Source organism: Halomonas sp. DP5Y7-2 (genome assembly GCF_019802025.1).
GTDB lineage: Bacteria > Pseudomonadota > Gammaproteobacteria > Pseudomonadales > Halomonadaceae > Halomonas > Halomonas litopenaei_A.
In genome coordinates this window covers 1-230,686 of the sequence record NZ_JAHVHY010000004.1, presented here as the reverse complement: position 1 = coordinate 230,686, position 230,686 = coordinate 1, and the positions used below count along the sequence as shown (strand labels likewise).

Here is a 230,686-nt window from a genome sequence, read left to right as displayed (position 1 = left end):
ATACGCTGTCGTGGTGCATCCATCGGCATTCTCCTGTGATTGATTAACCCGCAATCCCGCTGGCCAAGTGACGCCTCGCCGTCTTCCACTGGTAACTCACCGGGTGCCCTTCATCGACCGTGCCGATACCCGTATACGTGTGTTATCTCGGCGGTGCCACGCCTTTCGTTCTGACTATCACTAGAGCCTAGTACTGAGGATCATTAGAGCTTAGTGCTAACGGTGATTAGAGCCTAGTTCTGCCCGTCATGAGACCGTGTCCACGATGACTGCCATGGTCGCGGGCTCTGTAGGGACTATCTCGCTGCTATTGGGTGCTTTCTCAAGGAAAAAACTTACGTTCTCACGCAGCTATCCTACTGCGAGCGGCCCTGTTGACGTCTTTTTCTTGAGCTTCCCTCACCCCAGAATGAGAGGGGGCCGCTAGTGTCAGCCGCCCTTTTCATCACACCATCGCATCACACAATTGCATCACCCTATCGCTTCACACTATCCCGCTCTTTTCGGCAGATTATCATGCTGTGAGAATTCAACTCGGTCCGCGTTATGCTGCCTCGGTCGTGGTTCCCCCGACGTTTCCCTATTGACCAAAAATCAACGAAGACTCATTTAGTGGAATCCAATGTCAGGGTTTTCTATCCTAGGCCCTCGTGGCGCCATTTTCGGGCCACGAATCTGGCACTACCTGACGCGCTCAGGCGCATTCATGACGATAACATCTGGCGCATTTCAGCCGGTCAGACCCACCGGTGCGCCGCCCAAGGAAACTTCCATGCCCCCGTTCGCCCGCACATCGCTTGCCCTGGCCCTGCCTCTGCTGACCGCCGCCTGCGCCAGCATGTCCACCAGCAAACCCGCTGTCGCTCAATCCCTCGACTGGACCGCGACCCCCGTCTACACCACCCTGACGCTGTCTGCCGGCTTCCAGCCCGATCCCCAGACGGTCAGCGTCATGGCTGGCGGCGATACACGTGCAAGCGTTGTCAGTGCCGACTGTGCGGGCTTCGTCAATCCCGCTGCTCCGGACGTGGACATCAATTACACCGCCGGCAGCTATCCGCTGAAGATCGCCGCCAGCGCCTCCAGCGATACGACGCTGGTGGTCTATGATCCTGCCGGTATCTGGCACTGCAACGATGACGCCAGTGGCACCAATCCCGCCATTGTGTTGCCCAATCCGGCAAGCGGTAACTACAACGTGTGGATCGGCACCTATGAGTCGGGCGGCCGACTGGTGCCGGCGGAACTGCAAATTTCCGAGTCTGTGAGTTCGAACACCGCTGCAGCCAGTGCCTCTGCCAGTGCCTCCAACGATTACATTGGTGGCGATATCGAGTGGGGGGATGATGGTAGCCAGTGGAGCAATGACGGTGAGTGCGATGATCCGCGCTTCCTGGGCCCAGGCGCTGCCGCCGGCAACATCGACGCCGACCGCTTCCACGACGCCAGCGACTGCCGCAGCCTGTACGAACAGGGCCAGCTCTACTTGCGTTAAGAGACTTGTGCCAAGCAACTTGTGCTAAGAGAGTTCAGACGCGCGGATGACGCCTGCCGCCCTTCGCGTTCAGGACTCACCGCGTTCGGCCCTTTGCCCACGGGGTGCATGCGAAGTGCTACATGCCTTCACATGCACCTCATTTCGCGGCGGGTCCTGCGGTGGTGCCATGGAGATCCATCGCGACCAACGAGACTCTGCGTGTGTTTACCACATGGGCCTTCATCGCATGGTCATGGGAAGACGATACGCTGAACCGACCTTTTTCCTTCGGTGAACCCATGCACCACGATCGCCCCTCTTCACGCCGCCGCTCTTCACACGGTCGCGGTCCGGATCACACCTGTCCGGACCACCCGTGGCAAGATCATCCTGCTCCAGGGTATCGGGAAATTTTCCTGACGTTTCTTGGCCTGGGGCTGACATCCTTTGGCGGGCCTGTCGCTCACCTGGGCTACTTTCGGCAGGTCTTTGTCAAACAGCGTGGATGGCTTTCGGATACCGCTTACGCGGAGCTGGTCGCGCTGTGTCAGTTCTTGCCGGGCCCTGCCAGTAGCCAGGTGGGGCTGGCCATCGGGCTGATGCGCGGAGGACTGACGGGGGCGCTGCTGGCCTGGCTCGCCTTCACCCTGCCTTCTGCACTGGCGATGATGGCATTTGCACTGGGTGCTGGCAGCATGGACGGCGCCATCGGCGAGGCGCTGATTCATTCGCTCAAGCTGGTGGCCGTCGTCATTGTCGCTCACGCGATCCACGGCATGGCGCGTCAACTGTGTCCCGACCTGCCCCGTGCAGGCATTGCGCTGGCTGCCCTGGCGGTCATGCTCGCCATGGGTGGCATCAGTGCACAGGTGGCCGTCATCCTGTTCGGGGGCCTGTGTGGCATCTGGTGGCTAAGCGCCGACGCTCCGCCGGGCTCTACCACTTCCCTGGCGGCGCCCCTCGCTGGCTGGGTCAGTGCGCTGGCACTTTTGCTTGCCGCCGTGATGCTGGTGGCCTTGCCTATCCTGGCGGCAGGCACCGACGCGCTATGGGCCGACCTTGCCGACAGCTTCTACCGGGCGGGGGCTTTGGTCTTTGGCGGCGGCCACGTCGTGTTGCCGCTACTCGACGCCGAAATGGTGGGCAAGGGGCTGGTGTCTGAAGCGGACTTCGTGGCGGGGTACGGCGCTGCCCAGGCAGTCCCGGGGCCTCTGTTCACCTTTGCGGCCTATCTGGGCACCGTGGCGGGAGGCATGAGCCTATGGGCCGGTGCTCTTGCGCTGGTCGCCATCTTCCTTCCTGGCGCCCTGCTGGTGGTGGGCCTGCTGCCACTGTGGCAGCGCTTGGGCCAGCACGCTCGTTTGAGAGCGGCGATGAAGGGAGCCAATGCCGCCGTCGTCGGACTGCTCGGTGCGGCCTTCATCGATCCTATCTGTCGAAGTGCGATCGATTCGCTGGTCGACATCGCCACCGTGGCGGCAGGTTTTATTGTGCTGAAGCGCATCCCTGTGTGGGCGCTGGTGCTTCTGTTTCTGGCCCTTGGTCTGGTTCGGGGATCATGGAGCATGCTGCTGCAGGGGTAGTCCAGCAGCACGCTGGCTCTGGCTCTGGCTTTGGCTCCGACCCTGGTGTCACTCGGAACATCCCCCCGTCCCAGCGCATCCTCTCCCATCGCTGAGGGCAACCGCCCTCAGCAGGTCACGCCCGCGTGCTCCTGCTTGAGGCGATAGAAGTCCTCGACGATCTCCTCCATGGCGCCAGCGTCGTAGGGGCAGAGCCCGCTCACCACCAGCTTCTTGCCACCACGCCCAATCACCTCACCCGCCGCCTCAATGGCAAAATCGAGATGCACATCGCCACGCTTGCCAATCACTTCCAGCCGCGAGTCAAGCAGCCGCAATGCAGGCATCTGGGCATCCAGTCGATCCAGCGAGAAGCCCATGCTGTCGTAGATCACCAGCGGACGCTTGGGATTGAACATGACGCCGCAGTCTTCCATCAGCGGCTTCAGGTAGTGAGGGAAATTCTTGCCCGAAAAGGCGACATAGCAGCGCGTGAAGGCTTCGACCACCTGCTCGTCGAAGGTCACCTCACCACGCCGCTCTACCTCGAGGTAACACTTGCCATCACCGTCCTGCACCCGGATGACGCGATCACCATGCTCGATGAAACTGAGCGGGCGGTCGGCGCCCACCATGGCCAGGAACCGGAAATTCATGTGCTGCGACAGACCAAATCGCTTCAATACCAGGGCGAACAGCAGATCTCCGGGGACACAGAACCGACGGGCGCCCGGCGTGTGGATCGGATTGAAGTCACCGGCGATACACTTGGCAAAACGGCTGGCCTGTTCGGCGGACACCAAGATGCAATCGTCGATACAGGAATGATACTCATCAAGAAACATGGGACGGACGCCTGGCTAAAACTGGAGTGGGAAAGGCCGGCTCAGCCCTTCTGGCCCGCATGATGCCATAGATCCCCATCAAATGAGCAGGTCCGCGAATGCTTCAACCGATCCACGTCAGTTGCGCCAGCGTCGCGTTTCTTGTCCTGCCCGCCACTTCATGACACTTCTTTGCCGACATGTGACCCCTTATGGCTGCATCGGCTACCTCCAGGTCACGGCACCAACGCCCCCTACCAAAGGTGCAGCACAGCGCGCCTTTGGCAGCATATTGCGGTGCAAAACGCTGTGATAGGCTCGATGGCGATTTCTCCATCTTTCATTCATTTTCAGGATGCCATCGTCATGTACACGACTGATATTGGCTTACGACGACCACGTCGCTGGCCGCTGCTGATCGCCATGCTCCTGGCGGGCCTCACACTGGCAGGCAACAGCCTCGCTGTTACCGGAGAGCTTGATCTCACCAGCTCCACCACTGGCTTCATTGCGGTCGCCATCTTCGTACTGGCCTATGCACTGGTCATGGCCGAAGAAAAGCTGCACATGCGCAAGTCCAAGCCAGTATTGGTCGCTGCGGGCTTGATCTGGGCGCTGATTGGCTGGACCTACGTTCAGTCCGGTATGCCTGACGCGGCAGAGCATGCCTTCCACGTCACCCTGCTGGAATTTTCCGAGCTGATGCTGTTCCTGCTGGTGGCGATGACCTACATCAACGCCATGGATGAACGCAGGGTATTCGACGGGCTGCGCTCGTGGATGGTGCAGAAGGGGTTCAGCTATCGCACTCTGTTCTGGCTGACCGGCGGCCTGGCGTTCGTGATTTCCCCCATCGCCGACAACCTGACCACCGCGCTGCTGATGTGTGCAGTGGTGACGAAGGTGGCGGAAGGCGACAAGAAGTTCATCAATCTGTGCTGCATCAATATCGTGGTGGCGGCCAACGCGGGAGGGGCCTTCAGCCCGTTCGGCGACATCACCACGCTGATGGTCTGGCAGGCCGGACTGATCGAGTTTCAGGAGTTCTTCGACCTGCTGCTTCCCTCGCTGGTCAATTTCCTGGTGCCGGCGGTGGTCATGAGCTTTTTTATCCACAACCGTACCCCGGACAGCCTGGAAGAGACGGTCGAACTCAAGCGTGGCGCCAGACGGATCATTGTGCTGTTCCTGCTGACGGTAGCGACTGCCGTGGCCTGCCATACCCTACTGCACCTGCCGCCGGTGCTGGGCATGATGACCGGGCTCGGCTACCTCCAGTTCTTCGGCTTCTACCTGCGCAAGAGTCTGCCGAAGTCGTTGGACCGCAAGCGCACTGCCTATACCCAGAAAGGTGACTGGAAGAAGCTCGAACAGCTCGGCAGTGTGGTGCCCTTTGACGTCTTCAACCGCGTGGCGAGGGCCGAGTGGGATACGCTGCTGTTCTTCTACGGCGTCGTCATGTGCGTCGGTGGCCTGGGCTTCATGGGCTATCTCGGTCTGCTCTCCGACGTGATGTACCAGCAGTGGGATGCGACCTGGGCCAATATCGCGCTGGGCATCATCTCGGCGGTGGTCGACAACATTCCCGTGATGTTTGCGGTGCTGACGATGGAGCCGGACATGTCCCACGGCCACTGGCTGCTGATCACGCTGACCGCAGGCGTCGGAGGCAGCTTGCTGTCGATCGGATCTGCTGCAGGGGTCGCATTGATGGGCCAGGCTCGCGGCTACTACACCTTCATGGGCCACCTGCGCTGGGCGCCGGTGATTGCCCTGGGCTACGCCGCCAGCGTTGCCGTGCACCTGTGGCTCAACCAGGCTAGCTTCGCCGTTTCAGGCTGAACCCGCTATCCGAAGCGAGGACCAACGCAGGTGCTGGGAGCGCTTGCGTTGGTGGCATAAACTCTTTGCTACCTCTCTTTTGCCGCACATTGGCTCTCCTTAGGATAAGCTTGTTAAAGCACAATACAGACGCATGACATGCGTAAAGACATAAGGCTATCCGCTCTTGCATGGCGCTGCCGTCGCCTATACCGCGCAGGCGCCATGACGCAAGGAAGCCAAGCAGGGAACTCAGACCTTTATGACACCGTGGATGCCACTCTCCAGGCGACATCTGCCCGCTAGCGGGGCGATCGAGAGGCTGCATTGATGCGCAAGGCTGCTCTTCGCCTCCTGTTCTGCGTATGTACGGCTCTGCTGACAGGAGGGCTCGTCGGCACGACCGCGTGGGGAAAGCCCCCGACTGACGTCGCCGTCATCGCACACCCTGGCGTCGCCCTGCAGGAGCTGGACCGAGACACGCTCAGGGCGATCTTTGCCATGCGTCTTCGCACCTGGCCCGACGGCCATGCGGCGGAAGTTTACGTACTGGCCAACGACGACCCGGTTCACGGGGCCTTCGTCAAACAATGGCTCTCCGTCTATCCCCACCAACTGCAGTTGGCATGGGACCGCATTGTATTTTCCGGCACTGGCCAGGCACCCCACCGCGTGCGCAGCCAGCGGGACATGATTGACACGGTGGCGTCCACCCCAGGTGCCATCGGCTACATCGAAAGGGAGTACCTGGATGAGCGCGTCCAAGCCATCAGCAGGGATTAGCGAAGCGCTATCAGCTTGCCGCGAGCCATTTTCGCCTGGCATCCACGGCGGCCACTATCATGCCACGGGGCGAGAGCCTCAACGCCATGGCCTACTCCGCGTATCGCCGGCCCGGCTAGGCCTGTTGGCGACGCTGGTGCTGGCCTGCCAGGCCAAGGCACATGCCAGCCCGTTGGATACGGTTCAGGTTCATGGTTTCCTCAGCCAGGCGCTGGTCATCACCGACGACAACAACATGTTTGGTGACAGCAGCGACAGCGGCGGCAGCTGGGACTATACAGAGCTGGGCATCAACGCATCGATTCGGCCCACGGAGAACCTGCTGCTCGCAGCACAGGCATTGAGTCGTCGCGCCGGAGGGATCGACAATGGCTCCATCGAGCTCGACTACGGAATCGCCGACTGGCAGCTGCTGTCCAACACAGAGCGCACTTTCGGCGTGCAACTTGGGCGCTTCAAGAACCCTTTCGGCTTCTACAACCAGACCCGTGACGTTGCCTTCACTCGCCCCAGTATCCTGCTTCCCCAGTCGATCTACTTCGATCGCACGCGTTCGCTGGGACTTTCCGCCGACGGCCTGAAGCTCTATCACGAAGAGCGCATCAATGATGGCGTGATTCATACCCAGCTCGGGGTCGGCCAGGCTCAGGTCGACGATGATGTCGAAGAGGTCCTCGGCCTGGATGTCCTGCCGGGCTCCTTCGATGCCGATACCTCGCTGGTGGGGCAGGTCCGCTATGAACATGATGGTGGACGCATGGTGTTCGCCTTGAGTGCCGCGTCCGTCAAGGCCGACTATGACTCTCCCGGAGCCTTTCCCGGAGACGGCAAGCTGGACTTCCAACCCTGGATATTTTCCGCGCAATACAATGCCGAGCAATGGAGTCTGACGGCGGAGTATGCCCTGCGCGATGTCGAGCTGGCCGGGTTCAATGCGTTCGAGGACAACAAGAACCAGGGCGAAAGCTGGTACGTGCAGTACCGTCGCCGTTTTCTCGACGACTGGCGCTGGCTGATTCGCTACGACAGCCTGGTCAACGACCGCGATGACCGTAACGGCAACGACTACGAACGCGAGGGCCGTGGGCCGAGCTATTCCCAGTACGCCAACGACTGGACCTTCGGGTTGCAGTGGCAGCCCCATAGCCGCGTCATGCTGGCGGGGGAGTACCACCACGTGGACGGCACTGCCTGGCTGCCGGTGCAGGACAATCCGGACCCGCGTGATACAGAGCGCAGCTGGGACATGTGGCTCTTTCAGCTGTCGTTGAGGTTCTGATGTCACGTGCTTCCGATAGCCGATCCCAGCGCTTGCGCCTGGGCTTGACCTGGCGTGTGGTGACGCTGACCAGCCTATTGCTGGTCGCCCTGGCGGTGCTCTTCACGTACCTCTCCTACACCAACCTCACGCGGCAGTTCACGGCCTCTCGCCAGGAACAGATCGAGCGCCAGCAACGAGAGCTCGAATTTGCCATCCGCCGCTCGGAGAACGGCTTGCAGCAGCTGGCGGGACTCATTGCCGCGTCTCCTGACCTGGGTCCCGCACTACGCCGCCCCACTCTGCCCTCGTCGGCTGCCGAGCTGTCACCGGATCTGGCATCGCTGTGGCCCTCACTGCAGCTGGAAGCCGGCGTTGAACGCATGCTGGTGTACGACGACCAGGCTGGCCAGGTCATGGCGCTGGGAGGCGAACCGGACCAGCAGGCGCCCTCTCGCTACACGCGCTGGATGACCACCGTCATGCGTGAGGAGCGCCCCTTATCCCCTCTTGAGTGTGCCCCCCAGTGCCGCCAGTATGCCGTGGTCCCCATTCTGGCCGATGGCGGCAGTTCCGGAGCTTTGCTGCTATCGCGTTCCCTGGCCGACGTGACCCGCCAGACCCGCGATATCTCGACCAGCGAGGTGGCGCTGATCAGCCTTGTGGCCAGCGACGACCAAGGGCCAGGCACCCAGGCCGAGCGACAGCTGCCTGACTGGCAAGGGCGCGTACAGGCCGTGACCAATGCGCCCCACAGCCTGGCGCTGCTCAGGCAGGCAAGTCGCAAGGGCTCGCTCGAGGACCTGGCGCGAACGCCACTGCGCATACAGCAGGACGGTCGCCATCTCGAGCTGTCGGCTGTGCCGCTGACCTCATCCTCCGGAACACGTGCGCCCGCCTACTTTGTGCTGATGTCCGACATCACCACGCAGATTCATGCCATCCAGCTGGACACCCGCACCCAGATGATCGCGAGCCTGTTTGGCTGGCTATCGGCTGAACTGCTGCTGCTGGCGATTCTGCTGCGGCCCATGGCCCGCCTGCGCCGCGTGGCCTCGGTGCTGCCATTACTGGCTCGAGGCGGCTTCTCCCAGGCGCGTGATGCACTGCCGCTGGCGCCACGCCGCCTACCGGACGAGATCGATGTGCTGGAAGCCAGCACACTGACCCTCGCTGACCATCTCGAGCGTCTGCAACAGCAGGTCAGCCAGCGTGGCGAAGAGCTGGCTCGCCGGATCGAGGAGCTGGCCCGGGAGCGAGACTTCATCAGCAGCCTGATCGATACCGCCCAGGTCTATATCCTGACCCAGGACGAGGAAGGACGTATCGACATGATCAACGCCTACCTCGAACAGCAGCTGAGCTGTCCGTCTCGCGAACTGCTGGGACGCCGTTTCGACGACATCTTCGATGCTGCGCTGGAGGCCACCACGCCAGGCTCGTCCCGACTGCAGGAGGAGCGGACCCTGACCCTGCCCGATGGTGAGCTACGCACCATCATCTGGTACCACAGCCCCCTACTGGGCCGCGACAGCACGTCTCTGGCACGGATTTCGGTCGGCCTTGATATCACTGAACGCAAGGCGGCCGAGTCTCGCCTGACCTGGCTCGCCGAGCGCGATCCGCTCACTGAGCTCTACAATCGACGCTTCTTCCTCGAATCCCTGCGGCGTGCACTGAGCCGTGGCGAACACGGTGCAGTGATGCTGCTGGATCTGGACCAGTTCAAGGAGGTCAATGAACTCAGCGGTCATCACGCAGGCGACCGCATGCTGCACACCGTGGCCCGGTTGCTGCAGCAGGAGTATGCCCACCGCGGGGTGATCGCACGTCTCGGGGGAGATGAGTTTGCGTTGCTGCTGAATGGCGTGGACGAGGATCATGCCATACGCATTGCCCAGCACCTGAACCAGCTGTTCGAAAGCCTCGGCTTTGTTGCCGAAGGCCGCCGCCACAGGATCACTGCCAGCATAGGCATCGTCCCCTTCCCCAGTGAAGGGGCCACACCTGCAGACCTGATGGCCAGCGCCGACGTAGCCATGTACAAGGCCAAGGCCAGCAACCTCCAACGCTGGCACCTGCTGGCCACGCTGGAGAACGCTCGTGACGAGTTGAATGAGCGCGTCTACTGGGTAGACCGTATCCGCCGTGCGCTGGTCGACGGCGACTTTGTGTTGATGGTGCAACCCATCGTCAAGCTTGAAGACCGCTCCATCCGTCACTACGAGGTGCTGCTGCGGTTGCGTGATGACGATGGCAGCCTGATCTCTCCCGCTCGCTTTATCCCGGTGGCAGAGCACTCCGGTCAGATCGTGGCCATCGATCGCTGGGTGCTGCACCACTGCGTGCACGCCCTGGCGCGCCTTGACGGCATCAGCCTGGCGGTGAACCTGTCTGGCCAGTCACTGCATGACGAGGGTCTCAAGCAATTCCTGGCGGACTTGCTTGAGACCAGCCAGGCGGATCCCCACCACCTGGTGCTGGAAGTCACCGAAACCGCTGCCGTGACCGACTTTTCGACGGCACGAGGCGTACTGCAGAGCGTTCGCGACCTGGGCTGCCGTACGGCGCTGGATGACTTCGGGGTGGGCTTCTCGAGCTTCCACTACCTGGGTCAGCTGCCCGTCGACTACATCAAGATCGATGGCTCCTTCATCCGTAGCCTGGCCACCAGCCCCGATAGTCGTGTGATCGTCAAGGCGGTTTCCGACATTGCCACCGGCTTCGGCAAGCAGGCCGTCGCCGAGTTTGTGGATCAGGAGGCCCTGATCCCTCTGCTGTCGTCTTACAACATTGCCTACGGCCAGGGCTATCACCTGGGCCGCCCGGTGCCGTTCGAAGAGGTCTTCGACTTCAATCCAGTGAACAATACGCACCACGGGAAATAGTGCATATTAAAGGGACCTTAATAACAAGGGGAGGAGCGCATCTTGAGCGGGTATGCCACCTCCCCGCGACAGGCAGGAACCGACAACAGGGAGGTCACCGTCCATGCCAGCAGATGAGGCGCACAGTTCGACGCAGCGGCAACGCTTGCTAGAGCAATTTGCCGATCAATTTCGCGTCATTCTTGTACGTACCGCCGAGGACCGTGAGCGGGTCTATTCTCTGCGCCACGATGTGTTTCTACGCGAGCTGAACTACGCGTTGCCTGGCAGCCATGACGCCAATCAGGAGCACGATGACTTCGACGACCAGGCCTTGCACTGCCTGGTCGAGCACCGGGCCAGCGGACTCGCTGCCGGGTGCGTGAGACTGGTATTTCCGCCGTCGGATCGCCCTGACCACCTTCCCGTCATCGATGCCACTCGACACGTGTTCAGCAGCCGAGAGCTTCACCCCCAGCAACATCAAGGCCGCGACGTCGCAGAAATCTCGCGCCTGGCCATATCACGGCTCTTCCGAGCCCAGGCAGCAGACGAAGACATCCAGCTTGCCCAGTTCCCGCCCGAGGAGCGTCGCGCCTTTCCGCTGATCGTCACCGGCCTGTTTCTCAGTGCCCACGCGCTGGCGGGACTGACCTCTCGTCGCCATCTGTATGCCTTGATGGAACCGCCGCTGGCAAGGCTTTTGACCTTATCCGGGTTTCGCTTCCAATCCGCCAGCGACACCATTCAATACTGCGGCGTCAGGCGCGCCTACTATATCGACAATGATCTCGCCGAGCGCGAACGCAACCCCCTGCTCGACCCTCTCTACTACCGCCTGCGTGACTCACTGAGCCGCCAGCTGCCCGCCGCTGCGGAGCCATCCCACGGCCCCGGAGGCTTATGGTACCGATCCTTCGACTGCCTCTCGTGAGCCTGTCTCGCATAAGCCTAGCTCACCTGCCCCACAGGCCACTGCGGCATCTCCTTCTTCCAGTGTCAGGAAAGGTCCCGGGTAAAGACTACCGGTCCAGCCCAGGGTCATGATGGCCAGCACATTGCGATGCTCTCCACTGGCCAGATCGAGGCTGCCGTCGGTGCCTGGCAGGATTCCCGTGGAGGGATCACGACGCTCCAGCAGGATGGCATGCAGCGTATCCACCAGTGGGTGATCCGCACGTCCCCCGAGCTGCAGCGAGAGCGCGACCTCGGCCACGATATCCGTCTTGACCTGGGCGAGTGCAGAGGACTGGGACACCAGGGCTTCCACCGCCCAGTCGACCGACCGATGTTGGGCAGTGCGCTGATAGTAGCGACTGGCGGCGATGACAAAATGCGTCAGGCCGTAGAGCCAATTGTGATAGTCGGCGGAAGACAGCTCGGCGATCCGCTCCGCCGGGTACAGCGAGCGAAAGGCCGACGCCACGTCGTCACGTAGATCGACGATACCCAGCTCAGCGAGAAACGTCGCCTGATTGGCGACCTGGGCCGCATAGACAGAGATAACCTCGGGGTCGGTCAGGAAGGCGTGCCAGTCGACCTCGTCAAGCGCCCGCGTGAGTGACGCGTACTGGCCGGGAGGCAGACGCTCCAGTAGACCGTGATACTGAGCCTGGGTCAGCCGAAACAGGATTCCCATTGGCAACATCATCTGTGGATAGTCCGCCAGCATCGCCTTGCGCCGCCGCTGCTTGGCCCGAGTCTCGGGATAGCCCTCGAGCAGCTGGCGATTACGTGCGCGCAGCGCCGCAGGATCCTCCACCGTGGCGGCGTCACGCGCCAGCTGTTGCAGCAGGCGCTGGGCGTACTGACGATTCCAGCAAAGATAGGCGGGATCGCCGGTCAGTCGCCACAGTCGCTGTGCATAGTGACGCTGCTTGTCATTGGGCAGGGATTCCAAGGCCCCGTCGTAGCTGGCACGAATCTCGATCGCCGCCTGGCGCGAGCGGGCCTCCAGTACACCTGCCTCATGGACAGGGGCCAAGGCGTCGGCAGGTGCGTGGCTAGCAGGTGAATCCTCAGCTACGCGTGTGGATACATCGCCAACGTCATATGCCGACGCAGGGGCCGCCCAGGATAACCCTACCAGCACCACATACAGCAGCCTGCGCTGCAGTCGCCGACACCTCTGCCACTGTCCCATTGCGCGCCCCCTTGCCCCGGTAACGTCGGCACACCCCCTGTGCACGCCATACGGCGCTTTTCAGACAGGCGGTGCGTTTCTGGCAAGATAGTTGATCACGCCGTCAACGACACTTGCCTAGGGTTTGTACGAAAAGTCGACGAGCGAAGGTTAGACAAGGCAAAAATCGGTGAGAAAGCGCAGTTTACAGGGGGTAAATGAGCATTTTGACCGGGCTGGCGTACCAGCTGATTTTTAACGCCGTATTACCGAGCGCAGGCACTTTTCAGACAAGCCCTAGTGGCCGTCGTCCTCATCAGGCCACAGCCGTGCCGCCTTGCGACGGGACACCAGGCGAACGCGCATCTTGGGGCGTGCCGGTGCAGGACTCAAAGGCGCTTGAGGGGCAGCCGTAGAGGCATCGCGCCGTTGCTCGTGCGCTAACGAAGCTTCAGCCGCTGAGGACGTGTCATCTGGGGGGGAGGCTGACGCAGACGGCTCGATCACGACCCACGCCACCAAGGGCAGCGCCAGTTGCCAGCGGATGGCGGCAAGCCTCAAGCCTAGGGTGGTGGCCAGGGACAGCACGATCCCCAGCATTGGCAGCTCGAGTCGAGTCAACACCACATATACGACCCCACCGGCAATGGCGGCGGTGGCGTACACCTCGCGACACAGCACCATGGGCACGCGACGCGCCAGCACGTCTCTGACCATGCCGCCCGCCACACCGGTAAACAGCCCCATCAGAACAGCGACCAGCCCCGAGGTGTCCAGCAGCAACGCCTTGTTGGCGCCGATGATGACAAACAGCGCGAGGCCGAAGGCGTCTGCTACCGGCAGGACCACCCGGTGGAGGCGGTGGATGTAGTGAAAGCCCACCAGGGCGCCCATGACGGTGGCCAGAATGACCCAGAGATAGACAGGATCACGCACCCAGAAAACCGGAGCCACGCCGAGCACCAGATCGCGCAGCGTGCCTCCGCCCACGGCGGTGACGGCGGCCAGCACCAGCATGCCGATGGGGTCCATGCGCGAACGGCATGCCAGCAAGATACCCGAAAGCGCGAACACGACGGTGCCCGCCAGATCAAGCGCATAGACCAGCTGTGTATCCACTCCTTAGATCCCCTGACACGATTGCCTAACCATCAACTCGGAGCGTACACCGAGCGCGCCCGCTCCAGATGCGCCTGCATCTCGCGAATGGCGGCCCCTTCATCGGCCTTCTTGAGTGCCGCCAGGATGCGCTCGTGCTCTTCCAGCGTCACGTGCTCGCTGCCCTTCCAGTGAATCAGCGAGGTGTGAAACCGGGCCAACCATTCAAACATGGCGCGACTGACGGCGACGAAGATGGGGTTCCCGGTAGACTCGGCGATGGCGACGTGAAAGTCCATATCCGCCGCGATGAAGGCCTTGATGTCTCGGTTGAGCGCACGCCTCTGCTGGGCAACCAGTGCTTCGAGTCGCGCCAGGTCCTTCGGCGCCAGCTTGCGCGCGGCCCTCGCCACCATGCCGACCTCAAAGAACTTCCTGGCCTCTTTCAGGTGATCCAGCGTTGCCGGCTCAGTCGCCAGCAGGTGCATGGCGGTCAGTTCGATCTGCGCCAGCATGCCGTCGGCGCTGGGCGTCAGTACCTTGGGCCGCTGCCCATGATGAATCGCTACCAGGCCGAGACGTTCCAGAGCCTGCACGGCCTCCCGAATAGCCGGTCGCCCTACCCCAAAGGACTCCATCAGCTCGCGCTCGGAGGGCAGGCTGTCGCCTGGCGCATACGCCCCCTCCAGCAGCTGTTGATACAGCCGGTCAAACACCTCGTCGGACAACTTGCGGCGAGAAATCTTCAACGAGTCGCTCATGGCTCATTTCCTGCACTGTCTGGGCTCGTGATCGCCTCCATGACGGGGCGCGAGCGTGACACTCGACCAAGGTCGTGTTTGACACTATCGGTCACTTATATTGTCATCATACCAGTTGCACAACGACTTGCCTCCTTCCTCATTCGAACAGGTTACCTGACCATGACCAGCATTGCCTTGATCGGCGCCGGCGGCAAGATGGGCGCCCGCCTCTCCCGCAACCTCTCGTCCTCGGACTTTGAAGTGCGTCATGTGGAAGTCAGCGAGCAGGGGCGCCAGCGCCTTCGCGATGAATTGGGGATCGAGTGCGTCGACAGCGGCGAGCAGGCGGTGAAGGGGGCAGATGTGGTCATCCTGGCCGTGCCCGATACATTGATTCAGAAGATTGCCGCCGACCTTTCGCCGTCCATTGCTCCTGGCACCATGGTGATCTGCCTGGACGCCGCTGCACCGTTTGCCGGTCACCTGCCGGATCGTGACGACCTGGTCTACTTCGTGACCCATCCCTGCCATCCGCCGATCTTCAACGACGAGACCACGCTGGAGGCCAAGCGCGACTACTTTGGCGGCAGCCATGCCACCCAGCACATCGTCAGTGCCTTGATGCAGGGTGACGAACAGCATTTTGCCCTCGGCGAGTCCGTGGCCCGCACCATCTACGCTCCAGTCGGACGCAGCCATCGGGTCAGCGTTGAACAGATGGCCCTGCTTGAGCCCGGTCTGTCCGAGACCGTCTGTGCCACACTGCTATCGGTGATGCGGGAAGCCATGGATGAAGTGGTCGCCCGAGGCGTAAGCCACGAGTGCGCGCGAGACTTCTTGCTCGGCCACCTCAATATCCTGGGCGCGGTGATCTTCGACGAGCAGCCAGGTGCCTTCTCCGATGCCTGCAACAAGGCCATCGAGAACGGCAAGCCGATGCTGATGCGGGACGACTGGAAGCGTGTCTTCGAGCCTGACGCCATCGCCGACAGCATTCAGCGCATCACCTGACGCCCACTCCCGCGTCCCGCTGATCAAGGAGCCCCTGGCATGAGCCGTATCGAAGCCCGCTATCTGATCGAGACTCCGTTCGACGTGGCCCATGCCTGCGACGTCATGGCCGGGGAGCAATCCTGCGGCACCTTTACCCGGCTGGCCGCGGAGACCGACGAGTTGCGCGAGCGCCATGCCGCCAGGGTGGAATCCATCGAGCTGCTCGACAGCGTCACGACGCCGTCCTTGCCCATGCCGACACGCCCCCAACCCGACGGCACGCGCTATCAACGGGCTCGAGTGACGCTGTCCTGGCCGCTGGAGAATCTGGGGCCTTCGCTGACCACGCTGATGGCCACCCTGGCCGGCAACCTGTATGAGTTGAAGGAATTCTCGGGTCTCAGGCTCGAGAGCGTCCAGCTGCCGGATGCCTTTGCCGGAGCGTATCCTGGCCCTCAATTCGGCATCGCCGGCACTCGACAGCTGACCGGCATTGGCCAGGGCCCGCTAATCGGCACCATCATCAAGCCCAGCGTGGGGCTGGACCCACAGGCCACTGCCGGCGTCGTCCAGCAGCTGCTGGATGGCGGGATCGACTTCATCAAGGACGACGAGCTTCAGGGCAATGGTCCCCACAACCCATTGGAGGCTCGCGTCGATGCCATCATGCCGCTGGTCCATGCCCATCAGCAGAAGACCGGTCGCAAGGTCATGGTGGCGTTCAATATCACCGGCGAGATCGACGACATGCGTCGCCACCACGACCACGTGCTGGCCGCTGGCGGCAGCTGTGTCATGGTGGCGCTCAACGCGGTGGGCCTGGCCGGCGTCAGCCACCTGCGCCGTCACTGTCAGCTGCCGATTCATGGCCATCGTGCCGGCTGGGGCATGTTCAGTCGCGACCCACTGCTGGGGATGGACTTCGCCGCCTGGCAAACGTTCTGGCGCCTGGCGGGGGCCGACCACCTTCATGTCAATGGCCTGGCCAACAAGTTCTCGGAGTCTGACGCAAGCGTTGCCGCCAGTGCCAGGGCCTGCCTGACCCCACTGTTTCCCGCTGCTGGCCCTGCCCATACGGTGATGCCGGTGTTCTCCTCCAACCAGACGGCCTGCCAGGCGATCGATACCTGGCGTGCCATGGGCGGCTCCAGCGACATGATCGTCACCGCTGGGGGCGGCATCATGGCACATCCCGGCGGTATTGCCGCCGGCGTCAGGAGCCTGCGTCAGGCCTATGATGCAGCCGCCCAGGGGGTTTCCCTTGCCGAGCACGCGCGCGAGCACCGCGAACTGGCCCAGGCCTTGGAGACCTTCTGCCCATGAGCGAGCTGCTGCTGAGCTACTACGGTGACGATCTGACCGGCTCCACCGATGCACTGGAAGCCCTCGCCAGCCACGGCGTGCCCAGCGTGCTGTTCACCCGCCGCCCCAGTGACGAGCAGCGAGCGCGCTTCGCCCACTGCCAAGCCCTGGGGCTCGCCGGCACCAGCCGCAGCGAATCCAATGAGTGGATGCGCCGCGAGCTCAAGCAGGCCTTCCACTGGCTGGCCCAGCAAGGCGCCGAGCTGACCCACTACAAGACCTGCTCGACCTTCGACAGCAGTCCCGAGGTGGGCAGCATCGGCTGCGCCATGGAAGTGGGCCGCAGCGTCTTCGGCGACACCCCGATTCCGCTGGTGGTCGGCGTGCCACAGATGCGCCGCTACACCGTCTTCGGCGAACTCTTTGCCGCCTACCAGGACCAGGTCTATCGGATTGACCGGCACCCCGTCATGGCGCGTCATCCGGTGACCCCCATGCGAGAAGCCGACCTGCGCCGCCACCTGGGGGAGCAGACGGCGCTGTCGATTGGACTGATCGCCGCGCCAAGCCTGACTCACCCAGATATCGACGACCATGTGGATGAAGCGATGGCGGCGTCATCCGCGGTGCTCTTCGACGTGCTCGAGCCACACCACCAGCAGGCGGTGGGCTACCAGCTGTGGCGGACGCGCCCTGGTGTTACAGGGACCTCTGGTGGCGGCCTCGTGGTGGGCTCTTCAGGGGTGGAATACGCCCTGCTGCGCGAATGGCAGCGCCAGGGCACGCTAGCGGGGCCAGCAGCATTTGCACCGCTCCCCTCGGTGGATCGGATTGCGGTGGTCTCTGGCAGTGTCTCGAGTACCACGGCTCGGCAGATTGACTGGGCCCGACGGCACGCCAACTTTCACACCATTGAAGTGGATGCCAAGCGCCTGGCCGATCCAGTCTCCTGCCAGCAGGTCATGGCCAGCGCGGTGAGCGAGGCCCTTGAGGCATTGAACAAGGGGCGCAGCATCATTGTGCATACCGCCATGGGCCCCGACAGCCACGACGACAGCCTGACGGCGGAATCCAGCCGCCACCGCCTCGGCAAGTCATTGGGCGAGATGCTCAGGCGACTGGTCGATGACCAGGGACTGAGCCGCGTCTGTGTGGCGGGTGGCGATACATCGAGCCACGCCATCGCCGCGCTGGACATCCACGCGCTGACCGTTCGGCTGCCACTGCCGGACACCCCTGGCTCGCCGCTATGCCAGGCTCACAGCGACGATCCTCGCTACCACGCCCTGGAGGTGGCCTTCAAAGGCGGCCAGATCGGGGGCGACGACTACTTCGAACGCCTGCGGCGGGGCAGCCACATCGCCGACCACGAGCATTAGTCCGGTCGTGCCAGCGCACGGCCACCAAGCGTCATCCCGCAAAGAGGAAACAACAATGACGATGTCCCAACGCCACGCTCTCTCGCTTCATCCTGCTCAACAGCGCTCTCGCCCGGCACTTCTCGGCACCACGGCGCTCAGGCCATGTCTGCTGGCGGTGGCCACCGCTCTGTTCTCGCTACCGGCACTGGCCGCCCAGACCATCACCGTGGGTCACACCACATCGGACAGCTCGCACTATTCCGAGGGCATCGATGCCTTCAAGGCTACCCTGGAGGAGCTGTCCGGGGGAGAGTTCACCGTCAATGAGCAATCCTCCGGAGCGCTTGGCGGCGAACGCGCCATGATCGAGGGGCTGCAGATCGGCACCATCGATGCCGTCGTCACCTCCACCGGCCCCCTCGGCAACTTTGTGCCGGAGACCTATGTGCTCGACCTGCCGTTCCTGTTCAAGGACTATGCCCATGCCCGCTGCGTGCTGGATGGCGAGGTGGGCCAGGACCTGTTGGACAAGATCGGCGAACATGACCTCGTGGGACTCGCCTGGACCGAAAACGGCTTCCGCCACATGACCAACAGTCAGCGTGATATCAACACTCCGGAAGACGCCCAGGGGCTGAAGATTCGCACCATGGAAAACGAGATGCACATGGCCGCGTTTAACGAGATGGGCGTCCACCCCACGCCGATGGCCTTCCCGGAGCTGTTTACCGCACTGCAACAGGGCACCGTCGACGGCCAGGAAAACCCCATTTCGGTGATTCTCACCGGCAACCTGTGGGAAGTGCAGGACCGTCTGTCGCTGACCGGCCATGTCTATTCGCCGGCCATCATGCTGGCCTCGCCAATCCTGTGGGACGGCCTCACCGACGAACAGAAGGGCTGGTTCATGGAAGCCGCCCACGCCGGTGCCGAAGCGACCCGCGCCATGGTCTCCCGACTCGAGACCGAGGGCGTGGAAGAGCTCAAGGCCAAGGGCATGACCGTGGTCGAGGACATCGACAAGGCACAGTTCCAGGCAGCCGTCGAGCCGTCTTACTCGGTCTATACCGATGAGTACGGCTCCGAGATGCTCGACCGCATTCGCGCCAGCGACTGCGGCAACTGATCTCGCGGGGTCGTCCGGGGTGACTCGGACGCGCCTGGCCAGCTAGCGCCTGTCGCGGGCTGGCCAGGCGCTCCCCGTGGCCGACTCCCTGTCACTCGAGATGAGGAACGTCTCATGCTGGATCTGTTCTTCCGCTTCGAGCGCGCCGTTTCCCAGATCGCCCTGTACGCAGCGGTGCTGATGCTGGTGGCCTCGGTCAGTCTTGGCTTCTACCAGGTGCTGACGCGCTTTGTTTTCGATGCGCCGTCTACCTGGTCCGAGGTGATGGCCCGCTCCACCATGATCTGGTGCGTCTTTATGGGTGCTGCTGCCACCTTCCGCGGCGGCTACATGATGGCCGTCGAGGTGATCTACAAGCTGGTGCCGGCCCCTGCGCTGAAGGTGCTGGAAAGCGTGATTGCCCTGTGCTGCATGATCGTGCTGGCGATCCTGGTGATCTATGGCTATCAAATGACCCTGCGGGTACAGAACCAGATGCTCTCTGGGGTTGGCATTTCGATCGCCTGGATCTATGCCGCCATCCCGATCGGCGCGGCCTTCTCGCTGCTGTCGGTGATCACTCGCCTGGTCGCCCAGTTGACCGGGCGCGAGACGATCGGCGTGGCCGACGCCGAAGCCCCCCTGGCACCGCCGGCGACGCCTCCCTCTGCATCCACCACCTCGACCGCCAGCGCTGCCGACGAGGGGAGGAAGACACCATGAATGCTGCCATTGGCCTGTCGCTGATCATCCTGTTTGCCCTTGGCGTACCGATTGCCGTCTCGATTCTGCTGGCGTCGGTCATCGGCATCGAATTCTTTACCCGCTTCCCGCTGCTGATGGTGCCCCAGCAGATGTTTGTCGGCATCGACAACTTCCCGCTGATGGCGATTCCCTTCTTTATCCTGGCTGGCAACCTGATGGCCGCCGGTGGCATTTCCCAGCGCCTGGTCGACCTTGCCAAGTCCATCGTGGGGGGCCTGCAAGGCGGCCTGGCCATGACCTGCGTGTTGACCTGCATGCTGTTTGCTGCGGTATCGGGCTCAAGCGTGGCCACCACCTTTGCCATTGGTTCGATCCTGATCCCGGCGATGGTCGCCCATGACTATCCGCGCCCCCTGGCCGCCTCCATTCAGGCGTCCTCGGCGGAACTGGGGGTACTGATCCCTCCGTCCATTCCGCTGATTCTCTACGGCGTCAGCACCGACACCTCGATTGGGCGGCTGTTTATCGCGGGGATCGGGCCGGGGTTGCTGATCGGATCGGCGCTGCTGCTGTTTCTCTACGTCTTCTGCAAGCTCAGAGGCTATGGCCTGCGTGACCGCGAAGATCGTGCCTCCTTTGGTTCCTCGCTGCGGCGCGCCTGGGCGGCCTTGCTGATGCCGGTGGTGGTGATCGGCGGTATCTACGGTGGGGTCTTCACCCCCACCGAGGCCTCTGCAGTGGCGGTGTTCTATGCACTGATCGTCGGCGGGCTGGTCTACCGTGAACTTCCCCTGCGCGAACTGTTGCCGATTCTGCGCCAGAGCGTCATCTCTACCGCCACCGTGATGCTGATCATCTCTGCCGCCGCTCTGTTCAGCTTCCTGATCAGCCGCTCGGGACTGCCTGGGGAGGTCGCCGCCTGGGTCACCCAGGTGTTCGAGAGCCCGGTAAGCTTCCTGCTGGCGGTCAACGTGATGCTGCTGGTGATCGGCATGTTTGTCGAAACCTCGGCAGCCATTCTGGTGCTGGCTCCTATCTTCACGCCTATCGCCGTGCAGTACGGCATCGACCCGGTGCACTTCGGGCTGATCGTGGTGGTCAACCTGGCGCTCGGCATGTTCACCCCGCCGCTAGGCGTCAATCTGTTCGCCGCCTGCGCCGTCGCCAAGCTGTCCATCGACCAGCTGATTCCGTGGCTCGCGCGCTTTGTTCTGGTCGTGCTGGCCTGCCTGATGGCCATCACCTACCTGCCCTGGATCTCGTTGGGCCTGGTGGACCTGCTGTACTGACACCCTGTACCTCGCGTTAGCCCGCGTCGCCCGGCGCGGGTCCTCTCATCCCTGCGGAGACCTTCATGAACACACTTCCCGTCCAGCCACCGTCCGGCGCTCTGATTGGCGGTCAATGGCATGCCACCAGCGAGACACTCGAGGTCTTCCGTCCCGCCAGCGGCGACCCGATTGCCCGTATCGCCTCCAGCACTGCCGACGATGTCGATGCCGCGGTGGCGGCCGCCCGAGCGGCATTCGCCGGGGAGCTGGGTAGCTGGGCAAGCTGGTCTGCCCGGGCACGCAGCGAATGGCTGTACCGCTTCAGCCAGGCCATCGACGCCGATGCCGACCATCTCGCGGCACTTGAATGCGCCGATACCGGCAAGCCCATCAGTCAGGCACGGGGCGACATCGCCGCCTGCGCGCGCTACTTCCGCTTCTATGCAGGCGCGGCGGACAAGCTTCACGGCGAGACGATTCCCTTCGACCCTGACTACGCGGTGATGACGCTGCGGGAACCCTACGGCGTCTGCGCCCAGATCATCCCCTGGAACTATCCCGCCCAGATCTTCGGACGCTGCGTGGCGGCAGCCCTGGCGGCGGGCAATACCTGCGTGTTGAAACCCGCCGAGGATGCCTGCCTCAGTGTGCTGCGACTCGCCGAGCTGGCCGTGGACACGGGCCTGCCAGACGGCGCCCTCAACGTGGTCCCGGGCCTCGGTCGCGTCGCCGGCGCTGCCCTGGCAGAGCATCCCGATATCGATCACCTGTCCTTCACCGGCTCCCCCGACACCGGCACGCTGGTCACCCAGGCGGCGGCGGTCCACCACGTCCCGGTCACCCTGGAGCTCGGTGGCAAGTCGCCCCAGCTACTGTTCGCCGACGCGGATCGCCAGAGCGCCCTGGACGCCGTGGTGCGAGGCATCATTCAGAATGCCGGTCAGACCTGTTCAGCCGGCAGTCGACTGCTGGTCGAAGCCAGCATCCATGACGAGGTGGTCGACGCCCTGGCCCGCCGCTTCGAGGCGCTGGTATGCGATGCCGGCGAGCAGGACCCGGACTGTGGCGCGCTGATCAATGCCCGTCAGCGAGACAAGGTGATGACCTTGATCGAGGCAGCGACAGAGGACGGTATCCAGATCGCTGCCCGTGGCCGCCTTGCCGACGATGCCCCTGCTGGCGGCCACTTTGTCGTGCCTCACCTGCTGACACAGGTCCCCGAAGGCCACGGCGTCAGCCGCGAAGAGTTGTTCGGGCCGGTACTGGTAGTGCAGCCGTTCGCGGATGAAGCCGAGGCGGTACGTCTTGCCAATTCTACCGACTTCGGCCTGTGCGCTGGCGTATGGACCCGTGACGGCGGGCGCCAGCTGCGTTTGGCCAAGGCCATTCGCTCCGGCCAGGTGTTCGTCAACAACTACGGCGCTGCAGGGGGCATCGAACTGCCGTTCGGCGGCGTCGGCAAGTCCGGGCACGGCAGGGAAAAGGGCTTCGAAGGCCTCAAGAGCTACACTCGACTGAAGACCGTGGCCATTCGCCACGGATGAGCCACGGAGGCGTCGCCTCTGTGCCGCCTCATGACAGCTTCATCTACCATAAGGAACCGGGAATGACCTCTTCTGTTCATGTAGGCCTGATCGGCGTTGGCCTGATGGGCCATGGCATCGCTCAGAGCCTGCTGCGCCAGGGACATCGGCTGAGCTATCTGGATCACCCAGGCAACCAGCCCTGCGATGACCTTCAGACGGCAGGCGCCACGCCACTGGAAACACCGCGAGACGTGGCCTCTGCTGCAGAGCTGGTCATCCTCTGCGTCACCGGCACCCCCCAGGTGGAAAGCGTACTGTTCGACCCCCAGGGGGTTCTGGAAGGACTCAAGCCCGAGCAGATCGTCGTCGACTGCTCCACCGCCATTCCCAGCTCCACGCAGGCGATTGAAGCTCGCGTGCGGGAGGCAGGGGGCCGCTTCGTCGACGCCGCCATGACACGTACGCCCAAAGAGGCCGCAGAGGGGCGACTCAACCTGATCGTAGGCGCGGACAAGGCGCTGTTCGACGAGTTGACGCCGCTGTTTTCCGCGTTTGCCGAGCACATCACCCACGGCGGCCCCGTCGGGGCAGGCCACACCCTTAAACTGCTGCACAACTTTGTCTCCTTGGGATTCACTGCCGTGCTGGCCGAGGCCAGCGCCGCCTCGCAGCGGGCGGGCATCGACAACAGCGTGCTGCTGGAGGTACTGGGCAACGGTGGCGGCGGCGGTGTGGTGCTGGAGCGGCTGCGGCCGTATCTGGTGGACGCCGATCCCTCGGGCTTTCGTTTCAGCCTGTCGAACTCGCTCAAGGATGTGGGCTACTACCACAGCATGAGCAAGGACCTGGGAGCCTCACGCCAGATGGGCCAAGCCGTCCATCAGCTTTATGCCGATATCGTGGCCGAGGGCAACGGCGAACGACTGCTGCCTGAGCTGATCAGTCTGCTGGCCGACGCCTCGACTCAGCGAGGGGAGTGAGGAGTCGCCTCCCGCCATCACGGCCAGCGCATTTGACGGCCGCTTTCCACACCACTGACAACCGCCAGGAGCCTCCATGAAGATCCAGCGCATTGATACCTTGCGTCCGAAGGCTCGGCCCTCGCTGATCTGGGTGCGCCTGCACACCGAGGATGGACTGATCGGCCTGGGAGAAAGCTGGTTTGGCTGCGACGCCATCGAAGCCGATATTCATGGTCGCCTGGCGCCCCTGCTTCTGGGCGAGGACGCCCGTCGCATCGAAGCCCTGCACCGCAAGATGCAGCCCTACGTGGGCTTCACCGGCACCAGCGCCGAAACCCGCGCGCTGTCTGCGGTCGACGTGGCACTGTGGGACCTGGCGGGACAGCGGGCAGGCTTGCCACTGCACGACCTTCTGGGGGGCAAGAGCCGTGACCGGGTGCCGCTCTACAACACCTGTGCGGGACCCGAATATGTGTCCCAGTCTGCCGACGTGCGGCCGGGAAATTTCGGTCTGGGGAGCGGGGCCGCAGCGGCATCCGTCCAGGCCCGACCACGTTACGAGGATCTACAGGGATTTCTCGAACGTCCGGCAGAGCTCGCCTCGGAGCTACTCGACATGGGCATTTCGGCGATGAAGATCTGGCCCTTCGATTTCGCCGAAGGCGCCCACGATGGCATGACCATCTCGCCCCAGGATCTCAACCGGGCCCTGTGGCCGTTCGAGGAAATCCGCCGAGTCCATGGCGATCGCATGCGTCTCAAGGCCGAGCTGCATGGACTCTGGAGCGTGAACGCCGCTGGTCGGATTTGCCGGGCGCTGGCGCCTATCGATCCCGACTGGGTTGAAGACCCGCTGTGGATGGATCGCTTCGATCCGTTAAGCGAACTGGCCGACATCGGAATACCGCTGGCAGGAGGAGAAACGCTGGGCGGGCTCGGCCAGATACGTGACCTGCTGCAGCGCGGCCATATCCACACGCCGATCATCGATGTCACCTGGGGCGGAGGCATCACCTTTGCCCGCAAGGCCGCCGCCCTGGCGGAGGCAGAAGCGCGACCGATCGCCTTCCATGACTGTTCAGGCCCGATCACCCTGGCCGTTTCCACCCACCTGGCCATGGCCCTGCCCAACGTGGCCGAACAGGAGTTCACCCGCGCCTTCTACTATGGCTGGTACGGCGACTGCATCGACGGGCTCCCCCCCATCGAAAACGGCATGATCCGCGTCAGCGGCGAAGCGGGACTGGGGGTGAAGTTGAAGGTAGATACCGAAGGCGCGGATAACGCTGTCAGCTGTACCACCAGCCAAGGCTGACGCGACATTTCAGACTCGCCGGACACTCGAGCGCCCTCCATGTCACGTTACCAGTCGGCCAACCATTTCAACGGCCTGTCCAGCACGCCTCATTCTGCTAAAGCACACTCTCGCATTTTCAACGTTGCCCTCTAGTCGACTGGTCTATAGTATCGCCGCAACGCTTTTAAAATGTCTTTCATGTGCTGCTGAACGCGCCAGGACAGGCGGTCACGCCCTGACCAAGGTAAAACGCGGTACACGACGGCGCCCATAACAACAACGTATCCAAGACCGCTCGACAGACCAGCAACGAGACTGCGAGGAACCCCTACCCATGACCAGCTTCACCCTTAACGGCGAGGCGGTAAGTGTCGAGGTGGATCCACAGACCCCACTGCTGTGGGTGCTGCGCGATACCCTTGGCCTGACCGGCACCAAGTTCGGCTGCGGCATTGCCCAGTGTGGCGCCTGTACGATCCACTTCAATGGCTCTGCCACGCGCAGCTGCGTGCTGCCGCTGGCCGCCGCGGAAGGTGCCGAGATCACTACCATTGAAGGCCTGGATGCCGACGGCAACCATCCGCTACAGCAAGCCTGGCGGGAAGAGCAGGTGCCCCAATGCGGCTACTGCCAGTCAGGCCAGATCATGCAGGCAGCCGACCTGCTCGCACGCAAGCCCTCCCCCAGCGACGACGAGATCACTCAGGGCATGAGTGGCAACCTGTGTCGTTGCATGGCCTATGTGCGTATTCATCGAGCGGTCAAGCGAGCAGCGAACATGGCGCAGGCCGGTGTACAGAGCTGGGAGCCCCGCACGGGTGCAACCAGCGAGAGCGCGGAGGGCAACCAGCATGCCAAGGCCTAACGATCCACAGGTTGGCGATGTCCACGGCCGTGACCCGCAGCAGCGTTCATCCATCAGTGCCTCAGGCATCAGCCGTCGGGGCTTTTTGATCGGCACCCTTGGCTCGACAGCGGTGCTGGCGTTCGGCCTTCCCGGCATTGCCCTGGCCCAGGACGCAACCGATACCGCCCTCAAGGAAGGCCAGTACGAGCCGACCTTGTGGTACGCCATCGATAGCAACGGCCAGGTCACACTGCACTGCACCAAGGCCGAGATGGGCCAGCACGTGGGAACCAGCCTGGCACGTCTGGTCGCCGAGGAGCTTGAGGTCGACCCGGCGACCATGCGTATCGAGTATGTCGACAGCGATCCCAAGTGGGGATACATGATCACCGGTGGCAGCTGGTCGGTGAATCACAGTTTTCTGCCGCTCTCCCGCGCGGGCGCCGCTGGCCGCGAAGCGCTGATCGACGCCGGCGCTCGTCTGCTGGATGTGGACCCCGCACGCTGCCACGCCCGCAATGGTCAGGTCATCTGCGACGATCAGCGGATCAGCTATGGCGAGATCGTTGCCAGCGGCACCCTGTCGCGTAGCTACAGCGCCGAAGAGCTGGAAGCGATTGCCCTGAAACCCGCCAGTGAGCGACGCGTACTGGGCAGCCCCGGTAACGCCCAGGACATCCCCGACAAGACCACCGGAGCCGCCCTCTTCGGGATCGATGCCAAGATCGATGGCATGGTCTACGCGCGCCCGGTGCTGCCACCTGCCCGTTTTGGTTGCCAGGCCGTCTCGATCGATGACAGTGCTGCAGCAACGATCCCAGGCTATCAGCAGACGCTGCGTCTGGAGGATCCCTCAGGCCTATGCCAGGGCTGGCTTGCGGTAATTGCCGACAGCTTTTCGGCGGCCATGCGTGCGACCGATGCGCTCAAGGTCGAGTGGGACGTCGGTCCCGCTGCCGCCATCAGTGAAGCGGACATACAGCAGGAAGGACGTCGTCTGACCGAGGCGCCGACCCGTGACAATGGTGCTCTGTTTGTGGACAGCGGCGACCTGGCATCCGCCTTTGAGCGTGCCGACGCCGACAGCGCGACCCTGGTCGATGCCACCTACACCACCGCAAGCGTTCTGCATTTCCAGCTGGAGCCAGTGAATGCCACGGTGGTCGAGCGCGACGGGCATTGGCACATCCATTGCGGCAACCAGCAGCAGTCCGCCTCAGTGCCGCTGGTGGCCAAGGCGCTGGAGGTCGACGACAGCCAGGTGACCTTCCATCAGTATTACCTCGGCGGTGGTTTCGGGCGACGCCTCTATGGCGACTATGCTGTTCCGGCGGCGCTTGCCGCCAAGGCTCTGGGCAAACCGGTCAAGATGGTGTTTACCCGCCCCGATGATAGCCGTCTCGATTGCGTTCGCTCGCCGTCGGTGCAGCGCCTGCGCTCAGCCGTTACGGCAAGCGGTGAGATCCTGGCCAGTGAGCATGCTGCTGCGGCGGGATGGCCCACCGCGGCGATCGCGCCCGGCTTTCTGGGCGAGTTCGTCGATGGTGGCGGCAAGCTAGATTCCTTCGCCATCAGCGGAGCGGACCACTGGTACCAGGTCGCTGCCCAGCGGGTGTGGGCTCAGCAGAATCACAAGGCCCACGAGGCCTTTGTCCCTGGCTACCTGCGCTCGGTGGGGCCGGGCTGGACCACCTGGGCAGTCGAGAGCCATATGGATGAACTGGCCCAGGCGGCAGGGCTCGACCCGGCCCGCTTCCGCCTGGCACTGCTCCAGGCGGAAGGGCGCAACGCCGGGGAAGCGCCGAACAGCGTGGGTGGCGCCGAACGCCTGAAAGCGGTGTTGCAGCGCGCGCTGGAGAAGTCGGGCTGGAGCGAACGCGATACCCTACCGGAGGACACAGGGCTCGGCGTGGCACTCAGCTTCGGTCAGGAACGCCATATGCCAACCTGGGTGGCCTGTGTCGCCCGCGTCAAGGTAGATCGGAGCAGCGGCGACGTCACGGTCGAAAAGCTGACCTCGGTCGTGGACGCCGGCACCCTGGCCCACCCGGATGGCGCCATGGCCCAGCTGGAAGGGTCACTGCTGTGGGGCCTGTCCATGGCGCTGCACGAAGGCACCGAGTATGCAGAGGGGCAGCCCAGCGATCTCAATCTCAACAGCTACACCCCGCTGCGTATGCATCAGGTGCCAGAGCTGGATCTTGAGTTCATGATCAACGACCACACGCCGGTCGGGCTCGGTGAGCCCGGCACCTGCGTGGTGGCGCCCGCCATCGGCAATGCTGTCGCGCATGCCTGCGGTGTGCGTTTACGCGATCTTCCGATGCGGGCACAAACCCTCAAGACACGGCTCGGCAACCGCGCCGATGACCAGATGACGAGCTGACAGCCGCACGGGAGTCCTCCGGCCAACAACGGAGGGCTCCCCCCGAACAGGACACGCAACCCATGCAACATCTGGATCTGACGGTGGTGCGTCGTGCCCTTGAGTGGCTGCACGACGGACGCGAACTGTGGCTGGCCACGGTGCTGTCCACCTATGGCTCTTCCCCTCGTGAGCCCGGTGCCTGGCTGATTGCCACCCAGGACGGCGAGCATGCCGGCTCGCTATCTGGCGGCTGTGTCGAAGACGACTTTCTTGAACGCCTGAGTCGGGGTGAGTTCCACCAGCCAGTGACCCGCGTGCGCTACGGCGCAGGAGACGACGTCGACTATCCCGCACCGACACTACCCTGTGGAGGCGTGCTGGAGGTGTTGATCGAGCGCTTTGCGCCTGACGAGGCAGCCGTGACCCACTTCACTGCACTGGCAGCAGCACTGGAGGGCAAGGGTCCGCTGCGACGACGGGTCTCGTGGTCGACGGCAGAGCGGCAACTGCTCGATGACGATGGCATCGGCGACCGCGTGCAGCTGCAGGAGACCGAGCAGCAAGCCTTACTGCGAGTAGGCCCCAGCGCCCGCCTGGTGCTGGCAGGCGTCTCACCGGTTGCGGTGTTCTGCGCCCAGTTCGCCCTGGGTCTGGGCTTCGAGGTCATCGTCTGCGACCCACGGGAGGGCAAGCTGGAAGAGCTTGTCGAGGCTCTGGGCGAATCCGCAGCACGCATCGACACCATCGCCCGGCTTCCCTCGCGCTTCATTGCCGAAGGCGGATGCCACGCGGCGACCGCCGTCGTAGCGCTGACCCACGACCCGCGCATCGATGACCTGGCGATGATGGAAGCCGTGCACACCCAGGCGTTCTATATCGGCGTGATGGGATCGCGGCAGACCTCCAGCGCACGCGCAGCGAGGCTCGCCCGCAGCGGTGGTCTCAGCGAGGCCGACATCGCGCGGATCCATATGCCGATCGGTCTGCACCTGGGCAGCAAGACCCCTGCGGAAATTGCGCTGGCGGTGATGGCAGACGTGATCAGGGTACGTCGTGGCAAACCACGTGATGGGCTTTAAGCCGCTGTCACAATCGATAAACCTGAGGAGCCTCAGACGATGACAACCCTGTGGTGCGTGATGGCTGCTGCAGGCAGCTCACGCCGGTTTGGCAGGGCCGACAAGCGCCTTGCCCGCCTGAGCGACAGCCGCACACTGCTGGCCGCCAGCCTGTCCGCCAGCGCCGCCCTGTCGGCCAGACGACTGCTGGTGATCGGTCCACATGACACCCTGGCTGGCTTGTCCGTCCCCGCGTCCCCCGGACTCGAGGTGCTGACGCTGGCGCAGACCAGCCGCAGCCTGGGGGATAGCCTGGCCCAGGCGTTCAATTGGCTTGAACGCCATGCATCAACGGCCGAGGCAGCGGCGGTGTGGCTCGCCGACATGGCCTGGGTGACACCGGCCAGCTGCCATCGTCTGGCGGCGCAATCCCGGCGGGATCGCCTGGTCAGGCCGACGTATCAGGGCCAGCCGGGACATCCAGTCATCATCGGCCGCGACTTCTGGGGCGAGATGGGAAGCCTGCATGGCCAGGAGGGGGCCAGATCCGTACTCGCACGCCACCCACAGGCGCGGGTGGACATTGCGGTGGACGACCCGGGCGTGGTGCGTGACCTGGACCGTCCGCAGGACCCTCGCTAGCGCCTTCGACCTGATCCGCGCTAGCGCGCCCTGGTGTGTTCCGCCATAAAGGCATCGACAATGGCGTCAAAGTCGCTATCGCCTACAAAGCCAAGGGCATCTGCCTTGGCCGTGCGGAAGCGACCCGGCCAGCTGGAGACGATGGCATTCACCCGCTCGTCCGGGCGAAAGCTCACCCGAGCCCGCGCTTCGGCGCCGCCCTTGCGTTCGAGGGCGTCCAGCATCTCGGCCACGCTGACGGTGATACCCGGCAGCATAAAGGCGCGGAAATCGCCCAGGGAGTCAGCAGCCACCGCCGCCCCATGCATCAACGCCTCCACTACCTTGCCCGGCGACATCACGAAGAGCTCGAGCTCTGGGGACACGGGACACACGGCGTCTTCACCATTGAGAGGTTCACGCAGGATACTCGACGCGAAGCTCGACGCCGCCGCGTTGGGCCGCCCCGGGCGAATCACGATCGTCGGCAGACGCAGGACCAAGCCATCGACCAGGCCTCGGCGGCTGTAATCCTGGATCAACAGCTCGCACATCGCCTTCTGGGAACCATAGGAGCTTTGCGGCCGTAGCGCAGTCATGTCATCGAGCACGTCGGGCAGCTCGCCTCCATACACCGCCACGGAGCTTGCCATGATCACCCGGGTATCGCTCATCCCGCGCTGATGGCAGCCTTCGAGCAGGCGACGGGTGGCATCAAAGTTGACCGCTTGACCGAGGGCAAGGTCCGCCTCGGCAGCGGAGCTGACAACCGCCGCCAGGTGATAGATCACCTGTGGCCGGCCTTCCAGCAAGGCATCCCAGGCACCGTCCTCGGTCAGGTCTCTGGCGGTCGTAGTGATCGCCACTGCCCCTTGCGCGGTCGGGTGGGGCGGCGTGCTCTGGTCGACCAGGGTCAAGCGGGTCAGTGGCTCGCCACGACACTGCCCGGCCGCCAGCAGCGCCTGGGTCAGGCGCTGGCCAAGAAAGCCTGCCGCACCAGTAATCAGAATATGCATCAGGGCGTCTCCTCAGCGTGTCCAGCGATGATCCCATAGGGGCGCGCCCAGCCTAGTCCTGCGACAGTGCCCTCTCTGGGGCGGTATTCGCAGCCGACCCAGCCGTCGTACCCTTGGGCGTCGAGGTGCTCGAGCAACGCGCCGATATTCAACTCACCCTGGTCAGGTTCGTGACGTTCCGGCACCCCGGCAATCTGCACATGCCCCACCTGAGCGAACTGCTGCTCCAGGGTACGCATCAGATCACCCTGCATGATCTGGCAGTGATAGAGGTCGAACTGCAGGCGCAGGTGCGGCGATCCTACGCGTCGAATCACCTCCCGCGCCAACGCCTGGTGCTGCAACAGGTAGCCCGGCATGTCGCGCCCATTGATGGGTTCGATCAGCAGCGTGCGCCCGTCCTGGCCACAGCGCTCAGCGGCGTGGCTCAGGTTATCGACGTAGGTCTTCAGGTAGGCATCGCGGGTGGCGGGGTCGGCGTTGTCGGGCAACACCCCGGCCATGGCGTGCACCCGCGGGCAGTCCAGCGCCTGCGCATATTCGAGAGCACGTTCCAGTCCGTCGCGAAACGCCTGCTCCCGACCCGGTAGGCCAGCCAAGCCGCGCTCGCCGGCCTCCCAGTCGCCTGGGGGCAGATTGAACAGCACCTGGGTGAGTCCCTGGTCATCCAGTCGAGCGCGCAGCTCGCTTGCTGGGAAGTCATAAGGAAACAGATACTCGACACCGCGAAAGCCGGCCCTGGCGGCGGCGGCAAAACGGTCGAGAAAGTCGTGCTCCGTAAACATCATGCTGAGATTGGCGGCCAAGCGAATCATCGGGCGCTCCTGCTGCTGTCGTTGTCGTTATCGCTGTCATCGCCCCGGCACCCTGCAACTGGCACCTCACATCTGATCTGGCGTCCCATAACGGGCACCGGGGCGGCAGACTCAGTCCCGCGGGAAGCGCGCCTCCAGCTCGGCGACCTGCTCCGGGGTCAGGCCTCGGGGATTCTGCCCGCGCAACAGCAAGAATAGCTTGGCGGTCTCCTCGAGCTCTTCGGTGGCGTACACCGCCGCCTCCAAGGACTTGCCGGCCACCACCGGCCCGTGGTTGGCCAGCAGTACCGCGCTATGCTTGCCCGCCAGTCCCCTGACAGCATCTCCCAGCGCCGGATCTCCCGGTACATGGTAGGGCACCAGCGGCAAGCGACCGACACGCATCACATAGTAGGCGGTCAGCGGTGGAATGCAGTCGCAGTGATCGACGTCCGGCAGGCAGGATACCGCCACCGAATGGGTCGAGTGCAGGTGCACGATGGCCTCGGACTGGGGCCGCTCGGCATACATCGCCATGTGCAAAAAGCTTTCCTTGGTCGGCTTGTCGCCGCCGAGCCACTCGCCGCTTGCTGACAGCGTCGAAATGGTCGCTGGGTCCAGGCGTCCAAGACAGGCGTTGGTTGGCGTCATCAGCCAGCCCCCATCGTCCAGGCGCACGCTGATGTTGCCACTGGAGCCCATGGTCAGCCCGCGGTCAAACAGTGACTTGCCGTAGGTGGCGATCTGTTCACGCAGGCGGTTGACGTCGCGAGTGCTCATCGGGTCGCCTCCTCGAGCACGACAAAGCCGCGGGTAAAGATATCGATACCCCCAAAGTTGCCCGACTTCAGCGCCAGCGACAGCGTTCCTGCTGCCACACTGGCCTGGGTCCAGGGCACCCCAGCATCGATCTGTGGGCCAATTCGCAGCCGATCCAGCGACAGTGCCGACACCACGGCGCCGGAGGTCTCGCCTCCCGCGACCAGCAGACGGCCAACGCCTTCCGCCACCAGGGTGGTCGCCAGTGAGGCCAGGGCCCGCTCGACCAGTTCACCGGCCCGGGCCACCCCTAGCTGCTGCTGAGCCGCCTTGACGCGATCAGGCGCCGCGGAGGCATAGACCAGCACGGGCTCGTCGGGGGACTCCGCATGCTGTCGGCGCACAAAGTCGAGCGCCTCGGCGATGGGCTGGTCACCCTGCGCCAGGGACAGTGGGTCCAGGGCAAATCCTGGGCGATGCTCGAGAAAGTGCTCGACCTGAGCGAGGGTTGCCCGCGAACAGCTACCCGACAGCACCAGTGACCGCCCCTGGGCCGGCGCCAGTCGCGCCGCATCCTCAACCGGTGCCAACCAGCCCTTGCGCCGATACTCTGCCGGCAACGCCTGACCAAGGCCGGACCCACCGGTCACCAGGGGCAGCTCGACGGTCGCTGCGGCCAGCACGTCCAGATCATCGTCATCCAGCGTATCGCAGATGACGTGGCGCACTCCGCTGGCATCGAGCTCACTCAGGCGACGGCGGCATGCCTCGGCGCCAGCGCGAATGACCGCGTGGGAAACGAGCCCTACCGGATGCGAGGTCTGGGCCCCCAGCACCCTGACCAGGTCGGCATCGGTCATGGGATTGAGCGGATGATCCTGCATCCCGCTGTCGTTGAGCAGGCGATCTCCGACGAACAGATGTCCTTGGTAGACGGTGCGCCCCGTGGTGGGAAAGGCCGGCACCATCACCGTCTGCCGCCCGCCAAGACGCTCTAGCAGGGCATCGGCGACAGGCCCGATATTGCCCTCGGCGGTGGAATCGAAGGTCGAGCAGTACTTGAAGAAGACTTGCCGCACGCCCTGCCCGCGCAGCCAGTCCAGTGCCGCCAGGCTGTCCTTGAGGGCCTCATCGAGTGCACAGCTGCGTGACTTGAGCGCCACGACAACGGCGTCGACGCCCTCGGGCAGGGGCTTGCCGGTGGGGTCCCCCAGTATCTGGACGGTGCGCATGCCCGAGCGCACCAGGTTATTGGCCAGATCGGTGGCTCCCGTGAAATCGTCGGCAATAGCGCCGAGTACCAGGCTCATGCGAGATCCTCTTTAAAACCATCAAAGTGACAAACGCGAGGGGCAGAGACAGCGGGAACAAGCGCGCTGCTCACAGGGACGGCGCTGACCGTCACTGCGCCGACTCGTCATTGGCGGCAGGCAGCACCACGCCCCCCGTTGCAGCATAGACCTTGACCACCGCTGAATCGTCCTCGCGCCCCAGTCCCATGCCGCTGGCAGCGGTAAACTGCTGCAGCGCGCTGGAGGCCACAGGCATCGCCAGACGCAGCTCACGACCGGTGTCGTGCACGATGTTCAGGTCCTTGACGAAGATGTCGACCGCCGACAGCGGCCGGTAATCCCCGTCGAGAATGTGGGGCACGCGATTTTCGAACATCCAGGAATTGCCCGCCGACTGAGTGATCACCCGGTAAAGCGCGCGACCATCGATGCCCATCCTGAGCCCTAACGCCATGGCCTCGGCGGCGGCGGCGATATGTACGCCGGCAAGGTGCTGGTTGACCAGTTTCACGCTTGAGCCCGGGCCGGGAACATCGCCCAGGTGATGCACGGTAGCGGCCATCGCATCGAGTACCGGTGCGGCCTTGGCGAAGGCCTGGGGCGTCCCGGATGCCATCACCGACAGCTCCCCCGTGGCCGCCTTGGCCGCACCACCGCTGATCGGCGCATCCAGCATCAAAAGCCCCGCCTGATCCAGCCGCTGACCCAGTGTCTCGGCCACGCTGGGCGCTACCGTCGCGCACTGAATCACCAGACTCCCCGCGGCTAGCTGGGTCGCCAGCCCGTCGTCTTTGCCATCGCCAAACAGCACCGACATCACCTGATCGGCATTGACCACGACCAGCAGTATCACGTCGCAGCGCGGGGCCAGCGCGGAGGCTTCCGCCACACATTGGCCCCCTTCGTCCTCGAAGGTCTTGCGCGACGCGGCAGACACATCACAGCCGACGACCTCGAGACCTGCGCGCTTGAGGCTTCTGGCGATGCCCATCCCCATGGCACCGAGTCCAACCACACCGCACACAGGCAATCCTGAAGACGCGTCGCTCATGTTGCACTCCCGAGAAGTTGTCGTGGCGAATGACGTTGAGATTTGAATGTTAGCGCTAACATTTGTAGTCGAGAGCCCTCTCAAGCACAAGTGTCAGACGCATCACATCGACCATGGTCTAATCCCAGGAGCGGCGTCTTAACCGCCATCCTCAACGGCCCTTCAAGGGCAGACCGGCCTGCCTATCCAGCGCAGCCAGGCCCTCTCGGCGCGAGGAACAGCACTCAGGTCCTCAAGACGACCGGTTCGGCATAAAATAGGCATAGGTGGCCATAAGACTGGCATAGCCATAAGCAGCGCCCAACAGGGAGAGCATGATGAGTGAGCCACAAGGCGGCGACCGGCGACGGCGCAAGGGACTTGATAATCCCACCCTGGACGACGTCGCGCGGGAAGCGGGGGTATCGGCCATCACCGTCTCCCGCGCCATCCATCGTCCCGACAGCGTGCGAGAGGCCACCCGCGAGAAAGTGGAAGCGGCTATCGCCAAGGTCGGCTACGTCCCCAACATGGTCGCCGGCACCCTGGCCTCGGCCAGCTCACGATTTATTCCTGTCATCGTGCCTTCGTTGTCCAACGTGGTGTTCGTCGAAGTCATCCAGGGACTCCAGGCCGTCTTCGATCAGCACGGATATCAGATGCTGCTGGGCAATACCGACTACAGCATGGAGCGCGAAGAGGAGCTGATCCGCACCTTCCTCGGCTGGTCCCCCACCGCCCTGGTGACCACGGGCCTGCGTCACCGGGAGGGCCTGAGTGAGCTGCTCAAGCGCTTCCCCCGCCCGCTGGTGGAGATCATGGAACTGGGCCAGGCAGTGGACATGAACGTGGGCATGGACCATCAACGGGCCGGCGCCACCATGGCCGACCACTTGCTGGCCCAGGGCTACCGCCACATCGTGTTTGCCGGCACTCGACTCGCGCATAACTATCGCGCCGCCCAGCGCTACGAAGGCCATCGCTCACGCCTGGTCAGCGAAGGCCTGGATGCCCCCCTGATGGAATGGCAGCAGGACAGCCACTACGACCTCGGCGGTGCAGCGCTGGACGACATACGCCGGCAATATCCGCAGGTCGAGGCCATCCACTTCATCGATGACGTGATGGCATCCGGTGCCTTGCTCGAAGCACAGCGCCAGGGCTTGCGCGTGCCCGACGACATCGCTATCGCAGGTTTTACCGGACTGCCCTTCGCACGCGCGCTGATTCCCCGCCTGACGACCATTGTCTCCCCCCGCGAAGCCATCGGACGCCTGGCCGCCCATCAGATCATCGATCGCCTGGAGGGTCGCCAGCCAGAGGCCTGCATCGACGTCGGCTTTACGCTGCAAAGAGGCGAAAGCACATGAACAAATGGGTGATAAAAAACACATGAAACACTGAGCCGACTCGCTAGTTGGCCCCCCCGAGCTCACCGTATGACGCACGGGAGGAGATCGGCAGGCTGTTCATCGGTCGCAGTGCCTGGCGCGCCGAAGGCCTGGCCCAGATCGCCGAGAAGGCGCTACGCTCCCGCTTCGGCGAAGCCGGATCCGACTGACCGTCTAGCCCAGGTCGCGGCGCATGATGGTCACGCGCTCCCCCAGGTAGTCGACATCCTCGACGGCTTCCCATCCGCCCCGCCGATACAGCGACTGCTGGTCGGGTGTGTAGAGGTGCAGCCGTGCGATGCCGTGCTCACGGGCTTCCTGTTCGACGCGTCGAACCAGGGCCGAGGCGATGCCCTGCCCACGCTGCTCCGGCGGCACGAACACCGATGCGAGCCAGGGGCCCAGTTCCCGCCGAATGCTCATGTCATCCGGCGACAGGCTGGCGGTGCCCAGCGGCTGGCCGCCCGCCATCGCCACGAATACCGAGGGGACCCCGTCGGGGCCGCACAGCTCGGCGGTAGCTTCGCGCCAGCTCTGCAGAGTGGCGTCCTGATGCTGGTGCCCCCAAGCGCCGAAGGTCCAGCCAGCGACCTGATCGAGATGTGGCGAGTCGGCCCGCAGCCGCTCGATGACGTAATCGCTCACCTGCTCACTCCCTGTGTGTCATGCCCCTGGCCCACCGTGGGGGCCGGGCCCTGTGACGAAAAACATGATGCGTGCCGCCCTGGGGATTCACTCAGCCCCGGCGCCTCGCCCACTATCGATGCGCAAAGCGCTCAAGCTGCATTTCCCCAAGCCGGCTTAGCGTACGCTGAAACGCAAAGGACAGGTAACCGTGGGAGTACAGTGATGGCATCGGCACGGCTGCCTCGATGACCAGCGGCACACGTCGGTCATAGCACTCGTCCACCAGCGCAATGAAGCGCCGCACACTGTCGTCCTTGATGCTCAAGGGTGGCAGCTCACGCTCCCCTGCCGATACCTGCTCGCTGGCATCTTCGGTGCCGCGAGCCAGGGCACGCGGCCGGGTAGACGGGGAACCCGCGGATGGCGCTTGCTCAGGCTCTTGCTCGGTAGCCAGACAGGGCACGGCGCCCAGCAGCAGTACATCGAAGCGGTCACATAGTTCGATAAAGTCCAGTGCCGATAATGGCGCCTCACACAGCTGCGCGAAATCCCCGTACAGCACCCGCTGGGCGGCCCCACGAAGGCACAGCGCTCGTCCGCGCAGCTCCAGCGAGCAGGTACGTGCGTGCTCGCCGGCAAGTGCCAAAAAATGCTGCGGCAACACGCTGCTTTCTCCCGGCTGACGCACAAAATAGCGTTGATGGGGCGCCCCAGGGTGGTGGCGATGGTCCTGACCACCATCGAGCTCCATCACCTCGAGATGCGCCTCCATGGTCGCGATGGCTGGCAGCAGTCGCTCTCGATTGAAACCGCCGGGATAGAGTCCCGACGGCGGCTGATTGGACGTTGCCACCATCACCAGACGCCGCGCCAACAGGCGCTCGATCACGCCTCCCAGTAGAATCGCATCCGCAATGTCGTCGACGTATACCTCATCGAGGCATAGCACCCACACCTGTGCCGCCAGTTCATCGGCCAGCAGTGTCAACGGGTCTGGCTGGCCCCTCAGTTGAAACTGGCGCTGGTGCACCCAGCGCATGAAGTGATGAAAATGCCAGCGTCTGGCGGGCACCGGACAGCGCTCGACAAACCGATCCATCAGCCAGGTCTTGCCGCGGCCCACCGGCCCCCACAGATAGCAGCCCCGTGCAGGTTGTTCGTCCCGCAACGCCTTGAGCAGTTGATCGAGGGAGGCGATCGCCCGAGACTGAGCGGCATCGGCAACAATCTGACCGGTATCGACCCATCTCGCGTAGTCGTCAGCCAGTGGCGATACGCCTTCTGCATCAGACGAGGCCCCCGCCAGCGCCTTCTGGCAGGAGGGTGCGACCCTCTCCATGTCCTGACCTCCCTTGCCGTGGACCTGACGCCACGTGGTGGCTTCAGCCGGGTATTGGCTATCTCGATTCCTGCCGCGTACCGCTACTCCCAAAGGGCGAGGGTTGCCGATGGGAATGCAAGCCCAGCTGGACTATAGTGGCGCGTCACTGTTCCCGCGTCGATCTTCAGGCTAGCGACCATGTCATCCACACCTCACAGGCTCCGATTATCGCCACGCTTCCAGCGTCGGGTCTGCCTGTTGGCCGTGGCCGCCATGCTGATGCTGTTCGTCGGCCCCTTGGCCAGTCAGCTGCAGCGACTGCTGGAGCCTCCCGCGGTCTCTTTGCACCATTACCACCATGCCCATGGTGGCGCACTGACGTCGGACGAAACCGCGGTCCAGACCGAGAGCACATCACTGGATGCGGGCCATCACCATCTCGCCGCTTGCGGTTATTGCGTGCTGTTCGCTCAGGTGCCAGCGCTGTCGATGATAGCGGTGACGGCACTCGCCGGCGCCGCCCCCCGCGCCCCACCTGGCCCGTCGACGTTCAGGGCATTCCTGCCGCTGCTGCAGCGATTCACGCTGCCGACACCGCGCGCCCCTCCCGGTCGTTCCGTCCGCTGAACGAGGCATCGCCCTCTCCTGGCCATGGCTGCCTGTCACGGCCTCCACCGGATTTCACGAGAACGACCATGACAACGCGAACCACCCATGCTGGACCGGCGCTCAAGACGCTGGTCATTCGGCTGCACTTCTATATCGGCCTGCTGGTCGGCCCCTTCATCTTCTTTGCGGCGCTGACGGGCACGCTCTATGCGCTCACTCCGGCCCTGGAGCAGGTGCTCTACAAGGAGGCACTGACCACCTCGTCGTCCTCCGGCACACCTACCCTGCTGTCCCGCCAGGTTGCCGCGGCTCAGGACTATCTGGGGGTCGATACGCCTCCCAGTGCGGTACGCCCCGCACCGGAGCCGGGTACCACGACGCGGGTGATGTTTGCCGACCCGCTGCTCGGCGCCAGTGAACACCGCGCTATCTTTATCGACCCGCATAGTCTCGAGGTGCGTGGCGACATGACGGTCTACGGCACCAGCGGTGTCCTGCCCCTGCGCCGGATCATCGATCAGATCCACCGTAGCCTGATGCAGGGAGATCCCGGCCGCCTGTACAGCGAACTGGCCGCCTCCTGGATGTGGCTGGCTGCCCTCGCTGGCCTCGCCATCTGGGCCCTGACCCCATCGCCCAAGGTGGATCCAGGCAAACAGTCCGCGACCGCCCGCCGCTTGCGCACCCGTCGTCGCCATAGCGTGCTGGGCCTGTTTCTGCTGGTCGGCCTGCTGGCACTGTCGGCCACCGGCATGACCTGGTCGAAGCACGCCGGTGACAACTTCTTCACGGTCCTCAAGGCGGCCGGTTGGGGCACCCCAAGGGTGTCACAGTCCTTGGACGGGCACGCGGTACACCAAGCCGACGCCCACGCGGATCATGGCATGGCACAGGCCGGCGCTGCCGAGCGCTTGGCAGACTTCGACATCGTCGAAGCCACCGCCAGAGAGGCAGGGCTGGACGCCGGCAAGATCGAACTGCTGGTGCCGGGCCCGAATCAGGCCTGGAAGGTGCGGGAGATTGATCGCAGCTGGCCTTCACAGGTCGATGAGGTGGCGGTGCATCCGTCACGCTTCACGGTGCTGGATCAGGTCAGCTTCAGTGACTACCCGCTCGCCGCCAAGCTGACCCGCTGGGGCATTGACGGCCATATGGGCATCCTTTTCGGGCTGCCGAACCAGCTGCTGCTGGCGGCCCTGGGCATCGGCATCATGACCATGGTGGCCTGGGGTTACGCCATGTGGTGGCGGCGTCCCTCGGCCAGCAACGGCCAGACCTTGTGGCCGGCGCTGCTGGCGCTGCCCCTGCCCGCCATGGCCCTGGTGATCGTCACCGGCGTACTGCTCGGTCTGGCGCTGCCCGTCATGGGAGCGAGTCTGGTGCTGTTTCTCGCCGTAGACGCCGTGCGCTCACTGCGCTTCGCCCGACAACGCGCCAACGCCTGAAGCAAGCACAAGGGCGACCCGCGGGTCGCCCTTTTTCATGGTTTACCATGTCACCACTCAGGCAAGCGCTGGATACGTCAGCCCAGCGTCATGAGGCGCAGGCATTGATGCCGTGTTTCCTCAGTGGCTCTGCTGCTTGCCGCGCAATCGCTGCAACCCCGTCCACAGGGCGACCAGCACGGCGCCCACCGCCAGCCCGAACAGCCCATTGCCCAGCATGGGCACCAGCCCATGGAGAATCGCATCGACTCCCGGCAGGGCAACATCGGTCTCGGCCAGGCCCTCGATCCAGTGGCCCACCATCGGTACACCGTGAGCCAGAATACCGCCACCGACCAGGAACATGGCCAGGGTGCCGAAGATCGATAGCCCCTTCATCAGCAGGGGGGCACCGCGCAATAGCCCCTTGCCGAGCGTCTGAGCCAGACCACTGTCACTCTTGGTAAGGTGCAGGCCCAGGTCGTCGAGCTTGACCAGACCTGCCACCAGGCCATAGACCCCGACGGTAATCAGCAACCCAATGGCGATCAGCACGGCTATCTGCTGAGAGAGAGGAGCCGCCGTCACCGTCCCCAGGGCGATCACGATGATCTCCGCCGACAAGATGAAGTCCGTGCGAATCGCTCCTTTTATCTTGTCTCGCTCGAACGCCTGCATGTCCACATCATTGTCGGCCAGGGCGGCAAGGCGAGCGTCGTGCTCATGCTGGTCATCCTTCTTGTGCAGAAACTTGTGCGCCAGCTTCTCTGCGCCTTCAAAGCACAGAAAGGCGCCACCCAGCATCAGCAACACCGTCACCAGCCAAGGGACAAAGGCGCTGATCAACAGCGCCCCCGGTATCAGAAAACACTTGTTGAGCAACGAGCCCTTGGCGACCGCCCAGACCACCGGCAACTCGCGCTTGGCGGCGACACCGGTCACCTGCTGAGCGTTAAGGGCAAGATCATCCCCCAGCACTCCGGCGGTCTTCTTGGCCGCCACCTTGGTCATCACCGAAACGTCGTCGAGCAGGGTGGCGATATCATCGATCAGGGTTAACAGACTGCTTCCTGCCACTGGGGCTCCCTCCTTGGCGTGGGGTATGGTGAATAGCCTCAGCATAACCGTTGATCTTCTCTTGCGCTGCAGCAATCGCCCGGGAGCCCTGTGCCATGTCAGCAACTACTGCCGATCTCGCCACGCTGCTAGGGCGCCTGCCCGTGGGCTACAGCGACGTACTGTTTCGCGGCCAGCGCTATGGCGTGACGCTCAAGATCTACAACGCGGGGCGCTCGCTCAAGCTGCTGGCTCAGCAACTCGGCGGTACTGACATGGTCAGCTTGAACGCCTACCTGACCGGATCAGAGTGGCGGCTGAAACCCTGCGAGATGAGCGAGCGCAAGGTGCTCGACTTTCTTGCCGAAGCACAGCCGCTCCCTCGCATCGAGCCTTGAGTCGCCGCACTCCCTAGGCTGCGGGAGCCAGCCATCACCAAGCCCTGCTCCTGCATAGCGACCACCTCGAATGACCCCACCCATCCTGCCCACTTGAGGTAGGGACCCGCCGCCTAGCACGGGAAAAAATGAACGTTCGTTGACGTGAGCCAGCTCTCACGCCCGGACCCTTCATTGTGGGTACCCCCTCATGGTGGGTATCTCCGGCTGGACAGCCCCATGCCCGTAGTCATGCTCGTGGTCGGTACTCGCCCCGAGGCCATCAAGATGGCCCCGGTCGCCCTGGCGATCCACTCTTCCGCCATCCTCTCCCTGCATCTTTGCGCCAGCGGTCAGCACGACGAGATGCTCGACCAGGCACTGTCGCTGTTTGACCTTGTGCCAGACAGCAACCTGGCGGTCATGACCCCCTCTCAGACGCTCAATGGCCTGATGCAGGCCTTGCTGGGACGGCTGGACAGCGTCATGGCCGAGGTGATGCCCGATCTGGTGATGGTGCATGGCGACACCGCCACCTGCTTCGCGGCCAGTCTGGCTGCCTTTCAGCGCAAAGTGCCGGTGGCTCACGTCGAGGCCGGGCTGCGCACCGGCAACATCGATTCACCCTGGCCAGAAGAGGCCTATCGCAGCATGGTGGCGCGTATCGCCCGCCGCCATTACGCGCCAACCCCGTCCGCCAGGGACAACCTGCTGCGCGAACAGGTGGCGCCAGGCAGCATTCTGGTCACCGGCAATACCGTGATCGATGCCCTGATGTGGATGAAAGACAGCCTCGATGCCCACGGCTATCGGCCGTGGCCGGACAGTCCCTTGGCACGACTACGCACCGGCGCCCGGCGGGTGCTGATTACCGGGCATCGCCGGGAAAACCATGGTGAAGGCATTCGCACCATCTGCCAGGCCATCGCTGAGCTGGCCGGTCGCTATCCCGACACCGACTTCGTCTATCCGGTGCACCTGAACCCCGCCATCAAGGACGTGGCCGAGCGTGAATTGGCCAATCTGCCCAACGTGCACCTGACTCCCCCCCAGGACTATCGCGACTTCGTCTGGTTGATGGGGGGCGCCACCCTGATCCTGACCGACTCTGGCGGACTTCAGGAGGAAGCTCCCGCCCTTGGAGTACCGGTGCTGGTCATGCGCGAACATACCGAGCGCATCGACGCCCTTGATGCCGGGACCGTCATGCTGACCGGCAGTGCCAGCGACGCCATTGTGGCCGTTGCCTCGCGCCTGCTCGACACCCCCGAGGAGCGCCAGCGGATCGCCCACATCCCCAATCCCTATGGACAAGGCGACGCCGCCGACAAGATCGTCCGCGACATGGAATCCTGGCTGCTGTCGCGTCGGGCAGATGTCGAGGCCAGGCATGGCTGAACTTCCGCCCGACCTGACGCTGTGGTTGCTCGACGCCTCGCTGCACGCCCTGTTCGCGCTGAAGTACGTTGCCATCACCCTGTGCCTGATGATGCTGGCGCTGGGGATCGACGACCTGTTTCTCGACATCGTCTACTGGACGCGGCGCAGCTGGCGCTACTGGTCCATCTACCGCAACGTGCCCTACGCCGATGAGGAGCGGCTGTATCAGGCCCGCGAGAAGCCGCTGGCGGTGATGGTCCCCGCTTGGCAGGAGGTCGGCGTGGTCGGCCAGATGGCTCAGCTGATGGCCAGCACAATGGACTACGAAAACTACCAGATCTTTGTCGGCACCTATCCCAACGATCCGGACACCCAGGCCGAAGTCGACGTGGTCTGCCAGACCTTCTCAAACGTCCACAAGGTGGTCACGGTGCGCCCGGGCCCCACCAGCAAGGCAGATTGTCTCAACAACGTGATCGAGGCCATCGCACGCTTCGAGCAGGCGGCCGGTATCGAGTTTGCCGGCTGCATCCTGCACGATGCCGAGGATGTGATCTCGCCGATGGAACTCAGGCTGTTCAACTATCTGCTGCCGGCCAAGGACTTGATCCAGGTGCCGGTCTATCCGTTCAGGCCCCGCTGGTATCAGCTGTCCGGAGGCCACTACATCGACGAATTCTCCGAGTATCACGGCAAGGATGTACTGATCAGGGAGGCCATGTGCGGTCAGGTCCCCAGCGCTGGCGTCGGCACCTGCTTCAGTCGCCGCGCCTTGGCACGCTTGAGACAGCTCAACGATGGCATCACCTTCGACATCTGGAGCCTGACCGAAGACTACGACATCGGCTTTCGCCTGCACGAGAGCGGTCTTTCCTGCATCTTCGTTCGCTACAGCATCGAGCGCGACGACCTGTCACCCCGGCGCGAGCATGCGCCGGGGCAGTCGCTGCGAGAAAGCAAGGTGATCTGTGTGCGCGAGCACTTTCCCACCGCCCTGGCGGCGGTGGTTCGCCAGAAGTCCCGCTGGATCACCGGCATCGTCTTCCAGGGCTATCAGCATCTCGGCTGGAGCCGGACCACTTGGCGCCTCAACTACTTCCTCTGGCGCGACCGGCGCGGCCTGATCGCCTACCCGCTGGCATTGGTGGCGACGCTATTGCTGCTGATCATGTTCGGCCTATGGCTCTACGCCGCCCTGGTGGAGGACGCCTGGCGCTTTCAGTCCATCGTCGGCGGCTCCCTGCTGGAGGTACTGCTGTCCATCAACGGTGTGTTGCTGGCCAACCGTGCCTTCCAGCGGTTCTACTTCGTCAAGATCTACTACGGCTGGCGCCAAGGCCTGCTGTCCTTTCCCCGCATGCTGTGGAGCAACGTGGTCAACTTCCTGGCCAACGTTCGGGCCTGGAAGCTGTTCTTCACCCGCGCACGTCACCGCACCTTTGCCTGGGACAAGACCACCCACGACTTTCCCCATATCGATGGCGCCCAGCAGGTGTCGCTGCAGACGCTTTTGCTGGAAGCGGAGCTGATCGCTGACGCTACGCTGGCGGCTACCCTGGAGGAGGTCGGACCACGCCGACTGGCGCGTGAACTGGTCATCCGCGGACAGCTGCCGGGAATGGCCCTGGCCGAGGTCCAGGCCCGCTATCGCGGCCTGGAAACGACCGCGTTGCATCCGCTCAAGGTACCCGCTGCACTGGTCGAGGTGCTGCCTTCCCATGTCGCCATCCGCTACGCCGTGCTTGCCATCGGCGAGCAGGACCAGCAGCTAATCCTGGCCACCGAAACGGTGTTGAGCCCGGTCGCCCTTGGCGCCATCAGCCGACGACTGCAGCGCCCGGTGGTCCAGCGTCTGGCCGCGGTGGGAAGAGTCTCGCTGGGCCTGCGCCACTGGTACCTGGGAGGTCTCGATGAGGACACCCAAGCCAGTCTCCAGCAATGGGACGAGGCGACTGCCGACGGTAACGCGCGGCTGGATGCCTTCTGTTGTCACCAGCCCATGCTCGGCGAGCTGCTGCTGGAACACGAGCTGATTGCGCCGACACTGTTCGGCCAGGCCATGATCGACTTCGACCCTGAGCAGAGCCGCCTCGGCGACTTCCTGATCGCTCGCAAGATGATCGATGACACCACCCTGGCACGCGCGCTGGCCCTGCAGCAGCAGCATCGTCGCGCTGCCATGGCGGCCGTCGTGGAGGCCCCCGCGTGAACCCCCAGATAAAGCGGTCAAGCAACCGACTTAGCCGATGTCTGAGGCGCCCTTGGTGGCTTGGCATAGTGTTGATCGTCTGCCACCAGGCCCAGGCACTCAGCGAGTTTGACGAGTTTCGCAGCTACCCCTACCTCGACCGGGCCTACCGCGCCGCAGAAGCCAGGGACTGGGCCGAAGTACAGCGACTGATGGAGCATCTGATCGGACAGGTGCCTGGCAATATCGAGGCATATCGCCTGCTGTCACAGGCGCTGGAAAAACAAGGCAACCTGGACGGCGCCGTGGCGGCGCTGGGGGCGCTGGATGCCAACCTGGCCGCGGTGCAGATCAATGCGCTGCGCCGCGACTGGATCGCCGACGGCCATGCCAGCGCCGACCAGGTCGACCAGTGGCTGGCCGAGACTTCCGGCGCGGCACGCAGCGAGCTATGGCGTACCCGGGGGGACTACCTGCGCGCCACCCGCGGGGCCCCGGAGGCGCTTGCCTGGCTGCGCTCCGTCCAGGCCAAGGACGACGGCCTGGCGCTGGACCGCTATCGCGCCACCCTGGCAGAGCGGGTCCAGGACTGGGATCAGGTGATCGATGCCCTGGTGCCCCACGCGCTGGAAAACGTGCTGGAAGAAGACGACTGGCGACGCCTGGCGATTGCCATGGTCCAGTCCGACAACGAGAAGGGCGTCAACGCCATGGTCGCGGCCCTGCCCGATGGTGATATTCGGCGCTTCGTGCTCAAGGCGGGAGCGGATCGTGCCATTGCCCTGGGCTATCCGGAGCCCGCCCAACGCTGGCTCAAGACCCTCGAGGACAGCGGCCAGCTACTGCCCAGCGACGAGGACAAGCTGCTGCAGACGTCCTTGGCACTGGGCGACACCGCCAAGGTCAGGGAGCTGGCACCTCGTCACGACATGGATTGTCTGACGCTGGTCGACTGGCTTTCCCATCAAGGCGACCCCGACGCCCTGGCGACCTTCGCCGAGTGCGATCCCGCCGACAATCCCGAAAGCTGGCTGGTACTGGCCGATCGGCTCGATGCCATCGCCCTGCTGGAGACCACAACACTCCCCCGGCAGTGGCAGGCGCGGCAGGACGCAGTGTTACTGGATCGCTATCGTGCCGACGGCCATCTGACCAAGGCACTGGCGCTACTGCAGCGACAACCCCAGACCGCTGCCACCCTTCGCGAGCGCGCCGAACTGACCCAGCGCTTGTCGCGCCCACTCGCCGCCGCCGAGCTGTGGGAACGCCACTATCTGCTGAGCGGCGAAACCCGCTCGCTGGACCAGGCAAGCTACCTGTACCTGTCCTCGGATCACCCCCTGGCGGCCAGGCAGATCCTGCAGCAGGCCCTGCTCGCCGCCCCTGACCGGCTTTCACCCCAAGCCCTCGATCGCCTGGCCTTCCTGTACCGCGAAGACACCGCCAAGATACCCGACGGCACCCTGGCCATCCTGATCCAGCAGCCACGTCTTGGCAGCATGGCGCGGGAGGGGCTGCTCGAACAGCTTGCACGCCAGGATCGCTGCGCTCTGGTTAAAGAGTTCGCCGTCTCACCGTCCCCTCCCTGGGGGCCGTTGGGCATCTGCTCGCGAGATAGACCGGGCCAGGCCGCCCGCTATTTTCAACGCGCGCTGGCGCAGCGCCTGGAGCAGCAGGCCCCCATCGGCGACGTCAACCAGGCGCGCAAGCGGCTTGCCTATGCCCTGTTTGCCGCTGGCGACCCCTCCGCCGCCTGGCGCGAATGGCAGGCGGTCGAGGTCAACCTGCTGGAACAGCAAGATCGCCTTGCCGGCGCTCGCAGCGCGCTGGCCAGCGGTGACACCGAGGAGGCCTGGCGCTGGTGGAATGCCAGCAGCGCCAGCGCCGAGCATAGCTTGCTCGGAGCACGCATTGCCCTGGCCAACGGCGAGCCATCGACAGCCCTGGCTCTCGCCACAGATGCCACCAGCCAGGCAGCGCCTGCAGATTCGGCCACTTTCGAGGGTGCCAGCCAGCTCGCCCAACAGGCCGGCGACGGTGTCCTCGCCCGCCGCTGGCTTGAGCAGGCCCAGGCCGCAGCGCCGGACTCACCGAGACTCGCACGGGAACTGGGGCTGACATTGGCATCCAGCGACACCCAGATATCGCGCCAACAGGCGATACCTCTGCTGGAACGTGCACGCCACGCCTATCCCGAGGATGTCGTCAGCGCGAGCACCCTGGGGGATCTGTACGCTGCCGTCGGCGACAACGCTCGCGCGCTAACCCGTCTTGAGCAGGCCATCGATCTGCAGCCCCTGGACCTTCGGGTGGGAGACGACAGCGCCGACCGCATGGCTGAACGCCGCTATCGCCAGCGACGCCAGCACGAGAGCCTGACCCGGCGCGACCGCATCACCCTGTCCTCAAGCTGGTCTCCGGCGAGCCCGACACCCGGTATCCGCAGCGATAGCGAGGATGACAGCGCCAGCGGCCACGATATCAACACCCAGATCCTGCAGTGGGATCATGCCCTTGGCCACGATCCGCTCAGTCAGGGGCGCCAGCTGGCGGGCTACGTGCGCACTATCTTCGGCGGCGATGACCGGGATGACTATGGGCGAGGCCGCTCTCTGGGCATGGGCCTGCGGGCCAAGCCGCTAGCCCGTCACAACATCAATCTCTACGCCGAGGTGTTTGCCGAGTCCCAGAAAAACGATGACCAGCATACGGACATCGACCTGCTGCTGCGCGCCAGCGGCTCCTTTCTCGACCAGGGTGGCTACAGCAATGAATGGCGGCCTACCGAGGATCGTTGGCACGAACGCTCGCTCTATCTGGACGGCGCCTGGTGGACCCAGCGCGGCGACGTGCAACTGTTCAGTCGTTACCGCCAGGGCTACACCCTCAAGCTGCCGACCGACAGTGCTCAGACCCTGATGCCCTACGCCAGCCTCCAGGCCACCAGCCATGACACCGATGGCTGGGACGAGGATGTGCGGGTCGCAGCGGGCCTGCGCTGGGAGCTGTGGTACGACGAGGATCACTACAACGCCTTTCGCCGGAAACTCAGCGTCTCGACGGAGTATCAGCAGTCCCTGGGCGGCAACCTCTACGATGGCCGGGACGGCTGGATGATTCACCTGGAATGGAGCCTGTAACACGAGGCCTCGATCTAGATCATGGGAGTACTTGCCATGCCATTTGTTGCCACAGTCGCTGAGCCGCTAGCGTCGATCGCCCACCCTGCACGCCCACGCGCCAAGGTACGAACCGGGCACTCTGTGGTGATCGCCGCCGTGCTGCTGACACCGCTAAGCGGTGTCGCCAGCGCTCCTGCTGACGATTTGGTCGGCTATACCACAATCCATGCCGCAGCCCATGCCAGCGCCTACTCCACTCCTATCCTGTTCTATCAGCCCCAGAATCGCGATGAGTTGCTGACCCGCGAGCGCTGGCAAACGTTATGGCAACAGGCCGCCGATCATGGCGTCGATACGCTGATCGTGCAGTGGACTCGCTATGGCGACGATACCTTCGGCGGTGCCGAGGGTTGGCTGGCCGACGCCTTGGTGGAAGCAGAGCGCCAGGGGCTCGAGCTGATCCTCGGCTTGCACCAGGACCCGGCCTACTACGATACGCTGCCGGACAACGCTCGCTTTGCCCACTACTGGTATCAGCTGCTGGCAAGGTCCGCCGCACAGCAGCAAGCGATTCTGCAGCAGTGGCCGCTGACCCCGGTGGGATGGTATCTGCCGCAAGAGCTCGACGATTGGCTGTTTCGTGACCCTGGCGTGCGCGATGAGCTGGTGTCACAGCTGGCCAGCGCCAGCACGGCCCTGGCAGGCCCACTTCACTTGAGCATGTTCAGCGGCGGCTTTGTCACCCCACAGGTCTATACCGCCTGGGCCGAAGCGATCAGTGACAGTGGATGGCAGGTCTGGTGGCAGGATGATGAAGGCACGCGCAATCTCGACCCCCTTGTGCGCAGCGACTACCGCCATGCCTTGAGCTGTCGTGTCGGTATCGTGCGTGAAGCCTTTTCACGCACCAGTGGAGCTACCGAACCCTTCCACGCGATTCCCACGCCGCCCCGTCGTCCGCTACGGGACTGCCACCCTGACGCCGTGTTTTCGCTGCGCTATATGCCCTGGGCCCAGGATCTTCTTTAAGGCCTTGAAGAAAGCCTTCGATGCTTCGTGTGGACGCTCGTAGACGGGCCCCTGACACACGGTAGCGGCTCAGCCAGTAGCGATATTAAAGAAGACCCTACCGGAAGGTAGGGTCGAAACATGCGATCGATCTAGAGCAGCCAACAGGATACGCACGCTCATTTAAGCCGATCGCGCCTTAGCCGGCTGCTCCCTGGAAGGGATACACCGGCCCCAGCTCAAGGAGGGAGGTCAGTTCGTCCAGAGCTGCCAGCGTCTCTTCGGCAAGCCGTGGATCGGCCAGATCCTCCGGGGCCAGCCGCTCGCGGTAGTGGCGCTTGACCCAGGCCACCAGGTCTTCGTACAACGCATCATCGAGCAGCACGCGACCGGTCAGCGCTGCGCGCTCGGCTTGGCTCAGCACAACGCGCAACCTCAAGCACGCAGGACCTCCGCCATTGCGCATGCTCTGCTTGACGTCCTTGACCACCACTTCACTGATGGGGTTGTTGCCCGCCAGCAGATGATCCTGGATGCAGCGCCATACCGCTTCCCGCTCCTGGCATTCGCCTGGCACGACCAGGGTCATGCTGCCATCGTCGTTGGACAGCAGCTGGGAATTGAACAGGTACGACGCGACAGCATCTTCCAGGCTAACCGCCTCCAGCGGCACACGCACGGGAATCAAGGGCGTCGACATCTTGTCGCGCAGCGCGTCCAGGGTGCCCTGTTCGTCGCGGAACGCCAACTCGTGGTACAGCAGCACCGGGCCATTGCCCACGGCAATCACATCGTTGTGAAAGACCCCTGCATCGATGGCATCAGGGTGCTGCTGGGCATAGACCACCTGATGGTCGCCCAGACCGTGCTGGCGGGCGATGGCCTGGCTGGCCTCCAGGGTCTGGCGGGCAGGGTAGCGGCTGGGTTCGACCCCATCACCGCCGAAAGCCTGGCGCCCATACACGAACAGATGCACACCCGGCTCGCCGTGTTCGCCACACAGCCTGGTGTGATTGGCCGCCCCTTCATCGGAAAACGCCGGGGTCGCCGGCAGTACCGGGTGATGGGCAAAGCGGGTCGGGTCGGCGAAGATTGCGGCCAGCACCCGTGCGGTGGTTTCCGGCTCCAGAAAGCGATGGAAGCTGGACTGCAGGTTGGCCGGGGTAAAGTGCACGCGCCCATCCGCAGCGTCACCGCTGGGGGTCACCGTACCGGCGTTGGCCGTCCACATGCTGGAGGCAGAGCAGACCGCGCGCAGCAATTGCGGGGCCTGTTCCGCCGCCTGGGCCAGCACCTCAGCGTTGTCACCGGTGAACCCCAGCGAGCGCAGCGCGCCCAGGTCCGGGCGCTGCTGCGGCGGCAATACGCCCTGGGCGTAGCCAGCGTCTTTCAGGGCCTTCATCTTGGCCAGACCCTGCAACGCTGCCTCACGGGGGTTGGACACCAGGCCCCCGTGGGACATGGACGCCACATTGCCGTGGGCCAGGCCGGAATAGTTATGGGTCGGGCCGACGAGGCCATCAAAGTTGACCTCGACCACGTCTTGTTGACTCATATCCTTCACAGGCTCACCCCCGGCGGCAGCTTATCGGGCAGGTTCAGCGCTTCACTCTCCACTGAAGCGACCGGGTAGGCGCAGTAGTCGGCAGCGTAGAACGCACTGGGACGATGGTTACCGCTGTCGCCGACCCCGCCAAACGGTGCATCCCCGGACGCTCCCGTCGTCTGGCGGTTCCAGTTGACGATGCCAGCGCGGATGCGCAGCAGGAAGTCGTCCCAGTCGCTGCGCTCGCCGCCGATCAGGCCGGCAGAAAGCCCGTAGCGCGTGTCATTGGCCAGGGCGATGGCCTCATCCCAGTCGCGGTAGCGATAGACCTTGAGCAGCGGCCCGAAGTGCTCTTCATCGGGCACCTCGACGCCGGTCACGTCCACCAGCCCCGGAGACAGCAAACTGGTGCCCTCCTCGAGCTGACGCATCCGTACCAGCACCTTGCCACCTCGTGCTTCCAGATCCGCCTGGGCCGCCAGCAGTCCCTCGGCGGCCGCTACGCTGACCAGACCGCCGTAGAAAGGCGCGTCTTCAGCGAAGGGCTGTGCCACCCGTAACCGTCCCATGGCCTCCGTCAATGCCGCCAGCAAGCTGTCCCCAGCGCTTCCTTCGGGCACGATCAGGCGACGGGCACAGGTACACCGCTGACCGCCGGACAGAAACGCCGACTGCAAGATGGTCAGCACGGCGGCGTCTTCATCCGGTACATCCTTCACCACCAGCGGGTTGTTGCCGCCCAGCTCCAGCGCCAGCACCTTGCCCATCTGGCCGGCAAACTGCTGATGCAGCAGCCCGCCGACCTTGGCACTCCCCGTAAACAGCAGGCCGTCGATGCCGGCGGCCGCCGACAACGCCTGCCCCACCGGGGCAGCGCCCTGCACGAGATTGATGACCCCAGCGGGCAGGCCCGCTTCAAGCCAGCATTTCAAGGTCAGATCGGCGGTCAGCGGCGTCTGCTCGCTGGGCTTGAAGACCACCGTGTTGCCTGCCAGCAAGGCGGGCACGATATGGCCATTGGGCAGGTGGCCGGGAAAGTTGTAGGGACCAAACACCGCCATCACACCATGGGGACGATGGCGCAGCACGGCGCGTGCATCTCCCAGGTCACGCTCGCGCTCACCGGTGCGCTCCTCACGGGCGCGGATGGACAGCGCCACCTTGCCGATCATGGCGCCAACTTCGGTGCGTGCTTCCCAGATCGGCTTGCCGGTCTCGTGGGCAATGCTGGCGGCCAGATCCTCGCGATGATTTTCCAGCACGCCACGGAAACGCTCGACCAGCGCCTCACGCTCGGCCAGTGGCGTTCTGGCCCAGGCAGCGAAGGCGCGCCTGGCGCTGTCCACCGCTTGCTCCACCTGTTCGGCGCTGGCCGCGGCACCCTGCCACAGCGTCGCTCCGCTGATGGGATCACGCTTGCTGAAGGTCTCTGCATCACCAGACACCCACTGACCGTCGATGAGCAATTGTTGGGTGGGTTGCATCACGCCTCCTCGTCGGAATTCAGCACACGCAAGGTATCGCCGGAGCTGACCTCCAGCCTGCGTGCTTCGTTGTCATTGAGTACCAGGATGCCGGCGGCGTCGGGCCCTCGTCCGACCCAGGCGGCGCGGAAGTCGGCCATGGACGTGGTGGCCGCCAGCCACTGGGGACGTTCGCTGCTGACAGCATCAGGATCGACTTCCACCCGCACATGGCGGGATAGCCGAACGCCCTTGACGTCGTCGATATAGGCCTCGACGGTGGGCCCCCCGTCGAAGATGTCGATATAGCCTTCCCAGCGCAGTCCCTGCTTCTTGAGCATCGCCAGCGCTGGTCGCGTATGTTCGTGGACCTGACCGATGCAGGCACGCGCCTGTTCGGACAGGAAGGGGGTGTAGATCGGGAACTTGGGCATCAGTTCGCCGATAAAGCTCTTCTGACCCAGACCGGTCAAGCGATCCGCTTCATCGAAGTCCATCGGGAAAAAGTTGGCGCCCAGGCACTCCCAGAAAGCACTGCGACCGTTGTCGTCGAAGCGTCCACGCATCTCGGCCAGGACCTTTTCCGGAAAGCGGTCGCGAAACTCCGCCATGAACAGCCAGCGCATCATCGACAGCAGCGCACCGTTGCGCTGATGGCGGCGGTCCGCGCCCCTGAACTCGGGGCGCAGAAACAGTGACGCCACCTCGGCGTCGCCGGTGTGATCAGAGCTCAGAAACAGCGTATCGACGGTGCGATGCAGGTCGAGCTGCTTGGAGGAATGCGCCAGGGTGCCGACGCGATAGTGATAGAACGGTACCTCGCGTCCCACCTGGCCCTCGATGGCACAGCAACCGGCCAGGCGACCGCTCTCTTCGTCCTCCAGGACAAAGAAGTAGAGCCGCTGATCCACCGGGGTCTGCTCATTGAAGGCGCTGCTGGCAGAGGCGATCTTGGCGGCCAGGAACTCGCGATTATCGGGCAGGGAGGTGAAGCCGACGCCGGTCTCCCGGGCCAGCGCCTGGAGCTCGTCCAGGTCCCCTTCCTTGATCGGACGCATGCGCATTACAGCTCTCCCTCGTCATATCCCGGATCGAGGCCATCAGCCGACAACGCCAGGGGCGCGGCCAGTACCGCACGACCTTCTTCCACCCCCAGCAGCTCGGCATGGGCCGGTGACAGCATCAGCTGACCTGTGGGAGACAGCGCGTAACGGGCCACCGTGCAGCAGAAGCCATCCAGGCGCTGATTGGCCACCATGGCCGGCTCGGCGTCGGGAAGGGTGTGCTCGGGACGAATGCGCACCGGGTGCCAGGCCGCGCGCCGAAAACTCTCCAGCCGAGCACGATCCCCCTTGATCACGGGACCTGCATCGAACAGGTCCACATGGCGGGAGCGCAGGAAGCCTTCGGCCAGCATTTCCTCGAGCGCGTCTTCATGGGCGGGATGCTCGCGACCGATGGCCGCGCGAGCCTTGGGCGTCAGCATGGCCAGGTAAAGCGGGAACTGTGGCATCACCTCAGCGATGAAGCTCTTGGAGCGCACGCCGGCGATATAGTTGATCTCGTGATAGTCGCGCACGAAAAAATGCCGGCCCACGCTGTTCCAGAACGGCGACGCACCGTCCTCGTCCAGATAGCCGGGGAAGGCCATCGCCAGCACGTCGGCGAACCGCTCCGGGTACTGGGCAATGAACATCAGCCTGGCACGCCGGAGCAGGCTCTCCGCACTGGTGCCCTTGTAGCGAGGGTCCAGCGACAGGGCACACAGCAGGCTGGCATCGGACACTTCGTGGGACAGCGCCAAGGTCTGCACCTCACGCCTCACATTGAGCTGCTGCGAGGCATGAATCAGCGTCTCCTGGCGATAGGTGTAATAGGCCTCGTTAGCGCCGGCCAGGGCACGAATGGTGGCCGTGCCCACGACGTCGCCACGTTCCTGGTCTTCGAGTACGAAGGTGTAGTGCTCGTCTCCCGGCACTTCGACCTCCGACGCGAAGGCCCGCTGGGAGCGCGCAATGCGCTCCTCGAGACGATCGCGGTGGGCCGGCAGATTGGTCAGGCGCGGCTGGGCACTGCCTGCCAGGCGCTCCAGCGCCGGCAGGTCACCAGGCCGCACAGGGCGAACAGCCAACATGGGATGCCCTCCTGTCGCAGCTTGCTCAAGATCCGATGACATAGTCTGTGGCAGGGGCCTGCTCACGATGCGCTCACCAGACGAGCGATGGCACGCTCCAGGCGCTCGAGGCCCTCGACGATGTCTGCCTCGGGGATCACCAGTGACGGCGCCATGCGCAGCACATTGGGTCCGGCGATCAAGGCCATCAGGCCCTCTTCAATGGCCAGCGGCAGGATGTCCTTGGCACGGCCTTCGTACTCCGGCGCCATCTCGGCACCGATCAGCAGCCCCATGCCGCGCACTTCCTTGAACACGCCGTGCTTGCGGTTGATGGCTTCGAGGTGCTCGCGGAACAGCTCATGACGCTTGGCGACGCCACCCAGCACCTCCGGCGTATCGATGTGGCGGATCGCGGCCAGGGCCACGGCAGACGCCAACGCGTTGCCACCATAGGTCGAGCCGTGGGTGCCCAGCACCAGCACCGGGGCCACGCGATCGGTCGTCAGCATGGCGCCCACGGGGAAACCACCGCCCAGGCTCTTGGCGCTGGTCAGGATATCGGGGGTGATACCGTAATCCATGTAGGCATAGAGAGAGCCCGAGCGACCCACGCCAGTCTGCACTTCATCAAACACCAGCAGCGCATCATGCTGGTCACACAGATCGCGGAGTCCCTGCAGGAATTCCTGAGTGGCCGGAACGACACCGCCTTCACCCTGCATCGGCTCGACCACGATGGCACAGGTGTCATCCCCTACCAGCTCGCGGACGCTGTCCAGGTTGTTGAACTCCGCATGCAGGATGCCGCCCGGGACCGGACCGAACCCCTGCGAGTACTTGGGCTGGCCACCTACGCTGACGGTGAACAGGGTGCGTCCATGGAAGGACTGGCGGAAGGAAATGATCTTGTCCTTGTGCTCGCCATGGGTGTCATGGGCCCAGCGACGCGCCAGCTTGAAGGCCGCTTCGTTGGCTTCGCCACCGGACGAGCACAGGTATACCTTGTCGGCGAAGGTGCGCTCGACCAGCTCCCGGGACAGCTCGAGGGCCGGTTCGTTGGTATAGACGTTGGACAGGTGCCACAGCTTGTCAGCCTGGGCCTTGAGCGCATCCACCAGCACCGGGTGGCAGTGACCGAGAGAGTTGACCGCGATGCCGCCGGCAAAGTCGATGTACTCACGCCCCTCCTGGTCCCACAGGCGGCTGCCCTCGCCGCGCACCGGGATGACCTTCTGGGGCGCGTAGTTGGGCACCATGTACTGATCAAAGTCGGCACGGCTCGGGGTGTGGCTCATCGGTGATCTCCGCTGTCATGGGTGGTTGCCGTCGCGAGACGGCTGAGCATGTAATGCGCGAAATCGCAAAACATGCAATCAATCGATCACTCGAGTATAGGGACGCCATCGCAGGAAGGCTTTCAGCAATGGGACCGGCTTTTTCACAAAGCACAGCCACGTCCGCGCAGCACCGTCACCCTCGACAACCCACAGCCGCGTGTCTTCTGCATGCTTCGGCCCAGCGCCTCGTCTAGTCTGTAGACAGCCAGTCTTCCACTACTCAGTGAATCCTCATGATCAACACCACTCGCTGGAATCGTTGGCGCTACTCGCTGTATGCGCCTGTGTATGACGTGGTCGCCGAAAGAGCCTTTCGCCGGCCGCGCCGTCAGGCACTGGCCCAGGTGCGCTGGCAATCCGGCATGCGGGTATTGCTGGTGGGAGCGGGCACCGGGCTCGACCTGCCGTGGCTACCACGAGATATCGAGGTGCACGCCAGTGACCTGTGCCCCGCCATGGTCAAGCGACTCAAGCTCAGGGCCAATCACCTTGGGGTGGATGTGGAAGCACGAGCAATGGACGCCGAGCAGCTGGATTACCCGGATGGCTATTTCGATGTGGTGGTGATGCATCTGATTCTGGCGGTCATGCCGCAACCGGACAGGGGGCTGGCCGAGGCCTATCGCGTGATGGGCGGCGATGGACAGCTGTGCATCATGGACAAGTTCCAGGACGACGAGCGGCCTTCCGGGGTGCTGCGACGCAGCCTCAACCTGGCGACCACGACCATCGCCACCGATATTACCCGCCAGGCCGCACCTCTGCTGACAAAGGCAGGCTTCGTCATTGAACAGGACACTGCGGTACTGATGGGCAAGGTATTTCGCGCCCTGCTGGCCTGCAAGGCGCCACCCACATCATCAACAGACCCGGCAGGCGTCCTGCGCTGAGCTGTCACGCTGCCGTTGACGGCGCCACTGCGCCGGCGTACCCGCTTCGAAGCGCTGCCATAGGCGCCTGAGCTGGTGTTCGTCCGACACGCCCACCTTTTCGGCGATGGCTGCGAGGCTAAGCGATGATTCCTGCATCAACTGGCGGGCCAGCTGAAGGCGAATTCTGGCCAGATAGTCCAGTGCGCTCATGCCGGTCAGCTCGACGAAGCGGCGCCGCAGGTGGCGCTCTCCCATGGCGGACTCCCTGGCCATACGCGACATGGACCATGTATCAGCCGGGGCAGCAGCGATGCGATCCTGAAGCCGGTGGATCCGCTGATCGACATGATTTCTCCCCGTCAGCCACACACCCAGCTGGGGTTCCTGGCCGCTACGACGAAGATACAGCACCATATCCCTCGCCACCGTTACCACGATGTCGTGTCCGACGACTCGCGTCAGCCAATGCAACATCGTATCAATCCCGGTGGAAATGCCAGCGCTGGTAAACAGCCCACGGTCCTCGGTGAATATGCAGTCCTGCTGAACGAGAGCCCTGGGTGCCAGACACCGCAGTCTGTCGAGGAGTTGATGATGGGTGGTACAACGGCGGCCATCCAGCAAGCCTGCCTGGGCCAACAGTAGCGTACCCGAACACACGCTCATCACGGCACGAGCCTGGGGCGCCACTGACCGCAGCCACCCCACCACCTCATCCTGAGCATCGGCTTCCATGGCGGCGCGATACTGGCCAGGCACCAACAGCAGGTGGCAATCCCCCAGGGAGTCGGGCAACGGCGCTATACCCGACAACGATAGCGGCCCCATCCAGTCAAACTGAGAACGGGGCCCAATGAAGTCGATCTCAAAGGGCTGCCTGATCGATGCACTGCGTAACACCTGCCATGGCCCCACGAGGTCGAGGGGCACCATCCCGGGTACCAAGACGATACTCACTCGAAGGGGGCCATCACCGACGGCACGAGTTTCCATCATTCTCCCTGGCACCCCACTCCTCTTGTCCTATGGCTCGTTCACAGATGGCCGCTGGTCAGGCCAGCTCACAGCGCTCTTTGCGCAAGGCACTTACCGGCACCACACGGGCAAAGCGCCCATCCAGTACCAGTTCCGTGCGCTCACGAATCTCTGCTGCGGAGAACACTCGTCCTGCTCGAGACATCGAGAACGTCAGCGTCGCCTCGGCGACGAACACCACATCATACCCGAGATCAGCCCCCACTCGAGCCGTCGTCTCGCAGCACTGCTCGGTACGGATGCCACTGATCCAGAGCGTCGTGATTCCCTTCCCACGAAGCCAGCGGTCCAATCCGGTATCGGTGAACGCGTTGTGCGCGGTCTTGTAAAACGTGGCGTCCGCAGGATCCTCAAAGCCCGGCAAAGGTTTGACGAACCCCTGATCTGGATCGAAGGCTCCACCGCTCCCGGGTGCGAGATGGAAGATTCTTACGAGGGGTATGCCTGATGCCTTGGCCAGGTCGATCAATTCGCGCTGGGCGTCAGGCCAGCGCCCCAGTTCTTGCGGATTCCAGTAAGGACGCTGGGGAAAAGACGCTTGAACATCAATAAGCAGTAGTGCAGATGACATGGAAAGACTCCTGGTCCGCAGAATGGGAGAAAGCAATGGGTGTACAGCTACGATAAGTGGCCCCATCCACGGACCGAAGTGCCAAAGCGGTCACACCGGTGGCAAATTCGGACATGATCATCAACGCCCACCACCACTACGGCCACCCGCCCCTGCGCACCAACCTATAAAGCGCTAATCTATGCGGCACTCACCAACAAAAAAGGCCCACCCAAAAAGGTGAGCCTTTGTCATCACGTCATGCCACCAACCGCTGGCACGGTGACGATGTTACATATTGGCTTCCTGGAAAGCCTCGACGGTCTCTTGCAGCAGTGCCTTCAGATCGGCAACTTCCTGCTCCAATGCGGCAATTTTTTGCTCCTGCTGCGTGGCTTCCGATTGCTGCTGAATCGCCTGCATGCGCTGCTGCAGCGTATCGGAATCCATCGCTTGCGCTGTACCCACTGCCATCATGGAGGCCAGGAGTGCAGCTGCCATCATTTTGATCTTCATGTCTTTCTCCTCGTCTTTGTCGAACGTCCTTCGACCTGGTTCCCTGTCCATTACCCATGAAGGCCGGTAGGCACTGCTGCAAGGCAATGGTAGGACATCGTCTTGATGATTAGCGGAGCAACGTGACCTGCAGGGCGTTTCACTAGAGCAAGACAGGAAGGGAATGCCAACCACCCCGTCACGTCCAAGACACGCACCCTCCACGAAGCCCAATGAAAAACAGTGTTCAAAAACTCGTTGAATCAATCTAATAGGGGGGTATTACCGTTAGCAACCTGTGTTTATTTGAAAGACTAAACAAGCACAATTTTTAAACTTTATAGGACATTTCCACGTCGACACCATCCCGTCCTACGTATGAAAAGACCTAATACCTATCTGACGCCTGGTGCGGGCCGGCGCCGGTAAACCCATGGCTTACCAGCACCACAGGCCGCAGCTTATCTCGTTCTGCAAACCTGCGGCGCTAACCATCATGCTGGATTACTGGGACTCATTGAGACTGTCTACGGTCATCTGAAGAAGGTCCTTCAGCTCTGCCACTTCTTGTTCGAGGGCTTCGACTTTCTGCTCGTCGGAGGCCGCCTCACTGCGCTGTTCAATTTCCTGCATGCGCTTCTGCAGGGTCGCTGAGTCCATGGCAAAGGCGCTACCCGCGGCCAGCACAGATACCATCATGACAGCAAAGATCATCTTGGTTTTCATGTCACTCTCCTCGACTTTCCTATTGTGGCCGACCGCAGAAGTCTGGCCTATTGAGGGATCCACCTCTGTGGGGGATCCTATGCTTGCCTATCGTTGACTTGTCTTCCCCTGCAAATTCAGCAAAGAAGAGACAAGTTACTGGTGCAATATGCTGCTTCAGCGCATTTGCCAACCGGGTGTCTACATCCGTTCGCGCCCACCTCAGTTCACTTGTCGCTCATATCCTTTCATCCCGATCCGCTTTCGCCCCGGTCCGCTTTCATCCAGGTCCACTTTCCCCCCAGTCGGCGGATGCTCGATATACGTTCTTATGATTCTCCAGCGAACAAAGTGCGAATCTACGACTCAAGAAAATAAACAAAAACATCACGTTATGAGCAGGAAGACCAGAAAAACTGACCGAATCTAAACGTAACTTTTTGTTAACTGGCAACAGAAAATCTAATTCGCATCTCACATATTGGCAATTGCAGATATGTTCATAAAATCATTTCGGCACAATTATTCTGTAAGATATTGAACATAGCGGCGTAAAAATATCTCGCATTACGTCGACAGCTATGGGCTTTCCTTTCACGCATGGTGGACCCGCATGAAAGTCATGCGCCAGCAGCACTGCTCGTTGCTGCTGGCGCATCATTAGCCTTTATGCTGATTCAGCAATCAGGTGATCGTGTTTGGCGCTAGCCTCTTCACTTACCGCTTTCCAGGCAGCCCCGGTGATGGCAAGGGAAGCCCCGAGAAGAACCAGGTCCTTCGCCAGGAATCCACCGAACAGCGATGGGAAGGCCAAGGTATCACCCGACAGACTGCTGACATGCAAGACACCAGGGGTGGTCAGCAAGAACGTGCTGGTCGTCAGGAAGATGACGCTTGCAAGCGCTCCCCCCACCAGTCCCGCTTTCTTGGAGATGGGGTATGCCGCAACAAGCAAGCCAACGACAATTTCTGCCGTACCAATAGCCGCCGACACCTGATTGACACTCGCAATGCTGTACAACCAGGACATCAACGGAGAGCTGGCAACGATGCCCTGAATGGCGGCCGCTTCATCCGGGTGATACTTGAAGAAGCCGATCCATAGAAGGATCGCGACTACACCGTACAGCGCAATATAGAAGCCAGCACGAGAAAGGGTATTGTGATTCATGTCTCACTCTCCATCTTTGCTTTTTTCGTCATTTTTTATGAATAGATGGCAGACGCACCCTCATCTTTCCTCTATTCATCTTCCGATCTACTGCTACCACCTTCTACCGAAACAGCCACCATCGCTTTCCATACACCGCATGATGTCCGGAGGCACTCTCTGATAGAACGTCTTCCTTTTTCTCAGCTTCTACTCAGCTATGGCTCCGGCATCTTGCTGTCTTTTCTCTCTGTGTACGATACATGCGATTTACTTACACTACTGTTGAGAACTACGCTCATTCGATTTTTCTGATCTGCATGAAGACGTGGTATGACGCTCTGTGTCTCCATCACCTGACACCTTCTCTGCGTACTCTACGCACTCTCTGTAGCCATACCATCACGCCTCATGGTGAGGTCGCTTCTGTCGACTACATCACCGTTTCCTTACGTCACTTCACCCAAAGAACTTTGCCAAAACGAGCATGCGAAATGTCTTCACCGTCCTTTCACACCGATGCTGAACCTTGAGCAGCCAACACAAACAACGAGGACATGAGGACCTAACCTCAACGTTGAGCTGACATGCTGTGGAAGCTGATGGTGGGGAGAAAGGCAATGACACGACAGGTAGGGAGGAAGGGAAAAACGAAGAGAGGAAGCGCAGGTGCGCCTCGAGACGTAGACTGTCGCGCCCGGCTCACGTGAGCAGCCGGGGTCAACCGTGCTACTGAAACACGCCACCGCACATCGATTCCGCTCGATGTCGGCAACGGATTCATGTCGAACCCATGCAGGTCGAACCCATGCAGGTCGAACCCATACAGGTCGAACCCAGCAACGGTGAGCGATGCAGTTCAAAAGGGGGGGGACGTTCAGGGAACGTTCAGGGAGCTATGCAGGTCCCGGGAAGGTGCGGTTACCCGATGAACCATATCGGGCCAGTGGCTAGCCCAGTCGCTCTTCCCTGGGGGTCATACCGAAGTGATTGCGATACGCCGTCGAGAAATGCGCCGCCGATGAGAAGCCGGTCTGAAGCGCGATTTCACCGGCAGGCTGATCACTCTCGCGCAGCATGCGGCGAGCCTTCTGCAGACGCAGATCGAGGTAATAGCGACTCGGCACCGACTTCAGGTACTTCTTGAAGAGTCGCTCCAGCTGACGCCTGGAGATGCCCAGATGTTCGGCAAGTTCGTGAGTCGACAGCGGCTCTTCGATGTTGGCTTCCATCAGCTGCACGGCCTCGACCAGGCTGGCCGGCGCATGGGCGAGACGCGAGCGCAGGGGAATCTGCTGGGGTTCATCACCCATGCGGATCCGCTCCATCACGAAATATTCCGAAATTCGTGATGCTAGAGCGGCACCATGATGACTTTCGACCAGGGTGATCATCATGTCCATGGCCGCCGTGCCGCCACCACAGGTCATCCGGTCACGATCGATCTCGAACAGCTGTTGTGACAGCCGCACCCGGGGGTGAGCCGCCGCGAAGGCCTCGAACCGTTGCCACGGCAGCGTAGCCTGGTAGCCATCCAGAAGCCCCAGCCGCGCCAGCGCTTCGGTGCCCCCGCCGATGCCGCCGAGTAACACGCCAGAAGCCGCCAGGCGTTTGAGCCAGGCCGCCAGATCATCGGGGATCCCCCCAGGTAGCTTGGCAGGCCCGCACACCAACACCATGTCGGGGTGAGTCTCCACCTCTGCTAGCGCTTCCCGGGGCAGCACCGTCTGCTGCGACGCACTCGTCACCGCATCGCCGCCGCTGGAGTAACTGGTCAGTCGATAGAGGGTACGGCCGTGAAGCAGGTTAGCCACATGCAGCGGCTCCGTAGCACAGGCATGCGCCAGCAGAGAAAATCCAGGCATCACCACGATCCCTACTTGGCGCAGCAATTCGGATGAGCGTGATGGGTGGGAAGACGGCGGCATGAACCTTCTCGACGAGAATATGCGAGCCATAGTCTACGCCACTCACGCCATGGATTCAGCGCCCATGTCCGTTGTGCATGGGCCACGCCTGCAGCGAAGACGCATCAGTGACACGACGACAACGGGCCGCGACCTCTCGGTCACGGCCCGTTGGCAAAGGCGAGTCTGTCAGCCGCCGGCTCGCTCAGTGCTGGAGCGACGGGGCCGACATTCAGGGCCTTTTGGGCGGATTAGAGCTGAACGACGTCGAAGCTGACGTCCGGATTGACGTCGGCGTCGTAGTCCACATCGCTACGCTCGAAGCCGAACAGCTTGAGGAACTCGTGCTTGTAGCCAGCGTAGTCCGTGATATCGAACAGATTGTCACTGGTCACCTTCGGCCACAGATCCTTGCATGCCTGCTGGACGTCATCACGCAGTTCCCAGTCATCCAGACGCAGGCGACCGACGTCATCCGTGGTGGCTTCACCCCCGTAGAGGCGCTCCCCGAACAGGCGGTTGAGCTGGTCGATGGTGCCTTCGTGGAGGCCCTGCTCCTTCATCACCCGATAGACCATCGCAATGTACAACGGCATGACCGGGATGGCGGCACTCGCCTGGGTCACTACCGACTTGAGCACAGCGACGTTGGCACCACCTCCAGACTGTTTCAACTCGCCATCGATGGCGGTGGCTGCACGATCCAGGTCTTCCTTGGCCTTGCCCAACGCACCATGCCAGTAGATCGGCCAGGTGATCTCGGTACCGATATAACTGAAGGCAACACTGCGGGCACCAGGAGCCAGTACATCGGCCTCACTCAATGCCTGCATCCACAGTTCCCAGTCCTGACCGCCCATGACATCGATGGTATCGGCGATTTCCTGCTCGCTGGCAGGCTCGACCTCGGCTTCGATGATGGTGTCCTTGTTGGTGTCGATAGCAGTGGCGCGGTAGGTCTCGCCAATGGGCTTGAGGCTGGAACGCTTCAGCTCACCGGAGTCCGGCATCTTGCGCACGGGAGACGCCAACGAGTAGACCACCAGGTCCACCTGCCCCATGTCCTGCTTGATCAATTCGATCGCCTTGGCGCGGGCTTCGTGGGAGAAGGCATCACCATTGATCGACTTGCTGTAGAGGCCTTCCTGCTTGGCGAACTTGTCGAAGGCCGCGGCATTGTACCAACCCGCCGTACCGGGCTTCTTCTCGGTGCCGGGCTTCTCGAAGAACACACCGAGGGTGTCGGCGCCATAACCAAAGGCAGCAGTGACGCGTGCCGCCAGGCCGTAACCGCTGGAGGCACCGATCACCAGCACTTTCTTGGGCCCCTTGGATGACGCCAGGCCACGTGCGCGGGTTGCCTCGATCTGCTCGAGTACGTTTTTCTCGCAACCGACAGGATGGGTGGTGGTGCAGATGAATCCGCGTACCTTGGGCTTGATGATCACGACAGACCTCTTTATTGCTCGTGGCTCCCGTAGGAGAGCCATCCAATGTGTAATGCGTGGTGGCGATATTCTAGCGGCACACGGCGATCCTGTCCGCCTTTGCAGACAATGGGCCTCACGGGCGGGGCTACTGAGCGATACTTGCTCGACGGCGGCGGCTCGGGCAGGATGCAGTCCATCGCTTGAGGAGACCACCGATGGATGCCCAGACTCTGGTCGATGAACGCGGCGAGCTATGGCTCGCATTGGCCCCGATGTGGCTGGAACGGGAACCGCGAGAATCCGACTACGCGAGAATGGTAGAGGTGATAGAACGTGACGGCATTGCGCTCAAGGACCTGGAATGGGTCTTTCGCCTCGAACTCGCCCCCGTACTTTCTCGACAGCAAATGTCGGTCGCGGGTGAGTGGCGCAAGTTCGACGACTACCAGTTGATGCGCCGCCTGGTCGCCCACAACCTCCGACTGACCGGCTGGCGCCGCAAGTTCTGGGCCCTGTTCTCAGGCTTGACCACCATGATGGTGCGTCACCGCTACAACGCCCTGGTGGAGCATCTGGTGGTCAGCCGAGGAGAAGCGCGCTAGGGCCAGCGGCCGGTCTCAGGCCACAAAGCCTAACCCTCACGTCTCGTCGAGGGCCCGTTCCAGATCCGTCAGCATCGCCGCGGCACCATCCCGCGGCCCGAACCTCTTCAACACGCGCCCGTCTCGCGCCACCAGAAACTTGGTGAAATTCCATTTGATGGCGCGCGTTCCCAGCCAGCCCGGAGCTTCGGCTTTCAGGCGCTGAAACAGAGGATGGGCACCGCGTCCATTCACCTCCACCTTTTCCATCAGGGGAAAGGTGACACCAAACTGACGCTCACCAAAGGCACAGAATTGCTCGGCAGACTCTGGCGACTGCTTGGCAAACTGGTTGCAAGGAAACCCCAGCACCGTGAAGCCCCGTTCGCGATGCTCGCGATACAGCGCCTCCAGTTCGCCCAACTGAGAGGTAAAACCGCACTGGCTTGCCACATTGACGACAAGCAGCACCTGCCCCCTCAATGCACGCAGATTGAAAGGCTCACCTTGATGGGTATGACACTCGACGTCATGCAGGCTCATGGGCTGAACTCGCGCTCCTTGTCTTCACGATGACACGCCTTTACGGCTCTCGCCAGAGACGCAGGCTCACCGGCGAAGTCGCCTTCATCCTTGCGCTTCCTGCTTCAACAGCAGGGCCAGCGCGAGGTGCGTGTCCGGTGTAGCCTCAGCCAGTTCGATGGCCTCTCCAGGCGGCATCCAGGTGACGCTGGCGACCTCTTCCGGCTGCAGCGCCAGAGGACCGTCCCAGGTCACGCAAAAGACACTGCCAAAGATGCGATATCCCTGGTCATCGTAGCGAAAGCTCAGGCAGGGCGTCAGCGGGGCATGACAGATACCAAGCTCCTCTGCCAGTTCACGACGGGCAGACACGTGGACCGCCTCACCGGCCGCCACCACGCCACCTGCAGCGAGGTCAAGACCACCGGGAAAGGCTTCCTTGGTCAGTGTCCGTCGCTGGACGCACAGCTCTCCCGCGCCATTGCGCACCACAATGTAGGTCGCGCGATGCCAGAAGCGATAGCGGCGCATGTCGGATCGCCAGGCGCTTCCACAGGGGCGATCGCGGGCATCCACGATCTGCACTCTCTCGCGCGCGATGACCGGCGCCGGCACGTCACCCGCCGGAGCCTTCAGCGATGACGCCACCGGCAGCGACAGCTCAGGTGAGGCAACCTCACTCATCACAGGACTCCGCCATTAAAGCGTCAAGCCTAACGATCCGCGCCCGCGACGTCACCCTTCGCCCAGTCTTCGATACCTGCCAAGGTACCTGCCAGGGCGCTTGATATCTGGCTGTGCCTTAGCCCAGCAGCACGCGAACCGCCAGTCCCAGCAAGAGTACGCCCGTCACCCGATTGATCCAGTGGGACCGAGCCTGCAGCCAAGGCAGCACACTGGAGTGAGACAGGCCAAGCGCTACCAGCACGTACCAGCCGCCATCGATCACCATGGCCGTGACAACGACGATACTTCGCTCAAGCACGGACATGTCAGGACTGACGAACTGACTGAGCAAGGCAACAAAGAACAGGATCAGCTTGGGATTACCCAGGGCCACCAGCAAGCCTTCCCGAGCGGCGGTCAGGTGGCTCGCCGTGCTGGGCTGTGGGCGCAGTGCCCCCGCCTGGCCCGCGCGCAGCGCCTTGATCCCCAGCCAGGCCAGATATACGGCCCCCGCCAGCATCACCACGCGGAATCCCTGAGGATGTCGTTCGATGACTTCGCCCAGGCCCCAGACGGTCAGCAGTGCGTAGAGGCCTACACCCAGAGCGTGTGTGATCGCCGCCACGACACCGGCGGCCCTGCCACTGCCCAGGGTATGGCGGAGTACAAGTGCCAGGCTGGGGCCGGGGGACATGGCTCCCATGGCACAGATGGCTGCCAAAGAGAGCCAAAGCGATAACGGCATAATTTCTCCTCAATTACTTCGACGCCTGGCTCACACAATCTATGCAGACTTACGCATTCAAATGCTTTTTCTTACAAAACCAAGCATACAATCACGAAAAACCTCACTCTAGGGATGGTGAAGTTCAGGATATATCGTTATTTACAAACGTATGAGGTTCGATAACGATACTCATGCACGTCCTACAAAAAAAATGATCATCATCCATCATTGCAAGGGAACAGGGAGGGGACGATGTCTGCCTCGCAACAAGCCTCAATCGTCAGATTGATCACGCACCCCAACGTGCAGTCCCAGCTATTTACCCACCACCTGAGTCAGGTGCTGGATTGCGAGGTCAGCACATTGGCACCCGAAGCGGTGCCCTCTCTGCAGGCCGAGCTCGCCCGCACACCTGATCAATCACAACTCTGGCTGCTGGATGCCGACCAGCTATCGCTCAGCGATATGCACCACTGTCACGAACTAAAGGCACAGTACCCAGAGATCCTGCTGGCTGCGTTCAACCTGGCCGACCAGGAACAGGCCGCTGAACTGCTGGCGTCACTGCATTTGCAAGGTATCTTCTATCGCCGTGACGAACTCGACAACATCTGCAAAGGCATCATCCAACTACTGGATGGCGCGCTGTGGATGTCTCGCCCGCTGCTCCAGCAGATGTTCGAATACTTCCGTCGCCAACAGTTCAACACCTACCGCCCGGTCGCTGGCCTGACACAACGGGAGCTGGAAATCCTTGGCTTCATTGGCAATGGCGCGTCTAACCAGGATATCGCCAGCCAGCTGTTTCTCAGCGAACATACCGTCAAGTCGCATCTTTACAATATCTTCAAGAAGATCAAGGTGCACCACAGAACCGAGGCCGCCCAGTGGGCACGCAAGCACCTCGGTATTCCACCGCCTATGAGCAAGGGCAACCAACGCGATCGCCAGGCCCAGCCTTGATGCCCTTCCCTAGCCCTTCCCTAGCCCTTTCCTGTCACGCCTGGGCTAGCGGAAAAAGGGCGCCGGGAAAAGGGCAACCGGTGACAGATAGCGGGCAAAGGTGCAGCACTCCCCCGCGGGGAAGCCGCGGCACCGGATCGGCATCATCGATGAAACTGACGCTCACGCTCTGGCTGCCACAGAATCTGCTCCAGTTGCCAGCGCTTGGTACGCCCCGTTAGTGGGGTGACCTGCCATTGCTCTCCCACTCGGCGGGTCAGCAGTTCAGCTCCCAGCGGCGCCATCACGGACAGTCCGTCGGCGGTTGCCGACAAGGCATGGGGATATACCAGAGTCCGCACCAGCTGACGGTCTTCGTCGAGATCGCGCAGTACCACTTGGCTATTCATGCTGACGACATCATCGGGCATCTCGTCAGGGTCGAGAATCTCGGCGCGCTCCAGCAGCACCTCAAGCAGATCGGCTACCGCACGATCCTTGTCATCTGCATCATCGATCAGACGCTGAAGTCGCTCTGCGTCAAGACGATTGGCTAGCCTCAACGACATCCTTGTCACCTCACTGGTCTCTTACAGGCCTTTAGGGGCGTCACCCCGTCGAGGTGACCGCCACGCAACAAAAAAGCCCTCCCCGATAGTGGGAAGGACTCGATCACCTGAAGCATACGACACTGGCAGTAAACAAGAAACTGCTTATATGAAAAAGACAGGCCAGTTGGACATCCCCCTTGCAGGGTCCGCATACTGCTGGCCTCGACGCCTTTTCTTCATTCCTACATCAGAGCCACGATGCCCTCCACGCCTGACGCCTTCGACACGCCTCCAGAAAACTTGAACCAACTGCTCGACCAACTCAGCCAAGCCAGTGCCGAACGCGATCAGCTGTCCCTCGCCGAAGTGATGGACGCCGTCGGTCGCCGCAGCTTTGCTCCCTTCCTGCTGGTCGCAGGCCTGGTCACCCTCACCCCGTTGATCGGCGATATCCCCGGTGTGCCGACGCTGATGTCGCTGCTCGTGGTGCTGGCGGCGGTACAACTGTTGGCAGGCAAGCAGAGCGTGTGGCTCCCAGCGTGGCTCGCCAGGCGCAAGGTAGCCACCACCAAGGTCGAGCGCACCATCACCCTGCTGCGCAAACCTGCTCGCTGGGTTGACCGGCTGATCAAGCCCAGACTAAGGCTGCTGACAGGCCGAGTGGCGCGCTATCCCATCGGTCTGGCCTGTCTGGCCATCGCCCTGGTGACGCCCCCGATGGAGCTGATTCCCTTCAGCGCGACCTTGGCTGGCGCTGCCCAAAGCATGTTCGGCCTGGCGCTGCTCGCCCGGGATGGGCTGATGGCGCTGGCAGGCTACGCCTTTACCCTGTCCACGGCCTGGGTCATCGTGCTGGCCATCTAGGCCGCTGGACGTGCCGGTAGTGGGACGCCGACGGTGATCGAGCGGGTCCTGCGAGGCTTCCTACTTCGCGTTGCCGAGCTTCCTGTGCTGACCTTCCCTGCGCTGACCGCGCTGCGGACAGGGCTGAGCTGACCAGGATCAACTCCGCCATCAGCAGGGTGCGATACGCTGGCGAAGCCGGCCAGGGACGTGCGGCATGGTGCTTAGCGATGGCAGGGATGCCATCCACCCATCTCTTGACGCTTCCTCCTCCTGCCCCAGGTTCATCTGCAAGCAGGTCTATGCTTCATGGCTCTGATGCAAGGCTCTGCTGCAAGGTTCTGCTGCAAGGCTCTGGTGCATGTATCCACTGCACGGATGGCTACCGCGCTGCTGCTACGAGTTTCCAACAGGCGTGATCATCCTGCCCTTATTGCGTTCTTAGTAAAGCCTGCGTCCTGCCATTAGGCCGCGCGGCTGCCGTTATTGCGGCCCAGCAGCGGTCCCTGATTCACTGCGCGCCAGAGCGCCGAGTCAGCACATGTGAGGATTGATATACTTGGCCATCATCACAAGGCGGCGCCATGGATATCCCACATCAGCGGCTGGTCTACTTTCAGGTCACGATCGAAGCAGGGTCGGTGCGACAGGCCGCTGCGCGCCTGGATATTGCCCCGTCGGCGGTCAGCCGCCAGCTGTCACTGATCGAGGATGCGTTGGGCGCTCCGCTACTGGAGCGCTCGCGACAAGGAGTGGTGCCGACAGCGGTCGGCGAAATGCTGCTGGATTACTGTCGCCGGCGCTCAGCCCTGGACGACACCTTCAGCGAACAGCTCGACGCCTATCAGCGTCTCGAGACCGGCCACCTGTCGTTGACCGTGGGCGAGGGGTTTGTCGGCGACCTGCTCGACACGCCCCTGCGAACCTTTACCGAGCGCTACCGTGGCGTGCGCCTGGACGTGAATACGGGTAGCACCAGCGAGATCATCGAGGCGGTGATTCAGGACGAGGCTCACCTTGGGCTGATGTATCACGAGCGCGTTCATCCACAGCTGCGCTTCTGGCACTCCAGCCAGCAGCCCCTGGTGGCGCTGGTGTCGCCGTCCCACCCGCTCGCTGGCGCTCGTGAGGCGCTGACCATTGCCACCCTCAGTGATCACCCCATGGCCCTGTGGCGTACCGGCCACGGGGTACGCCAACTGGTGGATGAAGGCTTCAGAGAAGCCGGGCTGCGGCCTCAGGTCAACATGCAGACCAACTCGCTTTCGGTGCTGCTGCACGCCGCACGCTCAGACCTGACTCTGACCCTGCTCCCCGCCTTTGCCGCTGCGCGAGAGCTGGAGGACGGCAGGCTGGTGGCTCTGGAGGTGGATAGTGAACGCTTTCGCCAGGCCCGAGCCCATATCGTCACACGAGTAGGACGACGGATGCCTCGGGCCGGACTTCAGCTACTTCGCCATCTGGAGCGCTGGATGCGGGCCTTTTCCTCACGCGTCCCGTAGAGCTAGTAACAGCAGGGCCTCGGCATCAGCCAACCCCATTGCCATACCCCATGGCAACACTGGCGGCATCGGCTGTTTCCACCCAGACGCTTTGAGCGACCGTGTATTCCTTGAGACCTTCGACGCCACTGGAACGCCCGAAGCCGCTGTCGTCGAAACCACCAAACGGCGACATGACGTTGATCGCCTTGTAGCTATTGATCCAGACCGTACCCGCACGCAGGCGGCCCGCCACCCGATGAGCGCGGGCGGGGTCCTGGGTCCACACCGCTCCCGCCAGGCCGAAGCGAGTGGCATTGGCCAGACGCACCGCCTGCTCCTCGTCATCGAAGGGCATGACCACCACCACGGGGCCGAACACCTCCTCCTGGGCAATCGTCATGTCATCGCTGACATCGGCCAATACGGTTGGTGCCAGGAAATAGCCCTGAGCCTCCTCCGGAAGTCCCGCCGGTCGCGTGCCACCACACAGGACTCTGGCCCCCTGACGACAGGCATCGTCAATCATGCTGGTGACGTGACGGTATTGCCTGGCATTCTGGACCGGGCCCATCTGAGTCGACGGCTCAACCGGCAACCCGACCGTTATCTGCGCTGCGGCTCGCGCCAGCCGGGTGCAGACGGCATCGAACACCTCGCGCTGCACCAGCAGCCGCGACCCTGCCACGCAGCTCTGCCCCGCTGCGGCAAAGATGGCCGCCTGAGCGCCGGCCACCGCATCATCGAGCCTGGCATCGGCAAAGACGATATTGGCGGACTTGCCGCCCAGCTCCAGCACGCTGGGCACCAGGCGCTCGGCACCGGCCTGGGCGATCCGACGCCCGCTGTCAGGAGAGCCCACGAACACCAGCTTGCTGATGCCACGATGCCCGGTCAGCGCTGCTCCGGTCGTCGGGCCGATGCCGTTGACGATATTGATCAGTCCCTTGGGCAGTCCGCTGCTCTCCAGCAGCTTGGCAATCACCACTGAGGTGAACGGCGTCATCTCGGACGGTTTCAAGACAACGCCATTACCCGCCGCGATGGCCGGCGCCACCTGCCAGGCGCAGGTGAACATGGGCGCATTCCAGGGCGTAATCTGGCCCACCACCCCGTACGGCACGTGCCGAACATAGTTGAGATGGGAGGTCGGCACGGGAATCACTTCCCCATGCTGCTTGTCACACCAGCCTGCGTAGTACTCGAACATCTCGCGGACCTTGACCACCTCTCCGCGACAGTCCCGGATGGGTTTGCCCGCCACCACGCTTTCGAGCTGTGCCAGCGTCTCGTCGTAGCCACGCAGCGCCCAGGCAGCCTCGGTCATTCTGCGGCCTCGCTCACTGGCACTCAGCGACATCCACTGCTGTTGGCCACGTGCTGCCGCTGTCACGGCCTGTGACACCAGCTCACTGCCGGCATCCCGGTAAGACAGCAGCGCTTGCCCCGTTACCGGGTCGATCAATTCGATGGCCTCGCCCTGCCCCGCCACCAGCTCGCCGCCCACCCAGTTGCTCAGCGGCGTATCAGCCTGCATGTCGAAGGCCTTGAGCAGGGAGTTCAGGCGCTCGATCGCCTCCATGGTCAAACGATTCATTGCGCGTCCTCCTGGGAACCGTCAGCGTCCTGAGCCGAGGCAAGCCCCAGCACGCTATCGGTAATGCGGTTGAAATCAGCGTGGTCGGGGAGCCCGTCCGGGTCGGCATGCCAGCGCGCGACAACCTGCTCCAGCAGGGTAAGCGGCAGCCCGAGATCAGCGGCCGCATCGCGGGCCAAGCGCAGGTCCTTGCGCATCAGCCCAGTGGTGAAGCCTGAATCGAAGGAATCGGACTGGATCCACTTAGGAAAATTGACCTCGCTGACGGCACTGCGTCCTGACCCGCTATTGAGCCCTGCCAGGCAGGCAGCCGGGTCGACACCCGCCTTGGCCGCCAGGGCAACCGCCTCGGCGGTGGTCAGCAGGTGCGCGGCACACAGATAGTTGTTGGCCAGTTTGACCACATGGCCGCTGGCTGCAGGGCCAACGTGGGTATAGCGGGCCGACATGGCATCCAGCATTGGCGTTAGCCGCTCGATGGTCGATGACTCTCCCCCCAGCAGCATGCCCAGACTGCCCGATGCCGCTCCCGCTGGCCCACCGCTGACCGGAGCATCAAGCCACTCCAGTCCCGCCTCGACCACCCGTGGTGCCAGCTCCCGCGTCACCGCCGGGTCGCTGGTAGAGGTGTCGACGATGACGCTGCCCTTGGGCGCCAGCGACAGCAGTCCCGGCGACGCCATGAGCACCTGACGCACGTGGTCTGACGTGGGCAGCGACAGCAGATAGACGTCTGCCGCCGGCAGGCTGTCTGGAGCGGCCACCGCCAGCCCGCGGGATGCCAGACGTGCCCGTGCGTCGTCGCTGACATCAGTACCTGTCACATGAAAGCCCGCGGCATGCAGGGTCATGGCCATATTGCCACCCATCTGGCCGAGGCCGATCACGATAATGTTCATGCGTTCTCCTTGTTATGTTGTCGAACAAAGCCCTTGCGCCAGATCTCGGGCACGCCGGGGGTGGGCCATGCCGTAAACGGCATGGCAACATCACGCTATTGCAGGGAGACGAGCGCAGTAATGTATCCAGTATTGCCTTAAGACTGGCCCAGCAGGGTGCGTACCAGCGCACACCAGTAGGCCACCCCCAAGGGGGACAGCTCGTCGTTGAAATCGTAGTGAGGGTTATGCAGTGCCGCGCTGTTCTCGCCATTGCCGAGCCAGATGTATGCCCCGGGGCGCTGCTGCAGCATGAAGGCGAAGTCTTCCGACGCCATCGAGGGCGGCAGGTCCCGATGCACCTGGCGAATGTCCGGCAAGGCAGTCAGCACGTCGGCACAGCGCTGCGCATGGTCGGGGCTGTTGAAGGTGGCGGGATAGCGCGACTGGTAGTCGATGTCTGCGCTGAGGCCGTGAAAGGTCGCGGTGGCCTCGATGGCCTGCTTGAAGCGGGCCTCGAGCCGCTGGCGCAGTTCAGGATCAAAGCAGCGCACGGTACCGCACAGCTCCACCGCCTCAGGCATGACGTTGTAGGCATCTCCCGCGTGGAACTGGGTCACGCTCATCACCGCCGTCTGATGCGCCGGCGTCTCGCGACTGACAATACCCTGCAGCTGGTTGACCAGCTGACAGGCAGCCAGCACGACATCCTTGCCCAGGTGCGGCATGGCGGCGTGACAGCCGTGCCCTGTCAGGGTAAGGCGAAACACATCGAAGGCGGCCATGACCGTCGTGTCGTGCACCGCGGCTTCGCCGACCGGCAATCCTGGCCAATTGTGCACGCCGTAGACGGCCTGCATCGGGAAACGCTCGAACAGCCCTTCCTTTACCATGACGCGCCCACCGCCCTCATTCTCTTCCGCGGGCTGGAAGATGAAGTAGACCCGGCCTGCAAAGTCGGGAGACTGCGCCAGGCAACAGGCCGCCCCCAGCAGCATGGTGGTGTGGCCATCATGACCGCAGGCATGCATCTTGCCGGGAATACGTGAGGCATGGGGGGCATCACTGGCCTCGTTGACATCCAGAGCATCGATGTCAGCCCGCAGGCCAATCGCGCCATCACCGTCATGACGGCCGTCTACCCAGGCCACTACCCCGGTCCCGCCCCCCAGCCCCGTCACCATCTCGATACCTGCTTCTGACAGGATCTCGATGATGCGAGCGCTGGTGCGATGCTCCTCGAAGGCGGTTTCCGGTTGGCGATGGAAGGCATGACGCCATTCACGCAACAGGTCTGGGGTCACTGTGGTCATGCTGGGTCTCCTCGTTTGCGTTACAGAAGCGCCTGGGCCACCAGCGCAGAGCCGACAAAGGTGCCGGTAAAGACCAGCAGCGACACGATGATCAGCTTCCAGCCCACCTGACGGAACATGGTGAATTCACGGGGGGACAGGGCCAGACCGGCATATGCCAGCACCGGCGTCACGATCGCCAGGAAGCTGACCGCGGAAAGCTGCTCGACGATCCAGCCGCTGCCGGGGAACCAGGGCAGCGTCATGGCAATACTGACCAGCGAGACCCAGGCCACACCGGGCAGGTAGAACGGCGCAAACCGCGTGATGAGCAGTCCCAGCATGGTCATGGCGTACAAGATCAGCATGCCCGGCAGCGCCTCGAGCAGTGGCGCACCATTGATGGTATTGCTGATCCAGCCCACCGCGCAGACCACCGCCATGACGATCGCTGTCTGGCCCAGGCGGCGTTCGGGACGCTCATCGTCGCTGACGCTGGGTGCCGGCTCGGCTTCCACGGTGGCCCTTGCGCCAACCGAGGTCGCCGCCCGAGAGCCCGAGCACCACTTGAAGATGCGCTCGGCCATGGGCAGGGCGATGAACAGTGAGATATACAGGCCGGTGGCATAGGTCAGCAGATTGCTGGCGCCAGCGAAGGCCAGCAGTTCATCCTTGAGCTCAGGCAAGGCACCGGCAATCGCCCCGGAACAGGCAGCGACCATACTGCCACTGCCGACGCCGCAGGCCATGGCCAGTGCACGGGGGTCGAAAATGTCGAGAGTGGTCAGATAGCCGGCCATCAACGCAAACCACAGGGTGCCGAACATGGTGCCAACGACGTAGACCCCCATGACACCGATGCCCTCAGGGCCTTTCAGACCGTACTTGTCCGAGATGATGGCGATGTTGGGCTCGCGCGCGATGGAATAGGTCGCGCCAATGGCCTCGCGGCCCATCTTCAGCACCAGCACCGCAAACGGCATGGCGATCAGCATGGTGCCGAGGTTGCCAAGCTCTTGAAGGATCAAGGCTGGTCCCGCGCTGAGAATCTGCTCGATGGCTGGCCCGATGGTGGAACCAAAGCGCGCAATGAACGGCATGATCGAGAGCAGAATGATCGGCGCGGCGGCCTCGCTCAGCGTGACCGGAACCAGGCGGGACGTGGCAGAAAACAGATGAGGGTTCAGCAGCAGACCGATGATAAACGCGTAGAACAGAGGCAGCAGCAGCAGGGTACCGGGCCCAAGCGGGATCTTGATGATACCGACCGCTTCTGAAATCAGCGCGGCAACTGCCACGATGGCATGCAGACGCCAATCGACAAGGAGCGAAAGCTTCATGGAGATGTCCTGTTGTTGTAATTACCGTTGTCATTGCTGATGTCAGCGCTATCGCCACGCACAACGATCACGAGAGCACTGAACCGGGCCGGCAGCCGCCAACCCCAGTCAGTCCGAGTATTGAAGCAGGTCACGATCTAATAAAAGGAGATTTGTGTGCTGTTTTTTAGCTCACGTGAGAGCACCCCACTGTCACAACACTCGCACAGCACTCCCACGGCACTCGCACAGTACTCTCACAGCACCCTGCTGGCGCCACTAAATAGCTTTTAATGATCCAAAAGACAAAATAACTATATTTTCGCTATTCACTCGCAGCTCTTAGGGTAAATGCCATCGGATGGCAAACCGCGGCAGCTCGCGTGGCTCCCTCGATACCTGACCGCAATGACTGACAAGGGCTCGAACGATGACAACAAGAACGAGTGACAATACCGACACCCTGGTAGTGGGTGGTGGACAAGCCGGTATCGCGATGAGCGAGCACCTCAGCCAACTTGGTGTACCGCACCTGGTGCTCGAGCGCTCGCGGATCGCCGAAGCCTGGCGAACCCGACGCTGGGACTCCCTGGTCGCCAATGGCCCTGCCTGGCATGACCGTTTTCCTGGCAAAGCCTTTGATGGCATCGGGCCAGATGACTTCGCCAGCAAGGACGACGTGGCCGCATACTTTGAAGCCTACGCGCGCATGATCAACGCACCTCTGCGGACTGGCGTCGAGGTTCAGCGGGTCACTCGCCACCAGGGACGCCCCGGCTTCAGCGTCGAAACCTCCCAGGGCACCATCGACGCCAAGCGCGTTGTCGCCGCCACGGGCCCCTTCCAGTGCCCGGTCATTCCGTCCATTGCGCCGGATGACGAGGACCTTTATCAGATTCACTCTGCCGACTATCGACGTCCAGAGCAGTTGCCTGCCGGCGCTGTGCTGGTCGTAGGCGCCGGATCCTCCGGCGTCCAGATCGCAGAAGAGCTTCACCAGCAAGGAAGGCGGGTGTATCTCTCGGTGGGCCCCCATGATCGCCCTCCTCGGCGCTATCGCGGACGCGACTTCTGCTGGTGGCTGGGGGTACTGGGGGAGTGGGATGCCGAGGCCATGAAGCCAGGCACCGAACACGTCACCATCGCCGTGAGTGGCGCCGGCGGCGGCAAGACCATCGACTTTCGCTCGCTAGCCCACCAGGGCATCACCCTGGTGGGGCGAACGCGGGACATCACCCATGGGGTTGTCAGCTTCGAACAGGACCTGGCCGATAACCTGGCCCGCGGCGATGCCAATTACCTGGCCATGCTGGATGCCGCAGATGCCTATCTGGCACGCAACGGCATGGACCTGCCGGAAGACCCGGACGCCAGGCAGATACCGGCCACGCCAGCATGCGTCAGCACTCCACTGGCATCGCTCGATCTGGGCGCTGAAGGGGTCACCTCGATCATCTGGGCGACAGGCTTTAGCGTCGACTACCGCTGGCTTGAGGTGGACACCTTCGATGCCCTGGGGCGCCCCCTGCATCAGCGCGGCGTCTCCCGCGAGCCCGGCGTCTATTTTGTGGGACTGCCGTGGCAATCTCGGCGCGGCTCAAGCTTTATCTGGGGCGTATGGCACGACGCCAGACACATCGCCGAGCATATCGCCACGCAACGCAAGTACCTGGCCTACGACGAAGACCGCCGTCAGCATGAACAGGCGTCATCAGCGCTCCCGGCATATCCCACCGCCTCCCGTGACCTGAGGATCAGCTGATGCCGACACATACGCGTATTCGCATGTTCAACACCAAGGACACCTATCCCAACCAGACGCTGGACAACGATCTGTGTCAGGCAGTGAAGGCGGGAAACACGGTCTATGTGCGCGGACAGGTAGGCACCGATTTCGAGGGCCAGCTGGTGGGGCTCGGGGACCCTGGCGCCCAGGCACAGCAGGCCATGCGCAACGTCAAGCAGCTGCTGGAAGAAGCCGGCTCCAGTCTTGGCCATATCGTCAAGACCACCACCTATATTACCGATCCTCGCTATCGCGAGCCGGTGTATCGCGAGGTGGGCCGCTGGCTGAAGGGCGTGTTTCCCATTTCCACCGGACTGGTCGTGGCCGGTCTCGCCCAACCGGAATGGTTGATGGAAATCGACGTAATTGCGGTCATCCCTGACACGCAGGAGTCTCAGCCATGACGTTTTCCATTGCCGGTTACTGCAGCGACACCGGCCAGTTCGGCACCGCGATCAGCTCATCCAGTATCTGTGTCGCCAGCCGCTGCCCCTTTGTGGCGCCTGGCAAGGGCGCGGTCCTGTCGCAGAATGTCACCAATCCTGCCCTGGGCCAGCTCGGCGTGGCGTTGCTGGAAGAGCGCCTGGACGCTCAGACTGTGCTGCAGCGACTGCTTGAACAGGAAGCGTTTCCCGAGTGGCGCCAGCTGCTGGTCCTTGATGCCAACGGCCGTAGCGCCGTGCACAGCGGGGCCGAAACCCTGGGCATCCATGCCACGCGGCAAGGACACCTCTGCGTTGCCGGCGGCAATATGCTGGCAACCACTGAGGTCGTGAGCGCCATGGTAGCGGCCTTTGAAGCGCACCGCGGCGAGCTGGCCGAGCGTTTGCTGGTGGCGATGGAGGCCGGGCAGGCCTCTGGGGGAGAGATGGGGCCAGTGCACTCTGCAGGACTGACCGTGACCGACAAGGCTAGCTGGCCTAGCGTGGACCTTCGCGTGGATTGGCACATTGCCCCGCTCACTGAACTACGCATGATCTGGGAGAACTACCGCCCACAGCGCGATGCCTATCTGCAGAGAGCGGCAGCGCCACAGGAGTCACCCTCCTACGGCGTACCCGGTGACCAACGCTGATAACACGGGCCATGGCGGACCGGCGGGCGCATCGGGGCGCCCCCATCTGCTATTGAACTCACCAGCCAGCTCATGAACTCGGCATTCTGTTCATGAACCGCCGTGCTGTTCATAAACTGCCGTTCTGTCCATGAACCCAACCTGCTGTTGGCGAACCTGCGAGGTCTAACATGGCTCAAGATGCTGTTGTCGAGTTGCTCGCCGAGCTGGTGGCCATCGATACCACCAGCCACCTCTCCAACCTGCCCTTGATCACCTTTGTCGAGGACTACCTCTCTCGCCACGGGGTAGACGCGAAGCGGATCACCGATCACAGCGGTCACAAGGCCAACCTGTACGCCACCATCGGACCGTCGGATCTGCCGGGATTGATGCTGTCCGGGCATACCGATACGGTCCCTGTCACCGGTCAGGCATGGACCCTTGCCCCCTTCGCACTGACCGAGCAGGACGGGCGCCTGTACGGCCGCGGGACCACCGACATGAAGGGCTTTCTCGCCGCCGTGCTGGCGGCGGTCCCTGCCATGGTCAATGCCGACCTGGCGATGCCCTTTCACCTGGCGTTTTCCCACGACGAAGAGGTCGGCTGCCTGGGCGTGCGAACCCTGCTCGCCGACCTCGCCCACCAGCCAGTACGGCCTGCTGCATGCCTGGTGGGCGAACCCACTTCCATGCGCCTGGCCACCGCGCACAAGGGTAAGCTGGCGCTGCGCGTGCACCTGCACGGCAAGGCATGCCACTCGGGGCTCGCTCCACAAGGCGTCAACGCCATCCACGCCGCCGCCCACCTGGTCACCTGGCTGGAGGCGAAGGCCGCCACCAAGGCCTCGGAGGGACCTTTCGACACGCGCTTTTCGATTCCCTATACCACCCTCCAGGTAGGCACCATACAAGGGGGAACGGCCCTGAATATCGTGCCCCAGGACTGCCAGCTGGATCTCGAATTTCGCAACGTACCGGCGGACTCCACGGAAACCTTGCTCGGGGAACTCATGGAGGTGGTCACCTCGCTGGAAGCCAGAATGCAGCAGGGCCACCCCCAGGCCAGCATCCGCGTGGAGCCACTGAGTGACTATCCGGGCCTGTCCATGACCGATGACGACGCCCTGGTCGGCTTCATTCTCGATGTACTGGAAGACCGCCGCCTGGAGCCCATTGGCTACGGCACTGAGGGTGGCCTGTTTCAGCAGGAGCTGGGCATCCCGACCATCGTGTGCGGCCCCGGCAGCATGGCCCAGGGCCACCAACCCGATGAGTTTGTCACCCGTGAGCAGCTGGCTCACTGTGAAGCCTTCCTGGCGCGACTGATCCGCGCGATGCAAGACCCCCAGGTCCACGCCCGGCTGGCAACCTCCGGCTGAGCCGGCTCTTCTCTTCACACAGCCCCAGTCACATAGCCCCAGTCACACCGCCCCAGTCACACTGCCCCAGCACCCGCGCGAACGCAGGCGTCGATCCCGAGGCCAGCGCTGTGGGAAGATGGGGTTTTCTCAGCCATGACAACAGACCATGCGCCCCTTCACCCTCAAGCAATTGCGCTACTTCGTGGTGGCCGGCGAGCTATCGAGCGTCACCCAGGCGGCCAGGAAACTGCATGTATCCCAGCCGTCCATCTCCGCTGCCATCCATCAGATCGAAGAAGCCACCGGACTGCAGCTGTTTGTTCGGCACCACGCCCAGGGGCTGTCGTTGACCCCCACCGGCAGACAACTGCTGACTCGGGCGCGCCAACTCCTGCGTGACGCCGAGGGACTGGAAAAATTCGCCGCATCGCTAGGGGAAGAGGTCGGTGGCGAGCTTCGCCTGGTCGCATTCCCCACCTTTGCCCCGCTGTTCTTGCCACAGCTGCTGCGCCAGTTTGCGGATAGGCACCCTGCCGTCAGTCTTTATTGTGATGAGATGACTCAGGTCGACATCGTCAATGGCCTGCAGCAAGGCGACTATGAGTTGGCGTTCACCTACGACCTGGAGATCCCCGACGACATCGCCTTCATTCCCCTCTACCGCTTCCCTGCCTACGCGGTAGTGGCTGAGGATCACCCCTTGAGCGAGAAGGACCGCATTGGGCTGGCCGAATTGGCCACCTACCCGATGGTGCTGCTGGACTGGCCGCTGAGTCGCGAGTACTTCCTGTCGATATTTTCCCACCACCAGCTGCTGCCCCATGTCGCTCACCGTGCCAAATCCATGGACATGCTTCGTGGCCTGCTCGCCAATGGCTTCGGCTTTTCTCTGTTCAATACCCCCATGAGTGCCTTCAGCGCCGCCGACAACGCTCGCCTCAAGGCGTTGGCGCTGGAGGACGATGCACAACCTCTGACCATGGGCCTGGCCTGTCTGCGTGGCCTGAGACTCTCTCCCGCGGCAGACGCCATGCGGCAACTGGCGCAGGAGATCGACACTATCACTGATGTGTTCGGAGCAAGCAGCGCTGTCACGTCGCGCACCTGAAGTCATCAAGGGGTAGCGCCTACGTCCGCTGCCTGCGTTCGCTTCCAGGCCCCTTTCTCTGACGCCCTTTTGGATAGGAAAAACTGAAGCTGTCGTTAATTTAATAGTATTTTAATTGATCAACAGCCTGGGGATATGGTGCTTGTACAGCCGGGTAGCGGAGTTGCACGGCCAAGATAACAACACTCCGACCGAGGTACCTTCCCCATGACGGAACATGATCTTTCCTATTGGCGTGACCTGAGCGCAAAGCTTGTCCTGCCCCACGATGCGTTCATCGACGGCGCGGCCACCGCTGCCAGTGATGGCGCGACGCTGGTCACCTCCAACCCTGCCACCGGCCAACCCCTGACGGAGGTCGCGGCCTGTAGCGTCGACGATGTGGATCGGGCGGTCGCAGCCGCTCGCACAAGTTTCGAGTCAGGGGTCTGGTCACGCCTCGCCCCGGCACAGCGCAAGGCTACGCTGCAACGCCTGGCGGCGCTGATTCGGCAACACCGAGAGGAGTTGGCGCTGCTCGAAACGCTGGATACCGGCAAGCCCATCCGTGACGCCTATGAACTGGATATTCCAGGCGCAGCCGGGTGTTTCGAGTGGTACTCCGAAGCGACCGACAAGCTCTACGGTGAAGTCGCACCGACCGACGGTGACAACCTGGCGACCATTACTCGAGAGCCCATCGGTGTGGTGGCGGCGGTAATTCCCTGGAATTTTCCCCTCGATATCACCGCCTGGAAGCTGGCCCCAGCGCTGGCGGCGGGGAATAGCGTAATTCTCAAGCCGGCGGAGCAGTCTCCGTTGACCGCACTGCGCCTGGCACAACTGGCCAAGGAGGCAGGCTTTCCTGACGGCGTCATCAACGTGCTGCCCGGTCATGGTCATGTCACTGGACAGGCCCTTGGACTTCACCCTGACGTGGACTGCCTGACCTTTACCGGATCCACCGCTACCGGCAAACGCTTTCTCGACTACGCCTCCCGCTCCAACATGAAGCAGGTCTGGCTGGAGTGTGGCGGCAAGAGCCCCAACCTGATCTTTACCGACAGCGATATTGACGCTGCGGCGAGAGCCGCCGTGCAAGGCATCTACTTCAATCAAGGGGAAGTCTGCTCTGCCAATTCGAGGATTCTCGTCCAACGTGATATCAGGCCAGCCTTCGTCGACGCCTTCGTGGCCGCCGCCTCGCGGTTGGTGGTGGGGGATCCCCTGGACCCTGCGACAGATGTAGGAGCGCTGATCGACAGCGAGCACGCCGCCAAGGTCCGTGGCTATATTGCTCGCGGTATCGAAGAAGGTGCATCCCTCGCCATGGGCACCGCGCCCAGCGGAGACGAACAAGGCGCCTTCGTCGCTCCTACGCTGTTCGTCGATGTGGCTCCCAAGATGACCATCGCCCATGAGGAGATCTTCGGGCCCGTGGCTGCGCTGATCGACTTCACTGACGAAGACGAGGCCGTGGCCATCGCCAACGATTCCATCTACGGTCTGGCCGCCTCCGTCTGGACGACCGATCTATCCCGCGCCCACCGCGTCTCGCGCCGCCTGCGAGCAGGCACCGTCTCGGTCAACACCGTAGATGCCATCGACTTCACCACGCCCTTCGGCGGCTACAAGCAATCAGGGTTCGGGCGAGACCTGTCGCTGCATGCCCTGGACAAGTTCACCCAGCTGAAAACGACCTGGATTCGCCTGTAGCGAGTGTCTTGAGCAAAGGTCTAAAGCAGAGGCCTTGAGCCAGGGTCTTCGCTCCTTCCCATCCACCGCGGGAGGGCCCTGCGGCTTGCTGGGTGCTCGTCTCGGGCGGGCGCCTGCCGAACCATCCACGCTGCGCTCGCCAGCACTCGAATATCTATTCCGAACAAAGGCTTGAAGAACCCTTCTGAAAAACAGCTCCGAATCACAATGTCGAACAACAACAAGAGGATGTAGTGATGCAAACACACTCCCCCACCTCCCACCAGGCAGCGCCATCTGCCTCGGGCTCCTGCCGCAAGGCGCTGGGCCTGAAGTCGTTGATGGCGATCGCGGTGGGCCTGGTCGTCTCCCAGGGCGTCATGGTGATCATGCTCCAGGGCGTCGGCATTGCCGGGGCAGCGTTCCTGCTCCCCCTGGCCATCGCCTGGATACTGGCCATGTGCTACGCCGCCTCGTTCTCGGAACTGTCGCTGATGATTCCCCGAGCCGGTAGCCTCAGCACCTATACCGAGGTCGCGCTCGGTCACTTTCCCGCCATTCTGTCGGTGTTCTCGGGCTACGTGGTCGTCGCCATGTTCGCCCTGTCTGCAGAGCTATTACTGGTCGACTACCTGCTCGGTGTGCTCTACCCCGCCCTGGACAGCACCCACTTCATTGCCTTCGGCATTCTTGGCGCCTTTACCCTGCTCAACCTGATGGGTATCGATGTCTTTGCCAAGCTGCAGAACGTACTGGCCTTCGCCATGGTGGTGGCACTCACGCTGCTGGGCATCAGTGCGCTGTCCGGCGGCGTAGCCCCCCATGCCTTCAATGCCAGCCACATCCTTGCCGATCTTGACCTGGGCAGCGGCGCCTTCAGCCTCATGGCACTGGCGATCTGGGGCTACGTGGGGGTCGAGTTTGTCTGTCCGCTCGTGTCGGAAACGCGTGATCCGGTTCGTCATATCCCCCGCTCCATGTACCTGGGATTGACGGTTATCTTTGCGGTCTTCTCCCTCTACTGTCTCGGCGTCCTGTTCTACTTGCCGCAGGAAGCCCTGCTGGCGGCCGAACTTCCCCACTTGGAATATGCACGCGCTGTTTTCGGTGACGCCGGGCATCTTGTGCTTGCCGTCGCTGCTGTCACCGCCACCTGCAGCACCGTCAACACGTCCTTGGCGTCCATACCCCGTATGCTGCAAGGCATGGCGGAACAGGGCCAGGCCTTTCCCGCCCTTGGCTGGCTGACGACCTCCACCAGGGTTCCCTGGGTTGCGGTCCTGTTCATTGCAGCCGTCACGGGGCTACCTCTTCTGGTCTGGGGAAATGACCCTGGCACCGTCGGGCTACTGCTGACGGCGGCGGCGATTGCCTGGCTGATCGCCTACATCATCGCCCACGTCAATGTCATCGCCCTGCGCCGTCGCCACCCCGATGCACAGCGCCCCTACCGCACGCCCTTCTACCCCTTGCCTCAGCTCGTCGGCATTGCGGGCATGGTCTACGCGATCGTCTATGCATCACCTTCCCCCGACATGACCCAGCAGATCTTCACCAGCGCAGGGGTGGTACTCGGACTGGTCAGCCTTGTGGCCTTGGTCTGGATCAAGGTCGTGATGAAAAAACCCCTCTTCACGCCGGAACCGCTTGACCGAGTCATCAGCCGCTAGAAATAACACCAGAACAGGCCAGGAGTGGGGCCAATGCCCTGCCCGGATAGCATCATAAAGGAGAACGACAATGAACAGCTTTCAAGGCTCACCCTCCCTCGACAAGCAGGACATCTGGGAGAAGGATCGCGATCATTTCACCCACCCATGGACCGACTTTTCCACCTTCAAGGAAAACGGCTCCATGGTCTTTACCAAGGCCGATGGCGTCAGCATCGAAGATGCCGATGGGCGGCGCTATCTGGATGGCATTGGAGGACTATGGTGCGTCAATATCGGCTACGGCCGGGATGAAATCGCCGACGCGGTGGCCGATCAGATCCGCGCCATTCCTTACTTCTCGACCTTTGGCCACCACACCACGGCACCCGCCGCTCAGCTGGCGGCCAAGCTTGCCGAGCTCGCCCCCGGGGACCTCAACCACGTCTTCTATGGCTGCGGCGGATCGGTGGCCAACGATACCGCGGTAAGGATGATCCACTTCTATTTCAATCAGCTTGGCAAGACCAGCAAGAAACAGATCATCTCTCGTATCGATGGCTACCATGGCAGCACCTACATGGCGATGTCGATTACCGGCGTCAAGTTCGACCATATCGGCTTTGATATCGACGACACCCTGGTACATCACATCAGCTGTCCGAATCCTTACCGGCGCCCTGCGGGCCAAAACCTGGAGGACTTTTGCGACGACAAGGTCGCGGAACTGGAAAGCAAGATTCTCGAATTAGGGCCGGACAATGTCGCCGCCTTCTTCGCTGAGCCCATCATGGGCGCGGGCGGTGTCATTGTTCCCCCTGAGGGCTATCACCGCAGAACGCTGGAGGTGTGCCGCAAGTATGACGTCCTGTACGTCTCGGACGAAGTGGTCACCGCCTTCGGCCGTCTTGGCCACATGTTCGCCTCGGAGGACGAATTCGGTATCGTCCCGGACATCATTACCTGCGCCAAAGGGCTGACCTCGGGCTACCTGCCGCTAGGGGCCACGATCTTCTCCGACCGCATCTATGAGGTGATCAGCAAGCCCCAGGCGGACGGCGCCCTGTTCACCCACGGTTTCACCTATTCAGGCCACCCGGTGAGCTGTGCGGCAGGCCTCAAGAACCTGGAGATCATGGAGCGCGAAGGGCTGTGCGAGCACGTACAGGACGTGGGGGCCTACTTTGAACGCCGTATCCGCGAATTGTCAGACCTCCAGATTGTTGGCGATATCAGAGGCCGCAAGTTCATGATGTGTCTGGAAAACGTCGCGGACAAACAAACCAAGGCACTGATCGACCCCGAGGCCAAGATCGGTAATCGCATCGCCGATGAATGTCAGAAGCGAGGCCTGATCGTTCGGCCCTTGGCGCATATGAACATCCTGTCACCGACGTTGATCCTGACCCGAGAGCACGTCGACTTTGTCGCCACCACCCTGCGCGATAGCATCGAAGCCGCCACCGAGTCCCTCAAGGCCGACGGCTACCTGCCCCGCTAGTCCCGGCACCGGCAGATAGGCCCAGCATCGCCCCTCTCCGACGTTGATAGCAGCCCCCGTCAGAAAGCGCTATCGATAACCGAGAGGGGCGATGCTGGTCTAAACGAGTAGTGAGCCCGGTATAAGGACAGAGAAATGTGCCTTGTCCCTTTAACATCAGCTAATGAGCGCGACTTAGCTCACCGTTGAATCCAGCAATTGCCACAGGATGAAAGCTCATTCTCCGATCTCGACGAGAGGTGGCCTTTCTCGCATCTACGTACATCGCTCGCTCTATCAAGCTCATATAGCAGAGTAGAATTCGATACACTTAGCCATACTTCAGCAAATTGCGGACACCGCCTAGCTGCTTATACGCCGACAATACTAAGGGACTGACCTGTGCCGACATATGGAAACATTCTTCTTAGACAACATAGTGGCGAGGCATTTACCACGGCGACACGGGCCCCGCTAGGTTTTACCAATAGCCGTAATGAAGCATGGCTGCGCGACCTACTGGCTGCTCACCCGGACCTGTTACCGATTGAGGAAGTGGATCCTTCCTTCGGCCCACTGGTGTCGCTGTGCACCGAGCTCTCCACTGAAGCGGGCCCCGTGGATGCCGCCTTTATTAGCCCTTCTGGCCGGCTGACACTAGTCGAGTGCAAGCTATGGCGCAATCCGGAAGCACGGCGCAAGGTGATCGCTCAGATCCTCGACTACGCCAGGGCCGTGTCCCAGTGGAGCTACGCGGACCTGCAACGCCAAGTTGCAGCCGCCACAGGCCTTAAAGGCAATGTACCTTTCGAGGCCGCCCGGCGGCTCAAGCAGGACCTGGACGAGGCCGCCTTCGTCGACGCCGCCGCCCGAGCTCTGCGTGAGGGACGCTTCCTGCTGCTGATCGCCGGCGATGGAATCCGTGAGGGCGTCACCAGCATGGCCGAGCTGATCACTCGCAATGCTACACTCGGCTTCAGCTTCGGCCTGGTGGAGGTGGCTCTTTACGAGTTCGGCGACCAGGGCCTGGCGGTTCAGCCTCGTGTCGTCGCAAAGACAGAGACCATCGAGCGAACATTCATTTATGTCCAGAAAAGTGACAGCGGCGAGCTCCGTGATGCCATCGACGACAGCGAAACCGCTACAAGCGGTAATTCTGTTTCGGTAACTGAGGAGCGCGCTTGGTGGGACCCGCTAACACGCACACTCTTCGATGATCCCGAGCAGACACCCCCTGCCTACCGATACCCAAATCACGTCAGGGCGTCACTCCCCGTACAAGGCATCTGGCTCACCGCCTATCGCTCTATGGGAGACGGCATCTGCGGTGTGTTTTTGTCCGGCAAGAAAACGGAGCTTCCGCGGGTACTCGACCAACTAAACGAAGAACGCGAGCAGATCTTAGCCGAACTACCCGGAGGCACCATGGATCGCCTAAAGGGGGATCCCGAACGGCTTGGTTTTGCCAGCTATGCTCAGCTTGAAGATTTCACCAATGATGACGAATGCCGTACCTGGCTAGCACAGCAGCTCAACCACTTCGCAAACACCTTCCGACCTCGACTGAAAGTCATACTTCGATAATCAGGACCAGGGTTTAGCAACAGCAAGGCTCAAAATTGGGCGGCAGTTATCGCCACCCCAGTATCTGATAGCCGTTTCTTACCATGGACAAAAAACGGCTCGAACTACACATGACAAGGCGACTTCGAGATGTAAGTTCGATCGAGCTCAGCCTGCCTAGATGCGCCATATTTTCCGCTAAGTAACCACTGAACGTCGGCAGACTACCTATACTGGGCTGGACGGGTCTGGGCAGGGCTAACCGAACTACTGGCAGCTAGCCCTAAACAACATTCAGCTTGATCGCGCCCGTTGATGCCAGACAGAAGGAGCGAAAATGACCGTATGGGCAGGATAGCGGCGGATGTTCGTGCCGGACTAGAGGACCTGTCGTTTGTGACGACCTATCATCTGCTACAGATAGTGTGGGGAAAAGCAAGGGTGGCGGTAGGGTGCCAGGATCTAAGCCTTCACGACCTGCACCGCAGCTTTGCCGGCAGGCTGGCCCAGGCCGGAGGGAGCATGACCACGGTGGGGGATCTGCTAGGGCATCCCAGCCTGATCATTACCAGCCGCTACTTGCACATGTTCGATGTAGGTCTAAACGATATTGGCGCGCGCCTGCCGAGCTTGAGCGGGGCCTTCTGCGAGCACACACTAGAAAAAAGGAGGGTAAAAACGCAAACAGCCGCTCGTAAGCGACTGTTTTCTAAATGGTGCCGGTGGTCGGACTCGAACCGACACACTGTTTCCAGCGGCGGATTTTGAATCCGCTGCGTCTACCAATTCCGCCACACCGGCAACGGGCGCTGATTATACGTGGGTGACAGCGAACGTCAATTGCTTCAGCTACCTATGCGCGATTCAAGCGCGCATTCGTTGACCTCTGCGGGTGGTCCAGGTCCCTTGCAGCGCGTCCTGGCCTGTTTTTTCGCCCGTGCCGTCTGCTGGGTAGCGAGTGCACCGGACCGCGCGTATGGGCGGTGGGTGGGGCACGCATACAGGCCCAACGGCTTCGCCCTAGGTGACCATCCACGTGAACGGCTGCAACGAAGCCGCCTTGCTTTTGGACAAGCCCTGAGTGGACCAGCCCTGAGTGGACCAGCCCTGAGCTTGTCCAACAGCGACGTCTTGGCCAAAGATGGCTCGCCCCGGCGGCTTCGACCTTGGTAGACTGCCGCCGCCCTGCGTCAGGTTAACAATGCGTAAGTCTCCATCAACAACAGAACCGGCGCCGCTTGACCGCGCTGCTGATCCGTACCCCTGATCAGCCCCCTAGGCAGCGCTTCGCGAAGCATCTGTCGCGTCCTGCCGAGCGTATTTGAGGAGAAAGGAATCTGCCATGGCCGATACCCGCAACGATGCTGTTCCCCATCCGTCCGTCGCCAGCCGTATAGGCCTGGTGCTGGGCCCGCTGCTTCTGCTGCTCACGTTGATTCTGCCGCCTCCGGGCGATATGTCCCACGCTGCCTGGGGCTGTGTCGGCATGGCATTGCTCATGGCCAGCTGGTGGTCGACCGAGGCGATCCCCATTCCGGTGACATCACTGATTCCGCTGGTACTGGCACCGGCGCTGGGCATTGGTGGCATCAAGGATATCGCGGCTAGCTATGCCAATCCGATCATCTACCTCTTCTTGGGCGGCTTCCTGCTGGGCATCGCGATGCAGACCTGGAACCTGCACAAGCGCATCGCCCTGCATGTGCTCAAGGTGGTCGGCAGCGAGCCACGCCGCCAGATTGCCGGCTTCATGATCGCCACCGGCTTTCTCAGCATGTGGGTCTCCAATACCGCTACGGCCATCATGATGCTGCCGATCGGCATCTCGGTGCTCAGCCTGATGGAAGATTCCGATCCCAAGGAACTGCGGCGCTTTGCTACTGCGCTGCTGCTGGGCATCGCCTACTCCGCCAGCATCGGTGGCGTTGCAACGCTCATCGGAACGCCGCCCAACGCCCTGCTGGCCGGCTATCTGGCAGAAGACCGCGGCATCGACCTGGGCTTTGCACAGTGGATGCTGGTCGGCGTGCCGATCAGTGTGGTGATGATGGCTCTGGCCTGGTGGTGGCTGTCCCGCAAGGGCTTCGCGCTGAATATCGGCCAGGGAGACAGCGACAGTCTGATTCGTGATCAGCTCGCCGACATGGGCCCCATGAGCTCGGCCGAGCGCCGGGTGGGCCTGCTGTTTCTGGCCGCTGCCGCGCTGTGGATCGTTCGCCCGCTGCTCAATGACATGGGCGCGGACTGGCTGTCGGACACCACCATCGCCATCGTCGCCGGCATGGCCCTGTTCCTGATCCCGTCCAAGCGCCAGCCCGGCGAAACGCTGATGGTATGGGAAGATGCGGTGAAGCTCCCCTGGGGCATTCTGCTGCTGTTCGGCGGCGGCCTGGCGCTGGCCGGTGCCATCAGCAAGTCAGGACTTGCGGAGTGGATCGCCAACCAGCTGGCCATCCTCGGCGCCCTGCCTACGCTGGCGATCATCGGTGGCGTCGTACTGGTCATCATCTTCCTGACCGAGGTCACCTCCAATACCGCCACCGCAGCCGCGTTCCTGCCGCTTCTGGGCGCATTGGCCATGTCGCTGGACATTCCCGTCATGCTGATCACCGTGCCGGCCGCCATCGCCGCCAGCTGTGCCTTCATGATGCCTGTGGCGACGCCTCCCAATGCCATCGTGTTCGGTACCGGCCACATGCAGATTCAGTCAATGATTCGCGCCGGTTTTGCACTGAACCTGATCAGCACCGTACTGGTGACGCTGATGGCCTACGGCTTGATTCTGCTGCTCTGGTAACACAGAGATGATCACCGTTTCCTGACGTGGCGGTCAGGAAACGGTATCCTTGTGCGCCTTTGGCATTCGATCTTCCTGCCTGACGACTTGCGAACCTCCATCTTGTGAATCCCCATGCAGCGCGCTGACTTTCACTTCGAGCTCCCCGAGGAGCTGATCGCCCGTTACCCCTCCGACATCCGCAGCGACTGTCGGCTGCTTTGCGTCGATGGCGCCAGTGGCCAGCTTGACCATCGTCGCTTCCCCGACCTTGAGCAGTTGCTCGAGCCAGGGGACCTGCTGGTGTTCAACGATACCCGCGTTATCCCCGCGCGGCTGCACGGCCACAAGGCCAGCGGCGGCAAGGTCGAGATGCTGCTCGAACGCCCGCTGGATGCCCATCGCGGGCTGGTGCACCTGCGCTCCAGCAAGTCGCCGAAGCCGGGCACGGAATTGATCTTCGAAGGTGACATCAAGGCCGTGGTAGAGGGACGCCACGACGCTCTGTTTGAGCTGCGCTTCCTCGGTGATACGCCGATGATCGCGCTGCTGGAGCAGCATGGGCACATGCCGCTGCCACCCTACATCACTCGCGAGGACGAGCTGTCCGACCGGGAGCGCTATCAGACCGTCTACGCACGTCGCGACGGCGCTGTCGCGGCGCCGACCGCAGGCCTGCACTTCGACGAGCCACTGCTCGAGCGTCTCGCAAGCCGTGGCATCGAGTCGGCCTACGTGACCTTGCACGTCGGTGCCGGCACCTTCCAGCCGGTGCGCGTCGACAACATTCACGAACATCACATGCACAGCGAGTGGATCGACGTCGGTGACGAGACCTGTGCCAAGGTGCGCGCAGCCAAGGCAAGAGGCAACAAGGTGGTGGCGGTGGGCACCACCAGCGTTCGTTGCCTGGAAACCGCCAGCGCCTCGGGCGAGATTGCGCCGCTGTCAGGCGACACGGATATCTTCATCTACCCGGGTTATCAATGGCGTTGCGTCGATGCCCTGATCACCAACTTCCACCTGCCTGAATCGACCCTGCTGATGCTGGTGTCTTCCTTCGCTGGCTACGATACCGTCATGGCGGCCTATCGAGAGGCGGTCAAGCAAGGCTATGCCTTTTTCAGCTACGGCGACGCCATGCTGCTGACGCCGACACCCGCGGCACTGAAAGCACAAGACTGATACAGCACAACGGATACGGCAGAACCGCGTTAAGCCCCACAGGGGCACGGAGAGACCCATGCGAGAGCAATGTTTCATGCACTTCGACCACCTGGCCAGCGATGGCCGGGCACGCCGAGGCCGCATCACCTTTCCCCGTGGCTCCATCGAGACACCGGCCTTCATGCCGGTAGGCACGTATGGCACGGTCAAAGGCATGACCCCCTCTTCGGTGGAAGAGATCGGCGCCGAGATCATCCTTGGCAATACCTTTCACCTGTGGCTGCGCCCGGGTACCGAGGTCATCGAAGCCCACGGCGACCTGCATGACTTTGCCCAGTGGGACAAGCCGATCCTGACGGACTCCGGCGGCTTTCAGGTCTTCTCCCTGGGAGAAATGCGCAAGATCACAGAGCAAGGCGTGCACTTTCGCTCGCCGGTAGACGGTGCCAAGGTCTTCATGGGACCGGAAGAGTCGATGGCAGTGCAGCGCTCGCTAGGCTCTGACATCGTGATGATCTTCGATGAGTGCACGCCCTACCCGGCCACCCATGCCGAAGCCAAGGCCTCCATGGAGATGTCGCTGCGCTGGGCCCAGCGCTCCAAGGATGCTCACGGCGAGTCACCGTCGGCGCTGTTCGGCATCATCCAGGGCGGCATGTACCCGGACCTGCGTGAGGCGTCGCTGAAAGGCCTCAACGACATTGGTTTCGACGGCTATGCCATCGGCGGCCTGTCAGTGGGTGAGCCCAAGGAAGAGATGATCGAGGTCCTCGATTATCTGCCCGACTGGATGCCGGCAGACAAGCCGCGCTATCTGATGGGCGTCGGCAAGCCCGAAGACCTTGTCGAAGGCGTTCGCCGCGGGGTCGACATGTTCGACTGCGTGATGCCAACCCGCAATGCGCGCAATGGTCACCTGTTCACCAGCGAAGGCACAGTGAAGATCCGCAACGCCAAGCATCGCCATGACACTCGTCCGCTGGAAGACGACTGCGACTGCTACACCTGCCAGAACTTCTCACGGGCCTACCTGCATCACCTGGACCGTTGTGGAGAGATGCTCGGTTCGATGCTCAACACCATCCATAATCTGCGTCACTATCAGCGCCTCATGGCTGGTTTGCGCGGTGCTATCGAAGCGGGTACATTGGCTGACTTCGTGGAAGGGTTCTACGCCAGGCGTGGCCTGCCGGTTCCCCCCGCCCCGAATTGATACATCGGTCGGCAGTTGCCGGCCGCTTGCTCCTGCTTTTCCCACGACTTACGGAGACCGTCGTACATGTTGGACTTCTTCATCTCCCCGGCCCAGGCCCAGGATGCCGGCGCCGCTGCCGGTGGCGGCATCGCCCAGATTGTGATGCTGGTCGGCTTCGTGCTGATCTTCTACTTCCTGCTGTGGCGTCCCCAGGCCAAGCGGGCAAAGCAGCACAAGCAGCTGATCGGCGGCCTCTCCAAGGGTGACGAGATCGTCATCGGCGGCGGCCTGATGGGCCGCATCACCCGGGTCAGCGAAGACAGCGAATTCCTGGCCATGGAAATCAGCGAAGGCACCGAGGTCAGCGTTCAGAAGAATGCCGTGGCCGCCGTGCTGCCCAAGGGCACGCTCAAGTCCATCTGATTGGTGCTCGTCCCCACCCCGGATCCCATCCGGTCGGTGGGGATGCCCCATGCTGACGCGGGGCGAGCCGATCGGTCGGCTGTCGCGCGTTGGCGAGGCAGCCGCACCCGTCGCCTCGGAACCTTGCAGTCCCATCTTGTTTGATCCTGCGATGTTCCCTCATTTGTCAGCAACCTGAGGGCAGAGCCCCGATGCTCAATCGTTACCCTTTGTGGAAGTACCTGCTGATTCTAGTGGTGCTTCTCGTCGGCCTGGTCTACTCCCTTCCCAATCTGTTTCCTGAAGATCCCGCGGTACAGATCAGCAGTGATCGCGGTGACCTGAGCCTTTCCGAGTCTCAGCAGCGAAGCCTGGAGCAGGCGCTTGCCGACGCCGATATCGAGATCAAGCAGGTCGAGCAGGAGCCCAACAGCCTGCTGATTCGCCTGCGTGATGCCGAAGACCAGATTCCCGCCCGCGACCTGATCAGCCAAGAGCTCGGCGAAGATTTTGTGGTCGCCCTGAACCTGGCAGAGTCCACCCCGGATTGGCTCGCCTCGCTGGCAGCCTCCCCGATGACCCTGGGCCTCGACCTGCGAGGCGGCGTGCACTTCCTGCTCGAAGTCGACATGGATGCCGCGGTCAGCCAGCGGCTGGAAGTGAATGCCAGCGCGATGCGCGAAACCCTGCGTGACGAGCGCATTCGCTATCGCAATACCGAGATCGACGGTCGCACCATTTCGCTGGACTTCATGAACGCCGAAGACCGCGATGCTGCCGAGACGCTGATTCGTCAGGAATTCCCCAACCTGCAGTATCAGGATGTCGATCGCGAGCGCGGCGCCGCCCTGGCCATGACCCTGACCGATGCCGCCGTCGATGAAATCCAGGACTATGCGATCAATCAGAACCTGACCACGCTGCGCAACCGCGTCAATGAGCTGGGCGTGGCGGAGCCCCTGGTCCAGCGCCAGGGCCCAGATCGCATCGTGGTTGAGCTGCCTGGCGTCCAGGATACCGCCGCGGCCAAGCGCATCGTCGGCGCCACCGCCAACCTCGAGTTCCGCCTGGAGGCACGTACCGACACCCCCTCCAACGAAACCGAGGCACTGCCCTTCCGCAACGAACCGGCCCGCAGTGCAGACCTGATGCGTGACGTCATCATCACCGGCGACAGCGTCTCCAGCGCCAGCCGTGGTTTTGATGAAAACGGTCGCCCCCAGGTCAATATCAACCTGGACGGCACCGGCGGCACACTGATGAACCGCGCCACTCGCACCAATATCGGGCGCAACATGGCGGTGGTGTTCATCGAGCACAAGACCCGCGACCGCACGGTGATGGAAGATGGCGAGCGGGTCACCGTCCGCGACCCGTACACCGAGCGCGGTATCATCAGCCTGGCCACCATCCAGAGTGCCCTGGGCAACAGCTTCCGCATCACCGGGCTAGACAGCCCCACGGAAGCCGGGGAACTGGCCCTGCTGCTGCGCTCCGGCTCGCTGGCCGCCCCGATCTACTTCGCTCAGGAACGCACCATCGGGCCGAGCCTAGGCGCCGACAACATCGAACGCGGCATGCTGTCGGTCCAGATCGGTCTGTTGCTGGTCGTGCTGTTCATGCTGATTCGCTACAAGGTGTTCGGCATCATTGCCAACGTCGCCCTGGCGCTCAACCTGACCATGCTGGTGGCCGCCATGTCGATGCTCGGCGCCACTCTGACACTACCGGGTATCGCCGGTATCGTGTTGACCCTGGGTATGGCCGTCGATGCCAACGTGCTGATCTTCGAACGTATTCGCGAGGAACTGCGTAACGGACTGTCGGTCCAGCAAGCCATCCACGCCGGCTACGAGCGCGCGTTCAGCTCCATCGTCGACGCCAACATCACGACGCTGCTAGTGGCACTGATCCTGTTCTCCATTGGCACCGGGCCGGTCAAGGGCTTTGCCGTGACCCTGTCACTCGGCATCCTGACCTCGATGTTCACCGCACTGCTGGTCACCCGCGCCATGGTCAACCTGATCTACGGCGGCAAGGCGGTGAAGAAGCTATGGATCTAAGCCCATGTCCACTCGCACACAACGGGGAGAGGGTATGAATCGCCTCACCAACCTCCAACTCGACTTCATGGGTCAGCGCAAGATCGCCTTCAGCCTGTCGGCGATCCTGATCCTGGTGTCACTGGTATCACTGGTGGTTCAGGGCCTTGCCCTGGGCCTCGACTTTACCGGCGGCACCCTGGTCGAAGTCCGCTATGCCAGCGCCCCGGCCCTGGACAGCGTGCGCGCAGCGCTGGAAGGCGCTGGTTTCAACGACGTCTCGGTGCAGACCTTCGGCGCCGCCAATGAAGTGCTGATCCGTCTGCAGCAGACCTTTGAAGCCAATGTGGGTGAGCAGGTCGTTGGCCTGCTCGCCCAGGGCGGTACCCAGGTGGATCTGGTGCGCGCGGAATTTGTCGGCGCCCAGGTGGGCGACCAGCTGCGTGACCAGAGCGGCCTTGGCATGCTCGTCGCTCTTGGCGTGGTCATGCTCTATGTGGCCTTTCGCTTCCAGTACAAGTTCGCGATCGGCGCACTGCTGGCCCTGGTCCACGATGTCATCATCGTGATTGGCTCCTTCTCGCTGTTCCAGCTGGAATTTGACCTGACCGTACTGGCCGCCGTGCTGGCCGTCATCGGCTACTCGCTGAACGACACCATCGTGGTCTACGACCGCATTCGCGAAAACATTCGCAAATCGCGGATCGACGACATGCCGGCGATCTTCAACGAAGCCATCAACCAGACTCTGGCGCGCACCCTGGCCACGTCCGGCACGACCCTGCTGGTGCTGATCGCCCTGGCCTGGCTGGGCGGCGACATGATCCACAACTTCTCCGTTGCCCTGCTGATCGGCATCGGTGTCGGTACCTTCTCATCGATCTACGTGGCAGCAGCGCTGTTGCTCAAGCTGAAGCTCCAGCGTCGCGATCTGATCCCCGAGAAGAAAGAAGACGCCGAGGAAGAGCAGCTGCCCTGACAGTGGCTTCCTGGCAGCCTCTTTCACGCAGTTCTTTCACGCAGTTCTGGCTGGCCCCGCCGTGTTTCACGGCGGGGCTTTTTCATGTCTGCGGTGTTTCCGCAACAGCTCCCCTACAGGGCTGCGATACGTCAGGAAACATGAAAATATGCGGTATCGCTTGCCCTGCAGACGACCACCTTTCATGCTTAGCCCCTACCCTTTCGCCTTGATGAGGCCGCATGTTCCTGCTGATCGCCTTTGCCGTACTCTCCATTGGTGCGTCCTTCCTGTGCTCCGTGCTGGAGGCAGCACTGCTGTCACTGACACCGAGCTACATTGCACGGGTGCAGGAAACCAATGAACGGCTGCACCTGAAGCTGAATGCCCTGAAGCGCGACATTGACCGCCCCTTGGCTGCCATCCTGACCCTCAACACCATCGCTCACACCGTTGGCGCCACCGGTGTAGGCGCTCAGGTGACCGTGGTCTTCGGTGAAGCCTGGCTGGGTATCGCCTCGGCCCTGATGACGCTGGCCATCCTGATCCTCTCGGAAATTATTCCGAAGACGATTGGCGCCAACTACTGGCGCCAGCTGTCCCCCTGGCTGCCTCCTATCCTCAACACCATGATCCTGGTGCTGAAGCCCTTCATCTGGCTATCCGAGCAGATTACCCAACGCATTGGCGGCAACGCTGCCGATACCGATATGCGTGGTGAAATCAAGGCGCTGGCCCGCATCGGCCTGGATGAAAAGGCCCTGGATCCGGATGAAACCCGCACCATCACCAACATCCTTAACCTGCACGAAATTGCGGTCAGCAAGGTCATGACGCCACGCACCGTGTGCGTGACGGTTCGTCCAGGGCTTACTGTGGCGGAGTTCGAGGAAGAGCTGGTGCGCTCTCCGTTCACTCGCTTCCCGGTGATGGATGGCGGCGAACAGGCCATCGGCTATGTGCACAAGGCTGACGCCTACCGCGCAGACGAAGACCACAGCATGAAGGACATCATGCAGGATGCCCCTTCGGTACAGGCAGATGACAGTGTCGAAACCGTCTTCACGATGATGCTGAAAGACCGCCAGCACCTGGCGGTGGTCTACGATGACCATGGTACCTGGGTGGGACTGATCACCATGGAAGACGTGCTGGAGACAGTGCTTGGACAGGACATCGTCGATGAAACCGATGATGTCACCAACATGCGCAAGTACGCCAAGCAGCGCTGGACCCAACGTCGTCAGGCAGACTCTGAGAGACACCGGCAGGTCGACCCCAACCCCTCCTGATGCCACCAGGGGTGTTCATCGTTGCGCAACATGCCGTGCCATCGATGCCACCCCACTTCGGCCACTATTTGCGATAACATCTCCATTGAAAATGATTATCAATGGAGACTTCATGTACAAGCCCCTCGCCATCGCCGCCCTGCTCAGCGTGACCGCCCAAGCCTGGGCGCACGACGCCCCGGAACGGGTCGCCGCGCTGGACTACGCTACTCTCGATATTCTCGACAACCTCGACCAGGACGAGCACATCGCCGGTGTCGCACAGTCGACCCTGCCTGAACACCTGTCTGCCTTTGCCAGTGAGGAATATGCCGACGTCGGGACCCTCAAGGAGGCCGACATGGCAGCCCTTGGCGCCATTGAGCCGGACGAGATTCTGATCAGCGGCCGCCTGGAAGCACAGCGCGATGCCCTTGAGCAAATCGCTCCGGTCTACAGCTCGGCCAATGCCGGCGACACCACCTGGGACCAGCTGGAAACTCGCGTCGACCAACTGGCGGAACGTTTTCATATCAGTGATGAGGGCGACCAGGCGCTGGAGGATCTGCGCCACTTCCTGGATCAGCGCCTGGCCACTATCGACGGCTCCCCCAGCGTGCTGGTAGTGACCCATAACGACGGCCACTTCTCAGCGCAGAACAATGCCATCGTGCACGACCTCATGGGACTTGCTGCCCCCAGCCTGCCAGACGATGTCACCCCGGTCACTCGCGGTGAGCGCACCTTTCTGCCCATGACACCGGCCCAGATACAGGCCACTGGCGCCGACCTGGTATGGATCGTGGATCGCAGCGCCGCCATTGGGGAAGCGGGTCTCGACCTCGCCACGCTGCAGCAGGACATCGGCGCTGACACGCCTCTGGCAGTGGGCTCACCACGACTGTGGTACCTCGCCGGCCAAGGCCTGGCCAGCACTCGCCTGCAAGTCGAGGAAGTGATGACCGCCCTGGCGCGCTGATCCTCCGCGGCGGGTTCGTCACCCCCGGTGATCTTCGCCGTATCGGCTTCACGTCACTGACATATCGGCAACCCGCCCTATAACGACAATGCCCCCGCAGCACGGCTGCGGGGGCATTGCGTTACAGGCCCTGAGGCAGAGACGTCAAACGCCGTTGGCGCTGACTCTTACTGCCGTCCAGACGACTCAGTCTTGATCTTCCAAGCTCGGCGCCGTCTGCACATGGGGGGCCAGCTGCTTGATCAGCGCCTTGAACAGGCGAGGATTGGCGGCCATCAGTGCACCTTCCACCGCTACCGAAGGCTTACCGTCAGGGGTTCCGATCAGCGCACCAGACTCCTTGAGCAACAGCGAGCCGATATCGAGATCCTGCTCTTCAACGCCAAGCACAAAGGCTGCGTCGGCGCGACCGGCCGCCAGCCGGGCCATGTCCAGAAGGCCACAGGCGCTGGACTGAAGCTGCTCAGCCTGCGGGCCAAGCTGCTGTACCAGAGTCAGGTAGGTCGGCAGGAAACGCGACCGCAGGTAGGTGTCCGGAAGACTCAGGGACAGACGTGCGCCACCGGCTCCCTTGATCTTGGAGACACGCAGGCGCTTGCCGTTCAGCTGGGCGCCACGCCCACGGCTTGCCAGGTACTCATCATCGCTGAACGGACAGATCACCACCGCATGCTCCGCTCGGCCCTTGATCAGGCAGACCACGGACAGCGCAAACTCGGGAGAAGCGACGCTCAGGTTGGAATACCCGTGGAAAGGCTCGATGCGCCACAGTACATCAGCGCCTTCGCCCTCACCCGCGCGATGCGGAGTGTAGCGACCCACCACGCCGTGCTGCGGGTAGCCGCGGGTCAGCTGACGGGTGATCAGGGATTCGGCGTTGCGTGCCGTGTCCTCGAGCAAGCGATCGAGGTTGTGCTCTTCGTGGGCATTCTCGATACGTTCGCGAATGCGCAAAAACTGTTCGCCGGCGCTGCGGGCAGCGCGCAGGGCGTACTGGACCATCGGATGCATGATCAGGCCTTGGGAGTCGGTGGTGTTAAAGAACGGAGTCGACGAAGGGAACGGACTCGGCGCGAATCCTAGCAGAAGGCACGCATGAATGCCACGGACTTTGCCGTGTCTAGCATGCTAAACTGGTCGACCGGCTGGTCTCCAGCGGCACGTCGGCAGCGTCAACGTGCACCCTCGATGGCTTGCTCGACCAGTACACCGCACCCGCCCACTCTCGAACCCACTCGCCGCGTCGCAACAGGATCTTTCATGCTCGAGCGTATTCGCATCGTTCTCATCGGCACCAGCCATCCCGGCAATATTGGCGCTACCGCCCGCGCCATGCACAACATGGGGCTGGCCGATCTGGCCTTGGTAGCACCTCGCTGCGAGGTCATCACCGCCGACAGTGTGTCTCGGGCATCCGGCGCTGACCGTCTGATCCAACAGGCCCAGGTGGTCGATACCATCGAACAGGCGGTGGCAGATTGCAGCCTGGTGGTTGGCGCCAGCGCTCGTTCACGCACCTTGCCCTGGCCGATGATCACGCCTCGGGAGCTTGGCGAGCGCCTGCCGACAGAGCTCGCCAGCGGCGACGCCCGCGTGGCACTGGTGTTCGGCCGTGAGGACAGCGGCCTGTCCAATGCTGAGCTACAGCGTTGCCATGCCCACGTGCATATCCCGACCAATCCCGATTTCAGCTCGCTCAACCTTGCGGCGGCCGTTCAGGTACTGGCCTACGAGTGCCGGCTCAGCTGGCTGGCCCAGGACGCTACCCCTGCACAGCCCGACGAGGATCTTCAGCCCCTCGCCACCCACGACGAGCTGGAGCACTACTTCGCGCACCTCGAGCGCACCCTGATTGCCATCGGCTTCCACGATCCAGCCAAGCCAAGACAGCTGATGGCTCGACTGCGTCGCGTCACCCTGCGTTCGCGCCCAGAGCGTATGGAGCTCAATATCCTGCGGGGCATTCTTAGTGCCACCGAGAAAGCCGCAGGAGCGCCGGCGCTAGGCGGTAGAATGACGGTGAGTGAGGCTGACAGAACGACGACTGAAGCGGCTGCACGTCATGCAGACATGGTAGCGGATGCCAGCACTGACCAGGACACCCAAGAGGCCGGACCAGAGGATCACCAGACGCCCTCCCGTTAACCCCGGGTACGCCTCTGCCACAGCCTGGCACCCAGCTGCGTTGCCTGGGCTTGAATGGCGTCACGTCTGTCCCCACTATGACCTTCTTAGCCGACCAAGGACCGCCGCATGTTTCAACGCCTACGCGAAGATATCAACAGCGTATTTGCCAGGGATCCGGCGGCGCGCAACTTTCTTGAGGTCCTGACCAACTACCCTGGACTTCATGCGCTGCTGCTCCACCGTATCTCCCACGCACTATGGAAGCGCAACCTGAAGTGGATCGCGCGTACGCTGTCGACGCTAGGACGCTGGTTCACAGGCATCGAGATTCATCCCGGTGCCACCATCGGTCGTCGCTTTTTCATCGACCATGGCATGGGCGTGGTGATCGGCGAAACCACGGTGGTGGGCGATGATGTCACGCTGTATCAGGGGGTCACCCTGGGTGGCACCAGCTGGAACAAGGGTAAGCGCCACCCGACGCTGGAGGATGGCGTCATCGTCGGGGCGGGGGCCAAGATTCTCGGACCCTTCACCGTCGGGGCCGGTGCCAAGGTGGGCTCCAACGCGGTCGTGACCAAGGCCGTCCCCGCAGGGGCCACGGTGGTCGGTATCCCCGGCAAGATCGTTCAGCGTGCCGACCCGGACAGCGACCCTGCACTGGAGGTCGACCCCGCTCGGCGCGAGGCGATGTGCCAGAAGTTTGGCTTTGATGCCTACGGCATGAGCCAGGACATGCCGGACCCCGTGGCCAAGTCGATGCAAGCCATGCTCGACCACATGCACGCGGTGGATGAGCGTATCGGCAACATGTGCCAGACGCTACGTCGCCTCGACCACAGCTATCGTGCTGGGCAGATGCCTGGCATCAAGGACGAGGACTTCGCCGGGATTCTGGAGGACGTCGACAAGGCCTGCGAGCCGGTGGTCGGCAGCCGCCACACTGCCACTCCCCCGCGCGATACCGCAGCAGACGATTCAGGCAGCCCAGACTCCGATGAACACTCTGCTGACAGTCAGCTGTCGACGACCGCCCCCGATGATGCCAGCGCTCACCGTGAGAGCACCCGCCACCGGCAGGAAGGTTGATGTACCGCAACAGCCGAACGTCCGAGCGTTGGCACACTGGCCCGGACACGCAAGCGCAGCACGCGCCAAATAGTTGACCGTGATGGTCGGTCTTTCTCATAATGACGGATTGCCAGTGGCGTCACCCTCAGTGGTGGCGCCATAACGTCAAGATTGCCGGCACCACTTGGCATCGAGGGTCCACCCCATGCGCCTGACCACCAAGGGACGCTACGCCGTCACCGCCATGCTCGACATGGCCGTCAATGCCGAACGAGGCCCCATTTGCCTCGCCGACATCGCCCAGCGTCAACAAATATCACTGTCCTACCTTGAGCAGCTCTTCGCGCGACTGCGGCGCGCCGGGCTGGTGGAGAGTGTGCGTGGCCCGGGGGGCGGTTACCTGCTGGCAGCGCCAGCTGAGGCGATTACGGTGGCCCGAGTGATCGACGCCGTCAAGGAGTCCGTGGACACCACTCGCTGTGGCGGCCTGTCGGATTGCCAGAAGGGCGATACGTGCCTGACCCATCACCTGTGGTTCGAACTGTCCGAGCAGATCCAGACGTTTCTCGACGGCGTGACGCTCGGGGAACTGGCCCAACGCCAGGAAGTGGCAGAAATCGCCGGTCGCCAACGCCGCCGCCAGCACAGCGACAGCATTGTGACGTCAGCCCCCTAAACTAGACTGTCGCCCTCGACGCTCGCCAACGATGACATTGCCCATGACTGCTCCCGTCTACCTTGATTACGCCGCCACCACCCCCGTCGACCCCCGTGTCGCCGAGGTCATGAGCCGGCACCTGACGCTCGAAGGCACCTACGCCAACCCCGCGTCGCGCAGCCACATGCCCGGCTGGCTGGCCGAGCAGGCCGTGGAGAACGCCCGCCGCCAGGTCGCTGACCTGATCAAGGCAGACCCTCGCGAGATCGTCTGGACCAGCGGCGCCACCGAGGCCGACAACCTGGCCATTACCGGCTACCTGCGGGCCAATCGCGACAAGGGCCGCCACCTGGTGACCTCGATCATCGAGCACAAGGCGGTCATCGACACCGCCAAGGCGGCGGAGCGTGAAGGCTTCGACGTGACCTGGCTGACGCCAACCCCCGATGGCCGCATCACCCCGGAACAACTGGCCGATGCCATGCGTCCCGATACCGTGCTGGTGTCACTGATGGCGGTCAACAACGAGCTGGGCAGCATCAATGACGTTGCGGCGCTCGCCGAGGTGGCCCACGCACACGGCGCCATGCTGCACGTCGATGCCGCCCAGGCCGTCGGGCGCATCGATCTGGACGTGACCGCCAGTGCCGTGGACATGATGTCTCTGTCTGCCCACAAGGCCTACGGCCCCAAGGGGATTGGCGCCCTCTTCGTGCGCCGCAGCCCAGATCTCAAGGTGGAAGCGCTGATTCACGGCGGCGGTCACGAAAGAGGCATGCGCTCAGGCACCCTGGCAACCCACCAGATTGCCGGCATGGGTGAAGCCTTCGCCCTGGCAGCAGCACAAGGTGACAGCGACCAAGCGCGTATCACCACGCTTCGTGATCGACTGTTGGCAGGAATCGACGACCTGGATGGGGTTCATCTGAACACCCAGCTGGAAACCGCAGTCCCCAATATTCTCAATCTCGGTTTCGACGGCGTCGATGGCGAGTCACTGTTGATGGCGCTGCGTGACATCGCCCTGTCCACGGGCTCCGCCTGTAATTCGGCCAGCGTCGAGCCCTCCTATGTGCTGAAAGGGATCGGCGTACCGAGACGTCTGGCGCTGTCTTCCCTGCGCCTGAGCATTGGACGCTTTACCAGTAACGACGACATAGACCGCGCTGGCCAGGCACTGCGCACTGCGCTGATTGCTCTGCGCCAGCGCGCCATGACCTGACCGCCGCCACGCGAGTTCGCGGCATGGTCATCAAGTCCACGCAGGCTGCTGCCTCTTCAGGCGGCGCCCGACCCAGGAGTAAACAGATGGCACACCTGACGATCACCCCTGCTGCAGCCAACCAGATCCGGCGCGTTCTGGAGGAGCGAGGCCAAGGCCTCGGACTGCGGGTAGCGGTCAAGCCAAGTGGCTGTTCCGGCTACAGCTACGTGCTGGACTTCGCCGACGAAGCCCAGGCCGAGGACGCCCTGTTCGAGGAGCATGACGCACGGGTCTACGTCGCCCCCGACGCTCTCGAGATGCTGGACGGCAGCGAAGTCGACTACGTCAACGAAGGCTTGAACCGGTTCTTCCGCTTCAACAATCCGAACGTCAAGGACCAGTGTGGCTGCGGCGAAAGCTTTACTGTCTAGCCGCCGGGCCGATCCCTCCAAGGGCTCGCGTACCCGCTGACGAACACTGTGTTCAAGACGCCATGAGAACGCTATAATCGGCGCTCTTCGGCGCAAGGCGCCACATCGCTTCGTTTTCCGCGTCGCGCCGCCCCGGTCTCCGGGGCGGCGCGACGCCATCTACCTGGCACCATGCCCATGTCCTGGGCTCAACCACTGGAGAGTTTCATGGCTACAGAGCGCACTCTGTCTATCATCAAGCCCGACGCCGTCGCCAAGAATGTCATCGGCGAGATCATCACGCGTTTTGAAAAGGCTGACCTGAAGGTCGTTGCCGCCAAGATGATCCACCTGTCCCAGGAACAGGCGGAAGGCTTCTACGCCGAGCACAAGGAACGCCCCTTCTTCGGCGACCTGGTGTCCTTCATGACCTCTGGCCCGGTCGTGGTTCAAGTACTGGAAGGTGACAACGCCATCCTGAAGAACCGTGAACTGATGGGTGCCACCAACCCGAAGGAAGCAGACGCTGGCACCATCCGTGCCGACTTCGCTTCTTCCATCGACGCCAACGCCGTCCACGGCTCTGACTCTGCCGAGTCTGCCGAGCGCGAAGTGACCTACTTCTTCAGCGCTGACGAGATCTGCCCGCGCTAAGGGCGTCGGGGGCTGTCACTATCGACGCCCCACCGGCGAGCGGATGCCCCGGGCATCCGCTCCCTCATATTCTGCCCACCGACTCGCTGATCCGATCATGACCACCACCGCCTCCCCCGAACGCACCAATCTCCTTGGCATGGCCCGAGAGGACATGGAAGCCTTCTTTCTCTCCATTGGTGAGAAGAAGTTTCGTGCCGCCCAGGTAATGAAGTGGATCCACCACGAAGGTGTCAGCAACTTTGCCGACATGACCAACCTGTCCAAGTCGCTGCGCGCTCGCCTTGAGGAAACCGCAGAAATACGCGGACCCAAGGTCGTCTACGAAGGCACCTCCAATGACGGAACGCGTAAGTGGGTGGTAGAGGTCGAAGACGGCAGCTATGTCGAGACCGTCTTGATTCCTGCTGACAACGGCAAGCGTCGCACCCTGTGCGTCTCTTCCCAGGTCGGCTGTTCACTGGACTGCAGCTTTTGCTCCACCGGCAAGCAAGGCTTCCAGCGCAATCTGACCAGCGCCGAGATCATCGGTCAGGTCTGGGTAGCCGCCAACAGCGACGGCGCCCGCAAGGACAGCAGCCAACGCCCTGTCACCAATGTGGTGATGATGGGCATGGGCGAACCGCTACTGAATTACGATAACGTCGTGCCGGCGATGAAGCTGATGCTCGACGATCAGGGCTATGGCCTGTCGAAGCGCAGGGTCACCCTGTCCACCTCTGGCGTGGTGCCCATGCTCGATCGTCTCGGCGATGAGCTCGACGTCAGCCTGGCCATCTCGCTGCACGCCGCCAACGATGAGCTGCGCAACGAGCTGGTACCGCTTAACCGCAAGTACAACATCCGCACCCTGCTGGATGCCTGTCACCGCTATCTGGCCAAGTGCGACGATACGCGTCAGGTGACCATCGAATACACGGTCATCAAGGATATCAACGATCAGCAGGAGCACGCTCGGGAACTGGCCGAGCTGTTGAAGGAGCTGCCCTGCAAGATCAACCTGATCCCGTTCAATCCGTTCCCGCACTCCGGGTACGAGAAGCCCTCGCGCAATCAGGTCGTTCGTTTCCAGCGCTGGTTATATGAACTGGGCCATACCGCTCCGATTCGCTCGACCCGCGGCGATGACATTGACGCTGCCTGTGGTCAGCTGGTGGGCCGGGTCAAGGACCGTACACGCCGTCACGAACGTTATATCCAGTCGATCCAGATCGACGCCGACTGATCCCGTCATCTTGACTTCGTTGAGGCACGGCGCTTTGATATTCGGGCCTTTTCCAGCCCTCCAGAGGGTGTCGACGACACCCCTCTGGCGGGGCCATGCAGCGGGAGAACGATAACGCCATGATGAGCCATGCAGACCGCCTGCCCCACTGCCTGCGCATTGTCGTCATGAGCCTGGCCATCGTGCTACCCGCCGCCTCCCTGTCAGGATGTGCCGTACCAGTCACTGATACCGAACACACTCCCGCCACCGCCTATCGCGACCTGGGAGAGGCCTACCTGCGCCAGGACAACCTGCCTCGGGCCCTGGCGGCGCTGGACAAGGCCTATCAGCTCGACGCCGCGGATCCGGTGACCCTGCAGGCCCTTGCCCTGGCACATCAGCGCCAGGGGGAGACCCACCTCGCCGCACAGTTTTTCCAAGATGCCCTTGAAAAGGACCCCAACTTTACCCGGGCACGCAACAATTACGCTGCCTTCCTGTATGATCGGGGGCAAACACGTGAGGCTTGCGATCAACTCGACCAAGCCAGTCACGACATACACTACGCTCACCGGGCCCAGCTGTTTGCCAACCTGGGACGCTGCCGGTGGGATCTCGGCCAGATCGAGGAGGCAAGAGCAGCACTACAGCGGTCACAGCAGATCGATGACCAGCTGGCTGCCAGCCACCTGATTCTGGCCGACCTGGAATACGCACAGGGCAACCTTATGCGCGCCCGTTCACAGCTGGATCGCTTCGTCAGTCTGGCGGGATGGAACTCCGCCGCCCGACGGCTTGCCGCGGACCTGGGGAACGCCGAGGGCTATCGTTCTCCGGCAGTCCAGGGCGAAGCCCTCCAGCCTTCACGCGCGCTTTGACCACTGTTTTCACGATGAAGGATGCTCAGCCATGAGCGACAGTCAGTACACCGACTCAGAGGTTTTCTCGTCTCAACCGTCTGCCGGAGATGACTCACCCGGCGCCCTGCTGTTGCGTGAGCGGGAGCGCCAGGGCCTGACCCGAGAGGAAGTCGGGGCAGCCCTGAACCTCCGACCCGCCGTCATCGAAGGGTTGGAGAACGACAATTACGACGAAGTCCCGGTCGTTACCTATCGACGCGGCTATCTGCGCAGCTATGCCCAGCTGCTGGGCGTCGACGTAGGCCGTGTGATGACGCTGTACAGCACGCGCATGGGCAACGAAGAAGTCGAACGCAAGGTGACCCCGGTCTACATCAACAAGCCCCCTTCGCGCCTTGGGGCCTGGCTGTTCCGCCTGATGACGCTGATCGTCATCGCTGGCTTGATCGGTCTGACCCTGATGTGGTGGCAGAGCCGTGGCGGCAGCCAACCGCCGGAAGTCAGCGACAATGGCCCGGTATCGGTGGATACCATCGACGGCAACGCTGCGGTCAGCGAAGACAGTGCCAGTAGTGACGAAAACCTGCCGCCGCTGCCTTCGGAAGACAGCGAGATGGGGCTGGTCGACGAGCAGGCGGAAGAAGCCAGCGCCGAAGTGGCCGAGAGCAGTGCCGACGCCACTCCGAGCACCGTGGCCGCCACCGAGGCAGCTGCCGCCAACGACGCAGCAAGCTCCGACAGTGACGACGCCGCACAGGACCTGGCCAGCGCGGATGACGCCTCCGAGCAAGACGCCGAGACTGACAGTGCCAGCGCTGCCGACGAGCAGAGCGCCAGCGAGGCAACGACCAGTCGGCGTATCCTCAAGCTGACCTTCAACGAGCAGTCCTGGACGGAAATCTTCGACAGCACCAACACCCGTGTCTTCGTCGGCCTGCAGTCACCGGGCACCGAAGCCACCGTGGAGGGCGAGCCGCCCTTCCGCATGACTGTCGGCAACGCCACCGGTGTCGAGCTCACGTGGGGCGGCGAACCCGTCGACCTGCAGCAACGCGCCGGCAGAAACAATGTCGCCCGCTTTACCCTGGGAGAGTGATTGATCGCCATGCATTCGCACTCACCGATCATCAGACGCAAGTCACGCCAGATTCATGTCGGCTCCGTGCCGGTTGGGGGCGATGCCCCCATCTCGGTCCAGAGCATGACCAACACCGATACGCTGGACGTCGAGGCCACCCTCGCGCAGATTCGCGCGCTGGAGCAGGCCGGTGCCGATATCGTGCGCGTATCCGTGCCGACCATGGAGGCCGCAGAGGCCTTCGGTCGCATCAAGAAAGGCACCCAGGTACCCCTGGTCGCAGACATCCACTTCGACTATCGCATCGCGCTGAGGGTGGCTGAGCTTGGGGTCGATTGCCTGCGTATCAACCCAGGCAATATCGGCCGCGAGGATCGCGTCCAGGCGGTGGTATCGGCAGCTCGTGACAACGGCATCCCGATTCGCATCGGCGTCAACGCCGGCTCGCTGGAAAAGGATCTGCAGAAGAAGTACGGGGAACCGACACCGGCCGCTCTGGTCGAATCGGCGATGCGTCACATTGATCACCTGGACCGTCTCGACTTCCCTGACTTCAAGGTCAGCGTGAAGGCTTCAGACGTGTTCATGGCGGTGGCGGCCTATCGCGATCTGGCCGCTCGCATCGAGCAGCCGCTGCACCTGGGCATCACCGAAGCGGGCGGTTTGAGGTCTGGCACCGTCAAGTCGTCGATCGGCCTTGGCATGCTCCTGATGGACGGCATCGGCGATACGATCAGGGTCTCCCTGGCCGCCGACCCGGTCGAGGAAATCAAGGTCGGCTTCGACATGCTGAAGAGCCTGCGCCTGCGCGCCAAGGGCATCAACTTCATCGCCTGTCCCAGCTGCTCGCGGCAGAACTTCGACGTCATCAGTACCATGAACGCCCTCGAGGAACGCCTTGAAGACGTCATGACACCGCTGGATGTTGCGGTCATCGGGTGTGTGGTCAATGGCCCCGGCGAAGCCAAGGAAGTCGACCTGGGCCTGACTGGCGGCTCCCCCGCCAACCTGGTCTACATCGATGGCAAGCCTGCCAGCAAGCTGCGCAACGACCACCTGGTCGACGATCTCGAGGCGCTGATTCGCCAGAAGGTCGCCGAGAAGGAAGCTACCGAACAGAACGTCATCGCTCGCCAGCTGTGACTCCGTCCCGGCGAACAGGCGCCGGCTAAACGTCACAGTCAGCCTACGAGAAGCAAGAGCGGCGAGACCAAGGAGCAAGTTTTGAGCAAGAAGATCCAGGCCATCCGTGGCATGAACGACCTGCTGCCGGATGCATCGCCCGTGTGGCAGTACTTCGAGGCCCAGGTACAGGCGCTGATGAAGCGCTACGGCTACAACGAGATTCGTACCCCGATCGTCGAGCAGACCGCGCTGTTTGCCCGCTCCATCGGCGAGGTCACCGACATCGTCGAGAAGGAGATGTACACCTTCGACGATCGCAATGGGGACAGCCTGACCTTGCGTCCAGAGGGCACCGCCAGTGCCGTTCGCGCGGCCATGGAGCACGGTCTGCTCTACAACCAGACGCAGCGCCTCTGGTACACCGGCCCGATGTTTCGCCACGAGCGCCCTCAGAAGGGCCGCTATCGCCAGTTCCATCAGGTCGGCGTCGAGACCTATGGGCTGGAAGGTCCTGATATCGACGCAGAAGTCATCCTGCTGTCGGCGCGGCTGTGGAAGCAGCTCGGACTGTTCGAGCACGTCACCCTGGAGCTCAACTCGCTTGGTTCCAATGAAGCCCGCGCCGCCTATCGTGACACGCTTGTGGCCTACTTCGAGGCTCACCGAGAGGTGCTGGACGAGGACTCTGTCCGCCGCCTGACCAGCAACCCGCTGCGGATTCTCGATTCGAAGAATCCGGCCATGGCCGCGATGCTCAGCGGTGCGCCGCAGCTGATGGATCATCTCGACCAGGAATCTCGCGATCACTTCAACGCGCTCACCGCGCGTCTTGATGCCGCAGGTATCGACTACGTGATCAACCCGCGCCTGGTGCGTGGGCTCGACTACTACTGTCGCACCGTGTTCGAGTGGACGACCGATGCACTGGGCAGCCAGGGCACCGTGTGCGCTGGAGGCCGCTATGATGGCCTGGTCGAGCAGCTTGGTGGCAAGCCGACCCCGGCGGTCGGCTTCGCCATGGGAATCGAGCGCCTGATCCTGTTGCTGGAGACGCTGAATATTGTCCCTGAAGAGGCCCGCGCGCCGCTGGACGTCTACGTCCTCGGCATGGACAGCGCCACCGATGGCGATGCCATGGCGCTCGCTGAAACACTGCGCGACCAGCTGCCGGAGCTTGGCGTGCAGCTGCATTGTGGCGGCGGCAGCTTCAAGAGCCGGATCAAGAAAGCGGATCGCAGCGGCGCCAGATTGGCCCTGCTGATCGGCGAAAACGAACGTGACACGGGCCAGGTGGCCATCAAGTTCCTGCGCGACGACCGCGAGCAGCAGCTGGTCGAGCAGGCCTCGCTCGAGACGACGCTAGAGCGCCTGCTGTCCGATTGATAGCCCCATTTCAGAAGGAGACCGCCCGTGGCGGAGCTGAGAACGGAAGAAGAGCAGCTTGAGGCGATCAAGCGCTGGTGGAAAGAAAACGGCACCTCGCTGATCGCGGGCGCCGTGCTGGCTGCCGCCGGCGTGTTCGGCTGGAATGCCTGGCAGGACTATCAGGAAGGCCAGTCCGTGGCCGCTTCCAGCAGCTATCAGCAGCTGCTGGACCTGGCCAGCCGTGATGAGCTGAGCGACAACGCTCTGACCCAGGCCGAGTCGCTGGTCGCATCGCTGCGGGAAGACCACGGTGACACGCTCTACAGCGAGCTTGCACTGCTGATGGAGGCGCGCCTGGAGGTCGACGGCGGCGATCTGGAAGCGGCCAGGGAAGCGCTCGAGTCGCTGATCGAAAGCAGTGACGACGGTTATCTGGTCGGTATCGCGCGTCTGCGCCTGGCTCGCCTGCAGAGTGCCGAGGGCCAGCACGACACGGCGCTGGCTACGCTGGATGGCGATATTCCTGCTGCGCTTGCAGCACAGCGCGACAACATCCGCGGCGACATCTACCACGCGACAGGTCAACGCGACCAGGCCGCCAAGGCCTGGCAAAGCGCCCAGACCCTGGCCGACGAGAACGGCCAACCGCTCTACGGCATTTCGCTCAAGCTCGATGACCTTGGCGACCAGGAGGCCACACTATGAAGCAGCGCACCAACAAGACCCGGATCGCCATCGCCACCGCCGTGACCATGGCCGCTTTGCTGGCGGGTTGCGCGAGCAAATCCGAGCCACAATATCCGCCGAAGGAACTCAAGGACTTCGCTGAATCGACCCAGGTGGACACGCGCTGGAGCGAAGGCGTTGGCGCCGGCCTGGGCGAGGCGACCTATCCCATCGAGCCCGCGCTGTCCGGGTCGACGCTGTTCGCCGCCGATGAGGAAGGCCTGGTCGAGGCGTTCAACACCGCCAATGGCGACACCCGCTGGGAAGTGGAGCTGGAATCTCCGATTTCCAGCGGCATCACCGCTGTAGACGGCGACGTCTTCCTGGCTACCCGCAATGGTGAAGTGGTGGCACTCGACCAGGACAATGGACGCGTCAAGTGGCGCACCAAGGTCCCCAGCGAAGTGCTGGCAGCACCGCAACCGACGTCGCAACTGCTGATCGTCCAGGCGGTGGATGGCACGGTGACGGCTCTGGACCGCCTGTCAGGTGACCGTCAGTGGGTCTTCACCGCCAATATGCCGTCCTTGACCCTGCGCAGTACCGGCACTCCGACCGCCATTGACCAGGTCACCTTTGCTGGCTTCGCCAATGGCCGCCTGTCGATCATCGACAATCGCTCCGGCCAGCAGATCTCAGAACGGACCATCGCCGTCGCGACCGGCATGAACGACATCGACCGCCTGGTAGACCTGGCCGGTCAACCGGTGCTGACGCCGGACGGTCGACTGTATGTCACCAGCTTCAACGGCCGCGTGGTAGCGCTCAACGCCCAGAGCGGTGAGACCCTGTGGTCAACGCCACTGTCCAGTTACCACACCCCGGTGCTGGTGGGCGACACCCTGTACGTCGTCGATGAAGCCAGCCGCCTGGTGGCCTTCGACGCCAACAACGGCAATGAGCTGTGGCGCCAGGAAGACCTCTACGGTCGCTCTGTCACTGCCCCGGCCTTCGCCGATGGCCGCATCGTGCTCGGTGATGCCGAGGGCTATGTGCACTTTATCGACGCCAGCAGTGGCCGCATGGTTGGCCGCACCCACATCGACGGCTCCGGCGTCAGCGTGCGCCCGCTCACCGATGGCAAGCGCGTCTACGCCCTGGCCAATGACGGAAGCCTGGAGGCTCTGGACATCCGCCCATGACCCCCGTTATCGCTCTAGTCGGCCGCCCCAACGTGGGCAAGTCGACCCTGTTCAATCGCCTCACCCGCTCGCGTGATGCGCTGGTCGCCGACTTCCCTGGACTGACCCGGGATCGCAAGTACGGCAACGGCATGCTCGGCAACAAGGCCTACACCGTCATCGACACCGGTGGTATCAGCGGTGACGAGGAAGGTATCGATGCCGCGATGGCCGAGCAGTCGCTGCAAGCCATCGACGAAGCCGACATCGTACTGTTCCTGGTGGACGCACGGGCCGGCCTCAACGTCGCTGACGAGGCCATTGCCAACCACCTGCGGGTCAACCAGAAGAAGACCTGGCTGGTGGTCAACAAGACCGACGGCCTGGAAGAGCATTCGGCCATGGCCGACTTCTGGCAGCTCGGTCTGGGCGATCCACGCCCGATCGCGGCTGCCCATGGTCGCAATGTCACGGCCCTGATCGACGAGGTGCTGTCGCCGTTCCCTGAGCGCGACATGGACATTCCCGCCGACACCGGCAGCAAGGGCATTCGTATCGGCGTCATCGGTCGTCCCAACGTCGGCAAGTCGACGCTGGTCAATCGCCTGCTCGGCGAGGATCGTGTCGTCGTCTTCGATGAAGCGGGCACCACCCGAGACGCGATCGAGATCCCCTTCGAGCGCCGGGGCAAGCCCTACGTGCTGGTCGACACCGCCGGTGTACGCCGGCGCAAGAACGTGACCGAAATCGCCGAGAAGTTCTCGATCATCAAGACCCTCGACGCGATCAAGGAATGTCACGTCGCGATCATGGTGCTGGATGCCCGTAGCGGCCTGGTGGAGCAGGACCTGCACCTTCTCGACTATGTGCTGACCTCGGGTCGCGCCCTGGTGCTGGCGGTCAACAAGTGGGATGGCCTGGAAAGTGAAGCCAAGGACAAGATGCGCGCCGAAATCAAGCGTCGCTTGGGCTTTGCCGATTATGCAGAGCTGCATTTCATTTCGGCGTTGCACGGCACCGCGGTGGGTGACCTCTATCCTTCGTTGGAGCGCGCCTTCGCTTCGGCCAATAGCCACTGGTCAACCAACCGCTTGACGACCCTACTGCAGGACGCGGTGGAGCAGCACCAACCGCCGATGATCCACGGCCGCCGCATCAAGCTGCGGATGGCCCACCAGGGTGGCAGCAATCCGCCCATCATCGTGGTGCACGGCAACCAGACCGACAAGTTGCCCGACGCCTACAAGCGCTACCTGACCAACACCTTCCGCAAGGTGCTCAAGGTCCGGGGCACCCCCATGCGTTTCGAGTTCCGCTCCGGCAAGAACCCGTACGACCGCATGGCCGACGCCTCGGATAAGGTCAAGGCCAAGCAGCGCGAGCTGGGACGTACCAAGGAAGCACGCAAGAACCGCAGGTAATCCGGCTCAAGCCGCACGCCAACGCCCGGCCACCGTGAGGTGGCCGGGCGTTTTGCTTCTATGGCTGTTCCGCCAGACGGTGTCGACCCACCCAGTCCACCGCAAACTGATAGGCACAGCGTCCACTGCGCCCGCCGCGAAGTGTCGCAAAGCGAACTGCTGCCGTGTCGGCCTCATCGGTCCAGTCGCCCGCCTGCCCTAGCCGCGAGACCCAGTGGCGGCAGGTCTCCAGGTAGGTGTCGCGGTTGAAGGGATGAAAGGCCAGCCACAGGCCGAAGCGGTCGGACAGCGAGATCTTTTCCTCCACCGCATCACCGTGATGCAGCTCCTCGCCGTCCGCGGTCAGCCGGCTCTCCAGATTGTCGCTCATATGCTCGGGCATCAGATGCCTGCGGTTGGAGGTCGCATAAATCAGCACGTTGTCGGGAGGCCCTGTCAGGGTGCCATCCAGCACGCTCTTCAGCGCCTTGTAGGCGTCATCCGAACCTTCGAAGGACAGATCATCGCAGTACACCACAAAGCGCTCGGGCTGGTGCCGTAGCTGCTCCACCAGTATCGGCAGCCCGGACAGATCGTGCCGGTCTACCTGGATCAAGCGCAGTCCCTCGTCGGACAAGGTATTCAGCAAGGCGCGGACCATGGAAGACTTGCCGCTGCCACGGGAACCCCACAGCAATGCGTGATTGGCCGGGAGCCCCTGCAGAAACGCTCGTGTGTTGGCCACCAGTTCGCGTTTCTGGCGCTCGACGCCCACCAGGTCATCGAGCCCGAGGGCGTCCCTGGGGGGCACTGGCACCAGCTGGCCGCCGAGGGCATGACGCTGCCATAGCGCCGCCACATCACGGCGCCAGTCGACAGGCGTAGGTGGCTCAGGCAGCCAGGGGTCGACACGCTCGAGAAGGTTGAGTAAGCGCTGCGCTAGTTGGGTATCCATGGGGTGAGTGTCCTTGTCGCGTGTTAAAGCCGCCGGTCAGGGTCAGTGTCGCCTCGCGGAGACCCAGGTTGCACCACCTTTGCGGTTGACCCTTCCAGCAGTCCGGGTATCTTTGGCCAAACGCTTCTGATTCTACACGGGCAAGCGATGCCCGCTGTACCACGACAAGGAGACTCACCATGCGCTGGATGAAGGCTGTTGGCGCCTGCGCCATCATGGCGACCGTAGCTGCCTGTGCGACCTCACCGACGGGCCGCTCCCAGATGCTGTTGCTGGACGAGCAGCAGCTTAATCAGATGGGAGCCCAGGCCTTTGCCCAGTACCAGCAGCAGCTGCCTACCGTAGGCGGCAGCACCCTGGAGTACGTGCAGTGCGTGACGCGCAATGTGGTGCAGGCGCTGCCGGATGACCAGCGCAACCAGAACTGGCAGGTCAAGGTGTTCGAGTCGGAAGACGCCAATGCCTTCGCCTTGCCGGGTGGCTATGTAGGGGTCAACACCGGCCTGCTCGACGTCGCCACCAACCAGGACCAGCTGGCCACCGTGATCGGCCATGAAATTGGCCATGTGCTGGCTCATCATGCCAACGAGCGCGCCTCCACCGAGAGCGCGACGCAGCTGGGACTATCCGTGGTCGGCTCGGCGCTGGGCACCCAGGGAGTCACCGGCAGCGATCAGCTGATGGCCGCCATGGGCATGGGCGCCCAGTACGGCATCCTGCTGCCGTTCTCGCGCAGCCACGAAAGTGAGGCCGATACCATTGGCCTCGAGCTGATGGCCCAGGCCGGGTTCGACCCACGCGCCAGCGTCCAGCTGTGGCAGAACATGAGCGCTGCAGGGGGTGGCCAGCCGCCGGAATGGATGTCGACTCACCCGGCACATGGCAACCGCATCGCGGGTCTGGAAGCCGCCATGGGTGATGCCATGGCCCGCTACGAGCAGGCCCAGGCGAATGGCCTCAGGCCTAACTGCAAGGCACCCTGAGCCGTTTATCAAGGAGCGCCGTCGTCATGACCCTCAATCGCCTCGGACTGCTGTTGCTGGTCCTGCCCATCCTGCTACTGCTGGGGTTCTACTTCGCGGAATGGGGCGATATTCGCCAATGTGAGATGATCGACCAAGGACATTGGAACTATCTGACGGGTCAATGCAGCGAGAGCCCTTCACCCTTTGTACCGTGGATCGTCCGCAGCCCGTGGTTGGTCAACGGGGGTCTGTTGGTGTCGGTCATCGGCCTGGGCTGCTGCATGGTGGGGCTCTATCGGCGACGCCGCTAAGGCGCCAGTGCTGGTCTCTCAATACCGGGGCTCTATATCGGACGCGAATGCCGGGCGCCATGCCAGCCCCGTTGCCGGGCCCGCAGCCCTGCCCCTCTCCCTGTACACCCCCCGTACACCGCCCCCGTACACCGCCCCAGTCCAACACGCAGCAGGCGCCCTAGTGGCGCCTGCTGTGTGTTGTGGATAGCGGCCATGACCACGGTGGTCAGGCACCCGCCGATAACGCCTGTCGCAACGTCGACAGCACCGGCGCCGTCTCCGGAACGACGCCTCGCCAACGGGCGAAGGACGCGGCGGCCTGCTCGACCAGCATGCCCAATCCATCGACACTGCGTGCACCACGCTCTGCTGCCCACGCCATGAACACGGTCGGCTCGGCGCCATACATCATGTCGTAGGCCAGCGCGCCCTCGGCGAAGAGATCGTCCGGCAGGGGTGGCAGCTCTCCCGAGAGGCTTGCGCTGGTGCCATTGATGACCAGATCGAAGGGCCCCGCCACACTGTCGAAGCCGCCCCCCCGGATAGTGCCAAGATCGGCAAAATCCTGCGCCAGGGCGCTCGCCTTGGCCGCAGTGCGGTTGGCCACGGTCAAGCCAGCAGGGTCATGGGCCAGCAACGGCGCCAATACCCCACGTACCGCGCCTCCAGCCCCCAGGACCAGGATATTGGCGCCCTGCAAGCGTGCGCCCTGACGCTTCAGATCCGCGACCAGGCCCACACCGTCCGTGGTATCCCCTTCCAGATTGCCGTCAGGCAGCAGACGAAGGGTGTTGACGGCTCCTGCGCGACGGGCCTGCTCGGTCAGCTGAGTGCACAGTCGATACGCTTCCTCCTTGAAGGGGACAGTGACATTGGCCCCCTGTCCCCCGGATGCCACGAACGTCTGCCAAGCGCCGGCAAAGTCATCCAGCGGCGCCTCGATGGCCACGTATTCGATGTTCTCACCTGTCTGGGCGGCAAAGGCCGCATGGATGGCGGGTGATTTGGAGTGACCGATGGGATGGCCGAACACACAATAGCGAGTCATTTCTGCTCCTGAGCAAACACTGCATCAATATCGCGACGGGGGGGCACCGTCCTGCCCACGGCGGGCGCCGGAAGCCGCTCACGGGGAAGCGCTGGTGGCCTGCTCTTGCTCTTCGGCCAGCCAGTCACGAGGGCGCAGGTAATCCTGCAAGGCCGCCTCGGCGCTTCCCTCTGCGGGTCGATAGTCGTATTCCCAGCGCGCCAGCGGCGGCATCGACATCAGAATCGACTCGGTGCGACCTCCGCTTTGCAAGCCAAACAGCGTGCCCCGATCCCATACCAGATTGAACTCGACATAGCGTCCGCGCCGATACAGCTGAAAGTCTCGCTGTTGCTGGCCCCAGGGCGTGTCGCGACGGCGTTCGACGATCGGCAGATAGGCCTCGAGAAAGCCATCTCCCACGGCTTGTTGAAACGCAAAACAGCGATCAAAGCCACCTTCATTGAGGTCATCGAAAAACAGACCGCCCACCCCTCGCGTCTCATCCCGATGCTTGAGGAAGAAGTAGTCGTCACACCAGCGCTTGTAGCGCGGATAGACATCCTCACCGAAAGGCTCGCAAAGGTCTCTGGCAACCCGGTGCCAATGGCAGGCGTCTTCGTGTTGGGGGTAGAACGGGGTCAGATCGAAGCCACCACCGAACCACCACACCGGCGCTTCGCCCTCGGCGGTGGCAATGAAGAAGCGCACGTTACCGTGGCTGGTCGGCACATGGGGGTTATGCGGATGCAACACCCAGGATACGCCGATGGCCTGAAAGCCCCTACCCGCAAGTTCCGGCCTGGCGGCGGTGGCTGAGGGAGGCAGGGTTGTGCCGTGCACATGGGAAAAGTTGACGCCGCCCTTCTCGAATAGCGCACCGTCTTCGATGACCCTCGAGCGACCGCCGCCTCCTGCCTCGCGAACCCAGTCGTCCTCAAGAAAGTGCGCTTGCCCATCGGCATGCTCCAGCGCCTCGCACAGGCGATCCTGAAGCTCCAGCAGATAGCGTTTGACCACGTCGAGATTTGGCTGTGTCACATCGACTCCGTCGTTGCTTGTCGAATGGGCGTTGTCGCGTCACGCCCCACCCCGGTCTTGTGCAAATACAAGGCTGCCGCGCCATCGTCAGTGGCGCAGCACCTCACCACTGACCAGGTCGCGAATGATACTGGGGCGCGGATTTCCCCCCAGGTCACCGGGCACCACTGCGTCGAGTTCATCGCCGAAGATCCGATGGATATCGTCTTCGCTCATGGCCGGAGGCTCTCCAGCGCGATTGGCAGAGGTCGATACCAGCGGCCCCCCGAAGGCGCGACACAGAGCCTGAACCCCAGGATGATCGCTGACCCGTAGCGCCACCTTGTCATGGCTTCCGCGCACCAGCGCCGGGGTGCGCCCGTTGTCGGGCACGAGCCAGGTGTTGGGCCCAGGCCAGGTGTCCAGCAACAGGGCTCGCTGTTCTGCTGATACGGCGGTCAGCCAGGCATCGAACTGAGCAATATCTGCCGCTACCAGGATGACACCCTTGGCGGGGTCCCGCTGCTTGAGCGCGAGCAAACGCTTCAGCGCCTCGTCGTTGTCAGGATCGCAGCCCAGCCCCCACACGGCCTCGGTGGGGTAGGCAATCACACCACCACGGCGAAGCACGGCGGTGGCTGAGGTCAGAATGGAATCAGGGTCACTCATGGCATCGAAGTCCGAATCGGCACATCGTGATAAACGGGTTGGAGCCGCATACTAGCATGAGGCACCGGACGCGTCGCACTGCGCCCTGCTTAGCGAGCGGGCGATACTTGGCCTCTAGCTGCCTCCGCCCAGCCTGACCCACCCACCGGCCACCAAGCCGGCGTGTCCCTCTATCTCGAGCAAGGTCAACTCGCGCTGACAGGTGGCGACATCACATCCCGCCAGCCCCATCAGCACATCCACCGGCAATGGCCTGGCACTCAGCAGATCGAGCAGCGAGCGGGCAGCGGCGCCAGATGGCGCCTCACCCCCAGTCGAGGACACTGCCCCCTGACGCGGACCCCAACTGGCCAGCTCCTCGAACAGGTCATCGGGGTGACGTATCAGGGCGGCCCCCTCACGAATCAGTCGCAGGCAGCCTCTTGCCTGGGGGGAGTGGATAGAGCCAGGTAACGCCAGCACTTCCCGCCCTTGCTCCCCGGCCAGGCGGGCACTGACCAAAGAGCCACTGTGCTCTGCGGCCTCGACCACCAGCACGCCACAGGACACCCCCGTCACAATCCGATTGCGCCGGGGGAAATCCCCGGAATGAGGCCTGCGTCCAGGGGCAGACTCGGCCAGCAACAGGCCACCGTCATCCCGCAGGCGCCGGTACAGTGAGCCATGTTGGCCGGGATAGACAACATCGACACCACCGGCCAGCACGGCAACGCTGCGCCCGCCCACATCCAGAGCCGCGGCCTGAGCCGCGCCATCAATTCCCAGCGCCATGCCACTGACCAGGCACCACCCCGCTTCCGCCAGGCTGATGGCGAAACTGCGTGCATTGACCAGGCCTTCCCGGGTAGGACGCCGCGACCCCACCAGGGCCAGCCGCGGTGGGGTCAGCGCATCCAGATCCCCCAGCGCCCAGAGCACCACAGGGGGATCGGCAATCTGATCGAGCAAGGCCGGCCAGCGTGGATGCCCCGGATGCAGTAAATGACGCTGTTGCCCATGTGCCACCCCCTGGGCCTGCCATTCCAGGGCCTCTTCGACAGGCGCCGTCAGCGGGCTGCGGCGTGGGTGCTCCAGCCACAGTCGCAGTGCCGCAGCAGCCATGGGCGGCAAGCCGGGCAACCAGCCCTCGGGCCAGGCAGGATTCAGGGAGCGTAACCGTGCCAGGCGCTTCGGTCCTACCTGAGGAAGCGCTTGCAATACCATCCAACGCTCGAAGTCGGAGTCCATGTCTACCCTCCCTGGGAAACATCGACGCATAGTCAGTGACGCTGTCGCGCCGATTATTGTTATCGCTGTCGTTCTTGTTGGTGTGCTTGCTGATGTTCTTACTTTGCCGTTGTCGCCCACGCCGCCACTTCCATCATGGCCGAAGGTGTGGCTGTCAGCGTGGACGTCGCTGGCGCTAACGGCGCTACTTTCGTCATTGCTTATGTTTAGCCAGTGTAGAAGGCCCGCCACGCCGCAAAACGAAGGGCTTCGCCGCAACGCCACGCGGTATCAGGCGATGACGTTTTGAGCATGGTATAGTGGTCGCCTATCAAGCCCATAGACGACAGCGGCTACTGCAACTTGCAGCGCCCCCCTAAAATGGGCATCACGAACTGTACGAACAACGGTGGAACCACAGCATGGCCAGACTCCCCATTCTCGAGTTTCCAGACGAGCGGCTGCGCACCAAGGCGGTTGTCGTGGAGCACGTCGATGACGAAGTCCGCCAGCTGGTCGATGACATGCTGGAAACCATGTACGCAGCCCCTGGCATTGGTCTTGCCGCCACGCAGGTGGATGTGCACCGCAGGGTCATCGTGATCGATGTCAGCGAAGACCAGTCAACGCCGGTCGTGCTGATCAATCCCGAGGTCACGCCGCTGGGCGACGAGCGCGAGCCGATGCAGGAAGGTTGCCTGTCCATCCCTGAGTACTACGCTGAAGTCCCGCGCGCCCTGCGCGTGCACTTGAAGGCGCTGGACCGTGATGGCAATCCCTACGAGCTCGAAGCCGACGGACTGCTTGCCCACTGCATCCAGCACGAACTCGACCATCTCGAGGGCGTACTCTTCGTCGATTACCTGTCGCCGCTCAAGCGCGACCGCGTGATGAAGAAGATGCAGAAGCGCCACCGTCAAATGCAAGGCGCCTGACCCCTACCCCTCCATCGCCATCAAGATGCAAGGCCGATAGCACTCCAAGTGCTATCGGCCTTCGTCGTTGCTCGCGTCTCCGTTACTATTGACTCCGCATTCTTCGGCCAAGGCCCTGAACATGACCCAAGCGCTGCGCGTGATCTTCGCTGGCACGCCTGACTTCGCTGCCGAGAGCCTCTCGGCGGTACTCGACAGTCACCATCAGGTGATTGCCGTCTACACTCAACCAGATCGACCTGCAGGACGCGGTCGCAAACTGACACCTAGCCCGGTGAAGTCACTGGCGTTGTCTCATGACATACCGGTATACCAGCCGGAGCGACTCAAGGATGCTGAGGAGCAGCAAGCGCTGGCAGCCTTGGAGGCAGATGTCATGGTGGTGGTGGCCTACGGCTTGATCCTGCCGCTTCCCGTGCTCGAAGCCCCCCGCCTTGGATGTCTCAACGTGCATGCCTCACTACTGCCACGTTGGCGCGGCGCTGCACCGATCCAGCGAGCCATTGAAGCCGGCGACAGCGAAAGCGGTGTGACCATCATGCAGATGGACGAAGGCCTGGATACCGGCGACATGCTGATGATCCGCCGCACCGAGATCAGCAATACCACGACGGGTGGCGAGCTTCACGACCGTCTGGCCAGCCTGGGGGGCAAAGCCATTGTCGATGCCCTTGATCAGCTTGCCGCAGGCGAGCTGACGTCGACGCCCCAGCCGGATAGCGGCGTGACCTACGCCGCCAAGCTGAGCAAGGCCGAGGCGGAACTGGACTTTCGCCAGGATGCACAAACGCTCGCCGCGCGAGTGCGGGCGTTCAATCCGTGGCCTGTCACCTGGTGTGCCCTGGGCGATGACCGCCTGCGCATTCATCTGGCAGACGCCGTGGACAGCGCTGACGCGGCTACACCAGGCACCATCGTCAAGGCGGAAGGAGAGCTGCTGGTCGCCTGTGGTCAAGATGGCCGCGAGCGCCTGCGCATCACCCATGCCCAGCTGCCCGGTGGCAAGGCGCTGCCGATCAATGAGCTGCTACGTGCCCGAGCCGAGCGTTTCGCCGTAGGCGCCTGCCTGGGCCAGCCGCAAACGGAGGCCAGCGAATGAGCGATTCCCGCCCACGCCAGCACGGCCAGCGCAACGCTCGCCAGCGCAAGCCCGATCAGCAAAGCCGTGCCCACACCAATGCGCGCAGAGACATGGGTGACTGTGTTCGAGCTGCAGCAGCGAAGGCGCTGGTTCCGGTCATTACCGGCAAGGGCTCGCTGTCTTCTCTGGATGATCATCAGGTCGTCGCTCGCGACAGGGCGTTGTTCAAGGCGATGTGCTTTGGTGTCTGCCGGACGCTGCCCAGACTGGAAGCGCTGGCGGACCAGTTACTGGAAAAGCCCTTCAAGACTCGCGACGCCGACATTCAAGCGCTGCTGCTGCTCGGCATCTTCCAACTGCTGTACCTGCGCATTCCCGCCCATGCGGCGGTAGGCGAGACCGCAGGGGCCGCTCGCCTGCAGGGCAAGGCCTGGGCAACCCGCGTTCTTAACGGCTGCCTGCGCCGTCTGCAGCGCGAATCCTCAACACTGGAAGCAGAAGTCGACCGTGACCCTGCAGTGGCCTTGCTGCATCCGCGCTGGTGGCTCAAGGCGCTGCGCCAGGCGTGGCCTGACGACTGGCGCGATATCTGTGAGGCCAATAACCAGCCAGGCCCAATGACCCTGCGCGTCAACCGTCGCCACAACGACCGAGAGCAGTATCTGGACATCCTCGACGGTGCCGGGATCAGCGCACGTCTGTGTTCACACGCGCCTGACGGCTTGATCCTGGATGCCCCTCGCGATGTGGACAGTCTGCCAGGCTTCGCCGAGGGCCATGTCAGCGTTCAGGATGAAGCCGCCCAGCTGGCCGCTGTGCTGCTGGGCCCTGTCATCGCCCCTCGCCCCGGCGCGAGAGTCCTGGATGCCTGCTGTGCACCTGGCGGCAAGACCGCTCACCTGCTTGAGCTGTTCGACATCGATCTGCATGCCATCGACTCCGACGCTGCACGTCTTGCCCGTGTGGAAGACACCCTGACTCGCCTCGGACTCTCGGCCACCCTGGCCCAGGGCGATGGTACCCAGCGGGACTGGTGGGATGGCACGCTGTTCGATGCCATCTTGCTTGACGCTCCCTGCTCGGGCAGCGGAGTCATCCGCCGTCATCCCGACATCAAGCGCTTGCGCCGTGCCAGCGACATCCGCCAGTTGGCCGAGTTGCAGCAGGCCTTGCTCGATAACCTGTGGCCGCTGCTCAAGCCCGGCGGCACCTTGTTGTACGCCACCTGCTCGGTCCTGCCGGAAGAGAATCGCGACCAGATTCGCGCCTTTCTTGAGCGCACTGAGGATGCCAGCGCCAACATGCCTGCCGACATTGCCTGGGGCCAGACATCAGGAGCCGGACGCCAACTGTTACCGAAGATCGACAGTCACGACGGTTTCTTCTATGCCAGACTGGTCAAGGCAACCCACTGAGCCACACGGCAGCAGGGTTGCTTGCCCGCCACCAGGCCGTAGTTGCCTGGGCGGGCGGTCCCACGACGTCTACCGCTACAGGGAGTATGTATGAGCCAACACGTGTACAAGCAGATCGAGTTGACCGGTTCGTCCGAGACAAGCATCGAAGACGCGGTCCAGCGCGCCATCACCAAGGCGTCTGAGACGGTGCATGACCTGCGCTGGTTCGAGGTGACCGAAACACGCGGGCACATCGAAAACGGCCGGGTCGCCCACTGGCAGGTGACGTTGAAGGTCGGCTTTACCCTGGACTGACCCAGCGATCAGCTCTCCCCGGAGACGCCTGGGCTTGCATACTGACAGGCCTTCGGTGTTTCCTTTCGGCACAGGGCGGGAGACATCCCGCCCTGTTGGTCTGTTCAGGGCTCAGGTATGCTGGCCCTATGTTGCAGCGCACCATGCGCTCTCGACCTCTCTTCGGACACGACGATGAAGATCATCATTCTCGGCGCCGGCCAGGTTGGCGGCACCCTGGCGGAGCATCTGGCCCGCGAGGAGAACGACATCACGGTGGTAGACACCGACGGTGAGCGTCTGCGCGAGCTGCATACGCGGCTGGATATTCGCACGGTTTCCGGGGCGGCCTCCTACCCCATGGTGCTGCGTCAGGCAGGCTGTGAAGATGCCGACATGCTGATCGCCGTGACCAACTCCGATGAAGTCAACATGATCGCCTGTCAGGTGGCCCATACCCTGTTTCGCACACCGACCAAGATCGCCCGTGTGCGCGCCACGGCCTACCTCGCCCGCAAGGGCCTGTTTGCCCATGAGGCCGTCCCTATCGACGTGCTGATCAGTCCCGAGCAAGTCGTCACCGATCACATCCGGCGCCTGATCGAGCATCCTGGTGCCTTGCAGGTGCTGGAATTCGCCGGGGGCCTGGTCCAGCTGGTGGCGGTCAAGGCCTTCTACGGTGGCCCGCTGGTCGGCCAGGAGCTTGGCTTCCTGCGCCGTCACATGCCCAGCGTCGACACACGCGTTGCCGCCATCTATCGCCGCAATCGCCCGATCATTCCCCGCGGCGACACGGTCATCGAAGCCGACGACGAGGTCTTCTTTATCGCCGCACGCCGTGATATCCGTGCCGTGATGAGTGAGTTGCGACGGCTCGACCGGGATTTCCGCCGCGTCGTGATCGCCGGTGGCGGCAACATCGGCGAGCGCCTGGCCGAACATCTCGAGCACAGCCACCAGGTCAAGATGATTGAACACAGCCTGGACCGCTGCACCCAGCTGTCAGAACGCCTTGACCGCACCGTGGTGCTGCATGGCAGTGCCACCAGCAAGCGGCTGCTGGAAGAAGAGAACATCGAAGACTGCGATATCTTCTGTGCGCTGACCAACGACGACGAGGTCAACATCATGTCGTCGATGCTGGCCAAGCGGATGGGGGCCAAGAAGGTTCTCACCCTGATCAACAACGCGGCCTATGTCGACCTGGTCCAGGGTGGCGAAATCGATATCGCCATCTCGCCTCAGCAGGCCACGATTGGCAGCCTCCTCACCCACGTTCGCCGCGGCGACATCGTCAACGTGCACTCGCTGCGCCGGGGTGCCGCGGAGGCCATCGAGGCGATTGCCCATGGCGACAGCCAGTCATCGCGAGTGGTGGGACGCGCCATCGGCGACATCGATCTCCCCGGGGGCTCGACCATCGGCGCCATCGTGCGCGGCAAGGAGGTCTTGATCGCCCATGACGACGTGGTAGTGGAAAGCGGCGACCATGTCATCCTGTTCGTGGTCGATAAACGCAAGATTCGTGACGTCGAGCGCCTGTTCCAGGTCGGGCTGACGTTCTTCTGATGCGCATGGCGTTACCTCGAGAGACGACCATCGAGTTACCACAAGGAGAGCCGCCGCATGAGTCCGTTCCCGACCGGGCTTGAGACGACGACCCGTTCACTGACATCTTCCCCTTGCGCTACTTTGCACAGGAGCCGGATGGCATGAGCCTGAGAATGATTCTGCGTATTCTCGGGCTGCTGCTGATGATGTTCAGCCTGACCATGGTGCCGCCCATCGCTATTTCGCTGCTGTTCGGCGATGGCACCTGGGACGCCTTTCTGATCGCCATTGCCATCACCGTGTTCACCGGTGCTGCGATGTTTCTGCCGAATCGACATGCTCGGCGGGAGCTGCGGACCCGTGACGGCTTCCTGATCGCCGCCATGTTCTGGACGGTACTGGGGCTGTTCGGTTCCCTGCCACTGATGCTGACGGGAAGCACGGCGCTATCTTTTACCGATGCCGTTTTCGAATCCTTCTCTGGGCTGACGACCACGGGTGCGACGGTCATTACCGGCATCGACTTCCTGCCGGAGGCCATCCTCTACTATCGTCAGCAGCTGCAGTGGCTAGGCGGCATGGGCATCGTGGTCCTGGCGGTCGCCATTCTGCCGACCCTCGGCGTCGGCGGCATGGCGCTGTATCGCACGGAGATTCCGGGGCCGCTCAAGGACTCCAAGCTGACCCCTCGGATCACCGAGACCGCCAAGGCACTGTGGTACATCTATGCCACCCTGACGCTAGCCTGCATGCTCGCCTACATGGCGGCGGGCATGGATTGGTTCGATGCACTGGGCCATAGTTTTTCCACGGTCGCCATCGGTGGCTTCTCGACCCATGACGCCAGCATTGGCTACTTCGACAGCGCCTTGATCGAAGCGATCTGTGTGGTATTCATGCTGATCTCGGCGCTCAGCTTCAGCCTGCACTTCCTGGCCTGGCGCGAGCGCCGCATCAGCCACTACTGGGAAGACTCCGAGGCACGGTTTTTGCTGCTGTACCTGACCGGCCTGGCGGCTATCACCGTCATCGTGCTGTGGCTGACCGGCACCGAGGAGACCACGGTCGGCCTGCGCCACGGCATCTTTGAGGTGGTCTCGGTCGCGACCACGGCAGGATTCTCGGTGGCCGACTTTTCTGCCTGGCCAGGCGCCTTGCCGCTACTCCTGTTCATCGCCGCCTTTGTCGGCGCAAGCTCAGGCTCTACCGGTGGCGGCATGAAGGTCATTCGCATCATCCTGATCATCAAGCAGGGAATGCGCGAGATCATGCGCTTGATTCACCCCAACGCCGTGATCGCCGTCAAGATTGGCAAGGTCAGCGTGCCTGACGGCATCGCACAGGCAGTCTGGGGGTTCTTCTCGGCCTACGTCCTGCTGTTCTTCCTGATGCTGGTCGGGGTCATGGCCACCGGCGTTGACCAGGTAACGGCCTGGTCCACTGTGGGCTCCGCGCTCAACAACCTGGGCCCGGCGCTGGGTGAAGCCAGCCTGCACTACGGCGATATGCCGGCGATGGCCAAATGGATCCTGGTCATGGCCATGCTGATGGGACGCCTGGAGATCTTTACCGTACTGGTACTGTTCACACCCGCTTTCTGGCGCAAATAGTGCAGACTCCTGGGCTGCGTTGACGCTCAAGCGTGTCCGCCTGCCGCCGACCTGCCCGCTTCAGCGTCGGCAGCCGTCCCCATCACCAGCAGGGCACGCTCGGCTCTGGACGATAGCGGCCATTCAGCCCGATGTATCAGGTAGAGGGTATCCGCCACCTCGGGCTGTCCCGTCACCACCCGAAGGGAGGCCTGCTGCTCAAACGCCTGACGGGCGAAGCGCGGCAGCACGGTAAAGCCCAGCCCCTCCGCTACCGGTGCCAGAATCAAGCCGATCTGATTGGTGAAGCCGCTGATTGGCCAGTGGGCATAGCCGGGGGAGCCCGGAAAGCGTCGGCTCAATAGTCGAGACGCCAGCGCCTTGCCATCCGGATGGTCGATGAACCCCAGCGACATCAGGTCATCCCAGCGCTCTACCTTAGCGGCGGCAGGCACGATCAGCTCCAGCGGTTCTGTCGCAAACTCGCTGACGGTCAGCCTCGGGTCATCGGGACACTCGATGACCAGCCCCATTTCTACCCGCGCCGCCAACACCGCGTCGATAATGTCCTGGGTCGGCCCGAAGCGATGGCGAATGCACAGGCCAGGCGAGCGCTTCTGCAGCTCCAGCAGCCGGGGATACAGCGCCAGGCCGATGCTGCCCGGCGTCATCAGACTTATCTCGCCATGATCATCGCGATCCCCGGCCAGACGCAGCTTAAGCCGCTGGTCCACCTCCGCACGCTCCCCCAGATAGTTGACCAGGGCGTGCCCCGCCGGGGTCAGTTCGAGCTGCCGCGGCCGTCGGATGAACAGCGCCCCTAGCTCGGCTTCAAGTTTCTGTACATGCTGACTGACGGCCGCCTGGGTGAGCTCCAGTTGATCGGCAGCCCTGGTGAAGCTTCCCTGTTCGACCAGGGCATGAAAAGAACGTAGCCAGAGCGGATTAAGCATAAGCATCTATTATCACTACCATAAGCGGCACACTATTTTCATTATAGCCATCACCGCCCAGACTGTGTGCATTCACTCCACAGCAAGAGGCAACGAGACATGAGCTCATCCCATCAGGACCGCCCCAACTATCCACGCAGCTTCTCCCATATCGGCATCTCGGTACCGGACGTCGAGGCGGCCGTGGCGTTCTACACCGAGGTCCTGGGCTGGTACCAGATCATGGCCCCCACCACCATCGAGGAAGACGACTCTGCCATTGGCGAGATGTGCACCGATGTCTTCGGGCCTGGCTGGGGCAGCTTCCGCATCGCGCACCTGTCCACGGGTGATCGCGTCGGTGTCGAACTCTTCGAGTTTGCCAACCATGAAGATCCCGAGAACAATTTCGAATACTGGAAAACCGGCGTCTTCCATTTCTGCGTGCAAGATCCGGACGTGGAAGGGCTGGCGGAGCGCATCGTTGCCGCCGGCGGCAAGAAGCGCATGCCCAAGGTCCGTGAATACTATCCCGGGGAAAAGCCCTACCGGATGATCTACATGGAAGACCCCTTCGGCAACATCCTCGAGATCTACTCCCACAGCTATGAATTGACCTACTCGGCCGGCGCCTATCAGGACGAGAGCAACGCGTGACATGGTGATCGACAGGCTTGGGATGGGCACCCTCAAGCCCCTCCTTGCGTCACGAATCATGACAATAGCGTGATTTGCCGACGGACAGGGCAGGCCATGTTTGGCCTGCCCTGCTGGTTCATGGATAATCGATCCTTCACATTCTTCAGGCCTCGAGGCCCATGAGCGAGATCGACGACACCGTACTGGCCGAGCGGCCGGAGACCCAAGGCGGCCCACGCCGCGATATCACCGTTGGCGAGACCACCTTCACCTTGCTCGGTACCGCCCACGTCAGCGCCGAAAGCGCCGACGAGGTTCGCTCGCTGATCGATTCAGGCGACTTCGATGCCGTGGCTATCGAACTCTGCGATGCCAGACACAGCAACCTGGCCAACCCTGACGCCCTGGCGGAACAGGATCTGTTCCAGATCTTTCGCCAGGGCAAGGCCGGGATGGTAGCGGCGAACCTGGCGCTCGGGGCATTCCAGCAACGTATCGCAGAACAGTCAGGCATCGAGCCGGGGGCCGAGATGCGTGCCGCCCTGGAGGCCAGCCAGCGCCACCAGCTCCCGCTGTTGCTGATCGATCGCGACGTGGGCCTGACGCTGAAAAGGATCTACCAGAATGTTCCCTGGTGGCAGCGTTTTAGCTTGATGTCCGGGCTACTGGGCAGCGTGCTGTCCCGCCAGGAAGTGTCGGCAGAGGAAGTGGAGCGCCTCAAGCAGGGTGACGTGCTGGAGTCGACCTTCAGTGAGTTTGCCGCTGAATCCGAAACCCTGTTCACCCCGCTGATCAGCGAGCGTGATCGTTACATGGTCATGCGCCTGGCCCAGCAATGCCCGCCAGGCAAGTTCCGGCGAGTGCTGGTGGTGATAGGCGCGGGTCACCTCAAGGGCATGGCGGAGCACCTCGAGGGCCCTCCCTCTCAGGCTCCAGACGAGGAAATCGCCGCGCTGGAGGCCACGCGTCCCGCCTCCAAGGTGTGGAAGATGGTGCCCTGGATCATCACCGCACTGGTCCTCACGGGCTTCGCCATCGGCTTCTCGCGCAACACCGAGCTTGGCTGGCAGCTGGTGGCAGAGTGGTTCATCATCAACGGTGCGCTGTCGGGCATCGCCACCCTGTTCGCCCTGGCGCATCCCGTCACGGTCATCGCCACCGTCTTTGCCGCGCCGCTGACCTCGCTTAACCCGACCATCGGCGCAGGCTTCGTCGCTGCAGGCGTGGAGCTGGCCATGCGCAAGCCCAAGGTGCGTGACTTCTCCACGCTGCGCCACGATGTGACCGAGGTGAAGGGCTGGTGGAGGAACCGTGTGTCCCGCACGCTACTGGTCTTCCTGACCGCCACGCTAGGGTCCGCTGCGGGCACCTGGATCGCCGGTTTCCGGATCGCCGGCAGCCTGTTCGGCTAAGCGGACCATCGATCGCATCCACCTCGCCGTCGCTGACGCGGCGGGGTGGAAGGCGCCTGTCACCCGCTAAGCGTTGCTCTGGACCATCCTGCGTTCCCGCCCCCTCCACTGTCCCACCGCGGCAATCGTCAGCTCTGCTGCCGCCCGCTCACTCGTAATCTCATGTTTTCCTCCAGCGCCGATGTCTCGGTGCGGCTGCAGATCCAGTCATGCACCAAACGACCTCGATAGTAGGTTTCCTGCACCGCGCCACTCATGCCTTCTGCAGGAGCCGAGATCGCCTGGCGATAGGCTCTGACGACGCCTGCAGGCAAGCCAGCCGCCCATGCGCCAAGTACTGGCGACGACGCCTCCTGGCGATCCAGCAACTGATGAAACTCCTGCATGGGCAGACGCAATGCCGGCAGGGCTGCGTCCAGCAGGCCGCATATCGTCCGAAAGCCATCTAGCTCCTGGCGCTCCCTGTCGGGGTCAAGGTATTCCAGCCGCGTCGCCAGATCCTCGAGAGACTCCATCAAGATGCGACACCCGGGGTCCACGGCCAGCAAATTGACCCGGGGCGTCCCCTCTCTGACCTCCGCCAACCGCTGCAAGAACGCATCGGCGCCGTGGTTGACCAGGATCCTGCCCAGGGCCAGGCGCAGGTAGTGGAAGAACTGGCCCGGCCCCTCAGAGCGGTCCCGCTGATAGCGCGCCAGAGCCCAGTCCAGCATGCCGCCTAGACTCCAGCGTCGCACTACCCCATGGCGGCAGAAGCAGCGCTCGTTGAGCGCAGTGGGTCGCTGGCCTTGGCGCCGCTGAAAGGTATCTTTCAGTTGGGTCATCAAACCTGCGGGATCTATCAAACCTCGTTCCACGATGGCCTCGAGCCGGGCCATGGTCTGCGCGATGGCATCGGCGGCATCGACCAGGTAGGCGGCCGGGTGACGGCTTCGACGGGTCAGTCGCAGCGCCCCACGCATGGCCGTTTCGATAGCGGCCTCACTACGGTAGCTGTTGCCCGTAAAAGGCCCAGACAGGGCCTGTTCGGGCCATGGTTCATGCCGTCCTAGCAATGTTGCGCTCTGCGCATGGGTCAGGCTGATGCCTTCCAGGGTCACAATGCTGCGCAAGGCCTGGGCACGTGCATCAAAGCGGCATAGCTCCGCCAGCACCGCGTGCCCCTCCTTCTTGTCGACGGACAGCCCCCCTGCCGTCATTCCCCCAAACTCCGGCAGGTGGCTGTCGAACCAGCCACACACGGCAAGCTCTCCCGCCTGACCGAAGGGAGGACGACCGACATCGCAAAGCAGGCAGCCAACGTCGACCAGACAGCCGAGCGCAGTGTCGAGTCCTGTCAGTTCGTGCCTGGCAGGCTCCTGCTCAGTCAGCTCTTTTTCTGCCAGTTCGTGTCTGGCCAGTTCGTGCTTAGCCAGGTTGCCGTGGAGCTTGCGATAAATCAGGTGGACGATACGGCGACCCACTTGCTGACGTTCAAGCGCCAGCGACAGCAACCGTCGATCGCTGTCCTGGGCCAGGATTCCCCCCTGCTGCGGGAGCAACTGCAGTCGACGAACGCTGGCGCTATGAATGACCCGAGAACGATCCTTGTCGAGACGACGCTCGAGCAAAGGAAGCGACAGGTCGACCTCCTGTGCATCATAGGGCCAGCCACCTAGCCGTTGATCCTCGGGCTGTGGCCGACAGGAAAGAAAACGCTGGTGTAGGTGCATGGGGCTCCCCGCGCGTCATCGCGCTCATTATCGTAGTTGTGTCAAAAAGAGAGCCTGTCGCAGAAAAAGTGCAGGCGAACTAAGACATTTACGACAATGAGTGCCCGATTTGCGGGAATAATGATGTAGCTGATCAGCGATTCATCTGCCTAAAACTTCGCATCAGCACATAACGACCGAGTGCTAGCGCCCCTCAGTTGATGAGGATGGTGCCTGCTGAGCTCTCCTCAGCGCTGCCAGCCTTGTCATCGAGGGGGTGGGCGTCTCGATCTTGGTGTAGTGGCGACTGGCCGCATAGCTGTCATTGAACACATCAAAGTAGTCGTCGAGCACCTGAGCCGCCGCCACTTCACCGCTTTGCCGCAGCAACTCGGCTGCCACTTCTGCCGTGCACAGGTGTGCCTGGGAGGCCGGCTTGCGCAGCTGATAGCGGGTCAGGCGATCGGTGCGAAGGGGTAACACGGGAAGGTGTTCCAGGTAGGGGCTCTTGCGAAAGATCCGACGTGCCTGGCGCCAGGTGCCGTCCAGTAGAATCAGCACGGGAATGCGTGCGTCTTCCACCTGGGTGACGGCCTCTACCTCTACCACGCGATCCGCGTAGTCAGGCTGGTCGTCAGGAAAGACCACGAAGGGCGCGTAGCGCGGATCAGCGAGCAAGGCCAGCAGGGTGTCATCTGGCGCCGTGCGATACCAGGTAAAGACGCGAGTCGTGGCCAGCACGTCAGCGATCAGCCGTCCGGTGTTGGTGGGCTTGTGATGTTCCAGCGGATGCGTCATCAACCACACCTGCACCCGGCTGTCGGCCTTGGCTTGATAGGGACAGAGGCAGTTGAGTTCCGGCAGATTGCAGCCTTCACAGCGGGTCACGAAGCTGCCGCGCGCCTTGAACTCGCGACGCGGAGGGCGGGGGTGGCCAGTGGCAGGATCGACCGCGGCAGACTCGGCGCCATCGCTCATGGGCGCAGCATCACGTTCGGCGTCGAGCGAGGCGGCAGGGAAAGCATCACAACGGGAATCACACATGGCAAGGAGGGTGCTGAGGCAAAGGGCGCCCAATCTACCACGCCAGACGGAACACGTCAGTCACGCTGCCAGCACCGCGTACCCGCCACGACCGTCGACGTCGCTATCAGGCGTTACCTGACGGCGGCACGAACAGGCGCCCCTCACGCTGCCAGTGGCGGGTAAGCGCAGGCACCCCTTCCCCGGCAGGCATCACCCAGCGGGTCACCCCGGCGGGCACCTGCAGTCCAGGGTCTGGGTCCACCAGCACGCACTGTGCGTCCAGCGGCAGCTCATGGATCAGGGCAGCGGCAGGCATCACCGCCAACGAGGTCCCTACCACCAGTAGCAGATCCGCGTCGGCCACTAGCTCGCAAGCCTCCTGATAGGCGGGAACCGCCTCACCAAACCAGACCACATCCGGTCGCAGCTGGCTGCCTCGATCGCAGACGTCCCCCATGGCGATGTTGCGCCGTCCAAGGGGGTAGCGCATGCGCTCATCGACGGAGGAACGTGCGACCATAATCTCACCGTGCAAGTGCAGCACCTGGCGTGAACCGGCCCGCTCATGCAGATCATCGATGTTCTGGGTCACGATGCTGACATCGAACCCCAGGGCCTCAAGATTGGCCAACGCACGATGGGCCGCGTTGGGGCGTGCATCCCGCACCTGCTCACGCCGAGCATCGTAGAAGCTGAGCACCCGCTGAGGATTTTTCGCCCATCCTTCAGGCGTCGCCACGTCCTCGATCGGATGATTGGCCCACAGGCCATCTGCTGCCCGAAAGGTCTCGATGCCGCTCTCGGCACTGATGCCAGCGCCGGTCAGCACTACCAGGTGAGGAGATTTGGCCATGCAGGCGCTCCGTGACAGATTGCAGTGATCTTCGCGCCGCCGTTCGCGATCAGTAGGTCAAGCCCCCGGGGTCCGAGGCGAAGCGCTGCTTGTTGCGATAGGGATAGACATCGATCACGTGTCCATCGGTGATCGCACGCTGCAGGCTTTTCCAATAATCGGCGTCGAACAACTCCGGGTGCAGCTCGTAGAACAGCTTGCGCAAGTGAACGTTGGCGAACAGGAAGGGCCCGAATTCCTCGGGGAAAATATCATTGGGGCCAACCGAGTACCAGGGTTCATCAGCCAGCTCCTGCTCAGGGTACAAGGGCTCCGGAATATGCCGGAAGTTGCACTCGGTGAGGTAGCTCACCTCATCGTAGTCATAGAAGATGACCCGACCATGCCGGGTGACGCCGAAGTTCTTGAGCAGCATATCGCCTGGAAAGATGTTGGCCGCCGCCATCTGCTTGATGGCATTGCCGTAATCTTTCAGTACCGCGCGGGTTTCCGCCTCATCACACTGCTCCAGATAGAGATTGAGCGGGGTCATCATGCGCTCGGTGTAACAGTGCTTGATGATGACCTTGTCATCCTTGAGATACACCGTGGAGGGTGCCACTTCCAGCAGGTGTTCCAGGCACTCCGGGTCAAAGTGATCCTTGCGCGACACCAGATAGGAAAATTCCTGGGTATCGGCCATGCGCCCTACCCGATCATGGCGTTTGACCAGCCCATACTTGTCGCGCACGTTGTCCCGACTCATCGCCTTGGACGGGTCGAAGCGGTCCTTGATGATCTTGAACACGGTGCGATGGGAAGGCAGCACGAACACCGCCATGACCATGCCACGCACCCCTGGAGCGATGATGAACTTGTCCTCGCGGCGGGCAATCTGCTGATTCAGCGCGCGGAAGAACTCCGTCTTGCCATGCTTGAAGAAGCCAATCGCAGCGTACAATTCACTGATGGGCTTGTCCGGCATCAGCATGTGCAAATAAGCGACGAACTCTCTGGGTACCGTCGCATCGACCTGAAAATAGACGCGGGTGAAGGAAAAGATGATCGAGACCTCGTCCGGCTCGATCAACACCGTGTCCAGATGCAGCCCCTTGCCCTCTTCATGCAACACGGGCAACACCAGCGGCACCTGCTGATCTCCGCGATGCAGGCGTCCAACCAGATACGCCCCCTTGTTGCGGTAGAACACGCTCTTGAGCAGTTCGATCTCGACTCCGTGGCCGTCACGCAACCCCTCGGGCAGGTGATCGACCAGGAAATCCCGGGCCAGATGCCCGCAATGATCGAGGTCGATAAACGGAAGTCCCAACTGCGCGCCCTCCAACGCCTGGTGGATGGCCTGCGCCCAGTTGCCGTCGACGGCGATGCGTCGACACAGATCGATGCCTGAGTGATGACTGGCGGCGTCCCGGGAGGAATTCACGAACATCCAGTCGTCGCGAATATGACGATGATGGAAGATCGAGCAGAACTGGGAATTGAAGTAGGTTTCCGCCAGCTCGTAGTCGAGGCGCTGGCTGATCAGCTCGATGTAGTGCCCCTTGGCTTCTCGCCAGCACTCGCAGTGGCTCAGGGTATCTTCGTCAAAGGTCCGCCTCAGACGCTCCAGGGTCTCGTCGACCTTGGCCTGATACAGGTTGATCCGCTCGGCGGAGGCTTGCTGCGCCTCGCGCCAGGCAGCGTCGCAAAAGCGCCGATTGGCGTCCAGGGTGATCTGCTTGAAGCGCGAACGGTACTCATCGAAGCCATGCAGGATGGTGGCAGCGATGCGATAGGCAGGGGACAGTTTCATCTCGGCACTCCCGGCGGACGTCGACTCAGAATGACGGTCCCCGCCGGTCTCGGCGAGACGACCAATGTCGACTGTCATGTTGCCCCGCAACATGACCAGCGCCAACCCCACTGTCCTAACCAGCACATTGATGACGTCAACGCTTGGCGCGGGCGTCCCACATCGCCTATTTGCGCCAGAACATCGGGGTCAACAACACCAGCACCGTCAGAATTTCCAGGCGCCCCATCAGCATGCCCACACATAACAGCCACTTGGCCGCATCGGGCAGGGTCGAGAAATTTCCGGCAGGGCCAATGATGTCGCCAAGCCCCGGCCCCACATTGGTGACCGCCGTGGCTGCCCCGGTCAGCGCCGTCACCAGGTCCAGCCCCAAAAGGCCCAGCGCCAGTGCTAGGCCGGCAATGGTCAGGAAGAAGAAGAACGAGAAGGCGACGACGCCTCGACTGATCTCGTCCGATAGCGGGACGCCGTTATAGCGCGATACGAACACGCCATGGGTATGGATCAGAAAACGCAGCTGGCTCAGCAACATCTTGATAGCCACCTGAAAGCGGAAGATCTTCATGCCACCGCTGGTAGACCCACTGCAGCCGCCCACGAAGGTCAGATAGAAGAACGCCATCGCCGCAAAGGGGCCCCACTGACTGTAGTCATCGCTGGCATAGCCCGTGGTGGTCACCACTGACACCACATTGAAAGCGGTGTGCGTCAGCGCCATGAATCCCGGCTCGCCACGCCATACCCGGTAGAGGGTGAGCGCCACAATGACGACCACTAACAGCCACAGCAGACCGCGTACCTGCTCGTCACGCCACAGCGCCAACGGTGCGCCTCTCAGGCAGCGGATATACAGCACGAACGGCAAGGCGCCGAGCAGCATGAACAGCGTACCCAGCCACAATAGATGAGGCTGATCGGCATAGGCCCCGAAAGAGGCATCCGAGTTGGCAAAACCGCCGGTCGACGCTGAGGTCATGGCATGGACCACCGCGTCCAGTGGGATCATGCCACCGAGGGCATAGGCCAGCGTTGCCGCCAGGGTACCGAACACGTAGATGCCAAGGGTGGCCTTGGCGATTCCGCCGGTACGCGGCATCACCTTGTCCGACCAGTCAGACGACTCCGTCTGGAACAGGCGCATCCCCCCGACCTTGAGGAATGGAAGGATGGCGATACCCATGACGATGATGCCGATGCCCCCGAGCCACTGCATCAGGCCACGCCATAGCTTGAGGCCATCGGATAGCCCATCGATATCCGTGAGGATGGTCGAGCCGGTGGTCGTGATCGCGGACACCGACTCGAACACCGCATTGGTCAGCGTCAGGTGGGGCGCCCCCAGCACCAGTGGAAGGCTGGCGAAGCCACTGATACTGAGCCAGCTCAGGGTGGTCAGCACGAACATCTGCCGGGTCTTGAGCTCCACCGGGATGCGCCAGGTCAACCACCAGCACACCAGCACCGTTGCCAGTACCGTCAACAGCGAGCGGGCGAAGGCAGGAGCATCACTGTCGCCCTCCCATAGCAGTACCCCCCATGGCAGCAGCATGAACAGCGCCAATACCAGCCACAGCACCGACAGCACCTTGAGCACAGGAGCCCAATCCAGCCACCAGCGCAGCATCCCAGTCCCTCGGGCCATAGTGGTTCTCTCACTGATTGTCGGCGCTCATCATAGACCAACGGCGCACCCGGAAAAGCCCCTTCTGCTCACACCCTGATGTGATCACGGATGACAGAACGGCACGACATGGCGACAATAGCGCGCCTTGAGTTCGCATTCACGCCATAGGTACCCCCACGATGTCTCTGCCCCTGCCCATTCTTTACCAGGACAACGACCTTGTGGCGGTGCACAAGCCTTCAGGGCTGCTGGTTCATCGCAGCCCCCTGGCCCGAGGAGAAACCGAGTTCCTGCTGCAACGGCTGCGCGATCAGCTGGGGCAACGGGTCTACCCGGTGCATCGACTCGACAGACCGACCTCAGGGGTGATGGTGTTTGCCCTGTCACCTGAGATGGCCGCGCCGTTGAGCCAAGCCTTCAGCGAGCGCCACGTCGACAAGCGTTATCTGGCAGTGGTGAGAGGCATCGGGCCCGATCATGAGCGCATTGATAGAGCGCTGCGGGAAGAAGATGGAACACGCCCAAAGGCCGACATGCCGGCCATGCCCGCCATCACCGAGGTACGACGGCTCGACAGCGTGGAGCTGCCGGTGCGTATCGATCGCTACCCCCAGGCCCGCTATTCACTGATGGAAGCCACACCAATGAGCGGCCGACGCCACCAGATCCGCCGACACCTCTCTGGCATCGGCTACCCCATCATTGGCGACGCCAAGCACGGCAAGGGCAACCATAACCGCTTCTTTCGTGACCAACTGGACTGCGATCGCCTGCTGCTGGCCGCCGTGCGCCTGGCATTCGAGCACCCCCGTGAACGCCACCGGCTTCAGCTCTGCTGCCCACTGGATGACACCATGACTCGTCTATTCGATCGCTTTGGCTGGCGCGCTCACCTTCCTCGGCCCGGCGCTGACTTGACGCCACCAACGACCCACCGAGATCGCTCATGAGTAACGATATATCCCACCAGGACAACGACTACGACTTGCGCTTCGGGGGCATTCGCCGCCTGTATGGAGCGACCGCCGCCCAACGCCTCGCCCGCGCCCACGTGGTGGTGGTCGGAGTGGGTGGCGTCGGCAGCTGGGCGGTGGAGGCGCTGGCGCGAAGTGGTATCGGCAAGTTGACCTTGATCGACCTCGATGACGTCTGCGTGTCCAACATCAATCGTCAACTGCACGCGCTGGACGGCACCATCGGTCGTCCCAAGGTGGAGGTACTGGCCGAGCGCTGCCGAGCCATTCACCCCGGTATCGAGGTAGTGACCGATGTGGCCTTCGCCACGCCCACCAATCTCGCCGAGCGCATTCCTGCCGATGCCGATCACCTGATCGACGCCATCGACAGCGTGGTGGCCAAGGCCGCGTTGATCGCATGGTGCAAGCGCCGCAAGCTGCCCCTGACGGTGACCGGCGCCGCCGGTGGCCAGACCGATCCTACGCGAATCAAAGTCGCCGACCTGACCCGCACGGAACACGACCCGCTGCTGGCCAAGGTTCGCTCACGCTTGCGCCGAGACCATGGGTTCTCGCGCAACCCCAAGCGACGCTTCAGCGTCGAGTGCGTCTACTCCGACGAACAGCTGGTCTATCCCGGACAGGATGGCGAGGTCTGTCACACCAAACCTGGTGCCGGTGAGGCCACTCGATTGGATTGTGAAGGCGGTTTCGGCGCCGCCACCTTTGTCACCGGCAGCTTCGGCTTTGTCGCCGCTTCACGTGCGCTGGCCAGACTCACCCGGGTCAACTGAGCAAGCGCCTTGCCACACCGCTAGACACCTTACGGGCCAGACACGCCGCGGGCCGCACGAAAGAGCCCAGCCCGAAGGACGTCCGGCGTCCATCATGTCAGGAGACGAGCATGACATCCCTTTCCCATCCTCCGGTACCCGGCATCTATCGCCACTACAAGGGCGCGCTTTACGAGGTCTGCGGCGTCGCCCAGCACAGCGAGAACGAGGAGGCGCTGGTGGTCTACCGCGCGCTGTATGGCGACTACGGCCTGTGGGTACGTCCGCTGGCAATGTTCTGCGAAACCGTTCAGGTCGACGGGGAGCACCGACCGCGCTTTGCCCTCGAGAAGGCATTTTGAACGACGACAAGACGATTTTTAACGCCGTATCACCAAGCGCAGGCACTTTTCGTGCAAGCCCTAGGCGGTAAAGCCGCCATCGACGGTATATTGCGATCCCGTCACAAAGGCCGCCTCATCGGAAAGCAGGAACGCCACGACATTGGCCACTTCCTCCGACGTACCGATACGCCCGATGGGATGCAGCGCAGCAAGCGAGTGATATTCTTCACGGCTCAACGCATCAAGCAGCGGCGTGTCGATGTAGCCGGGATGCACGGAGTTGATGCGAACGCCCTGGGCGGAATACTGAAGTGCTGCACTTTTGGTCAATCCCGATACCGCGTGCTTTGCCGCGGCATACGGCACATAGTTAGGCGTACCCAAGAGGCCCAGGACGGACGCTGTATTCACGATGGCCCCACCGCCACCCGCAACAATGGCGGGGATCTGGAATTTCAGGCCATAGAAAACCGCATCAAGGTTGATATCGATGAGCTGCTTGTACGCCTCGATATCGACGTCGTGCAATGGCCCTTGCGGGCCGATGATGCCGGCATTGTTGAACGCTAGCTGCAAAGCTCCGAATTCTTCGACGGCAAACGCCACCGCGGCCTCATTCACGGCGGGTAACGTGAAGTCTCCGCCGAATGCGACCGCCTTGCCACCCGCTGCAGCAATCTCGTCCACTACCGCCAGAGCAGCTTGCTCGTGCAGATCTGCGACGATCACCGCCGCGCCTTCAGAGGCTAACTTGACGGCTGTCGCCTTCCCGATCCCGGAGGCCGCGCCAGTGAGCAGTGCTGTCTTTCCCTCGAACCGAATCGACATGAGTCTTCTCCCTTCTGCACGGGACATGCGTGCGTACGCAGCAGGCGTACATCGCACAGCGTCGTAGCCTCTCAGTGCTCGGGTTGCTGCGCATCAAGCAGATTAGCAGACGGCCAGCCGCGCGCTGGCCTCAAGGTATCGCTCCGGCAGGCCGATAACCGGCTTGATCATGGCCAAACTCGGGACGCGGCTCGCCGCATGGGCCCTCGCGCAGTGGCATCGCGCTTCACCGCCACCTTGACGGCCTCCCGATAGAGCACAGTTATCTCCATCAGGCGCACGTGTGCGGCAGTGCCTTCGAAGAGTAAGACTGAGAGTTCTCGCGTCCACTGGCTCACCAGAAAAGGCCGATCCCAGTGTGCGCCAAGCGCGACCTAGGTGCTACGCCCTGGGCCCTGGACTCACCGCTGTGTGGGTGACGTGCTCTACTCGTGATCAGGGATCTTCTGATCAGCCTGATCGAGGGGGAGCGACTGCTCCCATTTCCGGGTCGACGTCACAAGCAAAAGGGGAGGCCAGTGGCCTCCCCTTTTTTGACATTCTGGATTTAGACATTCTGCGCTTAGACATCCAATGCCTCATCCAACGCCTGGACATCCAGCACCGCATCAGGCGCTGGATAATGTCACAGGTTACTCTTCGCCGCCGGCTTCCTGCATTTGCTTGTGCAAATAGTTCTGCAGGCCGACCTTGTCGATCAGGCCAAGCTCGGTCTCGATGATATCGATGTGCTCTTCCTCGTCGTCGAGGATCTTCTGGAACAGATCACGGCTGACGTAGTCCCTGACCTGCTCGCAGTAGGTGATGGCTTCGATCAGATCATTGCGACCCGTGTGCTCTGCCGCCAGGTCGGCCTCGAGCATTTCGCGAGTATCTTCGCCGATGTGCAGCTTGCCCAGGTCCTGCAGGTTGGGAATCCCTTCGAGGAACAAAATGCGCTCGATCAGGGTATCAGCGTGGCGCATTTCCTCGATGGACTCGTCGTACTCCCACTTCGCCAGGCGCGCCAGGCCCCAGTCCTTGTACATCTTGGCATGGAGAAAGTACTGGTTGATGGCCACCAGCTCGTTGCCAAGCACGGTGTTCAAATGCTGAATGACCTTGGGATCGCCTTTCATGGGAAGCTCCTCATTGCTTGTCGGTGCTGACCGACCATGCGTTGCCAGTCGACTTGCTATCAATGAACGAGGCTCTGCTACCGCCCCGTTTGCGTATCGTTATTGGACTGCCATCCGCCGGGGGCATTGCCTCCCGCCTCAAGCATGACCAACACACTGGCACGACAAAAGTAGCCCTACCAGCTCCTGTTAAGAAGCAGTATAGGCTACGAATGAGAAAATTCAATCAAATCAATGACTTGATAAAAAGAACTACAACGATATTGATTGCCAATTCAGGCGAGAGAGGCCCTCGACAAGACTGCTGGCGGCCGCCGTAACCGTTTCAGGATCAACCGCTTATACCGCCGCTTACACCGCGTAGGCGAGCGATTCCAGCTCGACGCTCGTCGCTTCCTGGATGGCATCACGGGTGATTTGTTTGCCTACACAGGCACACTTGCCGCACTGGGTGCCACAACCAGTCTCGCGTTGCACCTGGCGCCAGCTGCGCGCACCGTCGTCGACGCTCTGACGAATCTGGCGGTCACTGACCCCTTTGCACAGGCATACGTACATTGCCATCTCTCCTGAATCACTATAGGCAATGTAAATGATTCCCATAGCGGTACGCAACCTTTTCGAGAGTTATTCGTATTCGCTTTCGCTAAAGATATGAATTTCCATGATTCCGCTCAACTTCTGACGCCGCCGTTCAGGCAAGACGTCAGCGTGCGAGGCCCATAACGGACGTAAAAAGAAGAAAGGCCAGACAGGAGAAAGCAGGTGAAGGACTCACCAGGAAGAGGATGGGCGTGCACAAGGCAGGCCTAGACCACGAACGCTGCGACGCCCGCGCGAGCCATCACGCGTCCATCAAGACCGTTTAGGCAGCACCACGACTTGGGTACCGGAGGCCAGGTCCGCCCAGCTGCGTCGCTCGCCGTCAAACACTACCCAGAGGTGCCCAAGCCCCAAAGGCAGAAAGGACACCGCCCCTACCGCAAATCGCACCATGGTCTGGCGCAAGCTGATAGGCGCCCCGTCAAGCGTCTGCACCCGCAAGCGCCACGCCTGCATGCCCAGAGTCATGCCTCCGCGGCGCCAGAAGAAAGCGAAGAAGGCAAACGCCGCGGCCACCAGCAGCAACCTGAGACTGAACACTTGCCACACACCAGCGCCGACCTCTGCCGGTGCCAGCCCCAGTACCTTGCGCACCACCAGCACGTGCAGTGTGGTAATGGCGATCCAGATGGCGAGCAGCAGAAAACCGTCGTAAAGCATGGCACCGAGGCGGCGCCCGAGCCCCGCCGGCCAGACATCATCAAGATCGGTAAAGCGTCGATTCATGGCAATTGCTCGACCACATCAGCGCACGCCGGCAGAGTGCCCGCGCGCATAGCCTAACCACAGACACCGGCCCAGCCGGTATCCCCCACGCATCAACCGGATCGTCTCAGCAGGTGCAGCCCCAGCAGGGCGCACACCAATGTAGGTGCAAGCACCGCCCAGGCAGGAGAGAAGCCGAACACGGTAGACGCAGGCGCCAGCAGGTCCTGCAGGTACTTGAACACCAGTCCGGTAATCACGCCGTAGAACACCCGTGTGCCAGCGGCTACTGTCCGCAATGGACCAAACACAAAGGACGCTGCCACCAGGACCAGCGACGCCATGGTCAAGGGCATCAGCATCTTCTGCCAGAAGTACAAAAGCGGCTGGGTAGCATCCAGGCCCTGGTCATCCAGGTAACTGGCATAAGCCCACAGCTCACTGGGCGCCTGGGTTTCCACATCCCGCAGCAGCCGCGAAAGCTGGGTCGGCGACAGACTGGTTTCCCAGCGCTGGTCCGGCACCTTGATGACCTCGGTGCGATCATCGCTGAAACGAGTGACTTCTACCTGTTGCAGCTGCCAGTGCTGCCCCTGCCAGACCGCTCGATGGGCCGTCGTCACCGACTCCAGGCGATGGCCATCAAACTCATAGCGAGTCAGATCCAGCACGGTATCGTCGGCGCGTATGGCACCAAATCGATAGAAATCGTCGCCTTCGCGCTGCCAGCCGCCACGCTCGGTGACCACGGCGCCCTCGCCTTGCATCTGCTGTACCTTCCAGGCGTGGGCAAACTGCTCCGTGCGTGGGCTGACGAACTCGGCCACCGTCAATACGATCACCACCACCAGAATGATGGGCTTCATGACGCCCCAGACGATCCGCGCCAACGAACGGCCCGCTGCGCGCATGACGGTCAGCTCGTTGTTGGAGGCCATGCTGCCAAGTCCGATCAACGCACCGATCAATACGCCTACCGGCGCATATTGGTAGAAGCGCCAGGGCAGCCTCAAACACAGAAACAGGAACACTTCGAAGGCACCATAGCCTCCCTCGATGTCTCCCAGATCGTCGATGTAGGTGATGATGAGGTCGAGACCCAGCAACACCACCTGTACCACCAGAATGGCACCCAGCACATTGCGGGCGATGTAGCCGTCCAGCCGATCGAGAATCATCCGCTCATTCCCTTGCGTTGGGCGTTGAATGCCAGGCCCAGGCCAAGCAACAGAAAGCCTGCGTGAATCGGCCACATGCCGATGATGGCCGGCAGCGTCCCACCACCGATGGCATCCATGGCGGCCAGCAGCATGCTGAGATAGGCCACATAGAGAAAGATCGCCGGCAACAGCTTGGCGAAGCGACCCTGACGAGGATTGACCCGCGACAGGGGTTGGGCAAGTAACGTCAGCACAAACACCATCAACGGCGCCCCCAGGCGCCACTGCAGCTGCGCCTTGGCTTCCGGGGTGGGGTCCGCGAGCAGCGCTGGGGTAGTGGCAAACTCGGCCGAGTCCGTTTCGACGGCCTCGACCGCCCGGGCCAGGCGGACGGCATAGGTGCCGAACTCCAGCCGCTCGGCATCGGCACGCCCTGCTTCCGCGCTGTAGCGCTCACCATCTTCCAGCACCAGATAGCGGCTACCGGTATCCGGGTCCACCGTCTGGTATCCCTGGGTCGCCCGGGTCACCACGCTTTCGGGAGACCCGTCGCTGCGTTTCTGGCGCTCGCTGATAAACACCTCCTGCATGCGCTCGCCGTCTGCAGAGACGTCGCTGGCATAGGCAATGCGGCCACTGCCGAACTCCTGGAAGCGTCCGGGCGCCAGCGCCGAGAAATCAAGCTTGCTGCGCTGCTCTTCCAGTACCAGCTCGTTGTGCAGCGCACCGGCCGGCGTCAACCACAGACTGAACATCCCCACCAGCACTGCCACCAGAGTGGCCGGGACCAGGCTGACCGTCAGCAGCCGATTGGGACTGGTGCCGCAGGCCACCAGTACCGTGATTTCGCTGTTCAAGTAGAGCTGGCCATAGGCCAACAGGATGCCCAGGAAAAATGCCAGTGGAAGAATCAGCTCAAGAAAGCCGGGCATGTGGTAGAGCATCAGAGAGCCAAGAATGCTCGCGGGTATCTCGCCCTCAGCCGCATTGGCAAAGTAACGGATGAAACGGCTACCCATGATGACCAGCAACAGCACGCCAGCCACTGCCGACATGGTCAGCAGGATTTCACGGGTAAGATAACGAAAAATGATCAATGCACACTCCTGGCCATGGGCATTCCCAGCTGTCTTCCTTGCTCCAGTGTAACCCCGGGGCGAGTCGCCTTGCCTGAGGCGTTGCCTGATCCCGCCAACGCTAACGGCGGCCATGCAATCCACAGGGTGCTTGGGTACACTGGGTGGACTCGGCATCGTGCCGGCATTATCCAGAATCCCCCTACGCTTGTCTTGTGGAGTCAGCATGGAATTCCCTGTAAAGACGGCCAATCCGGTCAAGATCGAGACTGCCTGCCTGGTTATCCCGGTGTTCAAGGACGGCCAGCTCACCCCTGCCGCAGCCAAGCTCGATGACGCCAGCGAGCGCCTGATTGGACAGCTGATCGAGCGCGGCGACTTCAACGCCAAGCTGGGCAACGTTCAGCTGGTGCCCTTCGCACCGGGTCTGTCTGCCGACCGCCTGCTGCTGGTCGGCTTCGGCGATCGCGCAAAGTGTCAGGAAGGTGCCTTCTGCAAGGCCGTCGATGCCGCCTTCGCGGCGCTGTCCCAGCTCACCATCGATGAAGTCTCGGTCGCTCTCACCGATGTGCCGGTCGATGACCGCGACGTCGACTGGAAGGCCCACAAGATTGCCGAAAGCGCACTCCGTGCCAGCTACCGCTTCACCGACTTCAAGAAGGACGCCGGTCCTGCCCCGAGCCTCAAGAGCGTGTCGATTCTGCTCAGCGAGGGCGATGACCGCTCCTCTGCCGAGGAAGGCGCTCGTCAAGGCGCCGCTGTCGGCACCGGCATCAACCTGGCGCGCCAACTCGGCAATCTGCCCGGCAATGTGTGTACGCCGCGCTATCTGGCCAGCGAGGCCGAGCGCCTGGCGGCAGAGTCCGCGGGTGCCCTGACCACCGAGATCCTCGATGAAGAGGCATTGGCAGCGCTTGGCGCTCACTCGCTGTTGTCGGTTGGCCATGGCAGCGATGAACCCTCGCGGTTGATCGTAATGCGCTACCAGGGTGCTGACGACGAGAACGAAGCCCCCCACGTCCTGGTCGGCAAGGGCATCACTTTCGACACTGGTGGTATCTCGTTGAAGCCTGGCGCGGGCATGGACGAGATGAAGTTCGACATGTGCGGTGCCGCCAGCGTGTTCGGCACCGTGGCCTCCGTGCTGGCCATCAAGCCCAGGATCAACCTGGTGGCCATCGTCGCAGCGGCAGAAAACATGCCCAGCGGACGCGCGACCAAGCCCGGCGATATCATCAAGACGCTGAAGGGCCTGTCGGTGGAGGTGCTCAACACCGACGCCGAAGGCCGCCTGGTCCTGTGCGACGCCCTGACCTATGCCGAGCGCTTTGAACCCGCCAGTGTCGTCGATATTGCCACCCTGACAGGCGCCGCCATCATCGCCCTGGGTCATCACGCCACCGGCCTGATGTCCAACGATGACGATCTGGCCCTGGACCTGCTCGATGCCGGCGAGACCGCCTGGGATCGCGCCTGGCACCTGCCGCTGTGGGACGAGTACCAGGAGCAGCTGGACTCCAACTTCGCCGACCTCGCCAACATTGGCGGGCGTCCGGCGGGGACCATCACCGCCGGCTGCTTCCTGTCACGCTTTGCCACCGACTTCCCCTGGGCACACCTAGATATCGCCGGCACCGCCTGGAACAGCGGCGCCGCCAAGGGTGCCACCGGTCGTCCGGTAGGCCTGTTGACCCGCTACCTGCTCGACCGCGAGTCAGAGGTCGTCGCCAGCGACGACTGAAACAGCGTCTGTCAGGCCAGGCGGTCTGCACTGACAGCCCAGCAGCGCCAGCCCCACGACAGTGATGCTGCCTTGTGACCATGACCAGGCTTCCCCGACAGGGGGAGCCTGTGTCATTCTGGCTCTATCGGCAGGAGCGCATTCTGCCCGCCCCATCCTGGTCGAGCCCCTGACTCGACCCCGATCCGCTGTCGCCGCTTGCCATTGCGGCGCGATACGATTCTGGAGAACGACCCGTGTCCATCCAAGGCTTCTCGCTCGAGCCCAACGCCAACGCTACCGATGCGAGCATCCGCAACACTATTCTCGAGAACCCGGGCTTCGGTCGTCACTTTACCGACCACATGGCTCACATCCGTTGGACCGAAGACGCCGGCTTCCACGGTCATCAGGTACGCCCTTACGGCCCGCTATCGCTGGATCCGGCGGCATCCGTGCTGCATTACGCCCAGGAAATCTTCGAGGGCATGAAGGCCTACCGCCATGCCGATGGCAGCGTCTGGACCTTCCGCCCCGAGAAAAATGCCGCACGCTTCCGTGCCAGCGCTCGTCGCCTGGCCTTGCCGGAACTCTCCGACGAGGACTTTATCGGAGCCATCAAGGCGCTGGTTGCCCAGGACGTCGAGTGGGTACCGACGCCGGCAAGCGAGGCTGAAGAGTCCAGCCTTTATCTGCGTCCCTTCATGATTGCCTCCGAGGCCTTCCTGGGTGTGCGTCCCTCCAAGGAAGTGGATTTCTACGTTATCGCTGCACCGGCCTCCGCCTACTTCAAGGGCGGCATCAAGCCGGTGTCCATCTGGCTGTCCTCCAACTACAACCGTGCGGCCCCCGGCGGCACCGGTTCTGCCAAGTGCGGCGGCAACTACGCGGCATCACTGCTGGCTCAAAAAGAAGCCTTCGACCACGGCTGCGACCAGGTTGCCTTCCTCGACGCCGTCGAGAACACCTGGGTCGAGGAACTCGGTGGCATGAACCTGTTCTTTGTCACCCGTGATGGGCGCCTGGTCACGCCCCGCCTGACGGGCACCATTCTCGAGGGCGTCACCCGAGACTCCATGCTGCAGCTGGCCCGTGACGAAGGCCTGACCCCGGAAGAGCGTCCCATCAGCATTGATGAATGGCGCGACGGCGTCGCGTCCGGCGAAATCACCGAGGTGTTCGCCTGCGGTACCGCGGCGGTGATCACGTCCATTGGTCGACTGGTCAGTGAAGACGGCGTCATCGAGCACTCAGGCAGCAATGAAGTGGCCAGTCGTCTGCGCAAACGCCTGCTGGACATCCAGTATGGTCGCGTCGAGGACACCCACGGCTGGTTGACGCGACTGGTCTAGTACCCGCCGTTCCCCCAACCGCCTCAAGCCACTTCAGACAACAGGCCGCCTGCGGGCGGCCTTTGCCGAGTTTTCAGGTCAGATTGCATGACCAAGATCGACTTCTACATCCTTCCCGACACCACGCTGGAGGCGCGTATCGCCTTCGCCTGCCGGCTGACCGAAACCATCGCACGCAAGGGCTACCGTCTTTACCTTTACGCCGAGGACGAAGCCATGGCCCGCGAGCTGGATGAACGTCTGTGGGACTTCCGCCCAGACGCCTTCGTCCCGCACGTCCTTGAAGGCAGCGACGACGCCAGCATCGAAGCGGCCAAGCGTGTGGCAGTGACCATCGGCTGGGAAGGCCCGCCGGCAAGCCTGGACCCGCCTCCCCAGGCCATGCTCAACCTGTCGCCGGAGATTCCCGAGTGGTTCTCCCGCTTCGAGCGGGTGGCAGAAATCATCAACCAGCATCAGGACGTGCTGACGGCCAAGCGCGAGTGCTGGAAGACCTACAAGCAGCGCGGTTATCCCGTCACCCCGCACCAGCTCAAGGGCCAGGGATAAGTACCGTCTTATTCGCCAGCCGATACCCTGACGCCCTGCTTCAGTTCAGGGTATAATCGACGCCATTTTTCGCAGGCCTCGCTCTCGCCAGCGCTCCGTCAGGACGCATCACGCACGCTCTTGTCAGGCGCGCTGACTCGAGCCGAAGGCCAGCCATCGAACGTCCCGCCCACCCTCGCCATGGCAAGGCCATGATGTCGTCAGGGCGCCGCCAGCAAGAGCATTCCATGGAAAAGACCTACCAACCCGAAAGCATCGAAACCCGCTGGTACCAACGCTGGGAAGAAGACGGCCGTTTTACCCCGTCGGGCGAGGGTGACCCCTTCGCCATCATGATTCCGCCGCCCAACGTGACCGGCAGCCTGCACATGGGCCACGCTTTCCAGGACACCATCATGGATACCCTGATCCGCTGGCGGCGGATGCAGGGCCGCAACACCCTGTGGCAGGTGGGTACCGACCATGCAGGCATCGCCACGCAGATGCTGGTAGAGCGCAAGATCGCCGCAGAGGAAGGCAAGACCCGCCATGACCTGGGCCGCGACGCCTTCATCGACAAGGTGTGGGAGTGGAAACACGAATCCGGCGGGCATATCACTCGTCAGCTCCGCCGCATGGGCGCCAGCCTCGACTGGAGCCGCGAGCGCTTCACCATGGACGACGGCTTCTACAAGGCCGTACAGGAAGTCTTCGTGCGCCTCTACGAAGAGGACCTGGTCTACCGTGGCAAGCGCCTGGTCAACTGGGACCCGACCCTGAACACCGCGATCTCGGACCTTGAGGTAGAGAACCGCGACCAGCAGGGCCAGTTCTGGCACTTCCGTTACCCTCTGGCCGATGGCGTCACCACCGATGCGGGCCTTGACCACCTGGTGGTCGCCACCACTCGTCCCGAGACGCTGCTCGGCGATAGCGCCGTCGCCGTCAATCCAAAGGATGAGCGCTACGCCTCGCTGGTCGGCAAGTTTGTCGAACTGCCGCTGGTCGGTCGCCGCATTCCCATCGTCGCCGATGAACATGCCGACATGGACAAGGGCTCTGGCTGCGTCAAGATCACCCCGGCCCACGACTTCAATGACTATGAGGTCGGCAAGCGTGCTGGCCTGCCGCTGATCAACGTCTTCTCCAAGACCGCCCATATTCTCGAGTCTGCCGAAGCCTTTGATATTCAGGGCCGCCCCCTTGGCGATATCGACACCGCGCTGCCCGCGGCCTACGCCGGACTCGACCGCTTCGCCGCACGCAAGGCGGTGGTGGCCGACATGGACGCCCAGGGCCTGCTGGAGAAGACCGAAACCGTCAACAATACCCTGCCCTACGGCGATCGTTCCGGTGACGTGATCGAACCGCTGTTGACCGATCAATGGTTCGTGGCGGTGGAGACCCTGGCCAAGCCCGCCATCGAGGCGGTCGAGAACGGCGACATCCAGTTCGTGCCCAAGAACTACGAGAACATGTACTTCTCGTGGATGCGCGACCTGCAGGACTGGTGCATTTCACGCCAGCTGTGGTGGGGCCACCGCATTCCCGCCTGGTACGACGACGAAGGCAACGTCTATGTAGCGCGCACCGAGGCCGAGGCCCGCGACAAGCATGGCATCGCAAGCGACGTCGCCCTGACCCAGGACGAGGACGTGCTCGACACCTGGTTCAGCTCCGGCTTGTGGACCTTCGGCACCCTCGGCTGGCCCGAACAGACCGACGAGCTCAAGACCTTCCATCCCAGCAGCGTGCTGGTGACCGGCTTCGACATCATCTTCTTCTGGGTCGCGCGGATGATCATGCTGACCCTCAAGTTCACTGACGAAGTGCCGTTCAAGACGGTCTATGTCCATGGTCTGGTGCGTGATGGCCAGGGCCAGAAGATGTCCAAGTCCAAGGGCAATGTGCTCGACCCGATCGACCTGATCGACGGCATCGATCTGGAAGCGCTGGTGGAAAAGCGCACCGGCAACATGATGCAACCGCAGAAGGCCAAGGCCATCGCCAAGGCGACCCGCTCGGAATTCCCCGATGGCATTGAAGCCCATGGCACCGATGCCTTGCGCTACACCTTCCTGTCCCAGGCCACCACCGGTCGTGATATCAAGTTCGACATGGGGCGTCTGGACGGTTATCGCAACTTCTGCAACAAGTTGTGGAACGCCTCACGCTACGTGTTGATGAATACCGAAGGCGAAGACTGTGGCCGCCATGGGGAAGACGTCGAACTGTCCCTGGCCGACCGCTGGATCGAGGCCCGCCTGACCCAGACCATCACCCAGGTGACCCGGGCGATGGAAGAGTTTCGCTTTGACCATGCGTCGCAGGCGCTCTACGACTTCGTCTGGAACGAGTACTGCGACTGGTACGTCGAGCTCTCCAAGCCGGTGCTGTGGGACGAAAGTGCCAGCGAAGCCGCCAAGCGTGGCACTCGCCGCACCCTGGTGCGGGTGCTGGAGTCCATCCTGCGTCTGGCGCATCCCATGATGCCGTACATCTCCGAGGAGATCTGGCAGCGCGTGGCGCCGTTGGCCGGCACTCTCGAGGGCGACAACGATTCGCTGATGGCCAAGGCCTGGCCGCTGGCCGACGACGCCCTGATCGACCAGGACGCCATTCGCGATATCGAATGGCTGAAGGGCGTGATCGTGGCGGTACGTAACATTCGCGCCGAGATGAACATCGCCCCAGGCAAACCGCTTGATGCGGTACTGACCAAGGGCAGCGAGGCCGATCGTACACGCTTGTCCGACAACCGTCTGTTCCTGTCGAAGCTGGCCAAGCTCGCGTCCATCGAATGGCTGGAGGACGCAAGCCAAGCCCCGCTGTCCGCCACTCAGCTGGTGGGTGAGATGGAAGTGCTGGTGCCGATGGCTGACCTGATCGACAAGGACGCCGAACTGGCACGTCTGGGCAAAGAGATCGACAAACAGGACAAGCTGATCATGGGCGTCGAGAAGAAACTCGCCAACGAAGGCTTCGTGGCCAAGGCGCCGGCGGCGGTCATCGACAAGGAGCGCGGCAAACTCGAGGAGTATCAGGCCGCTCGTCGTGTGCTGGTCGAGCAGCGCGAGAAAATCGCCGCGCTTTAATAAGCGCCCGCCCAAGCGCCGTAAGCAACACCCGCCCATCGGCCTGACATCGACCCCGCCCCTCGCACTGGCGGGGTCGATGTGTTGGGGCCAGCGCTCAGCCGGCAGCCTGACTGGCCAGCGAGCGTCGTGCCAACTCCACGGCCGACGCCACCGCCGTCCTGGCCTGGGGGCTGTTCTTCCAACAGGTACTGCCAAGCATCGACGCCACCTGTTCAACGATGTCTGGCATCTCGTACTCGGCCAACGCCTCGAAAGAGTCGATGCCGATCTCCTCGAAACGCTGCACGACGCTCGGTCCTACCCCGCGTAGCTCAAGCAGCGCCGCCCGTTCCTGGTCAGTGAATGCCATGCTGTCTCTCCGTGTGTTGTCGGCTTCCCCGTCGACACCATCAGCATAGTCGTTGCGCACTAGTGGCCGGCTGCCACATGCCACTGACGCACAGGCGCGGCGTCTTGCCCCCTCATGCATCAGCTGGCGTCGCGGAACCCACCCAGCACCAGCGAGTTGGGGCCAAAGAACACCAGGCGGTCATGGTCGATCAGATAGCGGTAGGCGTTGTCGAGCATATCGCGAACCTGCTGGGCCCCCTGGGGGTTGGCACAGGCCATGCGGGTAGCCGTCAGCTCGCTGAAGTCGATCCGCTGACTGTCGCCAAAGCGCACGCTACCGGTAAATCGATTGCAGCCGTCACTGCCGCTGACGCTGCCGTCACGGGCGACTTCAAAATAGGGCTTGTTGGGCATGCTGAGCCGATCACTGGTACCGACCAGCAGCAAGTTCCAGCGCTTGCCGACCACCGGGCTGGATACGCTGCCTGGTGCTGCGGTGCCGCCGCCGTCGACAGTGGACGAAGGCTGACTGGAACAGGCTCCCAGGGCCAGGGCGCAAACGCTGAGAGCGGTGATACGACGAAGTCGTGGCAGAACCATTCGTAGCAGAACCATGCTATCTTCCTTGCAGCTTTATCATCAGGATGCCGCCTAATATGCCAGAAAACCGCGCCATCTCGCCCGGTTTTGTCCAAATCTCTTGGGCACTGCGCTATCGGCACGGTGTTCTGTCATGGCCACTCAAGCCCATCGTGAAAAGGACCTCACCATGCTCAAAGCCCTCGACAACGACGACCTGGGAAAGCTGATCCTGCGCCTGGCGCTGGGCATCATGATCCTGCTCCACGGCATCAACAAACTGATCAATCCCGGCAGCCTTTCCTGGATCGGCGACACTCTGGCCTCCCATGGATTACCGACGGTGCTGGCCTACGGCGTTCTGCTGGGCGAGGTCGTCGCTCCGTTGATGGCGATTCTGGGCTGGAACACCCGCATCGCGGGCCTTTTGATCGCAGGCAACATGGTCGTGGCCATCTACCTGGCTCATATGGGCGAATTGTTCAGTCTGGCCAGCAGCGGCGGCTGGGCCCTGGAGCTGCAGGGCATGTTCCTGTTTGGCGCCTTGGCCATGATGTTCCTCGGTAGCGGCCGCACCGCGCTCAAGCCCGACTGAGCGCTACAGCGCCTTCTCGCTGTCAAGCAACGCCACATCCTCGCCATCCCGCGTTCCCCGACACCGCCCACCTCCCAGGCGGTGTCCTGTTGCCGTCGCCCGTCCAGCACCAGCACGTCCGGGCCGAGTTCAACTAACGTCGAACGTCTCCTTGATGAGTGTCATCTAGCCCTTGGCTTAACTGTGCGTAAATAAGCAGGACACGTTCAGGTTTGCTCTCTCGCGAGAGAAGACGTTTTGCCCTAGCCGACACACGGAGCCCATCATGCTCGCGTTCAAGCCCATCCCCGCCCTGGTCGCCATTGCCCTGGGCCTGGCGATCTGGTTTGCCGTCCCTATTCCAGACGGCGTCACCCCCGAAGCCTGGCACCTGCTGGCGATCTTTGTCGCCACCATCGCTGCCATCATTGGCAAGACCATGCGCATCGGCGCCCTGGCCATCATCGCCATCACCCTGGTGGCTCTGACCGGCGTCACCAATCCGGACAACTCCAAGGCCGCGGTAGCGGATGCCCTGTCGGGGTTTTCCAACCCGCTGATCTGGCTGATCGGCCTGGCCATCATGATCTCGCGGGGGCTGGCCAAGACAGGGCTTGGCAACCGCATTGGCTACGCTTTTATCGCCGCCTTCGGCAAGCGCACCCTAGGCATCGGCTACGCTCTTTCCCTGGCCGAGCTGACCATCGCGCCGATTACCCCCAGCAACACGGCACGGGGCGGGGGCATCATGCACCCGATCATGCGTTCCATTGCTGACAGCTTCGGCTCGTCACCTGACGCCGGTACCAGCAAGAAGATCGGTGAGTATCTGGCGCTGGTGAACTATCACGCCAACCCGATCACCTCGGCCATGTTCATCACCGCCACTGCCCCCAACCCCTTGATCGTCGACCTGATCGCCAAGGCCACGGGCTCCGCCCTCTCGATCACCTGGACCCAATGGGCACTGGCGGCACTCCTTCCAGGCCTGGTCGCCATCGCCCTGATGCCAGCGGTGCTCTACGTACTGTATCCCCCGGAGCTCAAGCGTACTCCCGACGCTACCTCCTTCGCCCGCAAGCAGCTGGATGACATGGGCGCCCTGACTCGCGCCGAGAAAATCATGATTGGTGTGTTCGGTCTGCTGCTGACGCTTTGGGCAGGCATCCCGGCCATGCTGTTTGGCCCCGAGTTTAAGGTCAACTCGACCACCGTGGCGCTGCTCGGTCTGTCTATCCTGCTGGTAACGGACGTGCTGACCTGGGATGACATCCTTGGCGAAAAATCCGCCTGGGACACCATCGTGTGGTTCGCCGCTCTGGTCATGATGGCAAGCTTTCTGGGCAAGCTGGGACTGATTGGATGGTTCTCTGGCGTCATCGAAGAAGGTATCGGTAGCCTCCAGATGGGCTGGTTCGGCATGGCGCTGGCGCTGACCGCTGTGTACTTCTATGCCCACTACTTCTTTGCCAGTACCACCGCCCATATCACCGCCATGTACGCCGCCTTCCTGGCTGCCGGCATGGCGCTCGGCATCCCTACCCTTTACATCGCCCTGCTGCTGGCCGGCGCATCATCCTTGATGATGTCGCTGACCCACTACGCCACCGGCACCGCGCCGATCATCTTCGGCTCAGGCTATGTGGAACTCGGCACCTGGTGGAAGGCCGGCTTCATCATGAGCATCGTCAACCTCACCATCTGGGTCGGGGTCGGCAGCCTGTGGTGGAAGGTGCTCGGCTACTGGTAAGCCCATCTTGCGATCCGTCACCCCAGCTCGAGACGCCACCGCCTTGCGGTGGCGTTGTCGTCTGGCCTGTCGGTTGGCTTGCCTGACGTCCCTTCCCGGCGCAGAATCGACAGCGACAGGATGTCGTTTCTGTATCGTCTGGAGGTTGGCCATGGATTTCCTCTCCCCCGCGCTATGGTGGCTGCTCGCAGGGCTCGCGGCCCTGATCCTCGAGCTGCTCAGTGGCTCCTACGTATTGCTTGCCTTGGCGGCGGCATTGATCGTGGGATCCCTGGTCGCCTGGTCGGGTGGCGACATCATCATGCAGCTGATCGCCTTTGCGGTGGCCTGCGGTGTGCTCGTTCCCCTGGCTATCTGGCGCCTGCGCAAGCGTCGCTACGGCCCCCACCCAACGTTTGGCGTGGCCGGTGGCGACACTCGCCAGGGTGAGCGCTTCGTGCTGGTCAGCCGGGATTTTGACGACGCTCCTTGCATCAAGCTGGACGGAGACCTGTTTCGTGCCTGTTTGGCACAAACCGATGCCGAGGCCCCTGCCCTGCGTCCGGGTGACGAGGTCATCCTGTTACGGTTTGAAGGTACTCAGGCCATCGTGCGCCCAGCCGGAGAAGGCTCCTGAGAGATCCGCTTGCCGTGACTCCTGTTCACGCATCCGGTCAGCGCTGTCGTCTCCTTCTATCGCATGCCCTGGCGCCAGCTCTAGCGCTTAACTATACGCTTCCCTATCCATTTCCCTATCCGCTTCCCTATCCGCTTCCCTATCCCGTGCAACCAACGAGCACGGATTCCCACGGCGGCACATCGCCGCTCCCGACGGGCAGCCAGGCCGGCTTGACGGATGATGCCCTTGCTACCAAGGAGGTGTTTGCATGTTGTTGAATGTCGTTAGCCCAGGCCTGTTGCTGGCCATCGTGGTGGTCGTCATTGCTCTGATCATGCTGATCAAGGGACTGGTGATCGTGCAGGAGTCCGAAGTGATCGTGATCGAACGCCTCGGGGCTTACAACCGCACGTTGCAGAAAGGGGTGAATTTCATCATTCCCTTCTTCGACAAGCCCAGGCCCATGAAGATGGTGCGCTACATTCGTCAGGGCCAGGAATTCACCCCGGTACTGAGTCAGGAAACCCGCATCGATCTGCGCGAATCGGTCATGGACTTTCCGTCCCAGCCGGTGGTGACAACCGATAACGTGACGGTACGTATCGATGGCGCCATCTACTTCCAGATCATCGATCCCGCCAATGCGGTCTACAAGATCGAGAACATGAGTCAGGCGGTCGAGGTGCTGGCCAAGACCACCTTGCGTTCCGTGGTAGGCCAGATGGAGCTGGACAAGATCTTCGAGTCCCGTGCCGAGGTCAACGCCAAGATCAAGGAACAGATGGAAGAACCGGCCTCCAAGTGGGGGGTGGCGATCAACCGTATAGAGGTGCAGGACATCGAGATGCCAGCGGAAGTGAAGGAGGCCATGCATCTGCAGATGTCAGCCGAGCGTCGCCGCCGGGCCACCGTGACCGAGGCCGAAGGCGACAAGGCAGCGGCGATTGCCAAGGCTCAGGGCCAGAAGGAATCCGCCATCCTCAATGCCCAGGGCGACAAGGAGTCCGCCATTCTTCGTGCCCAGGGGGAAAGTCGCTCGATCGAGCTGGTACTGAATGCCATGGGCGAGGGCGAAAAAAGCTCCAAGGCCGTCATCGGCTATCTGCTGGGTCAGTCTTACATCGCCATGCTGCCAGAGATGGCCAAGCAGGGTGAGCGGGTCTTCGTTCCCTACGAAAGCTCGGCCCTGCTAGGCGCCATGGGGGCCTTCCGTGACCTCAACGCCACCGACGAGGCACTGGGCGACATCGCGCGCCGGGCAGCATCTGCCGGCGGACTGACCGGCGCGGCCAGCGCCCAAGGCTGATGCCTTTCCCTCGCTGACAGCCCTTGCCGACAGCCCTTGCCGACAGCCCTTGCCGACAGCAACCGCTGAACAACGCCAACCCTACCGCCACGCGGCAGGGTTGGCGGCAGGGTTGGCGGCAAGGATGAGCGCTGCGCAGACAGCAGGGTCTGTCCATGGGAAGCACGCCCGAAAACAGACGGCAGCGCAGTTGGCACGCCCTGCCGCCACGCTTTGCCCCTACCAGCTCCCCGTGTTCTCCATGGATGCCCACGGCTCCTGGGGCGCAAGGGCATCGCCTTTTTGCAGCAGTTCCACCGAAATACCATCGGGGCTTCGCACAAAGGCCATATGACCGTCACGGGGAGGACGGTTGATGGTCACACCGTTGTCCTGGAGCTTCTGGCAAAGCCCATAGATATCATCGACACGGTAGGCCAGGTGGCCAAAATTCCGTCCGCCCTGATACTCCTCCGGATCCCAGTTCCAGGTCAGCTCAAGCTCAGGTGCCTGCAGCTCGCTGGAGCGCGACTCATCTTCTGGCGCCGCCAGAAAGACCAGGGTAAAGCGCCCCTTGTCGTTCTCCTTGCGCCGAACCTCTTTGAGGCCCAGCAGGTCGCAGTAGAAATGCAGCGACGCGTCGAGGTCGCTGACACGCACCATGGTGTGTAGAAATTGCATGGCCTGTATCTCCAAGTCAGGGGCTCTTCCTCCCGGCAGCGCAGACACCACTGCCGTTACGGATAGCGGGCCACTACCTTGGCGCGATCCTCCCCCGCTGTAAAGCTCAGCACGGCATAGTCATCCACCCGTCCGGTTTCCATGCCAGGGGATCCATGGGGCATACCGGGAACCGCCAACCCATCGATGTCAGGCGACGCTTGCTGAAGCCAAGCGAGCTGTTCGGCAGGTACGTGCCCTTCGAACAGGTACCGTTTGCCGGCGTCCGTGGTCAGCACAGCGGTATGGCAGGATGCCAGTGCCCAGGGAACGCCAAGCTCGCGTTTCACGGCCCCCATGTCGGCTTCTTCGAGCACCGACACCTCAAACCCCGCCGCTCTGACATGGTCGGCCCAGGCGCTACAGCAGCCGCAGTGGGGATCCTTGTGCATATCGATTCCAGCCGCCATGACCAGCGGACTGACAACGCCGAGCAACGCCGCGCCCAAGGCGCGCAAAGAGTGAGCCATCGCGTATGATCTCCTGAACAACGTAACGTCTGTGAGTCGACACAGCATCGCAGAAGGGCGTCAGAAGGGAAATGCCAGAACTCAGCCATGAGGCACAGGCCCACCACACCTCCATCAAGACGATGCCGGCCAGAACGACAGGAGAAGACGGCATATACCGAGCCCCTTTACATCGCCTCCTTTAAGGCGAACTCTTTTACGGTGGCCGCTTACCGAGGAATCCAGCGAATGAGTGAGTACTGCAACGTGGCACCGGGGCACCCCCTGCATGGGCCCTACCACGATACGGAATACGGGTTCCCCATCACCAGCGAGGCCGACTTGTTCGAACGACTAATGCTGGAGATCAACCAGGCTGGGCTCTCCTGGCTGACGGTACTGAAGAAACGCGACGCCTTCCGCCATGCCTTCGACCACTTCGAGGTTGACCGGGTGGCCGCCTATGGCGATGAGGAGCGGGCGCGACTGCTCAATGATGCGGGCATCATCCGACATCGGCAGAAGATCGACGCGGTGATTCACAACGCCCAGGTGATCCAGCAACTACGCGCGTCTCACGGCGGTTTCGAGGCCTGGCTGAATGCCCATCACCCTCTTCCCCACGCACAGTGGGTCAAACTCTTCAGGCGACACTTCCGCTTTACCGGCCCCGAGATCGTCAAGGAATTTCTGATGAGTACCGGCTATCTCCCTGGGGCCCATCATGATCAGTGCCCGGTGCAGCAGCAGGTCTTGGCCGCCTCCCCGGCATGGACGCAAACCGCCCCCGACACCAACCCGCCCGGCTAAGCGGCGCCAGGAAGAGATAGTGGATTCACTGACACAAGCGGCACTGGGCGCAGCCCTCGGCGGCGCGACACTAGGACGTCAACTCGGGCGAAAATCGCTGTTGGCCGGTGCCGTGGTCGGCAGCCTGCCGGACCTGGATGTGCTGATCGACTATGGCGACGCGGTCGCCAACGTCACCTATCATCGCGGCTTCAGCCACTCGCTGTTTGTGCTTACCGCTGTGTCACTGGCGCTCGCTTTTGCCGCCACGCGGCTTGGCAAGCGATGGGCGGTCACCGCGACGATACCCGCGTTGCGCTGGTGGCTGTTCTTCTGGCTCTGTCTCGTCACCCACCCCTTGCTGGATTCGCTGACGACCTATGGCACCCAGCTATGGTGGCCGCTTGAGGTGGTGTCACCCAGCGCCACGCCGCTAGTGTTCATCATTGATCCCGTGTACACCCTGGTACTGCTGGGTGCGCTAGGCGTGGCCCTGTGGCCGAGCACCACGCGCTCTGCACTCCAGCGTGCCGCCAGCGCGGGGCTGATCATCTCGAGCCTGTATCTGCTGGCTGCGATGGGCGCCAAGAGCTGGGTGGAGCTGCGAGCACAAGCCGCGCTGGAGCGAATCGACATGGCCTCGGCGCAGGTGCTGGTCCAGCCGGCACCGTTCTCGACCCTGCTATGGCGAGTAACGGCCATCAAAGGTGATCGTCATGCCGAGATGCTGATCGGCCTGCTGGATGGTGACACCCAGCCTCAGGTAGAGCTGTTCCAGCGCGGTGCAGCCCTGGAGAAAGCCGCCACATCTCTGGCCAGCGGCCAACGCCTGGAATGGTTTGCCGGGCCCTTTCTCCGCTACGAGAGGCTGACCACCGAGGGTGACACCCTGCTGATCGCCACTGACTTGCGTCTAGGCTTTCCCGGATTTCACCCTTTTCGCTTTGCGCTCGCCCGATGGCAGGGGGATCGCTGGGTCGCCCTGTCGCCCAGCCGGCAGTTGCCGATGTCTGCTCAGCAGCGTCCTCTCGGGCGTTTACTGGCACGCATCATCTCGCCACAGCCCAGACTTTGTATGGGTGACTACGTGGCACCACGTTGGCACCTGGCGACCGATACGGGTGTCTGTGCGGTCCATCACTCAGGGCAATGACGCAACAATGCCGCGACGAAAGCATCCGTCGCGGCATGGCCTCTAGCCTGGGGGAATGGCTGGAGGGGTGTAGCTAGAGGGATGTTGCCAGGCAGCCTGGCGGGTTATTGCCAGCCGGCCTGGCATCGGCCGGCGTTACAGCGCCTCGACCAGCGTCGCGATCTCTGCGTGGGCCTGGGTGAGCGCGGCTTCCTTGATCTCATCGCCCATGTTCAGGCCCTCGGCATAGACCGCCTCGAACTCGCTGATGCCGATCAGCCCCAACAGGTGACGAATATGCGGCGTCTGGGTGTCCAGCTCACTGCCTGCATACTGCCCGCCACGGGCTCCTAGCAGTATCGCACGCTTGCCTTCGATCAAGCCCACCGGACCATTTTCCGTGTACTTGAAGCTCTTGCCGGCGCGCAAGATGCGGTCAAACCAGGCCTTCAGCTGGGACGGCATGCCCAGGTTGTACATTGGCACCGCAAGCACCACCACGTCATGGGCCAGCAGTTCGTCGAGCCGCTCGTCGGAGCGCAATGCCAGCTCACGCTGCTGCTCGCTGCGCTCCTCTGGTGCCACCTGCCAACTGGACAGCTCTGGCAGGGTCAAGTGCGGCAGATCGTCGGCAACGACATCGCGGTGTGTCAGCTGAATGTCGCTGCGCTGACGCACCTGGCGCTCAAACTGTCGGGCCAGGTCGTTGGACTGACCATGCTCACCCAGAATCGAAGACGTCACTAGCAATACGCGGGTCATGGCAAACTCCCTAAGAAGAGGTATCTGCCGATCAGTTTACCGCCTAAAAAGTTGACGAAAAGCGAAAAAAATACGGGCCTATCTTTCTATAAAAACGAAAGAAAACGCCTGCTACATCACGACAGGAGCGCCCTGTCGGGCGCTCCTGACATCGTCCTCGACGCCGGGTAACGACTGGTTCAGGGCGCGATGCCCTGGCCACATCCCTGCAACTGCTGGCCATTGACCGTCAGCGTCACCTGAGCAGGCCAGGGCGTGCCGGCCATGTCGTCGAAACAGGCACCGGACTCAATCCGCAGCTCGAAGGGCGCGTCCGCACGCCCACTCTGCAAGATTACTCGGCCCGCCTCATTATCCAGCGTGGTGACCCGATACGGCAGGCTCGCCTCACGCTCGCCGTAGTCCAGCGACATGTCGATGCGCGGCACGTCGTTGGCCAAGGAAAGATGCCACCCGGGCTCATTGCCACGGGCATAGAACATGACACCCGGTTTATCCGTGCGCCGAAGCGAATCGCGCCGGGCAGTCGCCTCACACTGCAGCCGTCCACGGCCGCTCTTGATCACCGCACGATCACCGATCACGTGGGCACTGAGCTCGCCCTGCTGATAGCGCTCGCCCTGGTCCACTACCGCCTGGGGCAGCTGCTCGGCGCCATGGGTCGTCCAGAGCCGCAGGGAGTCTCCCTGAGTGGCGGTGACCACATCCTGGCGTGGTGTGCAGTGCCAGCCCACAAAGGTGGTGCCGTCGCCAACGAAGTACGCCGATGGCAATAGCGGTGCCTGCTGCTCGACAGGAGCGTCAGTGAAGGATCCGCGCCTCTCCACCGCGGGAGCCTGATCCGATCCGGCGTCCTGACCTGACTGGGAGGCACATCCCGCCAGGCCGGCCAGCGCGGCGGTTAAAAGAGTCGAAGCGATAACGGATCGGCGCATGGAAAGCTCCTTCGATAACAGCGGCAAAACGGTCCTTTGACGCCACACGATACCACCGCCTGGCCCATCGTGACCCATTTTCCCCGGACAATCCCTCCCGATTCAGCACGCTATGTAAGCAAGGTGTTGTCACCCAAGCCCTCGCCACGGTCTGTGATCGACGCAGGCAGAGAGCTATCCACGTTCCGCCGCTAAGCGTCAGTCCTGAATGCCCCGTCAAGACCCCGAACCGCGCCTTTTATCACGCCATCAGAATGAACCAGACTCATGCTCTATCTCACGGAACATGAGCGATTCCACAGATTTGGACTAGCCCCGCAAGGGTGAGTCAAACTAAACTTCTTAATCTTTATTATGAACAAAGCTCACGATAATGCTTGAACTCCGTCATCTGCGTACATTGATCGCCCTGCGCGACGCTGGTTCTCTGGTGGAAGCCGCCGAGCGAGTGCACCTGACACAATCGGCCCTTTCTCATCAGCTCAAGGACCTGGAGGAGCGACTGGGGAGTCCGCTGTTCCTGCGCAAGACGCGACCGGTCGAGTTCACCCGCGCGGGGCTTCGTCTGCTCGGGCTGGCTGAGCAGATTCTGCCCCAGGTGCGCATGGCGGAGCGGGACCTGGCGAGACTGGCCGGCAACGAGCACGGCCGCCTGCACATGGCCATCGAGTGCCACAGCTGCTTCCAGTGGCTGATGCCCACCGTGGACCATTTCCGCGACCATTGGCCCGAGGTCGAGATCGACATCCCCGGGGGACATCATTTCGATCCCTTGCCCGCGCTGGCCCGGGAACAGCTCGACCTGGTCATCACCGCCGACCCCCAACCTCTCCCGGGGGTGCACTACGAGCCGCTGTTCCGCTACGAAGGCCTGCTGGCCGTCGCTCGTCAGCACGCCCTGGCAGGCAACAGCCACGTCACCCCGGCAGATCTCGCCGACCAGGTGCTGATCACCTATCCGGTAGAGCGCTCGCGCCTGGATATCTTCACGCAGTTCCTTGACCCAGCGGGAGTCACGCCGCGTGAGGTACGCACCGCCGAGCTGACCATCATGATGATGCAGCTGGTCGCCAGCGGCCGTGGGGTCTGCTCACTGCCTAACTGGGCCATGACAGAGTATCTGGAGCGGGACTATGTGAAGGCCGTGACGCTGGGCGAGACCGGCGTCTGGAGCACGCTCTTTGCGGCAATTCGTGAAGACACCAGGGAGGCCCCCTGGATGGTGGACTTTCTGCGCACGGCTCGTGAAACCTCGTTCGCGGTGCTCGAAGGTATCAAGCCTGCCTGACGCAGCGCGACGTTCAAGGGTCAGAAACGCCGGGGAATGATCAGGGTAAAGCGGGCGCCCTGCAGGGTCGGGCTTTCATCGACGGTGACACTGCCCCCGTGCCAGGCCATGACCTTCTGCACGATGGACAGACCCAGGCCATATCCCCCCGAACGGCGGGTGCGGCTATCGTCGAGACGCGCAAAGGGCTTGAAGATATCCTGGCGGGCCTCGGGGGGGACCCCCTCGCCGTCATCTTCCACGTCGACACGCACCAGACGGCTTTCATCGTACAGGCTGACCTTGACGCGGGAGCGGGCATGGCGACAGGCGTTGGCCACCAGGTTCTGGATGGCACGCTGCAGATAGCGCAAGTCCGCGTGTATCTCCACTTCCGGTCCCGCCGCCAGCTGCACGTCGAGATTGCCGTGCAACGGCATCAAGGCATCGATCACTCGCTCGCAGGTATCGCGCAGCTCCACCGGTTCCGGTGTGGCATCCACCCCGTGGATGGTCTCGCTGTCCAGACGAGCGTAGGTCAGAATCTCGTCGATCAGATCATCAAGCTCATCGATATCACTATCGACCCCCTGCAGCTGGCGCCGGACCAGGGCGTCCTCGGACATGTCCTCGACCATCTGCACCGCAAAGCGTATCCGCGCCACCGGCGTCCTGAGCTCATGCGACACCGCACGAATCATGTCCTGCTGGGCGCGTAGCAGCGATTGCACCTGGGACGCCATACCGTTGAAGGCCATGCCGACACGTCCAAGGAAGTCGCCACTCTCGACCTTAACTCGGGTATCGAGACGACCACTGGCGAGTCGTGTCGCAGCCATTTCCAGACGCGCCATGCGCGCCTCGATGCCGCGTACGATCAAGTAGATGACGATGGCCAGAGCGCCCATCAGCAAGACCAGCATGGAAGCCAGCAGCGCAGGCGGCAGCGCCTCGTAACTTGCCATGGGGCCGACGGTCAGCCAGAACGGCGCCTCTCCCGGTGGCGAGACCTGCATGAACAGCACCACCGACCAGTGCTCGGGCAGCAGCTGCATCATCACTTCGCCCCCGGCCAGGCGCGACAGGTGACGCTCATCCAGCATGGTCGGCGGCGACTGACTGATCGACACCGCCAGATCCCCTGAGCTCAAACCATCGAGGCTGGACTGACGATCCTTGGCCGGGAGACTCGCCAACCACTCACCGCTGAGCTGGGTCAGGCCCCGCAGCTGGCGTTCCGACAGCCCTGACAGCGCCACCTGCAGCACCGCCCCGCCTCCCGGCATCAACCGCCAGAAGCGCCAGTCATGGGGACTGTCGCGATCCACCAATACGCCGCCGCGCTGTAACCGCAGGCGAGTAAAGTAGCTCGGCGACAAGGACGAAAGGGACACGATCGACATCGATATATCGAGCGCCTCGGAGCGCTCTTCCATCCACTGGCGACGCTCCGATCGAGGCAAACGATCGATCATCGTCGCCATCAGATTCATCGGAGCCTCAGCCAGCGTCTCGCGATAGTGCTCGATACGGATCTTGTCGATCAACGTCATGCCCGACATCGCCACGCCAAGCGCCAGCACCAGAGTCGCCGCCAGCATGACGTAGACCCGCAGGAAGGTACTGTCGGCAAGGGCGCGACGCATGCGCTCAGCTATCCTTCACAAACAGATAGCCCTTGCTTCTGACGGTCTTGATGCGATGCGGATGGTGGGGGTCATCACCGATCTTGGGGCGGATCCGCGATACCCGCACATCGATAGACCGATCCTGTCCGTCGTAGCGAATACCGCGAAGCTGAGAAAAGATCTCTTCCCGGGTCAACACGCGTCCGGCATGGCTCGCCAACAGCCAAAGCAGATCGAATTCTGCACTGGTCAGGTCGATACGCTCACCCTTCAACCAGGCTTCCCGGGTCGCATTGTCGATGTCCAGATCCTGGAACGACAGCCGGCTTTCGCCCCCGGCCTCTGCGCCGTCGAGTCGGCGCAGCAACGCGCGCATGCGTGCCAGCAGCACACGCGGCTGCACCGGCTTGGGCACGTAGTCGTCGGCGCCCATCTCGAGTCCCAGCACCTGATCCATGTCATCCGTGCGAGCGGTGAGCATCAGGATCGGGCCTGAGTAGTCGCTGCGTACACGGCGACAGATGGACAGGCCATCTTCCCCCGGCAGCATCAGGTCAAGGATCACCAGATCCGGCTGCAGCGACAGGATGCGATCGACTCCCTTACCGCCGTCCTCTTCCAGGCTCACGCGAAAGCCGTTGGCTTCCAGGTAGTCCCGTGTCAGACCAGCGAGACGCTCATCATCCTCGATGATGAGTACGTGATCCTGTTCTCGTTGCTCTGAGCGATCTTCCATAGGGTTTCTCATTCCTTGTGGCGAGTACCGGGCATGAAGCATGCCGGACAGACGACTGATACTAAGCAATGTCACACGCGATAACACAAGGATACCCGAAATTTTCGCCGTCGCCTGCCCTCTCTTCGGTCCCGTCCTGACGCTGCCTTACGCCTGCCAGCGGCACCAACACTGGCCTGGCTGGACGCCCCGGGATGCCCCTCTCCCAAGCGCTGCGACCGGCGTGACATTACCCACTTGATGAAGGCAAAAATGCACACTATCTTGTGTTCGTGGCCCGCCAAGGCACTACATAGTGTGCCTTTAGCAAGTCCACCGAAGGCTGTCAATCAGCACGGAACGACGCCTTCTCACGCCCTTTTCCACGACTCTTCTCGCCTTACAGGGAGCCTCGGCGCCATGGAAACCATCGCAAGCCCGGATCGACCGTCTGTCTCTGTCACTGCGCCCAACACATTGCGCGTGATCAAGCGCACCGGTGATGTGGTGCCCTTCGATGCCGGCAAGATCGCGGTGGCCATCAGCAAGGCCTTCATCGCCGTCGAGGGAGACAACGCCGCCACCTCGAGTCGGGTACGCGACTTCGTCAAGCACTCCGCAGAGGCCATCGAACACACCTTCGCCCGGCGCCTGGCGGATGGAGGCACCGTACATATCGAGGATATTCAGGATCAGGTCGAGCTAGTGCTGATGCGCAGTGGCGAGCAAAAGGTCGCCCGCGCTTACGTGCTCTATCGTGAAGAGCATGCCCGAGCCCGCCAGGACAGCGGCATCGCCAAGCCTCACCCCACGCTCAACGTTACCGCCGCCGACGGCAGCCGCCGCCCCCTCGACCTGGGACGCATAGAAACCCTGGTCTTCGACGCCTGCGAAGGGCTCGAGAACGTCGACCCGAACAAGATTGTTCAAGACTCCCTGAAGAACCTTTACGACGGCGTGACCATCGACGGCGTGTCGCAAGCGCTGATGATGACCGCCCGCACCCTGGTCGAGAAAGACCCCAACTACACCTACGTCACTGCTCGCCTGCTGCAGGACAACCTGCGCCGCGAGGCACTGTCGTTCCTCGAGGTGGCAGAAGACGCCACCTACGGTGACATGGCCAGGCTCTACACGCCGGCCTTCGTGCGCTATGTCGAGCGCGGGATCGAGTTCGAACAGCTCGACCCGGAGCTTGCCAACTTCGATCTGGAGCGTCTCGGCGAAGCCCTGGATCACCGCCGCGACAATCAGTTCACCTACCTCGGCCTGCAGACCCTCTACGATCGCTACTTCCTGCATCGTGACAATGTGCGCTACGAGCTGCCCCAGGTGATGTTCATGCGTGTCGCCATGGGCCTGGCATTGAAGGAAACTGAGCGTGAGGCCCGCGCCATTGAGTTCTACGAGCTGCTGTCGAGCTTTGACTACATGGCGTCGACACCCACCCTGTTCAATGCAGGCACCGTGCGCAGCCAACTCTCCAGCTGCTACCTGACCACCGTGTCCGACGACCTCGAGAGCATCTACGGCGCTATCCGTGACAACGCCATGCTGTCCAAGTGGGCCGGTGGTCTCGGCAATGACTGGACTCCTGTGCGCGCCCTGGGCTCCTACATCAAGGGCACCAACGGCAAGTCCCAGGGAGTAGTGCCGTTTCTCAAGGTCGTCAACGACACCGCCGTGGCGGTCAATCAGGGCGGCAAGCGCAAGGGCGCAGTCTGCGCCTACCTGGAGACCTGGCATCTGGATGTCGAGGAGTTTCTCGAACTGCGCAAGAACACCGGCGACGACCGGCGTCGCACCCACGACATGAATACCGCCAACTGGGTGCCGGACCTGTTCATGAAGCGGGTGTTCGACGACGAGCAGTGGACCCTGTTCTCGCCGTCCAGTTGCCCGGACCTGCATGACCTGTACGGCATTGCCTTCGAGAAGCGCTACACCGAGTACGAGGAAATGACCCGCAACGGTCAGATCACCCTGTACAAGCGGGTCAAGGCCAAGGACCTGTGGCGCAAGATGCTGTCGATGCTGTTCGAGACCGGCCATCCCTGGATCACCTTCAAGGATGCCTGCAATCTCCGCAGCCCGCAGAGCCATGCTGGCGTTGTGCACAGCTCCAACCTATGTACCGAGATCACCCTCAATACCTCCGCTGACGAAATTGCGGTGTGCAATCTGGGGTCGATCAACCTGGCCAATCACATCGTCGACGGCCAGCTGGAGGCCAGCAAGCTGAGTAAGACCGTGCGTACCGCCGTGCGCATGCTCGACAACGTTATCGACATCAACTACTACGCGGTGCCCCAGGCGCGACAGTCAAACCTCAAGCACCGTCCCGTGGGCCTTGGCCTGATGGGCTTCCAGGATGCGCTGTATGCCCAGGGCATCGCCTACGCCAGCGAGCAGGCAATCACCTTTGCTGATCGCTCCATGGAGCTGATCAGCTATCACGCCATCGAAGCGTCCAGTGACCTGGCTGCCGAGCGCGGGCGCTATGCCAGCTTCGAGGGGTCGCTGTGGAGTCAGGGGATTCTGCCGATCGACTCGATCGACAGGCTCAAGGCCGAGCGAGGCGAGCGCTTCATTGAGGTCGACACCAGCCAGACCCAGGACTGGGAACGCCTGCGCAGCAAGGTGCAGCAGCAGGGCATGCGCAACTCCAACGTCATGGCCATCGCCCCCACCGCCACCATCTCGAACATCTGCGGCGTCACCCAGTCCATCGAGCCGACTTACCAGAACCTGTTCGTCAAATCGAACCTGTCCGGCGAATTCACCGTGGTCAACGCCTACATGGTCAGCGACCTCAAGCAGCGCGGCCTGTGGGACGAGGTGATGATCAACGACCTCAAGTACTACGACGGCAGCGTCCAGCCTATCGATCGTATCCCGGACGACCTCAAGGCCAAGTACGCCACTGCCTTCGAAGTCGAGCCAAAGTGGCTGGTCGAGGCGGCCGCGCGACGTCAGAAATGGATCGATCAGGCCCAGTCGCTGAACCTCTACATCCAAGGGGTATCCGGCAAGAAACTGGACGTGACCTATCGCATGGCCTGGTTTCGAGGACTCAAGACCACCTACTACCTGCGGGCGCTGGGCGCCACCTCGGTGGAGAAATCCACGGTCAACCGCGGCAAGTTGAATGCCGTCGCCAACGGCGCTTCCGCTGATGCGCCCACCGCGGCTTCCTCGCCCAGTGTCGACACCGCGGTCGAGGGAGAGCCCCGGGGCATCGATGATTTCCTCAAGGGCAAGGGCGGCCAACGTCCTCCCTCCGCCGGCGATATCGATGAACTAGGCTGCGAGGCCTGCCAGTAATCCGGACCACCACGCTCGGTCCTGTGGGCAAGCCCCGCAGGCCAGGCCGAGGCGACCTGACACCCCTGCCGACGCCCTGCGCGTCGGCCGATCAGACGATCGGGAGAGAGCCACAATGCTGAACTGGGACGAGTTTCACGAGGACGACACCGCCACCGCCGAAGTTCCGGAACCGCAAAAGGTACCGGAACCGCAAAAGGCACCACAGCCGGCAACGGCCCCGGTCACCGAACCAGCGGTCGAGGCGAAAGAGGCGGTGCGCGAAAGCACTGGCCACTATGGCGTCGCCGATCAGAATCGCCTGGCCCGCGCACGCCAGGCCCTTGAGGAGCTCGACGTGGCGGCAGGTCTCGAAGAGCTCGAGATGGGCGCGGCGCGTATCCAGGTCGATGACAAGCAGATGATCAACGCCCGCGCCGACCTCAATCAGCTGGTGCCGTTCAAGTACGAGTGGGCCTGGCAGAAGTACCTGGACGGCAGCGCCAACCACTGGATGCCCCAGGAAGTGAACATGAACGCGGACATCGCGCTATGGAAGAGCAACGACGGCTTGACCGCCGACGAGCGCCGTATTGTCGAACGTTCGCTGGGCTACTTCTCCACCGCCGACTCCCTGGTCGCCAACAATCTGGTGCTGGCCCTGTATCGCCTGATCACCAACCCGGAATGCCGCCAGTACCTGCTGCGCCAGGCTTTTGAGGAAGCGATCCACACCCACGCCTACCAGTACTGCGTGGAGTCGCTTGGCATGGACGAAGGCGAAGTCTTCAACATGTATCGCGAAGTGCCTTCCGTGGCCTCCAAGTCCGCCTGGAGCCTGAAACATACCCAGTCCCTGGCGCGCCCGGACTTCCACACCGGCACCGTAGAGACCGATCAGGAACTGCTGCGCAACCTGATCGCCTTCTACTGCGTCACCGAAGGGATCTTCTTCTACTGCGGCTTCAGCCAGATCCTGTCCATGGGTCGTCGCAACAAGATGACCGGCGTGGCCGAGCAGTTTCAGTACATCCTGCGTGACGAGTCGATGCACCTGAACTTCGGCGTCGACATGATCAACCAGATCAAGATCGAAAACCCGCATCTGTGGACACCCGAGTTTCAGGATGAGGTCACGCAGATGATCCTCGAGGGCACCGAGCTCGAGATCAGCTACGCGCGTGACACCATGCCTCGAGGGGTGCTGGGCATGAACGCGGCCATCATGGAAGAGTACCTGCACTTCATCTGCAACCGCCGCCTGGCCCAGATTGGCCTGAAAGAGCAGTTCCCCGGCGCCCAGAACCCCTTCCCGTGGATGAGCGAGATCATCGACCTGCGCAAGGAAAAGAACTTCTTCGAGACCCGCGTCACCGAGTATCAGGTCGGCGGCGCACTGAGCTGGGATTGACACCGTGGGACGCCCAGGCCGCATGCCACGGGCGTCTTCATCTTGAGCTGTGAACGGCATCCGCTTGCGAGCGGGTGATGGCGAGACCCCAAGATCTAGCCACCTAGTGAGAGGGCAATACCATGACAGTGTCCAACGCAACACCACAGCAGCACCAGCACGACACTCGCGCCTGGCAGACCGCACTGGACCAGGCCCTGGCTGCCCATGGCGGCGAGCGCGCCCTGGCTCGCTACGACCACCTGGCCCATGCCTTCCCCGCCCCTGAGTATGACCCCCACGATGATCACCACCCCCACCTGAACCTGGACGCCTTGAAGCGCTGGGCGCTGTATCGTGGCTGGCGCGCTCAGCCGGACACCGATCGCGTGGGGCTGGCCAGCACGCCACCGATTCGCTTTACCCGGCTATCACGACATCGCATTACCAGCCATTAAGGCTTCGAGAGACGTGACAGCGCTCACTGACGGTCATCACCGCGAGGGAGCGCTGTCGCATGGCGTTTCATCCAGCCTGTGACACGCCAACCTCAGCGGCTGCGCCGACGCCCGATCCAGCCGCTACCGACCAGCATGCCCAGGGTAATCAGCCCCGCGGCACCGGCCAGCCACAGACTGGGGGCGGCATAGCCAGTGACCACCAGCACCAGCGTCGACAGCAGCGGCGTAAAGTAGGCAAGGAAGCCCAGCAGGCGTAGATCGCCCTGCTTGACCCCGATATCCCAGGTAAAGAACGCGCTGCCTACCGGGCCCAGACCCAGGGCAATGACACCGAGCCAAGCGCTGCCCTCGGGCCAACGAGTCGTCTCGAAGGCCAGGTGACAGATCGCTGCCAGTATCGCCGTGGCCAGACAGAAGCCACCCACGGCGGCGGTCGGCACCTTGCTGGTGGCCCGGGACAGTACCGAGTAACCGCTCCACACAAAGGCACTGGCAAAGGCGGCAACGTAGCCAAGCAGGCTGCCACCGGCATTGACATCACCGCCGATCAGTAACACCGCACCACAGAAGCCCAGCACACTGCCGATGACGTGATAGCCGCGCAGGCGCTCGCCGGGTAACAGCGCTACCATCAGCACGATCAGCAGCGGCCACAGGTAGCTGATCAAGCCAGCGTTGGCAGGCGGAGCATTCTGCTGAGCGACGAAATACAGGGCGTGATAGCCAAACAACCCACCGACACCCAGCGCCCAGATCAGTGGCGGCTGGCGCATCGGCGCGATGACCGCCTCTCCCCGCAGGCGCTGATAGACTACGAAGCAGACGAAGGCCACCGCAAACGCCAAGGCGGTCAACAGAAATGGCGGCACCGGACCGGCCAGCTGGGTAAACAGCGACAGCATGGCCCAGTTGAGCACGGTGGTAGCGCCAATCAAGGTGGCCCGGCGTCGCAGATCAGGACGCGCTGCGATGTCACCGCTGGATGAGGATGAAGAAACAGACATGAGGACCTCCACACAGACGAGGACTCGAGTGTGTGCGGCGCACGCCATCATGTCTTGTACGATTCTGACCTTTGCAAGACCTGCTGGGCGGTCTGTTGTCGCCAGCGCCCCGGCGGCATGCCGTGGGCCTCACCAAAGACCCGGGTAAAATGTGCTGCATCGTGAAAACCACAGGCCAGGGCAATCTCGCTGAGGGAGACGGGCATGGCCCTCCCCTGCGCGCCAGTGCCCATCAGCAGCTGACGGGCCAAGATCAGACGCTCGCGGCGTAGCCAGGCCGCCGGTCCCATGCCCATCAGGACGCGAAATTGACGCGCAAAGACGGCCTCGGACAGGTGACAGAGGCTGGCCATGTCGCTGACCCGCCATGGCTGCTCCAGACGACGACGGACCTCTGGCAACAGTCTGAGCAGACTTAGCCGCTGGGACGGCAACGGCTTGCCCCCCCCTGCGTCAAGCGCTGTCGCCAAGGTCAGCAGCCACTGAGCCAGCCGAGGTACATCCGCAGGGCCCGTAGGCGCGGCGGTCGCCAGTGCTGTGGGGACCTTGATCCCCGACAGGCGGCGGCTCGCCCCTCGGCCGGATTCAAACAAGGATTCGATACCCAGGGCATGGCACCACTCCACCGGGAGATCGAGCACCAGGACGTCGTTGTCCGCGGGGGCGAGATAATGATGCAGGTCACCGCTGGGGACCGGTGCCAGCACGCCTTCGCTTACCCGCAGACACCGACCGGCCACCTCCAGCTCGACCATGCCACCTTGCCCCAGCAGCAGTTGCTGGTAGTCATGCCGGTCACTGAGCACCCTATCCGGGTAGCTACGCCGTTCGATTACTGGAGCGTCAAGCATCATTGCAAGGTCATGTCCCAAAGCCAGACCTTCAGTCTAGCCCTCGCGCCGTCGCCCTGGAAACCTGGGCGCCAGCTGATCCAGGTCAAACGCACTTCCTTGGCAGAAGCGATACCCTCTCATTTACAACCCCGCCAGGCTCTGATAGAGATGTCTGTCGGAGGTCCTCTCCATGGAACATGCAGGAGGTCCGTCATGGCGACATCCAAGAGTGTCATCAAGCGCGTTTACGTTCCCACCCACGTCAAGACCCTGCCCAACGGTGAACGGGTAAAGGTCCCGGGCCACTACAAGAAGGTCCCGACGGCACACTAGTTCGCGTTTGCCACGCCCTGGAGCCGTCGATCGCTGACCGCTGTCACGCGTTGCTGATTCTGTCACTCTAGATCCAGCCACCCTTGACCCCGTCACACTGATCCAGTCACCCAGACTCCGTCATCCAAGGATCAGGCGGAAGACGGCTCCCGACACACCCGCCACCAGCCAAGTCCTGCCGGCACGCCGAAGAGTAGCGCATGCACCAGCAGCTCCTCCCCCAGGGCATAGCCGTGTGACAACCCGACGCTTAAGTTCCAGGCACAGACTCCCAGCCATGCCAGGCTAAAGACCCACATCGCGGTATGCTGACGAGGCTTTGGACAGGTCCAGAGCAACAGCAAGACCAGTGCCACGCCAATGATGATCATGATCAGCAGACGCATCTCCCCCTCCTCCTGCCAGTCAAGCGAAGCGCACCGACGGCGCTTTGCCATGGATGTTGACGCAGCCAGTCATCGCCATGACCGCGCGAGACACAACGACTCGCTATTCAGGCATCGAGTTCGGCGTCATCACGATCAACTGTGACGCCCCTTGCCGATGCTTCAGCGCCACGACGAGATACGACGTCCCTGGTGCTTCGGTGAACGTCCACAGCCCCTCTACGGCACCGCCAGCAAGGGACTGTGTGCCCAAGGCTTGGCCAGTGTCGGGCTGCAGGAAAAACAGCCTCGAGGCACTGCTGGCACCGACGACAACGGTGTTGTCGATCGTGACAGGCGCGGTCAAGCCAGTCGCCCCCATCAAACGTCGCGGTGAGAACCGCGACGGCTTCAGGTGGTGAACGTCCAGGCCCGACACCGTGGACACCCACTCCCCCGTTGTCGAAGGCCCGAGGCTGACACGCGCCACCGCCCCCCAAGGGGGCGTTTGGCACCATGGCCACGCAAGCCTGCCCCCGTCGCGGCTGACCAGGCCAGTGCTGGCAAGCAGGTAAGAGCCTTCGTCCGGCGAGCCGAAGATCGTTTGTCGTGACCAGGGCGGTGCCATGGGCGGATGCACGAGCAGGTCCGCGAGCAGGTCTGTCAGCGGAGCCGGCAGCGCACTGGGAAGGCCGTGATCCCGAGTGCGCTGGCGCAGTCGACACCAGAGTTGATCAACGGGGGTGAGCCCCCAGGCATCTCGCTCAGCCGCGCCAGCCGTTGTCAGCGCTGTGTTGCGCCAAGGCTCCTCGGCCAAGGGCGGTGAAGCGGCCAGCACCTCGTGGGACAGTATCTCCCCGGTCAACCGGTCGAATAGCGTCAACCCGGCGGCGGTGTCAGCCACCATCACCAGCGCTGTCGCGTCAGGCTGTTCCTCTCTGCCGCCGGCATCTTCCCCAGCGCCGGCGAGACCTGCCTCTTCTGCCGTCAGTGTCATCAAGGCAGCCGTGCCAGACGCGGTGATACCGCCCAGCATCTCGGTCTGCCACAGGACGGTGCCATCGCTGATATCCACTGCCTGTATCAGGCTTCCTGCGTCGCCGGTAGGCACCCTGGCGGCGGACGACACGATCAGGCGATTCAGTGCCTGATCGACCGCCAGCAGTCTGTCGCCACCTGCCGCGTCTCCCCAGCTCCACAGGCTCTCTCCCGAGCCGCTGTCGAGCAGTTGGAGGGCGGGGCCATCCTCCATGGCAGATGCCACTATCGCGCCATCGGTCACCTGCAACGCCGCCAGCGACGTCGCTTCGACGGTGGTCATCCCGGCCGCGGCAAAGCTCTCGCAGGGCCTGCCGGTGTCGGCGTCCAGCGCCAGCAAAGTGCCGGATGAGGAGGCGACAAACAGCCGCTGCGGACACATCAAGTCGGTCTCGCTGATACCGCTCTCACCGGCGCCTTCATGGGTGGATGCCAATTCCAGGGGATCCCCTTCTTGCTCTCCTGGGATGGGTACAAACACCCCCGCCGCGCCCTCGACGGGGCCTTGCCAGGCATCATGAAAGGCCAGATACGCGCAGCGTTCCCCGGCGACATCGCCTTGCCACTGGTAGGCCCATAGCGGCTCTCCCGTGGTGGCTCGGCGTGCCATCACTCCCTGCTGGGTGCAGACAAACAGCTGCTGCTGATCATCCGACAGTGCCAGGGACGACACCCCTGCCGTCAGCTCGGTGTGCCAGACGTCGGTCAGTGCGAACGGCGCATGAGCACGATCACCTTGCTGCCACGCCTCGACGATATGCGGTGCCGCCGCCAGCAGCGGTAGCGCCAGACCAACGATCGACGTCAGCCCGGTTCCCTGACGACCGAGGCCAGTGGCGCCGCGAGACCACCATGGCAGGAGCAACACCAGTCCCAGCAAGGCCGGGGCCCAGAGCCGAGGTATCAAGCGCCAGGCATCTAGCCCCACCTCCCACAGCGCCCAACCAAGCGTGCCGGCGAGCAACGCCGCATACACCGTCAAGGTGCCGCGCCAGCGCCCCATCAACCCTGCGGCCACGGCCACCAGCCCCGCGGCAGATACCACGTAATAGACACTGCCGCCCTGAGCCAGCAGCAGCGCTCCCGCCAGTAGCTGCACCAATGCCACTACAGCCAGCACCAGTCCCAGCATGATGGAAGGCCCCTTGGCAGCCCGACGGTTATCCATTGAGTGCATCTCCTTTCGTCCCTGACGGCCACGAGGCAAGTCGTCGCCTCAGCTCTCGCGACGTGCAGCTTCAGAATAGAAGCTGCCGGTGATCACTGCGACCCACGTGGCGTACCGTGCAGAGGCACGCCAAATGCCTGGCGTGAGGCGACGAACATGGCATGATGTGCCATCCATCCGTTGCTCCAGAGGAACACGCCGATGAATCTGTACGGCGATACCCGTTCGGGAAACTGCTACAAGATCAAGCTGCTGGCCTCGCTGCTCGACATCCGAATGGTGTGGATCGGCATCGATATCCTGGCCGGTGACACCCGTGAAGAGGATTTTCTCGGGCGTAATCCCAACGGCAAGATTCCCCTTCTTGAGCTGGATGACGGACGCTTTCTGGCAGAGTCCAACGCGATTCTCCACTACCTGGCCGGCGGCAGTGATTGGCTACCGCAGGACCGCTTTGAACATGCCAAGGTGCTGCAGTGGCAATACTTCGAACAGTACAGCCATGAACCCTATATCGCCGTTGCCCGCTTCATCTCGCTGTATCTTGGCCTGCCTGATGAACGCAAGGCCGAGTACGAAGCCAAGAAAGAGGGCGGCTACAAGGCGCTGAAGGTCATGGAGCGTCAGCTGGAAGCGACGCCTTATCTGGTCGGCGACCGCCCGACCATTGCGGATATTTCGCTGTATGCCTATACCCACGTTGCCCATGAAGGCGGCTTCTCGCTGTCGACGCTTCCCGGCATACGGGCCTGGCTCGAGCGCATTCAAGCGCTGCCGGGGTATGTCTCCCTCGGTGACGAGGCGCTCCCTGCCTGAGCCGTTGAGGTGGCCATGGTCAATGACCGGCCGGCCCGGTCGGTCATCTCTCATTGTCGGATATCAGGTATGCTGGTGGCTTCTTGCAACGCCGTAACGGAGTCACGACTTGGCCACCGCCCTCCTTTTTAACGTCTTGATTTTTCTTGCTGCAGCCGTGGTGGTGGTGCCCGTCATCAAGCGCCTGGGGCTGGGAGAGGTGCTGGGCTACCTGATCGCCGGGGTACTGATTGGCCCGTCTGCCCTCGGCCTGGTGCCTGACGCGGAAGGCGTGCTGCAGTTTTCCCAGGTCGGCATCGTCTTCCTGCTGTTTGTCATCGGCCTGGAACTCAAGCCGGCGCGTCTCAAGCTGATGCGTAAACCGGTGTTCGGCTTCGGTTCGCTGCAGGTCGCCATCACCACCCTCGTGCTCGGCGTCACGGCTCTCGCGCTAGGCCTGTCTCCGGTCGCGGCGGCCGTCGTCGGCTTCAGCCTCGGACTGTGCTCCACCCCGCTGGTCCTGCATCTGCTCGGTGAGCGCCAGGAGCTCAACAGTCGCCACGGGCGCAAGGCGTTCTCCCTGTTGCTGTTTCAGGACATGGCCGCCATCCCGGTGCTGGCCGTGATCCCGATCCTCGGCGCGGATAGCCTGGCCGCCGGAGGAGTGATGTCAGCGCTCAAGGAGGTGGCGATTGCGGTCGCCGCCTTCGCCGGCCTTATCTTCGGGGGACGCAAGCTGTTGCCGCCGCTGTTTCGCAGAGCGGCCGCCACCGAAAGCCGCGAGGTGTTTGCCGGCATGTCGCTGCTGGTCTTGATTGGTGCCGCCTTGCTGATGGAGCTGGCAGGCCTGTCGATGGCCCTGGGGGCATTTATTGCCGGCATTCTGCTGGCCGACTCTGAATACCGCCACAGTATCGAGGCAGATATCGAGCCCTTCAGAGGCCTCTTGCTAGGTCTGTTTTTCATGGCCGTGGGCATGACCGCCCAGATCGGGCTGCTGGCCGAGACCCCGGGGCTGGTCCTGGGGCTGACCGCACTGCTGCTGGTGGCCAAGGGCGCCAGTCTGATGCTGGCGGCACGCGCCTATGGCTGTGGCTGGCGCGAGACCACCACCCTGGGGGTGCTGCTATCTCAAGGTGGCGAGTTTGCTTTCGTGGTCCTGACCGCGGCCGGCAGCGCAGCGCTGCTGGAGACCAGTCTCGTCAGCCTGCTGGTGCTGGTCGTGTCGCTGTCCATGGCCACCACGCCGGTACTGTTTCTCGGCTATGAGCGGTGGATCCGCCCGCTGTTCAAGAAACCTCGTCCGAAGCGCCAGTTCGACGCCATGGACGACGACTCACCCAGGATCATCCTGGCGGGATTCGGTCGCTTTGGTCAGGTGATGGGACGCGCGCTCCAGGGACTCGAGATTCCCTACACGATTCTCGACATCAACGCCGACCACGTGGATTTCGTGCGACGCTACGGCAACAAGGTCTACTTTGGCGACGCCACCCGTCTCGACCTGCTGGAGGCCGCAGGGGCTCGCCAGGCCCAGGTACTGGTAGTGGCGGTGGGTGATCCCGAGATTTCCATGCGTATCATCCAGCGTGCCAGCAAGCGCTTTCCCCACCTCAAGATCTACGCTCGCGCGCGGGATCGTCAGCATGCCCAGCGGCTGATGCGAGCCAAGGTGGATTACGTGCTGCGCGAGCTGCTGCCAGCCAGTCTCGAGATGACCCGAGAAGTGCTGATCGGGCTGGGCATTCCGCGGGACAAGGCCCAACAGACCATCGATACCTTCCGCCCCCATGATGAAGATACCCTGCGGCGACAGCTCGAAGTCTTCGGCAATGAGAAGAAGCAGATGCAGACCATCCGACAGGCGGCCAAGGAACTCGAGACGTTGTACGAAGCGGACGAAGACATCCTGCGCAGGGTCGATGAAATTCCTTCGAGGGCCAGCACCGAGCCCCCCGCCTCCCATCCCCCTGAACGCTAAGGGTCGGGCGAACTCACCTGACGCGGCTGCCACCAGGACGGCAGCCTTTCGCGCACCTCCGGCCAGGCGAAGCGATCATCCAGCAACACCAGCGTGCCGCTGTCCTCTGGCCCGCGGATCACACGTCCGGCGGCCTGAATCACCTTGATCAGCCCAGGAATTCGATAGGCGTAGTTGTCGCCCTGGCCAAAGCGCGCCTCGAGGCGTGACTTCAAGGCCTCCTGGCGAGCGTCGCTGGGAGGCAAGCCCAGGGTCGCCACAAAGGCACCGATCAGCCGATCTCCCGGCAGGTCCACGCCCTCCGAGAAGACACTGCCCAACACCGCAAACGCAATACCACAGCCTCCCGGTGCAAAGTCGGCCAGAAACGCTTCACGCTCGGCTTCGTCCATACCGCGACGCTGCACCCGCCGGGGAATCTCCGGGTAGGCATCGGCCATGGCGGCGACCACTCTATCCAGATAGGCAAAGCTCGAGAAAAACGCCAGGTAGTGGCCGGGTCGCCGCTGATACTGGGCTGCCATCATCTCGATGATACCCGGCAGCGACTGTTCCCGGTGGCGGTAGCGGGTCGACAGATGGGTGCAGATCCTGACGTCGAGCTGCTCGGCAGTGAAGGGAGATTCGACCTCGGCCCACACGCTGTGGGCCGGTAGTCCCAGCAAGTCTTGCTGGTAGCGTGGCGGAGCCAGCGTCGCCGAGAACAACACGCTGGCATGGGCGGCTGCAAAGCGCGGAGCGAGAAAGTCGCCAGGCACCTGATTGACGATGGCAAGTCGGGCGCGACCTCGCCCCCGGCGGGTCAACTCGCACATGGAGTGGTCGCCGAATCGCTCGGCCAGGCGAGAGAATGCCAACGCCTCGAACAACGCATCGGTCAGGGCGGGCCGGGTATCTTCAGGATGCTCTCCCAGATGATCACCGATGGCACCGCTCAACCCTTGCAGGGCCTGCAGAAACTCTGCCGGAATCGTCCCCAGGGTCATCCAGCGCGGTGCATCCCGAGAGCCCGGCTGGTCGCCGCCATGTTCCCGCACCACCGCCTGCCACTGCCGCACAACCCGCGCCAGAGGCTGTTTCAGCGCGGCGGGCGCCTCCTTGCTCAGGCGTGCCAGACTGCGCTGATCGATACTGGCCGAATACATGCCCCGCGCTCTATCGATCAGATTGTGCGCCTCGTCCACCAGCAGCGCCAGGCGCCATTGGCGCGCCTGAGCCAGGCCATGCAGCAGAGCGCTAGAGTCGAAGTAGTGATTGACGTCCCCCACCACCAGGTCGCACCAGCGTGCCATTTCCTGGCCCAGATAGTAGGGGCACAGACGATGCGCCAGCGCCACCTCTCGCAGCCCGGCGCGATCCAGCCTGGCGTGGGCGACGGCGGCCTGGCGCGCTTGGGGCAGTCGATCATAGAAGCCCTGCGCCAATGGACAGCTATCACCGTGACAGGCCAGATCAGGGTGTTCGCAGGCCTTGTCTCGCGCGACCAGCTCCAGCACACGAAGCCGCCGCTCGGGGCCTGGATCCAGCTGATTGACGGCTGACAACGCCAGCTGCCGCCCGGTGGTCTTCATGGTCAGGAAAGCCACGCGATCGAGGCCATGCCGTGGCATGGCCTTCAACGCCGGAAACAGGCTGCCCAGGGTCTTGCCGATCCCGGTCGGCGCCTCGACCAGCAAGGCCTTGCCGGTGGCCACCGCCTTGTAGGTGGCTTCCGCCATCTGGCGTTGCCCGGGACGAAAGTCGAGATACGGAAAGCGCAGGCCCTGCAGGGCACTGTCGCGGCGGCGTCGATGGCGCGCCTCGCTCTTGGCCCAGTGCAGATAGTCGTGACAGGCCGCAGCGAGCTCCTGCCACAGCTGTGAGGCGGATGCCTCACAGCTGAGAAGAGTTTCACGACCTGTCACCAGATCGAGGTAGACCAAGGCCAGGGTGATGCGCTCACGCCGCTGCTGGCGACACCACAGCGCGCCGTAGGCGCGCACCTGCGCCCAGTGCAGCGCCCGCTGGTTGTCGGCCATGCGAGCCAGGCGCCCGCGGTGGGTCTTGATTTCCTCGAGCCGTGAACCGTCGTCGGCCACACCATCGATGCGCCCTCTCAGGTGTAGCCCTGCCAGCGTTCCTTCGACGGCCACTTCACTGCGGTAGCCCTCACCGCGGCGGGCCACCACCTGGGCATGACCGTCGATGCCCTCGCGGAAGCTGGGGGCTGGCGTAAAGCGATGATCAAGGTCTCCCCGACGTGCCGTGAAGTCGCACAGCTCACGCACCGCCACCGACATCACCAGGCTATCGTCAGCGACACTGCCGGATAGCCCTTCTCGTTCTGCCTCAGGCAAAGCGTCTGGATCGTCCGGGCAGCGCGAGTCGTCACTCATCATGCCACCGCACATGACACACCGACACCGCAATCCCGTGGCGATGAAAATGCTCAAGCCAGCGTTTCTGGTTGTCCTGCAGACGGTCTCCTGGCGCCTTGATCTCGATCAGGCGATAGCGGGGCTCGCCCTCAGCTGCCGCTGGAAAGAACTGGATCAGGTCTGGCCAGCCGGCCCGATTGGCCTTTACATCCTCCAGCATGCGGGTGAAAAAGACCCGAAGATCTGCGGCATCGATGCACTCGAGCGCCACATCCAGCAGCGTGGCATCCAGCACCTCCCAGTGTACAAACGGATTGGCGATGCCCCGCTTCTGTTCCCAGCGCCGACGTATCTGGGAGACGTGGGCCTGGTCGTCCAGCGCAGACAGGCAGGCATCGAACCGCTCTCGGCGACGTCTCACGAAGTCCGCGCGATAAAGGTCTGCAGGCCCACGATGAAACGGATGAAAGAAGGCCCCCGGCAAGGGGGTGAAAATGACATCCCAGCACAACAGGCCAAACAGTCCGGCGATCAAGTGATTCTCGACGTAGAACACCGGCGCGCCATCCTCGCTGAGATGATCTCGCACAGCGCGCTCGACGCAACCGCTGTCATTCAGCGCACGGGACGGCAGCGATAGCTGCCACAGCGTGATATCCGCGAGCGCTGCGCGCTCCTGCCGGGGCAGCCCGAGCCGGCGTCTCAGCCGCGGCACCAGGCGCTCCAACGCCTGGTGCTCAGCCTCATCCTGCGGCGACTCGAGCGCCTGTTCCGCCAGTTCCATGGCCTGCTGGTCATGACCAAGACGCTCCAGCAGGCGCAGCCGCTTGACCCTGGCCTCACCGGGACCCGCCAGGGCGTACGCCTCCAAGGCCAGGGCGTCGTGGCCAGCCCGCTGGGCCTGCTGACCCAGTCTCAGCAGCAGGCGCGCCCGTCGCGATCTCAGCCACGCATTGTCATCAGGCAGCTCAGGCACATCGGCCCATACCGACGCCACGTCCTCGCCTTGCTCGAGGCGCTCGCGCAGGTGGTGCAGCTGAAGATAGGTGTCGACCTCCTGTCGCTGTTGAAAGCCGCGAGAAGCGGGATCGAGTGCCACCTGTTCGTAGCGCATGTGCCCGAGCTCCGCCATGACGAAGTCCGACCAGCTTTGCCGCAGGTTGCCGAAGAACATCAGGCGCAGGCGATCACAGACCTCCATCACGGTCAGTCTCCACAGGCCATCGTTGCTGTCCGGCCACCACTGACTCCAGCGCTGGGGACCCAGCAAGGACGGCGTCTCATCCGCCGACCTATCCGAGGCATCCGCCGACCTATCCAAGGCATCCGCAGACCTATCCTGGGCATCCGCCGATTTATCCTGGGCATCCGCCGATTTATCCTGGGCATCCGCCAGCGCCTGAGCCAAGCGGGTCTTCGATACCGAGGCCGGGAGCTGATGATCCGGCAAACGTGGCACCAGGACCCGTCGCGCCTCAGCAAGACGCAATTGCGTCATCAGCTCGACATGGCTCACTACCGGATCCGCCGCGATCAGTTCGGCGGCGGCCAGTTCCTCCAGGGCGAGGCCAAGATCCCCCACTTCCACGTAATCGAGCCGGGACGTACGAAACAGCTCTCCCTTGCGCGACACCATGCGCACCAACAGCGCTTGAGCAGGTTCGGGGAGACCATCGAATTGCGCGATGAAATCACGTTCAGGAGCGGCCAGCAGATCGCCGTGTCGGCTACTCACCCACGCCAGCACATACTGGAAATGGCGCAGGTAATAGAAGGGGTCGTCGCGCAGGTCTGAAGGTAGCTGCGGCAGGTCAGGAGTCATGGCGGCATCTTATCAAGGATGCCCTATCACGCCCAAGCGCCCACTGACGGGCAATGTCCTTGCCGCCTAGCTGACCACCTGGAGAGAGGGTGGGCGACGTCCGCTACCGCCATGGACATTTACTTTTGCTGCTAAGCATTGATGAGCAGTTGCTGGAGAAAGCCATTTCAGCAAAAGCCGAGTCTGTAATGCCAGTCTATGCTGGTGACACTGAAAACGGCGGAACATGCGGCAGGTAGCGCGAGCGAGTTAGATAGCGGCAGGTATCGCAAGCGCCTTCGATAGATAGTAGATAGATACCAAGGCGCCGATACCCCGTACTGATGACAACATATCGACAACCACGTACTGATCGAGAGACAGAGGAAGCGACTCATGCCCCAACAGAAGACCGCCATCATCACCGGATCGACCAGCGGTATCGGACTTGGCATCGCCGAGGGGTTCGCCAAGGCAGGCATCAACCTGGTCATCAACGGTATCGAAGCGGCGTCAGACGTGGAGACCACCCGGTTGGAGCTTGAGAAACACGGCGTCAAGGTGGTCTACGACAACGCCAACATGATGGAGCCGAGCGAGATCAGCGCCATGCACAAGCGCGCCGAAGCCACGTTCGGCGCCGTCGACATCATCGTCAACAACGCTGGCATACAGCATGTGGCACCGGTGGACGAATTTCCTGAAGACAAGTGGAACGCCATCATCGCCATCAATATGAATTCGGCCTTTCACCTCACCAAGGCCGCTTTGCCTGGCATGAAGGCCCGAGGCTGGGGGCGAGTGATCAACATTGCCTCGGCTCATGCCCTCGTTGCCTCTCCCTACAAGTCGGCCTACGTGGCCGCCAAGCATGGGGTCTTGGGATTGACCAAGACGGTAGCACTGGAAGTTGCCGAACAGGGCATTACCGTCAACGCCATCTGTCCTGGCTATGTGCTGACGCCGCTGGTCGAGAAGCAGATCCCGGATACCGCCAAGGCACGCGGCATCTCCGAGGATTCGGTCATTCGCGACGTGCTGCTGGCCAACCAGCCCACCCGTGAATTCGTCACCACAGAGCAATTGGCGGCCACCGCCCTGTTCCTGTGTTCTGACGGCGCCGCCTCCATGACCGGCATCGCCTTGCCGGTGGATGGCGGTTGGACAGCACATTGACCCTCCTTGTGCTGGGCTGATGATGCGTAGACAGCACATCGACCGAAACGGCAGCGTTAAGCGGTCAGCTGAAAGGGCCTTACGAAAGGCCTTATAGGAAGGTCTTACAAGAAGGTCTGGTAAGAAGGTCTCAAGGACGGTCTTGTGCAAGACCGCTGCACCACAGGAGAAGGTGATGGCCAAGCCACCCAAGAAGATCAATCTGGCATTACAAGGCGGAGGCGCCCATGGCGCCTTCACCTGGGGGGTTCTGGACGCCCTGCTCGACGACCCCTGCATCGAGATCGAAGCCATTTCAGGCACCTCCGCTGGTGCCATGAACGCCGTTGTTCTGGCCGATGGCCTGGTTCAGGGCGGGCGCGAAGCCGCCAGGGAAAAGCTGGAAACCTTCTGGAGAGCGGTCTCCAAGGCAGCACGATTCAGCATTCTGCAGCGCACCCCTTGGGACCGACTCAGTGGCAACTGGAGTCTCGACTACTCACCGGGCCACGTCTACTTCGACCTGATGACGCGCTTTTTCTCGCCGAGTCAGTTCAACCCGATGAAGTACAACCCCCTTCGGGACATCATCATCGAGCAGGTGGACTTCGATAACGTCTGCGGCTGTGACCAGATGAAGGTCTTCGTCGCCGCCACCAATGCCGAAACAGGACGGGTCAAGATCTTCAACCGCCAGGAACTGACACCGGACATGGTGATGGCGTCTGCCTGTTTGCCGTTTCTGTTCGAGGCTGTGGAAGTCGATGGCGTGCCTTACTGGGATGGCGGGTATTCAGGTAACCCTCCGCTGTTCCCGTTCTACCAGACAACAGAGTCTCGCGACATTCTGATCGTGCAGATCAATCCGGTAGAGCGCGAAGGATCACCCATCAGCGCGCAGGAGATCCTCAATCGGACCAACGAGATCACCTTCAATGCCAGCCTGCTGAAAGAGCTGCGAGCCTTGGCCTTCGTCAAGCGTTTGATCCATGAAGGCCATCTTGATCCGGACACCTATCGCGACATGCTGGTCCACATCATCGACAGCCAGGACCTGCTGAAGCCGCTGGGCGCTTCATCCAAGCTCAATGCGGAGTGGGAGTTCCTGTGTCTGCTTCGTGACAGAGGTCGCCAACGTGCCCAGGCATGGATCGAGCAACACTACGACGATATCGGTAAGCGAGATAGCGTCGACCTGAGAGAGATGTTTGACGGTATCCACTGACCCAAGGCGACCGGAACGGCAGGCCTGTTGGCATGGGGCGAGCGAGCAGAGCGCGCCCTTTCTCGGAAAAGCGAAAGAGCATAGCAGCGCCAGTAAGGCATGGCCTCTGGCGCTGACAAAGCCGGGCCATTGTGGAGCGCTGCCTCAACCAGCCAATGGCCATCGAGAGTCCTGATATCACGCTTGCCGAGGTGCACCCAAGACAAGAAGAGTGCGGCGCAAAACAGCAAAGAAAGACACGAAGATCAGTTGAAGTGTGCCGGATGAAAGATAGGCCATCACGGGCACGACAGATGCAACGATATGAAACGGTCGTATGTTTTAAACAGACCTCAACTACCGGTAGATGTGGATGCGCGTCATCCCATGCACACATGCACAACGAGGACGCAGGAATCATGAGCTCACACCCAACATCACCCAATATGGAAAAAGGCCTCGCCTTCTTCAGGCAACACAATCCTGCGGCCGCCCAGGCGCTGGAAGAAAAGCTTGGTGACTTTGCGCCGGACCTGATGCGCCTGGTGGCCGAATTTCCGTTTGGCGAAATGTACGGTCGTGACGGGCTGGAGCCCAAGGTGCGCCAAGCCGCCACGCTATCGGCCCTGGCCTGCGGCGGCCATGACACCCAGTTGCGCATTCATATCGGTATTGCGCGTTCCCTAGGATTCAGCCGTGACGAATTGGTCGAGCTTTTTATGCAGCTTGCGCCTTACGCCGGTTTCCCCGTAACGATCAATGCCGTACTCGCCGTCAAAGACATCTATCCCGAGTCATGACATCACCCCGGTGATACACGACCCACCCCAACGTAGCGTAAAAAGGAGTCACGCCATGTTTGACCATCAGCAAAATCCGCCCATGGAACCGGTTGACGAAACCGATACTACCCTGGCATTCATCGACCTGGCCGACGTCAAGCTGCCCGCTGGCGCCGCACCGCTGGAGCAGCGTCATCTGCGCTTCCGTCGTGTCGACGTTGGTCCCGGCGGCATCGTTCCCTACCACTCCCACGAAAACCGCCCGGCCATTCTGTTCGTGTTCCAGGGGGAAATCGTCGAGTACAACTCAAAGCACGAGGAGCCGCGTGTGCACAGAGCTCCGTCCATCATCGCCGAGTTCAACGAGATCTGGCACTGGTGGAAGAACGAGTCCGATGGCGACGTCATCATCTATGCCGCCGACCTGGCCGAAACCGAGAAGTGCGCCGAAGGCGAGTGCTAAGACTCGCGGGTGGGGCTAGCTGACACAGCCCCCATCCACAAAGCCGCAGCGATGTGCTGCGGCTTTGTCGTATTTTCACTATCGGTCTTCGGCGCTCGTCTGTTGGGATTCACCTATTCCCCCTCGCCACGGCGACAGACGTCCAGGCGTCGCTGACATGGCCGAGTCGGAAAGCCCAGCTCAGTCGGCCAGGCCTCCGGCCAACCACTCTAGCTGTTCCGCGACAGGAATCTCACGGCAGTGCTGGCGATTTTCTCCTGCCCAGAGCGGTGAGAAATCACCGCTACAGCGGGATTCGTGGGCCGCGCGCAGTTCGCAGAGTGCGCTGGCCGCCAGGGGGAAGTCCGGTACCTCTCGGGAAATGGGGCCCAGCTCTCGCATGGCCCGGTTGACGATTCCCCGGGCCGGTCGGCCAGAAAAGACGTTGGTGATCTCTGTCGTTGAAGCAGGATCCAGCAGGGCCTTGCGATGAACGGCACGCACAGCGGCCTCCGGACAACACAGTAGCGCTGTGCCAATCTGTACGGCGGCAGCCCCCTGATCAAGCGCCCATCGGACCCCCTGAGGGTCGGCGATTCCCCCTGCCGCCACCACCGGCACCGCCACAGCTTCCACGATACTCGGCAACAGCTTGGCCAAGGGTTGCTGCAGGCTGAGATCATCGCTCAGGAAATGCCCTCGATGGCCGCCGGCCTCGGTGCCCTGCGCAATAATGACGTCGGCGCCATTGGCCTCGAGCCAGCGGGCCTCGTCCAGGGTGGTGGCACTGGACATGACCAGCGCACCACAGCGCTTGACCCGCTCGACGAGCTCGGCGCTCGGCAAGCCGAAGTGAAAGCTGACCACTGCGGGCTTGTGCTTTTCGACAATGGCACAGGAGGCCTCATCGAAAGGACGTCGGGTCGGGCTGTCGCTAGGAGGGGGAGGAGCAATACCGAGCTCCTGATGGTAGGGTTCCAGACGTTCTCGCCAACGCTCCAGGCGCTCTGGTTGCGCCTCAGGAGTGGTGTGGCAGAAGAAGTTGACGTTGACGGGGCCATGCCCCTCGATCGCCGCCAGCGCGTGCTCCAGCGCCTCCGGTGACAGCATGCCTGCGGGCAGTCCGCCCAGGCCACCTGCAGCCGTCACCGCGATCGCCAGCGTCTCGTCCTGAGCCCCTGCCATGGGCGCCTGAAAAATGGGGCGCTTCAAGCGAAGTCGCGCAAGGCTGGTCATGGTTGAATCTCCTTATGTGGAGCGGCGGCCTCGTTGTTCAACGACGCCTCACGGGGTCGCAGCTCCAGAATATCGCCACGAATGGCCAAATCGAAACGGCCAAGAAAGCTCATGCCCAGCAATACCGTCTCACCCTCCATGCCAGGACTGATGGAACCATCGACGCGAGACGCGGACAAGCCCCCCAACGTCACAGATTCCAGCGTGGTCAGGGTGCCGCGGGCACGCCCGTTGGCGGTGTGAAACCAAGCGCTGCCATGATCCGGCAACGACAGTTGTCGAGCAAGACTCCCGGGAAGAGCGACCCGCGTCGCACCAGTATCCACCAGGAACGTCACAGGTATGCCATTGATGCTGCCCGGCGCTACAAAGTGTCCACCAGGGCCTCTTTTGAGCTGCAGCGGCTGTCCTTCTGCCACCGCTTCAAGCTGGGCATTGGGGTGCATTTTCTGCGTCAGCCAGACAGACATCCACCAGCCACCCAGTGCCATGAACACCACCCAGAATAACAGCATCATGGCGAGACCTGGGCCACGGGTCCCATGTCGACGGGTCATGCCATTCTCCTTGCTGACGAACACACCACGTCGCCAGAAGCGACGAAGGCAGCATGGCGCAGCCGAGCGGCGACCGCTGTACTGATGCCAGTCGCTACGCGACAAGCGGCAGATCACGGCACAAGTGCCAGGCGTAGCCTCTTATACGGCAGGCGCATCCCATCGGAATGACACCAAGGAGGGTTCATGATGACAGCTTCTACTGACGTACTCCACGACCGCCCCTCTCAACACTTTCATCACTTTCATCACTCTCATCCTTTCCGGCAGGTTCTGGGCACTACCCTGGCCGTGCTGCTCACGGCGATGTTCAGCCCAGGTAGCGGCGCAGACGCTAGCCTTCCGCCCACGACCTCCATGGATGCGGTCGACAAGCATGTCTTCGAGATGTCCCACTACACCACGCAGGGAGGCGACACTATCGCGCCGGTCAGAGTGGGTTGGGAAGCCTATGGCGAGCTCAATGACGCCGCTGACAATGCCATCTTGATCACGCACTTCTTCTCGGGCACTAGCCATGCCGCAGGTCGCTATTCCGGAGAAGACGTTGCCGGCTATTGGGACGCCATCATTGGTCCGGGGAAGCCACTCGATACCAACCGTTACTTCGTGGTGTCCTCGGACACCCTGGTCAACCTCAATGCTGGCGACCCCAGGGTCACCACCACCGGCCCCGCCAGCCTCAACCCCGCCACCGGCGAGCCCTGGGGTACGACATTCCCCCTGGTCGGTATTGGTGACTTCGTGAACGTACAGAAGGCGCTGATGGATGAGTTGGGCATCCAACGACTGCACGCCGTGATGGGGGCCTCGATGGGGGCTTTGCAAGCGTATGAGTGGGCCAGCGCGTACCCTGATCGGGTCGACCGTCTCATCGCAGTGATTGGCGCTGGCGTTGCCGATCCCTGGCTGATCGCCAGCCTCGACGCCTGGGCCGCTCCGATTCGCCTCGATCCCAACTGGCGCGACGGTGACTACTACGATGATGACCGCCCGCCCATCGACGGCCTGAGAGAATCGCTCAAGCTGATCACCCTGCAGGCTAACCACTGGCGTTGGGCTGATGCCACCTTCGATCGCGACTGGGCGGACCCACTGGCGTCGCCTGAAGACGATCTCGCGGCCGACTTTGAGGTGGTGGCCACACTCGATGAGATTGCCGCCGCCCGCGCCAGCAAGGCAGACGCCAACCACCTGCTGTATCTGGTTCGGGCCAACCAGAATTTCGTGACCGGAACCGAGGGTGACGCCGAGTCTGGCCTGGCCGCCATAAAGGCCCCCACCCTGCTGCTCTACAGCGCAGATGACCTGGTGTTTCCAGCAGAGAACGTGCTCGACACGGCCCGCATGATTCAGGCTGACGGCACCCCGGTTACCTTGCACACGCTGAAGGGAGATCGCGGGCACCTTGATGGCGTGGTCAGTATCGAGCAAGCCGCCGATCAACTGCGCGGTTTTCTCGAAGCGCCAGTGCGCTGATGGTCGCGCCGACGGCTGCAGCGCCATCGACGCCCACCACCCGTCAGCGTCAGCTCAGGCACCCTCGCTAATGGCCATGGCATCAGCGGGCAAGGTGCCCATGACTGGACCTTAGCAGGCAGCCATGCTGGGATGGTCGGGGGTCTGAGGTTACTGATCCTAGGAGCACCGTTTCAGGGTACTCCCAGGCATATCGACAAGGAGTTCACCGTGAGTCATGACGCTACTCTCCAGGTTGCCGACCTGGATGCAGGTCTGATCTATCGTCTGTTTTCCGGCGCTATCGCACCGCGCCCGATTGCGTGGGTATCAACGCTGAGTAGCGAAGGGCATGCCAACCTGGCGCCTTTCTCGTTTTTCAATGTGGCCAGTGTTGCCCCTCCCATACTGGCGTTCTCGCCGCTGCTCAATGGCGAGGGTGGCACCAAGGACACCGTTGCCAATTTGCGAGAGGTGGGCGAATGCATCGTGCACATCGGCGGGGAAGCCCTGGCGGAAGCGCTCAATACCACCAGCGCCAGCCTGCCGCGGAACGGCGATGAGTTCGAACACGCGGGGCTAACCAAGGCGCCCCTTGGCGATCTTCGGGTTCCCCGGATCAGCGAAGCGCCGATCGCCTTCGGCTGTCGTCTCCACGACATCCTTACCTTTGGCGATCAGCCGCTTTCAGGCAACCTGGTGCTGGCCGAAGTGACCGTGATTCACGCCGATCCCAAGGTGTGGGACGGACGCCACGTAGGCCGCGAGGCGCTTGCCCCCATCGGCCGCATGGCCGGCAGTGACTATATTCGCTGCACGGATCTGTTCGCGCTGGAACGTCCCAAGTAACCAGCATTCGGCGCCGGCTCGATTGTCCAGGGGGAACCCGGCAGTGCATCAGCCCCCAAGCAGGGAGCGAATCACCAGGTATCCGCCCATGGCCAGCAATCCCATCAGGAACACCTGACGAAAACGTGCCTCGGAGAGTCGTCGCCGGAGCTCGGCACCCAGCCACATCCCAAGCCCTGCCGGCAGCAAGGCCAGGCAGGAGGCCTGCAACTGATCAATGGACAAGAGCTCTCGCTCCCCCAGCGCCAGCGCCAGACTGAGCGTGGACAGGCTGAACAGCATGCCCATGGCCTGCACCAGAGCGTCTCTAGGCAGGCCGATGGACTGCAGGAAAGGGACGCCAGGAAAGACGCTGGAGCCGGTCAGGCCGGTCAACAGGCCGTTAGCCGTACCCAGCCACCCCGCCTGGGTATGACTGCCGCGAAAGCGCAGCTGCCGGCCGCTCAAGTTCAGCACGGCGTAAAGGATCAGCAGACCGCCCAGCAGCAGCGATAGCCAGCGCGCATCGACACGGGAAAGGACCCATACCCCGGGCCAGACGCCAACGCAGGCCATCAGCAGGAACCCCCACAGGCGACGACACAGCGACAGCAGCTGCCCTCCTACCAATGCCTGCCACACATTGGTGATCACTGTCGGCACCAGCATCAGCGCCATGGCGTCAGGCAGCCCCAGCGTTACCGTCAGCAGCGCCAGCAACACCGTCGGCATGCCCATGCCGAGCACTCCCTTCACCAGCCCTGCCAGCACGAAGATCAGCGCCAGCAGGGCCAGCGACATGACGCCGCTGCTCAGCATGAGGGTGTCATGCTTCAGCTTCCCGCTTGGCTTCCCACTCACCGGCCACTTGCTGCCCACGGCGCTGGTTGACCCCGGCACACAGTATGATCGCGATGATAAAGAAGGCGGCACACAGCAGGATCGAGGCCTTGAGACCGACTGCAGCTTGCAGCAAGCCCAGGCCAACGATACCGACGATGCCCGCCAACTTGTTGGCCAGGCCCCAGAAACCGAAGAACTCCGCCGCCTTCTGGCGTGGCGAGAACAATCCCACCATCACACGACTGGCCGACTGGCTTGAGCCCAGGCTGAGCCCGGCCAGGCAGCCGACGAACAGAAACAGCTGCTCCGCCTGCCAGTCGAGCCCCCAGGTGGCGTTCAGCCAGGCGGTCACCTCCGGGGTCGCCCAGATGGCCAGAATGGCCAGGACCCATAGCACCAGCGTCAGCAGGTACGTCACCAAGGTGCCGATGCGGTCTTGGATGAAGCCAAACCCCAGCGCTCCGGCGGCAGCCGTGATCTGCACAATGATGAACATCAGATTACGCGTGCTTTCCTGCCAACCGATCACCTGGGCGCCATAGATGAAGGCAAAGGCAATGATGATGTAGACCCCGGCCATGGAAAACAGTACCGATATCAGGAACAGTCCCAGATCACGAAAACTCTTGAGCTCATGAAAGGTCAGCGAGATGCGCTGCCAGGCAATCTGGCTGAACCGCTGACGCAGCGGTTGCGGCTCGGCCCGCTCCTTTAGCCACAGGAAAGTGGGAATGGCTGCCACCAGGAAGAACCCGGCGGCAAACGGGCCCACCCAGCGAATCCGCTCGAAGTTGTCCGCCGTCGCCTCGCCCAGTACCGCCAGGGTAAAGCCGGCCGCTACCAGTCCGCCGACATAGCCCAGTGCCCAGCCAAACCCTGAAATCGCCCCTAGCTTGTCCGGCGGTCCAAGCCCGGGCAAGAACGCGGCGATAAAGGACTCCCCCATGGAATAGGCATAGTTGGACAGGATGATCAGCACGAAGCCCATCACCACATAGCCCGGTTCGACAAAGTAGAGCATCGCCGTCGTCGCTATGGTGGCCACGTAGCTGGCAAACAGAAAACGCTTTTTCTCGGCCCGGTAGTCCATCACCGCGCCACATAACGGCCCGGTCACGACGACCAGCACAAAGCTGAGCGCCAGTGCCAGGCTCCACAGCAGGTTGGCCAGTCGATAGCCATCCCCCCGATCACCGACGATCACCGTGGTAAAAAGCTCGCCGAAGACCACCGTGATGATCAGCAGGGTGTAGGCCTGGTTGGCGAAATCGAACATCGCCCAGCCGAAGATCTCTCGCCGACGCACTCGGTCAGTGGCGGCAGGAATAATGCTGCTCACGCTCATCGCGCCTTCCTGTTGGCAAAGGGGTTCAAGATAGCAGTCGGACACTGCCCGGTGCCACGGCGTTCATGCGCCTTGGGCAGCATGGCCTTCCACGGGAGCACGCACCTGGCGCGACGCCGGTCAGCCCTCGGCCTGACAACGATCACTGAGCAGAGGGTTGACAACGACCGAGGGTGACAGAGCCTGAGAATGGTAGAGTATGGCGCACGACGTTGACACTCATGTGAGCTGAATGACTTCCATCGATCATCTGGCCAGTGCCGCCGCCCAGGGCTGGCATCAGCGGCTGGCTGGCCTGATTCAAGGCGCCGATCGCAGCGACCTGCCCCAGCAGCTGGATGCCACTCTGACCGAACTGGTGGCCATGGACGCACTCATTCTGCATGCCTACCAGGGACGTGGCAGGCCACAGGTGATTCACGACAACTACCCGCCAGAGCGGCGCGAGCGGGACATCGAGCCCTACTTGAGCCGCATCTATCTGCTAGACCCGATGTTTCAGGCGATCGAGGCTGGCGTGGAAAGTGGCGCTCATCGACTGCGCGACCTGGCACCGGATCGTTTCGAAAGCAGCGAGTACTACCATCACTACTATCGCGGCCTGGGGCTGAGGGATGAAGTTGGCCTGTTTGCCCGGGTCAGTGACGACACCGTCATGGTACTGTCGCTCGGTTTTCGCCTTCAGGCCCCGACACTGACACGCCGCATGCTCCAGGCACTGCGCCACCTCACCCCGGTCATTGAAGCGCTGCTGCGCCACTACTGGACCTGGCAGCGCTCCGCCGTCGAATCGACCGCACCGGACGACGAGCCGGTCGACCTGGCGTTCTCGAGCTTTGGTCAGGGCGTACTCACCCGGCGCGAGCAGGATATCGTGCGACTGCTGCTGGCGGGACACTCGGCCAAGTCTGCTGCGCGTCAACTCGGCATCAGTGACGGTACCGTCAAGGTCCACCGCAAGCACATCTATCAGCGACTGTCGGTGACCAGCCAGGCAGAGCTGTTCCGCGCCTTTCTCGACCACGTTGCCCTGATCTCCCGACGCCAGCGGGAATGAGGCGGATTCCTCAGCATCGGCAGCCCCAAGCCAGCGGCCGCTTTCGCGACCGCACCATGGAAAGGAGCCATGACCGTCACGCCCTCTGTTCATCCCATCTACCCTCATGGGGATATGTCACCGACAGGGCGAGACTGGAGAGACTGATGGCCTGAACAAGGAGGCCACCAATGACAACAGCCCACTCCCCCCTTTCCGCGCCAACGACTGCCCCTCTGGATGCAGCAACACTATGGCAACAGGACAAGGATCACTTCATCCATCCGTTCACCGACTTCAGCGTCTTCCACGAGAAGGGCTGTGAGCTGATCACGGACGCCGAGGGTATCTACGTTCAAGATGTCCATGGCAATCGTTTCATCGACGGCATCGCCGGACTGTGGTGCGTCAACGTTGGCCATGGACGTGCCGAGATCGGTCAGGCGATGGCGGACCAGGCCACCCGCATGGCCTATTTCTCGACCTTCAACAACCTGTCCAACGCGCCGGCTGCGCAACTGGCGGCGAAGCTGGCCGACCTGGCCCCCGACCATCTCAACCATGTGTTCTATACCTGCGGTGGGTCTACCGCCAATGACGCGACCATTCGCTTGGTTCATTACTATTTCAACCGTCTGGGCAAACCCTCTAAAAAGCGCATTCTTTCGCGGCGCAATGCCTACCACGGCACCACCTACCTGGCCGCAAGCCTGACAGGCATCGAGAGCAACAACTGGGAGTTCGACACCCTCGACCAGCTTGTCACCCACCTCAGCGAAGCCAACATGTATCGCCGCCCCGAAGGGATGAGTGAAGAAGCCTACTGCGATCATCTGGTGAACGAGCTGACCGCCACCATCGATGAGATCGGTGCCGACCAGATAGCCGCCTTCATCGCCGAGCCGATCATGGGGGCAGGCGGCGTGCTGGTCGCTCCTCGCGGCTACCACGCGCGAATGCAGCAGGTCTGTCGCGACCACGACATCCTCTACATCGCCGATGAGGTAGTGACGGGGTTTGGACGCCTCGGCCACGTCTTCGCCTCCGGCGAGGTCTTCGCTACCCAGCCCGATATCATCAACCTGGCCAAGGGACTGTCGTCCGGCTACGCACCACTCGGCGCCACCTTGATCTCCGACCGCCTCTACGAAGTGCTCGGCACTCCTCAGGGCAAGGGCGGCGTCCTGAGCACAGGTTTCACCTATTCCGGTCACCCGGTGAGCTGCGCCGCAGCACTGAAGAACATCGAGATTCTCGAGCGCGAAGATCTCTGTGCCAACGTGCGTGAAGTCGGCCCCTATCTGGAACAGGCCCTGGCATCCCTGGCCCACCACGATACCGTCGGCGATGTACGCGGCAGCCACTTCATGATGTGCATCGAAAACGTCGCCGACAAAGCCACCAAGGCCCTGTTCCCCGTCGAGGCGCGAGTGGGCGATCGCGTGGCCCACGAGGCCCAGAAGCGTGGCCTGATCATTCGCCCCGTGGGCCACCTGAACGTCATCTCTCCCCCCTTGATCTGGACCCGCGACACCGTCGACACCGCCGTGGAGATACTCGATCAAGCGCTGGCAGCCACCAGCGCATCGCTCAGGCAAGACGGCTACCTGTAGCCGAGGTGTTCCCTGCCAATGACTGGCAGGGAACAGCACATCACCTGAGTAGGCCGCCTCAGCGACACACCCTGTCGAGGACTCCCCTTGGTGGCGGCCACCGCTCCCCTCAATAACAACGCTCGCCTAAAGCGAAACAAGGAGCTTGCATGGACACCTACGGCGCATGGAGCCTGGTTCCGACCCTGGTGGTGCTGGTGACCGCCATCATCACCCGACGTACCATCGAATCCCTGCTGACTGGCTGCCTCGTCGGCCTGTTGATGATCGCCCCCAGCGAAGTCATTACGCGGGGCTCCGATATTCTGCTCGACGTGCTCGGTAACGACACCGTCACCTGGATCATTCTGGTCTGCGGGCTGTTTGGCAGCTTGATCGCCCTGCTGGTCAAGACCGGCGGCGTGCTCAGCTTCGGCGACGCCATGACCCGCCGCCTGCATAGCCGCCGGCAAAGTCTCCTCACCACCTGGGTGCTGGGCCTGGTGATCTTCGTCGACGACTACCTCAATGCACTGACCATCAGCGCCTCGATGAAGAAGATCACCGACCGCTTCGGCGTATCCCGTGAGAAGCTAGCCTACATCGTCGACTCCACCGCGGCGCCGGTGTGCATTCTGGTGCCTTTCTCGACCTGGGCGGTGTTCTTCGCGGGACTGCTGGAGGACAACGACGTGGCCAGCAACGGCATGTCGCTGTACATCTCTTCCATTCCGTACATGGCCTATGCCTGGGTCGCCGCCGCTATCGTGCCGCTGGTAGCACTTGGCTGGCTGCCCGATATTGGTCCCATGAAGAAGGCCGAAGCGCGTGCCCGGGGCGGACAGCCCGTCCCCGATGGCGGGGAAGAGCATGCTCTGCAGATCGACACCAAGTACGATGGCAAGAGCCCTCACCTGCTTAACTTCCTGCTGCCGATCGCAAGCCTGATCGTCGCCACCTGGTACTTCGATATCGACATCCTGCGCGGCGTCATCGTGGCCCTGGCGGTCACCCTGGTGCTGATCGCCGTGCAGCGACTGCTGAGCTTCAACGACACCTTCGATACGGCGCTGGAGGGTTTCAAGGCGATGATCATGCCGCTGGGCACCCTGGTGGCAGGCTTTGCCTTGAAGGAAGTCAACGATGTGCTCGGCCTGACCGAGGTTGTCATCGCTGCCGTCGAACCGCTGATGACCGCCGGCCTGCTGCCTGCCGTGGTGTTCGTCACCATGGCCTTCCTGGCCTTTGCCACAGGCTCGTTCTGGGGGCTGTTTGCGGTCGCGATGCCCATCGTCCTGCCGCTCGCCATGAGCATGGACGCCAACATGCCGCTGGTGGTTGGCGCACTGATCTCGGCCAGCGCCTTCGGCAGCCACGCCTGCTTCTATGGCGATTCCACCGTCCTCTCGGCCCAGGGTAGCGGCTGCAGCCCGATGGCCCACGCCCTGACCCAAATTCCCTATGTCCTGATCGCGGCGGCACTCGCCACCGGCGTCTTTCTGATCCTTGGTCTGCTGTGAGTCCTGCCATGCACCCTACACACTGCCCTTCATCTGTCGCACCGTCCGCCGCTACGCCCGCCGCACAGGGCTATGTCATGCCGGCGGAATTCGCCCCCCACGATGCGTGCTGGATGCTCTGGCCCCAGCGTCCCGACACCTGGCGCCTCGGCGCGAAACCCGCCCAGCAAGCCTTCGTCGCTGTCGCCAGTGCCATTGCCGAAAGCGAGACCGTCTACGTCGGGGTCAACGACGATCAGTATGAAAATGCCAGGCACCAGTTGCCGGCCCACGTCCGTGTTGTCGAACTTTCCAGCAACGATGCCTGGATGCGAGACGTCGGTCCGACCTTCCTGGTGCATCCGGACAAGGGCCTAGCTCTGGTCGACTGGGAATTCAACGCCTGGGGCGGCCTCAAGGATGGGCTCTACTTCCCCTGGGACAAGGACCGCAGGATTCGGCCCAAGATCGCGGAGATGCTGGGCATTCCCTGCTTTGATGTGGAGGTAGTGCTGGAAGGCGGCGCCATTCATGTCGACGGCGAAGGCACCTTGATCACCACCGAAGAGTGCCTGCTGAACCCCAATCGCAACCCCGGCATGGATCGCGCCACCATGGAGCGCCGGCTCCAGGATAGCCTGGGTATCCAGAAGGTCATCTGGCTGCCCAGGGGGTGCTATCTCGATGAAACCGATGGCCACGTCGACAACCTGTGCTGCTTTGTTGGCCCGGCCGAAGTTGCCTTGACCTGGTGTGACGACGACACCGATCCCGAGTACGCCATCTGTCGGGAAGCCCGAGCGGTGCTCGAGGCCAGTACCGATGCCAAGGGCAGAACCATCACGGTGCATCCCTTGCCACAGCCTGGCCCGCTGACCATCGCAGAGGATGAGGCCAGCGGCATTGATCGACTGGCCAGCTCCCACCCACGTCGCCCCGGCGACAGGATGGCGGCGTCCTACGTCAACTTCTACATTGGCAACCGTGTCGTGGTCATGCCCCAGCTCGACCCGCGCCATGACGCCACCGTCATGGACATCCTGGCGCGCCTGTTCCCGGACCGCCGTGTGGTTGGCGTGCCCGCTCGCGAGATATTGCTGGGCGGTGGGAACATTCACTGCATCACCCAGCAACAGCCACGGCCCTGAGTGTCTCGCTCACCACGGAAAGCGTCTCCTTTAAGAGACAGCCAGCGCTGAATCAAGGGCTTGTGCTCCAACGCCAAGATCCATAGGCTCGAAAAGGCACATAACAGCAAAGGAGAAACATCATGAGGAAGGGTTCCATCAAGACACTCTCCAGCCTGCTGCTGGCTGCTTTCATGACCCTGGGCCTGGCCGCCTGCGGCACCGGCACTGGCGAGCGTGCCGCTAGCGGTGCCGGTGTTGGCGCTGCCGTGGGCGCTGGCGCTGCCGCCGCCACCGGCGGAGACGTGGCCGAGGGCGCTGTCATTGGCGGCGGCGTTGGCGCTGCTGCGGGTGCTGCCACCGACGAGGACGATATCGACCTCGACAACTGATCCCGATGGATCAGACAGCGTCCGAGCCATTGTCGGACGCCAGCACCAAGACGCCGTCGCGCTTAACCGCCGACGGCGTCTTGCTGTGTCTGGCATGTCGATCCGTCGTGTCGCCGGGGCATGTCAACCTGACCCGTTCGACACGACGAACCCGTCTCGCCGATCACTTTGGCGCAATTTGGAGACATTTCGTTCAAATTTGTTCCACTTGCGCACAGTTAACCCACCGGCCTAAGGTATGAGCAACTCCGATACCAATGAGGAACTCGGCATGAAACGACTGACACTGAGCTGTCTGATGGCTGCCACACTGGCGCTGGGTCTAGCGGCGTGCGGAACCGGCACGGGTGAGCGAGCCCTGAGCGGCGCTGGCGTTGGCGCCGCGGTCGGCGCAGGTGCTGCCGCCATCACCGGTGGCGATGTCGGCAAGGGCGCGGTTATCGGGGGCGGCGTTGGCGCTGCCACCGGAGCGGCGACCGACTCGAATGACATCGACCTGAGCCGCTGATCAGACCGCCGCCGCAAAACCGGCGGATGCTCTGAAACGCCGCTAGCGACACACCCTGCCGCCCACGCCGAGATGAAAATGATCGGCGTGGGCGGCATTGTAATCAGGCCCCAGAACGGTACCGAACACCGAGCAAGCGTGATCCCCCGCGTCCTTGAGGAATCGCCCCGGTGCCCCCTCACCCCAATCATTGAGCAGACTGATCCTGCGACCATCCGTGGTGATGAAGGCCCCGACATCCAACGCCTCTGCGGTAGCATGCTGGCTACGCCGGCCGGTCGCCCGTCCGTAGATATTGCGGCAGGCGAAGCTGCCCATATGCTCGATGCGGGCGATGCCGGTGCCCAACTGGCGGCTCGCGGCCTCGCTTAGCCCACGTTCATACATCGCCCACGCAACCGCCAGCGGGCAACGGGTCATGACCGGCGGCTGAACGGCGACATCACCGCCTTGCATGCGCACCAGGTTGGTAAGCGAACAGTCGCCGACGGTGGCATCTTCCATCGCAGAGAAGCGCTGAGCGGGGTCACTGGCCAACACGCTGCGACACGCCTCGGGATCATCGCCCAGGCGGGACAGCTTGTAGCGAAACCAGGGGCCAGGAGAAGCGTCCAAGGAAATGGGAGCCCAGGGATTGTAGCGGTCAGGGATGACGATAATGCCCTTGTCCAGCGCAATGCCAAGCACCAGCAGCATCACCAGCAGCCATTGGATCATTCCCCCTCCCTGGCGCTTGAGCTCATTGGCGGCGGTCTGAAGTGCCGCCTACGGCTCCACCAACAACGACATTGCCAACGCCACAAGTCCCACAGCCACTGCCGTCAGCACGGCTACGGTGACGATACGATCCAGCCAGCGATCAAAACTGGTCCAGGTGAACGACAGGCGTCTGCGACGAGACGATGCCCTGCGGCGGGTGGCGCCGCGGGCAGGTGGAGAATTCATGGCCGAGATCCTTCCGACGATACCTTGAGCTTACGTGCTGGCGGCCTCCCTGACCACCAAAGCATCCAGAATACCTCAATTACCCAACGAGGAGGCGGCCGGCGCTAGGCGCCGCCGCCATGGCGCCGTCGGATGATGGCCTGTGGACAGTCGGGGGCGCATCGGAAGCGGCCCCCGCTGCCGGCGGGTCTAGGCTAGTGATTGATGCGCCGGTTGACGACGTTGGGGGCCCGACGCAAGCGCTCCTCTTCCGCCATGTTGCCGGCTTCGAAGGGATCGGCGCCGACGGGTGTCTCGCCATGCTGGCGATAGAGTTGGGACAGCATATTGCGACGATCCGTCTGCAATTCCTTGACCAGCACGAACATCATGCCGAAGAGAATGAACGAAAACGGCAGCGCCGCCAGTACCGAGGCGGACTGCAGCCCTTTGAGGCCCCCCGCCACAATCAGGGTGAGGCATATGGCAGCGATCAGCAGCCCCCAGCACACTCGCTTGTAGAGCGGAGGGGCGATGGAACCGTTATCGGTCATCTGAGCCACGATGAATGACGCAGAATCCGCAGAGGTGACGAGAAAGATAAAGATCAGCAGCATCGCCACCACCGACAGCAGCGTCGAGAAGGGCATCAGGTCGAACATCTCGAACAGGGCCACGGTGATATTGCTCTGTGTCGCCGCTGCCAGTCCGGCATCTCCCCCCAACTCCATATGCAGGGCGGCGCCACCGAAGACGCCGATCCACAGACAGGCCAGCAAAGGCGGAACGACGAGCACGCCAAGCACATACTCGCGAATGGTTCGTCCGCGCGAGACACGAGCGACAAAGGTGCCGACAAAGGGCGACCAGGCAATGACCCAGGCCCAGTAGAAGATGGTCCACTGCGACGCCCAAGGGTCGTCATTGTAGGGCGACATGGTCAGGCTCATGCCAATGAAGTTCTGAAGATAGTCGCCCAGCCCCAGCGTAATGGTCTCGAGAATCTTCACCGTCGGGCCGGTGAAGAGCACGTACAGCATCATGGCGATGCACAAGGCCATGTTGAGATTGGACAAGCGCTTGATGCCCTTGTCGAGGCCGGACCAGGTCGATGCCATGTACGCCAGGAACATGACCGACAGGATGATCGCCTGCCACCAACCGTTCTCCGGCAGACCAAACACAGCGTTGAGACCGCCATTCATCTGCAGCACGCCCAGGCCCAGCGACGTCGCGACCCCCATCACGGTGGCCACGACCGCAAAGATATCCAGCCAGTCGGTGTAGGGACGGATGGCAGGTCGCTTGGCCGTCATCGAGGACAGCACCGACGACACCAGCCCGGCCTGATCCTTGCGGAACTGGAAGTAGGCGATGATCAACCCCACCAGCGAAAAGGCCGCCCACTGGTGAACCCCCCAGTTGAAGTAGCTCATCTGAATGGCATAGCGCGCGGCCTCCACGCTTTCCGCCTCGACCGCACCATAGGGGGGTACGGCAAAGTGGGTCATGGGCTCGGCCATGCCATAGAACACCAGCCCGACACCAAAGCCCGCCGCCAGCAGCATGCTGATCCACGAGAAGGTGTCATAGGTCGGCGTACTGTCCTGAGGACCCAGGCGTACCTTGCCGTACTTGCTCACCGCCAGGCCGATCAGAAAGATCACAAAGGCGAACACTGCCAGCAGATAAAACCAGCCAAAGTAGTGGGTCACCTTGCCAAGCGCGGCACTGGCGGCGTCGCCAAAGGCCTCGGGGAAGCTGGCGCCAACGGCCACTAGGGCGATGATGATGAGGGCAGACAGACGGAAGACGCGATCCTTGCCAGCGAGCGGTAGACGCTCCTGTATCGTTCGACCGTTCATGGACACTCCTTGCCAAACGGCGGTCATGAGAATCAGGGCGTAGCACCCTAACAAAAGTCGGACTGTCCATCACGGTAGGTGAATATTCGTTTGAGCACAAAAAAGCCGGTGCCCCAAGGCACCGGCATGGCTATCGATAGCGGCATCAATAGCGAACGTCACCGCGGCTACCCGCTCGCTGGCGTAATGGCGTCACGGTTGAGGCTTCGGCGCCACCAGCGTTGCGGTGTCGTTCTCGGCCGTTTCATCATCTTCCTTGAGGGCCTCCTCGGGAGGCGGCATGCCATCACTCTTGGCCTGGTCACGAGCCTCGAAGGCATCTGCCCCCACCGGCATCTCACGGTAGTGCTGCCGCAGGCCCTCGAGCATCAGCTTACGATCCTTGCGCAACTCGCGGACCATGACGACCACCATCATGTACAGAATAAGGGTGAAGGGCAGCGCCGCCAGCACCGAGGCTGATTGCAGCCCCTTGAGGCCGCCGGCGGCAATCAGCGTCAGACAGATAGCGGCGATCAGCACCCCCCACAACACCCGCTTGTACAGCGGCGGATCGATGGAGCCGTTGTCCGTCATCTGGGCCACGATATACGAGGCCGAATCTGCCGAGGTGACCAGGAAGATAAAGATCAACAGCATGGCCATGACGGACAACAGTCCCGAGAACGGCATCAGGTCGAACATTTCGAATAGCGCCACGGTGATGTTCTGCTGTGTCGCCTGGGCCAGCCCCAGCCCTTCCGTCGCCAATTCCATATGGATGGCGGTGCCGCCAAACACGCCCAGCCACAGGCATGCCAGCAGCGGTGGCACGAACAGCACCCCATAGACATATTCCTTGATGGTACGCCCCCGCGAAATCCGCGCGACGAAGGTGCCGACAAAGGGTGCCCAGGCGATGACCCAGGCCCAGTAGAAGATGGTCCAGTTCTGCGCCCAGGGATCATTGTTGTAAGGCGACATGCGCAGACTCATGACGAAAAAGTTCTGCACGTAGTCGCCAAGGCCCAGGGTGATGGTTTCCAGGATCTTGATGGTCGGCCCGGTGAACAGCACATACAGCATCATGGCGATGCACATGATCATGTTGAGATTCGACAGGCGCTTGATGCCCTTGTCCAGTCCGGACCAGGTCGAGGCCATGTACGCCAGAAACATGCAGAACAGGATAAGGAACTGCCACAGCCCGCTCTCAGGCACCCCGAACACCGCGTGCAATCCACCGTTGGTCTGCAGTACTCCCAGTCCCAACGAGGTCGCCACCCCCATCACCGTGGCCACGACCGCAAACACATCCAGCGCACCATTGAAACGACGCAACCCCGGACGCTTGGCCGTCAGTGGTCGCAGCACCACCGAGACGAGTCCCGCCTGATCCTTGCGAAACTGGTAGTACGCAATGATCAACCCCACCAGCGCGAACGACGCCCACTGATGGATACCCCAGTTGAAGAAGCTGTACTGAATGGCATAGCGAGCTGACGCCGCGGATTCCGGTGCGACGTCACCATAGGGCGGTGCGATGTAATGCGTCATGGGTTCCGCCATGCCGTAAAACACCAACCCGACGCCGAAACCGGCGGCCAGCAGCATGCTGATCCAGGAGAAGAAGCCATACTCCGGCTTGCTGTCCTGGGGCCCTAGCCGAATCTTGCCGTACCGCCCCATGGCCAGCGCCAGCAGAAACACCACAATGCCGGTCACCGACAGCAGATAGAACCAGCCAAAATAGTGGGACACCCCGCCGAGGGCACGACTGGCGACTTCTCCAAAGCCCTCGGGGAACAGCGCTCCCAGCGCCACCAGGATCAGTATGATGACGGCGGAGGCATAAAAGACCCGCTGTCCTTCATCACGTTGCATATCGCCTTCCTTTTGTTCGACTGCTTGTTGGAAGGCCTGTGCAGCGCCGCTCCGGCGAGAACTTCGCGCGGACGCTCACGAGAGAACGTTTCTGCCCGGAGACTCACCGAGCAGCCTTTGCAGACCTATGCTTTGATAACAGTTAGTTTGTTATCTATCATCCCCACCTAGCCATCGCCGTCTCGAAGGTGCTGACGTCATGGCAAGGCGTTTGCTCACACCGCGCCGTGGATGCCACGGTGAAGGACGACAAGGCGCGCTTCACGCACCCCAGTGTCATCATAATGAACTGGGTGCGATTGCCAGCACCTTCCCCTAGACATAAGCCGGGACGGCAAAAAATCAGCCGGTATCGACATTCAGGATGTCTCTTTATCCTGACGAAACATGCCGGATCGCGGAGGAACGCTTCATGACTCGCCTCAGCACTACCCCTCTTTCTGTTCTCGACCTGGCCCCCATCCGTGACGGCGGCACCATCGCCGATAGCTTCAGCGATAGCGTGGCGCTGGCCCGCTTGACCGAGTCGCTGGGTTTCACTCGCTACTGGCTGGCGGAGCACCACAGCCTGGAAGGCATTGCCAGTGCCGCCACCTCGGTACTGATGGGCCACATTGCCGGGAAAACGTCGCGCATTCGTATCGGTAGCGGCGGCATCATGCTGCCCAATCACCCTCCTCTGGTGATTGCCGAGCAGTTCGGGACACTGGAGACGCTATATCCTGGGCGAATTGATCTCGGCCTGGGCCGCGCCCCCGGCTCGGATGCTGCCACCATGGCAGCCATGCGTCGCGACCCCCACGCGGGGGTGGAAGACTTTCCGCAGCGTCTGGAAGAACTGGAAGGTTATCTGGATGAGGCGCGTCCGGGACAGCGAGTTCAGGCCGTGCCGGGCCAGGGAACCCGGGTGCCGATCTGGCTGCTGGGCTCAAGCCTCTACAGCGCCCAGCTTGCCGCCCACAAGGGTCTGCCGTTTGCCTTTGCCGCTCAATTCGCCCCGGCGCAGCTGGATGATGCCCTGGCGGTCTATCGGCGCAACTTCCAGCCCTCTGCCGTGCTGGAGGCGCCTTACGCCATGGTCGGACTGCCGGTACTGGCGGCGGACAGCGACGAACATGCGCACTTTCTCTCCACCACCGCACAGCAGAAGTTTCTTGGCCTGATTCGCGGCCAGCGGGGACGCGCCAAGCCACCGGTCCGCTCGCTCGACTGGAACCCCATGGAGCGCGCCCAGGTCGAGAGCTTTCTCGGCGCGGCGATCATCGGCAGCCCAAGCACGGTGCGCGACGGCCTGGAGCGCATGCTCGAGCGCACCCAGGCCGACGAGTTGATGCTCAACACGGATACCTATGCCCTGGAGGATCGCCTCAACAGCTACCAGCTGGTGAGTGACGTATGGCGGCAGGCATGAGAACCCCTCGCTGAGTCCCCTGTCTCAGTTAGCCAGGTGACGCCAGTTGGGCTCCCGCGTCAGCCAGTCGGGCCCGGCCTGTTCAAAGGCATGGGCCCAACGCAGCAGCGCCAGATCCTGGCGATGCGGGGCGATCACCTGGATGCCCATGGCACGTCCTCGAGCATCAAAACCTGCAGGCAGGTTGATCACCGGACAACCCGACAGTGACCCAGCGATGACCACTTCCATCCAGCGGTGATAGGTGTCCATGGTGTGTCCTGCGATTTGGGGTGGCCATGGGGTCTCCACATCAAACGCAAAGACCTGAGCGCTTGGCAGGACCAGGGCGTCATACTGCTGGAAGAGTTCAAGCAGACGAGCGTGCCAGGCGCTTCGCGCCACATTGGCACGATGAACATCCAGCGCCGACCGCTGCATACCCTGTTCGATTTCCCACTGCGCCTCTGGCTTCAATGCGTCTCGCCGCGACACGTCCTGCCACACTTCGGAAAGGCTTCCGGCGATGGCCCATTGGCGCAATACCAGCCAGCTTTGCCACAGTCGCGCAGGGTCGAAGCCCGGGTCCAGGGCCTCGACCCGGGCACCCAGATCCTCGAATACCGCCAATGCCCCCTGGCACACCTCCAGCACCCCCTGTTCCATCGCCAGATGTCCCTGCCAGTCGCCCAGCCAGCCGATTCTCAGGCCCTTGATCGCATCTTCTTGGGCGAGTGGGCCTGCCAGTGACGCCGGATCATCTTGCAATGACAAAGGCGCACTGGGGTGTGCCCCCGCCTGGGTCGCCAGCAAGCGGGCCACATCCTCGACGGTTCTCCCCATCGGGCCCTCGGTCGCCAACTGGTGGCCGAATATCTCTGGACCCGGTCCATGGGGCACCCGCCCAAAGGAAGGGCGCAAGCCAAACAGGTTGTGATAGGCCGCAGGGTTGCGCAGCGAACCCATCATGTCGCTGCCGTCCGCCACCGGCAGCATTCGCATGGCCAGCGCCGCCGCGGCACCGCCACTGGATCCCCCCGCACACAAGCGAGGATCATAGGCGTTTCGCGTGGCGCCAAAGACCTGGTTGTAGGTGTGGGAGCCAAGGCCGAATTCCGGCGTATTGGTCTTGCCGATAAAGATGGCCCCGGCTCGACGCATGCGCTCGACCATGATGCCGTCCTGTTCGGGCACCTGACCGGCAAACAAGGGGGATCCCATCGAGGTCGGCATATCCCGGGTGGCCGAGAGGTCCTTGATCGCCTGGGGGATGCCATGCAACCAACCGCGAGAACGCCCTGCCGCCAGCTCACGATCGCACTCGCCGGCTTCGTCCATCAGCAGGTCAGGATCGCGCCGGGACACGATGGCATTGACCACCGGATTGGCGGCATCTATGTGCGCAAGATATGCGGCCATGACGTCTTTACAGCTCAGCTCCTTGGCATGCAGTTGCCGCGAAAGCTCGCTGGCGGACAGTGACAGCAGTGCATCCTGGTGCATGGACCCTTGATCGCTTGGCATGCCTTCATCCTTGTCTTGTTGGACCTTGTGCAGGACCTTGTATTGGACGTCTGGTGGAAAGCCATGGGACTGTGACATGGCTTTCCGAGCCTACCCGAACCGGCCCTACACCAGCCAGAGCAAACACGCCGCGTTGATGATGAAGACCACGAACATCAGCAGGATGGTGTAGCCCATCACCTGACCGGCCTTGAGCCCTGTCACCCCCAGAATGGGCAGCAGCCAGAAGGGCTGTGCAAGATTGGTCAGCTGATCCCCCATCATCACCGACATGACGGCAAGATGGGCCGGCAGGCCAAGTTGCAGCGCCGCCGCTGTAGCGATCGGCCCCTGCACAGCCCACTGCCCGCCACCGGAGGGCACGGCAAAGTTGACCAGTGCAGCGCTGATCATGCTGTACAGCGGAAAGGTGTCTGGCGTCGAGATGCTGACAAACCAGTCTGCAATCATGCTGAACAGACCACTACCGGCCATCAGCCCCAGGATGCCGGCGTAGAAGGGGAACTGCAGGATGATGCCACCTGCGGCAGACGACGCCCGCATGATGGCTCGGGAGTAGTTGCCCAGCGAGCCATGCATCAGCAGACCCAGCATCAGAAAGCCAAAGTTCAGCACATTGAGATCCAGCCCCAGCAACCCCTCCGCCAGGATGTAGCGCACCACGAAGAACAGACCGCCCAAGGCGATGGCCCAGCACAATATGCGGCTGCGGTTCACTCGGTTGGCGGGCAGGCGCCGCTCCTCGTCGGTGAGCGGCTCTTCCACGCTGTCATCATCATCCTGGCCCGCGTAGACCACGGTCGTGGTGGGCGATGGATGCAACAGTGCCAGCAGCAGCGGCGTGACCACCACCGTCAGCAGCACAAAGATCAGGTTGTAGGGTTGGAAGATCGTCTCGGAGAGGGGGATCAGGCCGATGCTGGATTCCAGAAAGTGTCCTGGCGTATTGACCAGCAGGGCACCCGAACTTGTCAGCCCGGTCTGAGAAATGACCCCACCTCCGTAGGCAGCCGCAGCGAGCAGAGGAAAGTGCACCGCCAGGCCATTGTCGCGGGCGTAGCGCGCCACCTCTCTGGCAAGAAAGGCACTGACGATCAGACCGACCCCCCAGTGCAGGAAAGACAAAATGCTGCCCGCCAGGGCGGTCACCACAATTGCGCCCGTGCGTGAACGGGGCAGCGAGGCCACCCAGCGTAGCGCCCGCTGCATTGACGGTGCGGTGGCCAGGCCAAAGCCGGTGACCACGATCAAGACCATTTGCATGGCAAAGGTCAGCAGGCGCCAGAAACCGCCGTACCACTGGTCGATCAGCTCCACAGGACCATGCGGAGTGAACGCCAGCGCAGCGCCGAACACCATCAGCGTGAGGATTACCGCCAGGGCGAAGGGATCGGGAATCCAGCGGATACCGAAGGAAGCAGCGCCATCACCCAGGCGCTGCATGAATGACGAGAAGGATCGGCCAGAGCCAGAGGGTTTTGCCACGGACCGCTGTGGAGTCGACATGTTGGTAGCCTCTTGAATGCCACACTTGTTGTTGTGACGGCGACCAGCATGGCCCGGAGCCCGGGCCCGACCTACCAGGCCAGGACACGTGATGACACACAGGGCCATGCAGACGCCGAGGAAAGATCCGCCAGCGCCTTCCGACCCGTGAAATACCAGAAGCCCCTGCGTTATATACATCAGTAGGGCAGCGCATGATTCCAGGTCAACGTGTCATGACCGATAGCGCAGATAACGTAAGCTTTAGATTAGAATTCTTCCATACAACGCCAGACACGGCACAGCCCCTGCGCCTCAGTGTCCTCCGTGCAGGGTGGCTAGCGCCTGTCGCCAACCGGGGTACACGTCACGATAGCGCCTCACACCCTCCGGGTCCGGCACGCAGCGCGTGGTCTCATCCAACTGAATCAGCGACTGGCAGAGGCTGTCGAGTTCGCCCTCGCCGTTGCACCAGGCCGCCTGTATGGCACCACCTAGCGCCGCGGCGTCAGTGACGCTTGGACACACCACTTCTGCCTGGGTGACGTCCGCTACCATCTGACGCCAGGCGGGGCTGTGGGCGCCGCCCCCGATCAGGCGAATCTGACTGGCCTGATCGGCCAATGGGCCCAGCAGGTCAAGCCCGTAGCGCAAACAGAAGGTCGCGCCCTCGACCACCGCACGACATAGATGCGCAGGCGAGGTATTGCGGCTGTTCAATCCCAGAAAGGAAGCGCTCGCCTCTGGCAGCGCGGGTACCCGCTCGCCGTTGAAGAACGGCAACACCGTCACACCGTCGGCGCCTATCGGTGCCGACTGGATCGCCTGATTGAAGCCGGCGAGGTCGAGGCCGAATAGCTCCCGTACACGATTGGTCGCCGAGGTGGTATTCATGGTGCACACCAGCGGCAGCCAGCCATCGTGGCTGGCGCAGAAGTTGGCAACCATGGCGGATTCGGCCTTTACCGGCTGCGCAGAATGGGCACATACCGTGCCCGAGGTGCCGAGACTCATGGTGACCATGCCGGGCGCAATGTTGCCGGTACCGATGGCCCCCAGCATGTTGTCCCCGCCACCGCTGGCAACGATGACGCCTTCGCGTAAGCCCAGCTCTCGCGCCAGGGCGGGCCGCACCTGCCCGGCAACCTCGCGGGAGTCGAGCAACCGCGGCAGCACCCGCTCAGGGTCGAGCTCCGGTGCGATCAGCGACCATACATCGGGGCGCCAGTGTCGCGCGCGAGTATCGAAGTAGCCGGTGCCCGAGGCGTCCCCTGCCTCGGCCACCCGCTCTCCGGTCAGCCAATAGTTGAGATAGTCGTGGGGCAACAGCACGCTGGCGACCCGAGCATACACCTCGGGATGCTGGCGGCGCAGCCAGGCGATCTTGGAGGCGGTATAGCCGGTCTGCAGCACCAGTCCCAGACGCTCGAGACAGCCTTGTTCCCCCCCCAGGGCATGGATCAGCGCGTCATTTTCCCTGTGGGTTTCGGTATCACACCAGAGCTTGGCGGGATACAGCACCTGGCCCCTTTCATCCAGCGCCACCATGCCATGCTGCTGACCGGAAATCCCGATCGCCCGCACCGAGGCAGCCGTCACGCCAGCGCGATCAAGCGCCTGGTGAAACGCCCCTCGAAACGCTTCCGTCCAATCTTCTGGCCACTGCTCACGCCGCCCATTGGCCCCTTCGTCGAGTCGGTGAGGTCGGCTGGCTTCACCAAAGCATGCTCCCCTTTCCAGGTCCACCACCACCACTTTGGTGCTCTGCGTGCCGCAATCCACACCGAGATACATGGGCTGTCTCCTTATCTCGTCGCTTGTCTCGTCGCTTGTCTCATACCTGGCTCCGGGCCTCGTCAGCGGCCAATGCCTCAAGGGTGGCGCGTGCCCCCTGCTGCTGCAAGCGCTTGAGCGCTTCGACATAGGCGTCGACGAAGCGTGGGGCCTCCGCCAGACTGCCAAACAGCTCTCTGTTCTCGATAAAGGCCGTGGGCCGCGCGTGTTGAGAGACGGCAATCGGTGTCAGCTGGTCCTTGAGACGATCGACAACGGCGATAGGCTGTCCCTGCTCATCCACACCCTCGGCATAGCGCGCCCAGCTTGCCACCACCGTGGCCGAGCGCTTCAGCGCGCCACCCTGTTCCAACTGGCGGCGTATCACCGGCACCAGCCACTTGGGAATGCGGTCAGAGCTTTCGGCACACAGCCGTGCCAAGGTGTCCTTGATCTCGGGATTGGCAAAGCGCTCGATCAAGGTATGTCGGTACTGGTCCAGGTCGACGCCAGGCACTTCCGGCAGCGTAGGGCTGCCTTCGTCTTTCATATAGCCCAGCAGGAACTCGACGAACAGCGGGTCCTGGCACACCTCGTGGGCATACCGATAGCCCGCCAGGTAGCCCAGATAGCACATGGCCTGATGACTGGCGTTGAGCAGCCGTAGCTTCATCAGCTCATAAGGCTCCACATCCTCGACCACCTGCACTCCCACGTCATCCAGGGCCGGGCGCCCCATCGCGAAATGATCTTCCAGCACCCACTGGGTGAACGGCTCGCAGATGACGGGCCAGGCATCCTCGAGATCAAAGCGCTGATGCAGTTCCTCTATATCCGCCGGGGTGGTCACGGGCGTGATCCGGTCCACCATCGAGTTGGGAAACGGTACCTGCGCTTCAAGGTACTGTCCCAGCTGCGGATCTCGCGCGTGGGCGAAGGCGCCGAACATCCGCCTGGCCACATCGCCATTGCCGGGAATATTGTCACAGGACATCACCGTAAAGGGGGCAAGGCCACGATCCCGGCGACGCTCGATCGCCGCGACCACCAGGCCAAAGCTGCTGCGAGGCGCGATCGGATGTTCCAGGTCATGGAGCACATCGGCCGTTTCCAGATCAAACTCTCCGGTGATCGGATGAACGTTGTAGCCTCCCTCTGTGACCGTCAGCGACACAATGCGGATAGCAGGGTCTGCCAGCATCTCGATAACGCCTTCGGGGTCATCCGGCGCGTATCGGTAGTCGATGATCGAGCCAATGACACGCGGTTCGAGCACCCCGTTCGGGTGCTTTACCACCAGGGTGTACAGGTAGTCCTGGCTGGCCAGAGCCTCCTGCATGCGACGGTCACCCGGCATCACGCCAATGCCGACAATGCCCCAGTCGTGGGCCTGTCCTGCTTCCATCAAGCGATCCAGATACATGGCCTGGTGGGCGCGATGAAAGCCCCCTACCCCGATGTGCGCCATCCCGGGTGTCAGCGCCGTGCGCCGGTACGATGGCACCGACACGTGCGGATCGAGATGAGCCAGTGTCGCATTGGAAAGTCGTGTCATGATGGCTCTCCGCCAGTGTTGCAGTAAGAAAACGTTGCGCCACGCCAATCTGATCAGACGTGCAGGCGATGGATGCAGATATGCCCCGGGAAAGGAGCCGCGCCGCCGTCGACGACGAGGGTCAGTGCCAGTAAAGATCGGCGCGCCGCGATCGGGTCTTGATCAAACGCGCGTTGAGCATGTCCTTGTCTCGCGCCTTGGCAATGGCGCCGGAGGGATCCTGGCCCATGCCGATCCAGCGTTCGATCAGGCGCCTCTCCAGCTCGCTGTCATCGACTTCAAGAAACAGGCTGAAGTCGAAGAAGTCCTGCAACGCCTGCCATGGACCATGATCCAGCAGCAGATAGTTGCCTTCGACAATCAGTAGACGGTGATGGGGCGTGATGACCCTTGCGCCAGCACGCGCCAGATCGAGAGGACGATCGAACACGGGCACTGCCACCGGGCGGTCGGCTCGCTTCAGCCGCGTCAGGTCATGACGCAATCCCTCCACGTCAAAGGTCTCTGGTGCTCCCTTCAACGCCAGCAACCCCATGGGCTCGAGCACGGCGTTGTCGTAGTGGTAGCCATCCATGGGCACCACCTCGGCGATGCCCGGCAGACGCTCATTGAGCTGTCGGGCGAGCCAGGCGGATCGAAACGACTTGCCCGCGCCGGGAGGGCCTGCCAACGCCACGATGAAACGGTCCTTGCCGTCACTGCGCGCCAGCAGTTCGTCCGCGATGGACGCTATGGTAGGGGTCATCGTTTACCTCCCGAGAGCCAGCGGCTCAACTCATCCAATTGCCGCCGTCGACATTGAGTGTCTGGGCGACGATGTAGTCACTCTCACGACTGGCGAGGAACACCGCCGCGCCCACGTGATCCTCCGGGCGTCCCATCCTGCCGTAGGGTACCGACTCCCCCACCAGTCGCTTCTTCTCTCCTTGAGGCCGTCCTTCGTAGCGCGCAAACAGCGCGTCTACCTCATCCCACATGGGGGTATCCACCACTCCCGGCGCGATGCCATTGACGCGAATCCCGTGACGGATCAGGTCGAGCGCGCAGGACTGGGTCAGACTGATGACGGCTGCCTTGGTCGCGCAATAGGTGCTCACCAGCGGCTCACCGCGACGGCCCGCCTGGGACGCCATATTGATGATGGCACCTCGGCGTTCGTCCTCCACCATCGCTCGCGCCACCGCCTGCAGGGTGAAGAAGATCCCTTTCACGTTGACGGCAAATTGACGGTCAAAGTCAGCCTCGGTGACATCCAACACCGGCGCCATGCCAAATACCGCCGCGTTATTGACCAGCACATCAATGCCGCCGAAGCGCTGCCGCACACCCTGCACCATGGCGTCGATCGAAGCCCGGTCACGCACATCCAGCACCACCCCCATTCCCCGCTCGGGGGCAACGCCTTCCAGCGCCTGGTCAATCGCCCGCTGGTCGATATCGGCAATGACCACTGTGGCGCCTTCCTCAGCATAGCGCTGTGCGATCGCCAGACCGATGCCACGTGCACCGCCGGTGATGACCGCTACCTTGTCCTTGAGCTGGCCGTTCATCATGCTCGTTGCTCCTGCTGTTGGCGCCAGATGCCCCACAAGCCAGGCAGCTGGTCCATGTGGGTCATCACCTTCCAGACTCCCAGGTGCTCCAGGCGCTCGGCATGGCCTGGCGCGAGGTGGCTGGCGCCGACGAAACCAATGACCGTCATCCCCGCCGCGCGTGCGGCGGTTGCCCCCGCCAGGGAGTCCTCGACCACCAGGCAGGCCTCAGGGGCCACGCCCAGGGTCGCCGCGGCGAGCTGATAAACGGCAGGATCTGGCTTGGGCCGTGCGACCTGTTCCGCACAGAAGATCGGGGCCTGAGCCAACAGCTGATCCAGCCCGGTGTGGGCCAGCGAGGCTTCCACCCGCTGGCGCCGACTGTTGGAGACCACGGCCTTGGCCTGTGGGATGACCGCCAGGGCCTGGGCTACGCCATCCACCGCCTGAAGCTGCTCGGCCAGCCGCGCTTCGATCTCATCATCCAGCCGCTCGAGCGCCCTTGAGGGCAATTGGTGAGTGCTGAGTGACTCCAGGGACGCCAATATCGCCTCGGTGGTCTGCCCCAAGGCCGCGTTCAGGGCGGCCTCGATATCCAGATCCGGCAGCCAGCTGCTCAGCCGCTCGGCCAGGGTCGCCTCGGCGATGACTTCGCTATCCACCAGCACTCCATCACAATCGAATATCAGCATCATGCAGCGGCTCCTCACGCGTCAGCGGTACTGGCAGCGCGGTTATCCTGACGGGTCAGCGAGGCCAGCGGGTGGCGTTCCAGGCCGGCAAGCGCCAGCCCCTGCTCATCGAACAGGTGGGCTCGGGACGGTGCGAAACCGAAGCGAATCCGATCACCCACGCGGTGGCCGACATCGCCGTCCACCATCAGCGTCAGCAGTTCGCCATCCATCTCCACGTACAGCGACGTCTGGCCGCCCAGGCGTTCGATAACGCTGACCCTGGCCGCCAGCGGACCCTGGTCATCCAGCATCAGATGCTCAGGGCGGATGCCCAGCTCGAGTGCCTGCCCCGCGGTGATGGCGTCGCCTTCCACGGGTACCTTGACGCTCTCCCCCCCCGGTACTGCGACCGTCACTCCCTGGGCATCCGAGGAGCGAGCCTCGACCTTGAGGAAATTCATCTTGGGCGAACCGATGAAACCCGCCACAAAGCGATTGCGCGGATGGTGATACAGCTCCATCGGGGATCCCACCTGTTCGACCTCGCCGCCTTGCAGGACCACAATCTTGTCGGCCATGGTCATGGCCTCGATCTGGTCATGGGTCACGTAGATCATGGTCGCCTTGAGCTCTTCGTGAAGGCGCGCCAGCTCAATACGCATCTGCACACGCAGCGCCGCATCCAGATTGGATAGCGGCTCGTCGAACAGAAAGATGCTGGGATTGCGGACGATGGCGCGGCCGATGGCGACCCGCTGGCGCTGGCCGCCGGACAGCGCCTTGGGCTTGCGCTCCAGCAGCGGCTCAAGCTGCAGAATCTTTGCCGCCTCAAGGACTTTCTGGCGACGCTCCTGCTGTGACACGCCAGCCAGCTTGAGGCTGAAGCCCATATTGTCTTCCACCGTCATATGGGGGTAGAGCGCATAACTCTGGAACACCATGGCCAGCCCACGCTCTGCCGGGCCAAGCTCGTTGACCCGCTGGTCATCGATCACGATGTCGCCGCCGCTGGTGCTCTCGAGTCCCGCGATCATGCGCAACAGCGTCGACTTGCCACAGCCCGAAGGGCCGACAAAAACCACAAATTCCTGATCCTTGACCACCAGGTCGACGCCCTTGATGACGTGGGTATCGCCGAAGCTCTTGGTGACCTGATGGAGGTTGAGTGTCGCCATCTTGTTATCCTCGTTGTTCCGTTCGGGGCGTCACGACGCCACCGCAAAAAACTGATATCGCATCGAGTCGTTGCCACCGCGACTACTTGACCGCACCAAAGGTGAGGCCGCGCACCATCTGCTTTTGCGTCAACCACCCAAAGATCAGAATCGGCGCGATGGCCATGGTCGAGGCCGCCGACAGCTTGGCCCAGAACAGGCCCTCGGGACTGGAGAACGACGCGATGTAGGCGGTCAGCGGCGCCGCCTGGGAGGTGGTGAGATTGAGGCTCCAGAACGCTTCGTTCCAGCTCAGGATGACCGACAGCAGGCCGGTGGAAGCGATTCCCGGCAGCGTCAGCGGCAGCAGCAGATACCAGACCTCCTGAAGGGTGCCTGCGCCGTCCATACGGCCTGCCTCGAGAATGTCCTTGGGCAGATCCTTGAAGAAGGTGTAAAGCATCCACACCACGATCGGCAGATTCATCAAGGTGTAGACGATGGTCAGGCCAAGGCGGGTATCCAGCAGGCCGATATCACGAAACAGCAGGTAGATAGGCACCAGCACACCGACCGACGGCAGCATCTTGGTCGACAGCATCCAGAGCAGCGTGCCCTTGGTTCGCTTGGTCGGCAGAAACGCCATGGCGTAGGCAGAAGGAATCGCGATCAGCAGTGCCAGCAAGGTCGAACCGAACGACACCACCACGCTGTTCCAGGCAAACTTGATGTAGTCGGCACGCTCCTGAACCTCGACGTAGCTGTCCAGGGTCGGCGTGAAGATCAGACTGGGGTCGGCAATTGCCTCGGCCTCGGTCTTGAAGCCGGTAAGGATCATCCAGAAGATCGGAAAGAAGATCGTCAGGGCCACACCCCAGCCCAGCAGGGTAATACCCAGCTTGCGCCAGCGCTGGGCGCGTTGCGCGGCGGCGCCCCGCTCGGCAGCGGCCGGGGCCGAGCGAATGGCCGAGGCAGTGGAGGGAGACGTGGTCATGGCAGGCTCCTCATGAACGTAGGGTGGTCGGACAGGCGCAGAAGGCGCTACTGTTCGAGATTCTTGGCGACCATTCGCACCAGAAAGATGGCAACGATATTGGCCAGAATGATGGCGATAACCCCACCGGCTGACGCGGTCCCCACATCGAAGTCGAGCAGCGCCCGGATATAGATGAGATACGCCAGGTTAGTGGTCGCCAGCCCCGGTCCCCCGGACGTGGTCACAAAGATCTCGGCGAAGATGGTCAGCAGGAAGATCATCTCGATCATCACGACCACGCTGATCGCGCGCTTCAGGTGAGGCAGGGTGATGTAGAAGAAGATGGCCAGGGGCCCCGCGCCGTCCATGCGCGCCGCCTCGACCTGATCGTCATCCAGTGATTGCATGGCGGTCAGCAGTATCAGCAGGGCGAAGGGCAGCCACTGCCACGACACAATGATGATGATGGAGGTCAGCGGCAGGCTGGAAAACCAGTCCAGGGCCGGCAGTCCCAGGCTTTCCGCCAACCAGGCCAGCACGCCGTTGGCGGGGTGCATCATCATGTTCTTCCACACCAGCGCGCTGACCGTCGGCATCACGAAGAACGGCGAGATGGCCAGCACCCGGGCAATGCCTCGTCCTAAAAACTCCTGCTGGAACAGCACCGCCAGCAAGGTGCCGCCGACCACGGTGATGACCAGCACCCATCCCACCAGCAGCAGCGTCGTTCCCATCGCCGACCACAGCGCCGGATCTGTCAGCAGGTATTCGTAGTTTTCGACGCCGGCAAAGCCGGTCATGCCGGGCATCAGCAGGTTATAGCGCTGAAACGAGAACCAGATGGTCATCGCCAGCGGCACTATCATCCACAGCAACAGCAGAGTGACAGCCGGGACCTGCAGCGACAGGGTTCTCAAGCCCCCGACGGTACGTCCGGAAGTTCGATTCTTGTTCATAAGGGTCATGCCTGCTCGAGCCCCGGGACGGCGTCCCGGGTGGAAAGGCCAAGGGCCAGCCGAACGGCCGGCCCGCGTGCATGTATCAGTCGGTGTAACCCGCTCGTGCCATGGTGCGCTCCGTTGCACGCTGCGCTGCCGCCAGCGCCTGTTCGACGCTGGTATCGCCGGTCAACGCCGAGGCCACCATCTGGCCGACCTGCGTGCCGATGGCCTGGAACTCAGGGATGCCGACAAACTGGACCCCGACATAGGGATTGGGCTCGAGGCTCGAGTCCAGGGGGTCGGCATTGCGGATCGCGTCGACCACGAAGCTGGCGAAAGGCGCGGCCTCGACATAGCTGGGATGGTCGTAGGTAGACTGGCGGGTACCAGGAGGCACGCTGGTCCAGCCTTCACGCTCGCCAACCAGTGCCACGTACTCCTGGGAGGTCGCCCAGGTCACGAAGGTGCGTGCCGCTTCCTTGGCATCGGAGGAGGTAGGAATCGCCAGCGCCCAGGACCACAGCCAGTGGGATCCCTTGGGCGTTTCGGCCACTGGCGCCGGGGCGAAGCCGAGCTCACCGGCCACCTCGGACTCCTCTGGGTTGAACAGCTTGCCCGCGGCCGACGTGGCATCGACCCACATGGCGCAGTTGCCGCGCGAAAACAGGGCCAGATTCTCGTTGAATCCATTCGAGCTGGCTCCAGCAGGGCCGTAGTTGTCGAGCAGATCCACGTAGAACGACACAGCCTCCTGCCAGGCCGGGCTATCGATCTGTGCCTGCCAGTCCATATCGAACCAGCGACCGCCAAAGGTATTGATCATGGTCGAGACGAACGCCATGTTCTCACCCCAGCCAGGCTTGCCACGCAGGCAGATGCCCGCGACATCGTTGTCTGGGTCGTGGAGCTGCTCGGCCCAGTCCCGCACTTGCGTCCAGGTGGGCTGCTCGACCATGTCGATACCTGCCTCGGCAAACAGATCCTTGCGGAAGTACAGCATAGAACTCTCTGCATAGAACGGCACCGCGTACAGCGTGCCGTCATGGCTCAGGCCATCACGCACCGGTCCCAGCAGGTCATCGACCTGGTAGTCGGCGGGCAGGTCGTTCAGTGGCTCGAGCCAGCCACGCTCGGCCCATATCGGGGCTTCATAACTGCCAATGGTCATGACATCGAACTGACCACCCTGGGTCGCAATATCCGTTGTCATGCGCTGGCGTAACACGTTCTCTTCCAGCACCACCCAATCGAGGGTGATATCAGGATGTGCCTTTTCAAATTCTTCGGTCAGGCTCTGCATGATCACCATGTCGTTATTGTTGACGGTGGCAACAGTGATGGTATCGGCCTGGGCGGCACCGACGCTTACGGCGAGGGCGCTGCCCGACAGGCATGCCAGCGCGGACAGATAGCGGATGGGAGAGTGAAGGGGATAACGGATGGGATAGCGGCTAGCGTAGGGCTGAGAATGACGCTGCTTCATGACGTACTCCTGTTATTGGCCCCTGCGGGGCTTGTTGTTGTGTGATCAGAGCCACCAGGGGTTAGCGGCGGAATCGCGGCAGCCATTGGCTCAGTACCGCAGGTAACGCGCATCGGGTTCGCTGCTGCGCTGCACGTGCCCGTTCTGATGAAACACATCCACTTCTGACCAACTCACCTGCTTCCGATCAACCAATAGGCTTGTGATCAACCCTTCAGCGTGTGGTCCATGGAACCCGCGTGGAATCCTTACGCTGAATTCTGATCAATCAAATCAAGCAATGATCAAATGATCGAACAGGACACCAGAAAACGCAAAGCGCAGACCCTTAGACTTTAGCGGTAGGCCTGATCGCTTTGCGCTGTTTGCCGGGCAAACCCCGTGGCAGCGTCCACAGAATAATGCGCCCTACTCAAAGGTTTACGGTGCAACGGCGGGAAGCCCCATCAGGGCGATGACAGCGGGGACATGACTGGGGTGACCAAGAGAGGGTCAGGAGGCTAACCGATCCACGATATAGCGAGCGGCCTGGTCGTCGGTAATCAGACTCGACAACCAGCCTCCTCGCAGAGCCGCCAGGATGGCCGCCCCCTTGTCGCGTCCGCCAGCCACCGCCACCAGTGACTGATGCTGCAATGTCTGCAGGGGCAGGCTGGTGACCCGCCTGCTGGTGGAGCAGTCGATCAGGACACCATTGGCGTCCATCGGCCAGCCAACCAGCTCACCCACCGCATCGAGCGCCAGCAGCTCCTCGAGCTCGATTTCGCTGATGAAGTGGTCCTGAAACAGCGTGGCCTGACGGTCAATGCGCCCTACCCCGACAAACGCCACACAGGCTTGGCTTGCCACCTCACCGATGGCGCGAAACAGCGGCTGAGCGGCCAGAGCACGCTTTTCTTCGACGCTGCTGGCCACCACCGGGGTCGGTAGTAGAAAACGTTCGCCGCCGGTTTTGTCCGCCGCCACCATCACGCCGTCATAGCGGTTGGAGGAACCATCGCGAGCCACGTTGCCGACCAGCGAGACAAAGCGATGCTGAGGACGCTCGATGCGGCTCAATGCTTCCACCATGGCGCGAATCGAGCGCCCTGAGCCTAGTGACAGCGTCTGCGGCTCGCTTCGCTCGATAATGCGGGACAGACGCTCGGCGCCGGCTACCGCGAGATAGGGGGCACTGTCAGTCGTGCCTGCGGCCACCGGCACGACGTCACAGTAGGCGAGCGCAAAGCGCTCGCGGATCGCCTGGGACAGGGCTGTGCAATGGGCGACCGGATGATCGATGTGGACCTTGACCAGGCCTTCCTGCCGGGCCAACGCCAGCAGACGCTGAACCCCAGGACGAGATACGCCAAGCTGCGCCGCAATTTCATCTTGGGTCTGACCACCGACATACGACAACCAGGCGGCCCTGGCAGCCTGATCCAGCTTGACCTCGAACTTGTCCACACGCCATCTCTCTCACTGATTCACTAGCGCATCATCGCAAGCCAACCGCACTGGCACAATGGACGCGCCTAGCGCTGCGCCGACGAAGCGCCAGCCGGCAGCTTGACCGTCACGCGCAAGCCCCCCAGCGGCGCGGCTTCAAGCGCGAGTTCACCGCCATACAGTTCTACCAGCTCTTCCACGATGGCCAGTCCCAACCCATTGCCAGGCCGCTGCTCGTCCAGGCGCACGCCGCGACGCAGGACCGCGGCGCGCTCATCCTCGCTCATGCCAGGACCGTCATCATCGAGGCACAAGCATAGCGCTCGCGACTCACGCTGAATGCTGAGCGTCACTCGCGATGCTGCCCAGTCGATCGCGTTCTCCAGCAAGTTGCCTACCAGCTCCTGCAGGTCGTTGGGATCGATACGCAGTGCCAGCTCGTCGGCCAGCAAGATACTGACCCGAACGCCCCGCCGATCCGCCAGGCGGGTCAGTCCCTCCAGCACGGGCGCCAGCACCTGACCAACGTGTACCTCGGCGGCGAGCGCGCTGCTGCCCGCAGCACTGGCCCGCGCCAGGTGATGGCGAACCGCGGCATTGATGCGCTCAAGCTCTTGTCGCATCTTGTCCCGCTCTGCCGCAGGCAGCTTCTCGACACGCGTCATCAGCACGCTGACCGGGGTTTTCAAGGCATGCGCCAGATTGCCGGCGGTTGCCCTTCCTCGCTCGATCAAGCGACGATCATGATCGAGCACGTCATTCATGGTGGCCGCAAGTTCGGCAAGTTCCGTTGGCAGTTGGGTGTCCAGGCGCTCACGCTGCCCCGCCTTGACCGCGGCCAGGTCCGCGTACAGCGAGCGAAGTGGCGCCAGCCCCCAACGAATCTGTGCTGCCAGGCCAGCCAGCAGCAGCGTTCCCAGCGCCAGCAAGGACAACCACAGCAGCCACTCGAAGCGAGCGACCTCGGTATCCAGTTCCTGTCGGCTGACCGCCAGGCTGATCACCACCGGATGGGGGTGGTGGGACAGCGTGAGGGTGCGCTCCACCAGTCGCAGCGGCTGGCCTCGCGGGCCTTCGATGTTGCGCCAGTGGGTACCCGCACGGCCGTCCGTCGGCAGGCGCTGATCCCAGAGGGAACGAGAGCCCCGGGACAGGCCCTGGCCATCGCTGATCTGCCAGTACCAGCCGGAAAACACCTGACCAAAGCGCGAGTCGCCGAGGCTGTCAGTGACGATCAGTTCACCACTGACCGGATCCCGCTCCAGGGCGGCCAGCAGCACTCGGTGCATGGATGACAGCCGTTCGTCGAAGGACGCCGAGGCCGATTCACGGAAGCTGTAGGAGAGTCCTGCCCCCACCAGCGGCACGATCACCAGCACCAGCACCAACGAGGCGACAATCAGGCGCCGCGCCAGCGAGCCTGTGGTGGCCTTCACGACGTAGACTCGTTATCTGGCGTGACCAGCCGATAACCCTCACCGCGACGGGTCACAATGCGCTCACTTCCCAGCTTTCGCCGCAACCGACTGATCTGCACATCGATAACGTTGGAGTCAGGCTCGTGATCGCGATCGTAGACGTGCTCAGCCAGCTCCGTACGACTGACCACACGGTCCCTGGCGTGCATCAGGTAAGACAGCAGGCGCGATTCGTGGGCCGTCAAGGATACCGGCCGTCCGGCCACGGATACGGCACCGGTGTGGGTATCCAGACTCAAGGCACCGGCATTCAGTACCGGATGAGAGTGACCGTGGCTGCGCCGCACCAAGGCGCGCAATCGGAACAGCACCTCGGCGGTCTCGAAGGGTTTGGTGACGTAATCGTCTGCCCCGGCTGAAAAGCCTGCCGCCTTGTCCGACCAGCGTTCGCGGGCGGTCAACACCAGGACGGGCAAGTCGATGCTATCGTCGCGCCACTGCGCCAGCCAGCGGGTACCGTCTCCGTCCGGCAGTCCCAGGTCCAGGATCACCGCGTCATAGCGTTCGGTTCGCAGCAGGAAGTCCGCATCACTGCCATTGGTCGCCGCTTCCACCAATAGCCCACCCTCGCCGAGAGATTCCGCTAGCGCCTCACTCAACGCCTGGTCGTCCTCGACCAGTAGAATTTTCATGACTACGTCTCCTGACATCCGTTTCGCTAGGGGCTTATTAGAAAGGGGCTCATTAGAGAGGGGCTTGATCGACAGAGTCTCACTCGACAGGGGTTCTCTAGAAAGGGGCTTGCTCGATAAAAGCGAGCGCTAAGGTGCCGAAGGCTGACGTCTCATGGCGTCGATGCCCACCCCTTCAATCGCCTTCAGCTCACCGTTGCGACCGTCGAATTCAAACTCGACCACCTGTCCCTGGGCGCCGACCATCTCGATCTCGTAGATCGCTACGCCATCTTCCCGCTCCAGCTCGACTTCCAGCACCTGTCCGTCGTAGCGCTCATCCAGCCAGTCCAGCAGTGTGGGCAGTGCGACCAGACGTCCTTCATGAACTTCCTGATGCAGGTTACGCCAGTCGTCATCGGCCATGGCGTCGCCCACGCCGAGCGACTGGCGTGCAAGATGCTGGAGGCCGTCGACCTGGGCCAGGTAGGGCAGCTGCAGAGCGCTGGCCACTAGCAGCGCGACGACTAAAGAGTGTTTTACATATTTCATGACAGACAGTCTGAAGTAGCTGAGATGAACGAAACATGAACGACAACGTCAGGCTGGTGACAGGTTGCCCGTGACAGGATGGCCTCACTCACCGGACAGCAGTATGTGGTGAGCATACCTTCAACAGCGCAAGGAGTCCGCACATGAACAGAACAGTTACCCTCAGCCTGGCCGCACTGACCCTCACCGGCGCTTTCGCCACCTCGGCGCAGGCCGATGACGGAGGCATCAGCCGCGAAGAGCTCGATCGGCTGCTGACCAGTACCGGCGAATACGGCTTCGCCAGCTACGACGAACTCGGCGTCGACGATGGCCATCGCTTTGAGGCAGAAGGCTGGCGTGACGACGGCTGGCGGCTTGATGTCGATATGTCGCTGGACGACGCCAGCATCCTGCGAGAGCAGCAGCGAGAGGGTCAGCTCCCAGAGTGGAGCCTGAGTGGCGACGAGGTCTCCCAGGCCCTGGACGCCGCACAGCAGGCGGGCCTGGAACTGTTCGGCTCATTGGATGTCGACCGTATGGGCGATATCGAGATCGAAGGCTACGACGCCCAACATCAGGAGATCGAGATTCGTCTTGATCGAGATACCTTCGATGTCACTGGAGTTCAGCATGACGACTGATCAATCGCGCTTTACCCACGAATACCAGCAAAACGCCGCCTGGAGGGCGGCGTCCCAATGGCAGCAGCGCGCTCGCCAAGCCCGAACCGCGCAGCGCCCCAGCGGCCTGCGACTCGTACTGGTCAGTCTGATCGGCATGGTCACACTGGTCTTCGCGACGCTGATGGCCCTGACCTTGAGTCTCGTCGGTCTGGCGCTGATGCCCTTCGTCCGCCACCGCATGAAAAAGCGCATGGAAACCTACCGCGCAGACCATGCAGATGACATCACCCCCGGAATGACCAGCCGTGCCGCGCATCACGACTCAGCGCGAGTCTGGGAGGGGCAATGCGAGGTCAAGTCATCCTGATAGACGGCGCCCCTGGATGGACCGTCAGCGACTGACGTCATCCCGGGGCGTATCGCGCTGGTCGTCTCGCTGTGCCAGCTCTTGGCGCAACGCCACGACTTCCGTCTTCAGTTCGCGTACTTCCCGAGCGAGCTCTCGCAACATGTCCCGCTGCGCCCGGTGCAATCGGCTGGTTTCGTCCTCCTGGTCGCCGATGAACAGCGAACCGACATACGCCGCGAAACTACCGAACAGACTGACCCCCGCGACCATCAACAGGGCAGCCACCACACGGCCCAGGGTCGTGACCGGATAGAAGTCGCCGTACCCTACCGTCGTCACCGTCACGAACGCCCACCATAGTGCTTCTTCAGCGGTATTGATCTGGCTATCGGGATTTGGCCCCTCGACGACCAGGATGACCACCGAGCCGAAGATCAGCAGCAGCACCGTCGCGGATGCCACCGAGGCAAAGATCCCCTTGGCCTTGTTGCGGAACAGCAAATTCCAGATCAGGCTAAGCGACTTGATCGCACGCAGCATCCGGATCACCTGTACCACCCGCACCAGTCGCCCTGCCATAAAGAAGCTGGCGGGTATGCTGGCGAGCAGGTCAATCCATCCCCAGCGCATGAAACGCCATTTGCTGTCTGCCTGGCTGAAACGGATCACAAAGTCCGCGAGAAAGAAGCCACAGACAACAAAGTCCAGCTTGGAAATCAGATCATCGACTTCCGGCGGCAGGTCATGCAGCTCCTGCACAGCCATGGCGCCAATAACGTAAAAGGACAGGATCAGGATCAGGATCTGAAACGGAGATAGACGCTCTTGATTCATGGTGTTCGGGTCGATGGACGGGTCATCCTTGACCTTACGCGAAGCATGTCGGGCTGCCTAGCAGCAAGGCCGCCGGCAACACCTCGGCGTCAACGACAACTCACTCCAGCGCTTCGTAGGGCAACCCCACATAGTTTTCAGCCAGCGTGGTCAAGCCTGCCCGTGACCCTGTCAGGTAATCGAGTTCGGCCAGCTGCATGCGCTCCTCGAAAGTCTCTTCATCACTAAAGCGGTGCAGCATCGACGTCATCCACCAGGAAAAACGCTCGGCTTTCCAGATACGCCTGAGGCAAACCTCCGAGTAGCGCTCCAGCAGGTCTGTGCGGCCATCCTCGAACACCTTGACCATCAGGCGGTACAGGGTACTGACATCACTCGCCGCCAGATTAAGCCCCTTGGCTCCGGTAGGAGGAACGATGTGCGCCGCATCCCCCACCAGGAAAAGGCGGCCAAATTGCATCGGTTCCACCACAAAGCTGCGAAGCGGTGCAATGCTCTTCTCGATCGAGGGCCCCGTGACCAGCTGTTGAGCGACATCACTCGGCAAGCGTTGCTTCAACTCCTGCCAGAAGCGCTCATCGGACCAGTCATCGACCGTGTCATCCAGTGACACCTGGAGATAGTAGCGGCTGCGCTGGACCGAGCGCATGCTGCACAGCGCAAAGCCCCGCTCGTGGCGTGCATAGATCAATTCATGAGTCACCGGCGGAGTATCGGACAGCAGCCCGAGCCAGCCAAAGGGGTAGACCCGCTCGAAGGTCTTCAATCGCTCGTCAGGAATCGAGCGACGTGACACCCCATGGTATCCATCGCAGCCAGCCACATACTGGGCGTGCAGATGGTAGCGCTTACCCTGGTGGATGAAGGTCACGCTAGGAGCGTCGCTCTCCAGGTCGTGCAGCGCCACCTCGTCCGCCTCGTAGAAGGTCGTAGCGCCCGACGCCTCTCGCGCCGCCATCAAGTCTCGCGTCACCTCCGTCTGGCCATACACCATGACCCGCTGTCCCCCAGTCAACGCCGCCAGGTCCACCCGCGCACGGCGATTGTCGAAGGCCAGCTCAAAGCCCTCATGGGGCAGCCCTTCGGCCTCCATCCGCTCACTGACACCCGCCTCACGCAGCAGGTCGACCATACCCTGCTCCAGCACACCGGCACGGATGCGTCCCAATACATAGTCGCCGCTCTTGCGCTCGAGAATGACGGTAGCGATGCCAGCACGCTCCAGCAATTGCCCGAGAAGCAAGCCCGAAGGACCCGCTCCGATGATCGCCACCTGGGTCGTCATCGTTTCGTCGATATCTTCGTGGGCGGATGCAGTCATCGAATCAAGCATGGCAGTGGCCTCGTCAGCGGGGTTGGAAGACGTTATGGTTGTGATGATATTTTTCGCTCCGAAGCACCGCCAAATAAGGCATGAAAAGCCCTTTTACTTGGACTTATCGAAGATGCTCATCTGACTTTTGTCGTACAGGTGCGCACTTCAGACCACTCTGGCCGATGGGCGCTGGCCCCGTCGCGAGGTGATCCATGCAGACCCCGTCAACCACCTCTGAACTCCCCCTGCCGATTCCGACGTTTAGCCTTTATGGAGAGCATCAAGGCTGGCCAACACCTGACTTGATTCACTGCGAATCCATCGCTGAACGCAGCCGCCTGCATGATTGGCGCATCCATCCCCATCGCCACAGTGACCTGAGCCATCTGCTGCTGCTGACCTCAGGGGAGGTGGAGCTTGAACTTGAGGGCAAGCGCCTGTCCTGCCAGGCGCCGCTGATGATTCTGGTACCGGCCCTTAGCGTCCACGGTTTTACGTTCTCGCCAGGGATTCAGGGGCACATCCTGACGCTGGCCGCGCCATTGCTGGTCCATCTGCGCCGCGAACTTCCCGATGCCAGCCGCGTGTGGACCCGGGCAGGGGCAACGCCCCTTGGCACAGGGGGGAAGCGTCTGGTGGGGTTGATGGATCACATCGATGCGGAGTACCGCCGGCCGGCACGGGACCGCAGTGTCCTGCTCGATGCACTGACCAAGGCACTGACGGTGGAGGCGGCACGTGCTGCCACCCCACCTTCTCAGCGCATCTCAGGGGTAAAACCAGACCCGGGCCACGTTCATCTACAGCGCTACCAGGCGCTGGTCGAGCAGCGCTTTCGCCAGCACCCCAGGGTCTCCGAGCTGGCCACGGAAATCACCGTAAGTGCCGCCCATCTCAATGCCTTGTGTCGGCGCCTTACCGGTCGCGGCGCACAGGCGCTGATGCATGAGCGGGTACTACTGGAGGCCAAGCGGGAGCTCACCTACACCAACCTGACTATTGCCCAGGTCGCTGATGGGCTGGGATTTTCAGAGCCGGCGTATTTCTCACGTTTTTTCAAACGCTTGACGGGCTGCTCGCCCAAGGATTTTCGTCAGCGACAGCAGCGGGCAGCGCCGCCGCCAGAAGTATGAGCGGGCCTCGTGACGGACAAGGGCCGCCTGCAGGCGGCCCTTGTCCGTCATGGGAAGGCAGCGGCTACATCAGAAAGAATGTCGTCAGCACGGGAAACAGCAACAGCAATGCCAGGCGCACCAGGTCAGACACGATAAAGGGCGACACGCCGCGGAAGATCTCGCCCAACCCGACATGCGGCGCCATGGCCTTGATCACGAAGACGTTCATGCCCACCGGTGGGGTGATCAAACCAAGCTCTACCGTCAGCACGGTGATGATGCCAAACCATACCGGGTCGATACCCAGCACCTGAATGATCGGGAACACCACAGGCACCGTGATGACCAGCATCGCGATGGAGTCCATGAACATGCCCAGCACGAAGTACATCAACAAGATGCACAGGACCACCCAGATGGGCGACAGCTCCAGGGCAAACAGCGCATCACTGATCGAAAACGAGATACGTGACAGCGAAATGAAGTAACCCAGCGCCTCCGCCCCGACCAGCATGAAGAACACCACGGCGGACAGCGCCAGTGTTTCCTGAACCGCTGCCCACAGCTGGGCGCCACGCAGGCCCTTGACCAGTGCATACAGCAAGGTGGCAAATGCGCCCACGCTCGCGCCTTCTGTCGGCGTAAAGACGCCCAGGTAGATGCCGAGGATCATCACCAGAAAGACGCCAAAGAAAGGGACCAGCCCTCCCACCGATGCCAGCTTGTCGGCCCAGCCAGTCGGCTCTCCCGCCACCGCCAGGCCAGGCTTTACGCGCATGACGACGCTGACGGTGAGCGCGTAGAGGACCAGGCCTAGTAGCCCTGGAATCAGGCCCGCCATGAACATGTCGCCCACCGACTGTTCCGTCAGAATGGCGTAGATCAGCAAGGCAATGCTGGGAGGGATCATGATGCCCAAGGTGCCCCCAGCCGCTAGCGCGCCAGTGGCCAGTCCTCGGTGGTAGCCGTAGCGCTCCATCTCTGGCAAGGCCACACGGGTCATGGTACTGGCCGTTGCCAGGGATGAGCCGGAGATGGCCGAAAACACTCCGCAGGACCCCACTGCGGCGATGGCCAGGCCACCTTTCCAGCCGCCACAGATGACCCGCGTCGACTGGAACAACTTGCCGGCCATGCCAGAGTGCGCCGCCAATACGCCCATCAGGATGAACATGGGGACCGCACTGAAGCTGTAGTTGGACAGCACCTCCACCGGCACTGACTTGAGCATGGAGACAGCGGCGCCTGCATCGATGATGACCGCGAAACCACCGACTCCCACCACCAGCATGGCCAGGGCCACCGGCACCCGCAGGATCATCAGCCCCAGCAGTACCGCCAAGCCCATCGCTCCGATCCATTCAGTCGCCATGGGAAACCTCACCTCCACGGCCAGTGATCATGGCCAGCAGTCCCTCCAGCAGGCTGCGCAGGCCCATCACGGCACTCAAGGCGGCCGCTGTCAGATAGATCGGCCCCAGCGGTAGGCGCAGGTCCTGAGTGACTTCGCCATACTCTGTCGCACTGTGGGCTGCGCCTACCAGCCCGCTGGCCAATACGGCGCCTAACAGTGCAAAGCCGAGCAGGTAGCCGCCATGCAGTCGCGCGGTAATTGACGTAGGCAGACGATGAGAAAATGCCTCCACCACCACCTGGCTTTTCTCGACGGCCGCCGCCATGGTCGCCAGCAGGGCAAACAGCATCAGGTAGCTGACCATCTCGACACTGCCGAAGACCTGAAGTGACAGGGCTCCGTCCGACAGGCGCTGTGCATAGCGTGTGACCACATCCGCCACGGTGATGGCCAGCATCAGTACCAGACAAAGACCGCCAAGCCCACGGCACAGCAGCGCCAGCCAGTGGCTGGTACCAAGCATCAAACGCTGCATGATGTCACTCCACCGAGCCACAGCTGTCTCGTGCGGCAAGCGCCGCCTGATACACGTCCTGGGCCTGTGAGATGCCTCGCTCTTCCAACCCACTCAGATAGTCGTCGATGCCCTGCTCGAGGGGCGGCGCCCAAGCCGCATCCTCAAGAGGCGCGTCGATCACACGGATGGTGTGCCCCGCATCCACTGCCTCCTGATGGCCAACTTCATCAATGGCATGGAAGACCTGACCCGCATTCGTCGCCCACTTCATGCCGGAGTTGTCATCGATGACCGCCTGCTGTTCCGGCGTCAGTCGCTCATAGGCGCGCTGACTCATCGTGGCAACAAAAATCAGTGAATAGAACGGTACCTGGGTGTGGTACTCCACCAGCTCATTGATACGAAACCCCTTCATGCCCTCCCAGGGAAAGCTGAGGCCGTCCAGCACACCGCGCTGCATCGAGCTGTAGATGTCCGGGGCTGGCATCGCTACCGGACTGGCCCCCATATTTTCCAGGATATCCCCCGCCACCGCGGTGGGACGACGAATGCGCAGCCCAGCGAGGTCCTGGGGCGCTTGCACGTCGGTGTCGACAGTGTGGATGTACCCCGGCCCCGTGGTGAACATGAACAGTACGTGAGTGTCGTCGTACTCACTCGCAATCTGGCCGTCGTCATAGAGCGTCTGCAAGATGCACGATCCTTGTACCGCAGTATCGGAGACACCGGGAAGCTCCACTACCTGAGACAGAGGAAAGCGCCCAGCCGTGTACCCTTGGGCCGTCGCGCCGATATCGGCGATACCATTGACCGTCGCCTCATAGATATCATCGGCCTTGGCGAGCGTGCCGGAAGGGAACAGCTGCACCTTCAGGTCTCCGCCAGAATCCTCCTCGACCGCCTTTGCCCACTGTTCGAAAATCTGCGTATTGATACCGGATGCCCCGGGCCAGAAGTGCGCCATGCGCAGTGTCGTCGCAGCCTGGGCCTGAGCACATGCCAAAGCGGTCAGCGACGCTGCCATCAAGCAGGCGAGCGGTGTCTTCATCGGGGTTCCTCCCGTCGTTGTCGTTATTGGCACTGCCTGACGTCAACAGGTGGCTCCCTGCACTGGCGTCAATGACGGCAATGTTCGCATAGAGAACATGCGTTCGTTATTTGAGTTGAAGAAGGTAAACCACCCGCAATGCGAACGAAAAGCGACTTTGGTATAGGACCCAGCGACTCCACGCTTCTCTCGCCCTTTTCGACACTCGGTATCGCAGGCAAGAGGTATCCCACGCTGTCCCTCTCGGCAGCGGTAGATGTCGACACATACATCAACACCGGCCGCCTACCCGGCGCCCAGGGCTTGGAATAAAAGCTCCGGAATAGAAGCCCTGGAACACAAGCACTGAAGCAAAATTCCTGAAGTAAAAGCCCTGGAGCCAATGCCCCTGAGAAAAAGCCCCTGAGCAAAAGTCCTTGGGCGAAAGTGGTACTTAGATGATGGCTTCACTAAAATTGTGTGCTGAAACGATACAGCCCTCCCCTCAAGGACGATCATGACTCCCCCTCGCCCGGGTATTGCCCTCCCCCTGATGTTGCTGCTGGCCTCACCCGCCGTGGCAGAAACCGCTGTTCAGAGCACTGATCAAACCACGTCACAGAGCACTGCACCGCAGGCTGATCACACTGACGGATCCACGATGACCGTGACGGCCTCGCGTTTGTCACGCGAGCTGCTGACAACCCCCATGGCCATGTCAGTGGTCGATGAAGAGGAGATCCAGCATGGACAGCAGCGCGTACGGATCGATGAATCTCTGGTACGGGTGCCCGGCGTGTTCATCCAGAACCGCGACAACTTTGCACAGGGCGCAAGGGTCTCCATTCGCGGTTTCGGCGCGCGCGCACCTTTTGGCGTGCGTGGCGTCACCATCCTGGTGGATGGCATCCCCTACACCCTGCCCGATGGTCAGGCGCAGCTGGATGCCATTGATCTGGATAGCGCAGAACGCATCGAAGTCATTCGTGGCCCTTCTGCCGTGCAGTACGGCAATGCGTCGGGGGGTGTCATTGCGGTGACTACCCGCGATGGCAGATCCGATGACAGTACCCGCATCCGCGTCGGAGTTGGCAGCGACGGCTACAACAAGCAGTCCGTGTCGACGGGCGGCACGCATGACGAGTGGGCCTATCACATCAATGCGTCGCGTCTTGAGCTGGCGGGCTACCGGGACCATAGCCGCGCTGAAAAGACCCTTCTCAACACCAAGGTTTCGCGGGAGCTGGACGATCAACGAAGGCTGACAGCGATCGTCAACCTGCTGGACAATCCGCGCGCCGAAGATCCCGGAGCCCTGACCGCGGAACAGGTGGATGCCGATCGCCGACAAGCGGGTCGCTTCACCGAGGAATATGACACCGGACAAGACGTGGATCAGCAGGTCCTCGGGCTGCTCTACCAAGACCTGGGGTTCGGTCTCGGTGAGCTGTATATAAAAGGGTTCAGCACCTGGCGCGACTTCGAGCAACAGCTGCCCTATCCCGGTGACAGCTTAATTGACTACCGTCGGCAGTACTTCGGCGGTAGCGCGGAGTACCATCAGCGCTTTCATATTGGCGGCATGGCCCTGGACGGCATGGTCGGCGTTGATGCCGCGCGTCAGGAAGATGATCGACACCGGCAGGAGGTGGCCTTCAGCGGTGAGATTACCGGTGAGGTGGCGGATGAGACGCAGACTGCCGAAAGCCTGGGAATCTTTGCTCAGGGTGATCTTGCGCTCGATGAGCAATGGACCCTGTCGGCCGGCATTCGCCATGACCGCGTCGAGCTGGACATCGAGGACGATTTCACCAGCGATGGCGACCAGAGCGGTCAACGGACCTTTGAGGATACCAATGGCAGCCTCGGCATAAGCTATCGCTATCACCCGAATCACCAGCTGTATGCCAATACTTCGACGGCCTTCGAGACGCCTACCTTCTCAGAGTTTGCCAATCCAGCAGGTGGAGGCTTCAATCCAGACGTGGAGCCACAGCAGAGCTGGAGTCGCGAAGTGGGGGCGCGAGGCACTCTGACCAGTGGCCTGGACTACGACATCACCTTGTTCTCCATTGAGGTGAAAGATGAACTGGTGCCTTACGAGATCGAGGGAAGCGACCGCACCTTCTACAGCAATCTCGGCGATACCCGTCGCGAAGGCCTCGAGCTCGCCCTTGGCTGGGCGCCATCTGCTCAACTCGAGTTGTACACCGCGCTGACCCTCGCCCGCTACGAATTTGATAGCGCGGGAGGGGCAGGTCTGAAGGGCAACCGACTTCCAGGTCTGCCCGAGACCACCTGGGTCAACCAGCTGACCTGGTATGGCTCCGGCGACCGTGACACCAGCCCCTTCGCGACCCTGGAAACCCAGTATGTAGGAGACATGGTGGCGGACAACGCCAATACCGTCGACGTCGACAGCTACTGGCTAGCCAACCTAAGAGCTGGCAAGGGATGGCGCCTGGGAAGTGAGCAGACACTGTCGACGTATCTCGGCATCCGCAACCTGTTTGATGAAGATCACTATGCCAACGTCCGCATCAATGCCAGCAACGACCGCTACTTCGAGCCAGCACCTGACCGTGCTGTCTATGCCGGTGTAGAACTGGCGTTCTAACCCTCCCGCGCATCTTCTGAAATCATGCCGATCCGCTCGTTTCCCCTTGGGAAGCGAGCGAATCCTCATGCTCTATTGAGCCAGATCAAGTACATCAACATGGGCCACTGAGACGATGAGGCGATACGTCGTCACAAGAGGTCCAGCTTGCGCTGGTTCCACCGCCCATGCTGATCCGACGCTCCTCAGAAGTGACCATGCGGCTATGGTCTGGCGGCACAACAAGAGAACTGCTCATTGCTCCCGAGGGCAGTGACTACGCACGACGCGACTTTCACATACGCCTGAGCACGGCGACGGTCGAAAGTGAAGAAAGCATGTTCACCCCCTTGATTGGCTACGAGCGCCACCTGATGGTATTGGAAGGGCAAGCACACCTGGTACACCAAGGGCAGCGTAGCGACCGACTGAGCCGCTTCCAGACAAGCACGTTTGACGGCGCGTGGCAGACCCAGAGCTTCGGTCTCTATCGGGATTTCAATCTGATCCTTCGCTACGGCAATCGCGGGTACATCAGCCATCAACATCTATCACTACGGGAAACGCTTCACCTATCTCGCGAGGAAGCCTTGGTTCGCGCTATCTATCTGGAACGGGGGCGTCTCGAGCTGGTCAACGGTGACATCATCAACTGCCAGGACATGCTGATGGTAGAGCCAGGTGATCGATTATTCTTGCGCGCCCTGGAAAGCTCCGACCTGATCCTTGCGACCTTCACCGCATAGGCCTTGCATAGAACCTTGCATAGAACCTTGCATAGACCTTCCCTGGATAGACCTTCCCGACATAGTCCTTCCTTCTCCGAGAAAACCTCAACATCAGGATTTCTCCTATCCTCCGAGCCCCGTCATCGACGTGTCATTGATGGAAAGGCTTAGGCCGGACCACGCCGAGGGGGTATTCGGCGTGGCCCCACAAATAAAGAGCGGCTGAACGTATCAAGAGCCCATGCATGCGGCTTTTTAAATAAAGAAACCCCGACCATCTCTCGATAATCGGGGTTCTTCTGAATAAATGCCTGACGATGACGCTTAGATATCAATGTCTCTCGCATGGGGGTGAGCCACCCTGGCTTTTGCAGCGAAGCTGCAAGGGGTGGCGAACGCCACGAGCCTGCGAGTGGCCGGACCGCACGCAGTGCGGCCCCACATATAAAAAGCGGGGTCGACCCATGCATGCGAAAAACCCCGACCATCTCTCGATAATCGGGGTTCTTCTGAATAAATGCCTGACGATGACCTACTCTCGCATGGGGAGACCCCACACTACCATCGGCGCTGAGCGGTTTCACTTCTGAGTTCGGCAAGGGATCAGGTGGTTCCCACTCGCTATGGTCGTCA

At 62.5% G+C, this 230,686-nt stretch carries 204 protein-coding genes, 1 tRNA gene, 1 rRNA gene and 2 pseudogenes (1 of these 208 cut by a window edge); 113 read left to right on the top strand and 95 right to left on the bottom strand.

The genetic code is table 11. The annotated features are described in order from the left end of the window. Positions 1-23 carry the beginning of a DUF427 domain-containing protein gene (locus tag KUW18_RS07790; protein ID WP_206941431.1) on the bottom strand. The gene continues 331 nt to the left of window position 1, outside the view, so the window shows 23 of its 354 coding nt (coding positions 1-23); its start codon is at positions 21-23; its stop codon lies off the left edge, out of view. A gap of 749 nt (positions 24-772) precedes the next feature. Between KUW18_RS07790 and KUW18_RS07785 the strand changes: the two genes are divergently transcribed. Both KUW18_RS07785 and chrA read left to right on the top strand, forming a co-directional pair. Continuing rightward, positions 773-1,495 carry a hypothetical protein gene (locus KUW18_RS07785; RefSeq protein WP_206941433.1) on the top strand — a complete coding sequence of 241 codons (723 nt, stop codon included), beginning with the start codon at positions 773-775 and terminating at the stop codon, positions 1,493-1,495. A 281-nt stretch (positions 1,496-1,776) separates the two neighbouring features. After that, on the top strand, positions 1,777-3,060 hold the full coding sequence (chrA, locus tag KUW18_RS07780; protein ID WP_206941434.1) for a chromate efflux transporter: 1,284 nt from the start codon (positions 1,777-1,779) through the stop codon (positions 3,058-3,060). 107 nt (positions 3,061-3,167) lie between these two features. Here chrA and KUW18_RS07775 read toward each other — a convergent pair whose 3' ends face one another. Beyond that, positions 3,168-3,884 carry a DUF3581 family protein gene (locus KUW18_RS07775; protein WP_206941436.1) on the bottom strand — a complete coding sequence of 239 codons (717 nt, stop codon included), beginning with the start codon at positions 3,882-3,884 and terminating at the stop codon, positions 3,168-3,170. Positions 3,885-4,229: 345 nt separating this feature from the next. Between KUW18_RS07775 and nhaD the strand changes: the two genes are divergently transcribed. From nhaD to KUW18_RS07750, 5 genes are all read left to right on the top strand, one after another. Continuing rightward, positions 4,230-5,705 (top strand): sodium:proton antiporter NhaD, encoded by a 1,476-nt coding sequence (gene nhaD / locus KUW18_RS07770; protein WP_206941438.1) that lies wholly within the window; start codon positions 4,230-4,232, stop codon positions 5,703-5,705. A 309-nt stretch (positions 5,706-6,014) separates the two neighbouring features. After that, positions 6,015-6,467: a hypothetical protein gene (locus KUW18_RS07765; protein WP_224851969.1), complete on the top strand. Its 453-nt coding sequence runs from the start codon at positions 6,015-6,017 to the stop codon at positions 6,465-6,467. Next, positions 6,436-7,746 (top strand): hypothetical protein, encoded by a 1,311-nt coding sequence (locus tag KUW18_RS07760; RefSeq protein WP_261396466.1) that lies wholly within the window; start codon positions 6,436-6,438, stop codon positions 7,744-7,746. Before KUW18_RS07765 ends, KUW18_RS07760 begins: the two co-directional genes overlap by 32 nt. Beyond that, positions 7,746-10,613, top strand: a complete 2,868-nt coding sequence (locus KUW18_RS07755) for an EAL domain-containing protein (RefSeq protein WP_222237664.1) — start codon at positions 7,746-7,748, stop codon at positions 10,611-10,613. Before KUW18_RS07760 ends, KUW18_RS07755 begins: the two co-directional genes overlap by 1 nt. Positions 10,614-10,716: 103 nt before the next feature. Beyond that, positions 10,717-11,526, top strand: a complete 810-nt coding sequence (locus KUW18_RS07750; RefSeq protein WP_222484289.1) for a PEP-CTERM/exosortase system-associated acyltransferase — start codon at positions 10,717-10,719, stop codon at positions 11,524-11,526. Here the strand turns inward: KUW18_RS07750 and KUW18_RS07745 are convergent. The 3 genes from KUW18_RS07745 to nanR all read right to left on the bottom strand — a co-directional run bounded on the left by KUW18_RS07745 (position 11,494) and on the right by nanR (position 14,573). Then, the gene (locus KUW18_RS07745; protein ID WP_222561136.1) at positions 11,494-12,735 is read right to left on the bottom strand and encodes a DUF3541 domain-containing protein; all 1,242 of its coding nucleotides are present in this window, start codon (positions 12,733-12,735) and stop codon (positions 11,494-11,496) included. The two genes, KUW18_RS07750 and KUW18_RS07745, sit on opposite strands and share 33 nt — an antisense overlap. 276 nt (positions 12,736-13,011) lie before the next feature. Then, positions 13,012-13,833: a trimeric intracellular cation channel family protein gene (locus tag KUW18_RS07740; protein WP_224908485.1), complete on the bottom strand. Its 822-nt coding sequence runs from the start codon at positions 13,831-13,833 to the stop codon at positions 13,012-13,014. Positions 13,834-13,865: 32 nt separating this feature from the next. After that, complete coding sequence (gene nanR / locus KUW18_RS07735; RefSeq protein ID WP_206941446.1) at positions 13,866-14,573, bottom strand: transcriptional regulator NanR; 708 nt, start codon at positions 14,571-14,573, stop codon at positions 13,866-13,868. Between the two features lie 162 nt (positions 14,574-14,735). On the opposite strand from nanR, the gene KUW18_RS07730 reads away from it, so the two are divergent. The 13 genes from KUW18_RS07730 to KUW18_RS07670 all read left to right on the top strand — a co-directional run bounded on the left by KUW18_RS07730 (position 14,736) and on the right by KUW18_RS07670 (position 29,992). Further along, the gene (locus KUW18_RS07730) at positions 14,736-15,566 is read left to right on the top strand and encodes a phosphogluconate dehydrogenase C-terminal domain-containing protein (protein ID WP_206941448.1); all 831 of its coding nucleotides are present in this window, start codon (positions 14,736-14,738) and stop codon (positions 15,564-15,566) included. Positions 15,567-15,605: 39 nt separating this feature from the next. Then, positions 15,606-16,871 carry a ribulose-bisphosphate carboxylase large subunit family protein gene (locus tag KUW18_RS07725; protein ID WP_222561135.1) on the top strand — a complete coding sequence of 422 codons (1,266 nt, stop codon included), beginning with the start codon at positions 15,606-15,608 and terminating at the stop codon, positions 16,869-16,871. Next, a complete protein-coding gene (locus KUW18_RS07720; RefSeq protein WP_222561134.1) occupies positions 16,868-18,229 on the top strand; it encodes a four-carbon acid sugar kinase family protein in 1,362 nt (453 codons plus the stop codon). The genes KUW18_RS07725 and KUW18_RS07720 overlap by 4 nt, the downstream gene beginning before the upstream one ends. Before the next feature lie 55 nt (positions 18,230-18,284). Next, positions 18,285-19,337, top strand: a complete 1,053-nt coding sequence (locus KUW18_RS07715; protein WP_206941454.1) for a TRAP transporter substrate-binding protein — start codon at positions 18,285-18,287, stop codon at positions 19,335-19,337. Between the two features lie 114 nt (positions 19,338-19,451). Further along, the gene (locus KUW18_RS07710; RefSeq protein WP_222162677.1) at positions 19,452-20,039 is read left to right on the top strand and encodes a TRAP transporter small permease; all 588 of its coding nucleotides are present in this window, start codon (positions 19,452-19,454) and stop codon (positions 20,037-20,039) included. Continuing rightward, positions 20,036-21,310: a TRAP transporter large permease gene (locus KUW18_RS07705; protein WP_206941456.1), complete on the top strand. Its 1,275-nt coding sequence runs from the start codon at positions 20,036-20,038 to the stop codon at positions 21,308-21,310. The genes KUW18_RS07710 and KUW18_RS07705 overlap by 4 nt, the downstream gene beginning before the upstream one ends. A 65-nt stretch (positions 21,311-21,375) precedes the next feature. Beyond that, complete coding sequence (locus tag KUW18_RS07700) at positions 21,376-22,836, top strand: aldehyde dehydrogenase family protein (protein ID WP_222561133.1); 1,461 nt, start codon at positions 21,376-21,378, stop codon at positions 22,834-22,836. Between the two features lie 62 nt (positions 22,837-22,898). Next, positions 22,899-23,798, top strand: a complete 900-nt coding sequence (locus KUW18_RS07695) for an NAD(P)-dependent oxidoreductase (protein WP_222561132.1) — start codon at positions 22,899-22,901, stop codon at positions 23,796-23,798. Positions 23,799-23,874: 76 nt separating this feature from the next. After that, on the top strand, positions 23,875-25,095 hold the full coding sequence (locus KUW18_RS07690; protein ID WP_222561131.1) for a mandelate racemase/muconate lactonizing enzyme family protein: 1,221 nt from the start codon (positions 23,875-23,877) through the stop codon (positions 25,093-25,095). Between the two features lie 316 nt (positions 25,096-25,411). Further along, positions 25,412-25,942, top strand: coding sequence for a (2Fe-2S)-binding protein (locus tag KUW18_RS07685; RefSeq protein WP_222561130.1), 531 nt, complete (start codon positions 25,412-25,414; stop codon positions 25,940-25,942). Continuing rightward, positions 25,929-28,310, top strand: a complete 2,382-nt coding sequence (locus KUW18_RS07680) for a xanthine dehydrogenase family protein molybdopterin-binding subunit (protein ID WP_222561129.1) — start codon at positions 25,929-25,931, stop codon at positions 28,308-28,310. Before KUW18_RS07685 ends, KUW18_RS07680 begins: the two co-directional genes overlap by 14 nt. A gap of 62 nt (positions 28,311-28,372) precedes the next feature. Continuing rightward, entirely contained in the window at positions 28,373-29,371 is a 999-nt protein-coding gene (locus KUW18_RS07675) for an XdhC family protein (RefSeq protein WP_222561128.1), read from the top strand. A gap of 39 nt (positions 29,372-29,410) precedes the next feature. Further along, positions 29,411-29,992, top strand: a complete 582-nt coding sequence (locus tag KUW18_RS07670; RefSeq protein WP_222561127.1) for an NTP transferase domain-containing protein — start codon at positions 29,411-29,413, stop codon at positions 29,990-29,992. Between the two features lie 20 nt (positions 29,993-30,012). Here the strand turns inward: KUW18_RS07670 and denD are convergent, their stop codons facing one another. From denD to ltnD, 5 genes are all read right to left on the bottom strand, one after another. Further along, positions 30,013-30,987, bottom strand: a complete 975-nt coding sequence (gene denD / locus KUW18_RS07665) for a D-erythronate dehydrogenase (protein WP_206941467.1) — start codon at positions 30,985-30,987, stop codon at positions 30,013-30,015. Continuing rightward, entirely contained in the window at positions 30,987-31,802 is an 816-nt protein-coding gene (gene otnI, locus KUW18_RS07660; RefSeq protein WP_222561126.1) for a 2-oxo-tetronate isomerase, read from the bottom strand. Before otnI ends, denD begins: the two co-directional genes overlap by 1 nt. 111 nt (positions 31,803-31,913) lie before the next feature. Then, positions 31,914-32,561 carry a 3-oxo-tetronate 4-phosphate decarboxylase gene (gene otnC / locus KUW18_RS07655; protein ID WP_206941471.1) on the bottom strand — a complete coding sequence of 216 codons (648 nt, stop codon included), beginning with the start codon at positions 32,559-32,561 and terminating at the stop codon, positions 31,914-31,916. Next, entirely contained in the window at positions 32,558-33,850 is a 1,293-nt protein-coding gene (gene otnK / locus KUW18_RS07650; protein ID WP_222561125.1) for a 3-oxo-tetronate kinase, read from the bottom strand. Before otnK ends, otnC begins: the two co-directional genes overlap by 4 nt. Positions 33,851-33,941: 91 nt before the next feature. Next, positions 33,942-34,883, bottom strand: a complete 942-nt coding sequence (gene ltnD, locus KUW18_RS07645) for an L-threonate dehydrogenase (RefSeq protein WP_222561124.1) — start codon at positions 34,881-34,883, stop codon at positions 33,942-33,944. A 317-nt stretch (positions 34,884-35,200) separates the two neighbouring features. On the opposite strand from ltnD, the gene KUW18_RS07640 reads away from it, so the two are divergent. Further along, positions 35,201-36,232, top strand: coding sequence for a LacI family DNA-binding transcriptional regulator (locus tag KUW18_RS07640; RefSeq protein ID WP_222484733.1), 1,032 nt, complete (start codon positions 35,201-35,203; stop codon positions 36,230-36,232). Between the two features lie 47 nt (positions 36,233-36,279). Further along, positions 36,280-36,423, top strand: coding sequence for a hypothetical protein (locus tag KUW18_RS07635; RefSeq protein WP_222484331.1), 144 nt, complete (start codon positions 36,280-36,282; stop codon positions 36,421-36,423). A gap of 4 nt (positions 36,424-36,427) precedes the next feature. Here the strand turns inward: KUW18_RS07635 and KUW18_RS07630 are convergent, their stop codons facing one another. Together KUW18_RS07630 and zapE are read right to left on the bottom strand one after the other, a co-directional pair. Further along, on the bottom strand, positions 36,428-36,898 hold the full coding sequence (locus tag KUW18_RS07630) for a GNAT family N-acetyltransferase (RefSeq protein WP_222484333.1): 471 nt from the start codon (positions 36,896-36,898) through the stop codon (positions 36,428-36,430). Between the two features lie 112 nt (positions 36,899-37,010). Beyond that, positions 37,011-38,219 carry a cell division protein ZapE gene (gene zapE, locus KUW18_RS07625; protein ID WP_222484335.1) on the bottom strand — a complete coding sequence of 403 codons (1,209 nt, stop codon included), beginning with the start codon at positions 38,217-38,219 and terminating at the stop codon, positions 37,011-37,013. A gap of 180 nt (positions 38,220-38,399) precedes the next feature. Here zapE and KUW18_RS07620 point away from each other — a divergent pair, with 180 nt between their 5' ends. Then, positions 38,400-38,828, top strand: coding sequence for a DUF2946 domain-containing protein (locus tag KUW18_RS07620; RefSeq protein WP_222484337.1), 429 nt, complete (start codon positions 38,400-38,402; stop codon positions 38,826-38,828). Positions 38,829-38,896: 68 nt separating this feature from the next. After that, positions 38,897-40,255 carry a PepSY-associated TM helix domain-containing protein gene (locus KUW18_RS07615; RefSeq protein ID WP_222484339.1) on the top strand — a complete coding sequence of 453 codons (1,359 nt, stop codon included), beginning with the start codon at positions 38,897-38,899 and terminating at the stop codon, positions 40,253-40,255. Between the two features lie 120 nt (positions 40,256-40,375). On the opposite strand, the gene KUW18_RS07610 is transcribed toward KUW18_RS07615, so the two are convergent. Then, the gene (locus KUW18_RS07610; RefSeq protein WP_222484340.1) at positions 40,376-41,311 is read right to left on the bottom strand and encodes a DUF808 domain-containing protein; all 936 of its coding nucleotides are present in this window, start codon (positions 41,309-41,311) and stop codon (positions 40,376-40,378) included. A 95-nt stretch (positions 41,312-41,406) separates the two neighbouring features. Between KUW18_RS07610 and KUW18_RS07605 the strand changes: the two genes are divergently transcribed. From KUW18_RS07605 to KUW18_RS07585, 5 genes are all read left to right on the top strand, one after another. Further along, the gene (locus KUW18_RS07605; RefSeq protein ID WP_206941484.1) at positions 41,407-41,688 is read left to right on the top strand and encodes a hypothetical protein; all 282 of its coding nucleotides are present in this window, start codon (positions 41,407-41,409) and stop codon (positions 41,686-41,688) included. 219 nt (positions 41,689-41,907) lie between these two features. Then, a complete protein-coding gene (gene wecB / locus KUW18_RS07600) occupies positions 41,908-43,065 on the top strand; it encodes a non-hydrolyzing UDP-N-acetylglucosamine 2-epimerase (RefSeq protein ID WP_222484342.1) in 1,158 nt (385 codons plus the stop codon). After that, the gene (locus KUW18_RS07595; RefSeq protein ID WP_222561123.1) at positions 43,058-45,256 is read left to right on the top strand and encodes a glycosyl transferase family protein; all 2,199 of its coding nucleotides are present in this window, start codon (positions 43,058-43,060) and stop codon (positions 45,254-45,256) included. Before wecB ends, KUW18_RS07595 begins: the two co-directional genes overlap by 8 nt. 68 nt (positions 45,257-45,324) lie before the next feature. Continuing rightward, complete coding sequence (locus KUW18_RS07590; RefSeq protein ID WP_222561122.1) at positions 45,325-48,375, top strand: NfrA family protein; 3,051 nt, start codon at positions 45,325-45,327, stop codon at positions 48,373-48,375. A 36-nt stretch (positions 48,376-48,411) separates the two neighbouring features. Then, entirely contained in the window at positions 48,412-49,386 is a 975-nt protein-coding gene (locus KUW18_RS07585; protein ID WP_222561121.1) for a DUF4434 domain-containing protein, read from the top strand. A 178-nt stretch (positions 49,387-49,564) separates the two neighbouring features. On the opposite strand, the gene astB is transcribed toward KUW18_RS07585, so the two are convergent. From astB to KUW18_RS07560, 5 genes are all read right to left on the bottom strand, one after another. Next, positions 49,565-50,920: an N-succinylarginine dihydrolase gene (astB, locus tag KUW18_RS07580; protein ID WP_222561120.1), complete on the bottom strand. Its 1,356-nt coding sequence runs from the start codon at positions 50,918-50,920 to the stop codon at positions 49,565-49,567. A 5-nt stretch (positions 50,921-50,925) separates the two neighbouring features. Continuing rightward, positions 50,926-52,395, bottom strand: a complete 1,470-nt coding sequence (astD, locus tag KUW18_RS07575) for a succinylglutamate-semialdehyde dehydrogenase (RefSeq protein WP_222561119.1) — start codon at positions 52,393-52,395, stop codon at positions 50,926-50,928. Then, the gene (gene astA / locus KUW18_RS07570) at positions 52,395-53,438 is read right to left on the bottom strand and encodes an arginine N-succinyltransferase (protein ID WP_222561118.1); all 1,044 of its coding nucleotides are present in this window, start codon (positions 53,436-53,438) and stop codon (positions 52,395-52,397) included. The genes astD and astA overlap by 1 nt, the downstream gene beginning before the upstream one ends. After that, complete coding sequence (locus KUW18_RS07565; RefSeq protein ID WP_206941495.1) at positions 53,438-54,508, bottom strand: arginine N-succinyltransferase; 1,071 nt, start codon at positions 54,506-54,508, stop codon at positions 53,438-53,440. The genes astA and KUW18_RS07565 overlap by 1 nt, the downstream gene beginning before the upstream one ends. 62 nt (positions 54,509-54,570) lie before the next feature. After that, the gene (locus KUW18_RS07560) at positions 54,571-55,785 is read right to left on the bottom strand and encodes an aspartate aminotransferase family protein (protein ID WP_206941496.1); all 1,215 of its coding nucleotides are present in this window, start codon (positions 55,783-55,785) and stop codon (positions 54,571-54,573) included. Positions 55,786-56,060: 275 nt separating this feature from the next. Between KUW18_RS07560 and KUW18_RS07555 the strand changes: the two genes are divergently transcribed. Continuing rightward, a complete protein-coding gene (locus KUW18_RS07555) occupies positions 56,061-56,717 on the top strand; it encodes a class I SAM-dependent methyltransferase (protein ID WP_222561117.1) in 657 nt (218 codons plus the stop codon). On the opposite strand, the gene KUW18_RS07550 is transcribed toward KUW18_RS07555, so the two are convergent. From KUW18_RS07550 to fabV, 7 genes are all read right to left on the bottom strand, one after another. Continuing rightward, positions 56,688-57,692 carry a GlxA family transcriptional regulator gene (locus KUW18_RS07550; RefSeq protein ID WP_261396464.1) on the bottom strand — a complete coding sequence of 335 codons (1,005 nt, stop codon included), beginning with the start codon at positions 57,690-57,692 and terminating at the stop codon, positions 56,688-56,690. The genes KUW18_RS07555 and KUW18_RS07550 overlap by 30 nt on opposite strands. Positions 57,693-57,750: 58 nt before the next feature. Then, on the bottom strand, positions 57,751-58,305 hold the full coding sequence (locus tag KUW18_RS07545) for an isochorismatase family protein (RefSeq protein ID WP_222561115.1): 555 nt from the start codon (positions 58,303-58,305) through the stop codon (positions 57,751-57,753). Between the two features lie 270 nt (positions 58,306-58,575). Further along, positions 58,576-58,800, bottom strand: a complete 225-nt coding sequence (locus KUW18_RS07540) for a hypothetical protein (RefSeq protein WP_222237707.1) — start codon at positions 58,798-58,800, stop codon at positions 58,576-58,578. 483 nt (positions 58,801-59,283) lie between these two features. After that, complete coding sequence (locus KUW18_RS07535; RefSeq protein ID WP_206941503.1) at positions 59,284-59,505, bottom strand: hypothetical protein; 222 nt, start codon at positions 59,503-59,505, stop codon at positions 59,284-59,286. A gap of 646 nt (positions 59,506-60,151) precedes the next feature. Next, a complete protein-coding gene (locus tag KUW18_RS07530; protein WP_222484720.1) occupies positions 60,152-60,655 on the bottom strand; it encodes a DUF417 family protein in 504 nt (167 codons plus the stop codon). A gap of 929 nt (positions 60,656-61,584) precedes the next feature. Further along, positions 61,585-62,499, bottom strand: a complete 915-nt coding sequence (locus KUW18_RS07525) for a GlxA family transcriptional regulator (protein WP_224908507.1) — start codon at positions 62,497-62,499, stop codon at positions 61,585-61,587. A gap of 293 nt (positions 62,500-62,792) precedes the next feature. Continuing rightward, positions 62,793-63,989 carry an enoyl-ACP reductase FabV gene (gene fabV, locus KUW18_RS07520; protein ID WP_222237710.1) on the bottom strand — a complete coding sequence of 399 codons (1,197 nt, stop codon included), beginning with the start codon at positions 63,987-63,989 and terminating at the stop codon, positions 62,793-62,795. A 197-nt stretch (positions 63,990-64,186) separates the two neighbouring features. Here fabV and KUW18_RS07515 point away from each other — a divergent pair, with 197 nt between their 5' ends. Then, a complete protein-coding gene (locus KUW18_RS07515; RefSeq protein WP_206941511.1) occupies positions 64,187-64,573 on the top strand; it encodes a hypothetical protein in 387 nt (128 codons plus the stop codon). A gap of 36 nt (positions 64,574-64,609) precedes the next feature. Here KUW18_RS07515 and KUW18_RS07510 read toward each other — a convergent pair whose 3' ends face one another. The 3 genes from KUW18_RS07510 to KUW18_RS07500 form a co-directional block, all read right to left on the bottom strand. Further along, positions 64,610-65,095, bottom strand: coding sequence for a glutathione peroxidase (locus tag KUW18_RS07510; RefSeq protein ID WP_206941513.1), 486 nt, complete (start codon positions 65,093-65,095; stop codon positions 64,610-64,612). An 84-nt stretch (positions 65,096-65,179) separates the two neighbouring features. Beyond that, on the bottom strand, positions 65,180-65,758 hold the full coding sequence (gene yfcD, locus KUW18_RS07505) for an NUDIX hydrolase YfcD (RefSeq protein ID WP_206941516.1): 579 nt from the start codon (positions 65,756-65,758) through the stop codon (positions 65,180-65,182). A gap of 118 nt (positions 65,759-65,876) precedes the next feature. Then, positions 65,877-66,485, bottom strand: a complete 609-nt coding sequence (locus KUW18_RS07500; protein ID WP_222162635.1) for a LysE family translocator — start codon at positions 66,483-66,485, stop codon at positions 65,877-65,879. Positions 66,486-66,719: 234 nt separating this feature from the next. Between KUW18_RS07500 and KUW18_RS07495 the strand changes: the two genes are divergently transcribed. Then, complete coding sequence (locus KUW18_RS07495; protein WP_222561114.1) at positions 66,720-67,430, top strand: response regulator transcription factor; 711 nt, start codon at positions 66,720-66,722, stop codon at positions 67,428-67,430. 143 nt (positions 67,431-67,573) lie between these two features. Here KUW18_RS07495 and KUW18_RS07490 read toward each other — a convergent pair whose 3' ends face one another. Beyond that, on the bottom strand, positions 67,574-67,978 hold the full coding sequence (locus tag KUW18_RS07490) for a GreA/GreB family elongation factor (protein ID WP_222162633.1): 405 nt from the start codon (positions 67,976-67,978) through the stop codon (positions 67,574-67,576). A 240-nt stretch (positions 67,979-68,218) separates the two neighbouring features. Here KUW18_RS07490 and KUW18_RS07485 point away from each other — a divergent pair, with 240 nt between their 5' ends. Continuing rightward, positions 68,219-68,824 (top strand): exopolysaccharide biosynthesis protein, encoded by a 606-nt coding sequence (locus KUW18_RS07485; RefSeq protein WP_206941523.1) that lies wholly within the window; start codon positions 68,219-68,221, stop codon positions 68,822-68,824. A gap of 563 nt (positions 68,825-69,387) precedes the next feature. After that, the gene (locus tag KUW18_RS07480; protein WP_206941524.1) at positions 69,388-70,305 is read left to right on the top strand and encodes a LysR family transcriptional regulator; all 918 of its coding nucleotides are present in this window, start codon (positions 69,388-69,390) and stop codon (positions 70,303-70,305) included. A gap of 25 nt (positions 70,306-70,330) precedes the next feature. On the opposite strand, the gene KUW18_RS07475 is transcribed toward KUW18_RS07480, so the two are convergent. From KUW18_RS07475 to KUW18_RS07460, 4 genes are all read right to left on the bottom strand, one after another. Next, entirely contained in the window at positions 70,331-71,881 is a 1,551-nt protein-coding gene (locus tag KUW18_RS07475) for an aldehyde dehydrogenase family protein (protein WP_222484378.1), read from the bottom strand. Continuing rightward, positions 71,878-72,780 carry an NAD(P)-dependent oxidoreductase gene (locus KUW18_RS07470; protein ID WP_222561113.1) on the bottom strand — a complete coding sequence of 301 codons (903 nt, stop codon included), beginning with the start codon at positions 72,778-72,780 and terminating at the stop codon, positions 71,878-71,880. Before KUW18_RS07470 ends, KUW18_RS07475 begins: the two co-directional genes overlap by 4 nt. A 137-nt stretch (positions 72,781-72,917) precedes the next feature. Further along, positions 72,918-74,072 carry a M20 aminoacylase family protein gene (locus tag KUW18_RS07465; RefSeq protein ID WP_222561112.1) on the bottom strand — a complete coding sequence of 385 codons (1,155 nt, stop codon included), beginning with the start codon at positions 74,070-74,072 and terminating at the stop codon, positions 72,918-72,920. A gap of 20 nt (positions 74,073-74,092) precedes the next feature. Next, entirely contained in the window at positions 74,093-75,391 is a 1,299-nt protein-coding gene (locus tag KUW18_RS07460; protein ID WP_222162629.1) for a DUF3100 domain-containing protein, read from the bottom strand. A 409-nt stretch (positions 75,392-75,800) separates the two neighbouring features. Between KUW18_RS07460 and KUW18_RS07455 the strand changes: the two genes are divergently transcribed. The 10 genes and pseudogenes from KUW18_RS07455 to KUW18_RS19950 all read left to right on the top strand — a co-directional run. Then, entirely contained in the window at positions 75,801-77,132 is a 1,332-nt protein-coding gene (locus tag KUW18_RS07455) for a flavin-containing monooxygenase (RefSeq protein WP_222561111.1), read from the top strand. Beyond that, positions 77,132-77,560 carry a RidA family protein gene (locus KUW18_RS07450; protein ID WP_222561110.1) on the top strand — a complete coding sequence of 143 codons (429 nt, stop codon included), beginning with the start codon at positions 77,132-77,134 and terminating at the stop codon, positions 77,558-77,560. The genes KUW18_RS07455 and KUW18_RS07450 overlap by 1 nt, the downstream gene beginning before the upstream one ends. After that, positions 77,557-78,231, top strand: coding sequence for a DUF1028 domain-containing protein (locus tag KUW18_RS07445; protein WP_222561109.1), 675 nt, complete (start codon positions 77,557-77,559; stop codon positions 78,229-78,231). The genes KUW18_RS07450 and KUW18_RS07445 overlap by 4 nt, the downstream gene beginning before the upstream one ends. A gap of 170 nt (positions 78,232-78,401) precedes the next feature. Then, a complete protein-coding gene (argE, locus tag KUW18_RS07440) occupies positions 78,402-79,592 on the top strand; it encodes an acetylornithine deacetylase (RefSeq protein ID WP_222561108.1) in 1,191 nt (396 codons plus the stop codon). 148 nt (positions 79,593-79,740) lie between these two features. After that, complete coding sequence (locus KUW18_RS07435; protein ID WP_222237723.1) at positions 79,741-80,682, top strand: LysR family transcriptional regulator; 942 nt, start codon at positions 79,741-79,743, stop codon at positions 80,680-80,682. A 207-nt stretch (positions 80,683-80,889) separates the two neighbouring features. Further along, on the top strand, positions 80,890-82,377 hold the full coding sequence (locus tag KUW18_RS07430; RefSeq protein WP_222561107.1) for an aldehyde dehydrogenase: 1,488 nt from the start codon (positions 80,890-80,892) through the stop codon (positions 82,375-82,377). A gap of 236 nt (positions 82,378-82,613) precedes the next feature. Next, complete coding sequence (locus KUW18_RS07425; protein WP_222561106.1) at positions 82,614-84,026, top strand: APC family permease; 1,413 nt, start codon at positions 82,614-82,616, stop codon at positions 84,024-84,026. Positions 84,027-84,096: 70 nt separating this feature from the next. After that, positions 84,097-85,506, top strand: a complete 1,410-nt coding sequence (locus KUW18_RS07420; RefSeq protein ID WP_222561105.1) for an aminotransferase — start codon at positions 84,097-84,099, stop codon at positions 85,504-85,506. Between the two features lie 597 nt (positions 85,507-86,103). Beyond that, the gene (locus KUW18_RS07415) at positions 86,104-87,069 is read left to right on the top strand and encodes a hypothetical protein (RefSeq protein ID WP_222561104.1); all 966 of its coding nucleotides are present in this window, start codon (positions 86,104-86,106) and stop codon (positions 87,067-87,069) included. Between the two features lie 294 nt (positions 87,070-87,363). Then, positions 87,364-87,627, top strand: a pseudogene (locus tag KUW18_RS19950) (hypothetical protein); the annotation flags it as partial. Positions 87,628-87,762: 135 nt separating this feature from the next. Here KUW18_RS19950 and KUW18_RS07405 read toward each other — a convergent pair. Next, positions 87,763-87,849, bottom strand: a tRNA-Leu gene (locus tag KUW18_RS07405). A gap of 541 nt (positions 87,850-88,390) precedes the next feature. Here KUW18_RS07405 and KUW18_RS07400 point away from each other — a divergent pair. The 8 genes from KUW18_RS07400 (at position 88,391) to KUW18_RS07365 (ending at position 97,838) form a co-directional block, all read left to right on the top strand. Next, a complete protein-coding gene (locus tag KUW18_RS07400; RefSeq protein ID WP_222162600.1) occupies positions 88,391-89,845 on the top strand; it encodes an SLC13 family permease in 1,455 nt (484 codons plus the stop codon). A 114-nt stretch (positions 89,846-89,959) separates the two neighbouring features. Further along, a complete protein-coding gene (queA, locus tag KUW18_RS07395) occupies positions 89,960-91,009 on the top strand; it encodes a tRNA preQ1(34) S-adenosylmethionine ribosyltransferase-isomerase QueA (RefSeq protein ID WP_222237729.1) in 1,050 nt (349 codons plus the stop codon). A 58-nt stretch (positions 91,010-91,067) separates the two neighbouring features. Further along, complete coding sequence (gene tgt / locus KUW18_RS07390; RefSeq protein ID WP_409995825.1) at positions 91,068-92,204, top strand: tRNA guanosine(34) transglycosylase Tgt; 1,137 nt, start codon at positions 91,068-91,070, stop codon at positions 92,202-92,204. Positions 92,205-92,270: 66 nt separating this feature from the next. Next, positions 92,271-92,609: a preprotein translocase subunit YajC gene (yajC, locus tag KUW18_RS07385; RefSeq protein WP_206941545.1), complete on the top strand. Its 339-nt coding sequence runs from the start codon at positions 92,271-92,273 to the stop codon at positions 92,607-92,609. A 191-nt stretch (positions 92,610-92,800) separates the two neighbouring features. Then, complete coding sequence (gene secD / locus KUW18_RS07380) at positions 92,801-94,651, top strand: protein translocase subunit SecD (protein WP_206941547.1); 1,851 nt, start codon at positions 92,801-92,803, stop codon at positions 94,649-94,651. Between the two features lie 34 nt (positions 94,652-94,685). After that, positions 94,686-95,609: a protein translocase subunit SecF gene (secF, locus tag KUW18_RS07375; RefSeq protein ID WP_222561103.1), complete on the top strand. Its 924-nt coding sequence runs from the start codon at positions 94,686-94,688 to the stop codon at positions 95,607-95,609. 221 nt (positions 95,610-95,830) lie between these two features. After that, on the top strand, positions 95,831-96,880 hold the full coding sequence (locus KUW18_RS07370) for a CNNM domain-containing protein (RefSeq protein ID WP_206941557.1): 1,050 nt from the start codon (positions 95,831-95,833) through the stop codon (positions 96,878-96,880). Between the two features lie 112 nt (positions 96,881-96,992). Continuing rightward, positions 96,993-97,838 (top strand): ABC transporter substrate-binding protein, encoded by an 846-nt coding sequence (locus KUW18_RS07365; protein WP_222162596.1) that lies wholly within the window; start codon positions 96,993-96,995, stop codon positions 97,836-97,838. Between the two features lie 186 nt (positions 97,839-98,024). On the opposite strand, the gene KUW18_RS07360 is transcribed toward KUW18_RS07365, so the two are convergent. Beyond that, positions 98,025-98,849 carry an inositol monophosphatase family protein gene (locus tag KUW18_RS07360; protein WP_206941561.1) on the bottom strand — a complete coding sequence of 275 codons (825 nt, stop codon included), beginning with the start codon at positions 98,847-98,849 and terminating at the stop codon, positions 98,025-98,027. Between the two features lie 249 nt (positions 98,850-99,098). Between KUW18_RS07360 and trmJ the strand changes: the two are divergent. The 14 genes and pseudogenes from trmJ to der all read left to right on the top strand — a co-directional run. Beyond that, positions 99,099-99,827 (top strand): annotated as a pseudogene (trmJ, locus tag KUW18_RS07355) (tRNA (cytosine(32)/uridine(32)-2'-O)-methyltransferase TrmJ); the annotation flags it as partial. Between the two features lie 264 nt (positions 99,828-100,091). Beyond that, the gene (gene cysE, locus KUW18_RS07350) at positions 100,092-101,054 is read left to right on the top strand and encodes a serine O-acetyltransferase (protein ID WP_222237733.1); all 963 of its coding nucleotides are present in this window, start codon (positions 100,092-100,094) and stop codon (positions 101,052-101,054) included. 187 nt (positions 101,055-101,241) lie between these two features. After that, positions 101,242-101,712, top strand: a complete 471-nt coding sequence (locus tag KUW18_RS07345; RefSeq protein ID WP_206941566.1) for a Fe-S cluster assembly transcription factor — start codon at positions 101,242-101,244, stop codon at positions 101,710-101,712. A gap of 43 nt (positions 101,713-101,755) precedes the next feature. Next, positions 101,756-102,916 (top strand): aminotransferase class V-fold PLP-dependent enzyme, encoded by a 1,161-nt coding sequence (locus KUW18_RS07340; RefSeq protein WP_206941569.1) that lies wholly within the window; start codon positions 101,756-101,758, stop codon positions 102,914-102,916. Between the two features lie 86 nt (positions 102,917-103,002). Further along, on the top strand, positions 103,003-103,329 hold the full coding sequence (locus tag KUW18_RS07335) for a HesB/IscA family protein (RefSeq protein WP_206941571.1): 327 nt from the start codon (positions 103,003-103,005) through the stop codon (positions 103,327-103,329). A 207-nt stretch (positions 103,330-103,536) separates the two neighbouring features. Then, the gene (gene ndk, locus KUW18_RS07330; RefSeq protein ID WP_206941573.1) at positions 103,537-103,962 is read left to right on the top strand and encodes a nucleoside-diphosphate kinase; all 426 of its coding nucleotides are present in this window, start codon (positions 103,537-103,539) and stop codon (positions 103,960-103,962) included. Positions 103,963-104,059: 97 nt separating this feature from the next. Continuing rightward, on the top strand, positions 104,060-105,187 hold the full coding sequence (gene rlmN / locus KUW18_RS07325; RefSeq protein WP_206941575.1) for a 23S rRNA (adenine(2503)-C(2))-methyltransferase RlmN: 1,128 nt from the start codon (positions 104,060-104,062) through the stop codon (positions 105,185-105,187). A gap of 119 nt (positions 105,188-105,306) precedes the next feature. After that, a complete protein-coding gene (locus KUW18_RS07320) occupies positions 105,307-106,047 on the top strand; it encodes a tetratricopeptide repeat protein (protein WP_224908534.1) in 741 nt (246 codons plus the stop codon). Between the two features lie 31 nt (positions 106,048-106,078). Further along, entirely contained in the window at positions 106,079-107,125 is a 1,047-nt protein-coding gene (locus tag KUW18_RS07315; RefSeq protein ID WP_206941577.1) for a RodZ domain-containing protein, read from the top strand. Between the two features lie 9 nt (positions 107,126-107,134). Then, a complete protein-coding gene (gene ispG, locus KUW18_RS07310) occupies positions 107,135-108,250 on the top strand; it encodes a flavodoxin-dependent (E)-4-hydroxy-3-methylbut-2-enyl-diphosphate synthase (protein WP_206941579.1) in 1,116 nt (371 codons plus the stop codon). 81 nt (positions 108,251-108,331) lie between these two features. Further along, positions 108,332-109,615 carry a histidine--tRNA ligase gene (gene hisS, locus KUW18_RS07305; RefSeq protein WP_206941581.1) on the top strand — a complete coding sequence of 428 codons (1,284 nt, stop codon included), beginning with the start codon at positions 108,332-108,334 and terminating at the stop codon, positions 109,613-109,615. 27 nt (positions 109,616-109,642) lie between these two features. Beyond that, complete coding sequence (locus KUW18_RS07300; RefSeq protein ID WP_206941583.1) at positions 109,643-110,302, top strand: YfgM family protein; 660 nt, start codon at positions 109,643-109,645, stop codon at positions 110,300-110,302. Then, entirely contained in the window at positions 110,299-111,465 is a 1,167-nt protein-coding gene (bamB, locus tag KUW18_RS07295) for an outer membrane protein assembly factor BamB (protein WP_206941585.1), read from the top strand. The genes KUW18_RS07300 and bamB overlap by 4 nt, the downstream gene beginning before the upstream one ends. Beyond that, positions 111,462-112,865: a ribosome biogenesis GTPase Der gene (der, locus tag KUW18_RS07290; protein WP_206941587.1), complete on the top strand. Its 1,404-nt coding sequence runs from the start codon at positions 111,462-111,464 to the stop codon at positions 112,863-112,865. The genes bamB and der overlap by 4 nt, the downstream gene beginning before the upstream one ends. 58 nt (positions 112,866-112,923) lie before the next feature. On the opposite strand, the gene KUW18_RS07285 is transcribed toward der, so the two are convergent. Then, positions 112,924-113,799 carry an ATP-binding protein gene (locus tag KUW18_RS07285; protein ID WP_222561101.1) on the bottom strand — a complete coding sequence of 292 codons (876 nt, stop codon included), beginning with the start codon at positions 113,797-113,799 and terminating at the stop codon, positions 112,924-112,926. 179 nt (positions 113,800-113,978) lie between these two features. Between KUW18_RS07285 and KUW18_RS07280 the strand changes: the two genes are divergently transcribed. Then, positions 113,979-114,782 carry a M48 family metallopeptidase gene (locus KUW18_RS07280; RefSeq protein WP_206941590.1) on the top strand — a complete coding sequence of 268 codons (804 nt, stop codon included), beginning with the start codon at positions 113,979-113,981 and terminating at the stop codon, positions 114,780-114,782. 26 nt (positions 114,783-114,808) lie between these two features. Then, positions 114,809-115,075 carry a hypothetical protein gene (locus KUW18_RS07275; protein WP_206941592.1) on the top strand — a complete coding sequence of 89 codons (267 nt, stop codon included), beginning with the start codon at positions 114,809-114,811 and terminating at the stop codon, positions 115,073-115,075. Positions 115,076-115,283: 208 nt separating this feature from the next. Here KUW18_RS07275 and aroE read toward each other — a convergent pair whose 3' ends face one another. From aroE to dprA, 4 genes are all read right to left on the bottom strand, one after another. Further along, positions 115,284-116,105, bottom strand: coding sequence for a shikimate dehydrogenase (gene aroE / locus KUW18_RS07270; protein WP_222162589.1), 822 nt, complete (start codon positions 116,103-116,105; stop codon positions 115,284-115,286). A gap of 78 nt (positions 116,106-116,183) precedes the next feature. Continuing rightward, positions 116,184-117,125 (bottom strand): oxygen-dependent coproporphyrinogen oxidase, encoded by a 942-nt coding sequence (hemF, locus tag KUW18_RS07265; RefSeq protein WP_222561100.1) that lies wholly within the window; start codon positions 117,123-117,125, stop codon positions 116,184-116,186. A gap of 87 nt (positions 117,126-117,212) precedes the next feature. After that, positions 117,213-117,773 (bottom strand): L-threonylcarbamoyladenylate synthase, encoded by a 561-nt coding sequence (locus tag KUW18_RS07260; protein WP_222561099.1) that lies wholly within the window; start codon positions 117,771-117,773, stop codon positions 117,213-117,215. Positions 117,774-117,887: 114 nt separating this feature from the next. After that, entirely contained in the window at positions 117,888-119,000 is a 1,113-nt protein-coding gene (gene dprA / locus KUW18_RS07255; protein ID WP_222561098.1) for a DNA-processing protein DprA, read from the bottom strand. A gap of 401 nt (positions 119,001-119,401) precedes the next feature. Here dprA and def point away from each other — a divergent pair, with 401 nt between their 5' ends. The 6 genes from def to KUW18_RS07225 all read left to right on the top strand — a co-directional run bounded on the left by def (position 119,402) and on the right by KUW18_RS07225 (position 125,847). After that, entirely contained in the window at positions 119,402-119,914 is a 513-nt protein-coding gene (gene def, locus KUW18_RS07250) for a peptide deformylase (protein WP_206941611.1), read from the top strand. A gap of 121 nt (positions 119,915-120,035) precedes the next feature. Further along, positions 120,036-121,013, top strand: coding sequence for a methionyl-tRNA formyltransferase (gene fmt, locus KUW18_RS07245; protein ID WP_206941613.1), 978 nt, complete (start codon positions 120,036-120,038; stop codon positions 121,011-121,013). A gap of 92 nt (positions 121,014-121,105) precedes the next feature. Next, on the top strand, positions 121,106-122,410 hold the full coding sequence (rsmB, locus tag KUW18_RS07240; RefSeq protein ID WP_222237803.1) for a 16S rRNA (cytosine(967)-C(5))-methyltransferase RsmB: 1,305 nt from the start codon (positions 121,106-121,108) through the stop codon (positions 122,408-122,410). A 90-nt stretch (positions 122,411-122,500) separates the two neighbouring features. Next, a complete protein-coding gene (locus KUW18_RS07235; protein WP_206941615.1) occupies positions 122,501-122,707 on the top strand; it encodes a dodecin in 207 nt (68 codons plus the stop codon). Between the two features lie 174 nt (positions 122,708-122,881). Next, positions 122,882-124,255, top strand: a complete 1,374-nt coding sequence (gene trkA, locus KUW18_RS07230) for a Trk system potassium transporter TrkA (protein WP_206941617.1) — start codon at positions 122,882-122,884, stop codon at positions 124,253-124,255. 143 nt (positions 124,256-124,398) lie between these two features. Continuing rightward, positions 124,399-125,847: a TrkH family potassium uptake protein gene (locus tag KUW18_RS07225; protein ID WP_206941618.1), complete on the top strand. Its 1,449-nt coding sequence runs from the start codon at positions 124,399-124,401 to the stop codon at positions 125,845-125,847. Between the two features lie 26 nt (positions 125,848-125,873). Here KUW18_RS07225 and KUW18_RS07220 read toward each other — a convergent pair whose 3' ends face one another. Beyond that, positions 125,874-126,785 (bottom strand): LysR family transcriptional regulator, encoded by a 912-nt coding sequence (locus KUW18_RS07220; protein ID WP_308126701.1) that lies wholly within the window; start codon positions 126,783-126,785, stop codon positions 125,874-125,876. 93 nt (positions 126,786-126,878) lie between these two features. Here KUW18_RS07220 and KUW18_RS07215 point away from each other — a divergent pair, with 93 nt between their 5' ends. Together KUW18_RS07215 and KUW18_RS07210 are read left to right on the top strand one after the other, a co-directional pair. Beyond that, positions 126,879-127,415 carry a lactoylglutathione lyase family protein gene (locus KUW18_RS07215; protein ID WP_206941620.1) on the top strand — a complete coding sequence of 179 codons (537 nt, stop codon included), beginning with the start codon at positions 126,879-126,881 and terminating at the stop codon, positions 127,413-127,415. Positions 127,416-127,576: 161 nt separating this feature from the next. Further along, positions 127,577-128,809 carry a TraB/GumN family protein gene (locus tag KUW18_RS07210; protein ID WP_206941622.1) on the top strand — a complete coding sequence of 411 codons (1,233 nt, stop codon included), beginning with the start codon at positions 127,577-127,579 and terminating at the stop codon, positions 128,807-128,809. 128 nt (positions 128,810-128,937) lie between these two features. Here KUW18_RS07210 and KUW18_RS07205 read toward each other — a convergent pair whose 3' ends face one another. The 5 genes from KUW18_RS07205 to KUW18_RS07185 all read right to left on the bottom strand — a co-directional run bounded on the left by KUW18_RS07205 (position 128,938) and on the right by KUW18_RS07185 (position 135,816). Continuing rightward, positions 128,938-130,521, bottom strand: coding sequence for a hypothetical protein (locus KUW18_RS07205; RefSeq protein WP_222561097.1), 1,584 nt, complete (start codon positions 130,519-130,521; stop codon positions 128,938-128,940). Between the two features lie 183 nt (positions 130,522-130,704). Then, positions 130,705-131,478: a tRNA-uridine aminocarboxypropyltransferase gene (locus KUW18_RS07200; RefSeq protein ID WP_222162888.1), complete on the bottom strand. Its 774-nt coding sequence runs from the start codon at positions 131,476-131,478 to the stop codon at positions 130,705-130,707. A gap of 172 nt (positions 131,479-131,650) precedes the next feature. After that, positions 131,651-132,379, bottom strand: coding sequence for an SIR2 family NAD-dependent protein deacylase (locus KUW18_RS07195; RefSeq protein WP_206941625.1), 729 nt, complete (start codon positions 132,377-132,379; stop codon positions 131,651-131,653). A 49-nt stretch (positions 132,380-132,428) separates the two neighbouring features. After that, the gene (gene aceK, locus KUW18_RS07190; protein WP_206941627.1) at positions 132,429-134,171 is read right to left on the bottom strand and encodes a bifunctional isocitrate dehydrogenase kinase/phosphatase; all 1,743 of its coding nucleotides are present in this window, start codon (positions 134,169-134,171) and stop codon (positions 132,429-132,431) included. 166 nt (positions 134,172-134,337) lie between these two features. Then, positions 134,338-135,816: a TrkH family potassium uptake protein gene (locus KUW18_RS07185; RefSeq protein ID WP_222561096.1), complete on the bottom strand. Its 1,479-nt coding sequence runs from the start codon at positions 135,814-135,816 to the stop codon at positions 134,338-134,340. A 161-nt stretch (positions 135,817-135,977) separates the two neighbouring features. On the opposite strand from KUW18_RS07185, the gene KUW18_RS07180 reads away from it, so the two are divergent. From KUW18_RS07180 to KUW18_RS07170, 3 genes are all read left to right on the top strand, one after another. Next, positions 135,978-136,748, top strand: a complete 771-nt coding sequence (locus tag KUW18_RS07180) for a pseudouridine synthase (RefSeq protein ID WP_222561095.1) — start codon at positions 135,978-135,980, stop codon at positions 136,746-136,748. Continuing rightward, complete coding sequence (gene tcdA, locus KUW18_RS07175) at positions 136,745-137,548, top strand: tRNA cyclic N6-threonylcarbamoyladenosine(37) synthase TcdA (RefSeq protein ID WP_222561094.1); 804 nt, start codon at positions 136,745-136,747, stop codon at positions 137,546-137,548. Before KUW18_RS07180 ends, tcdA begins: the two co-directional genes overlap by 4 nt. Before the next feature lie 110 nt (positions 137,549-137,658). Next, on the top strand, positions 137,659-137,889 hold the full coding sequence (locus KUW18_RS07170; RefSeq protein ID WP_222561093.1) for a DUF1653 domain-containing protein: 231 nt from the start codon (positions 137,659-137,661) through the stop codon (positions 137,887-137,889). A 60-nt stretch (positions 137,890-137,949) separates the two neighbouring features. Here the strand turns inward: KUW18_RS07170 and KUW18_RS07165 are convergent, their stop codons facing one another. The 6 genes from KUW18_RS07165 to lptF form a co-directional block, all read right to left on the bottom strand. After that, positions 137,950-138,699: an SDR family NAD(P)-dependent oxidoreductase gene (locus tag KUW18_RS07165; protein WP_222561092.1), complete on the bottom strand. Its 750-nt coding sequence runs from the start codon at positions 138,697-138,699 to the stop codon at positions 137,950-137,952. A 632-nt stretch (positions 138,700-139,331) separates the two neighbouring features. Further along, entirely contained in the window at positions 139,332-139,817 is a 486-nt protein-coding gene (bfr, locus tag KUW18_RS07160; RefSeq protein WP_206941638.1) for a bacterioferritin, read from the bottom strand. A 351-nt stretch (positions 139,818-140,168) separates the two neighbouring features. Then, the gene (locus tag KUW18_RS07155) at positions 140,169-140,375 is read right to left on the bottom strand and encodes a bacterioferritin-associated ferredoxin (protein ID WP_206941640.1); all 207 of its coding nucleotides are present in this window, start codon (positions 140,373-140,375) and stop codon (positions 140,169-140,171) included. Positions 140,376-140,672: 297 nt separating this feature from the next. Then, positions 140,673-141,146 carry an RDD family protein gene (locus KUW18_RS07150; RefSeq protein WP_206941642.1) on the bottom strand — a complete coding sequence of 158 codons (474 nt, stop codon included), beginning with the start codon at positions 141,144-141,146 and terminating at the stop codon, positions 140,673-140,675. 92 nt (positions 141,147-141,238) lie between these two features. Continuing rightward, a complete protein-coding gene (gene lptG, locus KUW18_RS07145) occupies positions 141,239-142,303 on the bottom strand; it encodes an LPS export ABC transporter permease LptG (RefSeq protein WP_222561091.1) in 1,065 nt (354 codons plus the stop codon). Further along, positions 142,300-143,382 carry an LPS export ABC transporter permease LptF gene (lptF, locus tag KUW18_RS07140; protein ID WP_206941647.1) on the bottom strand — a complete coding sequence of 361 codons (1,083 nt, stop codon included), beginning with the start codon at positions 143,380-143,382 and terminating at the stop codon, positions 142,300-142,302. The genes lptG and lptF overlap by 4 nt, the downstream gene beginning before the upstream one ends. A gap of 205 nt (positions 143,383-143,587) precedes the next feature. Between lptF and KUW18_RS07135 the strand changes: the two genes are divergently transcribed. From KUW18_RS07135 to KUW18_RS07120, 4 genes are all read left to right on the top strand, one after another. Continuing rightward, positions 143,588-145,102, top strand: coding sequence for a leucyl aminopeptidase (locus tag KUW18_RS07135; RefSeq protein ID WP_222561090.1), 1,515 nt, complete (start codon positions 143,588-143,590; stop codon positions 145,100-145,102). A 236-nt stretch (positions 145,103-145,338) separates the two neighbouring features. Continuing rightward, on the top strand, positions 145,339-146,433 hold the full coding sequence (locus KUW18_RS07130; protein WP_206941651.1) for a branched-chain amino acid aminotransferase: 1,095 nt from the start codon (positions 145,339-145,341) through the stop codon (positions 146,431-146,433). An 87-nt stretch (positions 146,434-146,520) separates the two neighbouring features. Then, a complete protein-coding gene (locus tag KUW18_RS07125) occupies positions 146,521-146,982 on the top strand; it encodes a DNA polymerase III subunit chi (RefSeq protein WP_206941653.1) in 462 nt (153 codons plus the stop codon). Between the two features lie 227 nt (positions 146,983-147,209). Further along, a complete protein-coding gene (locus tag KUW18_RS07120; protein WP_206941662.1) occupies positions 147,210-150,056 on the top strand; it encodes a valine--tRNA ligase in 2,847 nt (948 codons plus the stop codon). A 97-nt stretch (positions 150,057-150,153) separates the two neighbouring features. Here KUW18_RS07120 and KUW18_RS07115 read toward each other — a convergent pair whose 3' ends face one another. Together KUW18_RS07115 and KUW18_RS07110 are read right to left on the bottom strand one after the other, a co-directional pair. Then, the gene (locus KUW18_RS07115) at positions 150,154-150,408 is read right to left on the bottom strand and encodes a helix-hairpin-helix domain-containing protein (protein WP_206941664.1); all 255 of its coding nucleotides are present in this window, start codon (positions 150,406-150,408) and stop codon (positions 150,154-150,156) included. Positions 150,409-150,527: 119 nt separating this feature from the next. After that, positions 150,528-151,004 carry an META domain-containing protein gene (locus KUW18_RS07110; RefSeq protein ID WP_224851964.1) on the bottom strand — a complete coding sequence of 159 codons (477 nt, stop codon included), beginning with the start codon at positions 151,002-151,004 and terminating at the stop codon, positions 150,528-150,530. Between the two features lie 154 nt (positions 151,005-151,158). Here KUW18_RS07110 and KUW18_RS07105 point away from each other — a divergent pair, with 154 nt between their 5' ends. The 4 genes from KUW18_RS07105 to KUW18_RS07090 all read left to right on the top strand — a co-directional run bounded on the left by KUW18_RS07105 (position 151,159) and on the right by KUW18_RS07090 (position 155,196). Further along, the gene (locus KUW18_RS07105) at positions 151,159-151,563 is read left to right on the top strand and encodes a DoxX family protein (protein WP_206941666.1); all 405 of its coding nucleotides are present in this window, start codon (positions 151,159-151,161) and stop codon (positions 151,561-151,563) included. Between the two features lie 265 nt (positions 151,564-151,828). Next, entirely contained in the window at positions 151,829-153,292 is a 1,464-nt protein-coding gene (locus KUW18_RS07100) for a DASS family sodium-coupled anion symporter (RefSeq protein WP_222561089.1), read from the top strand. Between the two features lie 151 nt (positions 153,293-153,443). Beyond that, positions 153,444-153,908, top strand: a complete 465-nt coding sequence (locus KUW18_RS07095) for an NfeD family protein (protein ID WP_222561088.1) — start codon at positions 153,444-153,446, stop codon at positions 153,906-153,908. 250 nt (positions 153,909-154,158) lie between these two features. Continuing rightward, complete coding sequence (locus KUW18_RS07090) at positions 154,159-155,196, top strand: SPFH domain-containing protein (RefSeq protein WP_409995824.1); 1,038 nt, start codon at positions 154,159-154,161, stop codon at positions 155,194-155,196. A 219-nt stretch (positions 155,197-155,415) separates the two neighbouring features. Here the strand turns inward: KUW18_RS07090 and KUW18_RS07085 are convergent, their stop codons facing one another. Both KUW18_RS07085 and KUW18_RS07080 read right to left on the bottom strand, forming a co-directional pair. Beyond that, the gene (locus tag KUW18_RS07085) at positions 155,416-155,856 is read right to left on the bottom strand and encodes a VOC family protein (protein ID WP_206941671.1); all 441 of its coding nucleotides are present in this window, start codon (positions 155,854-155,856) and stop codon (positions 155,416-155,418) included. Between the two features lie 56 nt (positions 155,857-155,912). Further along, positions 155,913-156,365, bottom strand: coding sequence for a DUF411 domain-containing protein (locus KUW18_RS07080; protein ID WP_222561087.1), 453 nt, complete (start codon positions 156,363-156,365; stop codon positions 155,913-155,915). A gap of 228 nt (positions 156,366-156,593) precedes the next feature. Here KUW18_RS07080 and KUW18_RS07075 point away from each other — a divergent pair, with 228 nt between their 5' ends. Together KUW18_RS07075 and KUW18_RS07070 are read left to right on the top strand one after the other, a co-directional pair. After that, positions 156,594-157,154 carry a DNA-3-methyladenine glycosylase I gene (locus tag KUW18_RS07075; protein ID WP_222561086.1) on the top strand — a complete coding sequence of 187 codons (561 nt, stop codon included), beginning with the start codon at positions 156,594-156,596 and terminating at the stop codon, positions 157,152-157,154. 19 nt (positions 157,155-157,173) lie between these two features. Beyond that, the gene (locus KUW18_RS07070) at positions 157,174-158,286 is read left to right on the top strand and encodes a metal-dependent hydrolase (protein ID WP_222561085.1); all 1,113 of its coding nucleotides are present in this window, start codon (positions 157,174-157,176) and stop codon (positions 158,284-158,286) included. A 135-nt stretch (positions 158,287-158,421) separates the two neighbouring features. On the opposite strand, the gene KUW18_RS07065 is transcribed toward KUW18_RS07070, so the two are convergent. Continuing rightward, positions 158,422-159,027, bottom strand: a complete 606-nt coding sequence (locus KUW18_RS07065; protein ID WP_206941675.1) for an FMN-dependent NADH-azoreductase — start codon at positions 159,025-159,027, stop codon at positions 158,422-158,424. A gap of 179 nt (positions 159,028-159,206) precedes the next feature. Further along, the gene (locus KUW18_RS07060; protein WP_222484459.1) at positions 159,207-159,962 is read right to left on the bottom strand and encodes a C-type lysozyme, inhibitor; all 756 of its coding nucleotides are present in this window, start codon (positions 159,960-159,962) and stop codon (positions 159,207-159,209) included. A 373-nt stretch (positions 159,963-160,335) separates the two neighbouring features. Here KUW18_RS07060 and KUW18_RS07055 point away from each other — a divergent pair, with 373 nt between their 5' ends. Beyond that, positions 160,336-161,250 carry a LysR family transcriptional regulator gene (locus KUW18_RS07055; protein WP_206941678.1) on the top strand — a complete coding sequence of 305 codons (915 nt, stop codon included), beginning with the start codon at positions 160,336-160,338 and terminating at the stop codon, positions 161,248-161,250. Between the two features lie 20 nt (positions 161,251-161,270). Here the strand turns inward: KUW18_RS07055 and KUW18_RS07050 are convergent, their stop codons facing one another. Both KUW18_RS07050 and KUW18_RS07045 read right to left on the bottom strand, forming a co-directional pair. Beyond that, on the bottom strand, positions 161,271-162,875 hold the full coding sequence (locus KUW18_RS07050; protein WP_206941679.1) for an ATP-binding protein: 1,605 nt from the start codon (positions 162,873-162,875) through the stop codon (positions 161,271-161,273). 4 nt (positions 162,876-162,879) lie between these two features. Continuing rightward, a complete protein-coding gene (locus tag KUW18_RS07045) occupies positions 162,880-163,593 on the bottom strand; it encodes a winged helix-turn-helix domain-containing protein (protein WP_206941680.1) in 714 nt (237 codons plus the stop codon). Positions 163,594-163,992: 399 nt separating this feature from the next. Between KUW18_RS07045 and KUW18_RS07040 the strand changes: the two genes are divergently transcribed. The 3 genes from KUW18_RS07040 (at position 163,993) to KUW18_RS07030 (ending at position 168,723) form a co-directional block, all read left to right on the top strand. Next, complete coding sequence (locus KUW18_RS07040; RefSeq protein WP_222561084.1) at positions 163,993-166,896, top strand: ribonucleoside-diphosphate reductase subunit alpha; 2,904 nt, start codon at positions 163,993-163,995, stop codon at positions 166,894-166,896. A gap of 115 nt (positions 166,897-167,011) precedes the next feature. After that, positions 167,012-168,286 (top strand): ribonucleotide-diphosphate reductase subunit beta, encoded by a 1,275-nt coding sequence (locus KUW18_RS07035; protein ID WP_222162564.1) that lies wholly within the window; start codon positions 167,012-167,014, stop codon positions 168,284-168,286. Between the two features lie 122 nt (positions 168,287-168,408). Beyond that, on the top strand, positions 168,409-168,723 hold the full coding sequence (locus KUW18_RS07030; protein WP_222162563.1) for a hypothetical protein: 315 nt from the start codon (positions 168,409-168,411) through the stop codon (positions 168,721-168,723). 92 nt (positions 168,724-168,815) lie between these two features. Here KUW18_RS07030 and KUW18_RS07025 read toward each other — a convergent pair whose 3' ends face one another. The 4 genes from KUW18_RS07025 to KUW18_RS07010 form a co-directional block, all read right to left on the bottom strand. Then, positions 168,816-169,730, bottom strand: coding sequence for a DMT family transporter (locus KUW18_RS07025; RefSeq protein ID WP_222561083.1), 915 nt, complete (start codon positions 169,728-169,730; stop codon positions 168,816-168,818). 47 nt (positions 169,731-169,777) lie between these two features. After that, complete coding sequence (locus KUW18_RS07020; protein WP_261396462.1) at positions 169,778-170,584, bottom strand: helix-turn-helix transcriptional regulator; 807 nt, start codon at positions 170,582-170,584, stop codon at positions 169,778-169,780. A 443-nt stretch (positions 170,585-171,027) separates the two neighbouring features. Then, a complete protein-coding gene (locus tag KUW18_RS07015; RefSeq protein WP_222162561.1) occupies positions 171,028-171,282 on the bottom strand; it encodes a hypothetical protein in 255 nt (84 codons plus the stop codon). 103 nt (positions 171,283-171,385) lie between these two features. Continuing rightward, on the bottom strand, positions 171,386-173,467 hold the full coding sequence (locus KUW18_RS07010) for a PQQ-binding-like beta-propeller repeat protein (protein WP_222561082.1): 2,082 nt from the start codon (positions 173,465-173,467) through the stop codon (positions 171,386-171,388). Between the two features lie 201 nt (positions 173,468-173,668). On the opposite strand from KUW18_RS07010, the gene KUW18_RS07005 reads away from it, so the two are divergent. Both KUW18_RS07005 and KUW18_RS07000 read left to right on the top strand, forming a co-directional pair. Continuing rightward, entirely contained in the window at positions 173,669-174,283 is a 615-nt protein-coding gene (locus tag KUW18_RS07005; protein ID WP_222561081.1) for a glutathione S-transferase family protein, read from the top strand. 109 nt (positions 174,284-174,392) lie between these two features. Then, entirely contained in the window at positions 174,393-176,243 is a 1,851-nt protein-coding gene (locus KUW18_RS07000) for a monovalent cation:proton antiporter-2 (CPA2) family protein (protein WP_206941689.1), read from the top strand. Here the strand turns inward: KUW18_RS07000 and KUW18_RS06995 are convergent. Both KUW18_RS06995 and KUW18_RS06990 read right to left on the bottom strand, forming a co-directional pair. Further along, complete coding sequence (locus KUW18_RS06995; RefSeq protein ID WP_222561283.1) at positions 176,240-178,522, bottom strand: ATP-dependent DNA helicase; 2,283 nt, start codon at positions 178,520-178,522, stop codon at positions 176,240-176,242. The genes KUW18_RS07000 and KUW18_RS06995 overlap by 4 nt on opposite strands. An 88-nt stretch (positions 178,523-178,610) precedes the next feature. Beyond that, the gene (locus KUW18_RS06990) at positions 178,611-180,422 is read right to left on the bottom strand and encodes a VRR-NUC domain-containing protein (protein WP_222561080.1); all 1,812 of its coding nucleotides are present in this window, start codon (positions 180,420-180,422) and stop codon (positions 178,611-178,613) included. A 375-nt stretch (positions 180,423-180,797) separates the two neighbouring features. Between KUW18_RS06990 and KUW18_RS06985 the strand changes: the two genes are divergently transcribed. The 4 genes from KUW18_RS06985 to KUW18_RS06970 all read left to right on the top strand — a co-directional run bounded on the left by KUW18_RS06985 (position 180,798) and on the right by KUW18_RS06970 (position 184,005). Further along, the gene (locus tag KUW18_RS06985; RefSeq protein ID WP_222162558.1) at positions 180,798-181,577 is read left to right on the top strand and encodes a 3-hydroxybutyrate dehydrogenase; all 780 of its coding nucleotides are present in this window, start codon (positions 180,798-180,800) and stop codon (positions 181,575-181,577) included. Between the two features lie 175 nt (positions 181,578-181,752). Further along, positions 181,753-182,781, top strand: a complete 1,029-nt coding sequence (locus KUW18_RS06980) for a patatin-like phospholipase family protein (RefSeq protein ID WP_206941695.1) — start codon at positions 181,753-181,755, stop codon at positions 182,779-182,781. A 398-nt stretch (positions 182,782-183,179) separates the two neighbouring features. Then, complete coding sequence (locus KUW18_RS06975) at positions 183,180-183,560, top strand: carboxymuconolactone decarboxylase family protein (RefSeq protein WP_222162556.1); 381 nt, start codon at positions 183,180-183,182, stop codon at positions 183,558-183,560. Between the two features lie 55 nt (positions 183,561-183,615). Next, positions 183,616-184,005 (top strand): cupin domain-containing protein, encoded by a 390-nt coding sequence (locus KUW18_RS06970; RefSeq protein WP_206941700.1) that lies wholly within the window; start codon positions 183,616-183,618, stop codon positions 184,003-184,005. 180 nt (positions 184,006-184,185) lie between these two features. On the opposite strand, the gene KUW18_RS06965 is transcribed toward KUW18_RS06970, so the two are convergent. Together KUW18_RS06965 and KUW18_RS06960 are read right to left on the bottom strand one after the other, a co-directional pair. Beyond that, positions 184,186-185,220, bottom strand: a complete 1,035-nt coding sequence (locus KUW18_RS06965; protein WP_206941702.1) for an NAD(P)H-dependent flavin oxidoreductase — start codon at positions 185,218-185,220, stop codon at positions 184,186-184,188. Beyond that, positions 185,217-185,777, bottom strand: a complete 561-nt coding sequence (locus KUW18_RS06960) for a TIGR02281 family clan AA aspartic protease (RefSeq protein ID WP_224851962.1) — start codon at positions 185,775-185,777, stop codon at positions 185,217-185,219. Before KUW18_RS06960 ends, KUW18_RS06965 begins: the two co-directional genes overlap by 4 nt. A gap of 186 nt (positions 185,778-185,963) precedes the next feature. On the opposite strand from KUW18_RS06960, the gene KUW18_RS06955 reads away from it, so the two are divergent. Together KUW18_RS06955 and KUW18_RS06950 are read left to right on the top strand one after the other, a co-directional pair. Further along, on the top strand, positions 185,964-187,256 hold the full coding sequence (locus KUW18_RS06955) for a homoserine O-acetyltransferase (RefSeq protein WP_261396461.1): 1,293 nt from the start codon (positions 185,964-185,966) through the stop codon (positions 187,254-187,256). Between the two features lie 210 nt (positions 187,257-187,466). After that, a complete protein-coding gene (locus tag KUW18_RS06950) occupies positions 187,467-188,084 on the top strand; it encodes a flavin reductase family protein (RefSeq protein ID WP_315857857.1) in 618 nt (205 codons plus the stop codon). 48 nt (positions 188,085-188,132) lie between these two features. Here the strand turns inward: KUW18_RS06950 and KUW18_RS06945 are convergent, their stop codons facing one another. Further along, a complete protein-coding gene (locus KUW18_RS06945) occupies positions 188,133-188,882 on the bottom strand; it encodes a sulfite exporter TauE/SafE family protein (protein WP_222162554.1) in 750 nt (249 codons plus the stop codon). A gap of 7 nt (positions 188,883-188,889) precedes the next feature. Beyond that, entirely contained in the window at positions 188,890-190,251 is a 1,362-nt protein-coding gene (locus KUW18_RS06940) for an MFS transporter (RefSeq protein ID WP_261317361.1), read from the bottom strand. Positions 190,252-190,483: 232 nt separating this feature from the next. Here KUW18_RS06940 and KUW18_RS06935 point away from each other — a divergent pair, with 232 nt between their 5' ends. The 6 genes from KUW18_RS06935 (at position 190,484) to KUW18_RS06910 (ending at position 196,405) form a co-directional block, all read left to right on the top strand. Continuing rightward, positions 190,484-191,308 (top strand): helix-turn-helix transcriptional regulator, encoded by an 825-nt coding sequence (locus KUW18_RS06935; protein ID WP_206941708.1) that lies wholly within the window; start codon positions 190,484-190,486, stop codon positions 191,306-191,308. Positions 191,309-191,478: 170 nt separating this feature from the next. Continuing rightward, the gene (locus tag KUW18_RS06930) at positions 191,479-192,900 is read left to right on the top strand and encodes an aminotransferase (protein ID WP_222561079.1); all 1,422 of its coding nucleotides are present in this window, start codon (positions 191,479-191,481) and stop codon (positions 192,898-192,900) included. 149 nt (positions 192,901-193,049) lie between these two features. After that, positions 193,050-194,399 carry a Na+/H+ antiporter NhaC family protein gene (locus tag KUW18_RS06925; protein ID WP_206941716.1) on the top strand — a complete coding sequence of 450 codons (1,350 nt, stop codon included), beginning with the start codon at positions 193,050-193,052 and terminating at the stop codon, positions 194,397-194,399. 8 nt (positions 194,400-194,407) lie between these two features. Further along, complete coding sequence (gene aguA, locus KUW18_RS06920; RefSeq protein WP_222561078.1) at positions 194,408-195,526, top strand: agmatine deiminase; 1,119 nt, start codon at positions 194,408-194,410, stop codon at positions 195,524-195,526. A gap of 122 nt (positions 195,527-195,648) precedes the next feature. Beyond that, positions 195,649-195,897 carry a hypothetical protein gene (locus KUW18_RS06915; protein ID WP_206941721.1) on the top strand — a complete coding sequence of 83 codons (249 nt, stop codon included), beginning with the start codon at positions 195,649-195,651 and terminating at the stop codon, positions 195,895-195,897. A gap of 271 nt (positions 195,898-196,168) precedes the next feature. Beyond that, on the top strand, positions 196,169-196,405 hold the full coding sequence (locus KUW18_RS06910) for a hypothetical protein (protein ID WP_206941722.1): 237 nt from the start codon (positions 196,169-196,171) through the stop codon (positions 196,403-196,405). Positions 196,406-196,447: 42 nt separating this feature from the next. Here the strand turns inward: KUW18_RS06910 and KUW18_RS06905 are convergent, their stop codons facing one another. From KUW18_RS06905 to KUW18_RS06890, 4 genes are all read right to left on the bottom strand, one after another. After that, positions 196,448-197,122 (bottom strand): extensin family protein, encoded by a 675-nt coding sequence (locus KUW18_RS06905; protein ID WP_222561077.1) that lies wholly within the window; start codon positions 197,120-197,122, stop codon positions 196,448-196,450. A 48-nt stretch (positions 197,123-197,170) separates the two neighbouring features. Continuing rightward, positions 197,171-197,350, bottom strand: a complete 180-nt coding sequence (locus tag KUW18_RS06900) for a hypothetical protein (protein ID WP_222162918.1) — start codon at positions 197,348-197,350, stop codon at positions 197,171-197,173. 194 nt (positions 197,351-197,544) lie between these two features. Further along, positions 197,545-199,194, bottom strand: a complete 1,650-nt coding sequence (locus KUW18_RS06895; protein WP_222162550.1) for a BCCT family transporter — start codon at positions 199,192-199,194, stop codon at positions 197,545-197,547. 192 nt (positions 199,195-199,386) lie between these two features. Then, on the bottom strand, positions 199,387-201,057 hold the full coding sequence (locus KUW18_RS06890; RefSeq protein WP_222561076.1) for a BCCT family transporter: 1,671 nt from the start codon (positions 201,055-201,057) through the stop codon (positions 199,387-199,389). 412 nt (positions 201,058-201,469) lie between these two features. On the opposite strand from KUW18_RS06890, the gene KUW18_RS06885 reads away from it, so the two are divergent. Continuing rightward, a complete protein-coding gene (locus KUW18_RS06885; RefSeq protein WP_222561075.1) occupies positions 201,470-202,468 on the top strand; it encodes an LLM class flavin-dependent oxidoreductase in 999 nt (332 codons plus the stop codon). Between the two features lie 24 nt (positions 202,469-202,492). On the opposite strand, the gene KUW18_RS06880 is transcribed toward KUW18_RS06885, so the two are convergent. From KUW18_RS06880 to KUW18_RS06810, 15 genes are all read right to left on the bottom strand, one after another. After that, the gene (locus tag KUW18_RS06880; RefSeq protein ID WP_222561074.1) at positions 202,493-203,971 is read right to left on the bottom strand and encodes an amidase; all 1,479 of its coding nucleotides are present in this window, start codon (positions 203,969-203,971) and stop codon (positions 202,493-202,495) included. A gap of 105 nt (positions 203,972-204,076) precedes the next feature. Then, the gene (locus KUW18_RS06875; RefSeq protein ID WP_222561073.1) at positions 204,077-205,477 is read right to left on the bottom strand and encodes a short-chain fatty acid transporter; all 1,401 of its coding nucleotides are present in this window, start codon (positions 205,475-205,477) and stop codon (positions 204,077-204,079) included. Between the two features lie 294 nt (positions 205,478-205,771). Further along, positions 205,772-207,250 carry a xylulokinase gene (gene xylB, locus KUW18_RS06870; protein ID WP_222561072.1) on the bottom strand — a complete coding sequence of 493 codons (1,479 nt, stop codon included), beginning with the start codon at positions 207,248-207,250 and terminating at the stop codon, positions 205,772-205,774. Positions 207,251-207,290: 40 nt separating this feature from the next. Next, positions 207,291-208,784 carry a mannitol dehydrogenase family protein gene (locus KUW18_RS06865; protein ID WP_222561071.1) on the bottom strand — a complete coding sequence of 498 codons (1,494 nt, stop codon included), beginning with the start codon at positions 208,782-208,784 and terminating at the stop codon, positions 207,291-207,293. A 121-nt stretch (positions 208,785-208,905) separates the two neighbouring features. Next, positions 208,906-209,529, bottom strand: coding sequence for a nucleoside triphosphate hydrolase (locus tag KUW18_RS06860; RefSeq protein WP_222162544.1), 624 nt, complete (start codon positions 209,527-209,529; stop codon positions 208,906-208,908). A gap of 25 nt (positions 209,530-209,554) precedes the next feature. Then, the gene (locus KUW18_RS06855) at positions 209,555-210,337 is read right to left on the bottom strand and encodes an L-iditol 2-dehydrogenase (RefSeq protein ID WP_315900652.1); all 783 of its coding nucleotides are present in this window, start codon (positions 210,335-210,337) and stop codon (positions 209,555-209,557) included. Continuing rightward, the gene (locus KUW18_RS06850; protein ID WP_222162543.1) at positions 210,334-211,011 is read right to left on the bottom strand and encodes an HAD family hydrolase; all 678 of its coding nucleotides are present in this window, start codon (positions 211,009-211,011) and stop codon (positions 210,334-210,336) included. Before KUW18_RS06850 ends, KUW18_RS06855 begins: the two co-directional genes overlap by 4 nt. An 11-nt stretch (positions 211,012-211,022) precedes the next feature. After that, the gene (locus tag KUW18_RS06845) at positions 211,023-212,165 is read right to left on the bottom strand and encodes an ABC transporter ATP-binding protein (protein ID WP_222561070.1); all 1,143 of its coding nucleotides are present in this window, start codon (positions 212,163-212,165) and stop codon (positions 211,023-211,025) included. Between the two features lie 82 nt (positions 212,166-212,247). Beyond that, positions 212,248-213,138 (bottom strand): carbohydrate ABC transporter permease, encoded by an 891-nt coding sequence (locus KUW18_RS06840; protein WP_206941745.1) that lies wholly within the window; start codon positions 213,136-213,138, stop codon positions 212,248-212,250. A 47-nt stretch (positions 213,139-213,185) separates the two neighbouring features. Continuing rightward, complete coding sequence (locus KUW18_RS06835; protein WP_222561069.1) at positions 213,186-214,076, bottom strand: carbohydrate ABC transporter permease; 891 nt, start codon at positions 214,074-214,076, stop codon at positions 213,186-213,188. 85 nt (positions 214,077-214,161) lie between these two features. Continuing rightward, the gene (locus KUW18_RS06830) at positions 214,162-215,502 is read right to left on the bottom strand and encodes an ABC transporter substrate-binding protein (protein ID WP_409995827.1); all 1,341 of its coding nucleotides are present in this window, start codon (positions 215,500-215,502) and stop codon (positions 214,162-214,164) included. 534 nt (positions 215,503-216,036) lie between these two features. After that, positions 216,037-216,990, bottom strand: a complete 954-nt coding sequence (locus KUW18_RS06825; protein WP_222237776.1) for a sugar-binding transcriptional regulator — start codon at positions 216,988-216,990, stop codon at positions 216,037-216,039. A gap of 68 nt (positions 216,991-217,058) precedes the next feature. Further along, on the bottom strand, positions 217,059-218,408 hold the full coding sequence (locus KUW18_RS06820) for a sensor histidine kinase (protein WP_222484659.1): 1,350 nt from the start codon (positions 218,406-218,408) through the stop codon (positions 217,059-217,061). Next, the gene (locus KUW18_RS06815) at positions 218,405-219,082 is read right to left on the bottom strand and encodes a response regulator transcription factor (protein ID WP_206941750.1); all 678 of its coding nucleotides are present in this window, start codon (positions 219,080-219,082) and stop codon (positions 218,405-218,407) included. Before KUW18_RS06815 ends, KUW18_RS06820 begins: the two co-directional genes overlap by 4 nt. Before the next feature lie 129 nt (positions 219,083-219,211). Continuing rightward, positions 219,212-219,613 carry a PepSY domain-containing protein gene (locus KUW18_RS06810; RefSeq protein ID WP_224851958.1) on the bottom strand — a complete coding sequence of 134 codons (402 nt, stop codon included), beginning with the start codon at positions 219,611-219,613 and terminating at the stop codon, positions 219,212-219,214. 143 nt (positions 219,614-219,756) lie between these two features. Here KUW18_RS06810 and KUW18_RS06805 point away from each other — a divergent pair, with 143 nt between their 5' ends. Beyond that, entirely contained in the window at positions 219,757-220,236 is a 480-nt protein-coding gene (locus KUW18_RS06805; protein ID WP_222561067.1) for a hypothetical protein, read from the top strand. After that, positions 220,226-220,585: a hypothetical protein gene (locus tag KUW18_RS06800; protein ID WP_206941753.1), complete on the top strand. Its 360-nt coding sequence runs from the start codon at positions 220,226-220,228 to the stop codon at positions 220,583-220,585. The genes KUW18_RS06805 and KUW18_RS06800 overlap by 11 nt, the downstream gene beginning before the upstream one ends. 24 nt (positions 220,586-220,609) lie before the next feature. On the opposite strand, the gene KUW18_RS06795 is transcribed toward KUW18_RS06800, so the two are convergent. After that, entirely contained in the window at positions 220,610-221,401 is a 792-nt protein-coding gene (locus KUW18_RS06795) for an ion transporter (RefSeq protein WP_206941755.1), read from the bottom strand. 100 nt (positions 221,402-221,501) lie between these two features. Next, a complete protein-coding gene (gene pobA / locus KUW18_RS06790; RefSeq protein ID WP_222561280.1) occupies positions 221,502-222,686 on the bottom strand; it encodes a 4-hydroxybenzoate 3-monooxygenase in 1,185 nt (394 codons plus the stop codon). A gap of 242 nt (positions 222,687-222,928) precedes the next feature. Between pobA and KUW18_RS06785 the strand changes: the two genes are divergently transcribed. Continuing rightward, on the top strand, positions 222,929-223,849 hold the full coding sequence (locus KUW18_RS06785) for a helix-turn-helix domain-containing protein (RefSeq protein ID WP_222561066.1): 921 nt from the start codon (positions 222,929-222,931) through the stop codon (positions 223,847-223,849). A 64-nt stretch (positions 223,850-223,913) separates the two neighbouring features. Here the strand turns inward: KUW18_RS06785 and KUW18_RS06780 are convergent, their stop codons facing one another. From KUW18_RS06780 to KUW18_RS06770, 3 genes are read right to left on the bottom strand one after another with little or no spacing between them, the layout of a single operon-like run. Next, complete coding sequence (locus KUW18_RS06780) at positions 223,914-225,203, bottom strand: TRAP transporter large permease (protein WP_222561065.1); 1,290 nt, start codon at positions 225,201-225,203, stop codon at positions 223,914-223,916. Further along, positions 225,193-225,720: a TRAP transporter small permease gene (locus KUW18_RS06775; protein WP_222561064.1), complete on the bottom strand. Its 528-nt coding sequence runs from the start codon at positions 225,718-225,720 to the stop codon at positions 225,193-225,195. Before KUW18_RS06775 ends, KUW18_RS06780 begins: the two co-directional genes overlap by 11 nt. Positions 225,721-225,724: 4 nt before the next feature. Beyond that, on the bottom strand, positions 225,725-226,750 hold the full coding sequence (locus tag KUW18_RS06770) for a TRAP transporter substrate-binding protein (RefSeq protein WP_206941763.1): 1,026 nt from the start codon (positions 226,748-226,750) through the stop codon (positions 225,725-225,727). Between the two features lie 496 nt (positions 226,751-227,246). Here KUW18_RS06770 and KUW18_RS06765 point away from each other — a divergent pair, with 496 nt between their 5' ends. Both KUW18_RS06765 and KUW18_RS06760 read left to right on the top strand, forming a co-directional pair. Continuing rightward, on the top strand, positions 227,247-229,346 hold the full coding sequence (locus tag KUW18_RS06765) for a TonB-dependent receptor family protein (protein WP_409995823.1): 2,100 nt from the start codon (positions 227,247-227,249) through the stop codon (positions 229,344-229,346). A 197-nt stretch (positions 229,347-229,543) separates the two neighbouring features. Then, positions 229,544-230,071, top strand: coding sequence for a HutD family protein (locus tag KUW18_RS06760; RefSeq protein WP_222561063.1), 528 nt, complete (start codon positions 229,544-229,546; stop codon positions 230,069-230,071). A gap of 501 nt (positions 230,072-230,572) precedes the next feature. Here the strand turns inward: KUW18_RS06760 and rrf are convergent. Continuing rightward, a 5S ribosomal RNA gene (rrf, locus tag KUW18_RS06755) occupies positions 230,573-230,686 on the bottom strand; the annotation flags it as partial.

Bases quoted from the DNA above. Each gene is read 5' to 3' on its own strand.
- KUW18_RS07785 (WP_206941433.1), top strand. From the start codon at position 773: ATGCCCCCGTTCGCCCGCACATCGCTTGCCCTGGCCCTGCCTCTGCTG.
- chrA (WP_206941434.1), top strand. From the start codon at position 1,777: ATGCACCACGATCGCCCCTCTTCACGCCGCCGCTCTTCACACGGTCGC.
- KUW18_RS07775 (WP_206941436.1), bottom strand. From the start codon at position 3,884: ATGTTTCTTGATGAGTATCATTCCTGTATCGACGATTGCATCTTGGTG.
- nhaD (WP_206941438.1), top strand. From the start codon at position 4,230: ATGTACACGACTGATATTGGCTTACGACGACCACGTCGCTGGCCGCTG.
- KUW18_RS07765 (WP_224851969.1), top strand. From the start codon at position 6,015: ATGCGCAAGGCTGCTCTTCGCCTCCTGTTCTGCGTATGTACGGCTCTG.
- KUW18_RS07760 (WP_261396466.1), top strand. From the start codon at position 6,436: ATGAGCGCGTCCAAGCCATCAGCAGGGATTAGCGAAGCGCTATCAGCT.
- KUW18_RS07755 (WP_222237664.1), top strand. From the start codon at position 7,746: ATGTCACGTGCTTCCGATAGCCGATCCCAGCGCTTGCGCCTGGGCTTG.
- KUW18_RS07750 (WP_222484289.1), top strand. From the start codon at position 10,717: ATGCCAGCAGATGAGGCGCACAGTTCGACGCAGCGGCAACGCTTGCTA.
- KUW18_RS07745 (WP_222561136.1), bottom strand. From the start codon at position 12,735: ATGGGACAGTGGCAGAGGTGTCGGCGACTGCAGCGCAGGCTGCTGTAT.
- nanR (WP_206941446.1), bottom strand. From the start codon at position 14,573: ATGAGCGACTCGTTGAAGATTTCTCGCCGCAAGTTGTCCGACGAGGTG.
- KUW18_RS07730 (WP_206941448.1), top strand. From the start codon at position 14,736: ATGACCAGCATTGCCTTGATCGGCGCCGGCGGCAAGATGGGCGCCCGC.
- KUW18_RS07725 (WP_222561135.1), top strand. From the start codon at position 15,606: ATGAGCCGTATCGAAGCCCGCTATCTGATCGAGACTCCGTTCGACGTG.
- KUW18_RS07720 (WP_222561134.1), top strand. From the start codon at position 16,868: ATGAGCGAGCTGCTGCTGAGCTACTACGGTGACGATCTGACCGGCTCC.
- KUW18_RS07715 (WP_206941454.1), top strand. From the start codon at position 18,285: ATGACGATGTCCCAACGCCACGCTCTCTCGCTTCATCCTGCTCAACAG.
- KUW18_RS07710 (WP_222162677.1), top strand. From the start codon at position 19,452: ATGCTGGATCTGTTCTTCCGCTTCGAGCGCGCCGTTTCCCAGATCGCC.
- KUW18_RS07705 (WP_206941456.1), top strand. From the start codon at position 20,036: ATGAATGCTGCCATTGGCCTGTCGCTGATCATCCTGTTTGCCCTTGGC.
- KUW18_RS07700 (WP_222561133.1), top strand. From the start codon at position 21,376: ATGAACACACTTCCCGTCCAGCCACCGTCCGGCGCTCTGATTGGCGGT.
- KUW18_RS07695 (WP_222561132.1), top strand. From the start codon at position 22,899: ATGACCTCTTCTGTTCATGTAGGCCTGATCGGCGTTGGCCTGATGGGC.
- KUW18_RS07690 (WP_222561131.1), top strand. From the start codon at position 23,875: ATGAAGATCCAGCGCATTGATACCTTGCGTCCGAAGGCTCGGCCCTCG.
- KUW18_RS07685 (WP_222561130.1), top strand. From the start codon at position 25,412: ATGACCAGCTTCACCCTTAACGGCGAGGCGGTAAGTGTCGAGGTGGAT.
- KUW18_RS07680 (WP_222561129.1), top strand. From the start codon at position 25,929: ATGCCAAGGCCTAACGATCCACAGGTTGGCGATGTCCACGGCCGTGAC.
- KUW18_RS07675 (WP_222561128.1), top strand. From the start codon at position 28,373: ATGCAACATCTGGATCTGACGGTGGTGCGTCGTGCCCTTGAGTGGCTG.
- KUW18_RS07670 (WP_222561127.1), top strand. From the start codon at position 29,411: ATGACAACCCTGTGGTGCGTGATGGCTGCTGCAGGCAGCTCACGCCGG.
- denD (WP_206941467.1), bottom strand. From the start codon at position 30,987: ATGCATATTCTGATTACTGGTGCGGCAGGCTTTCTTGGCCAGCGCCTG.
- otnI (WP_222561126.1), bottom strand. From the start codon at position 31,802: ATGATTCGCTTGGCCGCCAATCTCAGCATGATGTTTACGGAGCACGAC.
- otnC (WP_206941471.1), bottom strand. From the start codon at position 32,561: ATGAGCACTCGCGACGTCAACCGCCTGCGTGAACAGATCGCCACCTAC.
- otnK (WP_222561125.1), bottom strand. From the start codon at position 33,850: ATGAGCCTGGTACTCGGCGCTATTGCCGACGATTTCACGGGAGCCACC.
- ltnD (WP_222561124.1), bottom strand. From the start codon at position 34,883: ATGAGCGACGCGTCTTCAGGATTGCCTGTGTGCGGTGTGGTTGGACTC.
- KUW18_RS07640 (WP_222484733.1), top strand. From the start codon at position 35,201: ATGAGTGAGCCACAAGGCGGCGACCGGCGACGGCGCAAGGGACTTGAT.
- zapE (WP_222484335.1), bottom strand. From the start codon at position 38,219: ATGGAGAGGGTCGCACCCTCCTGCCAGAAGGCGCTGGCGGGGGCCTCG.
- KUW18_RS07620 (WP_222484337.1), top strand. From the start codon at position 38,400: ATGTCATCCACACCTCACAGGCTCCGATTATCGCCACGCTTCCAGCGT.
- KUW18_RS07615 (WP_222484339.1), top strand. From the start codon at position 38,897: ATGACAACGCGAACCACCCATGCTGGACCGGCGCTCAAGACGCTGGTC.
- KUW18_RS07605 (WP_206941484.1), top strand. From the start codon at position 41,407: ATGTCAGCAACTACTGCCGATCTCGCCACGCTGCTAGGGCGCCTGCCC.
- wecB (WP_222484342.1), top strand. From the start codon at position 41,908: ATGCCCGTAGTCATGCTCGTGGTCGGTACTCGCCCCGAGGCCATCAAG.
- KUW18_RS07595 (WP_222561123.1), top strand. From the start codon at position 43,058: ATGGCTGAACTTCCGCCCGACCTGACGCTGTGGTTGCTCGACGCCTCG.
- KUW18_RS07585 (WP_222561121.1), top strand. From the start codon at position 48,412: ATGCCATTTGTTGCCACAGTCGCTGAGCCGCTAGCGTCGATCGCCCAC.
- astB (WP_222561120.1), bottom strand. From the start codon at position 50,920: ATGAGTCAACAAGACGTGGTCGAGGTCAACTTTGATGGCCTCGTCGGC.
- astD (WP_222561119.1), bottom strand. From the start codon at position 52,395: ATGCAACCCACCCAACAATTGCTCATCGACGGTCAGTGGGTGTCTGGT.
- astA (WP_222561118.1), bottom strand. From the start codon at position 53,438: ATGCGCATGCGTCCGATCAAGGAAGGGGACCTGGACGAGCTCCAGGCG.
- KUW18_RS07565 (WP_206941495.1), bottom strand. From the start codon at position 54,508: ATGTTGGCTGTTCGCCCTGTGCGGCCTGGTGACCTGCCGGCGCTGGAG.
- KUW18_RS07560 (WP_206941496.1), bottom strand. From the start codon at position 55,785: ATGAGCCACACCCCGAGCCGTGCCGACTTTGATCAGTACATGGTGCCC.
- KUW18_RS07555 (WP_222561117.1), top strand. From the start codon at position 56,061: ATGATCAACACCACTCGCTGGAATCGTTGGCGCTACTCGCTGTATGCG.
- KUW18_RS07550 (WP_261396464.1), bottom strand. From the start codon at position 57,692: ATGGAAACTCGTGCCGTCGGTGATGGCCCCCTTCGAGTGAGTATCGTC.
- KUW18_RS07545 (WP_222561115.1), bottom strand. From the start codon at position 58,305: ATGTCATCTGCACTACTGCTTATTGATGTTCAAGCGTCTTTTCCCCAG.
- KUW18_RS07540 (WP_222237707.1), bottom strand. From the start codon at position 58,800: ATGAAGATCAAAATGATGGCAGCTGCACTCCTGGCCTCCATGATGGCA.
- KUW18_RS07535 (WP_206941503.1), bottom strand. From the start codon at position 59,505: ATGAAAACCAAGATGATCTTTGCTGTCATGATGGTATCTGTGCTGGCC.
- KUW18_RS07530 (WP_222484720.1), bottom strand. From the start codon at position 60,655: ATGAATCACAATACCCTTTCTCGTGCTGGCTTCTATATTGCGCTGTAC.
- KUW18_RS07525 (WP_224908507.1), bottom strand. From the start codon at position 62,499: ATGCCTGGATTTTCTCTGCTGGCGCATGCCTGTGCTACGGAGCCGCTG.
- KUW18_RS07515 (WP_206941511.1), top strand. From the start codon at position 64,187: ATGGATGCCCAGACTCTGGTCGATGAACGCGGCGAGCTATGGCTCGCA.
- KUW18_RS07510 (WP_206941513.1), bottom strand. From the start codon at position 65,095: ATGAGCCTGCATGACGTCGAGTGTCATACCCATCAAGGTGAGCCTTTC.
- yfcD (WP_206941516.1), bottom strand. From the start codon at position 65,758: ATGAGTGAGGTTGCCTCACCTGAGCTGTCGCTGCCGGTGGCGTCATCG.
- KUW18_RS07500 (WP_222162635.1), bottom strand. From the start codon at position 66,485: ATGCCGTTATCGCTTTGGCTCTCTTTGGCAGCCATCTGTGCCATGGGA.
- KUW18_RS07495 (WP_222561114.1), top strand. From the start codon at position 66,720: ATGTCTGCCTCGCAACAAGCCTCAATCGTCAGATTGATCACGCACCCC.
- KUW18_RS07490 (WP_222162633.1), bottom strand. From the start codon at position 67,978: ATGTCGTTGAGGCTAGCCAATCGTCTTGACGCAGAGCGACTTCAGCGT.
- KUW18_RS07485 (WP_206941523.1), top strand. From the start codon at position 68,219: ATGCCCTCCACGCCTGACGCCTTCGACACGCCTCCAGAAAACTTGAAC.
- KUW18_RS07480 (WP_206941524.1), top strand. From the start codon at position 69,388: ATGGATATCCCACATCAGCGGCTGGTCTACTTTCAGGTCACGATCGAA.
- KUW18_RS07475 (WP_222484378.1), bottom strand. From the start codon at position 71,881: ATGAATCGTTTGACCATGGAGGCGATCGAGCGCCTGAACTCCCTGCTC.
- KUW18_RS07470 (WP_222561113.1), bottom strand. From the start codon at position 72,780: ATGAACATTATCGTGATCGGCCTCGGCCAGATGGGTGGCAATATGGCC.
- KUW18_RS07465 (WP_222561112.1), bottom strand. From the start codon at position 74,072: ATGACCACAGTGACCCCAGACCTGTTGCGTGAATGGCGTCATGCCTTC.
- KUW18_RS07460 (WP_222162629.1), bottom strand. From the start codon at position 75,391: ATGAAGCTTTCGCTCCTTGTCGATTGGCGTCTGCATGCCATCGTGGCA.
- KUW18_RS07455 (WP_222561111.1), top strand. From the start codon at position 75,801: ATGACAACAAGAACGAGTGACAATACCGACACCCTGGTAGTGGGTGGT.
- KUW18_RS07450 (WP_222561110.1), top strand. From the start codon at position 77,132: ATGCCGACACATACGCGTATTCGCATGTTCAACACCAAGGACACCTAT.
- KUW18_RS07445 (WP_222561109.1), top strand. From the start codon at position 77,557: ATGACGTTTTCCATTGCCGGTTACTGCAGCGACACCGGCCAGTTCGGC.
- argE (WP_222561108.1), top strand. From the start codon at position 78,402: ATGGCTCAAGATGCTGTTGTCGAGTTGCTCGCCGAGCTGGTGGCCATC.
- KUW18_RS07435 (WP_222237723.1), top strand. From the start codon at position 79,741: ATGCGCCCCTTCACCCTCAAGCAATTGCGCTACTTCGTGGTGGCCGGC.
- KUW18_RS07430 (WP_222561107.1), top strand. From the start codon at position 80,890: ATGACGGAACATGATCTTTCCTATTGGCGTGACCTGAGCGCAAAGCTT.
- KUW18_RS07425 (WP_222561106.1), top strand. From the start codon at position 82,614: ATGCAAACACACTCCCCCACCTCCCACCAGGCAGCGCCATCTGCCTCG.
- KUW18_RS07420 (WP_222561105.1), top strand. From the start codon at position 84,097: ATGAACAGCTTTCAAGGCTCACCCTCCCTCGACAAGCAGGACATCTGG.
- KUW18_RS07400 (WP_222162600.1), top strand. From the start codon at position 88,391: ATGGCCGATACCCGCAACGATGCTGTTCCCCATCCGTCCGTCGCCAGC.
- queA (WP_222237729.1), top strand. From the start codon at position 89,960: ATGCAGCGCGCTGACTTTCACTTCGAGCTCCCCGAGGAGCTGATCGCC.
- tgt (WP_409995825.1), top strand. From the start codon at position 91,068: ATGCGAGAGCAATGTTTCATGCACTTCGACCACCTGGCCAGCGATGGC.
- yajC (WP_206941545.1), top strand. From the start codon at position 92,271: ATGTTGGACTTCTTCATCTCCCCGGCCCAGGCCCAGGATGCCGGCGCC.
- secD (WP_206941547.1), top strand. From the start codon at position 92,801: ATGCTCAATCGTTACCCTTTGTGGAAGTACCTGCTGATTCTAGTGGTG.
- secF (WP_222561103.1), top strand. From the start codon at position 94,686: ATGAATCGCCTCACCAACCTCCAACTCGACTTCATGGGTCAGCGCAAG.
- KUW18_RS07370 (WP_206941557.1), top strand. From the start codon at position 95,831: ATGTTCCTGCTGATCGCCTTTGCCGTACTCTCCATTGGTGCGTCCTTC.
- KUW18_RS07365 (WP_222162596.1), top strand. From the start codon at position 96,993: ATGTACAAGCCCCTCGCCATCGCCGCCCTGCTCAGCGTGACCGCCCAA.
- KUW18_RS07360 (WP_206941561.1), bottom strand. From the start codon at position 98,849: ATGCATCCGATGGTCCAGTACGCCCTGCGCGCTGCCCGCAGCGCCGGC.
- cysE (WP_222237733.1), top strand. From the start codon at position 100,092: ATGTTTCAACGCCTACGCGAAGATATCAACAGCGTATTTGCCAGGGAT.
- KUW18_RS07345 (WP_206941566.1), top strand. From the start codon at position 101,242: ATGCGCCTGACCACCAAGGGACGCTACGCCGTCACCGCCATGCTCGAC.
- KUW18_RS07340 (WP_206941569.1), top strand. From the start codon at position 101,756: ATGACTGCTCCCGTCTACCTTGATTACGCCGCCACCACCCCCGTCGAC.
- KUW18_RS07335 (WP_206941571.1), top strand. From the start codon at position 103,003: ATGGCACACCTGACGATCACCCCTGCTGCAGCCAACCAGATCCGGCGC.
- ndk (WP_206941573.1), top strand. From the start codon at position 103,537: ATGGCTACAGAGCGCACTCTGTCTATCATCAAGCCCGACGCCGTCGCC.
- rlmN (WP_206941575.1), top strand. From the start codon at position 104,060: ATGACCACCACCGCCTCCCCCGAACGCACCAATCTCCTTGGCATGGCC.
- KUW18_RS07320 (WP_224908534.1), top strand. From the start codon at position 105,307: ATGATGAGCCATGCAGACCGCCTGCCCCACTGCCTGCGCATTGTCGTC.
- KUW18_RS07315 (WP_206941577.1), top strand. From the start codon at position 106,079: ATGAGCGACAGTCAGTACACCGACTCAGAGGTTTTCTCGTCTCAACCG.
- ispG (WP_206941579.1), top strand. From the start codon at position 107,135: ATGCATTCGCACTCACCGATCATCAGACGCAAGTCACGCCAGATTCAT.
- bamB (WP_206941585.1), top strand. From the start codon at position 110,299: ATGAAGCAGCGCACCAACAAGACCCGGATCGCCATCGCCACCGCCGTG.
- der (WP_206941587.1), top strand. From the start codon at position 111,462: ATGACCCCCGTTATCGCTCTAGTCGGCCGCCCCAACGTGGGCAAGTCG.
- KUW18_RS07285 (WP_222561101.1), bottom strand. From the start codon at position 113,799: ATGGATACCCAACTAGCGCAGCGCTTACTCAACCTTCTCGAGCGTGTC.
- KUW18_RS07280 (WP_206941590.1), top strand. From the start codon at position 113,979: ATGCGCTGGATGAAGGCTGTTGGCGCCTGCGCCATCATGGCGACCGTA.
- KUW18_RS07275 (WP_206941592.1), top strand. From the start codon at position 114,809: ATGACCCTCAATCGCCTCGGACTGCTGTTGCTGGTCCTGCCCATCCTG.
- aroE (WP_222162589.1), bottom strand. From the start codon at position 116,105: ATGACTCGCTATTGTGTGTTCGGCCATCCCATCGGTCACTCCAAATCA.
- KUW18_RS07260 (WP_222561099.1), bottom strand. From the start codon at position 117,773: ATGAGTGACCCTGATTCCATTCTGACCTCAGCCACCGCCGTGCTTCGC.
- dprA (WP_222561098.1), bottom strand. From the start codon at position 119,000: ATGGACTCCGACTTCGAGCGTTGGATGGTATTGCAAGCGCTTCCTCAG.
- def (WP_206941611.1), top strand. From the start codon at position 119,402: ATGGCCAGACTCCCCATTCTCGAGTTTCCAGACGAGCGGCTGCGCACC.
- fmt (WP_206941613.1), top strand. From the start codon at position 120,036: ATGACCCAAGCGCTGCGCGTGATCTTCGCTGGCACGCCTGACTTCGCT.
- rsmB (WP_222237803.1), top strand. From the start codon at position 121,106: ATGGGTGACTGTGTTCGAGCTGCAGCAGCGAAGGCGCTGGTTCCGGTC.
- KUW18_RS07235 (WP_206941615.1), top strand. From the start codon at position 122,501: ATGAGCCAACACGTGTACAAGCAGATCGAGTTGACCGGTTCGTCCGAG.
- trkA (WP_206941617.1), top strand. From the start codon at position 122,882: ATGAAGATCATCATTCTCGGCGCCGGCCAGGTTGGCGGCACCCTGGCG.
- KUW18_RS07225 (WP_206941618.1), top strand. From the start codon at position 124,399: ATGAGCCTGAGAATGATTCTGCGTATTCTCGGGCTGCTGCTGATGATG.
- KUW18_RS07220 (WP_308126701.1), bottom strand. From the start codon at position 126,785: ATGCTTATGCTTAATCCGCTCTGGCTACGTTCTTTTCATGCCCTGGTC.
- KUW18_RS07215 (WP_206941620.1), top strand. From the start codon at position 126,879: ATGAGCTCATCCCATCAGGACCGCCCCAACTATCCACGCAGCTTCTCC.
- KUW18_RS07210 (WP_206941622.1), top strand. From the start codon at position 127,577: ATGAGCGAGATCGACGACACCGTACTGGCCGAGCGGCCGGAGACCCAA.
- KUW18_RS07205 (WP_222561097.1), bottom strand. From the start codon at position 130,521: ATGCACCTACACCAGCGTTTTCTTTCCTGTCGGCCACAGCCCGAGGAT.
- KUW18_RS07200 (WP_222162888.1), bottom strand. From the start codon at position 131,478: ATGAGCGATGGCGCCGAGTCTGCCGCGGTCGATCCTGCCACTGGCCAC.
- KUW18_RS07195 (WP_206941625.1), bottom strand. From the start codon at position 132,379: ATGGCCAAATCTCCTCACCTGGTAGTGCTGACCGGCGCTGGCATCAGT.
- aceK (WP_206941627.1), bottom strand. From the start codon at position 134,171: ATGAAACTGTCCCCTGCCTATCGCATCGCTGCCACCATCCTGCATGGC.
- KUW18_RS07185 (WP_222561096.1), bottom strand. From the start codon at position 135,816: ATGGCCCGAGGGACTGGGATGCTGCGCTGGTGGCTGGATTGGGCTCCT.
- KUW18_RS07180 (WP_222561095.1), top strand. From the start codon at position 135,978: ATGTCTCTGCCCCTGCCCATTCTTTACCAGGACAACGACCTTGTGGCG.
- tcdA (WP_222561094.1), top strand. From the start codon at position 136,745: ATGAGTAACGATATATCCCACCAGGACAACGACTACGACTTGCGCTTC.
- KUW18_RS07170 (WP_222561093.1), top strand. From the start codon at position 137,659: ATGACATCCCTTTCCCATCCTCCGGTACCCGGCATCTATCGCCACTAC.
- KUW18_RS07165 (WP_222561092.1), bottom strand. From the start codon at position 138,699: ATGTCGATTCGGTTCGAGGGAAAGACAGCACTGCTCACTGGCGCGGCC.
- bfr (WP_206941638.1), bottom strand. From the start codon at position 139,817: ATGAAAGGCGATCCCAAGGTCATTCAGCATTTGAACACCGTGCTTGGC.
- KUW18_RS07155 (WP_206941640.1), bottom strand. From the start codon at position 140,375: ATGTACGTATGCCTGTGCAAAGGGGTCAGTGACCGCCAGATTCGTCAG.
- KUW18_RS07150 (WP_206941642.1), bottom strand. From the start codon at position 141,146: ATGAATCGACGCTTTACCGATCTTGATGATGTCTGGCCGGCGGGGCTC.
- lptG (WP_222561091.1), bottom strand. From the start codon at position 142,303: ATGATTCTCGATCGGCTGGACGGCTACATCGCCCGCAATGTGCTGGGT.
- KUW18_RS07135 (WP_222561090.1), top strand. From the start codon at position 143,588: ATGGAATTCCCTGTAAAGACGGCCAATCCGGTCAAGATCGAGACTGCC.
- KUW18_RS07125 (WP_206941653.1), top strand. From the start codon at position 146,521: ATGACCAAGATCGACTTCTACATCCTTCCCGACACCACGCTGGAGGCG.
- KUW18_RS07120 (WP_206941662.1), top strand. From the start codon at position 147,210: ATGGAAAAGACCTACCAACCCGAAAGCATCGAAACCCGCTGGTACCAA.
- KUW18_RS07115 (WP_206941664.1), bottom strand. From the start codon at position 150,408: ATGGCATTCACTGACCAGGAACGGGCGGCGCTGCTTGAGCTACGCGGG.
- KUW18_RS07110 (WP_224851964.1), bottom strand. From the start codon at position 151,004: ATGGTTCTGCTACGAATGGTTCTGCCACGACTTCGTCGTATCACCGCT.
- KUW18_RS07105 (WP_206941666.1), top strand. From the start codon at position 151,159: ATGCTCAAAGCCCTCGACAACGACGACCTGGGAAAGCTGATCCTGCGC.
- KUW18_RS07100 (WP_222561089.1), top strand. From the start codon at position 151,829: ATGCTCGCGTTCAAGCCCATCCCCGCCCTGGTCGCCATTGCCCTGGGC.
- KUW18_RS07095 (WP_222561088.1), top strand. From the start codon at position 153,444: ATGGATTTCCTCTCCCCCGCGCTATGGTGGCTGCTCGCAGGGCTCGCG.
- KUW18_RS07090 (WP_409995824.1), top strand. From the start codon at position 154,159: ATGTTGTTGAATGTCGTTAGCCCAGGCCTGTTGCTGGCCATCGTGGTG.
- KUW18_RS07085 (WP_206941671.1), bottom strand. From the start codon at position 155,856: ATGCAATTTCTACACACCATGGTGCGTGTCAGCGACCTCGACGCGTCG.
- KUW18_RS07080 (WP_222561087.1), bottom strand. From the start codon at position 156,365: ATGGCTCACTCTTTGCGCGCCTTGGGCGCGGCGTTGCTCGGCGTTGTC.
- KUW18_RS07075 (WP_222561086.1), top strand. From the start codon at position 156,594: ATGAGTGAGTACTGCAACGTGGCACCGGGGCACCCCCTGCATGGGCCC.
- KUW18_RS07065 (WP_206941675.1), bottom strand. From the start codon at position 159,027: ATGACCCGCGTATTGCTAGTGACGTCTTCGATTCTGGGTGAGCATGGT.
- KUW18_RS07060 (WP_222484459.1), bottom strand. From the start codon at position 159,962: ATGCGCCGATCCGTTATCGCTTCGACTCTTTTAACCGCCGCGCTGGCC.
- KUW18_RS07055 (WP_206941678.1), top strand. From the start codon at position 160,336: ATGCTTGAACTCCGTCATCTGCGTACATTGATCGCCCTGCGCGACGCT.
- KUW18_RS07050 (WP_206941679.1), bottom strand. From the start codon at position 162,875: ATGCGTCGCGCCCTTGCCGACAGTACCTTCCTGCGGGTCTACGTCATG.
- KUW18_RS07045 (WP_206941680.1), bottom strand. From the start codon at position 163,593: ATGGAAGATCGCTCAGAGCAACGAGAACAGGATCACGTACTCATCATC.
- KUW18_RS07040 (WP_222561084.1), top strand. From the start codon at position 163,993: ATGGAAACCATCGCAAGCCCGGATCGACCGTCTGTCTCTGTCACTGCG.
- KUW18_RS07035 (WP_222162564.1), top strand. From the start codon at position 167,012: ATGCTGAACTGGGACGAGTTTCACGAGGACGACACCGCCACCGCCGAA.
- KUW18_RS07030 (WP_222162563.1), top strand. From the start codon at position 168,409: ATGACAGTGTCCAACGCAACACCACAGCAGCACCAGCACGACACTCGC.
- KUW18_RS07025 (WP_222561083.1), bottom strand. From the start codon at position 169,730: ATGTCTGTTTCTTCATCCTCATCCAGCGGTGACATCGCAGCGCGTCCT.
- KUW18_RS07020 (WP_261396462.1), bottom strand. From the start codon at position 170,584: ATGATGCTTGACGCTCCAGTAATCGAACGGCGTAGCTACCCGGATAGG.
- KUW18_RS07015 (WP_222162561.1), bottom strand. From the start codon at position 171,282: ATGCGTCTGCTGATCATGATCATCATTGGCGTGGCACTGGTCTTGCTG.
- KUW18_RS07010 (WP_222561082.1), bottom strand. From the start codon at position 173,467: ATGGATAACCGTCGGGCTGCCAAGGGGCCTTCCATCATGCTGGGACTG.
- KUW18_RS07005 (WP_222561081.1), top strand. From the start codon at position 173,669: ATGAATCTGTACGGCGATACCCGTTCGGGAAACTGCTACAAGATCAAG.
- KUW18_RS06995 (WP_222561283.1), bottom strand. From the start codon at position 178,522: ATGTCGGTGGCGGTGCGTGAGCTGTGCGACTTCACGGCACGTCGGGGA.
- KUW18_RS06990 (WP_222561080.1), bottom strand. From the start codon at position 180,422: ATGACTCCTGACCTGCCGCAGCTACCTTCAGACCTGCGCGACGACCCC.
- KUW18_RS06985 (WP_222162558.1), top strand. From the start codon at position 180,798: ATGCCCCAACAGAAGACCGCCATCATCACCGGATCGACCAGCGGTATC.
- KUW18_RS06980 (WP_206941695.1), top strand. From the start codon at position 181,753: ATGGCCAAGCCACCCAAGAAGATCAATCTGGCATTACAAGGCGGAGGC.
- KUW18_RS06975 (WP_222162556.1), top strand. From the start codon at position 183,180: ATGAGCTCACACCCAACATCACCCAATATGGAAAAAGGCCTCGCCTTC.
- KUW18_RS06970 (WP_206941700.1), top strand. From the start codon at position 183,616: ATGTTTGACCATCAGCAAAATCCGCCCATGGAACCGGTTGACGAAACC.
- KUW18_RS06965 (WP_206941702.1), bottom strand. From the start codon at position 185,220: ATGACCAGCCTTGCGCGACTTCGCTTGAAGCGCCCCATTTTTCAGGCG.
- KUW18_RS06960 (WP_224851962.1), bottom strand. From the start codon at position 185,777: ATGACCCGTCGACATGGGACCCGTGGCCCAGGTCTCGCCATGATGCTG.
- KUW18_RS06955 (WP_261396461.1), top strand. From the start codon at position 185,964: ATGATGACAGCTTCTACTGACGTACTCCACGACCGCCCCTCTCAACAC.
- KUW18_RS06945 (WP_222162554.1), bottom strand. From the start codon at position 188,882: ATGCTGAGCAGCGGCGTCATGTCGCTGGCCCTGCTGGCGCTGATCTTC.
- KUW18_RS06940 (WP_261317361.1), bottom strand. From the start codon at position 190,251: ATGAGCGTGAGCAGCATTATTCCTGCCGCCACTGACCGAGTGCGTCGG.
- KUW18_RS06935 (WP_206941708.1), top strand. From the start codon at position 190,484: ATGACTTCCATCGATCATCTGGCCAGTGCCGCCGCCCAGGGCTGGCAT.
- KUW18_RS06930 (WP_222561079.1), top strand. From the start codon at position 191,479: ATGACAACAGCCCACTCCCCCCTTTCCGCGCCAACGACTGCCCCTCTG.
- KUW18_RS06925 (WP_206941716.1), top strand. From the start codon at position 193,050: ATGGACACCTACGGCGCATGGAGCCTGGTTCCGACCCTGGTGGTGCTG.
- aguA (WP_222561078.1), top strand. From the start codon at position 194,408: ATGCACCCTACACACTGCCCTTCATCTGTCGCACCGTCCGCCGCTACG.
- KUW18_RS06915 (WP_206941721.1), top strand. From the start codon at position 195,649: ATGAGGAAGGGTTCCATCAAGACACTCTCCAGCCTGCTGCTGGCTGCT.
- KUW18_RS06910 (WP_206941722.1), top strand. From the start codon at position 196,169: ATGAAACGACTGACACTGAGCTGTCTGATGGCTGCCACACTGGCGCTG.
- KUW18_RS06905 (WP_222561077.1), bottom strand. From the start codon at position 197,122: ATGATCCAATGGCTGCTGGTGATGCTGCTGGTGCTTGGCATTGCGCTG.
- KUW18_RS06900 (WP_222162918.1), bottom strand. From the start codon at position 197,350: ATGAATTCTCCACCTGCCCGCGGCGCCACCCGCCGCAGGGCATCGTCT.
- KUW18_RS06895 (WP_222162550.1), bottom strand. From the start codon at position 199,194: ATGAACGGTCGAACGATACAGGAGCGTCTACCGCTCGCTGGCAAGGAT.
- KUW18_RS06890 (WP_222561076.1), bottom strand. From the start codon at position 201,057: ATGCAACGTGATGAAGGACAGCGGGTCTTTTATGCCTCCGCCGTCATC.
- KUW18_RS06885 (WP_222561075.1), top strand. From the start codon at position 201,470: ATGACTCGCCTCAGCACTACCCCTCTTTCTGTTCTCGACCTGGCCCCC.
- KUW18_RS06880 (WP_222561074.1), bottom strand. From the start codon at position 203,971: ATGCCAAGCGATCAAGGGTCCATGCACCAGGATGCACTGCTGTCACTG.
- KUW18_RS06875 (WP_222561073.1), bottom strand. From the start codon at position 205,477: ATGTCGACTCCACAGCGGTCCGTGGCAAAACCCTCTGGCTCTGGCCGA.
- xylB (WP_222561072.1), bottom strand. From the start codon at position 207,250: ATGTATCTCGGTGTGGATTGCGGCACGCAGAGCACCAAAGTGGTGGTG.
- KUW18_RS06865 (WP_222561071.1), bottom strand. From the start codon at position 208,784: ATGACACGACTTTCCAATGCGACACTGGCTCATCTCGATCCGCACGTG.
- KUW18_RS06860 (WP_222162544.1), bottom strand. From the start codon at position 209,529: ATGACCCCTACCATAGCGTCCATCGCGGACGAACTGCTGGCGCGCAGT.
- KUW18_RS06855 (WP_315900652.1), bottom strand. From the start codon at position 210,337: ATGATGAACGGCCAGCTCAAGGACAAGGTAGCGGTCATCACCGGCGGT.
- KUW18_RS06850 (WP_222162543.1), bottom strand. From the start codon at position 211,011: ATGATGCTGATATTCGATTGTGATGGAGTGCTGGTGGATAGCGAAGTC.
- KUW18_RS06845 (WP_222561070.1), bottom strand. From the start codon at position 212,165: ATGGCGACACTCAACCTCCATCAGGTCACCAAGAGCTTCGGCGATACC.
- KUW18_RS06840 (WP_206941745.1), bottom strand. From the start codon at position 213,138: ATGACCACGTCTCCCTCCACTGCCTCGGCCATTCGCTCGGCCCCGGCC.
- KUW18_RS06835 (WP_222561069.1), bottom strand. From the start codon at position 214,076: ATGAACAAGAATCGAACTTCCGGACGTACCGTCGGGGGCTTGAGAACC.
- KUW18_RS06815 (WP_206941750.1), bottom strand. From the start codon at position 219,082: ATGAAAATTCTACTGGTCGAGGACGACCAGGCGTTGAGTGAGGCGCTA.
- KUW18_RS06810 (WP_224851958.1), bottom strand. From the start codon at position 219,613: ATGAAATATGTAAAACACTCTTTAGTCGTCGCGCTGCTAGTGGCCAGC.
- KUW18_RS06805 (WP_222561067.1), top strand. From the start codon at position 219,757: ATGAACAGAACAGTTACCCTCAGCCTGGCCGCACTGACCCTCACCGGC.
- KUW18_RS06800 (WP_206941753.1), top strand. From the start codon at position 220,226: ATGACGACTGATCAATCGCGCTTTACCCACGAATACCAGCAAAACGCC.
- KUW18_RS06795 (WP_206941755.1), bottom strand. From the start codon at position 221,401: ATGAATCAAGAGCGTCTATCTCCGTTTCAGATCCTGATCCTGATCCTG.
- pobA (WP_222561280.1), bottom strand. From the start codon at position 222,686: ATGACGACCCAGGTGGCGATCATCGGAGCGGGTCCTTCGGGCTTGCTT.
- KUW18_RS06785 (WP_222561066.1), top strand. From the start codon at position 222,929: ATGCAGACCCCGTCAACCACCTCTGAACTCCCCCTGCCGATTCCGACG.
- KUW18_RS06780 (WP_222561065.1), bottom strand. From the start codon at position 225,203: ATGGCGACTGAATGGATCGGAGCGATGGGCTTGGCGGTACTGCTGGGG.
- KUW18_RS06775 (WP_222561064.1), bottom strand. From the start codon at position 225,720: ATGCAGCGTTTGATGCTTGGTACCAGCCACTGGCTGGCGCTGCTGTGC.
- KUW18_RS06770 (WP_206941763.1), bottom strand. From the start codon at position 226,750: ATGAAGACACCGCTCGCCTGCTTGATGGCAGCGTCGCTGACCGCTTTG.
- KUW18_RS06765 (WP_409995823.1), top strand. From the start codon at position 227,247: ATGACTCCCCCTCGCCCGGGTATTGCCCTCCCCCTGATGTTGCTGCTG.
- KUW18_RS06760 (WP_222561063.1), top strand. From the start codon at position 229,544: ATGCGGCTATGGTCTGGCGGCACAACAAGAGAACTGCTCATTGCTCCC.